Source organism: Agromyces sp. NPDC057865 (assembly GCF_042796995.1).
In the GTDB taxonomy this organism is placed as follows: Bacteria; Actinomycetota; Actinomycetes; order Actinomycetales; family Microbacteriaceae; genus Agromyces.
The window spans coordinates 617,221-846,282 of record NZ_JBHVMJ010000003.1; the positions used below are offsets into that span (position 1 = coordinate 617,221).

General features: G+C 72.4%; 194 protein-coding genes, 3 tRNA genes, 1 other RNA gene and 2 pseudogenes (2 of these 200 cut by a window edge). 120 read left to right on the forward strand and 80 right to left on the reverse strand.

The features are described 5' to 3' along the window. The 4 genes from ACFVN5_RS15855 to ACFVN5_RS15870 all read right to left on the reverse strand — a co-directional run. A protein-coding gene (locus ACFVN5_RS15855; protein WP_376956204.1) for a sugar phosphate isomerase/epimerase family protein crosses the window boundary here: on the reverse strand, positions 1–110 show its 5' end (the start). The gene continues 781 nt to the left of window position 1, outside the view; the window shows 110 of its 891 coding nt (coding positions 1–110); the start codon lies at positions 108–110; its stop codon lies off the left edge, out of view. Continuing rightward, complete coding sequence (locus ACFVN5_RS15860) at positions 107–1,360, reverse strand: dihydrodipicolinate synthase family protein (protein ID WP_376956205.1); 1,254 nt, start codon at positions 1,358–1,360, stop codon at positions 107–109. Before ACFVN5_RS15860 ends, ACFVN5_RS15855 begins: the two co-directional genes overlap by 4 nt. Before the next feature lie 2 nt (positions 1,361–1,362). Further along, a complete protein-coding gene (locus ACFVN5_RS15865; RefSeq protein ID WP_376956830.1) occupies positions 1,363–2,571 on the reverse strand; it encodes a Gfo/Idh/MocA family protein in 1,209 nt (402 codons plus the stop codon). Positions 2,572–3,088: 517 nt separating this feature from the next. Continuing rightward, on the reverse strand, positions 3,089–4,138 hold the full coding sequence (locus ACFVN5_RS15870) for a LacI family DNA-binding transcriptional regulator (RefSeq protein WP_376956206.1): 1,050 nt from the start codon (positions 4,136–4,138) through the stop codon (positions 3,089–3,091). Between the two features lie 214 nt (positions 4,139–4,352). Between ACFVN5_RS15870 and ACFVN5_RS15875 the strand changes: the two genes are divergently transcribed. Beyond that, a complete protein-coding gene (locus ACFVN5_RS15875; RefSeq protein ID WP_376956207.1) occupies positions 4,353–5,693 on the forward strand; it encodes a Gfo/Idh/MocA family protein in 1,341 nt (446 codons plus the stop codon). A gap of 243 nt (positions 5,694–5,936) precedes the next feature. Here the strand turns inward: ACFVN5_RS15875 and ACFVN5_RS15880 are convergent, their stop codons facing one another. The 5 genes and pseudogenes from ACFVN5_RS15880 to ACFVN5_RS15900 all read right to left on the reverse strand — a co-directional run bounded on the left by ACFVN5_RS15880 (position 5,937) and on the right by ACFVN5_RS15900 (position 11,546). Beyond that, positions 5,937–7,100, reverse strand: a complete 1,164-nt coding sequence (locus ACFVN5_RS15880; RefSeq protein ID WP_376956208.1) for an MFS transporter — start codon at positions 7,098–7,100, stop codon at positions 5,937–5,939. Then, complete coding sequence (locus tag ACFVN5_RS15885) at positions 7,097–8,611, reverse strand: aldehyde dehydrogenase (NADP(+)) (RefSeq protein ID WP_376956832.1); 1,515 nt, start codon at positions 8,609–8,611, stop codon at positions 7,097–7,099. Before ACFVN5_RS15885 ends, ACFVN5_RS15880 begins: the two co-directional genes overlap by 4 nt. Before the next feature lie 39 nt (positions 8,612–8,650). Beyond that, positions 8,651–9,700, reverse strand: a pseudogene (locus tag ACFVN5_RS15890) (mandelate racemase/muconate lactonizing enzyme family protein); the annotation flags it as partial. Next, the gene (locus tag ACFVN5_RS15895; protein ID WP_376956209.1) at positions 9,697–10,641 is read right to left on the reverse strand and encodes a 5-dehydro-4-deoxyglucarate dehydratase; all 945 of its coding nucleotides are present in this window, start codon (positions 10,639–10,641) and stop codon (positions 9,697–9,699) included. The pseudogene ACFVN5_RS15890 and the gene ACFVN5_RS15895, both read right to left, overlap by 4 nt. Next, the gene (locus tag ACFVN5_RS15900; RefSeq protein ID WP_376956210.1) at positions 10,638–11,546 is read right to left on the reverse strand and encodes an NAD-dependent epimerase/dehydratase family protein; all 909 of its coding nucleotides are present in this window, start codon (positions 11,544–11,546) and stop codon (positions 10,638–10,640) included. Before ACFVN5_RS15900 ends, ACFVN5_RS15895 begins: the two co-directional genes overlap by 4 nt. A gap of 180 nt (positions 11,547–11,726) precedes the next feature. Here ACFVN5_RS15900 and ACFVN5_RS15905 point away from each other — a divergent pair, with 180 nt between their 5' ends. From ACFVN5_RS15905 to ACFVN5_RS15965, 13 genes are all read left to right on the forward strand, one after another. Next, complete coding sequence (locus ACFVN5_RS15905) at positions 11,727–12,737, forward strand: LacI family DNA-binding transcriptional regulator (RefSeq protein WP_376956211.1); 1,011 nt, start codon at positions 11,727–11,729, stop codon at positions 12,735–12,737. After that, positions 12,734–13,837 carry a M24 family metallopeptidase gene (locus ACFVN5_RS15910; RefSeq protein ID WP_376956212.1) on the forward strand — a complete coding sequence of 368 codons (1,104 nt, stop codon included), beginning with the start codon at positions 12,734–12,736 and terminating at the stop codon, positions 13,835–13,837. Before ACFVN5_RS15905 ends, ACFVN5_RS15910 begins: the two co-directional genes overlap by 4 nt. A gap of 62 nt (positions 13,838–13,899) precedes the next feature. Further along, positions 13,900–15,270, forward strand: coding sequence for a serine hydrolase domain-containing protein (locus ACFVN5_RS15915; protein WP_376956213.1), 1,371 nt, complete (start codon positions 13,900–13,902; stop codon positions 15,268–15,270). 222 nt (positions 15,271–15,492) lie between these two features. Continuing rightward, a complete protein-coding gene (locus ACFVN5_RS15920) occupies positions 15,493–16,443 on the forward strand; it encodes a PmoA family protein (protein ID WP_376956214.1) in 951 nt (316 codons plus the stop codon). Continuing rightward, positions 16,440–17,186, forward strand: coding sequence for a cupin domain-containing protein (locus tag ACFVN5_RS15925; protein ID WP_376956215.1), 747 nt, complete (start codon positions 16,440–16,442; stop codon positions 17,184–17,186). Before ACFVN5_RS15920 ends, ACFVN5_RS15925 begins: the two co-directional genes overlap by 4 nt. Then, positions 17,183–18,280, forward strand: a complete 1,098-nt coding sequence (locus tag ACFVN5_RS15930; RefSeq protein WP_376956216.1) for a Gfo/Idh/MocA family protein — start codon at positions 17,183–17,185, stop codon at positions 18,278–18,280. Before ACFVN5_RS15925 ends, ACFVN5_RS15930 begins: the two co-directional genes overlap by 4 nt. Continuing rightward, positions 18,273–19,235 carry a family 43 glycosylhydrolase gene (locus tag ACFVN5_RS15935; RefSeq protein WP_376956217.1) on the forward strand — a complete coding sequence of 321 codons (963 nt, stop codon included), beginning with the start codon at positions 18,273–18,275 and terminating at the stop codon, positions 19,233–19,235. Before ACFVN5_RS15930 ends, ACFVN5_RS15935 begins: the two co-directional genes overlap by 8 nt. Before the next feature lie 172 nt (positions 19,236–19,407). Continuing rightward, on the forward strand, positions 19,408–20,718 hold the full coding sequence (locus ACFVN5_RS15940) for an ABC transporter substrate-binding protein (protein ID WP_376956218.1): 1,311 nt from the start codon (positions 19,408–19,410) through the stop codon (positions 20,716–20,718). A 148-nt stretch (positions 20,719–20,866) separates the two neighbouring features. Then, positions 20,867–21,811: a carbohydrate ABC transporter permease gene (locus ACFVN5_RS15945; protein WP_376956834.1), complete on the forward strand. Its 945-nt coding sequence runs from the start codon at positions 20,867–20,869 to the stop codon at positions 21,809–21,811. After that, entirely contained in the window at positions 21,808–22,725 is a 918-nt protein-coding gene (locus ACFVN5_RS15950; protein WP_376956220.1) for a carbohydrate ABC transporter permease, read from the forward strand. Before ACFVN5_RS15945 ends, ACFVN5_RS15950 begins: the two co-directional genes overlap by 4 nt. Before the next feature lie 10 nt (positions 22,726–22,735). Continuing rightward, complete coding sequence (locus ACFVN5_RS15955) at positions 22,736–23,398, forward strand: hypothetical protein (RefSeq protein WP_376956221.1); 663 nt, start codon at positions 22,736–22,738, stop codon at positions 23,396–23,398. Then, positions 23,395–24,600 carry an alpha-L-fucosidase gene (locus ACFVN5_RS15960; RefSeq protein ID WP_376956222.1) on the forward strand — a complete coding sequence of 402 codons (1,206 nt, stop codon included), beginning with the start codon at positions 23,395–23,397 and terminating at the stop codon, positions 24,598–24,600. Before ACFVN5_RS15955 ends, ACFVN5_RS15960 begins: the two co-directional genes overlap by 4 nt. A 161-nt stretch (positions 24,601–24,761) precedes the next feature. After that, a complete protein-coding gene (locus ACFVN5_RS15965; protein ID WP_376956223.1) occupies positions 24,762–27,110 on the forward strand; it encodes an arylsulfatase in 2,349 nt (782 codons plus the stop codon). 6 nt (positions 27,111–27,116) lie between these two features. On the opposite strand, the gene ACFVN5_RS15970 is transcribed toward ACFVN5_RS15965, so the two are convergent. From ACFVN5_RS15970 to ACFVN5_RS15980, 3 genes are read right to left on the reverse strand one after another with little or no spacing between them, the layout of a single operon-like run. After that, positions 27,117–29,378, reverse strand: coding sequence for a beta-galactosidase (locus tag ACFVN5_RS15970; protein ID WP_376956224.1), 2,262 nt, complete (start codon positions 29,376–29,378; stop codon positions 27,117–27,119). Continuing rightward, positions 29,375–30,691: a cellulase-like family protein gene (locus ACFVN5_RS15975; protein WP_376956225.1), complete on the reverse strand. Its 1,317-nt coding sequence runs from the start codon at positions 30,689–30,691 to the stop codon at positions 29,375–29,377. The genes ACFVN5_RS15970 and ACFVN5_RS15975 overlap by 4 nt, the downstream gene beginning before the upstream one ends. Further along, positions 30,688–33,969: a DUF5107 domain-containing protein gene (locus ACFVN5_RS15980; RefSeq protein ID WP_376956226.1), complete on the reverse strand. Its 3,282-nt coding sequence runs from the start codon at positions 33,967–33,969 to the stop codon at positions 30,688–30,690. Before ACFVN5_RS15980 ends, ACFVN5_RS15975 begins: the two co-directional genes overlap by 4 nt. Positions 33,970–34,059: 90 nt before the next feature. Between ACFVN5_RS15980 and ACFVN5_RS15985 the strand changes: the two genes are divergently transcribed. The 7 genes and pseudogenes from ACFVN5_RS15985 to ACFVN5_RS16015 all read left to right on the forward strand — a co-directional run bounded on the left by ACFVN5_RS15985 (position 34,060) and on the right by ACFVN5_RS16015 (position 44,521). Next, a complete protein-coding gene (locus ACFVN5_RS15985) occupies positions 34,060–34,923 on the forward strand; it encodes an AraC family transcriptional regulator (RefSeq protein WP_376956227.1) in 864 nt (287 codons plus the stop codon). A gap of 119 nt (positions 34,924–35,042) precedes the next feature. After that, positions 35,043–36,683: an FAD-dependent oxidoreductase gene (locus ACFVN5_RS15990; protein ID WP_376956228.1), complete on the forward strand. Its 1,641-nt coding sequence runs from the start codon at positions 35,043–35,045 to the stop codon at positions 36,681–36,683. Between the two features lie 380 nt (positions 36,684–37,063). After that, positions 37,064–37,709, forward strand: a pseudogene (locus ACFVN5_RS15995) (alpha/beta hydrolase). Between the two features lie 153 nt (positions 37,710–37,862). Continuing rightward, positions 37,863–39,866, forward strand: coding sequence for a beta-galactosidase (locus ACFVN5_RS16000; protein WP_376956229.1), 2,004 nt, complete (start codon positions 37,863–37,865; stop codon positions 39,864–39,866). Positions 39,867–39,916: 50 nt separating this feature from the next. Beyond that, positions 39,917–40,621 carry a ThuA domain-containing protein gene (locus ACFVN5_RS16005; RefSeq protein ID WP_376956230.1) on the forward strand — a complete coding sequence of 235 codons (705 nt, stop codon included), beginning with the start codon at positions 39,917–39,919 and terminating at the stop codon, positions 40,619–40,621. Continuing rightward, positions 40,618–41,715: a glycerate kinase gene (locus ACFVN5_RS16010; protein ID WP_376956231.1), complete on the forward strand. Its 1,098-nt coding sequence runs from the start codon at positions 40,618–40,620 to the stop codon at positions 41,713–41,715. Before ACFVN5_RS16005 ends, ACFVN5_RS16010 begins: the two co-directional genes overlap by 4 nt. A 220-nt stretch (positions 41,716–41,935) precedes the next feature. Beyond that, positions 41,936–44,521: a DUF4062 domain-containing protein gene (locus tag ACFVN5_RS16015; RefSeq protein WP_376956232.1), complete on the forward strand. Its 2,586-nt coding sequence runs from the start codon at positions 41,936–41,938 to the stop codon at positions 44,519–44,521. Between the two features lie 101 nt (positions 44,522–44,622). Here ACFVN5_RS16015 and ACFVN5_RS16020 read toward each other — a convergent pair whose 3' ends face one another. From ACFVN5_RS16020 to xylA, 3 genes are all read right to left on the reverse strand, one after another. After that, positions 44,623–44,898 carry a hypothetical protein gene (locus ACFVN5_RS16020; protein WP_376956233.1) on the reverse strand — a complete coding sequence of 92 codons (276 nt, stop codon included), beginning with the start codon at positions 44,896–44,898 and terminating at the stop codon, positions 44,623–44,625. A 114-nt stretch (positions 44,899–45,012) separates the two neighbouring features. Continuing rightward, positions 45,013–46,416 (reverse strand): xylulokinase, encoded by a 1,404-nt coding sequence (gene xylB, locus ACFVN5_RS16025; RefSeq protein WP_376956234.1) that lies wholly within the window; start codon positions 46,414–46,416, stop codon positions 45,013–45,015. An 81-nt stretch (positions 46,417–46,497) separates the two neighbouring features. Continuing rightward, complete coding sequence (xylA, locus tag ACFVN5_RS16030) at positions 46,498–47,688, reverse strand: xylose isomerase (RefSeq protein WP_376956235.1); 1,191 nt, start codon at positions 47,686–47,688, stop codon at positions 46,498–46,500. 192 nt (positions 47,689–47,880) lie between these two features. Between xylA and ACFVN5_RS16035 the strand changes: the two genes are divergently transcribed. The 6 genes from ACFVN5_RS16035 to ACFVN5_RS16060 all read left to right on the forward strand — a co-directional run bounded on the left by ACFVN5_RS16035 (position 47,881) and on the right by ACFVN5_RS16060 (position 55,580). After that, positions 47,881–48,891, forward strand: a complete 1,011-nt coding sequence (locus tag ACFVN5_RS16035) for a LacI family DNA-binding transcriptional regulator (protein ID WP_376956236.1) — start codon at positions 47,881–47,883, stop codon at positions 48,889–48,891. Between the two features lie 122 nt (positions 48,892–49,013). Beyond that, complete coding sequence (locus tag ACFVN5_RS16040) at positions 49,014–50,306, forward strand: ABC transporter substrate-binding protein (protein ID WP_376956237.1); 1,293 nt, start codon at positions 49,014–49,016, stop codon at positions 50,304–50,306. A gap of 72 nt (positions 50,307–50,378) precedes the next feature. Then, a complete protein-coding gene (locus tag ACFVN5_RS16045; protein ID WP_376956239.1) occupies positions 50,379–51,383 on the forward strand; it encodes a carbohydrate ABC transporter permease in 1,005 nt (334 codons plus the stop codon). Then, positions 51,380–52,324: a carbohydrate ABC transporter permease gene (locus ACFVN5_RS16050; RefSeq protein WP_376956241.1), complete on the forward strand. Its 945-nt coding sequence runs from the start codon at positions 51,380–51,382 to the stop codon at positions 52,322–52,324. Before ACFVN5_RS16045 ends, ACFVN5_RS16050 begins: the two co-directional genes overlap by 4 nt. Before the next feature lie 2 nt (positions 52,325–52,326). Next, on the forward strand, positions 52,327–54,468 hold the full coding sequence (yicI, locus tag ACFVN5_RS16055) for an alpha-xylosidase (RefSeq protein WP_376956243.1): 2,142 nt from the start codon (positions 52,327–52,329) through the stop codon (positions 54,466–54,468). Positions 54,469–54,554: 86 nt separating this feature from the next. Continuing rightward, a complete protein-coding gene (locus ACFVN5_RS16060) occupies positions 54,555–55,580 on the forward strand; it encodes a LacI family DNA-binding transcriptional regulator (RefSeq protein ID WP_376956244.1) in 1,026 nt (341 codons plus the stop codon). Positions 55,581–55,649: 69 nt separating this feature from the next. Here ACFVN5_RS16060 and ACFVN5_RS16065 read toward each other — a convergent pair whose 3' ends face one another. Genes ACFVN5_RS16065 through ACFVN5_RS16080 form a run of 4 tightly spaced genes read right to left on the reverse strand, consistent with a single transcriptional unit; the run spans position 55,650 to position 61,213 of the window. Next, positions 55,650–58,034 carry a beta-glucosidase gene (locus ACFVN5_RS16065; protein WP_376956245.1) on the reverse strand — a complete coding sequence of 795 codons (2,385 nt, stop codon included), beginning with the start codon at positions 58,032–58,034 and terminating at the stop codon, positions 55,650–55,652. Continuing rightward, a complete protein-coding gene (locus ACFVN5_RS16070) occupies positions 58,031–58,924 on the reverse strand; it encodes a carbohydrate ABC transporter permease (protein WP_376956246.1) in 894 nt (297 codons plus the stop codon). The genes ACFVN5_RS16065 and ACFVN5_RS16070 overlap by 4 nt, the downstream gene beginning before the upstream one ends. 1 nt (position 58,925) lies before the next feature. Continuing rightward, positions 58,926–59,918 (reverse strand): carbohydrate ABC transporter permease, encoded by a 993-nt coding sequence (locus tag ACFVN5_RS16075; protein WP_376956247.1) that lies wholly within the window; start codon positions 59,916–59,918, stop codon positions 58,926–58,928. Positions 59,919–59,920: 2 nt separating this feature from the next. Further along, on the reverse strand, positions 59,921–61,213 hold the full coding sequence (locus ACFVN5_RS16080) for an extracellular solute-binding protein (RefSeq protein ID WP_376956248.1): 1,293 nt from the start codon (positions 61,211–61,213) through the stop codon (positions 59,921–59,923). Positions 61,214–61,358: 145 nt separating this feature from the next. On the opposite strand from ACFVN5_RS16080, the gene ACFVN5_RS16085 reads away from it, so the two are divergent. The 5 genes from ACFVN5_RS16085 (at position 61,359) to ACFVN5_RS16105 (ending at position 67,467) form a co-directional block, all read left to right on the forward strand. Beyond that, the gene (locus ACFVN5_RS16085) at positions 61,359–62,528 is read left to right on the forward strand and encodes an ROK family protein (RefSeq protein ID WP_376956249.1); all 1,170 of its coding nucleotides are present in this window, start codon (positions 61,359–61,361) and stop codon (positions 62,526–62,528) included. Positions 62,529–62,749: 221 nt separating this feature from the next. Next, a complete protein-coding gene (locus ACFVN5_RS16090) occupies positions 62,750–64,024 on the forward strand; it encodes a multidrug effflux MFS transporter (RefSeq protein WP_376956250.1) in 1,275 nt (424 codons plus the stop codon). Positions 64,025–64,110: 86 nt separating this feature from the next. Continuing rightward, the gene (locus tag ACFVN5_RS16095) at positions 64,111–64,941 is read left to right on the forward strand and encodes a phosphatase PAP2 family protein (RefSeq protein ID WP_376956251.1); all 831 of its coding nucleotides are present in this window, start codon (positions 64,111–64,113) and stop codon (positions 64,939–64,941) included. Positions 64,942–65,079: 138 nt separating this feature from the next. Further along, positions 65,080–66,591: an alpha-N-arabinofuranosidase gene (locus tag ACFVN5_RS16100; protein WP_376956252.1), complete on the forward strand. Its 1,512-nt coding sequence runs from the start codon at positions 65,080–65,082 to the stop codon at positions 66,589–66,591. Positions 66,592–66,657: 66 nt separating this feature from the next. After that, positions 66,658–67,467: a hypothetical protein gene (locus ACFVN5_RS16105; RefSeq protein WP_376956253.1), complete on the forward strand. Its 810-nt coding sequence runs from the start codon at positions 66,658–66,660 to the stop codon at positions 67,465–67,467. Between the two features lie 26 nt (positions 67,468–67,493). Here the strand turns inward: ACFVN5_RS16105 and xdhC are convergent, their stop codons facing one another. The 3 genes from xdhC to ACFVN5_RS16120 are packed head-to-tail and all read right to left on the reverse strand — an operon-like array spanning position 67,494 to position 72,300. Further along, positions 67,494–68,330, reverse strand: a complete 837-nt coding sequence (xdhC, locus tag ACFVN5_RS16110; RefSeq protein WP_376956254.1) for a xanthine dehydrogenase accessory protein XdhC — start codon at positions 68,328–68,330, stop codon at positions 67,494–67,496. An 11-nt stretch (positions 68,331–68,341) separates the two neighbouring features. Further along, complete coding sequence (gene xdhB / locus ACFVN5_RS16115) at positions 68,342–70,828, reverse strand: xanthine dehydrogenase molybdopterin binding subunit (RefSeq protein ID WP_376956255.1); 2,487 nt, start codon at positions 70,826–70,828, stop codon at positions 68,342–68,344. Continuing rightward, complete coding sequence (locus ACFVN5_RS16120; RefSeq protein WP_376956256.1) at positions 70,825–72,300, reverse strand: xanthine dehydrogenase small subunit; 1,476 nt, start codon at positions 72,298–72,300, stop codon at positions 70,825–70,827. Before ACFVN5_RS16120 ends, xdhB begins: the two co-directional genes overlap by 4 nt. Before the next feature lie 136 nt (positions 72,301–72,436). Between ACFVN5_RS16120 and aceB the strand changes: the two genes are divergently transcribed. From aceB to menC, 10 genes are all read left to right on the forward strand, one after another. Further along, complete coding sequence (aceB, locus tag ACFVN5_RS16125) at positions 72,437–74,035, forward strand: malate synthase A (RefSeq protein WP_376956257.1); 1,599 nt, start codon at positions 72,437–72,439, stop codon at positions 74,033–74,035. Beyond that, complete coding sequence (locus tag ACFVN5_RS16130) at positions 74,032–75,294, forward strand: DUF6986 family protein (RefSeq protein WP_376956258.1); 1,263 nt, start codon at positions 74,032–74,034, stop codon at positions 75,292–75,294. Before aceB ends, ACFVN5_RS16130 begins: the two co-directional genes overlap by 4 nt. A 40-nt stretch (positions 75,295–75,334) precedes the next feature. Then, on the forward strand, positions 75,335–76,180 hold the full coding sequence (locus ACFVN5_RS16135; RefSeq protein WP_376956259.1) for a bifunctional allantoicase/(S)-ureidoglycine aminohydrolase: 846 nt from the start codon (positions 75,335–75,337) through the stop codon (positions 76,178–76,180). Between the two features lie 8 nt (positions 76,181–76,188). Continuing rightward, positions 76,189–77,592 (forward strand): allantoinase AllB, encoded by a 1,404-nt coding sequence (allB, locus tag ACFVN5_RS16140; protein WP_376956836.1) that lies wholly within the window; start codon positions 76,189–76,191, stop codon positions 77,590–77,592. Beyond that, positions 77,582–78,076, forward strand: coding sequence for a 2-oxo-4-hydroxy-4-carboxy-5-ureidoimidazoline decarboxylase (uraD, locus tag ACFVN5_RS16145; RefSeq protein WP_376956260.1), 495 nt, complete (start codon positions 77,582–77,584; stop codon positions 78,074–78,076). The genes allB and uraD overlap by 11 nt, the downstream gene beginning before the upstream one ends. Next, positions 78,073–78,429, forward strand: a complete 357-nt coding sequence (gene uraH / locus ACFVN5_RS16150; RefSeq protein WP_376956261.1) for a hydroxyisourate hydrolase — start codon at positions 78,073–78,075, stop codon at positions 78,427–78,429. The genes uraD and uraH overlap by 4 nt, the downstream gene beginning before the upstream one ends. 2 nt (positions 78,430–78,431) lie before the next feature. After that, positions 78,432–79,331 (forward strand): factor-independent urate hydroxylase, encoded by a 900-nt coding sequence (gene pucL, locus ACFVN5_RS16155; RefSeq protein ID WP_376956262.1) that lies wholly within the window; start codon positions 78,432–78,434, stop codon positions 79,329–79,331. Between the two features lie 129 nt (positions 79,332–79,460). Continuing rightward, positions 79,461–80,735: a saccharopine dehydrogenase family protein gene (locus ACFVN5_RS16160; protein ID WP_376956263.1), complete on the forward strand. Its 1,275-nt coding sequence runs from the start codon at positions 79,461–79,463 to the stop codon at positions 80,733–80,735. Next, positions 80,732–81,577, forward strand: coding sequence for a GNAT family N-acetyltransferase (locus ACFVN5_RS16165; protein ID WP_376956264.1), 846 nt, complete (start codon positions 80,732–80,734; stop codon positions 81,575–81,577). Before ACFVN5_RS16160 ends, ACFVN5_RS16165 begins: the two co-directional genes overlap by 4 nt. After that, positions 81,577–82,812 (forward strand): o-succinylbenzoate synthase, encoded by a 1,236-nt coding sequence (menC, locus tag ACFVN5_RS16170; RefSeq protein ID WP_376956265.1) that lies wholly within the window; start codon positions 81,577–81,579, stop codon positions 82,810–82,812. The genes ACFVN5_RS16165 and menC overlap by 1 nt, the downstream gene beginning before the upstream one ends. 34 nt (positions 82,813–82,846) lie before the next feature. Here the strand turns inward: menC and ACFVN5_RS16175 are convergent, their stop codons facing one another. Then, positions 82,847–83,701, reverse strand: a complete 855-nt coding sequence (locus ACFVN5_RS16175) for an aminoglycoside phosphotransferase family protein (protein ID WP_376956266.1) — start codon at positions 83,699–83,701, stop codon at positions 82,847–82,849. A 40-nt stretch (positions 83,702–83,741) separates the two neighbouring features. After that, positions 83,742–84,986, reverse strand: coding sequence for a non-homologous end-joining DNA ligase (gene ligD, locus ACFVN5_RS16180; protein ID WP_376956267.1), 1,245 nt, complete (start codon positions 84,984–84,986; stop codon positions 83,742–83,744). A gap of 179 nt (positions 84,987–85,165) precedes the next feature. Between ligD and ACFVN5_RS16185 the strand changes: the two genes are divergently transcribed. Genes ACFVN5_RS16185 through ACFVN5_RS16195 form a run of 3 tightly spaced genes read left to right on the forward strand, consistent with a single transcriptional unit; the run spans position 85,166 to position 88,270 of the window. Continuing rightward, on the forward strand, positions 85,166–85,609 hold the full coding sequence (locus ACFVN5_RS16185) for a hypothetical protein (RefSeq protein WP_376956268.1): 444 nt from the start codon (positions 85,166–85,168) through the stop codon (positions 85,607–85,609). A gap of 25 nt (positions 85,610–85,634) precedes the next feature. Further along, positions 85,635–87,569 carry a helicase HerA-like domain-containing protein gene (locus ACFVN5_RS16190; RefSeq protein WP_376956269.1) on the forward strand — a complete coding sequence of 645 codons (1,935 nt, stop codon included), beginning with the start codon at positions 85,635–85,637 and terminating at the stop codon, positions 87,567–87,569. Then, positions 87,566–88,270, forward strand: a complete 705-nt coding sequence (locus ACFVN5_RS16195; RefSeq protein ID WP_376956270.1) for a GNAT family N-acetyltransferase — start codon at positions 87,566–87,568, stop codon at positions 88,268–88,270. The genes ACFVN5_RS16190 and ACFVN5_RS16195 overlap by 4 nt, the downstream gene beginning before the upstream one ends. A gap of 74 nt (positions 88,271–88,344) precedes the next feature. Here ACFVN5_RS16195 and ACFVN5_RS16200 read toward each other — a convergent pair whose 3' ends face one another. The 3 genes from ACFVN5_RS16200 to ffs all read right to left on the reverse strand — a co-directional run bounded on the left by ACFVN5_RS16200 (position 88,345) and on the right by ffs (position 89,296). Continuing rightward, on the reverse strand, positions 88,345–88,812 hold the full coding sequence (locus tag ACFVN5_RS16200) for a hypothetical protein (RefSeq protein ID WP_376956271.1): 468 nt from the start codon (positions 88,810–88,812) through the stop codon (positions 88,345–88,347). 302 nt (positions 88,813–89,114) lie between these two features. After that, positions 89,115–89,202, reverse strand: a tRNA-Ser gene (locus ACFVN5_RS16205). Further along, positions 89,200–89,296: signal recognition particle sRNA small type (gene ffs / locus ACFVN5_RS16210), an RNA gene on the reverse strand. The genes ACFVN5_RS16205 and ffs overlap by 3 nt, the downstream gene beginning before the upstream one ends. Before the next feature lie 233 nt (positions 89,297–89,529). Between ffs and pta the strand changes: the two genes are divergently transcribed. The 4 genes from pta to ACFVN5_RS16230 all read left to right on the forward strand — a co-directional run bounded on the left by pta (position 89,530) and on the right by ACFVN5_RS16230 (position 95,116). Continuing rightward, entirely contained in the window at positions 89,530–91,692 is a 2,163-nt protein-coding gene (gene pta, locus ACFVN5_RS16215) for a phosphate acetyltransferase (protein ID WP_376956272.1), read from the forward strand. Further along, a complete protein-coding gene (locus tag ACFVN5_RS16220) occupies positions 91,689–92,897 on the forward strand; it encodes an acetate/propionate family kinase (RefSeq protein WP_376956273.1) in 1,209 nt (402 codons plus the stop codon). The genes pta and ACFVN5_RS16220 overlap by 4 nt, the downstream gene beginning before the upstream one ends. Before the next feature lie 261 nt (positions 92,898–93,158). Then, complete coding sequence (locus ACFVN5_RS16225) at positions 93,159–93,737, forward strand: helix-turn-helix domain-containing protein (RefSeq protein WP_376956274.1); 579 nt, start codon at positions 93,159–93,161, stop codon at positions 93,735–93,737. Continuing rightward, positions 93,734–95,116, forward strand: a complete 1,383-nt coding sequence (locus ACFVN5_RS16230; protein ID WP_376956275.1) for an MFS transporter — start codon at positions 93,734–93,736, stop codon at positions 95,114–95,116. The genes ACFVN5_RS16225 and ACFVN5_RS16230 overlap by 4 nt, the downstream gene beginning before the upstream one ends. A 27-nt stretch (positions 95,117–95,143) precedes the next feature. On the opposite strand, the gene ACFVN5_RS16235 is transcribed toward ACFVN5_RS16230, so the two are convergent. Continuing rightward, entirely contained in the window at positions 95,144–95,518 is a 375-nt protein-coding gene (locus ACFVN5_RS16235; protein ID WP_376956276.1) for a TraR/DksA family transcriptional regulator, read from the reverse strand. 101 nt (positions 95,519–95,619) lie between these two features. Between ACFVN5_RS16235 and ACFVN5_RS16240 the strand changes: the two genes are divergently transcribed. From ACFVN5_RS16240 to ACFVN5_RS16250, 3 genes are read left to right on the forward strand one after another with little or no spacing between them, the layout of a single operon-like run. Beyond that, on the forward strand, positions 95,620–98,055 hold the full coding sequence (locus tag ACFVN5_RS16240; RefSeq protein WP_376956277.1) for a DNA polymerase III subunit gamma and tau: 2,436 nt from the start codon (positions 95,620–95,622) through the stop codon (positions 98,053–98,055). A gap of 3 nt (positions 98,056–98,058) precedes the next feature. Beyond that, the gene (gene recR / locus ACFVN5_RS16245) at positions 98,059–98,655 is read left to right on the forward strand and encodes a recombination mediator RecR (protein ID WP_376956278.1); all 597 of its coding nucleotides are present in this window, start codon (positions 98,059–98,061) and stop codon (positions 98,653–98,655) included. A gap of 60 nt (positions 98,656–98,715) precedes the next feature. After that, positions 98,716–99,075: a YybH family protein gene (locus ACFVN5_RS16250; protein WP_376956279.1), complete on the forward strand. Its 360-nt coding sequence runs from the start codon at positions 98,716–98,718 to the stop codon at positions 99,073–99,075. 29 nt (positions 99,076–99,104) lie between these two features. On the opposite strand, the gene ACFVN5_RS16255 is transcribed toward ACFVN5_RS16250, so the two are convergent. Both ACFVN5_RS16255 and ACFVN5_RS16260 read right to left on the reverse strand, forming a co-directional pair. Beyond that, on the reverse strand, positions 99,105–99,599 hold the full coding sequence (locus ACFVN5_RS16255; protein WP_376956280.1) for a hypothetical protein: 495 nt from the start codon (positions 99,597–99,599) through the stop codon (positions 99,105–99,107). Positions 99,600–99,657: 58 nt separating this feature from the next. Continuing rightward, the gene (locus ACFVN5_RS16260; RefSeq protein ID WP_376956281.1) at positions 99,658–100,152 is read right to left on the reverse strand and encodes a hypothetical protein; all 495 of its coding nucleotides are present in this window, start codon (positions 100,150–100,152) and stop codon (positions 99,658–99,660) included. 158 nt (positions 100,153–100,310) lie between these two features. On the opposite strand from ACFVN5_RS16260, the gene ACFVN5_RS16265 reads away from it, so the two are divergent. From ACFVN5_RS16265 to ACFVN5_RS16310, 10 genes are all read left to right on the forward strand, one after another. Next, positions 100,311–101,585, forward strand: a complete 1,275-nt coding sequence (locus ACFVN5_RS16265; protein WP_376956282.1) for an aspartate kinase — start codon at positions 100,311–100,313, stop codon at positions 101,583–101,585. 179 nt (positions 101,586–101,764) lie between these two features. Further along, complete coding sequence (locus ACFVN5_RS16270) at positions 101,765–102,820, forward strand: aspartate-semialdehyde dehydrogenase (RefSeq protein ID WP_376956283.1); 1,056 nt, start codon at positions 101,765–101,767, stop codon at positions 102,818–102,820. Between the two features lie 14 nt (positions 102,821–102,834). Then, the gene (locus tag ACFVN5_RS16275) at positions 102,835–103,536 is read left to right on the forward strand and encodes an SGNH/GDSL hydrolase family protein (RefSeq protein ID WP_376956284.1); all 702 of its coding nucleotides are present in this window, start codon (positions 102,835–102,837) and stop codon (positions 103,534–103,536) included. 141 nt (positions 103,537–103,677) lie between these two features. Then, positions 103,678–104,976, forward strand: coding sequence for an ABC transporter substrate-binding protein (locus ACFVN5_RS16280; RefSeq protein ID WP_376956285.1), 1,299 nt, complete (start codon positions 103,678–103,680; stop codon positions 104,974–104,976). A gap of 8 nt (positions 104,977–104,984) precedes the next feature. Then, positions 104,985–105,962 carry a carbohydrate ABC transporter permease gene (locus ACFVN5_RS16285; RefSeq protein WP_376956286.1) on the forward strand — a complete coding sequence of 326 codons (978 nt, stop codon included), beginning with the start codon at positions 104,985–104,987 and terminating at the stop codon, positions 105,960–105,962. After that, a complete protein-coding gene (locus ACFVN5_RS16290; RefSeq protein WP_376956287.1) occupies positions 105,959–106,867 on the forward strand; it encodes a carbohydrate ABC transporter permease in 909 nt (302 codons plus the stop codon). The genes ACFVN5_RS16285 and ACFVN5_RS16290 overlap by 4 nt, the downstream gene beginning before the upstream one ends. After that, positions 106,864–108,555, forward strand: a complete 1,692-nt coding sequence (locus tag ACFVN5_RS16295; protein WP_376956288.1) for an amylo-alpha-1,6-glucosidase — start codon at positions 106,864–106,866, stop codon at positions 108,553–108,555. Before ACFVN5_RS16290 ends, ACFVN5_RS16295 begins: the two co-directional genes overlap by 4 nt. Positions 108,556–108,666: 111 nt before the next feature. Then, the gene (locus tag ACFVN5_RS16300) at positions 108,667–109,968 is read left to right on the forward strand and encodes an ABC transporter substrate-binding protein (protein ID WP_376956289.1); all 1,302 of its coding nucleotides are present in this window, start codon (positions 108,667–108,669) and stop codon (positions 109,966–109,968) included. Between the two features lie 2 nt (positions 109,969–109,970). Then, entirely contained in the window at positions 109,971–110,888 is a 918-nt protein-coding gene (locus ACFVN5_RS16305) for a carbohydrate ABC transporter permease (protein ID WP_376956290.1), read from the forward strand. After that, positions 110,885–111,793 carry a carbohydrate ABC transporter permease gene (locus tag ACFVN5_RS16310; protein WP_376956291.1) on the forward strand — a complete coding sequence of 303 codons (909 nt, stop codon included), beginning with the start codon at positions 110,885–110,887 and terminating at the stop codon, positions 111,791–111,793. Before ACFVN5_RS16305 ends, ACFVN5_RS16310 begins: the two co-directional genes overlap by 4 nt. A gap of 65 nt (positions 111,794–111,858) precedes the next feature. On the opposite strand, the gene ACFVN5_RS16315 is transcribed toward ACFVN5_RS16310, so the two are convergent. Then, complete coding sequence (locus ACFVN5_RS16315) at positions 111,859–112,515, reverse strand: GntR family transcriptional regulator (protein ID WP_376956292.1); 657 nt, start codon at positions 112,513–112,515, stop codon at positions 111,859–111,861. Positions 112,516–112,654: 139 nt separating this feature from the next. Between ACFVN5_RS16315 and ACFVN5_RS16320 the strand changes: the two genes are divergently transcribed. Genes ACFVN5_RS16320 through ACFVN5_RS16340 form a run of 5 tightly spaced genes read left to right on the forward strand, consistent with a single transcriptional unit; the run spans position 112,655 to position 119,619 of the window. Then, positions 112,655–114,730, forward strand: a complete 2,076-nt coding sequence (locus ACFVN5_RS16320; RefSeq protein WP_376956293.1) for a beta-galactosidase — start codon at positions 112,655–112,657, stop codon at positions 114,728–114,730. Between the two features lie 6 nt (positions 114,731–114,736). Beyond that, positions 114,737–116,155 carry an aminomethyl-transferring glycine dehydrogenase subunit GcvPA gene (gene gcvPA, locus ACFVN5_RS16325; RefSeq protein WP_376956294.1) on the forward strand — a complete coding sequence of 473 codons (1,419 nt, stop codon included), beginning with the start codon at positions 114,737–114,739 and terminating at the stop codon, positions 116,153–116,155. Next, positions 116,152–117,726, forward strand: coding sequence for an aminomethyl-transferring glycine dehydrogenase subunit GcvPB (gcvPB, locus tag ACFVN5_RS16330; protein ID WP_376956295.1), 1,575 nt, complete (start codon positions 116,152–116,154; stop codon positions 117,724–117,726). Before gcvPA ends, gcvPB begins: the two co-directional genes overlap by 4 nt. Positions 117,727–117,728: 2 nt before the next feature. Then, positions 117,729–118,871, forward strand: coding sequence for an ATP-NAD kinase family protein (locus ACFVN5_RS16335; RefSeq protein ID WP_376956296.1), 1,143 nt, complete (start codon positions 117,729–117,731; stop codon positions 118,869–118,871). Next, the gene (locus tag ACFVN5_RS16340; RefSeq protein WP_376956297.1) at positions 118,861–119,619 is read left to right on the forward strand and encodes an SDR family NAD(P)-dependent oxidoreductase; all 759 of its coding nucleotides are present in this window, start codon (positions 118,861–118,863) and stop codon (positions 119,617–119,619) included. Before ACFVN5_RS16335 ends, ACFVN5_RS16340 begins: the two co-directional genes overlap by 11 nt. A gap of 97 nt (positions 119,620–119,716) precedes the next feature. Here the strand turns inward: ACFVN5_RS16340 and ACFVN5_RS16345 are convergent, their stop codons facing one another. Genes ACFVN5_RS16345 through ACFVN5_RS16360 form a run of 4 tightly spaced genes read right to left on the reverse strand, consistent with a single transcriptional unit; the run spans position 119,717 to position 123,838 of the window. Then, entirely contained in the window at positions 119,717–120,100 is a 384-nt protein-coding gene (locus ACFVN5_RS16345) for a RidA family protein (protein ID WP_376956298.1), read from the reverse strand. Between the two features lie 49 nt (positions 120,101–120,149). Next, positions 120,150–120,881: an IclR family transcriptional regulator gene (locus ACFVN5_RS16350; RefSeq protein ID WP_376956299.1), complete on the reverse strand. Its 732-nt coding sequence runs from the start codon at positions 120,879–120,881 to the stop codon at positions 120,150–120,152. Position 120,882: 1 nt separating this feature from the next. Beyond that, positions 120,883–122,514 carry an amidohydrolase family protein gene (locus tag ACFVN5_RS16355; protein ID WP_376956300.1) on the reverse strand — a complete coding sequence of 544 codons (1,632 nt, stop codon included), beginning with the start codon at positions 122,512–122,514 and terminating at the stop codon, positions 120,883–120,885. A gap of 13 nt (positions 122,515–122,527) precedes the next feature. Beyond that, positions 122,528–123,838 carry an alanine racemase gene (locus ACFVN5_RS16360; RefSeq protein WP_376956301.1) on the reverse strand — a complete coding sequence of 437 codons (1,311 nt, stop codon included), beginning with the start codon at positions 123,836–123,838 and terminating at the stop codon, positions 122,528–122,530. Between the two features lie 87 nt (positions 123,839–123,925). On the opposite strand from ACFVN5_RS16360, the gene ACFVN5_RS16365 reads away from it, so the two are divergent. Next, complete coding sequence (locus ACFVN5_RS16365; protein ID WP_376956302.1) at positions 123,926–125,488, forward strand: PfkB family carbohydrate kinase; 1,563 nt, start codon at positions 123,926–123,928, stop codon at positions 125,486–125,488. A 49-nt stretch (positions 125,489–125,537) separates the two neighbouring features. Here the strand turns inward: ACFVN5_RS16365 and ACFVN5_RS16370 are convergent, their stop codons facing one another. After that, positions 125,538–126,158, reverse strand: a complete 621-nt coding sequence (locus ACFVN5_RS16370) for a MerR family transcriptional regulator (RefSeq protein ID WP_376956303.1) — start codon at positions 126,156–126,158, stop codon at positions 125,538–125,540. A gap of 89 nt (positions 126,159–126,247) precedes the next feature. Between ACFVN5_RS16370 and ACFVN5_RS16375 the strand changes: the two genes are divergently transcribed. The 10 genes from ACFVN5_RS16375 (at position 126,248) to ACFVN5_RS16420 (ending at position 138,079) form a co-directional block, all read left to right on the forward strand. Further along, positions 126,248–126,667, forward strand: coding sequence for a hypothetical protein (locus ACFVN5_RS16375; RefSeq protein WP_376956304.1), 420 nt, complete (start codon positions 126,248–126,250; stop codon positions 126,665–126,667). Between the two features lie 130 nt (positions 126,668–126,797). Next, complete coding sequence (locus ACFVN5_RS16380; protein WP_376956305.1) at positions 126,798–128,276, forward strand: malate:quinone oxidoreductase; 1,479 nt, start codon at positions 126,798–126,800, stop codon at positions 128,274–128,276. 353 nt (positions 128,277–128,629) lie between these two features. Then, complete coding sequence (locus ACFVN5_RS16385) at positions 128,630–130,387, forward strand: ATP-binding cassette domain-containing protein (protein ID WP_376956306.1); 1,758 nt, start codon at positions 128,630–128,632, stop codon at positions 130,385–130,387. Between the two features lie 81 nt (positions 130,388–130,468). Next, on the forward strand, positions 130,469–131,533 hold the full coding sequence (locus tag ACFVN5_RS16390; protein WP_376956307.1) for an Rv2578c family radical SAM protein: 1,065 nt from the start codon (positions 130,469–130,471) through the stop codon (positions 131,531–131,533). Positions 131,534–131,683: 150 nt separating this feature from the next. Beyond that, the gene (locus ACFVN5_RS16395; RefSeq protein WP_376956308.1) at positions 131,684–132,922 is read left to right on the forward strand and encodes a sensor histidine kinase; all 1,239 of its coding nucleotides are present in this window, start codon (positions 131,684–131,686) and stop codon (positions 132,920–132,922) included. 5 nt (positions 132,923–132,927) lie between these two features. Next, positions 132,928–134,058: a hypothetical protein gene (locus ACFVN5_RS16400; RefSeq protein ID WP_376956309.1), complete on the forward strand. Its 1,131-nt coding sequence runs from the start codon at positions 132,928–132,930 to the stop codon at positions 134,056–134,058. Beyond that, positions 134,045–134,746 (forward strand): response regulator, encoded by a 702-nt coding sequence (locus ACFVN5_RS16405; RefSeq protein ID WP_376956310.1) that lies wholly within the window; start codon positions 134,045–134,047, stop codon positions 134,744–134,746. Before ACFVN5_RS16400 ends, ACFVN5_RS16405 begins: the two co-directional genes overlap by 14 nt. Further along, positions 134,747–135,388 carry a thymidine kinase gene (locus ACFVN5_RS16410; RefSeq protein ID WP_376956311.1) on the forward strand — a complete coding sequence of 214 codons (642 nt, stop codon included), beginning with the start codon at positions 134,747–134,749 and terminating at the stop codon, positions 135,386–135,388. It abuts the gene before it with no gap. A gap of 10 nt (positions 135,389–135,398) precedes the next feature. Beyond that, complete coding sequence (locus ACFVN5_RS16415) at positions 135,399–136,484, forward strand: heparan-alpha-glucosaminide N-acetyltransferase domain-containing protein (RefSeq protein WP_376956312.1); 1,086 nt, start codon at positions 135,399–135,401, stop codon at positions 136,482–136,484. A 119-nt stretch (positions 136,485–136,603) separates the two neighbouring features. Next, a complete protein-coding gene (locus ACFVN5_RS16420) occupies positions 136,604–138,079 on the forward strand; it encodes a sugar transferase (protein WP_376956313.1) in 1,476 nt (491 codons plus the stop codon). A gap of 29 nt (positions 138,080–138,108) precedes the next feature. Here ACFVN5_RS16420 and ACFVN5_RS16425 read toward each other — a convergent pair whose 3' ends face one another. Next, positions 138,109–138,549 (reverse strand): VanZ family protein, encoded by a 441-nt coding sequence (locus tag ACFVN5_RS16425; protein WP_376956314.1) that lies wholly within the window; start codon positions 138,547–138,549, stop codon positions 138,109–138,111. A gap of 89 nt (positions 138,550–138,638) precedes the next feature. Between ACFVN5_RS16425 and ACFVN5_RS16430 the strand changes: the two genes are divergently transcribed. Then, complete coding sequence (locus ACFVN5_RS16430) at positions 138,639–140,456, forward strand: DUF4012 domain-containing protein (protein WP_376956315.1); 1,818 nt, start codon at positions 138,639–138,641, stop codon at positions 140,454–140,456. A gap of 27 nt (positions 140,457–140,483) precedes the next feature. On the opposite strand, the gene ACFVN5_RS16435 is transcribed toward ACFVN5_RS16430, so the two are convergent. After that, the gene (locus tag ACFVN5_RS16435; protein WP_376956316.1) at positions 140,484–140,933 is read right to left on the reverse strand and encodes a VanZ family protein; all 450 of its coding nucleotides are present in this window, start codon (positions 140,931–140,933) and stop codon (positions 140,484–140,486) included. Positions 140,934–140,988: 55 nt separating this feature from the next. Between ACFVN5_RS16435 and ACFVN5_RS16440 the strand changes: the two genes are divergently transcribed. Next, positions 140,989–142,290 (forward strand): UDP-glucose dehydrogenase family protein, encoded by a 1,302-nt coding sequence (locus ACFVN5_RS16440; protein ID WP_376956317.1) that lies wholly within the window; start codon positions 140,989–140,991, stop codon positions 142,288–142,290. 2 nt (positions 142,291–142,292) lie between these two features. After that, a complete protein-coding gene (locus ACFVN5_RS16445) occupies positions 142,293–144,122 on the forward strand; it encodes a glycoside hydrolase family 15 protein (protein ID WP_376956318.1) in 1,830 nt (609 codons plus the stop codon). Here ACFVN5_RS16445 and ACFVN5_RS16450 read toward each other — a convergent pair. Beyond that, positions 144,019–144,609, reverse strand: coding sequence for a VanZ family protein (locus tag ACFVN5_RS16450; protein ID WP_376956319.1), 591 nt, complete (start codon positions 144,607–144,609; stop codon positions 144,019–144,021). The genes ACFVN5_RS16445 and ACFVN5_RS16450 overlap by 104 nt on opposite strands. A gap of 245 nt (positions 144,610–144,854) precedes the next feature. Between ACFVN5_RS16450 and ACFVN5_RS16455 the strand changes: the two genes are divergently transcribed. Further along, entirely contained in the window at positions 144,855–146,114 is a 1,260-nt protein-coding gene (locus ACFVN5_RS16455) for a hypothetical protein (RefSeq protein WP_376956320.1), read from the forward strand. A 58-nt stretch (positions 146,115–146,172) separates the two neighbouring features. On the opposite strand, the gene ACFVN5_RS16460 is transcribed toward ACFVN5_RS16455, so the two are convergent. The 7 genes from ACFVN5_RS16460 to ACFVN5_RS16490 form a co-directional block, all read right to left on the reverse strand. Next, on the reverse strand, positions 146,173–147,474 hold the full coding sequence (locus ACFVN5_RS16460) for a UDP-glucose dehydrogenase family protein (RefSeq protein ID WP_376956322.1): 1,302 nt from the start codon (positions 147,472–147,474) through the stop codon (positions 146,173–146,175). A 75-nt stretch (positions 147,475–147,549) separates the two neighbouring features. After that, entirely contained in the window at positions 147,550–149,256 is a 1,707-nt protein-coding gene (locus tag ACFVN5_RS16465) for a S8 family serine peptidase (protein WP_376956324.1), read from the reverse strand. 16 nt (positions 149,257–149,272) lie between these two features. Then, positions 149,273–150,382, reverse strand: a complete 1,110-nt coding sequence (locus ACFVN5_RS16470) for a glycosyltransferase (protein ID WP_376956326.1) — start codon at positions 150,380–150,382, stop codon at positions 149,273–149,275. Beyond that, positions 150,379–150,972, reverse strand: a complete 594-nt coding sequence (locus ACFVN5_RS16475; RefSeq protein ID WP_376956328.1) for an acyltransferase — start codon at positions 150,970–150,972, stop codon at positions 150,379–150,381. Before ACFVN5_RS16475 ends, ACFVN5_RS16470 begins: the two co-directional genes overlap by 4 nt. 5 nt (positions 150,973–150,977) lie before the next feature. Then, the gene (locus ACFVN5_RS16480; RefSeq protein WP_376956330.1) at positions 150,978–152,288 is read right to left on the reverse strand and encodes a wax ester/triacylglycerol synthase domain-containing protein; all 1,311 of its coding nucleotides are present in this window, start codon (positions 152,286–152,288) and stop codon (positions 150,978–150,980) included. Continuing rightward, on the reverse strand, positions 152,285–153,223 hold the full coding sequence (locus ACFVN5_RS16485) for a glycosyltransferase family 2 protein (protein ID WP_376956332.1): 939 nt from the start codon (positions 153,221–153,223) through the stop codon (positions 152,285–152,287). Before ACFVN5_RS16485 ends, ACFVN5_RS16480 begins: the two co-directional genes overlap by 4 nt. Next, positions 153,207–154,448 carry a glycosyltransferase family 4 protein gene (locus tag ACFVN5_RS16490; RefSeq protein ID WP_376956334.1) on the reverse strand — a complete coding sequence of 414 codons (1,242 nt, stop codon included), beginning with the start codon at positions 154,446–154,448 and terminating at the stop codon, positions 153,207–153,209. The genes ACFVN5_RS16485 and ACFVN5_RS16490 overlap by 17 nt, the downstream gene beginning before the upstream one ends. 275 nt (positions 154,449–154,723) lie before the next feature. Between ACFVN5_RS16490 and ACFVN5_RS16495 the strand changes: the two genes are divergently transcribed. The 7 genes from ACFVN5_RS16495 to ACFVN5_RS16525 all read left to right on the forward strand — a co-directional run bounded on the left by ACFVN5_RS16495 (position 154,724) and on the right by ACFVN5_RS16525 (position 162,529). Then, the gene (locus ACFVN5_RS16495) at positions 154,724–155,581 is read left to right on the forward strand and encodes a hypothetical protein (RefSeq protein ID WP_376956336.1); all 858 of its coding nucleotides are present in this window, start codon (positions 154,724–154,726) and stop codon (positions 155,579–155,581) included. A gap of 8 nt (positions 155,582–155,589) precedes the next feature. Then, entirely contained in the window at positions 155,590–157,224 is a 1,635-nt protein-coding gene (locus ACFVN5_RS16500; protein WP_376956338.1) for an O-antigen ligase family protein, read from the forward strand. Continuing rightward, positions 157,221–158,081, forward strand: coding sequence for a glycosyltransferase (locus ACFVN5_RS16505; RefSeq protein WP_376956340.1), 861 nt, complete (start codon positions 157,221–157,223; stop codon positions 158,079–158,081). Before ACFVN5_RS16500 ends, ACFVN5_RS16505 begins: the two co-directional genes overlap by 4 nt. Further along, on the forward strand, positions 158,045–159,694 hold the full coding sequence (locus tag ACFVN5_RS16510; protein WP_376956342.1) for an oligosaccharide flippase family protein: 1,650 nt from the start codon (positions 158,045–158,047) through the stop codon (positions 159,692–159,694). The genes ACFVN5_RS16505 and ACFVN5_RS16510 overlap by 37 nt, the downstream gene beginning before the upstream one ends. After that, positions 159,691–160,572 carry an SGNH/GDSL hydrolase family protein gene (locus tag ACFVN5_RS16515; protein ID WP_376956344.1) on the forward strand — a complete coding sequence of 294 codons (882 nt, stop codon included), beginning with the start codon at positions 159,691–159,693 and terminating at the stop codon, positions 160,570–160,572. The genes ACFVN5_RS16510 and ACFVN5_RS16515 overlap by 4 nt, the downstream gene beginning before the upstream one ends. Next, on the forward strand, positions 160,572–161,504 hold the full coding sequence (locus ACFVN5_RS16520; RefSeq protein WP_376956346.1) for a glycosyltransferase: 933 nt from the start codon (positions 160,572–160,574) through the stop codon (positions 161,502–161,504). Before ACFVN5_RS16515 ends, ACFVN5_RS16520 begins: the two co-directional genes overlap by 1 nt. A 71-nt stretch (positions 161,505–161,575) precedes the next feature. Next, positions 161,576–162,529 carry a glycosyltransferase family 2 protein gene (locus ACFVN5_RS16525; protein ID WP_376956348.1) on the forward strand — a complete coding sequence of 318 codons (954 nt, stop codon included), beginning with the start codon at positions 161,576–161,578 and terminating at the stop codon, positions 162,527–162,529. Here the strand turns inward: ACFVN5_RS16525 and ACFVN5_RS16530 are convergent. The 4 genes from ACFVN5_RS16530 to ACFVN5_RS16545 form a co-directional block, all read right to left on the reverse strand. After that, entirely contained in the window at positions 162,478–163,632 is a 1,155-nt protein-coding gene (locus ACFVN5_RS16530) for a glycosyltransferase (protein WP_376956350.1), read from the reverse strand. The genes ACFVN5_RS16525 and ACFVN5_RS16530 overlap by 52 nt on opposite strands. 32 nt (positions 163,633–163,664) lie before the next feature. Then, a complete protein-coding gene (locus ACFVN5_RS16535; protein WP_376956352.1) occupies positions 163,665–165,182 on the reverse strand; it encodes a sugar transferase in 1,518 nt (505 codons plus the stop codon). A 338-nt stretch (positions 165,183–165,520) separates the two neighbouring features. Continuing rightward, positions 165,521–166,723 carry a glycosyltransferase gene (locus tag ACFVN5_RS16540; protein WP_376956354.1) on the reverse strand — a complete coding sequence of 401 codons (1,203 nt, stop codon included), beginning with the start codon at positions 166,721–166,723 and terminating at the stop codon, positions 165,521–165,523. Continuing rightward, complete coding sequence (locus ACFVN5_RS16545) at positions 166,720–167,280, reverse strand: acyltransferase (protein WP_376956356.1); 561 nt, start codon at positions 167,278–167,280, stop codon at positions 166,720–166,722. Before ACFVN5_RS16545 ends, ACFVN5_RS16540 begins: the two co-directional genes overlap by 4 nt. Positions 167,281–167,603: 323 nt before the next feature. On the opposite strand from ACFVN5_RS16545, the gene ACFVN5_RS16550 reads away from it, so the two are divergent. The 5 genes from ACFVN5_RS16550 to ACFVN5_RS16570 are packed head-to-tail and all read left to right on the forward strand — an operon-like array spanning position 167,604 to position 173,711. Then, positions 167,604–169,349, forward strand: coding sequence for a fatty acyl-AMP ligase (locus ACFVN5_RS16550; protein ID WP_376956358.1), 1,746 nt, complete (start codon positions 167,604–167,606; stop codon positions 169,347–169,349). Then, the gene (locus ACFVN5_RS16555) at positions 169,346–171,046 is read left to right on the forward strand and encodes an acyl-CoA dehydrogenase family protein (RefSeq protein ID WP_376956360.1); all 1,701 of its coding nucleotides are present in this window, start codon (positions 169,346–169,348) and stop codon (positions 171,044–171,046) included. The genes ACFVN5_RS16550 and ACFVN5_RS16555 overlap by 4 nt, the downstream gene beginning before the upstream one ends. Beyond that, positions 171,043–172,746 (forward strand): hypothetical protein, encoded by a 1,704-nt coding sequence (locus ACFVN5_RS16560; RefSeq protein ID WP_376956362.1) that lies wholly within the window; start codon positions 171,043–171,045, stop codon positions 172,744–172,746. The genes ACFVN5_RS16555 and ACFVN5_RS16560 overlap by 4 nt, the downstream gene beginning before the upstream one ends. 33 nt (positions 172,747–172,779) lie before the next feature. Next, on the forward strand, positions 172,780–173,037 hold the full coding sequence (locus tag ACFVN5_RS16565) for an acyl carrier protein (RefSeq protein WP_376956364.1): 258 nt from the start codon (positions 172,780–172,782) through the stop codon (positions 173,035–173,037). Next, positions 173,034–173,711, forward strand: coding sequence for a 4'-phosphopantetheinyl transferase family protein (locus ACFVN5_RS16570; RefSeq protein WP_376956366.1), 678 nt, complete (start codon positions 173,034–173,036; stop codon positions 173,709–173,711). The genes ACFVN5_RS16565 and ACFVN5_RS16570 overlap by 4 nt, the downstream gene beginning before the upstream one ends. On the opposite strand, the gene ACFVN5_RS16575 is transcribed toward ACFVN5_RS16570, so the two are convergent. The 3 genes from ACFVN5_RS16575 to ACFVN5_RS16585 form a co-directional block, all read right to left on the reverse strand. Next, positions 173,690–173,766: transfer RNA gene (locus tag ACFVN5_RS16575), tRNA-Pro, on the reverse strand. The genes ACFVN5_RS16570 and ACFVN5_RS16575 overlap by 22 nt on opposite strands. 58 nt (positions 173,767–173,824) lie before the next feature. Then, positions 173,825–174,805 carry a metallophosphoesterase gene (locus tag ACFVN5_RS16580; RefSeq protein WP_376956368.1) on the reverse strand — a complete coding sequence of 327 codons (981 nt, stop codon included), beginning with the start codon at positions 174,803–174,805 and terminating at the stop codon, positions 173,825–173,827. Further along, positions 174,802–177,363 (reverse strand): transglycosylase domain-containing protein, encoded by a 2,562-nt coding sequence (locus ACFVN5_RS16585; RefSeq protein ID WP_376956370.1) that lies wholly within the window; start codon positions 177,361–177,363, stop codon positions 174,802–174,804. The genes ACFVN5_RS16580 and ACFVN5_RS16585 overlap by 4 nt, the downstream gene beginning before the upstream one ends. Before the next feature lie 161 nt (positions 177,364–177,524). Between ACFVN5_RS16585 and ACFVN5_RS16590 the strand changes: the two genes are divergently transcribed. Both ACFVN5_RS16590 and ACFVN5_RS16595 read left to right on the forward strand, forming a co-directional pair. Further along, a complete protein-coding gene (locus ACFVN5_RS16590) occupies positions 177,525–177,752 on the forward strand; it encodes a hypothetical protein (RefSeq protein ID WP_376956372.1) in 228 nt (75 codons plus the stop codon). Continuing rightward, entirely contained in the window at positions 177,752–178,222 is a 471-nt protein-coding gene (locus tag ACFVN5_RS16595; protein ID WP_376956374.1) for a RidA family protein, read from the forward strand. Before ACFVN5_RS16590 ends, ACFVN5_RS16595 begins: the two co-directional genes overlap by 1 nt. Positions 178,223–178,304: 82 nt before the next feature. Here ACFVN5_RS16595 and acs read toward each other — a convergent pair whose 3' ends face one another. After that, the gene (acs, locus tag ACFVN5_RS16600; protein ID WP_376956376.1) at positions 178,305–180,260 is read right to left on the reverse strand and encodes an acetate--CoA ligase; all 1,956 of its coding nucleotides are present in this window, start codon (positions 180,258–180,260) and stop codon (positions 178,305–178,307) included. Between the two features lie 471 nt (positions 180,261–180,731). On the opposite strand from acs, the gene ACFVN5_RS16605 reads away from it, so the two are divergent. The 5 genes from ACFVN5_RS16605 (at position 180,732) to ACFVN5_RS16625 (ending at position 183,917) form a co-directional block, all read left to right on the forward strand. Beyond that, entirely contained in the window at positions 180,732–181,892 is a 1,161-nt protein-coding gene (locus ACFVN5_RS16605) for a TadA family conjugal transfer-associated ATPase (protein WP_376956378.1), read from the forward strand. Beyond that, positions 181,889–182,896, forward strand: a complete 1,008-nt coding sequence (locus ACFVN5_RS16610) for a type II secretion system F family protein (RefSeq protein ID WP_376956380.1) — start codon at positions 181,889–181,891, stop codon at positions 182,894–182,896. Before ACFVN5_RS16605 ends, ACFVN5_RS16610 begins: the two co-directional genes overlap by 4 nt. Positions 182,897–182,957: 61 nt before the next feature. Then, positions 182,958–183,221, forward strand: coding sequence for a DUF4244 domain-containing protein (locus ACFVN5_RS16615; protein WP_376956382.1), 264 nt, complete (start codon positions 182,958–182,960; stop codon positions 183,219–183,221). A gap of 16 nt (positions 183,222–183,237) precedes the next feature. Then, complete coding sequence (locus ACFVN5_RS16620; RefSeq protein WP_376956384.1) at positions 183,238–183,546, forward strand: TadE family type IV pilus minor pilin; 309 nt, start codon at positions 183,238–183,240, stop codon at positions 183,544–183,546. After that, positions 183,543–183,917: an Rv3654c family TadE-like protein gene (locus ACFVN5_RS16625; protein ID WP_376956386.1), complete on the forward strand. Its 375-nt coding sequence runs from the start codon at positions 183,543–183,545 to the stop codon at positions 183,915–183,917. The genes ACFVN5_RS16620 and ACFVN5_RS16625 overlap by 4 nt, the downstream gene beginning before the upstream one ends. Positions 183,918–183,919: 2 nt before the next feature. Here ACFVN5_RS16625 and ACFVN5_RS16630 read toward each other — a convergent pair whose 3' ends face one another. Further along, entirely contained in the window at positions 183,920–184,156 is a 237-nt protein-coding gene (locus ACFVN5_RS16630) for a hypothetical protein (protein WP_148732086.1), read from the reverse strand. A 205-nt stretch (positions 184,157–184,361) separates the two neighbouring features. Here ACFVN5_RS16630 and topA point away from each other — a divergent pair, with 205 nt between their 5' ends. From topA to ACFVN5_RS16655, 5 genes are all read left to right on the forward strand, one after another. Further along, the gene (gene topA, locus ACFVN5_RS16635; protein WP_376956389.1) at positions 184,362–187,160 is read left to right on the forward strand and encodes a type I DNA topoisomerase; all 2,799 of its coding nucleotides are present in this window, start codon (positions 184,362–184,364) and stop codon (positions 187,158–187,160) included. Continuing rightward, positions 187,157–187,777 (forward strand): dTMP kinase, encoded by a 621-nt coding sequence (tmk, locus tag ACFVN5_RS16640; RefSeq protein ID WP_376956391.1) that lies wholly within the window; start codon positions 187,157–187,159, stop codon positions 187,775–187,777. Before topA ends, tmk begins: the two co-directional genes overlap by 4 nt. Positions 187,778–187,821: 44 nt before the next feature. Next, on the forward strand, positions 187,822–188,991 hold the full coding sequence (locus ACFVN5_RS16645) for a DNA polymerase III subunit delta' (protein ID WP_376956393.1): 1,170 nt from the start codon (positions 187,822–187,824) through the stop codon (positions 188,989–188,991). Beyond that, positions 188,988–190,547 (forward strand): alpha/beta hydrolase, encoded by a 1,560-nt coding sequence (locus tag ACFVN5_RS16650; protein WP_376956395.1) that lies wholly within the window; start codon positions 188,988–188,990, stop codon positions 190,545–190,547. The genes ACFVN5_RS16645 and ACFVN5_RS16650 overlap by 4 nt, the downstream gene beginning before the upstream one ends. A 78-nt stretch (positions 190,548–190,625) precedes the next feature. After that, a tRNA-Thr gene (locus ACFVN5_RS16655) sits at positions 190,626–190,698 on the forward strand. 65 nt (positions 190,699–190,763) lie between these two features. Here the strand turns inward: ACFVN5_RS16655 and ACFVN5_RS16660 are convergent. Continuing rightward, the gene (locus ACFVN5_RS16660; RefSeq protein WP_376956397.1) at positions 190,764–191,654 is read right to left on the reverse strand and encodes an SGNH/GDSL hydrolase family protein; all 891 of its coding nucleotides are present in this window, start codon (positions 191,652–191,654) and stop codon (positions 190,764–190,766) included. Next, complete coding sequence (locus tag ACFVN5_RS16665) at positions 191,651–192,448, reverse strand: SGNH/GDSL hydrolase family protein (protein WP_376956399.1); 798 nt, start codon at positions 192,446–192,448, stop codon at positions 191,651–191,653. Before ACFVN5_RS16665 ends, ACFVN5_RS16660 begins: the two co-directional genes overlap by 4 nt. A gap of 215 nt (positions 192,449–192,663) precedes the next feature. On the opposite strand from ACFVN5_RS16665, the gene ACFVN5_RS16670 reads away from it, so the two are divergent. Together ACFVN5_RS16670 and ACFVN5_RS16675 are read left to right on the forward strand one after the other, a co-directional pair. Then, positions 192,664–192,990, forward strand: coding sequence for an ATP-dependent DNA ligase (locus ACFVN5_RS16670; RefSeq protein WP_376956401.1), 327 nt, complete (start codon positions 192,664–192,666; stop codon positions 192,988–192,990). Beyond that, a complete protein-coding gene (locus ACFVN5_RS16675; RefSeq protein WP_376956403.1) occupies positions 192,987–193,331 on the forward strand; it encodes a hypothetical protein in 345 nt (114 codons plus the stop codon). The genes ACFVN5_RS16670 and ACFVN5_RS16675 overlap by 4 nt, the downstream gene beginning before the upstream one ends. A gap of 31 nt (positions 193,332–193,362) precedes the next feature. On the opposite strand, the gene ACFVN5_RS16680 is transcribed toward ACFVN5_RS16675, so the two are convergent. After that, a complete protein-coding gene (locus tag ACFVN5_RS16680) occupies positions 193,363–193,710 on the reverse strand; it encodes a hypothetical protein (protein WP_376956405.1) in 348 nt (115 codons plus the stop codon). Positions 193,711–193,843: 133 nt separating this feature from the next. On the opposite strand from ACFVN5_RS16680, the gene ACFVN5_RS16685 reads away from it, so the two are divergent. The 5 genes from ACFVN5_RS16685 to ACFVN5_RS16705 all read left to right on the forward strand — a co-directional run bounded on the left by ACFVN5_RS16685 (position 193,844) and on the right by ACFVN5_RS16705 (position 199,123). Beyond that, positions 193,844–194,827 carry a Gfo/Idh/MocA family protein gene (locus tag ACFVN5_RS16685; RefSeq protein ID WP_376956407.1) on the forward strand — a complete coding sequence of 328 codons (984 nt, stop codon included), beginning with the start codon at positions 193,844–193,846 and terminating at the stop codon, positions 194,825–194,827. Positions 194,828–194,890: 63 nt separating this feature from the next. After that, complete coding sequence (locus tag ACFVN5_RS16690; RefSeq protein ID WP_376956409.1) at positions 194,891–196,471, forward strand: D-alanyl-D-alanine carboxypeptidase/D-alanyl-D-alanine-endopeptidase; 1,581 nt, start codon at positions 194,891–194,893, stop codon at positions 196,469–196,471. Continuing rightward, the gene (locus ACFVN5_RS16695) at positions 196,468–197,751 is read left to right on the forward strand and encodes a M20/M25/M40 family metallo-hydrolase (protein ID WP_376956411.1); all 1,284 of its coding nucleotides are present in this window, start codon (positions 196,468–196,470) and stop codon (positions 197,749–197,751) included. Before ACFVN5_RS16690 ends, ACFVN5_RS16695 begins: the two co-directional genes overlap by 4 nt. After that, a complete protein-coding gene (locus ACFVN5_RS16700) occupies positions 197,748–198,350 on the forward strand; it encodes an isochorismatase family protein (RefSeq protein WP_376956413.1) in 603 nt (200 codons plus the stop codon). The genes ACFVN5_RS16695 and ACFVN5_RS16700 overlap by 4 nt, the downstream gene beginning before the upstream one ends. After that, positions 198,347–199,123: an alpha/beta fold hydrolase gene (locus ACFVN5_RS16705; protein WP_376956415.1), complete on the forward strand. Its 777-nt coding sequence runs from the start codon at positions 198,347–198,349 to the stop codon at positions 199,121–199,123. The genes ACFVN5_RS16700 and ACFVN5_RS16705 overlap by 4 nt, the downstream gene beginning before the upstream one ends. A gap of 16 nt (positions 199,124–199,139) precedes the next feature. Here ACFVN5_RS16705 and ACFVN5_RS16710 read toward each other — a convergent pair whose 3' ends face one another. The 11 genes from ACFVN5_RS16710 to ACFVN5_RS16760 all read right to left on the reverse strand — a co-directional run bounded on the left by ACFVN5_RS16710 (position 199,140) and on the right by ACFVN5_RS16760 (position 210,477). Beyond that, positions 199,140–200,012: a glycosyltransferase family 2 protein gene (locus ACFVN5_RS16710; RefSeq protein ID WP_376956417.1), complete on the reverse strand. Its 873-nt coding sequence runs from the start codon at positions 200,010–200,012 to the stop codon at positions 199,140–199,142. Continuing rightward, positions 200,012–201,214 (reverse strand): NAD(P)/FAD-dependent oxidoreductase, encoded by a 1,203-nt coding sequence (locus ACFVN5_RS16715; RefSeq protein ID WP_376956419.1) that lies wholly within the window; start codon positions 201,212–201,214, stop codon positions 200,012–200,014. The genes ACFVN5_RS16710 and ACFVN5_RS16715 overlap by 1 nt, the downstream gene beginning before the upstream one ends. Then, positions 201,211–201,669 carry a sugar 3,4-ketoisomerase gene (locus tag ACFVN5_RS16720; RefSeq protein WP_376956421.1) on the reverse strand — a complete coding sequence of 153 codons (459 nt, stop codon included), beginning with the start codon at positions 201,667–201,669 and terminating at the stop codon, positions 201,211–201,213. The genes ACFVN5_RS16715 and ACFVN5_RS16720 overlap by 4 nt, the downstream gene beginning before the upstream one ends. A gap of 129 nt (positions 201,670–201,798) precedes the next feature. Then, on the reverse strand, positions 201,799–202,941 hold the full coding sequence (gene hpaD, locus ACFVN5_RS16725; RefSeq protein ID WP_376956423.1) for a 3,4-dihydroxyphenylacetate 2,3-dioxygenase: 1,143 nt from the start codon (positions 202,939–202,941) through the stop codon (positions 201,799–201,801). An 83-nt stretch (positions 202,942–203,024) separates the two neighbouring features. Beyond that, positions 203,025–204,518 carry a 5-carboxymethyl-2-hydroxymuconate semialdehyde dehydrogenase gene (gene hpaE, locus ACFVN5_RS16730; RefSeq protein WP_376956425.1) on the reverse strand — a complete coding sequence of 498 codons (1,494 nt, stop codon included), beginning with the start codon at positions 204,516–204,518 and terminating at the stop codon, positions 203,025–203,027. Positions 204,519–204,529: 11 nt separating this feature from the next. Beyond that, entirely contained in the window at positions 204,530–205,213 is a 684-nt protein-coding gene (locus ACFVN5_RS16735) for a GntR family transcriptional regulator (RefSeq protein ID WP_376956427.1), read from the reverse strand. Next, positions 205,210–206,706, reverse strand: coding sequence for a fumarylacetoacetate hydrolase family protein (locus tag ACFVN5_RS16740; RefSeq protein WP_376956429.1), 1,497 nt, complete (start codon positions 206,704–206,706; stop codon positions 205,210–205,212). The genes ACFVN5_RS16735 and ACFVN5_RS16740 overlap by 4 nt, the downstream gene beginning before the upstream one ends. A 71-nt stretch (positions 206,707–206,777) precedes the next feature. Then, positions 206,778–207,587: an HpcH/HpaI aldolase/citrate lyase family protein gene (locus ACFVN5_RS16745; protein WP_376956431.1), complete on the reverse strand. Its 810-nt coding sequence runs from the start codon at positions 207,585–207,587 to the stop codon at positions 206,778–206,780. Continuing rightward, complete coding sequence (gene hpaH, locus ACFVN5_RS16750) at positions 207,572–208,357, reverse strand: 2-oxo-hept-4-ene-1,7-dioate hydratase (protein WP_376956433.1); 786 nt, start codon at positions 208,355–208,357, stop codon at positions 207,572–207,574. Before hpaH ends, ACFVN5_RS16745 begins: the two co-directional genes overlap by 16 nt. A gap of 144 nt (positions 208,358–208,501) precedes the next feature. Next, entirely contained in the window at positions 208,502–210,157 is a 1,656-nt protein-coding gene (locus ACFVN5_RS16755; protein ID WP_376956435.1) for a thiamine pyrophosphate-binding protein, read from the reverse strand. 155 nt (positions 210,158–210,312) lie between these two features. Then, the gene (locus ACFVN5_RS16760) at positions 210,313–210,477 is read right to left on the reverse strand and encodes a hypothetical protein (RefSeq protein ID WP_376956437.1); all 165 of its coding nucleotides are present in this window, start codon (positions 210,475–210,477) and stop codon (positions 210,313–210,315) included. 179 nt (positions 210,478–210,656) lie between these two features. Here ACFVN5_RS16760 and ACFVN5_RS16765 point away from each other — a divergent pair, with 179 nt between their 5' ends. The 4 genes from ACFVN5_RS16765 to ACFVN5_RS16780 all read left to right on the forward strand — a co-directional run bounded on the left by ACFVN5_RS16765 (position 210,657) and on the right by ACFVN5_RS16780 (position 214,820). Then, the gene (locus ACFVN5_RS16765; RefSeq protein WP_376956439.1) at positions 210,657–210,971 is read left to right on the forward strand and encodes a hypothetical protein; all 315 of its coding nucleotides are present in this window, start codon (positions 210,657–210,659) and stop codon (positions 210,969–210,971) included. A 194-nt stretch (positions 210,972–211,165) separates the two neighbouring features. Next, positions 211,166–212,665 carry a glyceraldehyde-3-phosphate dehydrogenase gene (locus ACFVN5_RS16770; RefSeq protein WP_376956441.1) on the forward strand — a complete coding sequence of 500 codons (1,500 nt, stop codon included), beginning with the start codon at positions 211,166–211,168 and terminating at the stop codon, positions 212,663–212,665. A 102-nt stretch (positions 212,666–212,767) separates the two neighbouring features. Then, positions 212,768–213,943, forward strand: a complete 1,176-nt coding sequence (locus tag ACFVN5_RS16775; protein ID WP_376956443.1) for a thiolase family protein — start codon at positions 212,768–212,770, stop codon at positions 213,941–213,943. An 88-nt stretch (positions 213,944–214,031) separates the two neighbouring features. Further along, a complete protein-coding gene (locus ACFVN5_RS16780; RefSeq protein ID WP_376956445.1) occupies positions 214,032–214,820 on the forward strand; it encodes an SDR family NAD(P)-dependent oxidoreductase in 789 nt (262 codons plus the stop codon). A 71-nt stretch (positions 214,821–214,891) separates the two neighbouring features. Here ACFVN5_RS16780 and ACFVN5_RS16785 read toward each other — a convergent pair whose 3' ends face one another. The 3 genes from ACFVN5_RS16785 to ACFVN5_RS16795 all read right to left on the reverse strand — a co-directional run bounded on the left by ACFVN5_RS16785 (position 214,892) and on the right by ACFVN5_RS16795 (position 217,927). Further along, entirely contained in the window at positions 214,892–215,869 is a 978-nt protein-coding gene (locus ACFVN5_RS16785) for a permease prefix domain 1-containing protein (RefSeq protein ID WP_376956447.1), read from the reverse strand. Beyond that, a complete protein-coding gene (locus ACFVN5_RS16790) occupies positions 215,869–216,207 on the reverse strand; it encodes a PadR family transcriptional regulator (RefSeq protein ID WP_376956449.1) in 339 nt (112 codons plus the stop codon). Before ACFVN5_RS16790 ends, ACFVN5_RS16785 begins: the two co-directional genes overlap by 1 nt. A gap of 277 nt (positions 216,208–216,484) precedes the next feature. After that, entirely contained in the window at positions 216,485–217,927 is a 1,443-nt protein-coding gene (locus ACFVN5_RS16795) for a helix-turn-helix domain-containing protein (protein WP_376956451.1), read from the reverse strand. 128 nt (positions 217,928–218,055) lie between these two features. Between ACFVN5_RS16795 and ACFVN5_RS16800 the strand changes: the two genes are divergently transcribed. The 3 genes from ACFVN5_RS16800 to ACFVN5_RS16810 all read left to right on the forward strand — a co-directional run bounded on the left by ACFVN5_RS16800 (position 218,056) and on the right by ACFVN5_RS16810 (position 220,706). Beyond that, positions 218,056–219,921: a phosphoenolpyruvate carboxykinase (GTP) gene (locus ACFVN5_RS16800; protein ID WP_376956453.1), complete on the forward strand. Its 1,866-nt coding sequence runs from the start codon at positions 218,056–218,058 to the stop codon at positions 219,919–219,921. A gap of 150 nt (positions 219,922–220,071) precedes the next feature. Then, on the forward strand, positions 220,072–220,452 hold the full coding sequence (locus tag ACFVN5_RS16805; RefSeq protein WP_376956455.1) for a DUF1622 domain-containing protein: 381 nt from the start codon (positions 220,072–220,074) through the stop codon (positions 220,450–220,452). Positions 220,453–220,508: 56 nt separating this feature from the next. After that, the gene (locus ACFVN5_RS16810; protein ID WP_376956457.1) at positions 220,509–220,706 is read left to right on the forward strand and encodes a hypothetical protein; all 198 of its coding nucleotides are present in this window, start codon (positions 220,509–220,511) and stop codon (positions 220,704–220,706) included. A gap of 27 nt (positions 220,707–220,733) precedes the next feature. Here the strand turns inward: ACFVN5_RS16810 and ACFVN5_RS16815 are convergent, their stop codons facing one another. From ACFVN5_RS16815 to ACFVN5_RS16850, 8 genes are all read right to left on the reverse strand, one after another. Continuing rightward, positions 220,734–221,210, reverse strand: coding sequence for a 2'-5' RNA ligase family protein (locus ACFVN5_RS16815; protein WP_376956459.1), 477 nt, complete (start codon positions 221,208–221,210; stop codon positions 220,734–220,736). Between the two features lie 50 nt (positions 221,211–221,260). Then, the gene (locus tag ACFVN5_RS16820; RefSeq protein WP_376956461.1) at positions 221,261–222,082 is read right to left on the reverse strand and encodes a hypothetical protein; all 822 of its coding nucleotides are present in this window, start codon (positions 222,080–222,082) and stop codon (positions 221,261–221,263) included. 157 nt (positions 222,083–222,239) lie between these two features. Then, the gene (locus ACFVN5_RS16825; RefSeq protein WP_376956463.1) at positions 222,240–224,129 is read right to left on the reverse strand and encodes an ABC transporter ATP-binding protein; all 1,890 of its coding nucleotides are present in this window, start codon (positions 224,127–224,129) and stop codon (positions 222,240–222,242) included. A gap of 154 nt (positions 224,130–224,283) precedes the next feature. Next, the gene (locus tag ACFVN5_RS16830; protein ID WP_376956465.1) at positions 224,284–224,511 is read right to left on the reverse strand and encodes a hypothetical protein; all 228 of its coding nucleotides are present in this window, start codon (positions 224,509–224,511) and stop codon (positions 224,284–224,286) included. Between the two features lie 56 nt (positions 224,512–224,567). Beyond that, entirely contained in the window at positions 224,568–225,467 is a 900-nt protein-coding gene (locus tag ACFVN5_RS16835) for a carbohydrate kinase family protein (RefSeq protein WP_376956467.1), read from the reverse strand. Further along, positions 225,451–226,368, reverse strand: a complete 918-nt coding sequence (locus ACFVN5_RS16840) for a pseudouridine-5'-phosphate glycosidase (protein ID WP_376956469.1) — start codon at positions 226,366–226,368, stop codon at positions 225,451–225,453. Before ACFVN5_RS16840 ends, ACFVN5_RS16835 begins: the two co-directional genes overlap by 17 nt. Before the next feature lie 4 nt (positions 226,369–226,372). Further along, on the reverse strand, positions 226,373–227,587 hold the full coding sequence (opgC, locus tag ACFVN5_RS16845) for an OpgC domain-containing protein (RefSeq protein ID WP_376956471.1): 1,215 nt from the start codon (positions 227,585–227,587) through the stop codon (positions 226,373–226,375). 34 nt (positions 227,588–227,621) lie between these two features. Continuing rightward, positions 227,622–229,062, reverse strand: the 3' portion of a protein-coding gene (locus ACFVN5_RS16850; protein WP_376956473.1) for an HAD-IA family hydrolase. 509 nt of this gene lie beyond the right edge of the window; only the last 1,441 of its 1,950 coding nucleotides appear in the window; its start codon lies beyond the right edge, outside the window; the stop codon is at positions 227,622–227,624.

The following is a 229,062-nucleotide window of genomic DNA, read 5'->3' on the forward strand; positions in this document are numbered from 1 at the left end:
CAGAGGCCGATCGACTGGTACCCGCCGTCGGCGACCGAACGAAGGGCCTGGTCGAGGTCGGCGTACTTGATCGTCGCCTGGTTCAGTGACAGGCGCGGGTGGGCGCTCATGCGAGCACCTCGACGTCGGCGTCGGCCGTCTCGGTCGCGGCATCCGGCGCCTCGGTGTCGGCGTCGACGGATGCCGCAGGAGCGGCCGCCGTGACATCGACGCCGTTGAGCGTGAGCAGCGAGTGCCAGCGGGCGGCCGCGAGCTCGGGACGCTCGAGCGCGCCCGACGCGTTCGCGAGCTCGACGATGCGGGAGAGGTGCGGCAGGCTGCGCGCGGCGTGCAGGCCGCCCACCATCTGGAACGCGGCTTGGTGCCCGTTGAGCCACGACAGGAACGCGACGCCCGTCTTGTAGTAGTACGTGGGCGCGGCGAAGACCTGCTGCGAGAGCGGCTCGGTCGGCGCGAGGATCGCGCGGTACTCGTCGGCGTCGCCGCGGTCGAGCGCCTGGATCGCCGCGGAGGCGTTCGGCGCGAGCGCCGCGAACGCGCCGAGCAGCGCGTCCGAATGCCCGCGGACGTCGCCCTCGATGAGGCCGACGTAGTGGTAGTCGTCGCCCGTGAACATGCGGGCGGTCTCGGGGAGGCGCTCGCGCACCGAGATCTCCGCGTCGGCGTCGAGCAGGCTCATCTTCACGCCCTGCACCTTGTCGCGGTTGTACTCGATGATCTGCAGCAGCGTCGCCGACGCGGCATCCGTGTCGTCGGAGCCGAAGTAGCCCGCGAGCGACGGGTCGAACGCCGTGCCGAGCCAGTGCAGCACGACCGGGGCGCCCGCCGCGGCGAGCACCTCGCGGTACACGCGGCGGTAGTCGTCGGGCGTGCTCGCGGCTCGGGCCAGGTGACGGCTCGCCATGAGGACGACGCCCGCACCTGCGTCTTCGGCGTGGTGGAGCTGCTCCTTGTAGGCGTTGATCACCTGATCGAGCGAGATGGACTCGTCGCCGACATGGTCGGTGTTCACACCGACGACGAGGTTGGCACCCACCGTCGCCGCCTCGGCGGCGCTGCGGGAGATCAGTTCACGCGTGGCCAGGGCGTCGAGGCCCATGTTGCGCTGCGCGGTGTCCATGGCGTCGGCGACGCCGAGCCCCCACGACCAGACGTGGTGGCGGAAGGCCAGGGTGGCGTCCCAGTCGATCTCGGCCGGCTCGCCCGGGGTGTTGTCGGCGAACGGCTTCGGCACGACGTGCGCCGCCGCGTACGCGATCCGGCTCGCGAGCGGATGCCGCGGCTTCTGGAACGCGGGCGCCTCCGCCAGCGGCACCGAGCGCACTGCGCCCTCGCCGTCGATGAGGGTGATCGCGGTCATGGTCAACGGGCCCCGGTCAGCTCGGGGGCGGCGTCGGGCGCCGCGACGGAGGTCGCGGCATCCGTGATCGCCGCGGCATCCGTCGTCTCGATCGTGATCTCGGGGATGGCGATGCGCCGGCCCTCGGCGGAGGAGCGCAGGCCCTCCTCGGCGAGGAGGACGCCGCGGGCGCCCGCGAGGAAGTCGTAGTGGTTCGGGGCGTCCTCGACGACGTGGCGGATGAACTCCTCCCACTGCGTCTTGAAGCCGTTCTGGAACTCCCGGTTGCCGGGGGACTCGATCCAGTCGGCGGCGTAGTCGTGGGCGTCGGCGAGGTCGGGGTTCCACACGGGCTTGGGCGTGGCGTTGCGCGGCTGGATCTTGCAGCCGAACAGGCCCACGACGGCCGAGCCCAGCGTGCCGTCGACCTGGAACTCGACGAGCTCGTCGCGATTCACGCGCGTGGTCCAGCTCGAGTTGAGCTGGGCGATCGCGCCGCCCTCGAGCTCGAAGATCGCGTATGCGGCGTCGTCGGCGGTGGCCGGGTAGGGCTCGCCCTTCTCGTCGACGCGCTCGGGGATCTCGGTGACCGCCTTCGCGTACACCGACTCGACGCGGCCGAACAGGTTCTCGAGCACGTAGTTCCAGTGCGGGAACATGTCGACGATGATGCCGCCGCCGTCCTCGGCGCGGTAGTTCCAGCTCGGCCGCTGCGCCGGCTGCCAGTCGCCCTCGAACACCCAGTAGCCGAACTCGCCGCGGACGCTGAGGATGCGGCCGAAGAAGCCCGAGTCGATGAGGCGCTTCAGCTTCTGCAGGCCGGGGAGGTAGAGCTTGTCGTGCACGACGCCGTTCTTGATGCCGGCGGCGGTGGCGAGCTTCGCGAGCTCGAGCGCCTCCTCGAAGCTCTCGGCGGTGGGCTTCTCGGTGTAGATGGCCTTGCCGGCGGCGATCGCCTTGCGGATCGCGGCGGCGCGGGCCTTCGTCACGAGGAAGTCGGCGTAGACCTGCCAGCGGTCGTCCGCGAGCGCCTCGTCGAGGTTCGTGGTCCAGTGGTCGATGCCGTGCTTCTCGGCGAGCTCGGCGAGCTTCTGCTCGGAGCGGCCGACGAGGATGGGCTCCACCTGCACGCGGGTGCCGTCGGAGAGCTCGACCCCGCCCTGCTCGCGGATCGCCAGGATCGACCGCACGAGGTGCTGCCGGTATCCCATGCGCCCGGAGACGCCGTTCATGATGATGCCGATGGACTGGGCCTGCGGGCTGGCCTGCTGGGTGGTCTGCTCTGCCACGGTGATTCCTGTTCGAGCCGGGAGCGGGTGGCGGAGGCCGCCGCGCCGCTGCGGGAAAGCGTTTACCCGAGTGTAGGACACGATCCCGCGATCGCGCAACACCCAGCTCGTGGGGTGTCGTCACGCGGCGTCGGGGTGCGGCGGCCGCGCTCGGCTCCCGCCCGCTCGGCGCCCGTGATTCGCGAGTGGGCGATCTTGGCGAGCATTCGGCGGGAACGGTCGCCAAGATCGCCCACTCGCGCGACAACGCCCACGCCGGGAGGCTTTCGCCCGGATGCGATGGGACGCGACCCGCCGCGGCCGCCCGCTGACTGACGGCGTGTTGCGTCCCCTCGTGAGCAGCGAGAGCCCGAGCGGATGCCTCGGGGTGTTCGGTGCGGCGGCGCGCCGAGCACGCGCGTCGAGCGGATGCGGCGGGCGCGCGGCATCCGTGCACCGCCGTACCCCAGGAGGGCGCGGGCTACTTGCGCGGGGGCGTCGACTCGCGGATGACGACCTCGGTGTGCACGGCGCCCTCGGCCTGGGCGGCCTCGTCCCCGAGCGCGAGGCGGAGGGCGCGGCGTCCGATCTCCTCGAGGGGGACGCGAACCGTGGTCAGGGCCGGGGTGACGTCGCGCACCGTGGGGATGTCGTCGAAGCCGGCGATCGCGACATCCGTGCCCGGGGTGAGGCCGGCGTCGCGGATGGCTGACAGGGCGCCGACCGCCATGACGTCGTTCGCGGCGAAGACGCACTCGACGTCGCCGAGTCCGCGCTCGAGCAGGCGGCGCATTCCGTCGTAGCCGCCGTCGCGGGTGAACGCGTCGCGGATCACGTCGTCGTCCTCGAGGGTGCCGCCCGTGGCCGCGAGTCCGGCCCGGAAGCCCTCGACGCGGTCGGCCGCCGTGCGCAGGCCCTCGCCGCCGGTGATGATCGCGAAGCGGCGGTAGCCGATGCCGACGAGCCCGCGGGCGAGTGCCTCGGCGCCGGCGAGGTTGTCGACGAGCACCGTGCGGAGGTCGAGTTCGTTGCGGCTGATCAGGACGACCAGGCCGCCCGAGCGTTCGTAGGCGCGGAGCTCCTCGCCCAGGGCGCCGCCGGTCGGGTCGGTCGTCGGGCGGGAGCCCGCCAGGATCATGACGCGCGGACGCTGTCCGCGCAGCGTGCGCACGAGGTCCAGCTCGCGCTCGGGGTCGCGCTCGGTGGCGGCCATCGTGACGATGAGCCGCTCGTGGTCGGCCTCGGCGACGACGCCGGCGGCGATCGACGAGAAGTAGGGGTCGGCGATGTCGGCCACGAGCAACGCGACGGTGGTCGTCGTGCCGCGGGCGACGGCCTGCGCCGAGAGGTTGGGGGAGTAGTCGAGCCGCGCGGCGGCCTCGAGCACGCGCTTGCGGTACTCCTCGTTGACCTTGCGCGTGCTGCCGTTCAGCGAGCGCGACGCGGTCGCCAGCGAGACCCCCGCCTCGCGCGCGACGTCGTGCAGCGTCGCCGGTGCGCTCCGCCCGGTTCCCGTGCCGCCCTCGGTCATCCGTCCTCCCGCATGTGCCCGCCCCCTCGGGGCGCCTCGATGCTACCGCGCAAGCGGCTCAGAGACGCCGAGGTTTGGACACGCGCCGCCGTGCTGGTAGAAATGTCGTCGAACCGAGATAGCGCTTTCCCGCGTGATTCCCTCCAGATCCCCGGCGAAGCACGGGTGACCGAGGAAGCGCTTTCTCGTACGATGACCCCGAGTGGAGCACGCGATGGCGCAGGAACGGTACGGACTCATCGGCACGGGAAGCCGCGCGGGCATGTACGTGCGCGCGCTGAGCGGCACGCAGCTCGGCGCCGAGCACGTGCCCGAGATCGCCGAACTGGTCGCGTGGAGCGACGTGAACCCGGGTCGCCTCGACGTGCACGAGCGCGAGGTGCTGGCGGCCGGGCGTCCGGCGCCGGCACGCTATGCGCCCGACGACCTCGAGCGCATGATCCGCGACGAGCGCATCGACCGCGTGATCGTCACGACCCCCGACTTCACGCACGCCGACTTCGTGGTGCGTGCGCTGCACGCCGGCGCCGACGTCGTGGTCGAGAAGCCGCTCACGATCGACGCCGAGAGCGTGCGGCGCATCGGCGCGGCCATCGCCGAGACCGGCCGCGAGGTCATCACGACGTTCAACTACCGTTACAGCCCGCGCAACTCGACCCTGCGCCACGTCATCGCCGACGGCGAGATCGGCGCGGTCACCTCGGTGCACTTCGAGTGGGCGCTCGACACCGTGCACGGCGCGGACTACTTCCGCCGTTGGCACCGCCTGAAGGCGAACTCCGGTGGCCTGTTCATCCACAAGGCGTCGCACCACTTCGACCTCGTCAACTGGTGGATCGCCGCGACGCCCGTGCGCGTGTTCGCGAGCGGGGGGCTTCGCTTCTACGGTGCCGAGAACGCCGCCGCCCGCGGCCTCGGCGAGCGTCCGTCGCGCGGCACCGGAGCGACCGGCGATCCGTTCGCGCTCGACCTCGCGCGCGACCCGCACCTCAAGGAGCTCTACCTCGACCAGGAGCACCACGACGGCTACCTGCGCGACCGCGACGTGTTCGACGCGGGCATCACGATCGAGGACAACCTCGCCGCGCTCGTCGACTACGACACCGGCGCGACCATGAGCTACTCGCTCAACGCGCACGCGCCCTGGGAGGGCTACCGCGTCACCGTCAACGGCACCGAGGGCCGCGCCGAGCTCGAGGTCGTCGAGCGCGGCGCCGTGCTGATCGGCGAGGACGGCCGCGTCGTCGTCGACCCGAGCATGCACCCCGGCTACTCGCCCGAGGACGAGGTGCGTCCCGACTCCGAGCGCCTCGTCGTGCAGCGGCACTGGGAGGGCGCGCGCATCGTGCCGATCCCCGAGGGCATCGGCAGCCACGGCGGCGGCGACGCGTACCTGCTGCAGCACGTCTTCGGGCGGGTGACCGACGACCAGCCGCTCGGCCGGGTCGCGGGCTACGCCGACGGCGTCAAGGCCGTGTCCGTCGGCATCGCGGGCAACCTGTCACTCGCCACGGGCGAGCCCGTGCGCATCGCCGACCTCGAGCTCGGCATCTGACGCGAGCGGCTCCGGGCCGAGCGGATGCCGCGGGCGGGCGCCCCCGCGACCGAGCGGATGCCGCAGCACACGAGACCGGGCGCGGTCGAACCGTGCGGAGATACGATCCGACGCGCCGAGGACCCGCGGCGTCCACCGGGGTGTCGGATCGTATCTCCGCAGCGTTGTGCGGCGAGGCCGTCGGAGCCACGCCGAACCGACCGACGCGAGGGCGGGCGGATGCCGCGGCATCCGCCCGCCGCGTCAGCTGCCGTCGATGGGCGGCGCGTCCTTCGGGTAGGCGACGAGCATCGCGCCCGACAGGATCCACACCACGCCGATCGCCGCGATGAGCGCGGGCCCGCCGAGGCCCGCCGCGAGTCCGGCGACGGCGGCGCCCGCCGCGGCGGCGGCCGCGCGAAGTCCCGCGCCGACCGTGAACACCTGCGAGCGCAGCGTCGGCGGGCTCTGCTGCTTGCGGATGAGCAGCATGGCCGATGCGGCCGGTGCGGTGAACAAGCCCGACACGCCGATCGCCAGCGCGGCCCAGAGCTGTCCGAGGTCGAGTGCGGCGACCACGGTGAACACGCCGGTCGCGGCGAAGCCGAGGCCCATCTCGACCTCGGGACGGAGCCGGCTCGGATGCGCGGAGTTCCACAGGGCGCCGAGCAGCCCGCCCACGGCGAAGGCGGTGACGATGACCGCGCCGCCCGCGGCATCCCCGGTGCTGCCGATCGCGAGCGCGACGGCCGCGATCGCGAGGCCGCCGGCGCCGAACTGGCTCACGGTGCCGCTCGCGGTGATGAGGGCGAGCGGCCGGTGCATCGCGATGTGGCGGAACCCGGCCGCGATGGTGCGGAGCATCGACGCGTGCGGCTCGCCCGCGAGCGGACGTAGACGGAGCGGGATCGTGCCGACGGCGCCGAGCAGCGCGGCCGCGGCCATGACGAGCGTCGCGATGCGGGCGTTCCCGAGCGCGGAGGCCGCCGCGACGGCGGCCGGGCCCGCGACCGCGCCGAGGTTGTAGGCGAGCGCGTCCATCGCGTAGGCGCGGCGCTCGTTCGGGATGCCCTCGGTGACGAAGCTCGAGAGCCCGCCGAACACGAACGGCGTCGCGAGCCCCGAGATCGCGAGCACGATGGCGACGACCCAGGCCGGCACCGGCCCGAGGAACGCCGCGATCGTGAAGGCCGCGGCCATGACGAGTCCGGCACCCGCGACGAAGGCGCCCGGCCGGCGGGTCCGGTCGAGCACCGCCCCGACGACCGGGGCCGCGATGATGCTGGGTCCGAGCGCGGCGGCGGCGAGCAGTCCGCCGAGCGCGACGTCGCCGAGCTGCTCGACGGCGAGCACGGGGATCGCGACGGTGATGCCGCCGACCGCGAGGCGCGGGGGCGTCGCCGCGGTGAGGTAGGCGATCGCGCTCACACCACGAGCACGCCGTCGATGCGGCGCGGGATGCCGAGCACGTTCTCCTCGCGGAGCTCCACGGGCAGCGCCGACTCGGGGGCGTCCTGGTAGGCGACCGGACGCAGGAAGCGGCGCAGCGCGGTGACGCCGACGGACGTGTGGATCGACGTGGTCGACGGCCACGGACCCCCGTGCTGCTGCGCCCAGCTCACCGCGACACCCGTGGGCCAGCCGGCGAAGAGCACGCGTCCGGCCACCTCGGTGAGCACCGCGAGGATGCCGGTGAGGTCCTCACCGGGTTCGGCGTGCACGGTGGCCGTGAGGCTGCCGCCCACCGCGCGGATCGCCGCGAGCGCGTCGTCGACGTCGTCGTACTCGACGACGAGGGTCGACGGACCGAAGCACTCCGCCAGCAGGGCGCCGGGGTCCGCGCGCACGGCCGACGCCGTCGTCGACAGCACGACGGCCGAGCCCGTGCCGGGCCGCTGCGCGACGTCGCCCGCGACCACGGTGACGTCGTCACGGGTCGCGAGCGCGTCGAGTCCGCCCGCGAAGGCGGCGGCGATGCCGTCGGTGAGCATGGGCACGGATGCCGCGCTGCCCACCGCCGCGTCGACGCGCGACGCGAAGTCCGACCCGGCGGGCACGAACACCACGCCCGGATTCGTGCAGAACTGGCCCGCGCCGAGCGTGAACGACGCGGCGAGGCCGGCGGCCAGCTCGTCGGCGCGTGCATCGAGCGCCGCCGCCGTGATGAGCACCGGGTTCACCGCGCTCAGCTCGCCGTAGAACGGAATGGGGTCGGGGCGCGACGACGCGAGGTCGAAGAGCGCCCGCCCGCCGTGCAGCGACCCAGTGAACCCGACGGCGCGGACCTCGGGATGCTGCACGAGCGCGATGCCGGTCTCGCGTCCCTCGACGTGGCCGAAGATCCCCTCGGGTGCGCCCGCCGCCGCGAGCGCGCCCGCCACGACCTCGGCGGTGCGACGGGAGAGCCGTGGGTGGGCGGAGTGCCCCTTGACGATGACGGGGCATCCGGCCGCGAGGGCCGACGCGGTGTCGCCGCCCGCGACCGAGAACGCGAACGGGAAGTTGGAGGCGCTGAACACGGCGACCGGGCCGAGCGGGCGCAGGATGCGGCGCAGGTCAGGCCGCGGCGGCGTGGTCGTCGGGTCGGGGTGGTCGACGGTCGCCTCGAGGTAGGAGCCCTCGACGATCGCCGTGGCGAAGAGGCGCAGCTGGGCGGTCGTGCGCGCGAGCTCGCCCGTCAGCCGGGTCGTCCCGAGGTGCGACTCCTCGTCGGCGAGCGGGATCAGTTCGCCGGCCGCCGCGTCGAGCGCATCGGCGACGGCCGTGAGCCACGTCGCACGCTCGGCGGCGGTCGAGGCGACGGTCGTCGCGAATGCGGCGCGCGCGGCCGTGGCGACGTCGTCGAGGGCGTCGAGGGCGTCAGCGCCTGCGGTCGTGGCCGATGCCGCGGTGTCGATGGCGGTGGGCGCGATGCTGGTCATGGTTCCTCCGGGGGTCATCGGATGCCGCGGCATCCGTGCACGTAAATTGAAGCGGATGCCGAGCCCGGGCTGGCGCGTCGTGCGCACCTCGGCGCCGGTCACGGCGACGGGGGAGGGCGAGGCGAGCGCGCCGAGCGCCTCGAAGGAGGCGTCCTCGACGGATTCGACGAGGTGGTCGCCGGGCAGGGCCAGGGCGAGCTGGGCCGAGAGCTCGAGCAGCAGGTGTGGCGCGAGCTCGACGCCACGATCCTCCGCGAGCGTGGCGATCTCGAGGAACGGCGTGATGCCGCCGACGCGCACGACGTTGGGCTGCACGATCGACACGGCGCCCGCATCGATGAACTCGGCGAACCGGTAGCGGGTGTGCAGGTTCTCGCCGAGCGCGACGGGCACCTCGATGCGATCGCGCAGCGCGACGTGCGCGGAGAGGTCGTCGGCGCGCAGCGGCTCCTCGATCCAGGCGAGGTCGAACGCGGCGAGCTCGCTGATCGCGCGCTCGGCCTGCTCGAGCGTCCAGCGCTGGTTCGCGTCGACCATGAGGCGGCCGTCGGGCCCGATGACCTCGCGCACCGCGGCGACGCGTTCGAGATCGCGGGTGAGGTCGGGGCTGCCGACCTTCACCTTCACGGCGTCGAACCCGGCGGCGACCCAGCGCTCGGCCTGCGCGACGAGCTCGTCGAGCGGGTAGTGCAGGTTCACGCCGCTGCCGTACACCTCGGCGGTCTCGTGCCGGCGGCCGAGGAGGTCGGTGATGCCGATGCCGGCGCGGCGGGCGGCGAGGTCCCACAGCGCGAGGTCGAGGCCGGCCATCGCGATCGTCGTGATGCCGCCGCCACCGCCCTCGTGCAGGTGCGCCCAGAGCGGATGCCACACCGACTCGGCATCGGCGTCGCGTCCGACCGCGAACGCGGCGATGTCGTGGTCGAGGTGCGCCTGCACCGCGGCCGCGCCGATCGACGGCGTCCACGAGAAGCCGTACCCGAGGTCGCCCGCCGAGTCCTCCACCACGACTTCGACGAGCGAGAGGTCGCGCACATCGGGACCCCACGGCCGCGTGAGCGGCACGCGGATCGCACGCGTGCGCAGGTTCCGGATGACCTCGGTCACCGCGCCGCCGTCGACGCGGTGCCGAGGCGCTCGGCGAGGGCGAGCCCGGCGTCGAGGATCGCGCTGAGGCGGGCCTCCTGGTCGCGCGACGGGTCGACGAGCGGCGGGCGCACGGAGCCGACGTCGAGTCCGCGCAGCCGCAGGCCCGCCTTGATGAGCGAGACGCCGAAGCCGGGGGTCTCGTCGCGGAGGCGCACGAGCGGCGTGTAGAACTCCCGCAGCAGGGCCATCCGCGTGGCCTCGTCGCCGTCGGTGTACGCGCGGTAGTGCAGCGCGGCCACCTCGGGGATCATCGCGAACGCCGCCGACGAGTACAGCGGGATGCCGATGCCCCGGTAGGCGCCCTGGCTGAGCTCGGCCGTGAGCAGGCCGTTGAAGAACTGCAGGTCGCGTCCGGTCGCCTCGGCGGCGAGCACGATCTCCTGCGCGAGTCCGATGTCGCCCGTGCCGTCCTTGAAGCCGACGACCTTCGGGTTCGCGGCGAGCCGCGTGACGGCGTCGGCCGTGTAGCGGGCGGTGCCGCGGTGGTACACGATGACGGGCAGGTCGGAGGCCGCGGCGACGGCCTCGACCCAGGCAACCAGTCCGTCGGTGGTGCCCGACACGAGGTAGGGCGGCAGCAGGAGCAGTCCGTCGGCGCCCGCCTCGGCCGCGCCCCGTGCGAGCTCGATCGCGTGCCCGAGCGGCCCGCCCGCGCCGGCGATGACGGGCACCCGGCCGCCGACCACGTCCACCGTGGCGCGCACGACGTCGATCGCCTCGCGCGCCGAGAGCGCGTGGAACTCGCCCGTGCCGCAGGCGGGGAACACGCCGCCCGGACCCCACGGGAGCCGCGATACGACGTGCTCGGACAGCACGTCGAGGTCGACGGCGCCCGACGCGTCGAACGGCGTCACGGGGAAGAACAGCACCCCGTCGAACTCGGGTGATGGTGCGGTCATGATGCCCTCGATTCGCTGGGGGAGATGGAGGCGGCCGAGAGCTCGCCGCGCCAGTCGCGCTCCGGGCGCCAACCGAGGCGGTCGGCGGCCTTGTCGACCGAGAACACGGGCTGCGTGCCGACGAGCGCATCGGCGCCGACGCCGAGCGCCGGCGCGAACTCGCGCCACAGGTCGGCGACCGGGCGGGTCGCGAGCGCGTCGGCCGCCCCGACGAAGAACCCCTCGCCGTCGACGGCGTCGGCGGGCGCGGCGAGCCAGGCGTCGACGAACGCCGCGGCGTCCCGGGCGTCGAGGTAGTTGAAGAGGCTGACGGCCGCGAGCGCCGGGTCGGCAAGGCGTTCGGCGATGGTGTGACCCTGCTGGGTGGGCGCGCCGCGCCACTCCTCGGGCGAGATCACGTAGCAGGGGCGGAAGAACCCGAAGGCGCCCGACGACGTGCGGGCGAACATGCGCACGGCCTCCTCGATCACGGCCTTCGACAGTGCGTAGGCGTTCGCGGGATGCGTCGGATGCGTCTCGTCGATCGGCACGGCGGCGGCCCGCCACGTCGAGGCGCTGTAGCCGACGACGGTCGGGCTCGATGCGGCGAGCACGCGTCGCACGCCGGCCCGGGCGGCGGCGGCGAACACCGTGTGCGCGAGCGCCGTGTTGGTGAGGAGGATCTCGCGCTCGGGGGCGCTGAACGGCACCGCGATGCCCGCGAGGTGCACGACCGCGTCGGGTCGGAGCGCGTCGAGGAGCTCGCCCGTCGCGTGCTCGTCGGCGAGGTCGAGCGCGCGCTCGTCCACGCCGCCGAGTCCGGCGGGCGCGCGATCGACGCCGACGACCGAGTGCCCGGATGCCGTGAGCCCGGCGCTCAGGCTCCGCCCGAGCCGGCCCGACGAACCGGTGACGACGACGTGCATGCGCCCTCCATCAGGGGTGGTGAGAAACCGCTTTCTCGACGAGAGCCTAGGCGACGTCCGCGGGACCGGGCAACTCGGTGGTTACACTGAGGAACCGGTTTCCCGGCCGAGGCGCACGGCGCGTCTCGAGCTGGGGGCCGGCCGCGACGTCGACGGACTCGGCGCGAAGGAGGGCAGCACATGGGCGAGCGGAGTCGTGCCACGACGATCGCCGACGTGGCCGCGCATGCGGGCGTGTCGCAGGCCTCGGTGTCGCGCGTGCTGAACGGCAAGCAGACCGTCGATCCGGCCATCGTGCAGCGCGTGCAGGCGTCGATCGCGACGCTCGGCTACTCGCCCAGCGTCGCGGCCCGCAGCCTCGTGCACGGCCGCAACGACACGATCGCCATGGTCGTGCCCGACCTCGAGAACCCGCTGTTCCAGGGCATCCTCAAGGGGCTGAGCCTCGCCGCGGCATCCGACGGCTATCGCGTGCTCGTCGCCGACACCGCCGAGCAGGTCGACGACGAGGAGGCGACTGCGATCGAGGCGCGGCACCGGTGCGACGCGATCGTGCTGTGCGCGCCGCGCATGCCCGAGCAGCGACTGCGCCGGCTGGTGGCGCAGGTCGCGCCCGTCGTGGTCGTGAACCGTCCGCTGCCCGGCGCCGACGTGCCGATCGTGGGCGTGGACTACGTGCGCGGCATCCGCGACCTGGTCGAGCACCTGCTCGGGCTCGGCCACCGCCATTTCGCGTACGTGAGCGGCCCGGCCACGAGCGCGTCGAACGCGGAGCGACTCCGCGGCGTGGAGGAGGCCGAGCAGGCGCATCCCGAGCTTCGCATCGACGTGATGCCCGGCGGCTCCCGGCTCGAGGACGGCTACGCGCTCGCCGAGACCGTGCTCCGCGCCCGCGACGAGGGCGCGACGGCGGTCATCGCGTTCAACGACCTCGTCGCCCTCGGACTCATGACGCGCCTCCGCCAGCTCGGCGTCGACGTGCCGGGCGACCTCTCGATCGCCGGCTTCGACGACGTGCCGATGGCGAGGTTCGCCACGCCGAGCCTCACGAGCATGTCGGTGCCCCGCGGCGAGATCGGCGCCCAGGTGTGGGCGCGCCTGCGCACACTCATCGCGGGCGGCCCGATCGAGCACTCCGTGCTCTACCGGCCGCGGCTCGAGGCGCGCGACAGCACGGCGCCGCTCGCATGAGGGGCGTCGCGCCATCCGTGGGCCAGTCGTCCATTCCGTCGCGCGCGGATCGAGCGGTCAAGCACGCGCGCCTCGTCGAGCTGCTCGACCGGCGCGGCGCCGAGTCGATCGTGCTGCGCTCGCACACCGCCCTCGCGTGGGCGCTCGACGGGGCGCGCACGTACGTCTCGCTCGCGGGTGATCCGGTCGTCGCGGCCGTCGTCACGCGTGATGGCGTCGAGCTCCGGGTGTTCGACAACGAGGCCGATCGGATGCTCGACGAGGAGCTCGGCGACGTCGGCGACCTCGCCGTCACCCGGGTGCCCTGGCACGAGCCGCTCGCCCCCGCTGGCATCGCCGAGCTCGAGGAGGCCGACGTCGTCGCCGAGCTCCGGGCCGCACGGGTGAAGCTGCTGCCCGCCGAGCTCGCCCGCTACCGCGCCCTCTGCCGCGAGGTGGCCGAGGTGCTGACGGATGCCGCGCTCGTCGTCGACCCGTCCGATCCCGAGCGCGACGTGGCCGCACGGCTCGCGGGCGACCTCGTCGCGCGGGGCATCGACCCGCTCGTCACGCTCGTGGCCGGACGGACGCGGCTCGCCCACCGGCATCCGCTGCCCACCGACGCGCCGCTCGGCGACCGCGCCATGCTCGTGGTGTGCGGGCGCCGGCACGGGCTCATCGCGAACGCGACGCGCTGGGTGCGGTTCGGGCCGGCCGATCCGGTCGAGGCGGATGCCGCGCGCCGCATCCTCGAGGTCGAGGCGGCGTTCCTCGACGCCACCCGACCGGGCGCGACGCTCGGCGAGGTGTTCGCCGCCGGCACTGCCGCCTACGCGGCCAACGGGTTCGACCCCGAGGAATGGCGACGCCATCACCAGGGCGGCGCCGCCGGCTACGCGGGCCGTGATCCTCGGGCGGTGCCGGGCATCGCCGACGTGGTGCAGGCGGGCCAGGCGTTCGCGTGGAATCCGACGGCGCCGGGCGCGAAGGTCGAGGACACCGTGCTGCTCGGGGCATCCGGCGTCGAGGTGCTCACCCTCGACCCGCGTTGGCCGACCTCCCGGGTCGGCGGGCGCGAGCGGCCGATCGAGCTCGAACGCGGTTCGCACGGCGTCGCCTGACCCCCCGGACCGGGGCCATGAGGTTCCGTCAGCACCGCGATCGCGGCGCGGTAGCATCCACCATGAGCCAGCCGACGGCACCCGATGGCCACGGCACCGGGCGCGACGTTCCGTCGCCCGACGGGGATTCCGACGGAGGGCAGCCGCCCGGCGCGAGACCGAGGCGCCGGGCGCTCCTGTGGACCGGGATCGCCGTCGCGGTCGCGGTCGTCGCGATCGTCGTCATCGCGGTGACGATCTGGTCGGGGTCGCAGGGCTCCGTGTCGGATGCCGCGCAGCCGCCGTCATCCACCGCCGAGACCTCCGATCCGGCCGACGCCGGCTCGCTCGACCCCGAGCTCGTCGCGGAGCTCGAGGCGGCGCTCGACGAGGGGTTCGCGGCATCCGGCGTACCGGGCGTCATCATCGGCGTGTGGATCCCCGGCGAGGGCGAGTGGGTGTCGGAGCGCGGGGAGGCCGAGGTCGGCACGGGCGAGCCGATCGGCCCCGACAACCAGCAGAAGATCGGCAGCATCACCAAGACCATCGTCAGCACCGTCATGATGCAGGTGATCGGCGAGGCCGGGTTCGACGTCGGCCTCGACGACACGCTCGACCGCTGGTATCCCGACTTCTCCGAGGCGTCGAGCATCACGGTGCGGATGCTGCTGAACCAGTCGAGCGGCGTCGGCGAGTCCGGGCGGGCGCAGGTCGATCGCATCTGCGCGGACCCGCATGGGATCCCGACCCCCGACGAGCTCATCGCGATCGGCGCAGCGACGCCGCGAGCCGACTTCGCCCCCGGCGACGGATTCGCGTACTCGAACACGAACTACTACCTGCTCGGCGGCATCCTCGAGCAGGTGACCGGCACGGACCTCGCCACGCTCATCCACGATCGCATCACCGAGCCGTTCGGCATGGACCGAAGCCGGTTCGCGCCCGACGGCCAGGTCACCGCCCCGCTCACGCACGGGTACTCCGTCTTCTGCCCGGAGCTCGGGTCGCCGGTCGACACCGTGGACTGGTCGAACGGCCAGAGCTGGGCCGGCGGCGGGATGGTGTCGACGCTCGACGACCTGCATGCGTGGGGTGAGGCCCTCGGTGAGGGCGCGGGCGTGACGCCCGAGCTGCAGGCGCAACGGTGGTCGGACCTGGCGCCGAACTTCGGTCGGAGCGGGGCGAGCTACGGCCTCGGTGCCGGCGTCGAGTTCGACGAGGCCACGGGCTGCGTGCTCGCCATCTCCCATGCCGGTGCCGAGCCGGGGTACGGCACGAACCTCGCGTACTACCCGCAGACCGGGGCGGTGCTGGCCATGCTGGGGAACGGCGACGGCGCCACCGGCGAGGCGGTGCAGGAGGTCGGGAAGGCGCTGGCGCCGATCCTCGGCCCGCTCCTCAACGGGTCGCCGACCGAGCCGTGCGCGGCGCCGTGGGCGGTCGGCGCGAGGTAGGCGGCGCTGCCCTGCGAGAGCGCGGCACTTCGGCCCTTCGGCACTTCGGGATTTCGGACTTCGGAACTCCGGAACTTCGGCACTTCGGTACCGTCGATTCGGAGACGAACGAGATCCGACGCGCGTGAGCCCGTCGCCGTGTACGCTTGGATAGCGCTTTCCCACGGAATCGCTCCAGAGCGACGAGCGCGCACGGATCGACGACGAACCCGAAGGAGACCGATGACCGACATCCGCTTCGACGAGGCCGGCGATCGAGTCCTCCTGCGCGCCGGCGACGCGGCGCTCGCCGAGTACGTGTTCCGACCCGACCACCCGACGTACGAGTCGCCGCGCCCGTACCTCAGCCCGATCCGCACCCTCGGCAGCGAGCTCGTCTCGCTCTACCGCCCGCACGACCACGTCTGGCACAAGGGCGTCGCCTGGTCGCTGCCGGTCGTCGGCGACGAGAACTTCTGGGGCGGCCCCACGTTCGTGCGCGGCGAGGGCTACGTGCAGCTGCCCAACAACGGCGAGCAGCGGCACGTCGCGTTCGCTTCCGACGACGTGACGGATGCCGCGACGCCGGCCGGGGTGCCGACAGGCACCGCGCGCGTCGTCGAGCGCCTCGAGTGGATCACGCAGGCGGGCGAAGCGATCTTCGACGAGGAGCGGACGCTCGCGGCATCCGTGCTCGACGACGACGCGTGGCTGCTCGGCTTCGCGACGCGCCTGACGAACACGACCGACCGACCGATCCCCATCGGGTCGCCGACGACCCGCGGACGCGAGAACGCCGGCTACGGCGGGCTGTTCTGGCGCGGACCGCGCTCGTTCACGGGCGGGCGGCTCCTCGCGCCCGGCGTCGCGGGCGGCGACGAGCTGCGGGGTACGCGCGCTCCCTGGATGGGCTTCAGCGGCCGGCACGACGAGACGGACACCGCGTCGACGATCGTGATGATCGACGACCCCGCGAACCTGCAGCACCCGCCGCAGTGGTTCGCGCGCAGCGAGGACTTCGCGTGCCTCTGTCCTGCGCCCTTCTTCAGCGAGGAGCACGTCGTCGAGCCCGGCGCGTCGCTCGTGCTGCGCTACGGCGTCGTCATCGCCGACGGCGAGAGCGACCCCGAGCGGGCCGCCCGGCTCGCCGACGCCGCCGCGGCACGATTGCCCGACCTGCTGGGCGCGCCGTGACCCTGCCCGCCTTCCCCGGCGCGACGTCCGTGAGCGCGCTCGCCGTGTACGACGCGGTCGCATCCGACGGGCTCGCGGGCGGCACGCCGCACCTGCACACGGTCTCGGCCGAGGCCTACCTCGTCGTCGGTGGTCGCGGGCGGCTGCACACGATCGACGGTTCGGTCACGTTCGCCGAGCGCCGGCTCGAGCCCGACGACCTCGTCTGGTTCGCGCCGGGCGTCATCCACCGGGCGGTGAACGACGGCGGGCTTGACGTGCGCGTCGTCATGCAGAACGCCGGCCTGCCCGAGGCGGGCGACGCGGTCATGACCTTCCCCGACGAGGTGCTCGTCGACCCCGAGCGATACGCGGATGCTGCGGCGCTGCCCGGCCCCGAGGCATCCGACGCCGATCGACTCGCCGCGGCCATCACGCGCCGCGACCTCGCCGTTGCGGGCTACCGAGCGCTGTTCCACGACGGGAGCGTCGACCCCGACCGCCTCGCCCGCCTGCACGAGCGGGCGACCGCCCTCGTGCGTCCGCGCGTGCCCGAGTGGCGTGAGCGCTGGGAGTCCGGCGCGCTCGCCGCCGCACGCGACACGGGCGACCGCCTCGATGCGCTCGAGGCCGGCGACGACCCGGGGCTCGCCGAGGCCCGCGTGGCCGCGGCGTCCGACGCCCCCGCCTACGGCATGTGCGGCCGGCTGCGCCGCTACGAGACCCAGCCGGCCCGAGCCGGCCGCATCGAAGGAGACCGATGACCGAGACCACCCCGCTCCGCGCCGCGATCGTCGGCACCGGGGCGATCGCCAATGCCCACGCCGAGGTCCTCCTGGCGACCCCCGGCGCCGAGCTCGTCGCCGTCGTCGACCGCGACCGCTCGCACGCCGACGCGTTCGCCGAGCGCTGGGGCGTGCCCGCCGTCTTCGACACGCTCGCCGAGCTGCTGGCCGCGGGCGTCGCCGACGTGCTGCACGTCTGCACCCCGCCCGGCGTGCACGCCGAGCAGTCCATCGCCGCCCTCGACGCCGGCCTCCACGTGGTCTGCGAGAAGCCCGCCGCGCTCTCGCTGGACGAGCTCGACGCGATGACGGATGCCGCGACGCGCAACGACCGCCGCCTCGCCGTCGTGTTCCAGCAGCGCACCGGCTCTGCGGCCGCCCACGTGCGATCGCTGCTCGACTCGGGCGCGATCGGACGCCCGCTCGTGGCGACGTGCGAGACGCTCTGGTTCCGCGACCCGGCGTACTTCGCGGTGCCGTGGCGCGGCAAGTGGGCGACCGAGGGCGGCGGCCCCACCCTCGGGCTCGGCATCCACCAGATCGACCTGCTCGCCTGGCTCCTCGGCGACTGGGCGAGCGTGCAGGGGCAGCTCTGGCGCCTCGACCGCGAGACGCAGATGGAGGACGTCTCGACCGCGGTCATCGCGTTCGCCGGCGGCACCATCGCGTCCGTCATCACGAGCGCGCTCTCGCCGCGCGAGGTGAGCACCATCCGCATCGACACCGAGCACGCCACCGTCACGGTCGACCACCTCTACGGGCACGGCCATGAGCACTGGCGCATCACGCCGGCGAAGCACGTCGACCACGAAACGGCGGCCGTCTGGGCCCTGCCCGAGGTCGAGGAGGCGAGCGGCCACACGCCGCTCCTGCGCGACATCTACGCGGCGCTCGCGTCGGGCGAGCCGCTGCCGTCGACGGCGTCGGATGCCACGCGCTCGTTCGAGCTCGTCACGGCGATCTACTCGTCGGCGTCGAACGGCGGCTCCGTGGTGACGCCGGCGACCCTGCGCGCCGACGCGGATCGCCGTCGGAGCCTCGAGAGCCCCATCACCGACCTCCGTCGTGCCTGACGACGACGCCCTGTTCCACGACCCGGTCCACGACGGGGCGACGGATCCCACCGTCATCCGCCACCGCGACACGGGGGAGTGGTGGATGTTCTACACGCAGCGCCGCGCGACCGTCGACGAGCCGGGGGTGTCGTGGGTGCACGGCACGCGCATCGGCGTCGCCCGGTCGGCGGACGCGCTCGAGTGGCGGTACGCCGGCACGGTGGCGGGCCTCGAGCTCGGCGTCGGCCGCGCGTCGGGCTCCGACGACCTCCGTGCCGGCGAGACGCACTGGGCGCCCGAGGTCGTCGACGACGGCGAGCGGTACCGCATGTACCTCACGGTCATCGACGGCGTCTTCGCCGACTGGGATCACCCGCGACGTATCGTCGAGTACGTGAGCGACGACCTCGAGCACTGGACTGTCGTCGGCGAGGTGCCGTTGGACTCCGACCGCGTGATCGACGCGTGCGTCGCCAAGTGCCCCGACGGGCGGTGGCGGCTCTGGTACAAGGACGAGGCCGACGACTCCACCACGTGGGCGGCGGTGAGCGACGACCTGTCGGACTGGCAGGTCGAGGGTCGCGCGATCGGCGGCCGGCCGCACGAGGGCCCGAACGTCTTCGAGCTCGGCGGCTGGTGGTGGATGCTCGTCGACGAGTGGCGGGGGATGGGCGTGCACCGCTCGACCGACGCCGTCACGTGGACGCGGCAGGGCGGCGCGGACGAGGTCATCCTCGGCGAGCCCGGACATCGTCGCGGCGACGAGACCTTCGGCCGTCATGGCGACGTCGTCGTCGACGGTGATCGCGCCGTGCTCTACTACTTCACGCACCCGCACTGGGACGGCTCCGAGCTCGGCTCGAGCGACGCCGCGGCGGCGCGCCTGAGCGCCGTGTTCGCCGCTCCGCTGTCGGTTATGGACGATCGGCTCGTCTGCGACCGCGACGCCCACGTCGACCGAAACCCGTCATGACCAGCCACTTCACCGCCCGAAATGACGGCGGCCGCAGCATCCGGATAACGAATTGAAACGATTTTCCCTCCGCAGTTGACGACATGGGGTCGAAGGGCTACATTTGGGGAAGCGCTTTCCCACCAGCGTGAACCCGCACCAGGCAGACAGAGACGTTTCCGGGAGGACAACGATGTTCAACATTCGCAAGCGCCGCATGGCGGCGGCCGCAGCAGCGCTCACCGCGAGCGCCGCGCTCGTGCTCACGGGCTGCGCTGGCGGCGGCGGTGACGAGGCGGCGGCCACGTACGACCCCGACGAGGAGGTCACCCTCAACCTCGCGTTCTGGGGCAACGACGTGCGCGCCGCGATGTACGACGAGGCGATCGCCGCCTTCAACGAGGAGTACCCGAACATCACGGTGAACACCTCGTTCCTCGGCTTCCCCGAGTTCTGGGAGAAGCGCCAGACCGAGGCGGCCGGCGGCGGCCTGCCCGACGTCATGCAGTTCGACTACTCGTACCTCCGCCAGTACTCGGAGAACGGGCTCCTGCTCGACCTGACCCCGTACCTCGGCAACATCATCGACACCGAGCCGCTGTCGCAGCAGATCCTCGACATCGGCGTCGTCGGCGGCGAGACCACCGGCATCCCGACCTCCACCAACGCGTGGGGCATGTACACCAACCCGAAGCTCCTCGAGTCGGTCGGCGTCGAGGACTACGAGGGCGGCGGCAGCTGGGAGGACTACGACGCCTGGATGAAGGAGGTCAGCGACGCCGGTGCCGGCGCGATCTTCGGCGGCACCGACTACACCGGCCGCATCCAGAACTTCGAGATCCAGCAGCGCGCCGAGGGCAAGGACCTCTTCACCGACGACGGGGAGCCGAACTTCACCGAGGAGGACCTCACGAAGTTCTGGGAGCAGGCCGACGGCATCCGCACCGACGGCACGGTCATCGGCCAGCAGAAGCTGGAGGAGGTCTACCCCCTCTCGGGCTTCGACTCGGCCCTCACCACGAGCGAGCTGACCTGGGACAACTTCGGCGCCGGCTACCTCGGCAACCTCGGTGAGAACTACACCGAGCTCGGCCTCGTCGCGCCGCCGGTGACGAAGAAGGGCGCGAAGGACCTGTACCTCAAGCCCTCGATGCTCCACTCGATCGCCTCGACGACCGAGCACCCCGAGGCCGCGGCCACGCTGCTCAACTTCCTCGTGAACGCGCCCGAGGTCGGCGCCGCCTTCGGCACCAACCGCGGCATCCCCGCGTCGGAGACGCAGCTCGAGGGCGCTGAGCTCGACCCGCTGGGCCAGCAGATCGCGGACTACGAGCAGTCCATCGCGGACCGCCTCGGCGACGCCCCGCCCGTGCCGATCGTCGGCTACGGCACCCTCGAGGAGAAGTTCCGCCAGCTCGGCCAGGAGCTCGGGTTCGGCACCGTCACGGCGGCCGACGCGGCGAAGCAGTTCTTCGACGAGATGGACGTCGTCCTCAACCAGTAACACCTGAGCAGTCAAGCCCGGGCCCGGTAGGGCGCGACCCCGCCGGGCCCGGGTACTGTTTTCTCGCAGGAACCGGAGAACCACAGTGAGCACGGAAACCGAATCGATCGTCACGGCGGAGGCCGGGTCGAGCAGCGTGCGGACGGCCATGCGCCAGGTCCGCCGCGCCGAGGCCAAGGTCCCCTCGACCGCCGGCCGCCGGGCGCACAACCGCAAGGAGACGGTCGCCGGGTACGGGTTCCTCGTGCCGTGGATGATCGGCTTCCTCGGCCTGACGGTCGGGCCGATGATCTTCTCGCTGTACCTCGCGTTCACGAAGTACAACCTCTTCACCGAGCCGAAGTGGATCGGCCTCGACAACTTCGTGCGCATGTTCACGGAGGACCCGAACTACATCCAGTCGGTGCAGATCACGCTGGTGTACGTGCTCGTGGGCACCCCCATCAAGCTCGCCGCCGCCCTCGGCATCGCGATGCTCCTCAACTACCGCGACCGGGGCTCGGGCTTTTTCCGCTCGTCGTTCTACGCCCCGTCGCTGATCGGCGCCTCGGTCTCGGTCGCGATCGTCTGGCGGGCCATGTTCTCCACCGACGGGCCTGTCGACGACACCCTCAGCTTCTTCGGCATCAACATCGGCGGCTGGGTCGGCAACGTGGCCCTGGTCATCCCGATGATGATCCTGCTCGCGGTGTGGCAGTTCGGCGCCCCGATGGTGATCTTCCTCGCCGGGCTCAAGCAGATCCCGCAGGAGCTGTACGAGGCTGCCGAGGTCGACGGAGCCGGGCCCTGGCACAAGTTCCGCAACGTGACGATCCCGATGCTCTCGAGCGTGATCTTCTTCAACCTGCTGCTCGAGCTGATCAACGCGTTCCAGGTGTTCGCGTCGGCGTACATCATCTCGAACGGCTCGGGCGGCCCCGCCGGCATGACGAACTTCTACACGCTGTACCTCTACAAGCGCGGCTTCGCCGACCTGCAGATGGGCTACGCCTCGGCGATGGCGTGGGTCCTGGTGATCGTCGTCGCGATCATCGCCTTCATCCTGTTCAAGACCCAGAAGTCCTGGGTGCACTACGCCGGAGAGAACCGATGACCACCTTCGAAGCCCCTCGCGTCGAGGTCGTCGAGAACGCCCTCGAACCCACCGCCCCGCCCCGCCGGCGCCGCGTGAAGCGCAAGACGATCAACACCGTGATCTGGTTCGTGGTGCTGCTCGCGCTGACCGCGATCGTGCTCTACCCGCTGGTGTGGCTGTTCTTCTCGACGTTCAAGCCGTCGAGCGAGTTCGGCCAGAACCAGGGCCTGATCCCCAACAACCCGACGTTCGACAACTACACGAAGGTCGTCGAGGGCATCGCCGGCACGCCCCTGTACCAGTTCTTCGCGAACTCGTTCTTCATCGCGATCATGGCCGTCATCGGCACCCTGATCTCATCGGCATTGGCCGCGTACGCGTTCGCCCGCATCAAGTTCAGGGGCGTCGGCATCCTGTTCGCCGCCATGATCGGAACGCTGCTGCTGCCGTTCCACGTGATCATCATCCCGCAGTACATCATGTTCCAGAAGCTCGAGCTGGTGGACACGTACGTGCCGCTGATCCTGCCGAAGTTCCTCGCCACCGAGGCGTTCTTCGTGTTCCTGATCGTGCAGTTCATCCGCAACATCCCCCGCGACATGGACGAGGCCGCCCGTATCGACGGCGCCGGGCACATCCGGATCTTCTTCTCGATCATCGTGCCGCTGATCAAGCCCGCCCTCATCACGAGCGCGATCTTCACGTTCATCTGGACCTGGAACGACTTCCTCGGCCCGCTGCTGTACGTCAACAGCCCCGAGAAGTACCCGCTCCCGATCGCACTGCGGCTCTACAACGACGCCACGTCCACCAGCGACTACGGCGCCACCGTCGCCGTGTCCTTCCTCGCGCTCGTGCCGATCCTGATCTTCTTCATCGTGTTCCAGCGGTTCCTCGTCGCCGGCGTCGCCACCCAGGGACTCAAGGGCTAGGGGCGAGCGGATGTCACGAGTCGACCGCGCCGCACGTCGCGCCGCCCTCTCGGGGAGCGGTCCGACCCGTGGCGAGACCGCGCACGAGGCCCGCTTCCCGGGCGCCCGCGGAGCGTTCTCGCTCCTCGGCGAGGTGCTCTACGTCGGCATCCTCGTGGCGGTCGTCTCGATCCCCGTCGTCACGCTCCCGGCCGCGCTCGCGGCGGGCGTGCGCCACCTGCGCCGGTACCTCAAGGCCGACGACTCGGGCCTCACCTGGTTCTGGCGCGACGTGCGCGCGGGCCTCGTCGGCGGCATCGGCATCGGCGCGGCATCCCTCGTGCTCGCCCTCGTGCTCGTGCTCGACATCGACCTCGCCGGCACCGGCGTGCTGCCCGGCGGCCCGGTCGTGGCGGCCATCGGCTGGGCCGGACTCGCGGCGCTCGCGCTCGTGCTGTTCACCGCCGCCGGACGCTGGACGCCCGGCGGGGGCTGGCTCGGCGCGCTGCGCGAGGTGCCGGGCGCGGTGCGCCAGGACCCGGCGGGCGCCGCGTACCTCGTGGCGACCGCGGTGTTCGCGGGTGTCGTGACGTGGCAGCTGCTGCCGCTCGCCATCCCGGCGCTCGGCTGCGTCGCGCTGGCGATCGTGGCCGTGCCCGAACGTCCGCGCCGCGGACACGACGTCGACGCGTGAGCGCGCCCCGGCGCCCGCTCCCGGCCTGGGCCCAGGACGCGAGCCTCGGCATCTTCGTGCACTGGGGCCCGTACTCGGTGCCGGCGTGGGCGGAGCCCTCCGGCGCGCTCGGGGCCGTGCCCGACGACGAGTGGTTCGCGCACAACGCCTACGCGGAGTGGTACGCGAACACGATCCGCATCGAGGGCTCGCCGGCCGCCGAGCACCACGCCCGCGAGCACGGCAGCGCCCCGTACGCGGCGTTCCTCGACGCGTGGACGGCCGAGGCCTACGACCCCGCCGACTGGGCGCGCCTGTTCCGCGAAGTCGGTGCCGACTACGTCGTGCCCACCACGAAGCACCACGACGGCGTCGCCCTCTGGGACGCTCCCGGTTCGGGCGACCTCACGACCGTCGCACGCGGCCCGGGTCGCGACCTCATCGCGCCCCTCGCCGACGCCGTGCGGGCCGAGGGCCTGCGCTTCGGCGTCTACTACTCGGGCGGGCTCGACTGGGCGTTCACCGACCTGCCGCCGCACCGCTCGACGGTCGACGTCACCGACCTGCGGCCGACGGATGCCGCGTACAACGCCTACGCGTTCGGTCACGTCGCCGACCTCGTCGACCGCTTCGCGCCCGACGTGCTGTGGAACGACATCGACTGGCCCGACGCCGGCAAGGCGCCGGGGCCGCACTCGGTCGAGGCCCTCCTCGATCGCTATCGCGCCGCCGTGCCCGACGGCATCGTGAACGATCGCTGGGGCGTCGACGTCTGGGACTACCGCACGAGCGAGTACGACGCGCACACCCAGCACGAGACCGAGCCGGGGTGGGAGCACTGCCGCGGGCTCGGCTTCTCCTTCGGCTACAACCGCGTCGAGGACGAGTCGCTGACGCTCACGCCGCGCGAGCTCGCGCGCCTCTACGCGGACGTCGTCTCGCGCGGCGGGCGCCTGCTGCTCAACGTCGGCCCGACGGCGGCCGGCGAGATCCCGGCCGTGCAGCGCCGCACCCTCGAGGGCGTAGCGTCCTGGATGACCGCGATCAAGCCGCACACGCTCGGTCGCCGCATGCTCGGGGCCGGCGAGATCGAGGCGACGGATGCCGCGTGGTGGCGGGCGTGGGCTGTGCGCGACGGGATCGTGGCGGTCGTCGATGCGCCCGGGGCATCCGTGCGCGCCCTCGACGGGCGACCGGTCACGACGTTCGTGCTGCCCGACTGACCTCGCCACGGCCCCCGTTCGGAGCCTTGTCGCCGCGGGACGGCGGGCGTAGCCTCATGCCGACTCGCTCCGCCACTGGGGGCCGATGCCGCAGTCGTCCTGCTGCGCGGGCCGCACCCCTGTCGTCACGCGGCAGCGAGGGACTGGGGACGACGATGGCCATGCACTTCGACGGGATCGTCAACGTCGACATCCGCGACTCCGAGCCCGACTGGACGCCGTTCGAGCCGCCGAAGGCGCCCGAGGGCGCGCCCAACGTCCTGTACGTCGTGCTCGACGACGTCGGCTTCTCGGCGATGTCGGCCTACGGCGGTCCGATCGAGACGCCGAACATCGAGCGGGTGGCCGCCGAGGGCGTGCGGTACACGCAGTGGCACACCACGGCGCTCTGCTCGCCCACCCGGTCGTGCCTGCTGACGGGCCGCAACCACACGCGCAACAGCATGGCGTGCATCACGGAGGCGGCGATCGGCTTCCCGAACGCGAGCGGCACCATCCCGCCGGCGAACGGCATGCTCTCCGAGATCCTCGCCGAGCGGGGCTGGAACACCTACGCCGTCGGCAAGTGGCACCTGTGCCCCGACGACGAGATGAACGTCGCCTCGACGCGGCGCAACTGGCCGAGCGGCCGCGGGTTCGAGCGCTTCTACGGGTTCCTCGGGGCGGAGACGAACCAGTGGTACCCCGAGATCACCTACGACAACCACCCGGTCGACCAGCCGTCCTCGCCCGAGGAGGGCTACCACTTCGGAGAGGACATCACGGACAAGGCGATCGAGTTCATCCGCGACGCGAAGGCGATCGCGCCCGAGAAGCCGTTCTTCCTGTACTACGCGCCCGGCGCAGCCCACGCTCCGCACCATGCCCCGAAGGAGTGGGCCGACCGGTACGCCGGCCGGTTCGACGGCGGCTACGAGGCGCTGCGGAACGAGACGCTCGCCCGCCAGAAGGAGCTCGGACTCGTGCCGGCCGACACGGAGCTGCCGCCGGTGAACCCGATCGGCACGCCCGCGACGAGGACGGGACCCGACGGCGCGCCGTTCCCCGTCATGGACGAGACGCGCCGCTGGGACGACCTCTCCGACGACGAGCGGCGGCTCTTCTCGCGCATGGCCGAGGTGTACGCGGGGTTCCTCTCGCACGCCGACCACCAGGTCGGTCGCCTCCTCGACTACCTCGACGACATCGGCGAACGCGAGAACACCGTCGTCGTGGTCGTCTCCGACAACGGTGCGAGCGGCGAGGGCGGACCGAACGGCTCGGTCAACGAGATGAAGTTCGCCAACGGCCTGAACGACGACATCGAGCAGAACCTGTCGATGCTCGACGAGCTCGGCGGCGTGAACACCTACAACCACTACCCGAACGGGTGGGCGATGGCGTTCAACACCCCGTTCAAGATGTGGAAGCGCTACGAGTTCAACGGCGGCACGTGCGACCCGTGCATCATCTCCTGGCCCGCCGGGTCGACCGCGCGCGGCGAGATCCGCGACCAGTACCACCACGCGGTGGACATCGTCCCGACGATCCTGGACCTGCTGGGCGTCGAGGCGCCCGACCGCCTGAAGGGCCACGAGCAGAGCACGTTCGACGGGGTCAGCATGCGCTACTCGCTCGACGACGGCGCGGCTCCGACGGCGCGACGCACCCAGTTCTACTCGATGCTCGGCTCGCGCGCGATCTGGCACGACGGCTGGAAGGCGATCACGAACCACCCGACGCTGAGCGGCTGGAGCCGGTTCAACGAGGACGAGTGGGAGCTGTACCACACCGACGTCGACCGGGCTGAGCTGCACGACCTCGCCGCCGAGCATCCCGAGAAGGTGCGCGAGCTCGTGAACCTGTGGTTCGCCGAGGCGGGGCGCAACCAGGCGTTCCCGCTCGACGACCGGTCGGCGCTGGAGATCCTGCTCACGCCGCGGCCGCTGCTCTCGCCGCCGCGCGACCGGTACGTGTACTTCCCCGACATGGGCGAGGTGCCGGAGTCGCAGGCGGTCAACATCCGCAACCGCTCGTTCGTGATCGGCGCGCTCGTCGACCTCCCCGACGCGGGTGCCGAGGGCGTGCTCTTCGCCCAGGGATCGAAGTTCGGCGGGCACGCGCTCTACGTCAAGGACGGCCGGCTCCACTACGTCAACAACTTCGTGGGCGTGATGGAGCAGCGCGTCGACGCGACCGAGGACCTGCCGACCGGTGAGCAGCTGATCATCGCCGCGGCGTTCGACAAGGACGGCGAGGAAGGGCACGTCGCGACGGGCACGCTGACGCTGTACCACGGGGAGACCGCGGTGGGCAGTGCCCGGATCAAGACCCAGCCGGGCAAGTTCTCGATCGCCGGCGAGGGGCTCACGGTCGGTCGCGACAGCGGCGCGCCCGTCACCGACGACTACCCCGGCGACGCGCCCTGGCCGTTCACCGGCGGAACGCTCCACCGGGTGCGCGTCGACGTGAGCGGCGAGCCGTTCGTCGACCTCGAGCGCGAGGCGCAGGCGATGCTCATGCGGGAGTAGGCGGCTTCACTGCAGCTCCCGCCACCGCACCGACTGGTCGACGGTGACCGCGTCCAGTGCGAGGAGCGGACCCGGTGTCGCGGCCCGGCGGGCCGCCGCGTGCTCGTCGAGCCGCACGGGCGCCTCGGGGTGCAGCGGCAGGATCCGCAGGGTGACGGTCCGCGGCGCGGCCGCGCCGATCGCGTCGAGGTCGACGTGCCAGGGCGTGCCGTCCCAGAAGCGGTCGGCGACGACCTCGCCGTCGACCTCGAGGGTCGTGACGTCGCCGGCCCAGTCGACGGTGAGCACCCGGCGCACGCCCGGGCTGGGCTCGGGCAGGCCGTCGAGCACGGATGCCGCGGCGAGGTCCGCCATCTGCGCGGGATCGGGCGCGGCGGTGCGCTGCGGGGTGCCCCCGTACCGAGCGGGCACCTCGGCGGCGGGCCGCACGGGGATCGCGGTCGGGGCGGCGGCCTCGGGCGGTCGCACCTCCGCCGCGAACGGCACGCGCCGGAAGGCGCCCGCGGCGGCATCCCAGTCCTCGACGACCGGCTCGACCGGCGCCCGCACGAACAGCGACCCGTCCTCGGTCCACAGCGGATGGGCGCACCGCAGCAGCCGGCGCGACCCGTCGGTGGCGAGCACCCAGAGGCGCGCGGCATCCGACCCGGGCAGCACCAGGACGTCGAGCGCGCCGAAGCGGTGGAGCACGGGTTCGCCGGGAGGGTCGTGGCTCACCAGGTCGTCGCCGACCATCAGTTCGACGCGCACCCCGGCGTCGGCGAGCAGCACGAGCGTCGGGATCTCGCCCTCGAGGACGGTGACGGCGGACGCGGTGGCCCAGCGCACGACGACTCCGCCGAGCTCCAGCCCGATGGGCCAGCGCGCGATGGTGCCGCTGGGAAGGTCGATCGGCTCGGAGGGCAGCACCAGCTCGCCGCCATCCAGTGAGAGGGCGAACCGCGCGCCCGTCACCGGCTCGAGCGGCTCGTGCGGCCGATGCACGTTGACGAACAGGAAGCCCGACGCGCCGTCGGACCGCAGCGCCCAGCGCGGCGTCGCCACGTCGTCCTCGTCGGCCGGCAGCGCCTCGGGCAGGCTCGACGTCATGCGGGCCAGGCGATCGCCGAACGCCTCGAGGAACGCGTGCTGCACCCGCAGCGCGGCGTGGCTCGGCGCGAGCACGCCGGCGGCGCCGATCGGAGCGTGGAAGTCGTAGTCGAATCGCGGCAGGTCGTTGGGGTACCCGGTCGCGAGCGACTCTTGGAGGCCGTCGGCGGGATTCAGCCCGCCCGCGGCCAGGTAGTAGCCCTGCCAGGCCGAGCCGCTGCCGAGCTTCACGTGCGCGACCGCGGCCACGTCGTCGGCGCTCGGAACGGGCCGCCGGTGGTAGGCGGTGGCCATGCCGCCGCCGAGCTCGCAGGTCGCCGCGGGGAACCGGATGTCGCGCGGCCGTGGCGGGCGAGGACCGGCAGAGGTGCCCCGGACGTCGGCGCCGATGCCGGGGTCGTCCCACTCGTGCGAGAACCGGAACTGCGCTCGGAACCCGGGCGCCCACGAGGCATCCGCGTCCGACCAGAAGCCGTCGCCGTAGCCGCCGTACAGGGGCAGGACCTCGTCGGGTGGGAGCTCCGCGCCGTCCCACGCGGTCGCCGTCCAGAGCGGCGCCGACAGGCCGGCCTCGCGCGCGAGGCGCTTCAGGGTGACGAGGTGGCCAGGCTGGTCGATGAGCTCGTTCTCGAGCTGGATGCCGACGATGGGTGCGTCGCGCCCGCATCGCGAGGCGAGCTCCGCTCCGACCGCGGCATACCAGTCCGCGGCGAGCTCGAGGTAGCCCGGGTCGTCGGAGCGATGCCGGACCGGAGCGGCCTGCACCCAGTCGGGGAATCCGCCGTTGCGGACCTCGCCGTGGCACCAGGGGCCGATCCGCACGACCACGTCGAGCCCGCACGCGGCCGCGAGGTCCACGAACGCGCCGATGTCGAGTCCGTCGTCGAATCGGGGCGGCGCGTCGCGCGACGGCTGGTGGTGGATCCAGAACAGGTACGTCGAGACGATCGTGACGCCGCCCGAGCGCAGGAGCCGCAGGCGCTCGGCCCAATCCCGCCGCGGGACGCGGGAGAAGTGCAGCTCGCCCGACACCGGCACGGCCGGCCGGCCGTCGACCTCGATCCACCGGTCGGTCAGCGCGATGCGCCGGTGGCGATCGACCTCGTTCGACATCGCCGGACGGGCCGTCGGCGAGGGCCACGACCGGTGGGTCGCCCGCATCGGCGGCGAGGCGTTCATGCGCCGCCCGCCTCCGTGATGGTCCGGTTCACCCTGCGCATCCAGTCCGCCTCGCGCCACACCGGATGGTGCGGAGCGGCGTTCGAGCCGGCGACGACGCCCCAGACGCCGTGCTCGAGTGCGGTGCAGATGCCGTGCTCCGCGAGCGCGAGGCCGGCCGACCCCTCCTCGAACCAGCCGTCGCGCGGCGTGTAGCCGACCCACCCCTCGCCGACCACGGCCGGGACGCCGCGCCACCGCGCCCACTCCGCGATCGCGATGACGCGCGACTCGATCTCGCGCAGCATCACCTCGCGGTACTCCTCGTAATGCGCGTCGAGCCAGGCGTCCCAGGCGCCGGCGTCGATCCAGTCGTACCCGTAGACCATCTGGTCGGTGATGACCGTCGCGTCGAGCTTCCACGGCTTCGGACGGCCGTACTCCGGGAACGACGGCGCATCCGCTCGGAGGAGGGCTCGGAGCTCGGGGTTCGGGAAGCCCTCCGTGCCCTCCGAGCGGATGTCGATGCGGCGCTGCAGGGCATCGAGCACGCCGTAGCTGTAGACGTGGAACTGCGCCACGTCGAGCCCGGCGGGGAGTCGATGCATCGCGAGGTGCGGCGGCTTGCCGTAGCTCGCGGTGACGAGCTGGTCGGGATGACGCATCCGGAGCCGCTCCATGGCGGCCGTGCCGCCCGCTTCGAGCGGCGGGAGGATCGAGAAGTCGACCTCGTTGTGCAGCTCGGTGAACGCGATCACGTCGATGAGCCCGGCTGCGCGGATCTCGTCGAGGAGCCGCCCGAACGCCTCGGCGAGCACGTCGTAGCGGCGCTCGAGCGGCACCGCGTCGGTGGCCTGGAACCAGCGCGGGTCGGTGGCGAACGCCGTCGACTGCTGGTACTCCCAGCTCGCGAGGATGACGACGACGCCGTGCCGGCGAGCGGACGAGAGCAGTTCGAACAGCCGCCCCCGCACGTCGAGCCGATAGCCCCCGGGGGCGTCGTACCACCGGGTCCGCTGCCCGTAGAAACCGTCCGTCGGGGCCGGGCCGAGGCCCTCGACCTCGAGATCGGACGCGAGGTCGTCGAGACCCAGTCCGCCCGCGACGAGCAGCGGCGCCGCGCAGATGCGCACGGCGTTGAAGCCGCGGTCGACCGTCTCGGCCATCGCCCGGTCGACGTCCTCGAACGGCTCGCCCGCACCCGCCCGGGTGTACCAGGAGAAGTCCCAGAGGCACACCGTCAGGCGGGCGGGCAGGTGCTCGGGCACCGGCCCGGTGAGCGAGCCGTCGGGCGCAGCGGGCATCGCCGGTGTTCCGAGGTAGCGCTCGGTCATGCGCGTGCCCCCTCGGTCATGGCGGCCGACAGCCGTCGGCCGTGCGCGGCGGACTCGCGCAGTCGTCGCGCGTCGTCGGCACGGCGCTCGGCGGTGTCGATCGAGAACAGCAGCAGCTCGGGCAGCGACGTCGCGAAGTAGTCCACGCGATCGGCGGAGGCCTCGAGCTCCGCCGCGCGCGATTCGAGGCTCGCCCAGACGCGCTCGGCGTCGTCGCCCTCGCCGAGTCGGACGTGGGCGACGCCGACCCACGCGTCCCGGTCGTCGACCACCCTCGTGCCTGCGGAGAGCGGCCCGTTCACGTCCCGTGCGCGGCGCCAGGCCGACTCCGCCGCATCGCGATCGCCGCAGGCGAGCTCGGCGTCACCCAGCAGCACGAAGCGCTCGGCGACGATCTCGGCGGGGTGGCGACCCTCGCCGAGGTGCTCGGGCACGCGGATGCCGCCCCTGAGCAGGTCGCGGGCGGCGGTCGGATCCGTGACCATCAGCTCGCGGGCCCTCGCAGCCGACGCCCGATCGAAGACGGCGATGACCCGGCCCTCCCCACCCTCGAACGGCTGGAACTCGCGGTCGCCCAGGAAGGCCAGCGCGTCGCCGGCGCGGCCGACGTCGACGAGGAGACCGGCGTACTCGATCGCGAGGTCGTCGCGCACCAGCGCACTCGCCCCCGCCCGCTCGATCGCGGCCAGACGGTCCTCGGGCCGGGCGCCGCGGACCGCGCCCAGCAGGTCGCGCTCGAAGACCAGGCGCGCATCGTCGGGGGCGAGTTCCATCGCCCGGGCGTAGCGTGCGTCGGCCGTGTCGAGGTCGCCGCCGGTGTTGACGAGCGCGACGGCGGCGTTCCGCCACACGACCGGGTCGTCGATGTCCCCGGCGATCGAGGCGTCGAGCGCTGCAGCCGCGTCGTGGACGCGGCCGGCGTCGAGCAGCCAGCAGCCGAGGTAGCCGCTCGCGCGGGCGTCGGCCGGGTCGGCCTCCAGCGCCGCGTCGAGCACGCCGAGGTCGTCGAGGCCCGAGGGGAAGGCGAGTCGCGGCTCGGCGGCGCGCGCGTCGGCGCGAGCGGCGCTCGCACCCTCGGCGTCGCCGGCGGCATCGAGGAACGCCGCGACCGCGTACCCGGCGAGCGGGGCCGGGTTGCCGAACGGGCCGGGCGCGGCCGAGGCCGCCCGCAGGGCGAGCCCGATCGCGCGATCGGCGTCGCCGAGCCGGTGCAGTTCGTGCGCCATCGTGAGCAGGGTGCGCGGGTCGGTTGGCGCGAGCGCGTCGTCGAGTGCGGCGAGCAGCGGGTCGAGCGGGTCGGCCGCACGGGCGGCGTCCAGCCCCGCGGATGCCGCGCCGTCGCGTCCGAGGGCGCGCAGCGCGACAATCGTGGCCGCGACGGCCTGCCCGCTCGCCGGATCCGCGCGCGCTGCGGCCTCGGCGAACGACCGGGCAGCGGCGGGGTCGCCGGCCCGCATCGCGAGCCGCGCGCGCCCGAGCGCGGCGGGCAGGGCGAGGGCGCCGTCCCACGAGGCCTTCCCGAAGGCGTCGGCCGCCTCGCGGAACCGCCCGAGGCGCTCGAGCGCGAGCCCCCGGAGCAGGTGCACGTCGCCGCGCTCGGGGTTGAGGTTCCGGCGCGTGAGTCGTCGCACGGCGTGGTCGAGGTGATCGAGCACGACGTCGAGCTCCCCGCGATCCCACGCGAGGCGGGCGAGGCCGACGCGTGCGCGGGAATCGCCCGCGTCGCGCGCCACGGCCTCCGCGAAGTACGGCTCGGCTCCGCGGGTCGGATGGCGGTACTGCACGAGGTGGAGGCCGGTGAGGACGAGCTCGTCCGCGCTCTCGATCTCGGTCGGCGCGGGCGGTTCGGTCGCGACCCACGGCTCCTCGGCCGGTGCAGGATGCGCGCGCCAGGCGACGAGCTCGCGCTCGCCGAGCGCCACGACGACGGTGAGGTCGTTGCGCGCGGTGGGCGCCTCCAGCTCGAGCTCGGCGATGAACGGCTCGCCGGGGTGGACGGCCGGCGTCCACTCGCGCACGGGGACGTCGCCGCGCAGGAGCGTGACGGCCACCGCCGCGTGCTCCGCCGTGGTCGCGACGCCGAGCCGCACGCGGCATCCGTCGACCTCGAGCCCGATCGCGGCGTCGAGCGTCGCCTGCACCGCCGGGCCGATGTCCTGGATCGGGTACCAGTACTGGCGGAACGCGCGCGTCTCGCCGGGCAGCAGCCAGCTGAAGTCGGGCTGGTTGTCGGTGAAGACGCCCGCCATGAGCTCGACGTACGGTCCGTCGCCGTCGGTGAGGTGCCGGTCCCAGGCGTGGCCGACCTCTCCGTCGCCCCAGGTCCACTGCTTCTTGCCGGGGGCGATCGCGCGGTCGGCCCAGTGCACGAACCCGGCACCGGCCCGGTGGTCGTAGCCGCCGAAGAAGTCGTCGACCGTGTCCGTGATCATGTACGAGGTGGGGACGGGGATGTTCGCGTGCACGTCGATGCGGTCGGCACCGGGACGCTCGGCGGCGAGGGCCGGGTAGTCGACGCCGTAGTAGGGACGGTCCGAGGCGGGGAAGGCGGTGATCGCCCGCCTGGCGTGGTCGGCGACGTAGCGGACGTCCGTCGGGAAGAACGACTGGTAGCGGTCGTGGGAATGCGCCGCCACGTTCGCCCACCAGAGGAAGGTCTGCGACACGTCGGTCCGGTTGACGAGCCTCGCCTCGAGCTCGATGAGCGCCGAGTCGCCGCGGAGGCTGATGCCGTGGCTGCCGCGCATGCGCTGCATCGGATCGAGGTCGCTGTGCCAGACCGTCACCGAGCCGTCGTCGTGGCGCTCGATGGACGTGTCCACGGGAAGGGAGGTCGCCGGCCGGTGGTGCTGCGGCCAGTTGAACTCGACGCCGCCCGAGATCCACGGGCCGGCGAGGCCGACCAGGGCCGGCTTGATGACGTTGTTGCGGTAGAAGAAGTCGTAGTCGCGGGTCTTGTCGTAGCCGACGTGGATCCGACCGCCGAGCTCGGGTAGCAGCACGAGCCGGATCCAGCGATTCTCGAGGTGGATCGCCCGCCAGGGCCGCGGCGTCCGGCCGGGGAGGATCCGGTCGGTGAACGGGATGGGGTAGACCTTGCCGCTCGACCCCTGGTACACGCGCCGCTCGAGGAACAGCGGATAGCGGTCGGGTTCGGCGGGCTCGTAGGTGTCGATCGTGAGCGGCGCCTCCCAGCAGGCGACGCCGCCGGCCTCGATGGCGGCGCGTTCCGCGGCGGAGGCTTCGGGCAGCACGATCGGGTGGTTCTGGTCGGTCACGCCGTCCACGGTACGCCGCGCGTCCGGGCCGGCACATGGTCGATCGAGGGTCGTGCATGGACGTTTCGACGCCCGTGCCATCATGGTCGCATGGAGCGCCGCGAAGGATTCGCGAACCAGCGGCTGAGCGTGGTTCCCCGCCCGGCCGTCGCCGAGGCACTGGCCCGCCCGGTGACCCGCCGGCTGGTGGTCACGGATGCCGGGTGGTTCCCCCGCGCCCATCGGCATCTCCGCATCCGGCCGGGCGGTGCCGAGGAGGCCATCGTCATCGTGTGCGTCGCGGGCGGCGGCTGGGTCGACGTCGACGGCACGCGGGTGCGGGTCACCCCTTCGACGGCCGTGCTGATCCCGCCGCGGGTGCCGCACTCGTACGGTGCCGACGACGGCGAGCCATGGACGATCTGGTGGTGCCACCTGCGCGGCAGCGACCTGGCCGACCTCTGGAGCGCGATCGGCGCCGACGCCGACCGGCCGCTCGTGTCGTTGCGTGCCGTCGACCGCGTGACCGTGCTCCTCGACGAGATCGTCTCGGCGCTCGAGCGCGACCAGTCCCCGGCGCGTCTGCTGGCCACCGCGGGCATCGCGTGGCGACTGATGACGCAGCTCGCCGTCGATCGCCGGCTCCCCGAGCAGGGGGAACCGCTCGAACGGGCGATGCGCTACCTCGAGGAGCGCGTCGACGGAGGCATCCGCGTCTCGGACCTCGCCCGGCTCGTCGGCGTCTCGACGTCGCACCTCGGGGCCCTCTTCCGGGACGCAACCGGCGGCGGTGTGCTCGCGTACCACACCGGACTCAAGATGGCGCGGGCGCGGCGGCTCCTCGACACCACCGACCTGCACGTCTCCGAGGTCGGCCGCGAGGTCGGCTACGCCGATCCGTTCTACTTCTCGCGGCAGTTCAGCCGGGTGCACGGGATGAGCCCCACCGAGTACCGCGTGCAGCGCAAGGGCTGACCCGGCGCGCGGACTGGGGTCACGCCGATCGTTGACCGCGACACCCGCCGCGGTTAGGTTCGCAAGGTGCGAACCGCGGATGCCTCGACGAGCCGGATGCCCATCGGAGCGCGCGGCGCATGATCACGGTCGACGAGCTCCGCGGCATCCGCATCTTCGCGCCCCTGCCGCAGGAGGCGCTCGAGTACCTCGTCGGGGCGGTCGAGGACATCCACCTCGTGCCGGGGGAGTACTTCGCGCACGAGGGCGACGAGCGCGCGCTGTTCGTCGTGGTCGAGGGCGGCGCCGAGATCACGAAGGTGGTCAACGGCGAGGAGCGCGTGATCGGCGTACGGGCGCCGGGCCGCTTCTTCGGCGAGGTGCCCATGACGCTGAGCACGCCGTTCCCCGCGTCGGGTCGGGCGGCCGAGGCGTCGCGCATCCTGAAGCTCGACGTGACGGCCTTCTACACGCTGGCCGCGATGGCGCCCTCGATCCCGGCCCGGGTCGCCGGGCTCGCGCGCCGCTACCTCGACTCGCTCCAGGAGCTCGCCGCCGAGCAGCCCGAGACCGACCTCCGCCTCATCGGACCGCGCCTCGACGCGGGGACGCACCAGGTCGCCACGTTCCTCACCCGAAACCAGGTCGCCTTCGAGCGGGTGACCCTCGACGCCGCCGTCGCCGGTGAGACGTACCCGGTGCTCGAGCGGGCCGACGGCTCCCGATTCGCAGCACCGTCGATGCGCGAGGTGGCGGTCGCCGCCGGACTCGACGTCGAGCCCTCGGCGACCGACTACGACGTCGTCATCCTCGGCGCCGGCCCGGCCGGGCTCACCGCGGCCGTGAACGGCGCGGCCGAGGGCCTGCGCACCGTGGTCATCGAGTCGCTCGCGCCGGGCGGGCAGGCGGGCACGTCCACGCGGATCGAGAACTACACCGGGTTCCCGTTCGGCATCTCGGGCGACGAGCTGGCCAGCCGGGCCCTCAAGCAGGCGAAGCGCCTCGGCGCCGAGATCGTCGTCACGCGGACCGTCGAGGCGATCCGCCCCCACGGCGACCGGCACGAGATCGTGCTCGACGGCGGCGAGACGCTGCGCGCGCCCGTCGTCATCGCCGCGACCGGCGTCGAATGGCGCACGCTGCCCGTGCCGGCCGTCGAGCGGTTCCTCGGCAACGGCGTCTACTACGGCGCCGCCCGCAGCGACGCGGCCATCGCGAAGGGCGCGGACGTCTGCATCATCGGAGCCGGCAACTCGGCCGGCCAGGCCGCGATCTTCTTCTCGCGTCACGCCCGGTCGGTCACGATGCTGGTGCGCGGGCCGTCGCTCGAGGCGAGCATGTCGCGGTACCTCATCGACCAGATCGGCGCGAACGCCGGCATCCGCGTCGAGACCCGCCGCGAGGTCGTCGACCTGCACGGCGATCGCGTGCTCGAGGCCGTCGACGTGGTCGACAAGGACTCCGGCACGGTCGGCCGTCGGGATGTCACCGTCGTCTTCGTGATGATCGGCGCCGATGCCGTCACGGGCTGGCTGCCGCACGACATCGCCCGCGACGAGCACGGGTTCATCCTCACGGGGGCGGATGCCGCGGCCACCGCCGAGTGGACCGCCGACCGTCGTCCGTTCGCGCTCGAGACGAGCACCCCCGGCATCTTCGCCGTGGGCGACGTGCGCTCCGGCTCCGTGAAGCGCGTCGCCGCCGGCGTCGGGGAGGGCGGCATGGCGATCGCGTTCGTGCACCAGTACCTCGCGCTGCAGCGCACGGAGGCGCCCGCCTGACCGCCCGCCCGCACCGACCGCTGCCGTGAGCCCCTGACCGGCACCGTCCGCATCGGAGGATCGAGATGACCGCACCCGCCCGCCCGCCGTTCGACCCCGAGCTCGAACCGGCGCTCGCCGCGCTTCCGGCGTTCTTCACGACGCTCGAGCCCGCCGGGATCGCCGAGTTCCGCGCGGCGCTCTCGTCGCCGCCCCCGATCGCCGACGTGATCGCGGGGCGGCCGGTCGAGGTGAGCGACCACGCCGTGGTGAGCGCCGACGGCACGGAGGTCGCCGTCTCGGTGCTGCGCCGGGCCGACCACGCGGGCTCGGGGCATCCGGGCGCCTACGTCGTGCACGGCGGGGGCCTGGTCGCCGGTACCCGCTGGTCGCTCGGCGCCATGCTCGTCGACCACGTGCTCGAGCACGACGCCGTCGTGGCCGCGGTCGAGTACCGCCTCGCTCCCGACGCGCCCGACCCGGCGCCGCTCGAGGACACCTACGCCGGCTGGACGTGGTTCACCGACCATGCCGACGAGTTCGGCTTCGATCCCCCGCGTCCTCATCGGCGGCCAGAGCGCGGGCGGCGGCCTCAGTGCGGGCACTACGCTGCTCGCGCGCGACCGGGGCGGGCGGATGCCGCTGGCGCAGCTGCTCATGTGGCCGATGCTCGACGACCGGGTCGACACGGCCTCGGCGCAGCAGGTCGACGGCATCGGCATCTGGGACCGCACGAGCGACGTGACCGGGTGGGCCGCCCTCCTCGGCGACCGCCGCGGCACCGACGACGTCTCGCCGTACTCGGCGCCGGCCCGCATGGCCGATCTCTCGGGGCTGCCGCCGGCGTACCTCGAGGTGGGCGGCGCCGAGGTGTTCCGCGACGAGGTCGTCGCCTACGCGAGCCGCATCTGGGCCGCGGGCGGCAGTGCGGAGCTGCACGTGTGGCCCGGCGGCTTCCACGGGTTCCAGAACGTGGTGCCCGGTGCGGCCATCTCGCGCACCGCGGTGGCGACCCGCGAGGCCTGGGTCCGCCGCGTGCTCGGGTGAGCGGGGCGGATGCCGCGGCGGCGCCCTCGCTCCTCCGAGTGGGCGATCTTGGCGTGCGGCGCGCCCGCGTCACCGCCAAGATCGCCCACTCGTGGTATCCGCTGGCCGGCGATAGACTGGGAATACGCTTTCCGACGCGATGGAGGATCACCCGTGCACTACGGCGCCGACTACAACCCCGAGCAGTGGCCGGACGACGTATGGCCCGAGGACATCGCGCGCATGCGCGAGGCGGGCGTCACCATGGTCAGCCTCGGCATCTTCTCCTGGTCGCGCATCCAACCGCGCGAGGGCGAGTTCGACTTCGAGTGGCTCGACCGCGTGATCGACCTCCTGCACGAGGGCGGCATCGCGGTCGACCTCGCGACCGCGACCGCGTCGCCGCCGCCGTGGGCGACTGCCGCCTATCCCGAGATGCTGCCGCAGGACGAGAACGGCGCCACGTACTGGCCGGGCAGCCGGCAGCAGTTCGCGCCGTCGTCGCCCGTGTACCGTCGGCTCGCGGGCGAGCTCGTGGCCGCACTCGCGGCGCGGTACGCGCAGCATCCGGCCGTCGTCATGTGGCACGTCAACAACGAGTACGGCTGCCACCTGAACATGGACTTCTCGGATGCCGCGCGCGATGCGTTCCGCCGTTGGCTGGCCGACCGGTACGGCACCGTCGACGCGCTCAACGCGGCCTGGGGCACGAACTTCTGGTCGCAGCGCTACGGGTCGTTCGAGGAGGTGTTCCCGCCGCGCAAGGCGCCCTACAGCCCGAACCCGTCGCAGCTGCTCGACTACCGCCGGTTCACGAGCGACATGCTGCTCGAGTGCTACCTGATGGAGCGCGACCTCATCCGCGCGGCGGGCGCGACGCAGCCGATCACCACGAACTTCATGGGCCCCTTCAAGCCCTCCGACTACGCGAAGTGGGCCGAGCACGTCGACCTCGTGAGCGACGACGCCTACCCCGACCCGAACGACCCCGAGTCGTTCCGCGCCGCGGCGTTCCAGCGCGACCTCGTGCGGTCGCTCAAGCCCGACGTGCCGTGGATCCTCATGGAGCAGGCAACCAACGCTGTCAACTGGCGCCCGTGGAACGCGCCGAAGGCCCCCGGCCAGATGGCGGCGCTCAGCGCCCAGGCGATCGGACGCGGCGCCGACGGCATCCTGTTCTTCCAGTGGCGGCAGTCGCGCTCGGGCGCCGAGAAGTTCCACTCGGCGCTGCTGCCGCACGCCGGCACCGACACGCGCACCTGGCGCGAGGTCGTCGCCCTCGGTGAGCAGCTCGCGGAGCTGCCCGCGCTGCCCGCCGGACCCCGCGACGCCCGCGTGGCGCTCGTCTTCGACTGGGAGAACTGGTGGGCGATCGAGGGCACCGACCACCCGCAGAACGCGCTCGACTACCTCGCCGTCGTGCAGCGCTGGTACCGCGCGCTGCACCGACGCCACGTGCAGGTCGACCTGGTCGCGCCCGAGCGGGTCGACGACCGGTACGCACTCGCGATCGCCCCGCTCGCGTACCTGCTGCGCGACGAGGGCGCCACCGCGCTCCGCGGGTTCGTCGAGGGCGGCGGCCACGTGCTCGCCGGCCCGTTCACCGACGTGGTCGACGCCGACGACCGGTTCCGCGACGGCGGGTTCCTCACGCAGCTCGGTCCGCTCCTCGGCATCCGCCTCGAGGACTTCGGCGCGCTCGTCGCTCCGGATGCGCCGGCCGGAGCGCCCGGCGAGCGCGAGGCGCGCTTCGCCGGGTCCGGGATCGCGGGCGGCGCCGACGTGGTCGGCACGCTCGTCGCCGAGGAGCTCCACCCGATCGAGGGCACGGATGCCGCGGTGGAGGCCGCATTCACGAGCGGACGCCTGGCGGGGCATCCGGCCCTCACCCGGCGCGCCGCCGGTCGCGGCACCGCGCGTTACCTCGCGACCGTACCCGACGAGGACGGCGTGCAGGCCGTGGTCGACCACGTGCTCGCCGATGCCGCGGTCGGGCCCGTCGTCGCCGGCCTGCCCGAGCACGTCGAGGCCGCGCGACGCGGCGAACTCGTCACCGTGATCAACCACGGCGGCGACCCGGTCGACGTTCCCGTCGCGGGCGTCGACGCGGTCACGGGCGAGCGGGTCGACGGCGTACGGCTCGCCGCCTGGGACTGGGCGCTGGTGCTCGAGCGATGACGGCGGAGGCCGGGCAGGGCTACGATGCACGCGAGAGCGGAGGAGGTGAGATGCGCGCCGTGATCCTCAGCGGCTCCGGCCGCTACGCCGACCGCTGGCACCGCTTCGACGAGACCAGCGCCGCGCTCGCCGGCATCGTCGCGGGCGCGGGTTACCGCGTCGAGGTGGGCGACGACCTGCTCGCCGGCCTCGCCGCGCTCGGCGACGCCGACCTCCTCGTCGTGAACGCCGGCGACCCCGAATCGCCGCTGCCCGAGAGCACCGGCGAGCCGGCCGAGCCCACCGACGACCAGCTCGACGCGGCCGCCGCCGGACTCGAGGCGGCGCTCGACCGCGGGATCGGCATCCTCGCCATGCACGCCGCCGCCTCGACGCTGCCCGAGCTGCCCGACTTCGGCCACGCGCTCGGTGGGCGCTGGGTCGAGGGCTTCTCGTGGCATCCCGAGATCGGCGAGGCCCGCGTGCACGTCGTCGGCGCGCATGTGATCGCCGAGGGGATCGACGACTTCACCGTGTACGACGAGCGCTACTCGGGCCTGCGGCTCGACGGCATCGTCGAGCGGATCGCCGAGCACGAGGAGGACGGCATGCGGCATCCGCTCGTCTGGGCTCGCGAGCTCGGCCGCTCGCGCATCGTCTACGACGCGCTCGGCCACGACGTGCGATCGTACGAGTCCGCCGAGCACCGCGACCTGCTCGACCGCGCCCTGGAGTGGCTCTCGCACGTGCCCGCCCCGACCTTCGACGCGTCGTGACCCGCGTCGTCATCGCACCCGACTCGTTCAAGGGCACGGCGACGGCAGCGGATGCCGCAGCCGCCCTCGCGGCGGGATGGCGCTCGGTGCGCGCCGGCGACGACCTCGTCGAGCGGCCCATGGCCGACGGCGGGGAGGGCACGCTCGACGCGTTCGCGTCATCCGTGCCGGGCGCGCAGCGCAGGCCGATCACCGTCCGCGGACCGGTGACCGCGCCCGTGGAGACCTCGTGGGTGCTGCTGCCCGACGGCACGGCCGTGGTCGAGCTCGCCGCGACCTCGGGGATCACGCTCCTCGACCCGCTCGAGCCGCTCGACGCGCACAGCGCGGGCTTCGGCGAGGCCATCGCCGCAGCGCTCGACGCCGGGGTCGAGCGACTGCTGCTCGGCCTCGGCGGCAGCGCCTCCAGCGACGGCGGCACCGCGGCCCTCACGGTGCTCGGCGCCTGGTTCCTCGACGACTCGGGCGCACCGGTGCCGCTCGGCAACCGCGGGCTCGCGATGCTCGACCGCGTCGACCTCACGGGGCTACGGCCGCTGCCGCCCGGCGGTGCGGTCATCCTCGGCGACGTCACCAACCCCCTGCTCGGACCGTTCGGCGCTGCGGCCGTCTTCGGCCCGCAGAAGGGGGCGGATGCCGCGGCCATCGACGTGCTCGAGGCAAACCTCGCGCGGCTGGCCGACCTGATGCCCGAGGCGCTGCAGCCGTTCGCCGCGGCACCGGGCGCGGGCGCCGCCGGCGGAACGGGCTTCGGCCTGCTCGCGTGGGGCGCGTCGATGGGCGGCGGCGCGGCGCTGGTCGCGCATGCGGTCGGCCTCCGCGAGGCGCTCGACGGCGCGGACCTCGTGATCACGGGAGAGGGCCGCTTCGACGGGCAGTCCGAGGCGGGCAAGGCGCCGACCGTGGTGGCCGCGCTCGCGCGTGACGCCGGGGTGCCGACGGCGCTCGTCGCCGGGGCGATCACGGCCGAGCCGGGCGGATTCGCGGCATCCGTCGCCCTGGCCGACCTCGCCGGCGGCGGTGCGGCCGCGATGGCGGAACCGCTGCGGTGGCTCGAGGCCGCCGGGGCGGAGCTTGCGCGAGCGCGCGGCTGAGTTCGACGGTTCGTTGGCCGTTCCGCGCCGCGGATCGACCCTCGTCGTTCCTCGCTGCGCGTGCGAATGCAGGAACTTCCAGCCGACACGCCGTGGACCGACCCCGCGGAGGCGGCGAGTCGCCCGGAAGTTCCTGCAACGCGCGGCGGCGGCCACCTGACGGCGTGCTCGGGTGCACCGGTGCTGGACAGTGGGCGTCGGGCGGCAGGAGACTGGCCGCATGGACCGGGTCGCGGGTGGCATCCGAACGCCCGACCAGCGCCTGCGGGTGTTCGTCAGCTCGACGCTGAAGGAGCTGGCGCCCGAGCGGCGCGCGGCCCGGGGTGCGATCGAGCGGCTGTCGATGGCGCCCGTCATGTTCGAGCTCGGCGCCCGGCCGCACCCGCCGCGATCGCTCTACCGCGCGTACCTCGAGCAGAGCGACATCTTCGTCGGCATCTACGGGGAGCAGTACGGCTGGATCGCGCCCGGCGAGGACGTCTCGGGCCTGGAGGACGAGTGGAACCTCGCCCCCGACATCCCGAAGCTCATCTACCTCAAGCGCACCGAGCGCCGCGACGATCGGCTCGAGGGGCTGCTCGCGCGCATCCGCGCCGACGATCGCGCCTCGTACGCCTCGTTCACGGATGCCGCGGAGCTCGCCGAGCTCGTCGCCGCCGACCTGGCCTCGTTGCTGGCCGAGCGCTTCGACGCAGCCGATCCCCGTCGGGCGCCGTTCGCCGAACCCGCGCCGCAGCCCGCGTCGACGGAGTCGGTGCGCCTGCCGTCGCCGCTCACCCGTCTCCTCGGACGGGACGCCGAGCTCGCGACCGTGACGCGCATGTTGGCCGACGACGGCGATCGGCTCGTGACGCTCACCGGCCCCGGCGGCATCGGCAAGAGCCGGCTCGCGATCGCGGCGGCGCGGGCCGTGGAGACGTCGTTCCCCGACGGGGTGGTCTTCGTCGACCTCGCGCCGGTGATCGATCCCGGGCTCGTGACGACCGCCGTCGCGAACGCCCTCGGCATCCGTGACAGTGGAGACGGCTCGATGAGCGAGCGGCTCCGCCTCGCCCTCGCCGATCGGCGGATGCTGCTCGTGCTCGACAACGTGGAGCAGGTCGTCGAGGCGGCACCCGCACTCGCCGCGCTCCTCGGCGCGACCGCCGTCTCCGTGCTCGCGACGAGCCGGATCCTGCTGCGCGTGACGGGCGAGCAGAGCATCGAGCTGGGTCCGCTGCCGCCCGAGGCGGCCGTCGACCTCCTCGTCGAGCGCGCTCGCGCCGTGAAGCCCGACTTCGAGCTCACCGACGCCAACGCGGCGCAGGTGGCCGCGATCTGCACGGCGCTCGACTGCGCGCCGCTCGCCCTCGAGCTGGCCGCGGCGCGCCTGCGGGTGCTCACCCCCGCCGCCCTCGAGGAACGCCTCGACCATGCGCTGCCCCTCCTCACCGGCGGCGCCCGGGACCTGCCCGAGCGGCAGCGCACCCTGCGCGCGACGATCGACTGGAGCGCGCAGCTGCTCCGCCCGGCGGAGCGCGAGCTGTTGATGCGACTCGGGGTCTTCCGCTCCGGATTCGGGCTCGACGCCGCCGAGTGGATGACCGACGGCCTGGGCGACGTCGATGCGATGGACGCGCTCGGCGCGCTCGTCGACGGCAGCCTCGTGCGGGAGCAGGACCGCGGCGACCGGGCGTGGTACACGATGCTCGCCACGGTGCGGGAATACGGTCGCGAGCACCTCGAGGAGCGCGGCATCCTGACGGCCACCGAGGAACGCCACGCGCGGTTCTATGTCGCGCTCGCCGACTCGACCGATCAGCAGGCGACGTGGAAGGGCCAGATCGACCTCATGGCGCGGCTCGCCGACGAGCGCGACGAGCTCCGCGGCACCGTCGACCACTTCATGGCGACGGAGCAGTACGCCGAGCTCGCCTCGCTGGTCTGGCACCTGTATTGGTTCTGGTGGGTGAGCGGCCAGCTCGGCGAGGTGCGCACGTGGATGCTGCGCCTCCTCGAACCCGGAATCGACCTCGACGACCGCACCCGTGTCATCGCGCTCTTCTCCACGCACTCGATCCGGGTCGGGGAGACGCCCGACGCGGACGCTGCCGCTGCGCTCGCCGAGTGCGCCGCGTACTTCGAACGCGTGGGCGATCGGCTCGGCGAGAGCCTGTCGCTCGTGGCCCTGGCGATCGCCCAGATGTCGCTCACACCGCCCGACATCGACGGCGCCGAGCGCACGCTCGGCCGCAGCCTCGAGCTCGTCGAGGAGGACGGCGATCCCTTCGGACGGACGATGGTGCGCATCATGCTCGCGCGCGCGGCCATGGCGAGAGGTCGGCTGAACCTGGCGTTCCGACTCCTCGACGAGAGCCTCGGGATCGCGCGCGACAACGAGGACCCCCTCGGCGAGGCCATCGCCCTCAATCACCTGGGCTGGGCTCGGCTCCTCGACGGCGATCCCGAGGGCGCCCGCGGATGCTTCACCGAGCAGCTGCTCATCTCGTCGACCTTCGGGCACGAGGAGGGCTTCGCCTACGGGCTCGAGGCGATGTCGGCGGTCGCGGCGGTGAGCGGAGACCTCGCGCGGGCCGGCCGGCTGTTCGGCGCCGCCGAGATCGTGCGCGAGCGCAAGGGCCTGATGACCGGTGGAACCTTCTCGCTCCATGGCCCGATCCTCGAGCGGGCACTGGCGGAGGCCGGCCACGACGGGACCGCCGCCTTCGAAGCCGGACGTCGCGCCGGCCGCGGCGCCGACCTCGCCGACATGGTCGCGCTCGCAATGACGTCGCCGGTGTCGGAGGGCACGACGGAGACGGCCTGACGGAGACGGCCTGACGGCGCGCCGCCGGCGTCGGGGCGCGCCCACGGCACCGGGCTGACCGCTCGCCGTCGGCCCGGAGGTCCCGCTCGGGTCGGCACCGGTCAGACCGAGTGCTTGCCCGGGTGCGGCTTCGGGGGCTCGGTGCGGATGTACTTGCCGTGGCGCTCCGACGGATCGACCGCATCGGGGTGCTCGGACGTCGAGGTGTAGTCGCCCTCCACCGACTCGTCCTCGGCCACGCCATCGGTGCGGGTGTACTCGCCGGCCACGCCGCGGACCTCGGGTCCCTCGCCGTCGACCTCGGTGTAGCGGCCCACGAGGCGGTCGACCGACTCGTCGTCCTTCTCGGCGGGCTCGTTCGGAGTGGAATCTGACATCATCGCTCCCTCGCTCATGGTCCGGGGCGGCGCCGTGGTACGGCGACGTCTCGGCTTCATGCTACGCCCGCGAACCGCGAGAACGGCTGGAAGGTGCCCCTGACCTCGGCGTTCTCAGCCCGCGGTGATCCCGGCCGCCGCCGCGTACTGCTCGCGGATGGCCCCGCGGGTGTCGGCCGCGAGCTCCTCGGCGGTCTCCACCGGCCACGACGGCCGCTCGCCCGTGAGCACCCACGCCGCCTGCCGAGCCGCGCCGTCGGCCACGTATTCACCCGGCGCGGGCACCGTCACGGGCACGTCGAAGACCTGCGCCGCGACCCGCCGGACGGCGGGGTTCTGCGCGGCGCCGCCGATGAGCAGCACGCGCTGCGCGTCGACGCCCTGACCGCGCACGGCGTCGAGCCCGTCGGCGAGTCCGCACAGCATGCCCTCGATCGCGGCGCGCGCGATCGACGGCCGCGTCGTGTTCGCGAGCGTGAGGCCCGAGAACGACGCGGTCGCGTCGGGGAGGTTCGGCGTGCGCTCGCCCTCGAAGTACGGCACGAGCACGGCGCCGGATGCCCCGGGCTCGCCCTCGAGCGCGATCCGTCCGAGCTCGGAGTGGTCGACGCCGAGCAGGCGCGCCGTCGCGTCCAGCACGCGGGCCGCGTTCAGGGTGGCGATGAGCGGGAGGAAGCGGCCCGTGGCGTCCGCGAACCCGGCGACGGTGCCCGAGGCGTCGGCGACGGGGGCATCCGTCACGGCGAAGACCGTGCCGCTCGTGCCGATCGACACGACGACGTCGCCGGATGCCGCGTCGAGCCCGAGCGCGGCCGCCGCGTTGTCGCCCGCGCCGGGGCCGACGAGGATGCCGTCGGGCGTACGGCCGGCGGACTCCCCGGGGCCGAGCACGCGCGGGAGGATCGCGTCGTGCCCGAGCGCCCGGACGAGGAGGTCGCGGTCGTAGCCGTCGGCGCCCCAGTACGCGGTGCCGCTCGCGTCGGACCGGTCGGTCGTGAGCTCGCCGAGCACCGGGCCCAGCGGTGACTCGCCGGCGGGTCCGTAGCCGCGCAGGCGCCACGTGAGCCAGTCGTGGGGGAGCGCCACCGCTGCGACGCGCGCCGCGGCATCGGGCTCGGCGTCCCGAAGCCAGCGCAGCTTCGTCGCCGTGAACGACGCCACCGGCACGACGCCCGTGCGGCGGGCGTACTCGTCGGCGCCGACCTCGTCGATGAGGTCGCGGGCGGCCTGCGCCGACCGGGTGTCGTTCCAGAGCAGGGCGTCGCGGATGACCCGGCCCTCGGCGTCGAGCACGACCATGCCGTGCTGCTGCCCGCCGATCGAGATCGCCTCGACGCCGTCGAGCCCGCCGGCATCCGTGAACGCGCTGAGCAGCGCGCCCCACCAGGCGGCCGGATCGACCTCGGTGCCGTCGGGATGCGGGGCCCGGCCGGAGCGCACGAGCGCGCCGGTCGCGGCATCCCGGATCACGATCTTGCAGGACTGCGTCGACGAGTCGACGCCGGCGACGAGTGCCATGGTGCTCCTTCGGGGAGATGGCCCCTGAGCTCGTCGAAGGGGCGCTTCGACGAGCTCAGCGACCGGGATCAGGAGGGAGCGTCAGCGCGCGCCGAGCACGTGCTCCGTGGCGAGCTGCTGCAGCCGCACGAAGCCGAAGCCCTTGCCGCCGAGGTACGCCGACGCGTCGAAGTCCTCGAACGCCGAACGGTCGGCGAGGAGGTCGTCGTACGACTCGCCGTCGCCGAGGGTCGGCTGCGCGAGCTCGAGCACCTTCGCGGCCTCGAGCGCCTCCTGCACCTCGGGGTCGGCGCGGAAGGCCGCGGCGCGCTCCTTGAGCAGCAGGTAGGTGCGCATGTTCGCCGCCGCGGAGTCCCAGACGCCGGTCTCGTCCTCGGTGCGGCTCGGCTTGTAGTCGAAGTGGCGGGGACCCTCGTAGGCCGGTGCGCCGTTGGGGCCGCCGTTCTCGAGCAGGTCGACCAGGGCGAACGCGTTGTGCAGGTCGCCGTGGCCGAACACGAGGTCCTGGTCGTACTTGATGCCGCGCTGGCCGTTCAGGTCGATGTGGAAGAGCTTGCCGTGGTACAGCGCCTGCGCGATACCGGCGGCGAAGTTCAGGCCCGCCATCTGCTCGTGGCCGACCTCGGGGTTGAGGCCGACGAGCTCGGGGCGCTCGAGCGAGTCGATGAAGGCGAGCGCGTGCCCGACCGTGGGCAGCAGGATGTCGCCGCGGGGCTCGTTCGGCTTCGGCTCGATCGCGAACTTCAGGTCGTAGCCCTTGTCGGTCACGTAGTCGCCGAGCAGGTTGACCGCCTCGCGGTAGCGCTCGAGGGCGGAGCGGATGTCCTTCGCGGCGTCGTACTCGGCGCCCTCGCGGCCGCCCCACATGACGAACGTCTTGGCCCCGAGCTCGGCGGCGAGGTCGATGTTGCGCAGCACCTTGCGGAGCGCGAAGCGGCGCACCTGGCGGTCGTTCGACGTGAAGCCGCCGTCCTTGAACACGGGGGCGCTGAAGAGGTTGGTGGTGACCATCGGCACGATGACGCCGGTGGCCTCGAGCGCGCCCTTGAGGCGGTCGATCTGCGTCTGGCGCTCGGCGTCGGACGAGCCGAACGCGAACAGGTCGTCGTCGTGGAAGGTGAGGCCGTAGGCGCCGAGCTCGTCGAGCTTCTCGACCACGTGCACGACGTCGAGGGGCTTCCGCGTCGGGCCGCCGAAGGGGTCGGTGCCGTTGTAGCCGACGGTCCAGAGGCCGAAGGAGAACTTGTCGTCGCGGGTGGGCGCGCTGGCCATGGGTGATCCGCCTTTCAGCGTCATCGGTGATTTGTTGGCAGATACAACATAAGGCAACGGCCCGGCCCGACGCAAGCCGGACCGGCCGACGAGCCATTTGTTCGCAATTTCCACAAAACAGTTGCGAAGCGTTTCGACATGTGCGTAAAGTCCCGTCCTGTCAATCGAAACGCTTAGACGATGGAGTCCGACATGGCGAAGATCCACGAGGTGGCCAAGGCCGCCGGTGTGTCGATCAGCACCGTGTCGTACGCCCTGAGCGGCAAGCGCACGATCTCCGCCGAGACGCGCCGCCGCATCGAGCAGGCCGTGCGCGACCTCGACTACCGGCCCAACGCGGGCGCCCGCATGCTCGCCGGCCGCCGCACCAACATCTTCGCGCTCACGGAGCCGTTCCGCGCCGACACCCACGCGCCGACCCACATGGCGTTCGTCCTCGCGACCTCGATCGCAGCTCGGCGCTTCGACTACGACATCCTGCTCCTCACCGAGGAGGAGGCCTCGGTCGGCATGCGCCGCGTCGCCTCGAGCGGGCTCGTCGACGGCGTGATCGTGCTCGACGTGGCGCCCGACGACGAGCGGGTCGACCTCGCTCGCCGCATCTCGCTGCCGTCGGTCTTCATCGGCGTGCCCGACGACCACGAGGGGCTCGTGTGCGTCGACCTCGACTTCGAGGCGGCCGCGGCCCTCGCCGTCGATCGCCTCGCCGACCTCGGCCATCGCTCCATCGGGCTCGTCGGCCACGCGCCGGTCGCCTACGAGAAGTCGAACTTCCCGCCGCGCGTGCGGGCGGGCTTCGAGGACCGCGCCGCGGAGCGCGGGCTCGCGGCATCCGTCGAGCTGCCCGAACCGAACGGCCGACGCGGCGAGGGGGTGCGCGCCTCGGTGCGGGCGCTCCTCGACGTCGGCGCGACCGCACTCGTGCTGCACTGCGACGACGCGGCGCACGCCGCCGTGCTCGACGAGCTCGCCCAGCGCGGCCTCGCGGTGCCCCACGACGTGTCGGTCGTGTCCGTCGGCGCGACGTTCGACACCACGGCGTTCCATCCGCCCATCGACTCGGTGCCGCTGGTGCCGCAGGCGTCGTGCGACCTCGCGGTCGACCTCGCCATGCGGCTCGTGGAGGGCGACGACGTCGCCCCCGGCGTGCACCTCATCGAGCCCGGGTACCAGGACCGGGGCTCGACCGCGCCGCCGCCCTGACCGGCGCCGGCGCCCACCCCGCCGGGGTGCTTCGCGGCTCGCTATCGAAGCGCTTCGACAACTTTTCATCCCATCCACGCACCGCACGAACACCCCAACCACATCCCCCCACGGAGGTAGCAATGAAGCACACCAGAACCCTCGCCGTCGCCGCGTCGCTCGCGGCCGCGGCGCTCGCCCTGAGCGGCTGCTCCGGCGGTGGCTCGGGAGCCGACGACAACACGCTGCGGCTCTGGCACTACGAGGGCGCCGACAGCGCCATGGGCAAGGCCTGGGACGAGGCGATCAAGGTCTTCGAGGAGGAGACCGGCGCGACCGTCGAGTTCGAGGAGAAGAGCTTCGAGCAGATCCGCTCGACCGCCAGCCAGGTGCTCAACTCCAACGAGGCCCCCGACCTGCTCGAGTACAACAAGGGCAACGCGACCGCGGGGCTCCTCTCGAGCCAGGGCCTGCTCACGCCGCTCGACGACGCCGTGGAGGAGTACGGCTGGGACGACCAGCTCGCGCCGTCGCTGCAGACCACGGCGAAGTACGACGAGGACGGCATCATGGGCTCGGGCAGCTGGTACGGCGTGCCCAACTACGGCGAGTTCGTCGAGGTGTACTACAACAAGGACGCGTTCGCGGCGGCCGGCCTCGAGGTGCCGACGACGCTCGACGAGTTCGAGGACGTGCTCGCGGCCTTCGCCGCGCAGGGCGTGACCCCGCTCGCCGAGTCGGCCGCGGAGTACCCGCTCGGCCAGCTCTGGTACCAGCTCGCGCTCTCGAAGGCCGATCGCCAGTTCGTGGACGACTACCAGCTCTACGAGAACCCCGTCGACTGGACGGGCGACGAGATCAGCTACGCGACCGAGACCGTCGCGGACTGGACCGAGAAGGGCTACATCTCCGCGGACTCGAGCGGCCTCAAGGCCGAGGACGCGGGCGTCGGCTTCATCAGCGGCGACTACCCGATCTTCTTCTCGGGGAGCTGGTGGTACGGCCGCTTCGCGAGCGAGATCTCGGACTTCGAGTGGGGCACGTTCCTGTTCCCCGAGACCGAGCTGTCGCCGGGATCCGCGGGCAACATGTGGGTCGTCCCCGAGCAGGCGAAGAACAAGGAGCTCGCCTACCAGTTCATCGACATCACGATGCGCCCCGAGATCCAGGCGATCCTCGGCAACAACGGCGGCGTGCCGGTCGCGGCCGACGCGGCCGACATCACCGACCCGAAGTCGCAGGAGCTCATCGCGAACTTCAACGCGCTCACCGAGAAGGACGGCATCGCCTTCTACCCCGACTGGCCCACGCCGACGTTCTACGACGAGCTGAACGCCGGGCTCCAGGAGCTGGTGAACGGCACCAAGTCGCCCGCCGACGTGCAGCAGCAGCTCGGCGAGCAGTACCAGGCCGGTGTCGAGGACATCGTCGGCTGATCGATGACGGATGCCGCGGGCGCACGTCGGCCCGCGGCATCCGCCCCTCGACCCACCTCGGAAGGAACCATCATGTCCGAAGCCCTCGACACGCGGGCGGCGACCCTGCCGGAGCGCGGCGACGTCGCCGCGCGACGCGAGGCCCGCCGCCCCGGACGCGGCGCACAGAGCCTCATCCCGGGCTCCAGCCGGAACGCGTTCTGGCTCTACCTCGTGCCCGGCCTGGCGCTGCTCGCCGTCATCGTCGTGATCCCGCTGGGGTGGAACGTCTTCCTCACCTTCACGGAGTACCGCGGCATCCGCCCGCCCGAGTGGATCGGCCTCGACAACTGGGTCGAGCTCATGGGCGACGAGGTCTTCTGGACCTCGTTCGGCAATTCGATCGCGATGATCGTCGCGATGGTGGTCGTGCCGACGCTCCTCGGCCTCGTGCTCGCCGCCATGCTGTTCGACCTCATCGGCAAGAAGTTCGGCGGCAAGCTCGCGAGCTTCCTGCGCGCCACCTACTACCTGCCCCAGATCCTTCCCGCGGTCATCGCCGCGATCGTCATCGGCTGGATCCTGCGCCCGCAGAACGGCGCCCTCAACCAGGTGCTCGAGGCGATCGGCCTCGGCGACCTCGCCCACAACTGGCTCGGCAGCCCCGACACCGCGCTCGCCAGCATCATGGTGATCATGGTCTGGGTGCAGCTCGGCTACCCGATCGTCATCTTCATGGCCGCGCTCCAGCGGGTCGATCCCGAGCTCTACGAGGCCGCCGAGCTCGACGGCGCGAACTGGTTCCAGCGGTTCCGCGCGATCACGGTCGGCATCATCCGGCCCGAGATCTTCGTCGTCACCCTGACCTGCACGATCGCCGCGCTCAAGGTGTTCGGCCCCGTGTACGCCCTCACGGGAGGCGGCCCCGGCACGGCCACGATCGTGCCGGCCTACTACGCGTACAGCGAGTTCTTCCAGTCGCAGCAGGTGGGCTACGGCGCCACCATCGCGACCGCGCTGACGATCGTGATCGCCGCCGTGAGCGTGGCGTTCATCCTCGTGCAGAACCGCGTCGAGCAGAAGGAGGAGGAGCGATGACCGCCATCATCGAGGAACTCGACCCCGACCACCGCGCGGTCGAGCTGCCCCCGCCGCCGTCGAGCGGCCGACGCGGCACGTCGCGCCGCACGTCCCGCCGCGCCGGGAACGGCCCCACGAAGCGCACCGCCGGCGACTGGGTCGTGCTCCTCGTCGCGATCGTGCTCGGCTTCTTCATCGCCGTGCCGTTCCTGCTCATCCTCGTCAACTCGTTCAAGTCGCCGGCGGACTACAACACGTCGGGCCCGCTGACGCTGCCCACCGAGTTCTACTTCGACGGCATCGTCGCGTTCTGGGAGCGCGTCGACTTCCCGCAGAAGCTCTGGAACAGCGTGTTCATCTCGGGGCTCGTCGCGGTCTTCGCGGTGGCGCTGTCGATGTTCAACGCCTTCGCACTCGGCATCGGCCGGGTGAAGGGCCGGCTCTGGATCGTCGTGCTCATCCTGCTCGCGAACATGCTGCCGCAGGAGGTGCTGCTCTACCCGCTCTACTTCATGTTCAAGCAGGTCGGCCTCTACGACAGCCAGTGGGCGGTCATCATCATCTTCACGGTCATCCAGTCGGCGTTCGGCACCTACCTGCTCGCCTCGGTCTACTCGACGTTCCCGAAGGAGATGCTCGAGGCAGCCTCGCTCGACGGCGCCTCGCGGTGGCAGATCCTCTGGCGCGTCGTCTACCCGATCTCGCGTCCGACGCTCTCGGTGCTGCTGATCTTCTTCTTCATCTGGACGTGGAACGAGTTCCTCATCCCGCTCACGTTCCTCGTGTCGAACGACACGCAGACCGTGCCGGTGGCCATCACCGTGCTGCAGGGCGACCGGCTCATGGATGTCACGACGACGAGCGCCTCGGCGCTGCTCGGGCTCATCCCGACCCTGGTGTTCTTCCTCATCTTCCAACGCACCCTCACCCGGGGCATCACCGCAGGAGCAGTCAAGTAGTCATGAAGTTCACCGATGGGTTCTGGCACACCCGGCCCGGTGTCGAGGCGCTCTACGCGCAGGAGGCCCGCGACCTCGCGGTCGACGGCGACGAGCTCGTCGCGTGGGCGCCGACGCGCGTCGTCGCGACGCGGGGCGACACGCTCAACCGGCCGATGCTCACGGTCTCGCTCGCGAGCCCGGCCGAGGGCGTCATCCGCGTGCGCATCGAGCACCACTGCGGCACGCCGCGCGACGTCGGCTTCGGCATCGGGTCGGATGCCGCGCACCGCCCGGTCATCGCGATCGACGACGAGGGCGGCGTGGTCGACGCCGGCTCCCTGCGCGCGCGCATCCGGCGCGGCGCACCGTGGGACCTCTCGTTCGAGCACGACGGCGGCACCTACACGTCGAGCGGCCACAAGTCGGTCGGGTACATGCGGCTGGCGCCGGGTGCGCCGGTGGCGGCCGAGCCGGCGGGCGTGGCCGGCATCACGACGACCGGCCTCGCCACGGCATCCGCGTACCTGCACGCGCAGCTCTCGCTCGGCGTGGGCGAGCTCGTCTACGGGCTCGGGGAGCGGTTCGGCCCGCTCGTGAAGAACGGCCAGACCGTCGACGTGTGGAACGCCGACGGCGGCACGTCGAGCGAGCAGTCCTACAAGAACGTGCCGTTCTACCTCACGAACCGCGGCTACGGCGTGCTCGTGAACCACGCGGGGCACGTCTCGTTCGAGGTCGGCTCGGAGGCCGTGGAGCAGGTGCAGTTCTCGGTCGCGGGCGAGTGCCTCGAGTACTTCGTGATCGCGGGCCCGACGCCCGCCGAGGTGCTCGACCGCTACACGCGGCTCACCGGCCGCCCGGCGCACGTGCCCGACTGGTCGTACGGACTCTGGCTCTCGACGAGCTTCACGACCGACTACGACGAGGACACGGTCAACGCGTTCATCGACGGGATGGCCGAGCGCGACATCCCGCTCGAGGTGTTCCACTTCGACTGCTTCTGGATGCGGGAGTTCCACTGGACCGACTTCGAGTGGGACCCCGCCGTGTTCCCCGACCCCGAGGGCATGCTCTCGCGCCTCCACGACCGCGGCCTGCGCGTGAGCGCGTGGCTCAACCCGTACATCGCGCAGCGCTCGAAGCTGTTCCGCGAGGGCGTCGAGCACGGCTATCTCGTGCGCCGGCCCGACGGGAGCGTCTGGCAGTGGGACCTCTGGCAGGCCGGCATGGCGCTCGTCGACTTCACGAACCCCGAGGCGACGCGCTGGTTCCAGGACCACCTGCGGGGGCTGCTCGCGCAGGGCGTCGACGCGATCAAGACCGACTTCGGGGAGCGCATCCCGATCGACGTCGCGTGGCACGACGGCAGCGACCCCGAGGCGATGCACCACCGCTACACGCAGCTCTACAACCGGGCCGTCTTCGACGTGCTCGAGGAGGTGCGCGGCCCCGGCGAGGCGGTGCTGTTCGCCCGGTCGGCGACCGCCGGCGGCCAGTCGATGCCCGTGCACTGGGGCGGCGACAACTCGTCGACGTTCACGTCGATGGCCGAGAGCCTGCGCGGCGGGCTGTCGCTCGCGCTCAGCGGCTTCGGCTACTGGAGCCACGACATCGGCGGCTTCGAGGGCGACCCCGACCCGGCGGTGTTCAAGCGCTGGCTGGCGTTCGGCCTGCTCTCGAGCCACTCCCGGCTGCACGGCTCCACGAGCTACCGCGTGCCGTGGGCGTTCGACACGGGCGAGGAGGCGCCGGGCCAGAGCGCGGTCGAGGTCGCGCGCGCGTTCGCCAAGCTCAAGGCCTCGCTGCGCCCGTACCTCGTCGCGGCGGGCGACGAGGCGCACCGCACCGGACGCCCGGTCATGCGCCCGATGCAGCTCGAGTTCCCCGAGGACCCCGCGACGGGCTACCTCGACCGGCAGTACCTGCTCGGTCCGAGCCTGCTCGTGGCGCCGGTGTTCTCGGCGTCGGGAGAGGTGGACTACTACCTGCCCGCCGGCCGCTGGACGAACTGGTTCACTCGCGAGGTCGTCGAGGGGGGCGGCTGGCGCCGCGAGGTGCACGGGTTCGACACCGTTCCCCTGTGGATCCGGGAGGGCGTCGTCGTGCCCGTCGTCGACGAGGACGGGCGTGCGGGCGAGGTGCGAGGTGCCGAGGCATCCTGAGTCGACTGGAGACTGGCGCGGCTCGCACGATCCGCGGGGCTCGCACGATTCGCGTGGCCGCAAGTTTCGGCGCTAGGCTTCGAAACATGGCAACGGATGTCGCGGGGGAGCGGGTCACGCTGGCCGAGGTCGCCGAGGAGGCCGGGGTCTCGCTGTCGACCATCTCGAAGGTGCTCAACGGGCGCACGGATGTCGCGCCGGGCACCCGCGCCCGCGTGGAGCGGCTGCTCCACGACCGCGGCTACGTTCGTCGCGGCGCCGGTCGCTCGGAGACGCACGCCGACCTCATCGAACTCGTCTTCCACGAGCTCGACCCGATCTGGTCGATGGAGCTCATCGGCGGGGTCGAGTCGGTCGCGAAGGCCGAGGGCCTCAGCGTCGTGCTCACGGTGAGCGGCAGCCGGCACGCGCCCGATCCCGACTGGATCGAGGGCGTCATCCGCCGTCGGCCCGTCGGCGTCATCCTCGTGTTCTCGGAGCTCGCGCCCGAATACCGGGAGCAGTTGCGGGCGCGCGCCATCCCGTTCGTCATCGTCGATCCCGCAGGCGATCCGTCGCCCGACGTGCCGAGCGTGGGCTCGGCGAACTGGTCGGGCGGCCTGGCCGCCACCCGGCACCTCATCGAGCTCGGCCACCGGCGCATCGCGGCGATCACGGGCCCCGAGGACATGATGTGCTCGCTCGCGCGCCTCGACGGCTTCCGCTCGGCGATGAACACGGCGGGCCTGCCCATCCGCGACGAGTGGATCCGGTTCGGCGACTTCCACACCTCCGGCGGGCGCGACCGGGCTCGCGAGGTGCTCGACGGCCCCGAGCGGCCGACCGCGATCTTCGCGGGCAGTGACATGCAGGCGCTCGGCGTGCTCGAGGCGGCACGCGAGCGCGGCATCCGCGTGCCCGAGGACCTCTCGGTCGTCGGCTACGACGACATCCCGCTCGCGCGCTGGCTCACCCCGAAGCTCACGACGGTGCACCAGCCCCTGCGCCGCATGGGCGAGGAGGCGGTGCTGCTCGCGCTGCGGCTCGCCGAGGAGACGGTGGAGTCGACGCCGCGCATGGACCTGGCGACGAGCCTCGTCGTGCGCGACAGCACGGCGCCGCCCGCGGCGTAGCGCGGCGAGCCGCAGCAGACGACAGCGCCGCCGGCCGGAGCGGGGAGGGCTCCGGCCGGCGGCGCCGGGTCATTCCGCGGGGTCGGCCGGCCGCGGCATCCGTCGCACGAACACGTCGGGGTGCAGGCGACGGGTGTGGTCGACGACCCGCACCGGGCCCGTGAGGCGCACCGTGGTCGCGAGCGCCAGGTCGCCGCTCGAGCGGCCGAGGCTCAGCACGAGCTCGCCCGGCTCGACGATGCGCACGCCGTCGCGCGACGTGAACGACGCGAGGTCGGCCGGCACCGTGAACCGCACGTCGGCGGCCTCGCCGGGCGCGAGCGCGACGCGCGCGTACCCGACGAGCCGCTGCACCGGTCGCACGACGGATGCCACGGGGTCGTGCAGGTAGAGCTGCACGACCTCGACGCCGGGGCGCTCGCCGGCATTGCGCACGCGCACCCGTACGTCGGCGTCGCCTTCGGTCGCGATCTCGGAGGCCCCGCCGCCGGCGCCCTCCCACTCGAACTCGGTGTAGGTGAGGCCGTGGCCGAACGGGTAGCGCGCCGTCGGGTCGATGTTCGAGACGCCGTTGCGGCGCTCGAGCGGTGTCGCGAGGTACGTCGACGGGTGCACGCCCGCCGACGCCGGCACCGAGACGGGAAGCCGCCCGCTCGGCTCGACCCGGCCGCTGAGGATGCCCGCCAGCGCGCGCGTCCCCTCCTCGCCCGCGAAGAACGCCTCGAGGATGCCCGCCGCGCGGTCGGGGGCCGTGCCGAGCGTGTAGGGACGCCCGGCGAGCAGCGTCACGACCGTCGGCACGCCGACGTCGAGCACGGCCTCCAGCAGCGCCGCCTGGGCGCCGGGGAGCTGCAGCGACTCGGCATCGCAGCCCTCGCCGCTCGTGCCGCGGCCGAACAGTCCGGCGCGGTCGCCGAGCGCGAGCACGACGACGTCGGCGGCCGCGGCCGCCTCGAGCGCCGCGCCGATCCCGTCGGTCTCGCCGCCGTCGATGCTCGTGCCCGCGGCGTGCGCGAGCTCGGCGCCCGGGAACTCGTCCCGGAGCGACTCGAGCAGCGTGGGCAGCACGATCCCGTCGCCCGACTCGGGGTGGTTGACTCCGACGTGCGTCGGGAACGCGTAGCACCCGAGCACGGCGAACCGGTCGTCGGCGGTCGGGCCGATCACGGCGATCCGCCGCGGCGCGGCGAGCGGGAGCGTCCCGTCGTTGCGCAGCAGCACGATCGCGCGCTCGGCGATCTCGGCCGCGAGTGCCCGGTTCCCCGGGGGATCGAGGTCGATCGTGCCGCGAACCGCGTCGATGTCGTCGGCGCGGCCGGCGAGCGCGGGCGGCAGCGGATCCCAGTCGGCGTCGAGCAGGCCGAGCCCGACCTTCTGCGCGAGCACGCGTCGCAGCGCCCGATCCAGCACCTTCACGTCGAGCCGGCCGTCGGCGACGGCCGCCACGAGCGGAGCGCCGAAGGCGTGCACTGTCGGGAGCTCCACGTCGATGCCGGCCTCGAGGGCCGCGGCCGCGGCATCCGCCAGCGACCCGGCCGTGCCGTGCAGGGTCTGCAGGAACGCCACCGAGAAGTAGTCGGCGACGACCGTGCCCTCGAAGCCCCACGTGTCGCGGAGCAGCTCGGTGAGCAGCGAGGCATCCGCCGCCGTGGGCACGCCGTCGAGGTCGGTGTACGCGTTCATGACCGACCGGGGCCGGCCGTCGCGCACGACCATCTCGAACGGCGGCAGCAGCACGTCGGCGAGCTCGCGTCGTCCGACGGCGACGGGCGCGAGGTTGCGTCCGGCCTTCGAGGCGGAGTAGCCGACGAAGTGCTTGAGCGTGGCGACGACGCCCGCCGACTCGAGCCCGCGCACGTACGCCGCGCCGACCGTGCCGACGAGGTACGGGTCCTCGCCCATGGTCTCCTCGACCCGGCCCCAGCGCGCGTCGCGCACGACGTCGAGCACGGGCGCGAGGCCCTGGTGGATGCCGACCGAGCGCAGGTCGTCGCCGATGCGCCGCGCCATCCGCTCGATGAGCTCGGGGTCGAACGTCGCCGCCCACGAGAGCGGCACCGGATAGGCGGTCGCGCCCCAGGCCGCGAAGCCCGCGAGGCACTCCTCGTGCGCCACCGCGGGGATGCCGAGCCGGCTCTCCGCCATGATGCGGCGCTGCGTACGGGCGAGCGAGAGCGCGCCGACGCCCGGGTCGACGGGCGCCGTCCCGAACGGCCGGGTCAGCTGCCCGAGTCCCTTCGGGAGGAGCTCGTCGAGGTCGACGTCGCCGATCATCTCGTGCTGGTTCGGGGCGACGTCGCCGCCCTCGGCCGAGGCGCCGACCCACACGCCGTACAGCTGCGCGATCTTCTCCTCGAGCGTGAGCTCGGCGATGATCGCCTCGACGCGGTCGGCGACGGATGCCGCGGCATCCTGCCACGGCGGGATGCCCCGTGCGGTCTGCTGGTCGGTCATCCCTTCACCGCCCCGGTGAGGCCGCCGACGATGCGCTTCTCCGCGAAGAGGAAGAACGCGAGCGCCGGGATCATCGCGAGCGAGGTGTAGGCGAGCACGGCGCCCGTGTCCTGCGAGTACTGCGTCGAGAACTGCGTGACGCCGAGCGGCAGGGGCCAGAGCTCCTGCGGCAGGCTGCCCGTCGAGATCACGAGCAGCGGCAGCAGGTAGCCGTTCCAGCTGCCGATGAAGGCGAGCACGCCGACCGTCACGAGGCCGGGCATCGAGAGCGGCAGCAGGATGCGCCAGAAGAAGCCGATCCGGCCGGTGCCGTCGAGCGCGGCGGCCTCCTCGAGCTCGTCGGGGATGGCCCGCAGGAACGGCACCAGGATGATGATCGTCGTCGGCAGCGCGAACGCGACGCTCGGGATGATGACGCCCAGGTACGAGCCGTGCAGGCCGAGCGTGCGCAGCATGAGCGTGAGCGGCAGCGCCGCCACGGTGAGCGGGAACATCAACCCCGCGGCGAAGAGGCTGTACAGCCCGGTGCGCCCGCGGAAGTCGTAGCGCGCGATGACGAACGCGGCCATGATGCCGAACACGACGACGCCCGCGGTGGTCGCGATGGCGAGGATCGAGCTCGCGAGCACGTTGCCCCAGAACCGGGGCGAGCCGAGCACGGTCGACCAGTTCTGCAGGGTCCACGGGTCGGGCATCCCGGCCGGGTTGGCGTTGAGGTCGGCCGTGGTGCGGAACCCGCCGATGAAGACGTAGAGCACCGGACCGATGGCGATCGCGGCGATGACGAGCGCGATCAGGTAGACGAACGGCTGTCCCCAGTCGATTCGCCGGCCCGCGGGCACGTGCGGTGCCCCGCGGCCCTCGGTGGTGATGGCGGTGGTGGCGGTCATGTCAGCGAACCCCTCGGGTGACGGCGCCGGCGAGGTCGCGGCGCAGGGCGAAGCGCTGGTACACGAGCGCGATGACGAGCGAGATCAGGAACAGGATCACGGCGATGGCGCTGCCGTAGCCGGGCTGCCCGCCGAACTGCCCCTTCTCGACCATGTACGTGGCCATGGTCTGCGTGGCGTTGAGGGGGCCGCCGCGCGTGGTGACCCACACCATGTCGAAGAGCTGCAGCGAGCCGATGATCGAGAGGAACGCCCAGATCCGGATGGTCGGGCCGAGCAGCGGGATGGTGATGTGCCGCTGGACCTGCCACCAGCTCGCGCCGTCGATCGACGCGGCCTCGGCGAGCTCCTCGGGCACGCCCTGGAGGCCGGCGAGCATGAGCAGGATGGCGAAGCCGACGTACTTCCACGTCAGGATGAAGAACATCGTCCAGAGGGCGATCGCGGGGTCCGCGAGCCAGTTCTGCTGGAGGGCGCCGAGGCCGAGGGACTCGAGCAGGGCGTTCACGCCGCCGGTCGGCTGCAGGAGGAGCTTCCACGAGAGGCCCGCGATGACCTCGGCGAGCACGTACGGCACGAAGATGAGCAGCCGCAGTGCCGCGCGGCCGCGGATGCGCCGGTTGAGCAGCAGCGCGACGCCGATGGCGATCGGGCCCTGGATGAGCAGGGAGGCGCCGAGGATGAAGAAGTTGTGGCCGACCGCGCCGAGGAACACCGGGTCGTTGAGGGCGCGGACGTAGTTCTGGAGGCCGATGAAGCGGGCCGGGTCCGCGAGGTCGTCCCACTGGAACGCCTGCGGGAGGTTGTAGAAGCTGTACACCGCCGCGAGGATCACGGGCAGGATGACGAAGCCGAGGAACAGGATCAGCGCCGGGCCGACGAAGAGGGCGATCTCGGCGCGCTTCCGGCTCTTGGCCGACCTGCGGCGGGGTGTCGGGGTGGGGGCCGGGCCCGCGGAGACCGCGGGCCCGGCCGACTTGAGGAGCGTGGTCATGACTACAGGGTCGCCGCCGCGTCCTGCATCGCCTTGACGATGTCCTCGGGGGTTCCGGCGCTGCCGAAGAGGTTGACGATGCCCTCGTTCATGGCGTTGCCGACGGTGGTGCCGAAGGCCGTGTCGAGCCAGAGCTGCACGAAGGATGCCTCGCCGAGGCCGACGGCCACGGCCTTGAGGTTCTCGTCCTCGAGCGAGTCGGTCGCCGCCGGCACGGTCGGGATGCCCGAGCCGCTGGCCGCGAAGCGCTTCTGCACGTCCTCGCTCAGGATGTAGGCGAGGAGGTCGGCGCACTCCGGGGGAGCGTCCTTCGAGCAGCCGAATCCGTCACCGCCGCCGAGCGCGGCCGTCGGGTCGCCGGCCGAGCCGGGGATGCCGGGGAAGGGGAACCAGCCGAGGAACTCCGGGACCTGCTGGTCGGCGGTCAGTCCGCCGATGGTGCCCGCGTTCCAGTGGCCCATGAGCTCCATCGAGGCCTGGCCGTTCGCGACGAGGCCCGCCGAGGAGCCCGCGCCCTGCTGTGCGGGCGTGCCGAGGAAGCCCTCCTGGAACGGGTCGACGCCGAGGAACTCCTCGAGCTGCGCGCCCGCGTCGACCCAGCAGTCGTCGCTGAAGTCGTACTCGGTCTCCGCCGCTTGCAGCGTCTCGGGCGAGCAGGAGTGCAGCGCGAACTGGTACCACCAGTGCGCGGCCGGCCACTTGTCACCGGCGCCCACCGCGATCGGGGTGAAGCCCGCGGCGCGGAGCTTCGCGACGTCGTCGACGAGCTCGTCCAGCGTGGTGGGCGGCGCGTCGATGCCCGCCTGGGCGAACTGCTCGGTGTTGTACCAGAAGCCCTCGATGCCGAACGTGAAGGGGACGCCGTACGTCTTGCCGTCGACCTGCCACGGGTTCACCGTAGCGCCGACGCTCGAGATCGTGTCGGGGATCGCGTCGTCGAGCGGCATCAGGTACCCGTTCTCGACCTGGTCGCGGAGCTCGCCGCCCGGCCACACCTGGAACAGGTCGGGCGCGTCGCCCGAGGCGAGGGCGTTCGGGATCAGCGTGCGCTGCAGCTCCTCGTTCTGGTAGCCGGTCTGCTCGACGGTGACGCCGGGGTGCGCCTCCTCGAACTCGTTCGCGACCTCCTCCCACACCGCGGGGAGCGGGCCGGACGTGGCGTTGTGCCACCACGTGAGGGTCACGCCGTCGCCGTCGCCGCCGTCGCCGGATGAGGGAGCGCATCCGGCAAGTGCGACGGCGGCGAGGCCGGCGCTGAGACCCAATGCGACGAGCCTCGTGCTGCGTCTGTTCATCGTTGAACCTCTCGAAAGTTTCGACTCCAACGTCGAAAGTGATCTGGACGCCCTGAATATACGTCATGAATCTATTTGGGGTCAACAGCAACAAATTCGGCGCGTCGGTGGGACCCCCGCAGCCACGCGCCCCTAGAGTGGTCGCGTGTCAGAGCGTGTCGGAACATTCGACGGCGTCCACCGTCGAAACCTCTCGAAACTCCTCGGGCTCGTGCACCTCGAGGGGCCGCTCTCACGGGCGCGTCTGACGGCCGCCACCGGGCTCAACCGATCGACGGTCGCCGCGCTCGCCGGGGAGCTCGTCGAGCTCGGCCTCGTCGAGGAGCGCGCGCCCGACCCCACGAACCGCGTCGGCCGCCCATCGCCCGTGATCGCGCCGCATCCGGGCGTCACCGCCGTCGCCGTCAACCCCGAGGTCGACGCCGTGACGATCGCCGCCGTCGGCCTCGACGGTCGCATCCCCGTGCGCGAGCGCATCGAGGTCGACCACCTCGTCAGTCCCGAGGAGACGGCCCGCCTGGTCGCGGAGGAGATCGGTCGCTGGCGGTCGGGCGTGCTGCGTCGCGCGCGCATCGTCGCGGTCGGCCTCGCGGTGCCGGGCCTCGTGCGCGCCTCCGACGGGCTCGTGCGCTTCGCGCCGCACCTCGAGTGGCGGGATGCCCCGCTCCGCACCCTCGTGGAGGAGGCCACGGGCCTGCCGACCGTCGTGGGCAACGACGCGAGCCTCGGCGCGATGGCCGAGCACCTCTTCGGCGCCGGACGCGGCGTCGACGACATCATCTACCTCAACGGCGGCGCCAGCGGCATCGGCGGCGGGCTCATCGTGCACGGCCTCGCCGTCGGCGGCGCCGGCGGCTACGCGGGCGAGTTCGGCCAGAACCGCCCGGGCATCGCGTCCGCCGACGACCGGCGCCGACCGGGCGGCGTGCTCGAGGACGAGGTCAGCCGGGCCCGCCTGCTCGAGGTCGCCGGCCTCGCCGCCGCGGACGAGCCGACGCTCGCGGCGGCGCTCGCGGCATCCGATTCGCCCGACGTCGCGGCCGAACTCGCGCGCCAGCGTCGCATCCTCTCGACCGCGCTCGCGAACGCCGTCAACGTGCTCAATCCCTCGCTGGTGGTGCTCGGCGGCTTCCTGGCCACGGTCGCCGGGAGCGACCCCGACGCGCTCGCCACCGCGGTGGCGGAGCAGGCCATGCCGGCGGCCGCCGAGGACCTCGACGTGCGCGTCGCCGCCCTCGGCGAGGACCGGCTCGCCATCGGCGCTGCGGAGCTCGCCTTCCAGGCCCTGCTCGAGGATCCGCTGCAGGTCGCCTGAGGTTGCCTGGCGGTCGAGCGCGGGGGATGAATCGTCTCATTTCTCCGACCTCCACTTGCGGAACCGGGGGGTGCCTCCGCTAGACTCGATGCCAGTCGAATCGATTCGAGACCACGATGGTCCCGATCGCCTCACGACGGCGACCCGCGGGTCGCCGTCGTTCCTGTTTCCCCGGCGTCCGAGGGCGTGCGCCGCCGCACTCGAGCACGCCCAGGATCCGCATGTCCGCAACCGCCTCCATCCCCATCATCCGGCCCGACGACTACTCGGCCACGACCCATCCCGGCGACCTCCTCACCCGCCGCCAGCGCCTCGTCTACGTGCTCGTCCTCGGCGCGCTCACGGCGCTGGGTCCGTTCACGGTCGACCTCTACCTGCCCGCCTTCCCGGTGCTGCAGGACGAGCTCGGCGTCTCGGCCGCCGCGGTGCAGCTCACGCTCACGGGCACCATGGTCGGCTTCGGCTTCGGCCAGCTCATCGTCGGCCCCTGGAGCGACAAGGTGGGTCGTCGCCTGCCGCTGATCCTCGCCACGGCGCTGCACATCGCGGCATCCGTCGGCGCGGCATTCGCGCCCGACATCGTCTGGCTCAGCGTGTTCCGCCTGCTGCAGGGCTTCGGCGCAGCCGCGGGCGGCGTGGTCGCCATGGCCATGGTGCGCGACCTGTTCGGCGGCAAGCCGCTCGTGCGCATGCTCTCGCGCCTCGCGCTCGTGAACGGCCTCGCGCCGGTGCTCGCGCCGGTCATCGGCTCGCAGCTGCTCGCGGTCATGGACTGGCGCGGCGTGTTCGTCGTGCTCGCGATCTACGGTGCCGTGGTCGTCGCCGCGGTCTCGTTCTTCATCGTCGAGACGCTGCCCGAGTCGCGTCGCCACGTGGCCGGCCGCTCGACGCTGCGGGACCGCTACGCGGCGCTGTTCCGCGACCGGGTCTACCTCGGCGCTGCGATCATCGGCGGCATGACGTTCACCGGACTGTTCGGCTACCTCTCGACGTCGTCGTTCCTGTTCCAGGAGGTCTACGCGTTCACGGCGCAGCAGTACGGCCTGCTGTTCGCGGTCAACTCGATCGGCATCATCATCGGCGTGCAGACGAGTTCCCGGCTCATGCGCGGGCCGGTGCAGCCGCAGTGGATCCTCGCGATCACCACGATCGTGCAGTTCTCGATGGCCGTGGCGATCATGGTGCTCGACTCGTCGGGGGCGGGCTTCTGGGGCACGGCGATCCCGCTGTGGATCTTCATCCTCTCGTGCGGCTTCGCGTTCCCCGCGGTGCAGGTGCTCGCGCTCGCGCACCACGGCGCCGAGGCCGGCACGGCCGCGTCGCTGCTGGGCGCGCTGAACTTCGGACTCGCCGGCCTGATCTCGCCGCTCATCGGCCTCATGGGCGTCGGGAGCGCCGTGCCGATGGCGTTCGTCATGCTGCTCGCGGCCGTCGTCGCGATCGTGGCGCTCTGGGCGCTCGTGCGTCCCAAGACGGTGCCCGCGCTCAGCGACTGAGCCGAGCGGATGCCGCGTGCCGAGCCTCACGTCAAGGGGGGCGGGTCGCGGCATCCGCTCGCACCGCCTGCGGCTAGCGTGGAGTGATGGAGCGACCGAACGACGACGCCGCCGATGCCGACGCCGACGCCGGTGCGCAGGACACCGCCGACTCGACGCGCGGGCTCGACCGGGATGCGCCGGGCGGCGCGGCCGGGCTGCTCCCGGCCCAGCGCGAGCGACGCGCTCGCACCCTCGGGCGACGCGCCGCGCTGACCAGCGGCGTCGCAGCGGTGCTCGCCGCGGTGCTGCTCGGCGCGGTCATCATGATCCGGCAGGGCGGCGTGCCGTTCGAGATCGACGAGGAGTGGGCCGAGGAGGTCCTCACGTTGCGCGGTCCGTTCGGCGACACCGTCGCGCTCTTCATGAACTGGCTCGGCGGCGGCATCGTGGGCGTCTTCCTCGTCCCCATCGGCGTCGCGATCGTGCTGCTCATCATGCGTCGTCCGTGGGGCGCGCTGTACTTCATCGTCGCGTCGGCAGCCAGCGCGGGGGTCGTGCAGCTGCTCAAGGAGTGGTTCGGGCGTGCGCGTCCCGAGGACATGCTCGTGACGTCCGACTTCGGCTCATTCCCGTCGGGGCATGTGGCGAACGCCGCGACCATCTCGGTGGCGATCGGGGTGATCGTGCCCATCCTCGGGGTCTGGATCGCCGGCGCCGCGTACACCGTGCTGATGGCGCTCACGCGCACCTACCTCGGCGCTCACTGGTTCACCGATACCGTGGGCGGCCTGCTCGTCGGCGCGGGCGTCGCGCTCGTGCTCTGGGCAGCCTTCGCGGTGCCGCTTGAGCGCGAGCGGCTCGCCTGGATCGCGCGGGTGTCCGAACGCAACGCCGCTCGGGCGCAGGCGCACATCACGCCACCGGAGCGGACGTGAGGATCCGGCGCGACTCCCCCCACGGGTCGGCTGACGCGAGAGCGAAGTATGCTCGGATAGCGTTTTCCAACGACTGCCGACGTCGCGCAGTCGCGGCATCCGACCCAACCCCTGCACCGCCCACAGAAAGCACCGAACATGCCCAGCGCACGCCTGACCATCGACCCGCACTTCACGATCGGGCGCGTCCAGCGCCGCCTCTTCGGCGGCTTCGTCGAGCACCTCGGTCGGCACGTCTACGACGGCATCCACGAACCCGGCCACGAGTCGGCCGACGCCGGCGGGTTCCGCAGCGACGTCGTCGAGCTCGTCAAGGAGCTCGGTGTCTCGACGATCCGCTACCCGGGCGGCAACTTCGTCTCGGGGTTCCGCTGGGAGGACTCGGTCGGCCCGCGCGAGCAGCGCCCGCGCCGGCTCGACCTCGCCTGGCACTCGACCGAGACGAATGAGATCGGCCTTCACGAGTTCTCCGACTGGCTCGAGCAGGTCGGCAGCGACCTCATGCTCACCGTGAACCTCGGCACCCGCGGCACGCTCGAGGCGATCGACCTGCTCGAGTACACGAACATCGCCGGTGGCACCATGCTCTCGGACCAGCGGATCGCGAACGGCCGGACCGATGCGTTCGGCGTAAAGATGTGGTGCCTCGGGAACGAGATGGACGGTCCGTGGCAGCTCGGCCACCGCTCGGCCGACGATTACGCCAAGCTCGCGTCTCGCACCGCGAAGGCCATGCGCCAGCTCGACCCCTCGCTGGAGCTCGTCGTCTGCGGCTCGTCGAGCGCGCACATGCCGACGTTCGGCGAGTGGGAGCGCGTGGTGCTGTCCCATACGTACGACGACGTCGACTACATCTCCTGCCACGCGTACTACGAGGAGAAGGACGGCGACCTCGGCTCGTTCCTCGCCTCGGCGGTCGACATGGACGGCTTCATCGACACGGTCGTCGCGACCGCCGATCACGTGAAGGCCGTCCGGGGCAGCGACAAGACCGTGAACATCTCGTTCGACGAGTGGAACGTCTGGTACCTCTCGCGCTGGGAGAACGTCGAGAAGATCGAGGGCCTCGACAACTGGCCCGTCGCGCCGCGGCTGCTCGAGGACGTCTACTCGGTCGCCGACGCGGTCGTGTTCGGCAACCTGCTGATCTCGCTCATCCGCCACGCCGACCGCGTGACGAGCGCCTCGCTCGCGCAGCTCGTGAACGTCATCGCGCCGATCATGACCGAGCCCGGCGGCCCGGCGTGGCGCCAGACCACGTTCTTCCCGTTCTCGATCACCTCGCGACTCGCGCAGGGCGACGCCCTCGAGCTGAAGCTCGACGCGCCCACCTACGAGACGGCGCAGTACGGCGTGGTCCCGCTCGTCGACGCGGTGGCGACCCACGAGGCGGAGAGCGGCAGGTCGGCTGTCTTCCTCGTGAACCGCAGCCAGGACGAGGCCGTGACCCTCACAGTGGACGTCGCCTCGCTGGGCGACGTGTCGGTGCTCGAGTCCCACACCCTCGCCGACGACGACGTGTACGCGAAGAACACGCTCGAGGACCGCGAGCGGGTGGCGCCGCGCGCGAACGACAGCGTGCGCATCGAGGGTGGCGAGCTCACGATCACGCTGCCGCCCGTGTCCTGGACGGCGCTCTCGCTCGGCTGACCCCCTTCCCCCTCCGGTGCGCGCGGAGCATGCTGGTGCTACCGGCGCCATCGGAGGGACGGGACCATGGCGGTCGACACGCGCGATCGGGTGCGGCGACGCCGCACCACGGTCGTCGCTGTGTTCGCGGCCATCGCGATCGCCGCGGCGGTCGTGATCCTGGCGGTCGGCGGTCGTGTCGGGGCATCCGCGGGCCTGCGATCAGGCAGTGCAGCGGATACCCCGGTCGGCGCGGCCGCGGACCGCGGACCGGTCGAGCTCATCGACTCGTGGGCCGGGCTGCACCAGGGCTGGGTCATGGTCTACGCCGACGGCCGCGTGCTCCGATACGCGGACGCGGGCTCGACGCTGTACGGCGAGCAGACCCGCGACCTGCTCCTCGAGCGGCGACTCTCGGCCGACGGTCTCGCGCGCGTGCGGGCGGGCGACGTCTCGGCGGCGGACTTCGGTGTCGTCCTGCCGGCGTTGATGCCCGACGACGTGTGGGCCGACGCGGGGTTCCGGCCCTACGTGCCGTCGGCCTACGCCGTCTGCGCGTGGCACGGCGGCGATGGCCCGCGCGGCTGGATGAACGTCGCGGGCGTGCTCGACGACCTGCCGGGCGCCATGCAGTCGATCCTGCGCGGCACCGAGCACCAGTACTCGGGCTACGCGTTCGAGACGTTCCAGGTGCCCGACGAGCTGCTCGGTCCGGTCGCATGCTTCGGCGTATCGCCGCAGGCCGCCGCGGTGGTCGTCGGCATGAGCGAGCGCCCGTCCGACCGCTACCGCTCGGAGGGGGACCTCCTGACGTTCACGTCCCGCCACGGCGAGCCGATCACCCTGGTCATCCTGCCCGTGATGCCGCAGGGGCAGTTCGTGATCTGGGGCGGGTAACGCCGCGGCATCCGATCGCGGGTGCCCTACGAGGCCGACGACGGCACGGCCGCCGCCTCGACCTGCTGCAGCACGCGCGCCGCGACGCTCACCGCGATCGCGGCCGGCTCCTTCGACCGGATGCCCTCGATGCCGATCGGCGTCGACACGCGCGCGAGGTCGTCGTCGCCGAACCCGGCCTCGCGCAGCTGCGTCGTGAACCTCGCCCACTTCGAGCGCGAGCCGATGAGCCCGATCGAGCCGAGCCCCGGGGTGCGCAGGGCGGACTCCACGATCGCGAGGTCCTCGACGTGGTCGTGCGTCATCACGAGCACGTGCGCGCCGGGCGGCAGCTCGGCGAGGGCGGACTCCGGCACCGGCAGGTGGTGCACCCGCACGGTCGCGACGGCGTCGGCGAGCACGCCCGTCGAGCCGGGATCCCCGAGCCGCTCGGCCGAGAGCATCTCGGCGCGCGAGTCGACGAGGTCGAGCTCGATCCGCTGCCGGGCGAGGATGCGGGCCAGCTCCAGCCCGACGTGGCCCATGCCGAGGATCGCGACCGCCGGCACGACCGGCACGGGTTCCAGCAGCATGGTGACCTCTCCTCCGCAGCACTGCACGCCGTACTCGGTCGTCGCCTTGTCGCTCAGCGTCAGCGTCAGCAGCTCGGGTTCGGCGGCGCCCTCCTCGAGCAGCTCCCGGGCCCGCCTGACGGCCGTCGCCTCGAGGTTCCCGCCGCCGACCGTGCCGTACATCGCGTCGGGCGCGACGATCATCTTCGCGCCGCCGTTGCGGGGTGCATGTCCGCGCACCATCGCGAGGGTCACGATGACCGCGGGTCGACGGGCGGCGCGCAGGTGCTGGAGCGCGTCCACCCAGTCCACGGCCGCCCGCCTCAGGAGTCCGACGACAGGAAGCGGCTCCTGACGGCGGCGCCGACGGATGCCGCGGCGTCCGTTCGCGTCGCGGCATCCGTTCGCGTCGCGGCATCCGTCGACTCGGACCGGCGCTCGGCACCGGGCTCGTCGCCGGCTTCCGCACCCGACCCGCTCGAGGCCGCCGCCTGCGCCGCCAGGATCGCTCGGTATGTCGTCTCCGCGGTCGACGGGGCGCCGAGGTCGATCGAGCAATGCGCCGGGCCGAACGCCGCGACCGCCTCCCGGATCGCCTCGCGCACGCTGAACGCGAGCATGAGCGGCGGCTCGCCCACGGCCTTCGACCCGTAGACCACGCCGTCCTCGGCGGCATCCTCGAGCAGGCGGACGTTGAACTCCTCGGGCATCTCCGAGAAGCTCGGCAGCTTGTAGGTGCTCGCGGACTGCGTGAGCAGCCGACCGCGGCCGGGACCGTCGCTCTCGTCCCAGCGCAGCTCCTCGAGGGTCAGCCAGCCGGCGCCCTGCACGAACGCGCCCTCGACCTGACCGAGGTCGATGAGCGGCGAGAGCGAGTCGCCGACGTCGTGCAGGATGTCGACCCGCAGCATCCGCGAGGCGCCCGTGAACCCGTCGACCTCGACCTCGGTCGCGGCGGCCCCGTAGGCGAAGTACTTGAACGGCTCGCCCTGCATGCGCTCGGTGTCCCAGTGCAGGCCCGCCGTGCGGTAGAAGCCCGCCGCCCACAGCTGCACGCGCTGGTGGTAGGCGGCCTCCACGATCTCGGTGAAGGTGAACGAGGGTCCGGATGCTCCGAGCCCCGAGACCCGGCCGTCGCCGAATCGCACATCGCGGGCGTCGACCCCGAGCATGCGCCCGGCGACCGCGGCGAGGCGCTCGCGGATCTGCTCGCACGCGTGCTTCACCGCGCCGCCGTTGAGGTCGGCGCCCGAGGACGCCGCCGTGGCCGACGTGTTCGGCACCTTGTCGGTGCGCGTCGGCGCGAGGCGCACGGACTCGAGTCGCACGCCGAGGGCCGTGGCCGCGACCTGCAGCATCTTCGTGTGCAGGCCCTGGCCCATCTCGGTGCCGCCGTGGTTCACGAGCACCGAGCCGTCCTTGTACACATGCACGAGGGCGCCGGCCTGGTTGTAGGCCGTGAGGGTGAACGAGATGCCGAACTTCACGGGCGTCATCGCGACGGCGCGCTTCACGTCCTCGTGCTCGGCGTTGAACGTCGCGATGCGCGTGCGACGCGCGTCGAAGTCGCTCGACGTGCGCAGGTCGTCCCAGATCGCGCGCAGGCGCTCGGCGTGGCGCACGGGCTGGCCGTACGGCGTCGTCTGGTCGGCCACGTAGAGGTTGCGCTCGCGCAGCGTCGCGGCGTCCAGGCCGAGCAGCGGCGCGACCCGTCCGAGGATGTCCTCGATGACGAACATGCCCTGCGGCCCGCCGAAGCCGCGGAACGCGGTCTGCGAGGTCTTGTTCGTCTTGGCGACGCGCCCCTGTGCCACGAAGTGCGGGATCCAGTACGCGTTGTCGACGTGGCAGAGGGCGCGGCCGAGCACGGGCTCCGAGAGGTCGAGGCTCCACCCGCCGTCCGCGGTGAGCGTCGTCGCGAGCGCGATGATGCGGCCGTCGTCGTCGAAGCCGGCCGTCCACGTCGCGTGGAACGGATGCCGCTTGCCGGTCATCGTGAGGTCCTGCGTGCGGTTGAGGCGCAGGCGCACCGGCCGCCCCGTGAGCGTCGCGCCGAGCGCCGCGACCGCGGCGAGTCCGTGCGGCTGCATCTCCTTGCCGCCGAAGCCGCCGCCCATGCGCAGGCACTCCACCGTGACCCGGTTCGACGGCAGCCCGAGCACGTGCGCCACGATCTCCTGCGTCTCCGACGGATGCTGCGTGCTCGACTCGATGAACACCTGCCCCTCGGAGTCGATGCGGGCGAGCGCGGCGTGGGTCTCGAGGTAGAAGTGCTCCTGGCCGCCGACGACGCTGACGCCCTCGAACACGTGGGGGGCGGTCGCGAGGGCACCCTCGGGGTCGCCGCGACGGATGGTGCGCGGGATCCCCTGGAACGAGTCCGCGTCGATCGCGTCCTGGATCGTGACGAGCGACGGCAGCGGCTCGTACTCCACGCGCACCGCGTCGGCGCCCGCGCGGGCGGAGTCCGCGTCCTCCGCGAGCACCCACGCGAGCGCGTGCCCGTGGTACATCGCCTCGCTCGGGAAGAGCGGTTCGTCGTGCTTCACGCCCGCGTCGTTCACGCCGGGCACGTCGTCGGCGGTGAGCACCCGCACGACGCCGGGCACGTCGAGCGCCGGAGCCACGTCGAGGGTCACGAGCGCGTGGGTGTGCGCGGACTGCACCGGCCACGCGGTGAGCACGTGGGCGGTCGAGGGCGCGAGGTCGTCGGTGTACACGGCGGCGCCCGTGGCGTGCTGCACGGCGCTCTCGTGCGGGGTGGCCTTCCCGACCACGGGGTCGCGCGGCCGGGATGCGAGGTCGGTCATGCGGGCACCCCCTCGGCGAGCGGCGTCTCGCGGTGCAGCTTCAGCAGGGCGGTGCCGAGCATCAGCGAGCGGTACTCGGCGCTCGCACGGTGGTCCGACATCGGCGTGCCCTCGGTCGCGAGCACGGATGCCGCGTCGCGCACGGTCTCGCGGTCCCACGGCCGTCCGGTGAGGGCGGCCTCGGTCGCGCGGGCGCGGATCGGCGTCGCCGCCACGCCACCGAGCCCGATGCGCGCCGAGGCGACGACGCCGTCGTCGAGGTCGATCGCGAATGCGACGGCCACGCTCGAGATGTCGTCGAAGCGCCGCTTCGAGATCTTGTGGAAGGACCCGAGGCCGGCGAGCGGGAGCGGGATGCGCACCGACCGGATGAGCTCGTCGAGACGGCGAGCGGTGGTGCGGTACCCCGTGAAGAAATCGGCGAGGTCGATCTCGCGCTCGCCGTCGGCCGAGACGAGCACGACGCGCGCCTCGAGCGCGAGCAGTGCGGGCGACGTGTCGCCGATCGGGGACGCCGTGCCGAGGTTGCCGCCGATCGTGGCCCGGTTGCGGATGAGCGGGGACGCGAAGCGGGGGAACAGCTCGTCGAGCAGCGGGATCCGGCCGTCGAGGCGGTGCTGCACCTCGGAGAGCGACAGCGCGGCGCCGAGCTCGATGCTCGCGTCGCCGACCTCGAACGTGCGGAGCTCGGCCAGGCGCTCGATCGCGATGGTGAGCGGCGCGCGACGCCCGCGCAGGTTCACGTCGACGCCCCAGTCGGTCGTGCCGGCGGCGACCACCACGTCGGACTCGTCGCGGAGCAGTCCGAGCGCCTCGTCGAGCGAGTCCGGACGCACGAACCGCTCGCCGTCGTCGCCGAGGCGCGTGGCGACCGCCGCGGGAGCGGGCCGGTCGCGCCGCTCGGCGAGCGGGTCGCCCGACTCGGGATCTCCAAGCGCGAAGGCCGCGTCGCGGATCGGCCGGTATCCGGTGCAGCGGCACAGGTTGCCCGCCAGCGCGTGCAGGTCGAAGCCGTTGGGACCGTGGTGCGCGTCGGCGCGTCCCTCGACGGTGTCGGCCGCGTCCGCGGCATCCGCCTCGCCGACCCGGCGACCGCGGCGGTAGAACTCGCCCGCCATGCTGCACGCGAAGCCGGGCGTGCAGTAGCCGCACTGGGAGCCGCCCGCCTCGGCGAGCCGCTCCTGCACCTCGTGCGGCTGCTCGGGCGTCCCGAGGCCCTCGGCCGTGACGACCTCCTGCCCGTCGAGCGCGGCCGCGGGCACGAGGCACGCGTTCACGGCCGTCCATTCGGTGCCGCCGTCGTCTCGCGGCGTGGCGAGCAGGACGGCGCAGGCGCCGCACTCGCCCTCGGCGCAGCCCTCCTTGGCACCCGTGAGGCCGATGCCGCGCAGCCAGTCGAGCGCGGAGGTGTGCGCGGACACGCCGACCATCGGACGCTGCCGCCCGTTGACCGTCACGCCGATGTGATCCATGGTCGTCTCCTCGGTTTCGGAGTCTACGCCGCCGGGTTCCCGGCGATCCGGTTACGCCGCGATCGCATCTGCGCCAAGATGAGGCTGAGCGTGTGGAGCATCATCCCGCAGCAGCCCGGAGGGGAGCGGCAGCCGCATGACCATCGAGATCGCCAGCGCCACCGACGTCGCGGGCGGCGACGAGATCCTCACCGAGGACGCCCTCGCGTTCGTCGAGGAGCTGCATCACCGGTTCGACGGCCGCCGTCGCGAGCTGCTCGCCGCGCGCCGCGCCCGCCGCGACCGGATCGCCGCCGGGGAGCCGCTCGACTTCCTCTCCGAGACGCGCGAGGTGCGCGAGGGCGACTGGCGCGTGCCGCCGCCGCCCGAGGCGCTCACCGATCGTCGCGTCGAGATCACCGGGCCGGCGTCGCCCGAGAAGATGGCCATCAACGCGCTCAACTCCGGCGCCCGCGTGTGGCTCGCCGACATGGAGGACGCGTCCAGCCCCACGTGGGAGAACGTCGTCGGCAGCGTGCGCAACCTCCGCGACGCCGCCCGCGGGACGCTCGCCTGGACCTCCCCCGAGGGCAAGGCGTATGCGCTCAAGGACGACGTGCGACGGCCGACCGTCGTCACGCGTCCGAGGGGCTGGCACCTGCCCGAGAAGCACGTGCTCGTCGACGGCGAGCGCGCGTCGGGATCGCTCGTCGACTTCGGCCTGCATTTCCTCCACACCGCGCAGTCGCTCATCGAGAACGGTCACGGGCCGTACTACTACCTGCCCAAGCTCGAGAGCCACCTCGAGGCCCGGCTCTGGAACGACGTGTTCACGTACGCCGAGGAGCGCCTCGGCATCCCGTACGGCTCGATCCGTGCGACCGTGCTCATCGAGACGATCCCGGCGGCGTTCGAGATGGACGAGATCCTCTACGAGCTGCGCGACCACGCCTCGGGCCTGAACGCCGGCCGATGGGACTACCTGTTCAGCATCATCAAGGTGTTCCGCGACGCGGGGCCCGAGTTCATCGTGCCCGACCGTGCGTCGGTGTCGATGACCGCGCCGTTCATGCGCGCCTACACCGAGCTGCTCGTGAAGACGTGCCACCGCCGCGGCGCGGTCGCGATGGGCGGCATGGCGGCGTTCGTGCCGAACCGCGCCGACCCCGAGGCCACCGCCGTCGCGTTCGAGAAGGTGCGCGCCGACAAGACCCGCGAGGCGAACGATGGCTTCGACGGGTCGTGGGTAGCCCACCCCGACCTCGTGCCCGTGTGTCGCGAGGTCTTCGACGGCGTGCTCGGCGAACGGCCGAACCAGCTCGACCGGCAGCGGCCCGAGGTCGACGTGTCGGCGGCGGAGCTGCTCGACGTCGCCTCGACTGGCGGCGCGGTCACCGAGGCGGGCCTGCGCACGAACCTCTCGGTGGGTGTCGCGTACACGGCCGTGTGGTTGTCGGGCAACGGCGCCGTCGCGCTGCACAGCCTGATGGAGGATGCCGCGACGGCCGAGATCTCCCGTTCGCAGGTGTGGCAGCAGCTGCGACACGATGTCGTGCTCGCCGACACCGGGCGCACGTTGACGCCCGAGCTCGTGCGCGAGGTGCTCGACGAGGAGGTGGCCGGCCTGCGCGCCGACGTGCCTCCCGACCGGTTCGCCGCGTACTACGAGCCCGCCGCGCGGCTCGTGGCCGACCTCGTGCTCGCCGACGGCTACGTCGACTTCCTCACGCTCCCGGCCTACGAGCTGCTCGAATGAGCGCGCGCACCGCCCTGTCACCCGTCGTGCTGGCCGCGATCGAGGCCCGCCTGGCCCAGACCGATCGGCTGCTCGCGACCGCCTACCCGGGCGACGACGGCTCGCGGCAGCCGGTGCACACGGTGTACGTGCCGGGCGACCGGTACACGCCCGAGCTGCCCGTCGAGTGGGGTCGCGATGCGCAGGACGCGCTCGCGTCGGCGGGCGGCCCGGAGGCGCTCGGACTCGACGTCGGCCTCGCTCCGGCGCTCGCCGCGCAGGTCGCACCGCTCGTCGACCGCAAGCTCGGGCGCGAGCCCATCGAGGACCTCCGCATCGACTTCGAGGACGGCTACGGCAACCGGGCGGACGACGTCGAGGACGCGGACGCGGTCCGTGCGGCGAAGCGGGTCGCCGCGGCCACGGGCGCGCACTTCGCGCCGCCGTTCATCGGCATCCGGTTCAAGTCGTTCGAGGCGCCGACGCGGGCTCGCGGCATCCGCACGCTCGACCTGTTCGTGACCACCCTCGTCGAGCAGGGCGGTCTGCCCGACGGCCTGCGGCTGACGCTGCCGAAGGTGTCGACGGTCGCGCAGGTCGAGGCGATGGCCGACGCCGTCCGCGCGCTCGAGAGGGTGCACGGGCTGCCCGAGGGGCGGCTGCGGTTCGAGGTGCAGGTCGAGACCCCGCAGCTCGTGCTCGGCGCCGACGGCCTGGCGCCCGTGGCGCGCCTCGCGCTCGCCGCGCCCGGCCGCATCGCCGGGCTGCACTACGGCACCTACGACTACAGCGCCGCGGTGGGGATCGCCGCCCCCTACCAGTCGCTCGAGCACCCCGCCGCCGACCACGCCAAGGCCGTCATGCAGGTCGCGGCGGCGGGGACCGGCATCCGCCTGTCCGACGGGTCGACGAACATCCTGCCGATCGGGGAGCGCGCCCCCGAGGCGTGGCGGCTGCACGCCCGGCTCGTGCGCCGGGCCCTCGAGCGCGGCTTCTCGCAGGGCTGGGACCTGCACCCGGCGCAGCTGCCGACCCGCTTCCTCGCGACCTACGCGTACTACCGCGAGGGCTACCCCGAGGTCTCCGCCCGCCTCCGGCACGTGCGCGACCGCACGACGGGCGCGGTGCTCGACGAGCCCGCCACGGTGCGCGCGCTCGCGGGCTTCGTGCGGCGCGGCGTGCAGAGCGGCGCGATCACCCCGGCCGAGGTCGCCGCCGACACCGGCCTCGACGCGACGGCGCTCGCCGAGTGGGCGAGTCCGAGGCGCACGACGACGTGAGCGGATGCCGCGACGCGCGGCCGACGGACGAGGAGGTCCCATGAGCTACTACACCCCGCCGGGCGGGCTGCCCGCGCAGTCGGAGCTGCTCACCGACCGCGCCATCGTGACCGAGGCGTACACGGTGATCCCGAAGGGCGTACTGCGCGACATCGTGACGAGCAGGCTGCCCGGCTTCACGCGCACGCGGTCGTGGATCCTCGCCCGCCCGATCGCGGGCTTCGCCACCACCTTCGCGCAGCTCATCGTCGAGATCGAGCCGGGCGGCGGCGCCGAGCACCCCGAGTCCGAGCCGGGCGTCGAGGGCGTCGTCTTCGTGACGGCGGGCGAGCTCACCCTCGACGTCGACGGGGAACGGGATGTGCTGGGTCCGGGCGGCTACGCCTACCTCGCCGCGGGCGCACCCTGGTCGATCGCGAACGAAGGCGATGCGCCCACGTCGTTCCACTGGATCCGCAAGGCGTACGAGCCCGTCGAGGGCATCCCCGCGCCGACGTCGTTCGTCACGAGCGACGCCGACGTCGCGCGGCAGCCCATGCCCGACACCGCCGGGGCTTGGGCGACCACGCGCTTCGTCGACCCCGACGACCTCGCGCACGACATGCACGTGAACATCGTGACGTTCCAGCCGGGCGGCTCGATCCCGTTCGCAGAGACCCACGTCATGGAGCACGGCCTCTTCGTGCTCGAGGGCAAGGGCGTCTACCGGCTCAACGGCGACTGGGTCGAGGTGGAGGCGGGCGACTTCATGTGGCTGCGCGCGTTCTGCCCGCAGGCCTGCTACGCGGGTGGGCCCGGACCCTTCCGCTACCTGCTCTACAAGGACGTGAACCGCCAGGTGCGGCTCACCGGCGCCGACATCAGGAACGCGAGCCGCTGGGGGTGAGCGAGCGGATGCCCCACGCCGACGTCGCGCGGACCGAGCCCGGCGCGGCATCCGACGACGCCTTCGACCTCGTGCTCATCGGCGAGCAGGTGCTCGTCGACGGGGCGTTCGCGCCCGCCGAGGTCGGCGTGCGCGACGGGCTCGTGGCGCGGATCGCAGACGTGGGCGCGGGGCTCCGCGGCGGTCGGACGGTGCGGCTCGGCGATGACGAGGTGCTCATCCCCGGGCTCGTCGACACGCACGTGCACGTGAACGAGCCGGGGCGCACCGAGTGGGAGGGCTTCGCGTCGGCGACACGAGCGGCCGCGGCCGGCGGCGTCACGACGATCGTCGACATGCCGCTCAACAGCATCCCGCCGACGACCTCGGTCGACGCGCTCGCAGTCAAGCGCGCCGCCGCCGAGGGGAGGGTGTTCGTCGACGTCGGCTTCTGGGGCGGCCTGGTGCCCGGCAACGAGGGCGACCTGCTGCCGCTCGTCGGCGAGGGCGTGTTCGGCTTCAAGTGCTTCCTCGTCGACTCGGGCGTCGCCGAGTTCCCGCCGGTGTCGGCCGAGGCGATGGAGCGCGCGATGGCGGTGCTCGCCGAGGCCGGCTCGCTGCTCATCGTGCACGCGGAAGATGCCGCGATCATCGACGCGGCGCCGCACCCGCACGGCGGCGACTACGCCGACTTCCTCGCGTCGCGGCCCCGCGCCGCCGAGCACGCCGCGATCTCGGCGGTCATCGAGGCGGCGCGCCGCACGGGCGCGGACGCCCACATCCTGCACCTCAGCTCGGCGGACGCGCTCGGGCCGATCGCGTGGGCGAAGCACGACGGCGTGCGGATCACCGCCGAGACGTGCCCGCACTACCTCGTGCTCGCCGCCGAGGACGTCGCACCGGGGGAGACGGCGTTCAAGTGCTGCCCGCCGATCCGCGAGGGCTCGAACCGCGACGCGCTCTGGCGCGGGCTCGTGGAAGGCGTGATCGACCTCGTCGTGTCCGATCACTCGCCCGCGCCCGCGTCCCTGAAGCTCGCCGGGAACGGCGACTTCGCCGAGGCGTGGGGTGGCATCGCGTCCCTGCAGCTCGGCCTGCCGATCGTGTGGACCGAGGCGCGGCGACGCGGCATCCGTCTCGAGCAGGTGGTCGAGTGGATGTCGGCGGCGCCTGCGCGTCGGGTCGGGCTCTCGTCGAAGGGCGCGATCGAGGTCGGTCGCGCCGCCGACCTCGCGGTGGTCGCCCCCGACGAGGCGTTCACGGTGGATGCCGCCGGACTGGAGCACCGGCATCCGATCTCGCCGTACGACGGTCGCGAGCTCGTCGGCCGCGTGCGGGCGACGTACCTCGCCGGCGAGCCCGTGGATCGCGAGGCGCCTCGCGGACGCCTGCTGCGGCGGGCAGGATCGGAGGGTGGCGGCGATGTCGCTTGACGCGTTCAACGAGGCCGATCGCGAGGAGGCGATCGCCAAGCTGCGGCCCTGCCTCGACATCGAACGCTGGTGCGCGCAGATCGCCGACGCTCGGCCCTTCGGCTCGGTCGACGAGCTCGTCGCCTGGGCGGAGGTGGCCGCCTCGCCGTTCACGCCGTCCGAGGTCGAGGGTGCCCTCGCGCACCATCCGCGCATCGGCGAGCGCCCCACGGGCGCAGGCACCGAGGCCGCCATGTCGCGCTCGGAGCAGTCGGGGGTCGACCCGACCGACGCCGAGGTGGCCGCCGCGCTCGCCGCTGGCAACCGCGCTTACGAGGAGCGGTTCGGCCGCGTGTTCCTCATCCGCGCCGCGGGGCGGTCGTCGCGGGAGATCCTCGACGCGCTCACCGAGCGGCTCGGGCACACGCCCGCCGAGGAGGACCCCGTCGTCGCCGACCAGCTCCGCCAGATCGCCGTCCTCCGACTGAAGGGACTCGTCGCATGAGCGCCGCCACCCCGCCCGTCTCCCGCGTCACGACCCACGTGCTCGACGCCACGTCCGGCCGACCAGCCGAGGGCGTGGCCGTCGAGCTGCTCGCGTTCGACGGCGTCTCGTGGCGGTCGGTCGACACCGCCGCGACCGACGCCGACGGCCGGGTCACCCGGATCGGCCCCGACGAGCTGCCCGCCGGGGACTACCGGCTGCGATTCGAGACCGGCGCGTGGTTCGCCGAGCACGGCGTCGACACGTTCTACCCCGAGGTGGTGCTCACGATCACCGTCAACGACGACGGCCGGCACGTGCACGCTCCACTGCTGCTGAGCCCGTTCGCCTATTCGACCTATCGAGGGAGCTGACCATGTCCGAGCCCGCCATCGTCCTCGGCGTCAACCAGTACGGCAAGGCCGAGGTGCGCGTCGTCAAGGTCACGCGCGACACCGCCCGCCACGAGATCGACGACCTCAACGTCACGTCGCAGCTCCGCGGCGACTTCGCCGCGGCGCACCTCGAGGGCGACAACTCGCACGTCGTCGCGACCGACACGCAGAAGAACACGATCTTCGCCTTCGCCCGCGACGGGATCGGCTCGCCCGAGGCGTTCCTGCTGCGCCTCGCCGACCACTTCACGAGCTCGTTCGAATGGGTGACCGGCGGGCGCTGGGAGGCCGAACGCTACGGGTGGGAGCGCATCGTCGCGCACGGCGCCGAGCACGACCACGCCTTCGTCCGCAGCGGACAGGAGGTGCGCACGGCCGTCGTGGTCGCCGACGGCGACGAGCGGCACGTCATCGCCGGCCTCAAGGACCTCACGGTGCTCAAGACCACCGCGTCGGGCTTCGAGGGCTACCCGAAGGACCGGTATACGACCCTGCTTGAGACGCGCGACCGCATCCTCGCCACGGACGTCGCCGCGCGATGGCGCTACGAGCGCGTCGGGATCGACTACGACGCGCTCTACGCGAGCGTGCGCGCGCTGCTGCTCGAGGCGTTCGCCGAGCGCTACTCCGCCGCGCTGCAGGCGACGCTGTTCGACATGGGCCGCCGCGTGCTCGAGGAGCACCCCGAGATCGCCGAGATCCGCTTCTCGATGCCGAACAACCACCACTTCGTCGTCGACCTCTCGCCGTTCGGCCTCGACAACCCCAACGAGGTCTTCTTCGCCGCCGACCGGCCCTACGGCCTCATCGAGGCCTCCGTCGAGCTCGAGGGCGTGCCGAGCCCGGCGGCGGCCTGGGCGGGCATGGCGGGCTTCTGCTGACGGATGCCGCGGGCCCGCGGCATCCGCACGGGCCGCCTACCGGACCGCCGGGACGTTCCGTCCGGCGGGAGCGGGATGCCGGACGCCGTCGGCATCGACGGGTCGGCGGGGGAGCGATAGCGTCGGAGCATGCGGATCCTGCTCGTGGGTGCTGGTGGCGTGGGAGACGCGATCGCGAAGATCGCGGCTCGTCGGTCGTTCTACGAGCTGCTGGTGGTGAGCGACTACGACGAGTCCCGGTCGAAGCGCACGGTCGACTGGGTCAGGGAGCGGCACGGCGACGAGGTCGCGGCGAGGTTCGCCACGGCGCAGATCGACGCGTCCGATCCCGAGGTCGTGGCATCCGTCGCCCGTGAGCACGGCGCGACGCACGTGATGAACGCGGTGGAGCCGAAGTTCGTTCCGTCGATCTTCGCGGGCGCGCTGGCGGCCGGCGCGGACTACCTCGACATGGCGATGAGCCTGTCCGAGCCGCATCCGACCGACCCCTACGGCGAGACCGGGGTGAAGCTCGGCGACGACCAGTTCGCGCAGGCCGGCGACTGGGAGCAGGCCGGCCGGCTCGCGCTGGTGGGCATGGGCGTGGAGCCCGGACTGTCGGACGTGTTCGCGCGTTACGCCGCCGATCACCTGTTCAGCGAGATCGACGAGCTCGGCACCCGCGACGGGGCGAACCTCGTGGTCCGCGACGACGAGGGGAACGAGATCTTCGCGCCGTCGTTCTCGATCTGGACCACGATCGAGGAGTGCCTGAACCCGCCGGTAATGTGGGAGGAGGACCGGGGCTGGTTCACCACGCCGCCGTTCTCGGAGCCCGAGGTGTTCGACTTCCCCGAGGGCATCGGCCCGGTGGAGTGCGTGAACGTCGAGCATGAGGAGGTGCTCCTGATGCCCCGCTGGGTCGACGCGAAGCGGGTCACGTTCAAGTACGGCCTCGGCGACGAGTTCATCAACGTGCTGAAGACGCTCCACCTGCTCGGCCTGGACTCGACGACGCCCGTCCGGGTGCGCAGCGCGAACGGCCCGGTCGAGGTCGCCCCTCGCGACGTGGTCGCCGCGGCGCTGCCCGACCCGGCCACGATCGGGCCGCGGATGACCGGCAAGACCTGCGCGGGCCTGTGGGTGACCGGCACCGGCACCGACGGCGAGCCGCGCGAGGTCTACCTGTACCACGTGTCCGACAACGAGTGGACGATGGCCGAGTACGACGCCCAATGCGTCGTCTGGCAGACCGCCCTCAATCCCGTCATCGCCCTCGAGCTGCTCGCGAGCGGCACCTGGTCGGGCCGGGGCGTGCTCGGCCCCGAGGCGTTCGACGCGCAGCCCTTCCTCGACCTCATGGCCCGACCCGAAGCCGAGGGCGGCTACGGCCAGGCCTGGGGCATGCAGGACCGGCTCGCGTGACCGATGCGCCGGGGCCGCCGGCGTCGGTGATCGCCGACGCCGAAGTCACGGCGGATGCCGCGGACGCGCGTGCCGGCTTGCGCACGCGTCCCGCCCGTCCCGACGAGATCGCGGGCGTGCTCGCCCGGTTCGAGGCCACCTGGGGCGTCGGACGCGGACCCGACCACGCGATGATCCAGGCGATCGAGCATGCGGGCGCGACGGTGCTCGTGGCGGTGGCGGACGACGAGGGCGGGGTGGTCGGGGCTGAAGCCGCCGGAACCGGCCGCGTCGCCGCCCCGCTCGGCGCCGCGCTCGGCTTCCTCGGCTGGAACGACGGCCTCCACATCCACTCGCACATGAACGCGGTCGACCCCGCGGCGCGCGGCCGCGGCATCGGCCTCGCGCTGAAGCTCCGCCAGCGCGCGATCTGCCTCGCCCACGGCGTCGACGAGGTGCGCTGGACGTACGACCCGCTCATCCGCCGCAACGCCCGCATGAACCTCGTACGCCTCGGCGCCGAGGTGATCGCGTTCCTGCCCGACTTCTACGGCGAGCTCGACGACGCGATCACGGGCACCGACCGCAGCGACCGGTTCGAGGTGCGCTGGCGCCTCGACTCGCCGCGCACCCGTCGCGCGCTCGCCCGCGGCCCGCTGCCCGAGTGGCGGACGGATGGGCACCTCGCGCTCGTCGCCGACTACGAGCAGCTGCGCGCGACCGACCCCGAGGCAGCGGTGCGCCTGCGTGCAGCCTCGCGTGCGGCGTTCGCGGCGCTCGCCCGCGATCCCGGCCTGCGCGTCGAGCTCGACGCCGCGGGCGACTACGTCCTGACCCACGACGACCCCGACCGGGAGGCCTGATGAACGCCGTGAACGCCGAGAACGCCGTGCCCGCCATCGAGCGCATCGAGCTGCACCGCATCGAGGTGCCGCTCGTGCGTCCGTTCGAGACCTCGTTCGGACGCGAGACCGGGCGCGAGGTCCTCCTCGTGCGGGTGCTGACCGACGCCGGGGAGGGCTGGGGCGAGTGCGTGGCCGGACGCGACCCGTTCTACTCGGGCGAGTACGTCGACGGTGCGGCATCCGTCATCGAGCGCTACCTCGGCCCCGCGCTCATCGCGGGTCACGGCCGGCACGTCGAAGAGCACCGAAAGGCGACGGATGCCGCGGGCGGCGCCGTCGCCGAGGGACCGGGCTCGCGCGGGGCCTCCGTGCCGCTCGCGGCATCCGTTGCGCCCTCGCTCGCGTTCGTCGCCGGACACCGCATGGCGAAGGGCGCCCTCGAGGCGGCGGTGCTCGACGCCGAGCTGCGCGCGCAGGGACGCTCGATGGGCGCGTTCTTCGGCGCCGAGCGCGAGTGGGTCGACTGCGGCGTCTCGGTCGGCATCGCGCCGACGCTCGAGGAGCTCATGGACGAGGTCATGGGCTACGTCGAGGAGGGCTATCGCCGCATCAAGCTCAAGATCAAGCCCGGCTGGGATCTCGTGCCGACGGGCGCGGTGCGAGAGGAGCTCGGGCCGAAGGGGTTGCTGCAGGTCGACGCGAACACCGCGTACACGGCCGACGACATCCCGCTGCTGGCGCAGCTCGACGCGTTCGACCTGCTGCTCATCGAGCAGCCGTTCGCCGAGGAGGACCTCGCCACGCACGTGCGCCTCGCCGAGGCCTGCGAGACGCCGGTGTGCCTCGACGAGTCCATCGTCGACACGATCACCGCCGTCGACGCGATCGACCGCGGCGCGACCTCGATCGTGAACATCAAGCCCGGGCGCATGGGCGGGTACCTCGAGGCGCTGCGCGTGCACGACGCGTGCCGCGCGCTCGACGTGCCCGTGTGGTGCGGCGGCATGCTCGAGACGGGCGTCGGCCGCGCCGCGAACGTCGCGATGGCCGCGCTGCCCGGCTTCACGCTGCCCGGCGACACCTCGGCCTCGGGCCGCTACTTCGCCGAGGACCTCACCGAGCCGTTCGTCCTCGGCGAGGGCGAGCACCGCGGGCAGCTCCGGGTGCCGGATGCTGCGGGCACGGGCGTGACCGTGCGCGAGGACCTCGTGCGCGACTGGGCGGGCGCCGCCCCGGTGTCGATCTCGGGCTGACGCGCGCCGCGCCGCGGCATCCGCGGACGCCCGGCTAGGAGGACACGAGCCCCAACGCACGCTCGCCCAGCGCCGCGGCCGATTCGGCGAGGCCCGGGTCGTCGTCGAGCGCGAACCACGTCGACGAGAGCGCGCACCAGGCGACGAACCACCGAGCCATCCGCTCGGGCGGGATCCCCGTGGTCGCGAGCACCACCGCGAACTGCCGTTCGAGCCGGCCGGGGGCGAGCGCACGCTCGTGCGACGGGTTCGTGAGCACGTTGCACGCGTCGAACGCGGCCTCGCCGAGCAGCCCCTTCGGGTCGATCGCGAGCCAGCCGCGCTCGCCGAAGTCGAGCACGTTGCCGTGGTGCAGGTCGCCGTGCAGCACGGTCTCGTCGCGGGGGTCGTCGAGCAGCGCGCGGGCGATGTCGGCCCCGCGGCGGTGGAAGGCGCCGAAGTCTTCGGCGTACGCGAAGAGGTGCCGGAACCACGTCGGCAGGTCGATGAGCTCGGGTGGCGTGCTCGACGCGAGCACGTCGGCCGTCGCCGCGTGGATCGGCTTCGCGACCTCGCAGATGATGCGGGTCGCCTCGTCGTCCCGGCCCGCCCGCACCATGCGCACGAGGTTCCGTCCGCCCGTGGCGCGCTCGACGAGCGTCGCCTCGCCCTCCCGGCGGAGCACGCGCGCGACACCGTGGCCGTCGAGCGCCGCGAGCAGCTCCGCACCGCGCGCCTCCTCCTCGGAGTGCGCGACCTTCAGCATGACCGGCTGGCCGTCCTCGGTGCGTGCCCGGATGAGCAGGCTCGACGCCGTCGTGCGCGGATCGCCCTCGGGCCTCAGCCGCCACCGGCGCAGCCACTCGACATCGGCGGCGTACCCGGGATTCACCGGGCCGAGGTCGCTCACGAGGTCGCCCCGGCGCGGGCGGGGCAGGTGGTCGGGCGCATCAGCCGATCGTTCCGTCGGCGTTGCGGTACCGGGCCCACGGGTCGTAGTCGACCTCGAGCGGCTCCTGGGGCGGCCGCTCATCCTCGGGCACGTGCTGCAGGTTCACCCGGATCCGGTACCAGAGCGAGCTCGATCCGCGCATGCCGTCGACGAGCACGTCGGCCGGCTCCAGCTTCGCGACGACGTCGGGATGCCGCGAGTTCCACCGTTCGAGCCCCTCGAGCGCCTCGGGCTTGGTCTTGGCCCGCGCGATCTCGATGAGCGGCATCGTCGACTGCCGCCGCCCCGACCCGTCGCCCGCCCGTGGCGGCTTCTCGGCCGGGCCGAGCTCCTCGGCGAGGGCGAGCAGCGCGTCGAGGCCGCCGGCGGCGTCGTCGATCCCCGCGTGCGGGTCGCCGCGCTCGGCGAAGCGCTCGAGCACGGTCGGCACGGTGAACCGCTCTGGGTGCGAGCGCGGCACCTCGTCCCACTCGAGCGGCGTCGAGACGCGGGCGTCGGGCAGCGGTCGCACCGAGTAGGCGGATGCCACGGTCCGATCCTTCGCGTTCTGGTTGAAGTCGACGAACACGCTCTCGCCTCGCTCCTCCTTCCACCAGCGCGCGGTCGCGAGCCCGGGTGCCCGGCGCTCCACCTCGCGGGCGAACGTCTCGGCCGCAAGCCGCACCTGTCGGTAGTCCCAGCGCGGCTCGATGCGCACGAGGATGTGCATGCCGCGCGATCCCGACGTCTTCGGCCAGCCGACGAGGCCGACGTCCTCGAGCACGTCGCGGGCGAGCATCGCGACGTCGACGATCTGCGCCCAGTCGACGCCCGGCATCGGATCGAGGTCGATGCGGAGCTCGTCGGGGTGGTCGAGGTCGGGGGCGCGCACCGGGTGCGGGTTGAGGTCGAGGCATCCGAGGTTCACGACCCAGGCGAGGGCCGCAGCGTCGTTGACGACGACCTCCTCGGCCGAGTTGCCGGACGCGTAGTGCAGCGTCGCGGTCTCGATCCAGTCGGGCCGCTTCTCGGGTGCGCGCTTCTGGAAGAACGCCTCCTGGTCGATGCCCTTCACGAAGCGCTTGAGCGCCATCGGGCGGCCGGCCACCCCGCGAACCGCCCCGTCGGCCACCGCGAGGTAGTACCGCACGAGGTCGAGCTTGGTCAGGCCGGGCTCGGGGAACACGACCTTGCCGGGGCTGCTCACGCGCACCTCGCGGCCGTCGATCTCGAGGACCTCGGCGTCGTCCTTGGCTGGACTCACGCCTTCACCCTAGGCATGACCGCCGGGCGCGAGGAACCCCTGCGCCCGGCGTGGCGTCCGGAGGCGCTACGGTTGGCTCACGTGCGCCGCCCGCCGCACGGTGGCCGCGAGCACGGAGGACGATGATGCGCCGCCTACTGGACCTGCGCATCGTGCGCTGGGAGCTGAAGCTCGCCTACGTGGTCGGCGCACTGGTCCTCGGCTTCGTAATCGTGTCGCTGCTTGCGCTCACGCGGCTGCCCGATCCGATCATCGGAATGGTCAGGTTCGGCATCGACCTCGCGGCCATCCTCCTCGGCACGCGGATCTTCCGGGGCAGGGGCGAGCCGATCGAACCGCCGCGAGCACCGTGGCGGATGACGGCCCGGCCACGGCTGAGTCAGGTGCTCGGCATCCTCTTCGCCGTCTTCTTCGTCGGTGGAGCGCTGGGAATGCTGTTCGACGCTCTCGGCGTCGCCTCCGGGCCAGCCGACACGGCAGGGACGACCGCAGGCAACGTGATCGCCCTGGTCGAACTCGCCCTGATCGCGGCCCTCTACCTGCGCTCCGCAGCCCGACTCCGGAGCCTCGGCGTGCCGCCGAAGGAGCCGAAGTTCACGCCGACGGTGCGCATCCGCCCCTGACGCACGCCGTCGCTAGGATCGGCACATGGCCGAAGACGCGGTGAAGCAGGCACAGGAGGCGGCGGAGGCCGCGGCAGAGGCAGCCGAGGCGCTGCAGGCGCAGGCGCAGGAGGCGATCCGCAAGGCCGAGGAGGCGGCGGCGCTCGCGCAGGCCGCGCTCGACGCGCAGCAGGCGGCGGCGGATGCCGCACGCACTGCCGCTCCGCGGGTTGAGGAGCGCCGGGCGCAGCCGGACGCGTCTCGAAACCCGGCCCCCGCGCAGGCGGGTTTCGAGACGCCGCCTTCGGCGGCTCCTCAACCCGCGGGGGCCGCAGCGTCCGGCCCGCTCGACGCTGCCCAGGTCGCGGCGATCCGCGATGGCTACGCGTTCGACGGCGCCGCGCTCGAGATGGGCGCCCTCGTGAACGGCGAGCCGCTCGCCGATGTGCCCGTGCGCATCCCGCTCGCCATGACGAACCGCCACGGACTTGTCGCGGGGGCGACCGGCACGGGCAAGACCCGCACGCTGCAGGTGCTCGCCGAGCAGCTCGCCGCGAACGGCGTCGCCGTGTTCGCCGCCGACATCAAGGGCGACCTCTCGGGCATCGCGACGCCCGGCGAGGGCAATGAGAAGCTGCTGAAGCGCACCGAGGGCATCGGGCAGGCGTGGACCGCGGCATCCTTCCCCGTGGAGTTCTTCTCGCTCGGCGGCATCGGCCGCGGCGTGCCGATCCGGGCGACGGTGGCTGGCTTCGGGCCGCTGCTGCTGAGCAAGGTCCTCGGCCTCAACGACACCCAGGAGTCGAGCCTCGGGCTCGTCTTCCACTACGCCGAGAACAACGGCCTCGCGCTCCTCGACCTCGAGGACCTGCGCGCGGTGCTGCAGTACCTCACGAGCGACGAGGGCAAGGCCGAGCTCGAGGGGCTCGGCGGGCTCTCGAATGCGACCGTGGGCGTGATCCTGCGCGAGCTCGTCGCGTTCGCCGAGGCCGGCGCCGACGTGTTCTTCGGCGAGCCCGAGATCGACACCGCGGAGTTCCTGCGCGTGGCATCCGACGGTCGCGGCATCGTCAGCCTGCTCGAGGTGCCCGGCGTCGCCGACCGGCCGGCGCTCTACTCGACGTTCCTCATGTGGCTCCTCGCCGACCTGTTCAACGACCTGCCCGAGGTCGGCGACCTCGACAAGCCGAAGCTCGTGTTCTTCTTCGACGAGGCGCACCTGCTCTTCAACGACGCGTCGAAGGACTTCCTGACGCAGGTGGTGCAGACCGTGCGGCTCATCCGTTCGAAGGGCATCGGTGTCTTCTTCGTCACGCAGACGCCCAAGGACGTGCCCGCCGACGTGCTCGCCCAGCTCGGCTCGCGCGTGCAGCACCAGCTGCGGGCGTTCACGCCCGACGACGCGAAGGCGCTGCGCGCGACGGTCTCGACCTACCCGAAGTCGGGCTACGACCTCGAGGAGGTGCTCACCACGCTCGGCACCGGCGAGGCGATCGTCACGGTCATGAACGAGAAGGGTGCGCCGAGCCCCGTCGCGTGGACCCGCCTGCGCGCGCCGCAGGCCCTCATGTCGCCGACGCCCGACGCCGCGATCGACGCCGCGGTCGCCCGCTCGCCGCTGCAGGCGAAGTACGGCACCCCGGTCGACCGCGAGTCGGCGCACGAGCTCCTGACCGCCAAGATGAACGCCGCCGCGGCGGCCGCGCAGGCGGCCGAGGATGCTACGGCGAGGGCCAAGGCCGACGCCGAGCTCGCGAAGCAGCAGGCCGCCATCGAGAAGCAGCGCGCCAAGGAGGAGAAGGCCGCCCAGGCCGAGTACGACCGCCTCATGAAGCGCACCTCGGGCACGTCGCGATCGACCTCGTCGCGCTCGCGCTCGGCCGACAAGTCGGTGCTCGAGCAGGTGCTCGGCTCCAAGGCCACCCGCGACGTGCTCACGAGCGTCGTCGAGGGCATCTTCGGCACCCGGCGGCGCCGGTGACGGGCGAGCGCACGGATGCCGCGGTCGGCGAGCCGCGCGTCGCGTCGCCGGCCCCTGGGCATCCCGTCGACGAGCTGCGGACACCGCCCTTCATCCGTCCCTACCGGCGCGAGGACCGCGACGCGGTGTTCGAGATCTGCCTGCGCACCGCTGCGGGCGGCGGCGACGCGACCGGCGTGTACTCCGACGACGCGCTCATGCCCGAGGTGTTCGCCCTGCCGTACGTGGAGTACGAGCCCGAACTCGCGTTCGTCGTCGACGACGGGAACGGACGCGCGCTCGGCTACATCATCGGCGTGGCCGACACCCGCGCGTTCGTGGACTGGTGGGGACGCGAGTGGGGTCCGGCGTTCCGCACGCGGCATCCGCACGCCGGACCGCCGACGGGCCGCAACCCCGACTACACCGAGGAGCAGCTGCTCGCCGCCGGCGCCGATCCGACGCGCATGCTGATCCCCGAGGTCGAAGCGTATCCGGCGCACCTGCACATCGACCTGCTGCCCGACCTGCAGGGCCAGGGCTTCGGTCGCCGGCTCATCGACACGCTCCGCGCAGCACTCGCCGAGCGCGGGGTCGCGGCCCTGCACCTCGGCATGGATGCGGCGAACACCGCTGCGCGGGCCTTCTACGACCGGCTCGGCTTCCACGAGCTGCCGTCGAGCCGACCCGACGCGCCGCTGCTGGGCATCGCGACGAGCTGACGCGGCATCCGCGCGCCGTCGACCTCGCGGCATCCCGCTCGCCGAAGTCGTGACGCGGGCCGCCGCCGGTGAGCTCAGCGGCTGAGCGAGCGGCGCTCGAACCAGTAGAGCAGCTCGGGGTCCGTCTGCCGCAGCTCGGCGAGCGTCACCGGCTCGTGGCGAACGGTCTCCTCGGTGTTGAGGATGCGGGCGACGCGATCCATGGTGGCCGTGTTCCAGAAGCGGCCGCGCATGCGGAACACGCCTCGGCCGTTGCGGCTGACGACGAAGAGCTCGTGCGACGTGTCGAGGCTGTTCGAGCGGTAGAGCTGCACGCGCAGCACGCCGGCGATGTCACGGGCGGCCACGGTGTACGTGCCGCCGAAGAACCCGCGCTCGACGATGCCGTACGAGCTCAGGGAGGCCTGGGTGCGCTGGTAGGCGATCCACGCGGCGATGATGAGGCCGGCGATGATCGCGGCGGTCCACGCCACGACGGGCCAGGCGCCGCTCGGATCGAGCAGCCAGAGCTCGGCGGCCAGGAGCGGAAGCACCAGCGCCACGAAGGGGAGTCCGATGCTCCACCCGAGAGTGCGACGCGGCCTCAGGGTGAATACCCTGAGGCCGTCGCCCCTTACTGTCGACGGCCCGGCGGAGGAGCCCCCTGCGTCCCCACTCCTCGTGTCCATCGGTGCCGTTGACATCTCTCACATCATCGAACGACGGGCGTGGAACCGCTATTCGGCATTAATGAGGACACGGTAGGCATCGGGGTACGGCGGGGACACGGAGCGACCGGCCCTGAGAACGACGAAACCCCCGAACCTGGCGGCTCAGGGGTTCCGTTGCGAGAGCAGATAGAACGTGGCGGAGGATGGGGGATTCGAACCCCCGAGGGCTTTCACCCAACACGCTTTCCAAGCGTGCGCCATAGGCCACTAGGCGAATCCTCCTGGGACCCCTCACGCACCCGCCAGAGCCCGGTTACCCTTGCTGCGTCTCCGCCCTGGGGGAGTTGGCCTGGATGGCGCCACGTGAGGAGCCTGGGCCAGTCTACCCGAGCCGGAGGGGCTCGTTGAACGCGGCCGCCAGCGGCCTCCGTTCGCCCGATGATGCAGGAAGAATCGCGTCGCCGACGGCGTGTCGCGGTCCGACGCGCCGCGGGGGCGACAGAAGTTCCTGCATTCGCGATCGGGAGCCGATGCGGTCGCGGTGCCCGCGCTGGGATTTCACCCGGAAGACCCGGCGCCCGCGGCATCCGTCGCCCTAGGCTGGAGCCCGTGGCGCACCGCATCTACATCTGCTCGGCCGAGGGGAACACGGGGAAGTCCACCGTCGCACTCGGCGTGCTCGACACGCTGGCCCGACGCGCGACCCGCGTCGGCGTATTCCGGCCGATCGCCCGCACGACCGAGGAGCGCGACTACGTGCTGGAGCTGCTGCTCGCGCACGACGGCGTGGTGCCGCTCGAGTACGAGGATGCCGTCGGCGTCACGTACGAGGACGTGCACGCCGATCCCGACCAGGCGCTCGGCACGATCGTGCGGCGGTTCAAGGCCGTCGAGGAGGGCTGCGACGCGGTCGTGATCATCGGCTCCGACTACACGGATGTCGGGAGCCCGACCGAGCTCGGCTTCAACGCGCGCATCGCCGCCAACCTCGGCGCTCCCGTGCTGCTGGTGCTCGGCGGTCGCGTCGACCAGGGGCGCGCGCCGTCGGAGCGCCTCGGACACGCGGAATCGCGCACGGCCGACGAGCTCGCCCAGCTGACCGAGCTCGCCATCGAGGAGCTCGCGCGGGAGCACGCGAGCATCCTCGGCATCGTCGTGAATCGCGCCGACCCCGACCGGCTCGATGAGATCGTCGAACAGGTGGGCGCGGCGGCGCGATGGGACGTCGACGCGGTCACCGGGCGGCAGGCGCTCGCCAAGGAGTCCATCGCGGTGTGGGCGATCCCCGAGGACCCGTTCCTCGTCGCACCGTCGATGCGCTCGATCATGCGCGCGGTCGACGGCGACCTCTATGCGGGCGATCCCGACCTGCTCGAGCGCGAGGCGCTCGGCGTGGTGATCGCCGCGATGTCGATGGACCACGCGCTCGAGCGCCTCATCGAGGGCTCGGTCGTGGTCGTGCCGGCCGACCGCAGCGAGGTGCTCCTCGGCGTGCTCACGGCGCACGCGTCGGCGACCTTCCCGTCGATCGCGGGCATCGTGCTCAACGGCGGCTTCCCGCTCTCCGACGCGGTGGAGCGCCTCATCGAGGGCCTGAAGGCCGGGCTCCCGATCATCCGCACCGAGCTGGACACGTACCACACGGCCCTCGCCATCACGCAGACCCGCGGACGCCTCGCCGCCGAGTCGCAGCGGAAGCGCGACACCGCCCTGGCACTCTTCGAGAAGCACGTCGACGAGCACGCGCTCCTCGACCTGCTCGACGTGGCGCGGCCCGAGGTCGTGACCCCGCTCATGTTCGAGTACGGACTGCTCGAGCGCGCACGCCGCGAACGCAAGCACATCGTGCTGCCCGAGGGCTACGACGACCGCATCCTGCGCGCCGCCGCGACGCTGCTCGCGCGCGACGTGGCCGACCTCACGATCCTCGGCGAGGAGATCGAGATCCGCTCGCGCGCCATCGGGCTCGGACTCGACATCTCGCGCGCCACCGTGCTCTCGAACCACGACCACGTGCTCGTCTACCGGTTCGCCGACGAGTACCACCGCCGGCGGCAGCACAAGGGCGTGACGCTCGAGCAGGCGCGCGACACCGTGCAGGACGTCTCGTACTTCGGCACGATGATGGTCGCGCTGGGGCTCGCCGACGGCATGGTCTCGGGCGCGGTGCACACGACCGCCCACACGATCCGGCCCGCGTTCGAGATCATCAAGACCCGGCCGGGCGTGAATGTGGTGTCGAGCGTGTTCCTCATGGCGCTCGCCGACCGCGTGCTCGTCTACGGCGACTGCGCCATCGTGCCCACGCCCACGTCCGAGCAGCTCGCCGACATCGCGATCTCGTCGGCCGCGACCGCCGAGCAGTTCGGCATCGAGCCGCGCGTCGCGATGCTGTCGTACTCGACCGGCGAGTCGGGCTCCGGCGAGGACGTCGAGAAGGTGCGCCGCGCGACCGAGCTCGTGCGCGAGCGCGCCCCAGAGCTCGCGGTCGAGGGCCCGATCCAGTACGACGCCGCGGCCGACGCGGCCGTCGCGCGCACGAAGCTCCCCGAGTCGGATGTCGCGGGCCGGGCGACGGTCTTCATCTTCCCCGACCTCAACACGGGCAACAACACCTACAAGGCGGTGCAGCGCTCGGCCGGCGCGGTCGCGATCGGCCCGGTGCTGCAGGGCCTCAACAAGCCGATCAACGACCTCTCGCGCGGCGCGCTCGTGCAGGACATCGTGAACACCGTGGCCATCACGGCGATCCAGGCGGCGGATGCGTCGTGAGCGTCGTCCTCGTCATCAACTCGGGCTCCTCGTCGCTGAAGTACCAGCTCATCGAGGTCGAGGGCGGCACGACGCTCGCCACCGGGCTCGTCGAGCGCATCGGCGAGGCGGGCGGCGGCCACGCCAAGCACCGTGACGAGACGACGGATGCCGCGTCGGGCACGTGGGAGGCCGACGTCGACGTGCCCGACCACTCGGCCGCCTTCGACGTGATGCTCGACGCCTTCGCGAGCACTGGACCGTCGCTCGAAGCGAACGCGCCGGTCGCGGTGGGACACCGCGTCGTGCAGGGCGGCGCGCGCTTCTTCGAGCCGACCGTGATCACGGACCTCGTGAAGATCAACATCGACGAGCTCGCGCCCCTCGCGCCGCTGCACAACCCCGCCAACCTCGAGGGCATCGAGGCCGCGCAGCGCGCCTTCCCCGACGTGTCGCACGTCGCGGTGTTCGACACAGCGTTCCACCAGACGATGCCGCCCGCGGCATACACGTATGCCATCGACCGCGCCGTCGCCGCGAAGCACCGCGTGCGCCGTTACGGGTTCCACGGCACGTCGCACCGGTACGTCTCCCGCGCGGCGGCCGAGTTCCTCGAGCGGCCGATCGAGGAGCTGCGCATGATCGTGCTGCACCTCGGCAACGGCGCGTCGGCGTGCGCCGTCTCGGGAGGCCGCTCGGTCGAGACGAGCATGGGCATGACGCCGCTCGAGGGGCTCGTCATGGGCACGCGGTCGGGCGACCTCGACCCCGCCGTCCTGCCGTACCTGCAGCGCCGCGCCGGCTACGACGCGAGCGGGATCGACGACCTGCTGAACAAGCACAGCGGCATCCTCGGCCTCGGCGGCCACCGCGACATGCGCGACCTCGTCGCCGCGAGCGTGGACGGCGACGACGCGGCCACGCTCGCGCTCGAGGTGTACACGCACCGGATCCGTTCGTACGTGGGCGCGTACGCGGCGCAACTCGGACGCGTCGACGCGATCGTGTTCACCGCCGGCGTCGGCGAGAACGCGGCCCTCGTGCGCGAGTGGTCGCTCGGCGGGCTCGAGGGCTTCGGCGTCGAGCTCGACGTCGAGCGCAACCGCGAGCGGGGGAGCGGAGCGCGGCGCATCTCGACGGATGCCTCGCGCGTCGCGGTGCTTGTCGTGCCGACGAACGAGGAGCTCGAGATCGCGCGGCAGACGCTCGAGGTCGTCGGGGGCTGAGTCCGGTCGTCGAGTAGCGCCCGCCACCCCGGTCGTCGAGTAGCGCCCGCCACCCCGGTCGTCGAGTAGCGACCGCCGGAGGTGGACGCGTATCGAGACGTGGTGAGCCGACCTCGGATGCCGCGTCTCGATACGCGTCGCGCTGCGCGCGGCGCTACTCGACGACCGAACACGTTCGCGGTGCTTCTCGACGACCGGTTTCGCAACGACGATTGCGCAAGAAGTGTTGTGCAACAACCATTGCAGAGTTAACATGAGGGCATGGCCGAACACGGAAGCTCCATCGACCTGCACGAAGCCGGTCCCATGCGCGCACTCGCGCACCCGCTGCGCCTGCGCATCCTCGGCCTGCTCCGCGTCGAGGGCCCCAAGTCGGTGGGCATGCTCGTCGAGGCGACGGGCGCGGCATCCGGCTCGGTGAGCTACCACCTGGCAACGCTCGCGAAGCATGGCTTCGTCGTGCCCGCGCCCGAGCTCGAACGCGACGGGCGCGAGCGCTGGTGGCGCGCCGCCCACGAGATGACGAGCATGCGCAGCGTGGAGTTCCTCGACGATCCCGAGCGGCGCGAGGCCGGTGAGGCGATGCGCCGCACGGTGCTCGAGTCCTATCACCGCGAGCTGCTCGAGGCCCTCGACGCCGAGATGACGCTCGAGCCCGAATGGGTGGCGGCATCCGACTCGTCGGACGGCGCGGCGCAGCTCACGCTCGAGGAGTTCCAGGAGCTGACCGCCGAGCTCGAAGCCGTGCGCGAGAAGTGGTGGGCGCGCGGCCGCGAGCCCCGACCCGGCACCCGCTCGGTGCGTTGGATCACCCACACGTTCCCCAGGACCACGCGATGACCGGCACGACGACCACCGCCGAACCGGCCGCGCATGACGCGACGGATGCCCCGCGCCGTCGCATCCCGATCCTCGCGCTCTTCGCGGCGCAGTTCTTCTCGCTGTCGGGCAACGCCATCGCGATGATCGCGGTGCCGATCATCGCGCTGACCGAGACCGGATCGCCGCTCGCCGCGGGCGTGGCGGGCGTGTTCGCCACCGTGCCGCTCGTCATCGGCGGCGCGCTCGGCGGCGTGCTCGTCGACCGCTTCGGCTACCGGGTCTCGAGCATCGTGGCCGACGTCGCGAGCGGCGTCACGATCATCGCGATCCCGGTGCTCTGGGCGACGGTCGGCCTGCCGTTCGGCGTGCTGCTCGCGCTCGTGTTCCTCGGCGGCCTGCTCGATCCTCCGGGCGACACCGCGAAGACGGTGCTCGTGCCCGACCTGGCCGCCTGGGCACGGATGCCGCTGGCCCGCGCCGCGGGCGCGCAGTCGACCGTGCAGCGCACCGCGACGATGGTGGGCGCCGGAACGGCCGGCGCCCTGGTCGCCCTGGTCGGACCGACGCCCGCGCTCATCGTCGACGCGATCGGGTTCGCGATCTCGTCGCTGCTCGTCCTGTGCTTCGTGCCTCGGCGCATCCCGAAGGCGGGCGCCGACGGCTCGACGACCGACGGCGAGGGCGCGGAGGACGCGCACGCCAAGGGCGGCTTCGTCGCCGGCATCCGCTTCATCGCGACGCATCCGCTGCTGCGTGCCATCGTGCTACTCGTAACGCTCACGAACGCGATCGACGCGGCGGGATACACCGTGCTCAAGCCCGTGTACGCGACCGACGTGCTGCACGACCCGGCGGTGCTGGGCTTCATGGTCGGATGCTTCGCCGGCGGCGCCCTCACCGGCTCCGCCGTGTTCGGCCTCGTGGGGCACCGATGGTCGGGCCGCATCATGTTCGCCACGTGCTTCGTGCTCGCCGGCGCGCCGCCCTACCTCGCGATGGCGCTCGGCGCGCCGCTGCCCGTGCTCCTGCCGGTGCTCGTGGCTTCCGGGCTCGCGGCCGGCGCGCTCAACCCCATGATCGCGACGGCCATGTACGGCGAGGTGCCCGACGGCATGCGTGCCCGCGTGTTCGGTGCGACCACCGCCGGCGTCGCGGCCTCGATGCCGCTCGGCGCATTGCTCGGCGGCCTCTCGGTCGACGCGTTCGGCATCACCGCGACGGTCGCGGGTGCCGGGCTGCTCTACGTCGTGCTCGGCGCGAGCCCGCTGTTCCTGCGGTCGTTCTCGGGGCTGACCGCGGCTCGCGCGCACGGCGGGGCGGCCGGCGCCGAACCGGCGGAGGATGCGCCCGAGGTCGCCGCCGAGGCATCCGCGGCGCAGCTCACGCCCGGCGAGTGAGGCCGGGTCGGGTTCGAGCGGGTCGCGTCAGCCGACGAGCCGGGCGCAGTCGATGCAGAGCACGGCCGTCGGTCGCGCGTCGAGCCTTCCGACGGTGATGCGCTTGCCGCAGCGCTGGCAGATGCCGTAGGTGCCGTCGGCGATGCGGGCGAGGGCGCGGTCGACCTCGGCGAGCTCGGCGCGCACGTCGGCGAGCACTGCGGTGCGCTGCGACCATTCCTGCGTCATGGTCGGCCCCTCGGGGTCGTGCTCGTCGTCGGCCGTGGCGTCGGACCTGGCGGTGCGCACCTCGGCCATCGCGTCGTCGAACTCCGCGAGGCGCTCCTCGGCGTCGGCGCGCTCCGCTCGGAGCCGTGCCTCGAACCGTGCGAGCTGTGCCGGGGTCATCGTCGTCGCCGTCATCTCGCCCCTTTCCGATGATCACCGCATGCTACGCCTTACCACCCCCAATGGGCTGTCAACGCCCCGGACGCCGTGTCGGATGGGACAACTACGATTGAGGCGTGGTCACCGCCCTCTATCGCCGCTATCGGCCCGAGACGTTCGCCGAGATGATCGGCCAGTCGCAGGTCACCGAGCCGCTCATGACGGCGCTCCGCACCGACCGGGTCAACCACGCCTACCTCTTCAGCGGCCCCCGCGGCTGCGGCAAGACCACCTCGGCCCGCATCCTCGCGCGCTGCCTCAACTGCGTCGAGGGCCCGACGGATGTCCCGTGCGGCATCTGTCCCAGCTGCGTCGAGCTCTCCCGTGGCGGTGGCGGCTCGCTCGACGTGGTCGAGATCGACGCGGCGAGCCACAACGGCGTCGACGACGCTCGCGACCTGCGCGAGCGCGCCGTGTTCGCGCCCGCGCGCGACCGCTACAAGATCTTCATCCTCGACGAGGCGCACATGGTGACGCCGCAGGGCTTCAACGCGCTGCTCAAGCTCGTCGAGGAGCCGCCCGAGCACGTGAAGTTCATCTTCGCCACGACCGAGCCCGACAAGGTGCTCGGCACGATCCGCTCGCGCACGCACCACTACCCGTTCCGGCTCGTCCCGCCCGGCCCGATGCTCGAGTACGTGCAGCAGCTCTGCGCCGAAGAGGGCGTCGAGGTCGCGCCGGGCGTGCTGCCCCTCGTCGTGCGCGCGGGCGGCGGGTCGCCGCGAGACACGCTCTCGCTGCTCGACCAGCTCATCGCAGGGTCCGAGGGCACGACCATCGACTACGAGCGCGCGGTCGCGCTGCTCGGCTACACGCACGGCGCGCTGCTCGACGAGGTCGTCGACGCCATCGGCGCGAAGGACGCGGCCGGCGCCTTCGCGGCGGCCGACCGCGTGGTGCAGACGGGTCAAGACCCGCGGCGCTTCGTCGAAGACCTGCTCGAGCGGCTCCGCGACCTCATCGTGGTCGCCGCATCCTCGCCCGAGGCGGCGAAGGCCGTGCTGCGCGGCGTGCCCGACGACGAGCTCGCCCGCATGGCCGCGCAGGCCACCGCGTTCGGCCCGGCCGAGCTGTCGCGCGTCGCCGACCTCGTGAACCAGACGCTCACCGAGATGACGGGAGCGACGTCGCCGCGGCTGCACCTCGAGCTCATGCTCGCGCGCGTGCTCGTCCCGTCGAGCGACGACACCGAGCGCGGTGCGCTGGCGCGCGTCGAGCGGCTCGAGCGCCGGGTCGGGGTGACGGATGCCGCGACGGACGCTGCGGGCGCGATGCCCGAGCGGTCGGCGGCCGCCCCGTCGCGGGGCGCGGCTGCGGTTACGACTCCGGCGGTGTCGAGTGCGCCGAGCCCGACGTCGGCTGCACCCGCGTCCCCAGCGGCGTCGAAGGACCGAGGCGCTGCGGCGCCTGAGGTCGCTGCTGCGGCGCCTGCGTCCGCGCCACCGGCCAAGCCGAAACCGGTCGGTCCGGTCACGCTCCAGCAGATGCGCGATGCGTGGCCCGAGGTGCTCGCCTCCCTGCAGCGCACGAAGCGCAGCGCCTGGATGGTCGCGTTCACCGCGCAGGTGCGCGAGTTCCGCGACGACGACGTGCTCGTGCTCGCGTTCCCGAGCGAGCAGGACGTCGCCGGCTTCCGCGGCGGCGCGCCCGGCCAGAGCGTCAGCGAGCTCCTGCGCGCGGCGATCGCCGAGGTGCTCGGCGTGACCGTGAAGTTCATCGCCAAGGTCGAGGGGCCGGGCGGTCGCGGCGGTGCGTCAGGTCCGCCTGCCGGCGGGGGAGCGGACGGCCCGTCGCCCGTCGGATCGGGTTCGGCGCCCGCGGGGTCCGGCACGGCGCCCGTGGGGTCGGGTCCTGCTCCCGTCGGGTCTGGGTCGGCCCCGGTCGGATCGGGTTCCGCTTCCTCCGGATCGGGAACCACGTCGGCCGCCGCGCCGAAGGCATCGGCGTCAGCCGCCCCCAGCCGCAGCAGTGCGCCCGCGCCATCGGCGCGTGCGGGGCGTCGCCCGTCGTCGAGCGCCGCGAACTCGTCGTCCGGCCCGGTGGCGCCGGTCGACTCGTGGGCCACGGTCGCCATTCCCGGCGGCGAAGTGGCGAACGACCTGGCATCGACGGCCGAGAGCCCAGTCGCCCTGGCCACGGCCGGCGGTGGCGGCGGCACCGCGACGGCGGTGGCGGCGCCGCCCGCACCCGCGCCGGCGGCTGCACCTGCCTCCGCTCGTTCCTCCTCGCGGGTGTCCGTCCCCGAAGCACCCGTCGACGACGTGCCCGACGACGCCGACGCGCCGCCCGAAGACGTCGAGCCGCCCTTCGACCCGGGCCCGCCGCCTGAGATCGTCGTCGAGGCATCCGCGCCCGCCCCTGCGCCGGCCGCCGTGACGCGCGGCGGTTCGGGTTCGGCGCCTGCCGACGGCATCCAGCGCTACGGTGAGTCCGTGGTGCGCGAGGTGCTCGGGGCGACGTTCCTCGAGGAGGTCGAGGCGCCCGGTCGCCAGGGCTTCGGGGAGCGTGGCTAACCCGTGTACGAGGGAATCGTCCAGGAACTGATCGACGAGCTCGGGCGCCTGCCCGGCATCGGTCCGAAGTCCGCGCAGCGCATCGCGTTCCACATCGTGCAGACCGAGCACTTCGACGTGAGCCGCCTCGCCGAGATCCTGCTCGAGGTACGCGACAAGGTCCGGTTCTGCGAGATCTGCGGCAACGTGTCCGAGCAGGCGACGTGCTCGATCTGCCGCGACCCGCGACGCGACCCCAGCCTCATCTGCGTCGTCGAGGAGGCGAAGGACGTCGTCGCCATCGAGCGCACCCGCGAGTTCCGCGGGCTCTACCACGTGCTGGGCGGTGCGATCAGCCCCATCGACGGCATCGGACCCGACGAGCTGCGCATCCGCCAGCTCATGCAGCGCCTCGCCGACGGCACCGTCAGCGAGGTCATCATCGCGACCGACCCCAACCTCGAGGGCGAGGCCACGGCGACCTACCTCAGCCGCCTGCTCACGACCCTCGAGATCAAGGTCACCCGCCTCGCGTCGGGCCTGCCCGTCGGCGGCGACCTCGAGTACGCCGACGAGGTCACCCTCGGCCGCGCCTTCGAGGGCCGTCGCGTCGTCGGCTGAGCCCGCGCAAGCCCCCCGGCGTCGGTTGTGGATGTCGGAGGCTCCGCGTAGAACGGAGCCATGGCGAGCAAGGGTACGGAGTGGGTCGCGGGATACGTCGCGGCATGGGAGTCGAACGATCCCGAGCAGATCGGGGCGCTGTTCACGGATGACGCGGTCTACCTCACCGCGCCAGACGTCGAACCTCGGCGCGGCCGCGACGCGATCGTGGCCGGTTGGCTCGAAGATCTCGACGAGCCCGGCACGTGGAGCTTCGACTGGAAGATCCTCGACGAGCGCGACGGCCTCGTGCTCGTGCAGGGGCGCACCGAATACCCCGCCGAGAAGGACTACCTGAACCTCTGGATCATCCGCCTGGCCGACGACGGTCGCGCCACCGAGTACACCGAGTGGTACATGCCGCGTCCGCACAAGGGCTGACGCGGCATCCGTTCGTTGGAGCGGCGACGCTAGCGCAGCACCTCGACGAGCACGATCCAGGAGTGGAGGATCGCGGACGCGATCGCGAGGATCGCGCCTGCGGCGAAGAACCACAGCCCGGCGGCGACTGAGCCGGTCATCAGCAGCACGCCGCCGATGAGGTAGCTGGTGATGGGCACCGTGCCGGCGATCGACTTCGCCATCCGCCGCACGGTCGCGAGCACCTGGTCGTGCATGATCGCACGGATGGCCCGGACCTCGAAGGCCGCCGCGAGGATCGCGCCCACGAAGACCTCGAGGCCGTACGCCCACGCCGGCTGGTCGGGCGCCAGCCCGAGCGCCGTGGCCGCGAGCGCGACGAGCAGCGTGGTGAGGGCCGTCGCCATGCGGACCGGGAGCGACCTCGAGGCCACGATCGCCTTCAGGTTCACCGACATGGCGACGATGAGCAGTCCCGCCAGCGCCGCCGTGGCGCCGGCCATCGCCACGTTGAACTGCGACCACTCGTCGGCGAGCTCGGACATGGCCGCACTCTACGCCGGAGCCCGACCTCCGGGCCACGGGTGACGCGGCACCCGCTCGCTAGCGCAGCACCTCGACGAGCACGACCCACGAGAAGAGCAGGCCGGCGATGATGCTCAGCACGGAGCCGACCGCCATCGTGACGAGGCCCGCCTCGAGGGAGCCCGCGATGACGAGGAGCGAGCCCCCCAGGAAGGCGGCGATCGGCAGGATGCCGGCGATGCTCTTCAGGATCCGGTCGGTCGTGGAGACGTGGTCCTCGCGTGCCACGACCCGGATCGCGTGCCACTGGAAGATCGCCGCGAGCACCGTGGCGACGAGCACCTCGATGCCGTAGGCGATCGAGGGCTGTCCCGGTACGAGTCCGAACGCACCCGCTGTCAGCGCGAGGACGAGGGCGGCGATCGATGCCGCTGCGCGCGGCGGCAGGGTCGGCGACTTCATGATCTCCGCGATGTTGACCGACATCGCGACGATCAGGAGACCGGCCAGGGCGGCGGTCGCCCCGACCATCGCCACGTTGAAGTCCGTCCACCCCTCGAGCGCCTCAGACATGCCCGCATGCTACCGGCGGATCCGCGCGGATCCGGGGAGGTGGGGCGGGCTCACACCTCCGTCACATTGCCGGGGCCGCATACGGGCCGCCGTATGATGGTGCTTCCGGCGCCGGGTGTCCCCTTTCCCCGGCCGCAGTCCACTTCGGGAGCGCCTACGTGAGCTTGATCGTGCAGAAGTTCGGCGGGTCGTCCGTCGCCGATGCGGAGAGCATCAAGCGGGTCGCGAAGCGCATCGTCGAGACCCGCAAGGCGGGCAACGACGTCGTCGTCGCCGTCTCGGCGATGGGCGACACGACCGACGAACTGCTCGACCTCGCGCACGAGGTCACGCCGATCCCGGCGCCCCGCGAGCTCGACATGCTCCTCACCTCGGGCGAGCGCATCTCGATGGCGCTCCTCGCGATGGCGATCAAGAGCATGGGCCACGAGGCGCGGTCGTTCACCGGCAGCCAGGCCGGCATGATCACGGATGCCACGCACGGCGCCGCGCGCATCGTGGAGGTCACCCCGGTGCGCCTCCGCGAGGCGCTCGACGACGGCGCGGTCGTCATCGTCGCCGGCTTCCAGGGCTTCAGCCGGGAATCCCGTGACATCACGACCCTCGGACGCGGCGGCAGCGACACCACGGCCGTCGCCCTCGCCGCGGCGCTCGACGCCGACGTCTGCGAGATCTACACCGACGTCGACGGCGTCTTCACGTCCGACCCCCGCGTCGTGAAGAAGGCCCGCAAGCTCGACAAGATCACCAGCGAGGAGATGCTCGAGCTCGCGGCATCCGGAGCCAAGGTCCTGCACATCAGGGCGGTCGAGTACGCCCGCCGCCACGGCGTCACCCTGCACGTGCGTTCGTCGTTCAACAACAGCGAGGGGACGATCGTCTACGACCCCTCGCGTCTTCCCGAAGGAGCAGCTGTGGAAGAGTCCGTCATCGCGGGTGTCGCGGTCGACCTGACCGAGGCGAAGATCACGGTCGTCGGCGTGCCCGACGTTCCCGGTGTCGCCGCCAAGATCTTCAAGATCGTCGCGAACACCAACGCCAACGTCGACATGATCGTGCAGAACGTCTCGGCCGCGTCCACCGGACGCACCGACATCTCGTTCACCCTCCCGAAGTCCGACGGCGAGCGTGCCCTCACGGCGCTGTCGAACGCGCAGGATGCGATCGGCTTCACGTCGCTGCAGTACGACGACCAGATCGGCAAGCTCTCGCTCGTCGGCGCGGCCATGCGGTCGGCGGCGGGCATCTCCGCGCGGCTCTTCGAGGCGCTCTACGAGGCGGGCATCAACATCGAGATGATCTCGACGAGCGAGATCCGCATCTCCGTGGTCACGCGCGCCGACAGCGTCCACGCGGCCGCCCGCGCGGTGCACACCGCGTTCGAGCTCGACGCCGAGGAGGACGCGGTGGTGCACGCCGGCACCGGCCGCTGAGCACCGAGCAACGCCTGCCACGGGGCATCCGTCGACTGCCGCACTTCGCGGAAAACCTGCCAGAGGCCTGCGGATCGACGTCATGCGACGTCGCCCGGCCGCGACGTCGGGCACACTGGAATGAGGGCATCGCCCGGAGGACCACGCGGAATCACGTTCCGCGAGTGAGGAACAGCACCATGGCTCAGGGAGTGAACATCGGCGTCGTCGGCGCCACCGGACAGGTGGGTGCCGTCGTGCGCCGCCTGCTCGAGGAGCGCGACTTCCCGGTCGCGTCGATCCGCTACTTCGCCTCGGCGCGCTCGGCCGGCTCGACCCTGCCGTGGAAGGGCCAGGACATCGTGATCGAGGACGCCTCGACCGCCGATCCGACGGGCCTCGACATCGCGATCTTCTCGGCCGGTGCCACCACCTCGAAGGCGCAGGCGCCGCGCTTCGCCGCTGCCGGCGTCACGGTCATCGACAACTCCAGCGGCTGGCGCATGGACCCCGACGTGCCGCTGGTCGTCAGCGAGGTGAACCCGCACGCCATCGACGAGGCGAAGAAGGGCATCATCGCCAACCCGAACTGCACCACCATGGCGGCCATGCCCGTGCTCAAGGTGCTGCATGACGAGGCCGGCCTCGAGCGCCTCATAATCTCGACCTACCAGGCCGTGTCGGGCGCGGGTCTCGCGGGCGGCGAGGAGCTGCTCGAGCAGGCTCGCGCGGCGGTGGCGCAGGACGCCATCGGGCTCGTGCACGACGGCCGCGCCGTCGATTTCCCCGAGGCCCAGAAGTTCCCGCGCACGATCGCGTTCGACGTGATCCCGCTGGCCGGCTCGATCGTCGACGACGGCGACCTCGAGACCGACGAGGAGAAGAAGCTCCGCAACGAGAGCCGCAAGATCCTCGAGCTCCCGGGCCTGCGCGTGGCGGGCACCTGCGTGCGCGTGCCGGTCTTCACCGGTCACTCGCTCTCGATCCACGCCGAGTTCGCGAACGCGATCACCCCCGAGCGGGCCACCGAGCTGCTCGCGGATGCCCCGGGCGTCGCGCTTTCCGACGTGCCCACGCCGCTCCAGGCCGCCGGCAACGACCCGAGCTACGTCGGCCGTATCCGCCAGGACCAGTCCGCGCCCGAGGGCAAGGGTCTCGTGCTCTTCGTCTCGAACGACAACCTGCGCAAGGGCGCCGCCCTCAACGCCGTGCAGATCGCGGAGCTCGTCGCCGCGAAGCTGCCGGTCGCGGTCTAGGAGCCGGCCGGGCGGTGTCCCGCCGAGCGATCGGGCGTGGCGCGGCGGCGGTCGTCGTCGCGGTCGGATGCCTCGTGCTCGCCGCCTGCGGCGCGCCCGCGACCTCCGTGCCCGGGCAGGCTGCCGCACCGTCGCCGGGTCAGGTCGTGGTCGCGTTCTACGGCGACTCGTACACGCGCGGGACCGGCGCGAGCACGCCCGAGCACCGCTGGTCGACGATCGTCGCGAACGAGCGCGGCTGGTGGGAGTTCAACCCCAGCGTCGACGGCCTCGGCTACGTGAACAACCGCGACCTCGTCGCGGCCGGCGCGGACGGCGACCTGGTCGACCGGATCGTCGACCACGACCCGGCGCCCGATGTCGTGATCGTGACGATGGGCCTCAACGACAACTTCTCGATGCCCGCTCGCGCGGATGAGATCGAGGCCGCGATCGGCGCCGACCTGCGGCGCTTCCGCGATGAACTGCCCGACGCGCGCCTCGTGGTCGTCGAGCCGTTCTGGTACACCGACACGCGGCCGGACTCGGTCGACGAGATCATCGGGTGGGTCGAGTCGGCCGCCGCCGACGTCGGGGCGGACCACATCACGGGCGCCTCACGCTGGCTCCAGGGGCATCCGGAGTGGATGGCCGCCGACGGCATCCACCCGAACGACGAGGGCTACGCCGAGCTCGCGCGCCGCACGGACGCGGAGCTCCAGCGCCTCGGGCTCTGAAGCGCCCTGCTGCGCCCTCGACGAGGGCCTGAGCGCACCTGTGGTTGACGTTTCTGAGTTTTGTATACAGAATACTGACGAAGCAGTTCCCGACTCCGGTCCTCGACCGGACACTCCTGCAATGACGAAAGAGGTGGCGGAATGCCCCGCGCGAACTCGAAGATGAGGCGCCTGCTCGCGGTCGGAGCCGCGAGCGCTGTGATGATCGGCCTGGCAGCGTGCAGCGGGGGAGGAGGTGCATCCGATGAGAACACCGTCGTCTGGTCGACGTGGGGGACACCCGAGGAGCTCACGCGCTTCGAGGAGTTCAACGACGAGTTCATGAAGCGCCACCCCGACATCACGGTGGAGCTCCAGCCGGTGGCGAGCTACTCGGACTACCACTCGAAGCTCCTTGCGCAACTGACGAGCAACACGGCTCCCGACGTCTTCTACATCGGCGACGACAAGATCGGCCAGTTCGTCGACGCGAAGGTGCTCGCACCGCTCACGAAGCTCATGGAGTCCGACGCGAGCCAGACCCACCCCGACGACTTCTTCCCGGGCCTCTTCGGCGCGGCCGAGCAGGACGGCGAGATCTTCGCGGCGCCGAACGACTCGAACCCCGACGTGCTCTGGTACGACAAGCAGGCGCTCGCCGCCGCCGGGATCACCGAGGACCCGGCCGCGCTCGCCGAGGACGGTGAGTGGACCACCGAGAAGTACCTCGAGATGAACGACAAGCTGGCCGCGGCCGGCCTCACGGGCTCGATGTTCTGGAACTACTGGGCGACCCACTACAGCTGGATCTCCTCCCAGGGCGGCACCGCCTACGACGACTCGGGCGCGTTCGTCGGCAACGACGACGCCACGACGGTCGACGCGGTCGACACGCTCGGCCGCTACTTCCAGGACGGCACCTTCGTGGTCGCCGACTCCATGCCCGAGGGTGCCGGGGCCGACAGCGTGTTCGTCACCCACAAGGCGGGCTTCTTCTCGCAGGGCCGCTACACGATCGGCACCGTCGAGAGCGCGGGCGAGCAGGACAGCTACGACATCGTCCGGTGGCCGACGCCCGACGGCCAGGCCGTGCCCACGGGCGTTGCCACGTCCTACCTCGCGATCAACGGCAAGACCAAGGCGAAGGATGCCGCGTTCACGTTCTGGACCGAGTTCCTCTCCGCCGAGGGCCAGGTGTTCCGCCTCCAGGGCGGCGGTAACGCGGTCCCGTCGATCAAGGGCGCCGACGAGGTCGTGCTCGAGGACGGCTACCCGGCCCACGCGCAGACCTTCCTCGACATGCGGGACATCGGCTTCGAGGACTACGCGGCCGAGGCGGTCGTGCCCGGGCTCTCGACCGACGTGAGCGACCTGTTCCTCAAGCTCTACGAGGGCAAGGCCGACGCGGAGGGCACGCTCGACGCGGTCGCCGACCTGGTGGCCGACAAGACGGGCGAGTGAGCGGCGAGATGACCGTCATCACGGGCGACGCGACCGCAACTCCGGTCGCGTCGCCCGCGCCTCCCGCGCCATCTGCGCCGGGCGGACTCCGCAGGGAGTCCGCCTGGCGGCGGCGCGATAGACGCTGGGGCTACGTCTTCATCGGGCCGCAGGTCGTCGGCATGGCGCTCTTCGTGCTGCTGCCATTCGTCGCCAGCCTCGTGCTCGCCTTCGCCTCGTGGGACGGGCTGACCGAGCTCACGTGGGTGGGCTTCGAGAACTTCACGGCGCAGATGCAGGACGAGCTGCTGCTCCGCTCGATCGGCAACACCCTGCTCATCGCACTCATCACCGTGCCGATCGGGCTCGGCCTCGCCGTCGTCATCGCCGTCGCCCTCGAGAAGCTCAAGACCCGCACGCTCTACCTGATCCTGTTCTTCGCCCCGGTTGTCACGTCGACGGTGGCGGTGGCGATGATCTGGCAGCAGATGTTCCGCGTCGACGGGGTGCTGAGCGAGACGATCGCGAAGGTGTTCGGCATCGCCCCGCCCGACTGGCTGGGCGACCCGAGCCTCGCCCTGCTGGCCGTGTGCATCGTCTCGATCTGGTCGTCGCTCGGCCTCAACGTCATCATCTTCCTCGCGGGCCTGCAGAACATCTCGCCCTCGGTCATCGAGGCGGCGCGCATCGACGGTGCCGGCGCGTGGCGGCTGTTCCGCAGCATCCGGATGCCGCTGCTCTCGCCGATCATCTTCTTCTCGTCGATCGTGGCGTTCATCTCGTCGCTGCAGACCTTCGACACGGTATTCGTGCTGACCGCGGACGCCGGGCCGGACAACGCGACCCGCACGATCGTGTACCACATCTACGACCTCGGCTTCGGGCGCTTCGAGTTCGGACCGGCGAGCGCGGCATCCGTGATCCTGCTCGTGCTCACGCTCGTGATCACCGCGATCCAGTTCGGCGCCCAGAAGAAGTTCGTGCACTACGAGGACGACGCAGCATGACCGCAACAGACATCGAGACCACCATCGTCGGCCGGCCCGACCTCGAGCGACCGTCGTCGCCGCGCACCGGCGACGGACGACGGCGCGCCGGGTCCACCGCGCTCCACGTCGGGCTCGTCGTGGCCGGTGTGGCGATGGTGTTCCCGTTCGCGTGGATGCTCATCACGTCGTTCAAGACGCTCCCGCAGCTGCTGCAGGACCCGCGCAGCTTCTGGCCGGCACCGTGGACGCTCGACAACTACGTCGAGGCGTGGAACGCCGTGCCCTTCGGACAGGCGTACCTGAACAGCATCTACATCTGCGTCCTGGCCGTCGCGGGCACCCTGCTGACGGCCTCGATGGCGGGGTACGCGTTCGCCCGCATCCGGTTCCGTGGGAGCCGGGTGATCTTCATCGTCTTCCTCGCGACGCAGATGATCCCGAAGCAGGTGACGCTGATCCCGTTCTACCTGCTGATGGCCCAGTTCGGCTGGGTCGACTCCCATCTGTCGCTCATCGTGCCGGCGATGCTCGTGAACCCGTTCGCCGTGTTCCTGATGCGCCAGTTCGTGCTGTCGCTGCCGAAGGAGCTCGAGGAGGCGGCGCTCGTCGACGGCGCCGGCCGCTGGCGCACGTTCTGGAGCATCATCCTGCCGAACCTCAAGCCCGGCCTCGGTGCGCTCAGCATCATCGTCGCGCTCGACGTCTGGAACAGCTTCCTCTTCCCGCTGGTGCTGCTGAACTCGCCCGACCTCTTCACGGTTCCGCTGCTCCTCTCGAGCTTCCGCGGCCAGTTCGGGTCGATCAACTACGGGCTCGTCATGGCGGCGTCGGCCCTGGCCACGATCCCCATGCTCATCGCCTTCGTGATCGGGCAGCGTCGCATCCTCAACAGCATGGCCGCATCGGGCCTGGGCGGGCGATGAGCCGGTCGGATGCCGCGTGGCTCGCCGCGCTGGCGGGGGAGCACCTCGACCTGGTGCAGGCGCCGTTCACACTGCCGCGCTCGCGCATCCTCGTGTTCCGCGAGGGCGACGGCGTGCGGGTGCACACGTCGGAGTACGAGCGCGCGCTCGACGACTGCCGCGTGCTCGACGCGCTCGTGGTTCGCAACGCGTCGGGCGACGCGCTCGCGATCACCCGGGTGCTGCCGCACGCGATCGAGTTCGGCGATGGGGCCGTGACGCTCGGCTTCGCGGGACCGGGGGCGCTCACCGTCGGACTCGGGAACGCGCCGGGCCCCTCGTCGCCCGGGAGCGCCTCCGTCGAATGGACGACCCCCGATGGCGAGGCCCAGCGCGCCGAGCTCGGTGCGGACGCTCCCGCCATCCGGTTCGACGTCTCGGCCGACCGGAGCGTGGTCACCGCGGCATCCGCGACCCATGCCGTCGACGTCGCCGACGGCGAGGCGCTCTGGCTCGAGTGGTTCGCGAAGTGCCCCGTCGTGCGCGACGACCTGCAGGCCATGACCGCATTCTGCTGGTGGGTCCTGGGCGCGAACGTCGTCGAACTCCCGGCGCTCGGCCGGGCGCGGGCGGTCGTCCCCTCCAAGATCGGCTACGTCGGGCTGTGGCAGTGGGACGCCTACTTCATCGCGGTCGGCCTCCGACACGGCGATCCGGTGCTGGCCCGGGAGCAGCTCGAGCTGGCCCTTCGGTTCCCGAGTCCCGACGGGCAGCTGCCCGACGTCGTGCACGAACTCGGCGTGCTCGCCACGAGCGACGACCTGCCGCCCGGCGATCGCGAGAACCTGCGCCGTGCCGGCTCCACGATCGCCGACCCGTCGGCGCCCGTGCCGCTCACCAAGCCGCCGCTCGCGGCGTGGGCGCTCGCGAAGGTGCTCGACGCGGAGCCCGCCGACGCCTGGGCCAGGGAGCAGCTCGCCGTGATCCGCCGATCTCAGGACTGGTGGTTCGCCGCGTCCGACCTCGATCACGACGGCCTGCCCGAGTACGGGCATCCGTACTCCTCCGGGCTGGACGACAGCCCGATCTTCGATGGGCCCCTGCCGACGACCGCTCCCGATCTCGGCGCGTACCTCGTGCGACAGGACCTCGAGCTCGCCCGCTTCGCGGAGCGGTTCGGCGATGCGGATGCCGCGGCTCACCGCACGCGCGCCGAGCGAACGCTCGTCCGGCTGCTCGAGCTCTGGGACGACGAGCGCGGCATCTTCCGCGCGCGAGCGGCCGGCACGGACGTCGCGAGCGACACCGTCGTCGGCCTCATGCCGCTGCTCACCGGGCGCCTGCCCGAGGCCGTCGTCGACCGCCTGGTCGCCGCACTCGCCGACCAGCGGCGTTTCGGCACGCCGTGGACGGTGCCCACCGTGGCCGTGGGCGATCCCGACTTCTCCGACGAGCGCATGTGGCGCGGACCCGTCTGGGTGAACACCAACGCGCTCGTCGTCGAGGGACTGCGTGCGTCGGGCCATCCGGCGCTCGCTCGCGACCTCGCCGAACGCACGGTCGCGCTCGTCGTGCACGGCGGCGGCCCCCACGAGTACTTCAACCCGTTCACGGGGGAGAAGGCGCGCACCGCCACGACGGCGTTCGGCTGGTCGGCGGCGCTGTTCATCGACCTCGCGGTCGGGCTCTCCGCCTCGCCGGGGGAGTAGCGCCCCCTCGCGGCCTCATCGTGAGATCCGCGGGGGCCGCGTCCCGCAAGGCCCACCTCGATTCTCGCATCGCGTGTACTGTATACAAAATACCGAAGACAAAGGAGTCACATGAAAGCGCGCACCCTGCTCGTGCCCGTCGCGGCAGTCGCCCTGCTCTCCGGCTGCACGATGGGCGGCGGCGCCCCGGCCGCGGTCGTGCTCGATCCCGACGCGGACGTGACGGGCCGGATCACCGTGTGGTCGTGGGATGTCGCGGCCACCGCCCTCGACCGGCTGGGCGCGGCGTTCGAGGCCGATCACCCCGGGACCGAGATCGACGTGGTCGACGTCGGCTACGACAACGCGTACGACAAGCTCTCCGTCGGCCTCCAGGCGGGCAGCGGCCTGCCCGACGTGGTGACGATCGAGACCGACCGGGCGCCCGGCTACATCAACGAGTTCCCGGCCGGGCTCGTCGACCTCACGCCGGTCCTCGGCGACGACGAAGCCGACTTCGACCCGTTCAAGTGGTCGGCGCAGTCCGACGCCGACGGAGCACTCCGGGTCGCGCCGTGGGATTCGGGCACCGTCGGGCTGTTCTTCCGCACCGACTACTTCGACGAGGCGGGCGTCGATCCAGCAGCGGTCGCGACCTGGGACGACCTCGTCGCCGCCGGCGAGACGATCAAGGCGAAGACGGGCCACACCCTCCTCTCGCTCGACGTCGCCACCGGCGCGGGCTTCCAGATGCTCCTGCAGCAGCAGGGCCTCGGCCTCTTCGACGAGGCCGGCGAGATCACGATCACCTCCCCGGAGGCGGTCGAGGCGCTCACGCTCCTCCAGACGATCAACGAGAAGGGCCTGCTGAAGAACGTGAGGGGCTGGGACGGTCGCGTCACCTCCGCCAAGGACGGCGACTCGGCGGTCACTCCCGAGGCCGTGTGGTGGATCGGGACCCTGCTCGGCGACGCCCCGGAGCTCTCGGGCACCTACGACGTCACGGAGCTGCCGGCCTTCGCGGAGGGCGGCGTCCGCACCTCGAACAGCGGCGGCTCCGGTCTCGCCGTGCCGGCTCAGGCGAAGAACCCGCAGCTCGCCGCGGCCTTCGTCGAGTACGCGCTCGCCGACGCCGATCACCAGGCATCGATGATGGCGAACGAAGGGCTCTTCCCGTCGTACCTGCCCGCGCTGCAGGACGGATACTTCTCCGAGCCGCAGGAGTACTTCGGCGGCCGGCCGGTCTACGAGCTCTTCGCCGAGCAGACCGCGAACATCCCGCCGATCACCTTCACGACGGACAACGCGGAGGCGAGCGACATCGTGGCGAACGCCGTCGTCGCCGCCGTGCTGAACGGCGCCGACCCGGCGACCGTGCTGCAGGATGCCGCCGAGCAGATCGCGACGGCCACCGGGCGCGAGATCGCGGAGTAGTCATGGCCGTCACCGCCCTGGCCGTGCGCGAGGCGGAGACCACCGCGCGCCGTCGGACGCTGGGGCGCAGGCTCCAGCGTCCGGGGGCGTGGTTCGTGCTCCCCGCCGTCGTGCTCCTCGTCGTCTTCTTCACCTACCCGCTGGTGTCCTCGCTGTGGCAGAGCTTCTTCGCGACGTCGGGCGGGATCTCGACCTGGGTCGGACTCGAGCAGTATGCGCGCCTCTTCCGGGACCCGCTCATCGGCAAGAGCCTGGTGAACGCCGGCATCATCCTCGTGATCCAGGTACCGCTCATGATCGGCCTCGCGGTCGGACTCGCGTACCTCCTGAACCAGACGTGGCTGCGGTTCCGGTCGGGGTTCCGGCTGCTCGCCTTCCTGCCCGCGGTCACGACGCTCGTGGCGTACGCCGTCGTCTTCCGCGTGATGCTCGCCACCGACGGCGGCGCCGTGAACCAGCTGCTCGGGTTCGTCGGCGTCGCTCCGATCGACTGGCTGAACAACGAGTGGTGGGCGCGCGTCGCCCTGATCGCCGCGATCACGTGGCGCTGGACGGGCTACAACATGGTCATCATCCTCGCGGGGCTCCAGTCGATCCCGGCCGAGCTCTACGAGGCCGCACGCATCGACGGCGCCGGTCGATGGCAGATCTTCACGAAGGTGGTCATCCCGCAACTGCGGCCGGTGCTGATCTTCACGACGGTGACGTCGACCATCGGGGCGCTCCAGCTCTTCGACGAGAACTTCATCCTCACCGAGGGCGGCCCGAACGACGCCACGCTGACCCCGGTCCTGTACCTGTACAAGGTCGGATTCCGGCAATTCGACTTCGGCTACGCCTCGGCGATCGCGTGGCTCCTCGTGGCGCTCACCGCGATCATCGCCGTCGTGCAGTTCCGACTGATGAGGGAGAAGCCATGAGCACCGCCACCACGTCAGCGCCGGCGGAGACGCCCGAGTCGACGCCGCGGCTCGAGACCGCGACCGGATCCGCGGCGATCGCGGTGCGACGAGGCATCCTGCGCGCGCCCGTGTACGTCGTGCTCGCGATCGCCGCCGTGCTCTCGGTGCTGCCGTTCTGCTGGATGATCATCGCCTCGACGCACGAGACCTCCGACCTGTTCGGCACGCCGTTGCCCGTCACGCCCGGCGGAGCGCTGTGGGAGAACCTCGCGCGCCTCCAGGAGTCCGTGAACTTCAGCCAGGTCATGTTCAACAGCTTCGCGATCGCGGTGGTCTACACGGTGTTCAGCTCGATCGTCAGCATCATGTGCGGCTACGGCCTCGCGACGTACCGGTTCCGGGGCCGGAGCATCCTGCTCGGCGTCGTGCTCGTGACGATGATGATCCCGATGCAGGTGCTGCTCGTGCCGCTGTTCCAGATGATGGCGAGCGCCGGATGGATCGACAGCTACCAGGCGGTCGTCCTGCCGTTCCTCGCGAATGCGTTCGGGATCTTCCTCATGCGCCAGGGCTTCCTCGACTTCCCGGTGTCCCTGATCGAGGCGGCGCGCATCGACGGGGCGAACGAGTTCCGCACCTTCTACCGGATCGTGCTGCCCGTGGCCCGGCCGCAGATCGCCGCCCTCGTGATCTACACCTTCATCAGCCAGTGGAACGCGTTCATCTGGCCGCTGCTCATGCTGAACACGGAGGACCGGTACACGGTCCCGGTGGCGCTCAACACCATGATCGGGATGTCGCGGGTCGACTACTCCGGACTGATGCTCGGATCGCTCCTCGCCACGCTGCCGCTGATGCTGCTGTTCCTGGTGTTCCAGAAGCAGTTCGTGTCGGGCCTGCTGGGCGGAGCGGTCAAGGGCTGATGCGCTCACGCGACCGGCGAGGGGTCGCGATCCGGCGCCTCACGCCGGCGCGACCCACGCCGGCGTCAGGCGCTGAAGTACGTGCTCGAGGCGTTGTCGAGGATGCGCCGCATCCCGTTCATCCAGTTCGCCTTGAGGGCCTCGACGGCCCCCGGCACGTCACCCTCGGCGAGGTGGTCGGCGATCTCGGCGTGCTCGGCGGCGACGCGCTCGATCATCACGTCGTTCGGCACGAGGAGGGACTCGTACCGGTGGAATGCACCGCGCACGTTCGCGATCACGTCGAGGAGTCGCTGGTTCGGGCACGCCGAGAGCATGATCCCGTGCCATTCGTCGTCCTTCGAGACGACCAGCGCATGCTCGACGACCTCCTGGTCGAACTCCGCAGCGAGGGCCGCCAGGCGCCGGCCGATGGCGCGCAGCCCGTCGACGGGGCTGAGCTCCAGAGCGAGGCTCTCGAGCGCCGCCATCACGGGGGCGAGGTCCTCGAACTCCTGGGCGCTGAGCGGGACGAAGCGGAATCCCTTGCCGTTCTCGCTCGCGATCTGCCCTTCGCTCTCGAGCGCGATGAGGGCCTCGCGAAGGGGAGTGCGGCTGACGCCGAGCTCGTTCGCGAGCTGCACCTCGTTGATGCCCTCGCCCGGCTGCACGTCACCAGCACGCATCCGCGCGAGCAGCTCCTCGCGCACCTGAGCGCGCAGCGTCTTGCGTTCGATCGCCATCAAGTCCTCCAGGCCCCTCGGCCATTGCGGTCAGCCTAGGGCTTGACCGGCCCCGGCATCCGGCATACGGTGTCTGTATACAGAATACAGTCCGCAATCGCGGCTGTAAAGGATCGCGAGCACTCAGAGAGGAGACGGCGTGGCCGACGACACCCCGCGGAGCATCCGACTCGACGCGCTCGCCTACGGCGGCGACTACAACCCCGACCAGTGGCCGGAGGACGTCTGGCGCGAGGATGCGCGGCTCATGCGGGAAGCGGGGGTCAACCTCGTGAGCCTGCCCGTGTTCTCGTGGCCGCAGCTCGAGCCGGAGCCGGGCGTGTACGACTGGGGCTGGCTCGACCGGGTCATCGAGGTGCTGTGGGACGCGGGAGTCAAGATCGACCTCGCGACCGCGACCGCGACCCCGCCGTCGTGGCTCATCCGCCGTCATCCCGAGATGCTGCCGTGGGACGCCGACGGCCTTCGGCTCGAGTTCGGGTCGCGCCAGGCGTACTGCCCGAGCTCGCCGGTCTGGCGCGAGCACGTCGCACGCATGGCCCGCGCGATGGCGGAGCGCTACGGCGAGCACCCCGCGCTCGCGCTCTGGCACGTCTCGAACGAGTACGGCGACCACGTCTCCCGGTGCTGGTGCCCCGAGTCGTCCGCGCACTTCCGCCGCTGGCTCGAGGCGCGCTACGGCGACCTCGACGGGCTGAACGAGGCCTGGGGCGTGAACGTGTGGGGACAGCGCTACACCGCATGGGCCCACGTCGAGGTGCCTCGCCGTGCCACGGGCCCGGTCAACCCCACGCAGCTGCTCGACTTCGAGCGGTTCTCCTCCGATGCGCTCCTCGAGCTGTTCCGGATCGAGGTCGACGTGCTGCGGGAGGTCACGCCCGACGTCGCGGTGACGACGAACTTCATGAGCCTCCTGCGCGACCTCGACTACTGGGAGTTCGCCGCCGCGGAGGACCTCGTGACCGATGACGCCTACCCGGACCCCGCCGATCCGCTCGCGCATGTGCCGGCCGCGCTGAACTACGGGCTCATGCGCTCGCTGAAGGGCGGGCAGCCGTGGCTGCTGCTCGAGCAGGCCGCGAGCGCGGTCAGCTGGCGCGACGTGAACGTGCCGAAGGCGCCGGGGCAGATGCGCATCGACAGCCTGCAGGCCATCGCGCACGGCTCGGACGGCGCGATGTTCTTCCAGTGGCGGCAGGCGAGGTACGGCCAGGAGAAGTTCCACTCGGCGATGCTCGGCCATCGCGGCGAGGCCTCGCGCTCGTTCCAGGAGACGAAGGCGTTCGGGGCCGAGCTGCAACGCCTCGAGGTCGTCCGCGGCACCCGCGTCCGTGCGCGCGTCGCGCTCGTCGTCGACTGGGACTCCTGGTGGGGCTCGTCGGCCGCCGAGTCGCTGCCGTCGCAGCGCCTCGACTGGCTCGGGCAGGCTCGAGCGTGGAACGCCGCCCTCTACATGCTGGGCCATCCCGTCGACACCGTGCGCGCCACCGGTCCGTTCGACGCGTACGACGTCGTCGTGGTGCCGAACCTCTACATCGCGGATGCCGCACAGGCAAACGCGCTCGCCGACTTCGTCGCGCGAGGCGGCCAGCTCGTGGTCGGTCCGTTCTCGGGGGTCGTCGACGCGACCGAGAAGGTGCACGACGGCGGCGCGCCGGGGCCGCTCCGCGAGCTGCTCGGCATCGAGGTCGACGAGCACTGGCCGGTTCCCGACGGGCGCACCGAGCAGGTGCGGTTCCTCGACCGAGGCGTCGGCTTCTCGACCGAGGTGTGGGGCGAATGGATCGAGCCGCACGGCGGCACCGAGGTCCTCGCGCGCTATGCGTCGGGCGAGCTCGACGGGCGTCCGGCGGTGACGCGACGGCGTGCGGCGGCGGGCGGCGGCGGTGCCTGGTACCTGAGCGCCGCGCTCGAGCCGGCCGGCATGATCGCGCTCTTCCGCGACGTGCTCGACTCGGCGGGCCTCCCGGCCCGCGCGCGCACCGACGCCGATCTCGAGGCCGTCACGCGGTCCGACGACACCACCGACTACACGTTCGTGCTGAACCATGGGCGCGGCGACCTCGCGGTCGACGTGCCCGAAGGCGCCGTCGACCTGCTCACCGGCATCCACTCGACGGGCCGGCTCGAGCTCGGCCGGTACGGCGCCGCCGTGCTCGCCACCCCGCGCGCCGAGACGGCGCCCTTCATCACCCTGTCCGACACCACCGACTGAGGCACCATGACCGATCCCTTCGTCCATCCGTACATCCCCAACACCGCGCCCGAGTCGAGGGCCGCGATGCTCGCCGCCGTCGGCGCGGCATCCGTCGACGAGTTCTACGCCGACGTCCCCGCCGACCTGCGCCTCGACCGCCCGCTCGACCTGCCCGAGCCGCTCGTCGCCGAACAGGACCTCGCCCGGCACGTCGAGGGCCTGCTCGCGAAGAACACCTCGACACGGCGGCGGCTGAGCTTCCTCGGCGCGGGCACGTACCACCACTACGTGCCGGCGGTCGTCGACGAGGTGATCGGGCGCAGCGAGTTCCTCACCGCCTACGCGGGGGAGCCGTACGAGGATCACGGTCGCTTCCAGGCGCTCTTCCAGTACCAGTCGCTCATGGCCGAGCTCCTCGAGATGGACGTCGTCAACGTTCCCACCTACGACGGGTACCAGGCCACGGCGACGGCGCTGTCGATGGCCGGTCGCATGTCGGGACGCCGTCGCATCCTCGTCGCGAGCGACGTGCTGCCCGCGAAGCTGTCGAAGGTGCACGACTTCGTGCGCGTGCACCTGGACCTCGAGTTCGTGCCGACGGTCGACGGCGTCGCGGATGTCCCCGGCCTCGCGTCGCGGCTCGGCGACGACGTCGCCGCGGTGTGGGTCGAGACCCCGAGCTGCACGGGCGCGCTCGAGGCGAGACTCGGCGAGATCGCCGTCGCGGCGCATGCCGCCGGTGCCGTGCTCGTGGTCGGCACCGATCCGATCGGCTACGGCGTGCTCACCCCGCCGGCCGTGCACGGGGCGGACATCGTCTGCGGCGACATCCAGTCGCTCGGGCTGCACCAGTGGTACGGGGGCGCGCACGGCGGGTTCATCGCCGTGCACGACGACCCCCGCTTCATCATGGAGATGCCCTCACGCCTCTTCGGTCTCGCCGCCACCGACGTGCCGGGCGAGTACGGATTCGGCGACGTCGCGTACGACCGCACCTCCTTCGCCCTCCGCGAAGAGGGCAAGGAGTGGGTCGGCACCGCGGCCGCCCTGTGGGGCATCGCCGCCGGCGTCTACCTGGCGCTCATGGGCCCGCAGGGGATGCGCGAGCTCGGCGAACTGCTGCTCGCGCGCACCCGGTACGCGCAGCAGCGCCTCGCCGCGATCCCCGGAGTCGAGCTCGGCGACGCTGCGACCCACCTGCGCGAGTTCACCGTCGACCTGGCCGCCACCGGCCTCGGCTCGGCCGACGTCGTCGAGGCGCTCCGCGCGCACGGCATCGAGCCCGGCGTCCCGGTCGACGAGTACCGCCTCCTCGTCTGCGTCACCGAGATGACGAACCAGGCGGACATCGACCGGCTGGCCGCCGAGCTCGATGCACTCGTCCAGACGCACCGCCACCCGGCATCCGCACCCATCCACGCCCTCCAGGAGCAGAACGCATGAGCCTCCCCATCGCCCCCAAGCCGGGCATCCGCCGGTTCCACCAGGCGAGGTGGGACGAGCCCCTCGTCTTCGAGCTCTCGACGCCCGGCGAACGCGGCGTGGCCGTTCCCCCGGTCGAACGCGACGTGCGGGCCGAAGTGGGCGACGTGGTCGGCGCCCTGCCCGACGGACTGCGCCGCACCACCCCGCCCGCCCTCCCCGAGCTCGGCCAGATGCGCGTCCTCAAGCACTACCTGCGCCTTTCGCAGGAGACGCTCGGTGCCGACCTCAACGTCGACGTCGGGCAGGGCACGTGCACGATGAAGTACGCGCCGAAGGTGAACGAGCGACTCGTCTCGACGCCCGACCTCACCGCGATGCATCCCCTGCAGGACGCCGACGACGCGCAGGGCGTGCTCGAGATCGTGTGGCGCACCGAGCGGATGCTGGCCGAGATCTCGGGCATGGACGAGGTGTCGCTGCACACCCAGGGCGGGTCGGCGGCGATCTGGGCGAACATCGCGATGATCCGGGCGTACCACGAGGCCAACGGCGAGGGGGAGGTGCGCCGCGAGGTCATCACGACGATCTTCAGCCACCCGTCGAACGCGGCCGCCGCGAAGGCCGCGGGCTACGACGTCATCACGCTGCATCCCGACGCCGACGGGTACCCCGACCTCGCGGCCCTGCGTCTCGCGCTGTCGCCGCGAACCGCCGCCATCATGGTCACCAATCCCGAGGACACGGGCATCTACAACCCCGCGATCCGGGAATGGGTCGACGCGGCGCACGCGGTCGGCGCCCTCGCCTCGTACGACCAGGCGAACGCGAACGGCATCCTCGGCATCACGCGTGCGCGAGACGCCGGATTCGACGTGTGCCACTTCAACCTGCACAAGACGTTCGGCACCCCGCACGGATGCGGCGGGCCGGGCGCCGGGGCGAACGCGGTGAGCGCGGCACTCGCCCGCTTCCTGCCCGGCCCACGGGTTGTCCGCGACCGCGACCGGTTCGTCGTCGAGGAGGCGGGGCCGGCGTCGATCGGCTCGGTCGCGCCGTTCCACGGCGTGATCCCGAACATCGTGCGGGCCTACGCGTGGCTGATGGCGCTCGGGACGCCCGGCCTGCGGGCGGTCGCCGAGACCGCCGTGCTGAACAACAACTACCTGATGAAGAAGGTGCTCGAGATCCCGGGGGCGTCGGCGCCGTACGCCGTCGGCCGGCGACGGATCGAGCAGGTGCGCTACTCGTGGCAGGAGCTCCACGAGGAGACCGGGATCACGTCCGAGGAGATCGGCGTGCGGGCCAGCGACTTCGGCATGCACTACTGGACGAGCCACCACCCCTACGTCGTGCCGCAGCCGTTCACCCTCGAGCCCACCGAGTCCTACTCGATGGCGGAGCTCGACGAGTACGCCGCGGTCCTCGCGGAGGTCGCCCGCGAGGCGCGCGAGGAGCCCGAGACCGTGCGCACCGCGCCGCACCGCCAGACCGTGCACCACACCCACCACGACGACCTCGACGACCCCGATCGCTGGGCCATCACGTGGCGCGCCTACCGACGCAAGTACTTCGGCGGGACCGCCGCCTGACCATGCTCGGACTCATCGTCAATCCGGTCGCCGGTGTCGGCGGGCCCGCGGGGCTCGCCGGCAGCGACGGGGACGCGGTGCAGCGCCACGCCGTCGAGCGGGGCGCGACGCCGCGGGCCGGGGATCGGGCGCTCGCCGCGCTCGCCGTCGTCGCCGACGCCCGGCCCGGGGCATCCGTGCTCACGGCGGCAGGGCCGATGGGGGAGGACGTCGTCCGTCGGGCGGGACTCGATCCGATCGTGGTCTCCCGGCCCGTCACGCCGACGAGCCCTGCCGACACCGTCGCGGCCGCGCGTGCCCTCGCCGACGCGGGGGCGTCGCTCGTGCTCTTCGCGGGCGGCGACGGCACGGCTCGCGACGTCGCGACGGCGCTGTCGACCGACGTTTCGGCCCTCGGCATCCCGGCCGGCGTGAAGATGTACTCGCCCGTGTTCGCCGTGAGTCCGCGGGCGGCGGGCGGCCTCGCGGCCGCCTGGCTCGCCGCCGACGGTCGCGGGCTCCCGGTGCACGAGCGCGAGGTGCTCGACGTCGACGAGGAGGCGCTCCGTCGAGCCCGCGTCGAGCCGCGCCTCTTCGGCGTCCTCGCCGTGCCGACGCGTCCGGGCCGCACCCAGTCGCGAAAGGCCGCGACGCCCGCCGGCGAGCGGGCGGCCGTCGCGGGTGCGGCACGGGGCGCGGCATCCGCGATGCGGCCGGGCGTGCGCTACCTGCTCGGGCCGGGCGGCACGATGGCCGAGGTCGCGCGGGAGCTCGGGATCTCGAAGACGCCGCTCGGCGTCGACGTGGTGCTCGACGGCCGGGTGGTGCAGGCCGGCGCCTCGGAGTCCGACCTGCTCGAGCAGCTGGCCGCCGGCCCCGCCAAGGCCATGGTCTCGGTCATCGGCGGGCAGGGATTCCTGCTCGGTCGCGGCAACCAGCAGCTCTCCGCGCGCGTCATCCGCGCGCTCGGCGACGACCCGGTCGTGGTCGTCGCGCCCGAGCAGAAGCTCATCGACCTGGGCGGCCGTCCGCTCCTCGTCGACACCGGCGACGCCGAGGTGGACGTCGGGCTCGCCGGGTACGTCCGCGTCATCACCGGCTCCGCCACCACCAGCATCTATCCCGTCCATGCACCGGAACACGAAGGAGAAGGCCATGCGCCTTGAGAACAAGCAGGCCATCGTCACTGGAGGCGCCGGCGGCATCGGCCGCGCCACCTCGCTCGCGCTCGCGGCCGAGGGCGCCGCGGTCGCCGTCGTCGACCTGAACGCCGAGGCGGCCGAGGCGGTCGCCGCCGAGATCCGGGACGCCGGTGGCGTCGCGATCGCGATCGCGGCGGATGTCTCGAGCGAGTCCGACATCGAACGCGTCGTCGCGACGACCGTCGCGGAGCTCGGCGGCGTGAACGTCGTCTTCAACAATGCGGGCATCATCCGGCGCACCACCGCCGTCGAGACGACCGTCGAGGAATGGGACCGCGTCTTCGGCGTCAACGTGCGCTCGATCTTCCTCATGTGCAAGCACGTCGTGCCGGTCATGGCGTCGGCAGGCGGCGGATCGATCGTCAACACGGGCTCCGGCTGGGGCCTGAAGGGCGGAGGCCGGGCGATCTCCTACTGCGCGTCGAAGGGCGCGGTCGTGAACATGACCCGCGCGCTCGCGATCGACCACGGCCCGCAGGGCATCCGCGTCAACTCGGTGAACCCCGGAGACGTGAACACGGGGATGCTCCGCGACGAGGCCAGGCAGCTGTCGCAGGATGCCGACGCGTTCCTCGCGGAGGCCGCCGACCGGCCGCTCCAGCGCATGGGCGAACCGCGCGAGATCGCAGCGGCCGTGGTGTGGCTGGCAAGTGACGAGTCCAGCTACGTGACCGGCTCGGCGCTCGTGGTGGACGGCGGCGGCATCGCCTGAACGCGAATGCATGAGCATCCGGGTCATGAGCCCCGCAGGGGATGCATGACGCGGATTCTCATGCGTTTCCACCGGGCCGCGGGCGGCAGGAGCCGGCTCACCCCTCCCGCAGCGCCGCCACCACGTCGATCTCGACGAGGATGCTCGCGAGGCGCGAGCCCACGGTCGTGCGAACGGGGTACGGCTCGGTGAAGAACTCGGCGTAGGCCTCGTTGTACTCCGCGAAGTCGGCGAGGTCCTCGAGGTGCGCGGTCACCTTGACGACGTCGTCGAAGTCGAGCCCGTACTCGGCGAGCACGGCGCCGATGTTGCGGAGCACCTGCCGGGTCTGCTCGCGCACGCCGCCCTCGACGACCTGCCCGGTCGCCGGGTCCTGCGGACCGAAGCCCGCGGTGAACAGGAAGCCGTTGGCGACGACGCCGTGGCTGTAGGGCCCGGCGGGCTTGGGCGCGTTCGACAGGGTGACGGCGGTCTTGGACATGGTTCCTCCGGTTCGGTGGGTGGTCGTGGGCGATGGTCGGGCGGATGCCTCAGCCGAGCTCCCGCGCGATGAGGTCTGCCGTCTCGCGCAGGGCGGGCAGGTATGTCTTCAGGTGGTCGAGGTCCGCCACGACGCGGATCGCGGTGACGGAGATCGCGCCGACGACGCCGAGCGACGTGTGGATCGGCACTGCGACGCAGTTCACGTAGGGCTCGAACTCGCGGTCGTCGACCGCCCAGCCGCGGGCGGCGACGACGGCGAGCTCGCGGTCGAGGGCGTCGCGAGTCGCGATGGTGTGCTCGGTGAACCGCTGCCAGGTGACGCCGTCGAGCACGGCGTCGCGCCCGGCAGGGCCGAGGTCCGCAAGGATGGCCTTGCCCACCGCGGAGCAGTACGGGACGACCGCCTTGCCGATGCGCGAGTACATGCGCACGCCCGACTCGTCCTCGGCCTTGTCGACGTAGACGATCGAGCGGTCCATGAGCGCCGCGAGGTGCACGGTGTTGCCCGTGCGCCGCTGCAGGCGTCGGACGTGCTGGGCGCCCACCTCGCGCAGGTCGAGCGAGTCGAGCGCCTCCTTCGAGAGCGCCGCGAGCCGGGTGCCGAGCGTGTAGCGGCCGTTGCCGCGCCGGCGCACCCAGCCCACCTCCTCGAGCGCCTGCAGCTCGCGGAACATCGTGGAACGGTGCAGGCCGAACGCCTCGGCGAGCTCGGCGACCGTGCGCGGGTCGGCCGCGATCGCGTCGATGATGCGGGCCGCACGGATGACGCTCTGCGACATGTCAGGCCCCCGTCGAGGTCGAGGTGACGGCGGTACGCGAGCCCTCGGTCGCAGAACGCCGAGTGCTCCGACGGATGCCACGCCCGGGCGTCGCCCCGGTGAGCGCGCCGCCCGCCAGCACCGGCAGCCCGGCGACCAGCACGTCCTCGATGCCCTCCGCGAGGGCGAGCGGCTCGACGTACGTCGCTCGATCGCGCACGTGGGCGGCGTCGACGAGCACCAGGTCGGCGATCCACCCAGGCCTGATGCGTCCGCGAGCCCCGAGCCCGAAGCGGTCGGCGGCGCGCGTCGAGACGAGCGCCGCGGCATCCGCCCAGTCGAGCGCCTGCTGCTCGAGCACGAGCGAGCGGAGGTATCGCGCGAACGTGCCGCGGGCGCGCGGGTGCGGGTGCCCGCCGACGAAGATGCCGTCGGAGCCGCCGATCGCACGCGGATGCGCGATGATCGACGCGAGCTCGGCGGGCGAGCGCTCGTGCTGCACCGCCATCACGACGTTCACCTCGAGGCGCGAGGCGGCGAGCACGTCGAGCGCGAAGGACGCCGGGTCGGTTCCCGCCGCCCGGGCCGCGTCGCGGAGCGTGCGGCCGAGCGTCCATGCGTACTCGGGCGCTGCGACGTGCGCGAGGGTGAGCATGCCCGGCCAGTCGGGACCCAGGCTCGGGTAGTCGACGATCGTCGGGAACCATTCGCCGAGCAGCCGCTGCCGCTCGACGGGGTCGCGAAGCGCGCCGAGCACCTCGTCGACGGGGCGCACGGTGAGGCTCGGCGGCAGGATCGGCATGGCGAGGATCGAGCATCCGCGCGTGTACGGGTACGCGTCGAACGTCGCGTCGACGCCGGAGACAGCGAGCCCGTCGAGCAGCTCGTGCACGATGTGCGGCGCGGCGTGGAAGTGGGAGATGTGCACGGGCACGCCCGCGCGCCGGCCGATCTCGGCCAGCTCGGCGACGCCCGCGGCCGAGTTCGCCTCGTACCCGCCGCGCAGGTGCGACACGACCACGCCGCCCGCGTCGGCGACCGGCTCGGCGAGGGCGGCCAGCTCGTCGGTGCCGGCGAAGATCCCGGGCACGTAGTCGAGCCCCGTCGAGAGCCCGAGCGCGCCGTCGGCGAGGCCCTCGGCGACGAGCGTGCGCATCCGGTCGAGCTCGGCAGGCGACGCGGCATCTGTCGACCGGCCGCAGACCTCGTGGCGCACCGTGCCGGCCGGCACCAGGACGCCGGCGTTGAGCGGGGTCGCCCCGTCGAAGGTCGCGATCAGGTCGCGGATGCCGCCGCCCCGCCACGTGGGATGCGGCCCGTTGATCGCGGCGAAGTACTCGGTCGCATAGGCGCCGTCGCCGGGCGCGTACGAGACGCCGTCCTGTCCGCCGATGACGGTCGTGACGCCCTGGCGCAGGAGCGCGAGCTGGACCTCGGGGTCGAAGAGGCGCCCGTCGGCGTGTGCGTGGGCGTCGACGAAGCCGGGGAGCAGCATCCGCCCGTCGCCCGCGATGACCGTGTCGACGGCCTCGGGACGCGTCGTGCCGCGCGCCTCGACGCGGTCGACGACCTCGCCCGCGACGACGACGTCGAGCGGCTCGGGCGAGGCGCCGTCGCCGTCGACGACGTGCACGTCGCGGATGAGGATCGTCATGCGGGCACCGGCCTCAGAAGAACGTGCGCACGAGGTCGACGACGCGCGTGCTGCCCGCGCCCTCGACGACGGGGAGCCAGCGGCGCTTGTCGAATGCCGTGCACGGGTGCGAGAGGCCGAGCGACACGACGTCGCCGATCGCGACGGGAAGCGTGCCCGCCGACCGGAGGAACGCGTGCTGGTCGTTGAGTGCGCTGACGGATGCCCCGACGAGCGGCTCCTCGGGCCCCCCGAGCTCCGCGGCGCGGCCGAACGGCACGGGCAGCCCCTCGTCGTAGGGGAAGTCGCGCTTGCCGCCGTCGAGCAGCGCGAGCCCGGGCTCGGGATGGGAGACCACGCGCGCGTACCCGCGCATGGCGGACACGAGCGTGGGTCCGTGCGAGTGGTTCCGCGTCGCGTCGAGCGGCGAGATGCCGTGGTAGAAGCCGTCGTCGTGCAGGAGCGAGGCGCCCGAGCGGAGGATCCAGCGCGTGCGGCGGCCGGCGGCGGCATCCGCCTCGATCGACGGCTCGAAGACGTCGGCGACGAGGTCGAGGTAGGCGCTGCCGCCCGCCGTGACGATGAGCGGCTCGGCTTCGCCCGCGATGTCGCGCACCGTGTCGTGCAGCTCGAGCAGGTCGGACAGGTAGTCGCGCACCGCGACGAGCGCGTGGCCGGTCCGGTCGTGGCCGAGGCTGCCCTCGTAGCCGGCGACGCCCGCAAGGCGGAGCACGGGCGACTCGGCGACGCGCCGGGCGATGGCCTCGGCGTCGTCGAGCGTGCGCGCGCCGGTGCGGCCGCCGTGGGCCCCGAGCTCGACGAGCACGTCGATGGGGCGCGTGAGCTCGGCATCCGTCGCCGCGAGCCCGCGTTCCATGGCCTCGACGGTCGCGATCGAGTCGACCCACGAGCGGAACGTGAAATCGGGGTCGGCGAGCTCGGCGGCGATGAACGCGAGCGCCCGGGGGGCGACCAGCGCGTTGGCGAGCATGATGCTCGCGACGCCGAACGAGCGCGCCGTGCGCACCTGTCCGGGCGTCGCGAGCGTCAGGCCCGTGGCGCCCGCGTCGAGCTGCAGCCACCAGAGCGCGGGCGCCATCGTCGTCTTGCCGTGCGGCATGAGCTCCATGCCGCGTGCGGTCGCCCAGGCCTGGATGGTCGCGGCATTGCGGGTGAGCGCGGCGGCGTCGAGCACGGTGAGCGGGGTCCAGAACTCGTCGAGAGTCGGGCCGGTGGCGAGGAACTCGCGCACGGTCAGTCCGGCGGCCCGCTCGGGCAGGCCGGTGTCGCTCGTGGTGAGCACCTCGTCGGCGAGCTCGTCGATGGGGGCTGACGTCAGTGGCATCCCGGGTCCTCTCGGTTCGCGTGCGGCCGTGTTGCAGATACTGCAACGCGTTTGCGTCGAATCTGCACACTCGTCAGCATAGGGGTCGTGACCACGCCCGCTGAAGTGCTCGCCGTCGGAGAGACCATGGCGCTCGTCGCGCCCGCCGCGGCCGAGCCGCTCGAGTCGGCCGCCGACTTCCGCATCGACGCCGGGGGAGCCGAGGCCAACGTCGCCTCGCACCTCGCCGCGCTCGGGCGTCGTGCGGCCTGGGCCGGCGCCGTCGGCGACGACGCCCTGGGCCGACGCCTCGTGCGTCAGCTCGCCGAACGCGGCGTCGACACGAGCCGGGTCGTCTTCGATCCCGGCGCGCCGACGGGTGTCTACCTCAAGGACCCCGGCGCCGGCGTGCACTACTACCGGCGCGGCTCGGCGGCCTCCCGGCTCGGGCCCGACTTCGTCGCCGGCCTCGGGTTCGAGGGCGTGCGCGTGCTGCATGTCAGCGGCATCACGCCGGCGCTCTCGCCCTCGTGCGAGGCCCTCTTCGACGCGCTCGTCGACGCCGCCCACGCCGCCGGCGCAGCGGTGAGCTTCGACGTGAACCACCGCGCGGCGCTCTGGCCGTCGACGGATGCCGCGGCGCGCCGCCTGCGCGCGGCCGCGGCGCGCGCCGACGTCGTCTTCGTCGGGCGCGACGAGGCCGCGGCGCTCTGGGGCACCGCGAGCGCGGAGGACGTGCGCGCGCTGCTGTCCGAGCCCGCCCACCTCGTCGTGAAGGACGGCGCCGTGGGCGCGACCGAGTTCCACGCGGCCGGCGTCGAGCACGTGCCCGCACTGCCGGTCGAGCTCGTCGAGGCCGTCGGGGCGGGCGACGCCTTCGCGGCCGGCTGGCTCGACGCCTGGCTCGACGACGCTCCGGCCGCAGAGCGCCTCCGTGCTGGGCACGAGCGCGCCGTGGTCGTGCTGGCCGACACCGCCGACTTCCCGCGCTCGGGACCGCACTCGGCGCCGCGCCCGCAGCCGGCCCGGCTCCTCAGCTCCCCCCACGGCAGGAACGCCGCGACGCCGCTCCGGAACGACGCCTTCGACGAGCTCCTCGCCGGCCGACCGCTCATGGCGATCTTCCGGGGACTCGGCGTGGAGCGCAGCCTCGAGCTCGCCCGGCGCGCGTGGGACCTTGGCATCGTCGTGGTGGAGCTGCCGATCCAGTCCGACGAGGACGTCGAGGCGCTCGCCGCGGTCGTCGCGGCGGGCCGGTCCGACGGGCGCCCGGTGGGTGCGGGCACCGTCGTGTCGGCCCGGCACGTGGAGCTCGCGGCATCCGCCGGCGCCGCCTTCACTGTGAGTCCCGGGTTCGACCCCGACGTCGTGCGCGCGTCGATCGCCGCGGGCCTGCCGCCGCTGCCCGGCGTGGCCACGGCGAGCGAGGTGCAGGCCGCCATGGCGCTCGGGCTCACGTGGCTGAAGGCGTTCCCGGCGTCGCTGCTCGGGCCCGGCTGGTTCCGCGCCATGGCGGGTCCGTTCCCCGGCGCCCGGTTCGTGGCGACGGGCGGGATGGACGCGACGAACGCCGGGGCGTTCCTCGACGTGGGCGTGCGGACGGTCGCGGTGGGGTCGGCGCTCGAGGACCCGGGGCAGCTGCCGGCGCTCGCGCGGCTGCTCGGGCGTTGACCCGTCCCGAGCTCGCGCGACGGGCCGGCGCGCGCCCCGCCCGGACGCGTCAGCCCGGCAGGTCCCGCTGCGCCGCCACGTCCTGGTGCGCGAGCCGCCGGAGCGCGAGCAGCACGGGCTCGTAGAGCGCGGTGCCGAGCACCGTGTACTCGACCGCGGCGTGCGGCTCGTGCGGCATCCGCTCGAGATCGAAGGCGGCGATATCGCGCAGGCCGCGACCGTACTCGAGCAGCCGGTCCTGGCTGATCGGCATGCCCGCCGCCTCGGCGGCCTCGAGCGCCGTCTCGAGCTGCGCGACGGCGGCGAAGCGCGGGTCGTACACCTGGCCGAGCGCCTCGAGCGCGGCGCGGGCGCGGGGGTACGGGTCGGGGTCGTCATCGGATGCCGCGTCGACCGACGGCGGCAGGGCGCTCACGGCGCGGCCGAGCGTGGCATAGAGGTCGTCGCCCGGGTCGTCGACGAGGCCGAGGATCGTGCGCGCCTGCTGCACGCTGAGTCCGACCGGGCCGGTGAGCGCCCGGATGAGCCGGAGCCGCCGCGCGTGCGACTCGTCGTAGCTGGCCTGCGTCGCAGAGGTCGCGACGCCCGGATGCAGGAGCCCCTCGCGCAGGTAGTACTTCACGGTCGCCACCGGGAGGCCGACCGTCGCGGCGAGGGCGGAGATGCGCATCGCGGGACTCCCTTGCATTGGATAGTTGCACTCTCTATTATTGGAGAGTACCACTATCCAATCATGTTCCCCGTCGGAAGGATCCCGCCATGCCGTCCCCGAGCGATCTCATCCTCATCGGCATCCTGCTGCTCGCCCTCGTCACCGTCGAGAGCGGCGGCTACTTCCTCACCCGGGTCGTCCGGGGGCACGCGCCCGCGAACCGCTTGCAGCTGAGCTTCTACCGGGCGGGACACGCGCACGCCGCGGTGCTGCTCGTGCTGTCGATCGCGATCCTCGCGGTCATCTCGTACGCCGCCCTCGACGGGTTCTGGATGCAGCTCGCGCGCCTCGGCGTGCCGATCGCCGCGATCCTGATGCCCGCCGGCTTCTTCCTCTCGGTGCTCGGCAAGGATCCCGAGCGTCCGAATCGCCTCATCTGGCTGCTCTGGATCGGCGTCGTGTCGCTCACGGCCGCACTCATCACGGCCGGGATCGGGCTCATCGCCGGGGGAGTGGCGGCGCTCTGAGCCGCGTCGGTCGCGGCATCCGGATGCCCCGACCGATGCGATGCCACGACGGCGCGCCGCGCGGACGGCGTTTACCGCACGAACCGCCCGCGGTCAAGAGGACACCGCCGGGCCATTTAGACTGGAAATCGTGACTTCTGAGGAAACCGTCGACGTCGTGCTGATCGGCGGGGGCATCATGAGCGCGACGCTCGGCTCCCTGATCTCCCAGTTGCAGCCCGACTGGAGCATCCGCGTCTACGAGCGACTGGGCGAGGTCGCGCAGGAGTCGTCGAACGCGTGGAACAACGCAGGCACGGGCCACGCGGCACTCTGCGAGCTCAACTACATGCCCGAGGCCGAGGACGGCAGCGTCGACCCGGCCAAGGCGATCCAGATCAACGAGCAGTTCCAGGTGAGCCGCCAGTACTGGTCGTACCTCGTGTCGATCGGCGCGCTGCCCGACCCCGAGCGGTTCATCAACCCGACACCGCACATGACCTTCGTCAAGGGCAAGGCGAACGTCGAGTACCTGCGCAAGCGCTACGACGCGCTGAAGGGCCACCCGCTGTTCTCCGACATGGAGTACACCGAGGACCTCGAGCGCATCGCCGAGTGGACGCCGCTCATCGCCAAGAAGCGCAACCCGAAGCAGCGCGTCGCCGCGACCCGCTCCGCCTCGGGCACCGACGTCGACTTCGGCGCGCTCACGAAGTTCCTCTTCCAGGACCTGGAGCGCCGCGGCGCCTCCGTGCAGACCAACCACCAGGTCACCTGGCTCAACCGTCGCAAGGACGGCACGTGGCACCTGCGCGTACGCCACACCGTCGGCCAGACGCCGAAGACCGTCAACGCGCGGTTCGTGTTCGTCGGCGCGGGCGGCGGCGCCCTCGCGCTGCTCCAGCACTCCGGCATCAAGGAGATCGAGGGCTACGGCGGCTTCCCGATCTCGGGCCAGTTCCTGCGCACGACCAACCCCAAGGTCGTCGCCCAGCACCAGGCGAAGGTCTACGGCAAGGCCGCCGTCGGCGCCCCGCCGATGTCGGTGCCGCACCTCGACACCCGCATCGTCGACGGCGAGACCGCGCTGCTGTTCGGGCCGTACGCCGGCTTCACGCCGAAGTTCCTGAAGTCGAGCACGTGGTTCGACCTGCCGTTCTCCGTGCGGCTGCACAACCTCGGCCCGATGCTCCAGGTCGGGATGAAGAACTTCGACCTCGTGAAGTACCTCGTCTCCGAGCTGCTCGCCTCGCGCAAGAAGAAGCTCGCCGCGCTGCGCGAGTTCATGCCCACCGCGAAGGACGCCGACTGGGAGCTCATCACGGCCGGCCAGCGCGTGCAGGTCATGAAGAAGGACCCGAAGAAGGGCGGCGTGCTGCAGTTCGGCACCGAGGTGATCACGGGCGGCGACGGCACGATCGCCGGCCTGCTCGGCGCGTCTCCGGGTGCGTCGACCGCGGCCCCCATCATGCTCGACGTGCTCGCGCGCTGCTTCCCCGACCGCATCGCGGCGTGGCAGCCGAAGCTTCGCGAGATGATCCCGAGCGCCGGGCGCGAGCTGTCGACCGACCCGGCCGAGGCCGAGGCGTCGCTCGCCGAGACCGCGAAGGTGCTCGAGCTCACGGCGTAGTCGGGGCCGTCGGTCGAGGGGCCGGCGCAGGCGGCGTCTCGAGCCAGAGCGGATGCCGCGTGCTTGGCGTGCCCCGCGGACGTCTGCTATCGTCGACCCCGCTATGAAGTGAGCACATCCCATCGTCCCGCGCCTGAGGCGCCGTTGACGTCGGGTGTGCACCTTCCACTGATCGCGACAGTGTCGCGTGCACCCTTCGTGATGGCGAATGCCCGGCGGGATCACCCAATTCCGCTCCCGGGTCGACGCCCGCGCCCACCATGGCACGCGCGTCGCCCGGTGCACCGTCAGCGACCCCGCCGTCAGGCGTGCCGGTCGTCGGCCCGGGAGCCTTCGCGAACGGACGTTCCCGCATGGCTGTACATCTCTCCCACTCCCTCCACCTGCGCGCCGACGGCCTGTCGGCCGCCTACGGCGGTCGCCGCGTCTTCGCCGACCTCTCGTTCTCGGTCGCACCCGGCCGACGCGTCGGCCTGATCGGCGAGAACGGCTCCGGCAAGTCGACGCTCCTGCGCCTGCTCGCCGGCGTCGACGGCGTCACGGATGCCGCGACCGGCGTCGACGGCGCCGACGTGTCGGGGCGGCTCACGCGTCCCGTGCGCACCGGCTTCCTCGAGCAGGTGCTGCCGTTCCGGACCGACGACCGCGTCGGCGACGTGCTCGAGGCGTCCGCCGCCGAGGTGCGCGCGATCGAGCGCGAGCTCGACGCCGCCGCGGCGGCCCTCGCCCGCGACGACGCCGACGCCGACGGCGCGGCATCCGACCGCTACTCGGCGGCGCTCGACGCGGCCGAGCGCGCCGACGTGTGGTCGCTCGACACCCGCCGCGACGAGCTGCTCGACGGCCTCCGGCTGGGCACGATCGGCCTCGATCGGCGCCTCGACGAGGTCTCGGGCGGCCAGCGCAGCCGGTTCGCCCTGGCCGCGCTGCTGCTCGCGGCGCCAGACGCGCTGCTGCTCGACGAGCCGACGAACCACCTCGACGACGACGCCGCGTCGTTCCTTGAGGATCGCCTGCGGGCGTGGTCGGGGCCCGTGCTGTTCGCCAGCCACGACCGGGAGTTCCTCGACCGCGTCGCGACAGGCCTGCTCGATCTCGATCCGGGCCGGGCGGGCGCGGTCGCGCTGGCCGGCGGGAGCCAGGCGGGCGCCTCGCGCGACGAGGTGCTCGCGGCATCCGGCGGCACCGTCTTCGGCGGCGGATTCAGCGAGTACCTCGCGGTGAAGGCCGACGAGCTCGAGCGCTGGAGACGCCAGTACGACGACGAGCAGGAGGAGCTGCGGCGCCTGCGCGGCTCGGCCGCCGACTCGGCGCGCCACGTCGCGCACGGTCGCGCCGCCACCGACAACGACAAGTTCCTGAAGCACTTCAAGCGCGGCAATGTCGAGCAGGCGGTGTCGCGGCGCGTCAGGAACGCCGAGCAGCGGCTCGCGACGCTCGAGCGCGAGCAGGTGCGCAAGCCGCCGTCGCCGCTCGAGTTCGCGGGCATCCCGTCGGGATCGCATGCGCTCGAGGACGCCTCGGGGCTGCTGCTGCAGCTGTCGGACGTCGCGGTCGAGGGACGGCTGGAACTCGACGCGCTGCAGGTCGCGCCGCTCACGCGGCTCCTCGTCACGGGCGCGATCGGGGCGGGCAAGTCGACGCTGCTCGGTGTGCTCGCCGGCGACCGGCCGGTCGACCGGGGCACGGTGCACCGACGTCGCGGCCTGCGGGTCCAGCTCCTCGAGCAGGACGTGCGCTTCGCCGACCCGGATGCCTCGCCGCGTCGCCTCTACGAGCGCGTGCTCGGCGAGCGACGGGCCGAGCAGGTGCCGCTGGCGAGCCTCGGACTCATCGCCCCGCGCGACGAGTCCCGCCCGGTCGGCACCCTCTCGGTGGGGCAGCAGCGCCGCTTGGCGCTCGCGCTCGTGATCGCGCGCCCGCCGCACGTGTTCCTGCTCGACGAGCCGACGAACCACCTGTCGCTGGGGCTCGCGACCGACCTCGAGCAGGCGCTCGGCACCTACCCCGGCGCCGTCGTGATCGCGAGCCACGACCGCTGGCTGCGCCGGCGCTGGGCGGGCGAACGGCTCGAGCTCGTCGCGGGTCGCGCGGTGCCGGTCGCGGCCTGACGGGCGACGGATGCCGCGGCGGGTCACGGCTCGCCGCGGCATCCGCTTGCCTCTCGTTCGAACATGTGTTCGAATGTCGGCATGCGGTGGAGCGGTCAGGAACTCGGCGTCGAACAGGTTGGCACCCTTCCAGGGCTGGCGAAGCTCAACAACCTCGTGCGCTCGGTGCAGACGCCCGAGTTCGCCGGCGTGACGTTCCACGAGGTGCTCGCGAAGTCTGCGCTCAACAAGGTACCGGGCCCGTCGCCCATGCCCTTCGGCTGGACGATCAACCCGTACCGAGGATGTTCGCATGCATGCTCCTACTGCTTCGCGAGGCCGACGCACACCTACCTCGACCTCGACGCCGGCGACGACTTCGACCGGCAGATCATCGTGAAGGTCAACGTGGCCGACGTGCTGCGCACCGAGCTCGCACGCCCGTCGTGGCGCAACGAGCCGGTCGCGCTCGGCACGAACACCGATCCGTACCAGCGCGCAGAGGGGCGGTACTCACTGATGCCCGGCGTCATCGAGGCGCTCACGACGAGCGGCACGCCGTTCAGCATCCTCACGAAGGGCACCCTGCTGCGGCGCGACCTGCCGTTGCTGGCGGATGCCGCGACGCACGTGCCCGTCGACCTGGCGATGTCGATCGCGGTCTACGACCACGACCTGCAGCAGTCCGTCGAACCCGGGACGCCGTCGACGAAGGCGCGCCTCGCGACCGTGACGGCGGTGCGCGAGGCTGGGCTCGACTGCACCGTGTTCATGATGCCGATCCTCCCGTACCTCACCGACACGCGCGCCCACCTCGACGAGGCGCTCCGCCAGGCCAAGGCGGCCGGGGCGACCGCGGTCATCTACGGTGCCCTGCACCTGAAGCCGGGCGTCAAGCCGTGGTTCATGCAGTGGCTCGAGCGCGAGCATCCCGATCTGGTGCCCAAGTACCGCTCGATGTACTACGGCAACGTGACGTACGCCCCGAAGGACTACCGGAGATGGCTGGGCGAGCGGATGCATCCGCTGATCAGGGCGCACGGCCTCCAACGCGGCCGCGAGGACGTGGTCACCGGAGGCGTGCAGTCGACTGCTCGGTTCTCGCCGAAGGGGGCGCCGCCGTTCGATGCGCTCGCGCCGTCGCTCGACCCGGCCGCGCTGTTCTAGGCGCCGCAGGCGGGCATGTTCGCGGCGCGGCGTGGTCGGCTCGCCCGCGAACCACGGGACGAGCGACTGCGGCACCCGCACGGGAACTGCGATAATCCGCAGAAGGCCGCCGCGAAAACCCGATCGCAGCGTCCCGAGCGGAGGACTTCGATGACCTTGGGGTTGCCGGGCCACCTCGCGCGCGATTCGCTCAGTCGCGCGCTCGCCCATGCCGGCCACTGCGCCGCGTGGGTGTGCCTCGGCCTCGGCGTCGTCGTCGGCGCCATCGGAGCGACGGCCGCCGGCGACCCCGTCGGCTGGACCGGCGCCGCGCTGTGCGCCCTCATGGCGATCACCCTGCTGCTCGTCGCGCGCCGCCCGACCGTGACCTCGACCCTGCTGTACCTCGTGGTCGGCACCGGAACGGTGCTCGCGCTCACCATCATCGTCATGGACCCGACCTACCGGTTCGAGACCACGAACAACGTCGCGCTCGCGCTGCCGCGCGTCGCGCTCGTGCTCGTCGGCGGGGCCGGCGCGGGCTCGGTGCTCGGCATCACCTGGGCCGCGCTCGGATACGGGCTCGGCGAGGCCGCGACCTTCCTCGGCGCCGCGCTCGCCGGCGCCGTCTGGTCGCCCAACATCGCCGCGGCCACCGCCTTCGGCATCGTGGTCGTCGTGCGCACGTTCGACGGCCTCAGCCGTCGCTCCGACTCCCGGCGCGAGACCGGGCTGCACCGCGCGAGCCAGCAGACCCGCGAACTCGCGATCCGGCACGACTACGAGCTCCGCGCCACCGCGCGCCTGCACGACACCGCGCTCAGCCACCTCGTGGCGATCGCCGCCGCGGGCTCGGGGCCCGTCGACGAACGCCTGCGCGACGGCATCCGCCAGGACCTCGGCCTGATCGTCGGTCGCGACTGGGCGATCGACCACGGCCACGGCACGTTCGCCGACGAGCGGGCCGGGACGATGTGGCGCGCGGATGCCGCCGCGAACAGGGGCGGCTCGGGCTCGGATGACGCGCCCACCCTCGAGAACGCCTTCGCCGCCGCCGCGAACGCCGGGCTCGACGTGCGCATGACCGGCGACCTCGCCGTGCTCGGGCTGCTCAGCCCTGCTCGCGCGGCCGCACTCGACGCGGCGGTCGCCCAGTGCCTCATCAACGTGGCACGTCACGCCGACGTCGACGAGGCCGAGCTCGCCCTCGGCTACGGCGGCGGCGAGGTGACCGTCGCCGTGATGGACAGCGGGGTGGGCTTCGACGAGAGCGAGGTGCCCGCGGACCGCATCGGCCTGCGCACCTCGATCCGCGCCCGCATCGAGCAGGAGGGCGGCACCGTCCGGCTCTGGTCGACGAAGGGCGTCGGCACCACGATCGTCCTCACCGTGCCGGAGGGCGGGGGATGAGCCGCATGCGCCTCACGCAGCAGGAGGCGGATCCCATCGGCGGCATCACGGCTGCACCCATCGTCGCGATCGGCGCCGTCCTCGCGTTGGCGGTGTCGATCGGGCTCACGGTCGCGCACTGGCACGAGGTCGGCTCCCCGGTCGCGGCCGTGCTCGGCATCGTCCTCGTCGGCACGGCCGGGCTCACCGCCGCGGTCTCCGCGGCGCCGCAGTTCGCGCCGTTCACGGTCGACCGTCTCTGGCTCGTCGTCGCCCTCGCGGTGGGCGCCGCGATCGCGGAGTACGTGTCGACGATCGGCAACGACCGCTACCTCTACGACGACTACGGGCCCATCGTCATCGGCATGCTGATCCTCTCGGTCGCGCCGTACTGCACGTGGATCTCGCTGCTGCTCGCCGGTCTCCTCGCGGCCGCCGTCCTGTCGATCCTCGTGGTCGGCTCCGCGACGGCGACGATGAACACCGTGCCGATCGGCGCGCTCATCGCGGTGAACTCGGCGGCGGTGCTCGCGATGTCCGCTGCTGCCGCGGGCTACTCCTACGCCATCGTCGACGAGACCCTCGCGTGGCAGCGCGAGGCGAACCGCGCCGCGCTCCGGCGCGACGCGGAGCTCCGGGCGGGCATCGCACGGTCGGTGCAGCAGAGCCGCATCTCGGTGCTCGGGCGGGAGGTGCTGCCGTTCCTGGCGGGCGTGATGACCGCCGACCGCATCACCGTGGCCGACGCCGATCGGGCGCGTGAGCTCGCGGAGGCGCTGCGCCGGGCGCTGAAGGCGGGCATCGAGGCGACCTGGCTCGACGACCTCGCCGCGACCGTCCGCGCGTCGCGCGACATCCCGGTGATCGTGGACGACCCCGAGGGTGCCGCCGGAGATCTCGACGAGGACCAGCGCTCGGCCCTGACGGCTCTCATCTCGTGGCTCGGCGAGGGCGGCCGGTCCTCGGCCATCCGGGTGACGATCGCCGTCGACCCGACCCGACGTCGCATCGGCATCGAGGCCGACCCCGGCGCCGATCCGCCCAGCCGCCGCGACCTGGACCGCTTCGCCGCGGTGGCCCGGGCGGTGTCGATGCGAGCGGAAGTCGACGTGACGCGAGAGAATGTCAGTGTGGAGTTGAGTCATGTCATCGAGTGAGCCCGGCAGCACGACGGTTCCGAGCGAGTCCGTGCCGAGCGCGCCGGTGCGTCTCGCGCTCCTCGACGACCACGGCCTCATCGTCGACAGCCTCGCCAACTGGTTCACCGACAACGCGCCCGACTTCAGCGTCGTGGTGCGCGCCACCAACTGGATGGACCTCATCCGAAACCCCGAGTTCCCGGTCGACCTCGTGCTCATGGACCTGCAGCTCGCCGACAACGTGTCCATCGAGTCACGCATCCGGGCCTGCCGTGCCGCCGGCGCGAAGGTGCTCGTGGTGAGCGCACTCGACGACGAGGCGTCCCGCGAACGCTGCATCTCGGCCGGCGCGGCCGGGTTCGTCTCGAAGACGCTGCCCGCCGAGGAGCTCGCCGAGCTCGCACGCCGCGTGGCGCGCGGCGAGCGGCTGCGGCGCGGATCCACCGGCCGGGCGATCGACGCGACCGAGTCCACGTCGACCGAGGACGCCGACTCCGCGCACCTCAGCCCAGCCGAGGAACGGGCGCTGCGGCTGTACGCCCAGGGCTACAGCACGATCGAGGTCGCCGAGCGGATGGACGTCGGCTACGAGACCGCGAAGACGTACCTGCGGCGTGTCCGCGAGAAGTACGCCCGCGCCGGACGCCCGGCGAGCCGCAAGTCCGAGCTGATCCGCCGGGCGGCGGAGGACGGGCTGCTCGAGTAGATGGCGAAGCTGTACTTCCGCTATGGGGCGATGAACTCCGGCAAGTCCACGGCGTTGCTCCAGGCGGCGTTCAACTACGAGGAGCGCGGCCACCAGGTGCTCCTGGCGAAGCCCGCGATCGACACCAAGGGCGACCGCGACATCGTCTCGCGGCTGGGCGTGGTGCGCGAGGTCGACTTCACGATCGCGCCCGACGCCGACGTGCTCGACGCGTTCCAGCACCAGCGCACGGGCGTCATCGAGGAGCACGGCCGCGACGTGAGCTGCCTGCTCATCGACGAGGCCCAGTTCCTGAACTCCGACCAGGTCGACGACCTGCTGCGCATCGCCCTCATGGACGACATCCCCGTGCTCGCCTACGGCATCCGCACCGACTTCCAGACGGTCGCGTTCCCGGGCAGCCGGCGCCTCCTCGAGATCGCGCACAGCCTCGAGGAGCTGAAGACGATCTGCCGGTGCGGTCGCAAGGCCATCTTCAACGCGCGCCGTGTCGCGGGCCGGTTCGTGTTCGACGGCGACCAGGTCGCGATCGACACGTCGACGGAGCTCAGTGCAAGTGGCGCCCAAGAAGTCGCGTACGAGTCGCTGTGCGGGGTCTGCTACCTCGAGGAGAGCGGCGGCGTCCTGAACGGCCGTCACTGAGCGTGGCGTCATGACCGACGTCGCCCCGCGGATGCCACGACGCGTCGACGGCGTCGACGCCGCCCGCGGGCTGGCGCTCATCGGCATGTTCGTGGCGCACGTCTCGCCCGCCGTCGAGTCGCTGCAGGCGGCCGAGTTCATCGCGCTCGCCGACGAGCGGCCGCGCCTGCTCTTCGCGCTGACGGCCGGCATCGGCCTCGGCTTCATCTCGGGCGGGACGCGTCCGATCGTCGACGGGCGGCCCGAGCTGCGCCGGCAGATCGCGATCAGGGCCGTCATCCTCATCGCGCTCGGATTCGTCATCTGGGCCACGCTGAGCCCGCTCGTGTTCATCATCCTCGACGTCTACGGCGTCGCGTTCCTGCTCATGCTCCCGCTGCTGTTCATCCGGCCCGGTGCCGCACTGGGGCTCGGCGCCGGCCTGCTCGCGGTGACGCCCGCCCTCGCCGAGCTCGGCGAACGCACGGAGTTCGTCGCCATGGTGCGCGAGACCCCGTTCAAGTTCCTCTCGGACTGGGTCGTCGGCGGCGCGTACCCCGTCATCGTCTGGGTGCCCGTGATGCTCATCGGGCTCGCGCTCGCGCGCATGGACCTCGGCTCGCCGCGGGTGGTCGGCCTCGTCGCGCTCTGGGGGACGCTCGCGGCATCCGTGTTCCTGCCGCTCTCGACGCTGCTGCCCGATCCCGAGGTCGCGGCCGAGGCGGGATGGTCGGTGCCGTTGCGCGCGTCGCTGGAGACGCTCGGGAACGTCGGGGTGGGCCTGCTCGTCGTCGCGGCGATGCTCGCGCTGCTCGCGCTGGCGCGGCCGGGCGTGCGCCGGGTGGCCGGGACGGTCCTCTCGCCGGTCGTCGCGATGGGCTTCATGCCGCTCAGCATCTACACGCTGCACCTCGTGGTCATCTCGCTCGCGAAGCGGCGCGAGAACGGCTTCCTGACCGACGATTCGTGGCTCCTGGTCATCGGCCTCGTGGTCGGATCGATGGCGTTCGCGTGGCTCTGGCGGCGCTATCTCGGACGCGGTCCGCTCGAGCGCGCGCTCCGCTGGGCGAGCGGTCGCGACCGCGCCGAAGTCGATCAGTCCCCACTTCGGGGGTGACTTGCACACCCGTCCTCTCTTTGGGGGACCCGAACGGGTAATCTGAGCCATGCTCGCCGCCCGAACGGTGGGGCCCGCCCTTCCGTGCACCCGAGGCCGAGGGCGGCATGGAGGGGGACATGACTCTGACCCGGCAGACGTCGCTGGATTCACCGGCGGCCGTCGTCTCCGCCTGGCAGCGCGCCTACGCGCAGCGTCTCTTCATCACCGACCTGATCGTGATCGTGGTGTCGGTCTACGGATCGCAGTTCCTCCGATTCGGCACCGCCGGCGACGTGCTGAGCATCCCCGGCTGGGAGGGCGGGGCCTACGAGCTCAGCTACACGCTCGTCTCGGCCATCCTCGTGCTCGGCTGGTTCGTCTCGCTCGCCCTCTTCGCGACGCGCGACCGCAACATCATCGGCGCCGGCACGGGCGAGTACAAGCGCATCACCGACGCCACCATCCGCGTCTTCGCGGTGCTCGCCATCGCGGCGTTCCTGCTGCAGTCCGAGGTCGGACGCGGGTACCTCCTCGTGGCTCTGCCACTCGGGCTCGCGCTCCTCCTGCTCGCCCGGTGGTCCTGGCGCAAGTGGCTGCTGCGTCGGCGCGCGGCCGGCGACTTCTCGCACCGCGCCATCCTCATGGGCGAGCGCGGCAAGTCGGTGCACGTCGCCGAGCAGATCGCGCGCGAGGGCGCCACGGGCATCGTCATCGTCGGCGCCCTGACCGAGCGCGGCTCCGCGGAGCAGGACCTCGCCCCCGGCATCCCGGTGCTCGGCGACTACACGAGCCTCTCGCGGGTGCTCGAGGAGGCACGCGCCGACACGGTGGTCTTCACCGGCGCCGACACGATCGACCCCCGCGGCATGCGCCAGCTCGGCTGGGCCCTCGAGGCGACGTCGACGAACCTCATCGTGGCCCCGGCGCTGACGGATGTCGCGGGCCCCCGCATCCACGCACGACCCGTCGCCGGACTGCCGCTCATCCAGGTCGACTACCCCGAGTTCGAGGGTCGCAAGTACGCGGCGAAGCGCGCCTTCGACCTCGTCGTGTCGTTCCTCGCGCTCGTGGTGCTGAGCCCGCTCTTCCTCGTGCTCGCGCTCCTCGTGCGCAACGACAGCCCCGGTCCGGCCTTCTTCACGCAGGAGCGCGTCGGGCTCAACGGGCGGCGCTTCCACATGCTGAAGTTCCGGTCGATGGTCGTCGACGCGGAGACGCGGCTGCCGACCCTGCTCGACCGCACCGACGGCAACGGCGTGCTCTTCAAGCTCCGATCCGACCCCCGCGTGACCCGCGTGGGCGCGGTGCTGCGTCGTTACAGCCTCGACGAGCTCCCGCAGCTCGTGAACGTGCTGAAGGGCGACATGTCGCTGGTCGGGCCGCGGCCGCCGCTCGCGACCGAGGTCGAGCGGTACGACGAGTGGACCCGACGGCGCCTGCTCGTGCGCCCGGGAATCACCGGGCTCTGGCAGACGCAGGGACGGTCGAACCTCTCGTGGGAGGACAGCGTGCGCCTCGACCTGTACTACGTCGAGAACTGGTCGCTCACGGGCGACATCATCATCCTGTACCGCACCGTGCGCTCGGTCGCCCGGGCCGAAGGTGCGTACTGACCACGGTCTCGGCGACCCGTTCGCCGATCTCAGCGTCGACCGCGTCGCCAGCTCCGAGCGAGCACGACACCGAGGGCGGTGCCGGTCGTGTTGGCGACGACGTCCGACACGCTCGAGACCCGCGAGGGGATGGCCAACTGCACGAGCTCGATGCCGACGCTCAACAGGAATCCGGCCAGGACCACCGTCCACCATCGGACGCCGGGGAAGGCGAGCACGACGAGCACGCCGAACGGGGTGAACAGCACGACGTTCGCCAGGAACTCCAGCACGACGGCCGCGGGCTCGCGCGGGACGCCGACCGTCGCGAGGGCCTCCGCGAGCCAGCCCACGATCCCCGTGACCCGGCCGGCCTCGCGCGCCGGGAGGAACACGACGAGCCCCAGGAGCACGAGGTAGGGCACGAGCGCGATCCGCGCCCCCACCACGCGCCGCGAGGTCGGCTGCGGTTCGATCGCGTCGGCGTCCACCCGGTCAGGCTAGCGGCCCACGATCTGGGGGATGTCGCAGCCCGGTCGCGAGATCGTTTCGAGACCTTCCACGTCTATGCTGGTGCCTCGTGACGGAACCCGACCTGTCCGGCGCCGAAGAGCGCCCGAGTGCGGACGAGGGTGCGCCGAAGCGTCGACGCCGGTGGATCGTGCACGTCATCGTCTGGCCGCTGCTCGCGCTCGTCCTCATCGGCGGCGGCTTCGCCGCGTGGTCGCTCTACGACGACGCGATGTCCGTGCGCGCCGACCTCGAGGACGCCAGCACGTCCGTCGGCGAGTTCCAGACGGCCGCGACCGAACGACGCCTGGCCGACCTGCCGGCGATCGCGCGGGAGCTGGAGACGTCCGCGCAGTCGGCCGTCGAGCCGACGGCGCAGCCGCTGTGGCGCATGGGCGAGGCCATCCCGGTCGTGGGCGAGAACTTCCGCGCCGTGCGCATCATCGCCGAGGGCGTGAACGACATCTCGACCGAGGTCGTCACGCCGGCGTCCACGCTCGCCGGCTCCTTCGCGCTCACGCGCGACCCGGCGACGGGCGGCTTCGACCTCGCGCCGCTGCGTCAGGCCACCGAGATCTCGACGACCGCCCAGGAGCTCATCACCGACCTGCACGACGAGGTGCAGTCGATCGACACGAGCGCCACCGTGGGCCAGGTCAGCGACGCCGTGAACCGCTTCGACGACATGCTCGGCACGGCCGAGGACGCGATCCCGCAACTCAACGGCGCCCTGGCCGGCGTCGGCGCCCTGCTCGGCATCGACGGTCCCAAGACCGTGGTGCTCGCGTTCCTCAACAACGCCGAGGCCGCCGCGCTGGGAGGCGGTCCGGCCGCGCAGACGCTCCTCCGCGTCGACAACGGCACGATCGACATCGCCGAGCAGGTCTCGAGCTCCGACTTCCCGATCGGCGTGCCGATCGACCTCGCCGTCGACGACAGCGCGAAGCAGCTCTACGACTCGATCTTCCTCGACAACCTCAATGCGGCGACCAGCCGGCCCGACTTCCCGACCGCGGCCGCGATCATCTCGGCCAATTGGCAGCGCACCAAGGGCATCACGCCCGACGTGGTCGCGTCGGTCGACCCGATCGCGTTGTCGCGTCTCCTGCAGGTCACGGGCCCCGTGACGATGCCCGACGGCGAGCAGCTCACGAGCGAGAACGTGGTCTCGAAGCTCCTCAACGAGGCGTACTTCCGGTACCCGGAGGGCGGCAAGGAGTCGGACGCCTACTTCGCCGGCGCGGCATCCGCCGTGTTCGCCCGCATCATGTCGGCCGACTACGACATCTGGGCCATGGCGGACGCGGTCATCGACGCCGCCAACCACGGGTCGCTCATGATGTGGAGCGCGGACCCCGCGACGCAGGAGCTCTTCGACGGCACGCGGCTCCAGGGCGTGCTGCCGAAGACGAACGAGGGCGCCACCGTGCTCGGGGTCTACTACCGCGACCGGTCGTCGTCGAAGATCGACTACTACCTGCGCACCGAGGCGACCGTCACCACGAACATGTGCAACCCCGATGCCCCCACCTGGACGGTGGAGACGCGGCTCCGGTTCGACATCCCCGGCAACGTGGAACTCCCGGCCTACGTCGACAGCTCGTTCTACGACCACTACATCACCGAGGTCTTCCTCTACGGCCCGGCGGGGGCGTCGACGGTCTCGGTGGAGGTGCCCGAGCCGGGTCGGGAGACCACGACCGGTCCGTCGGTCGTCGACCTCGGCCGGCCGGCGGAGAAGTTCACGGTCCACCTCGACAACGGGCAGACGGCCCTCGTGCGCGCGACCTTCCAGGGCGTGCCCGGCGACTACGGCCCGACCGAGGTGCGCGCGACGCCCATGATCAACACGACGAACGTCACGCTGAACGAGGCGACCTGCGGCTGAACCCGTGCGGGTGCCACGGTGGCGCGGTCAGGCCCGATCCGCCCGCTGCGGGGCCGGCGCCGGCTCGAGCACCCAGTACCCGATGGCGGCGCCGACGAGCACGCCGAGCTCGTTGAGCGCGAGATCGAGGCCCGAGGTCGCATGGTCGCGTTGCACGAGCAGGGGCGCGTACTCGACGGCCGCGCCGAACAGCAGGGCGGCGAGCACGGCCAGCCAGGCCAGTCGGCGGCCGGCCGCCACCACCGTGAGGATCCCGAGCGGGAGGAACAGCAGCGTGTGCGAGGCGTACTCGACGAACTCGTAGTCGAACCAGCCGGGCAGGCGTCCTTCCCGCTGCACGAGGGCGATCAGCCACCTGAGCCACGGTATGAGGCCCGCGTCGTATGGCCTCGGCACCAGCAGCACGGCGGTCGCCAGGAGGCCGTATGCCGCGAGCAGGATCGCGGCCCATCCGCGTGCTCGAGCTGAGACGGCCATCTCCCCAGCCTGCCAGAATGGACACGGCGCGGTCCGCGCCGCCGGAAGGAGTCGTATGCGAATCTCGGTGATCGGCTGCGGGTACCTGGGCGCCGTGCACGCCTCGGCGATGGCCGAGCTCGGCCACGAGGTCGTCGGCATCGACGTCGACGAGCGCAAGATCGCGGCCCTGCGAGCGGGTCGGCCGCCGTTCTTCGAGCCCGGCCTGCCCGAGGTCCTGTCTTCGGCGACGGCGAGCGGCCGGCTGCGCTTCAGCACCGACATCGCGGATGCCGCGGGCGCCGAGGTCCACTTCCTCGCGGTCGGCACCCCGCAGACGACCGGCGGCACGTCCGCCGACCTGCGCTACGTGGACGCGGCGTTCGATGGCCTGCTGCCGCACCTCGCCGAGGGATCGCTCATCGTCGGCAAGAGCACCGTTCCCGTGGGCACGGCGACACGGCTGGCCGCGCGGCTCGCGGAGCAGGCGCCGTACGCGGCCCTGGCGTGGAACCCCGAGTTCCTGCGCGAGGGCTTCGCCGTGAAGGACACCCTCGAGCCCGACCGGCTCGTCTACGGCGTCGCCGACGAGCACGCGGCATCCGTGCTCGACCATGTCTACCGTGCCGCCATCGAGGCCGGCACGCCGCGCATCGTGACGGACTACGCCACGGCGGAGCTCGTCAAGGTCGCCGCGAACGCGTTCCTCGCGACGAAGATCTCGTTCATCAACGCCATGTCCGAGATCGCCGACGCGACCGGCGCCGACGTGACGGCGCTCGCCGACGCGATCGGGCACGACGCGCGCATCGGGCGCCGCTTCCTCAACGCCGGCGTCGGCTTCGGCGGCGGCTGCCTGCCGAAGGACATCCGCGCCTTCACCGCGCGCGCAGAGGAGCTCGGTCGCGGCGACTCGCTCGCGTTCCTCAAGGAGGTCGATGCGATCAACCTCCGGCAGCGCCAGCGCGTCGTCGACCTCGCGGTCGGGGTCCTCGGCGGGTCGGTGTTCCGCAAGAAGGTGGCGGTGCTCGGCGTGACGTTCAAGCCCGAGTCCGACGACGTGCGCGACTCGCCGGCGCTCGACGTCGCCGTGCACCTGAAGGGGCTCGGCGCCGAAGTCGTCGCGACCGACCCCGAAGGCGTCGAGAACGCCCGGATGCGGCATCCGCAGCTCGACTACACCACCTCGGCGCGCGAGGCGCTCGCGGGCGCCGACCTCGTCGTGCTCGTCACCGAGTGGCGCGAGTACCGAGCCCTCGACCCGGTCGAGACCGGCCGGCTGGTCGCCGAGCGACGGATCATCGACGGGCGCAACGTGCTCGACGTCGACGCGTGGCGCGCGGCGGGCTGGCAGGTGCGCGGACTCGGCCGGCCCTGACCATGCCGATGCCGATCGAGGAGTACGCCGCCATCGGCGACTGCCGGACGGTCGCGCTCGTCGGCTCCGACGGCTCCATCGACTGGCTCTGCGCGCCGCGCTTCGACTCGGGGTCGGTGTTCGGGGCGATCCTCGGCGACCCCGAGCAGGGCCGGTGGAGCCTTCGGCCCGCGGATGCCGCGGCGACCGCGACGCGCGCCTACGAAACCGACACCTTCACGCTCGTGACCCGCTGGGCGACGGGCGACGGCGAGGTCGAGGTCGTCGACCTCATGCCCATGGGCGGCTCGGACGAGCGATGCGACGTCATCCGCCGGGTGCGCGGCATCCGGGGACGCGTGCGCATGGAGCAGGAGCTGCGCGTACGGTTCGACTACGCCGCGACCCTGCCCTGGATGCGGCAGCTGGGCACGGATGCCGCGCCCGCCGTCTGCGGCGTCGCAGGGCCCGACGCGCTCGTCGTCCACGGACCCCGGCTCACGCGAAGCGACCATCGCCACATCGGCGCGTTCGAGGTGGCCGAGGGGGAGACGGTCGACCTCCAGCTGTCGTGGTTCGCCGCGCATCGCCCGATGCCCGAGCCGCTCGACGTCGCCGCGACCCTGGCCACCACGGCGGCGTGGTGGCAGGACTGGGTCAGCACCGCAGTGCCGCCGGGCGCGTACGACGAGGCGGTGCGGCGCTCGCTGCTCGTGCTGCGGCTCCTCACCCACGAGGACACCGGTGGCGTGGTCGCCGCCGCGACGACCAGCCTGCCCGAGGACTTCGGCGGCGCGCGCAACTGGGACTACCGGTACGTGTGGCTGCGCGACGCGGCCCTCACGCTCGAGGCACTCATGCACCATGGCTTCACGCACGAGGCGCAGGCGTGGCGGCAGTGGCTGCTGCGGGCGATCGCGGGGGACCCGGCCGACGTGCAGATCATGTACGGCGTCGCCGGCGAGCGACGGCTGCCCGAGTGGGAGGCGGGGAAGCTGCCGGGCTACGAGGGCAGCACGCCGGTGCGGATCGGCAACGCGGCATCCGCCCAGTACCAGGCCGACATCTTCGGCGAGGTGCTCATCGCGCTCGACGCCGCGCGCCACGTCGGCCTCGACGACGACGACTTCTCGTGGTCGCTCCAGGTCGCGCTGCTCGGCGAGGCGCAGCAGCACCTCGACCGTCCCGATTCGGGGATCTGGGAGATCCGCGGCCCCGAACGACACTTCACGCACTCACGGGCGATGCTCTGGGCGGCGTTCGACCGGGCGATCTGCGCGGTGGACTACGACGGCCGGCACGGACCGGTCGACGAGTGGCGTCGAGTTCGTGCCGGCTTGGCCGACCGCATCGAGCGGGGCGGCTTCGACGCGTCGATCGGCAGCTACGTGCAGTACGAGGGCACCACCGAGGTCGATGCGGCGCTCCTGCAGCTCGCGCAGGTCGGATACGTCGCCTACGACGACCCGCGCATGCTCGGCACGGTCGCCCGCATCGAGGCGTCGCTGCTGCGCGACGGGCTGCTGCGCCGCTACCGCACGGAGGCCGACGTCGACGGCGTGCCGGGCGACGAGAACGCGTTCCTCGCCTGCTCGTTCTGGCTGGTGGAGCAGTACGCCCACACCGACCGGCTCGACGAGGCCGTCGCGCTGATGGACCGCCTTCTGGCGTTCCGCAGCGAGCTCGGGCTGCTGGCCGAGCAGGCGGACCCGCTCTCGGGGCGGCAGGCGGGCAACACGCCGCAGGCGCTCACGCACCTCGCGCTGGTGCGCGCGGCCGACGCGATCGCCCACGCCCGGGGGATGGCGGCGCCGGGCGCGAGCCGGAGCGTCGCCCGGAGCTGCCGTCGCTGAGCGCTCGCAGGACGAGCACCGTCGCGAGTGCCCCCAGCGCGGACCCGAGCGTGTTGGCGACCACGTCGCGGGGGTCGGTCGTGCGCTCGTCGGTCAGCACCCGCTGACCCAGCTCGGCCACGATGCTGACGCCCGCGCCGATGAGCGCTGCGGATGCCGCGCGCAGGAGCCGGGGCGTGCGCGCCGCCGCCGCCCACAGCACCCCGAGCGGAACGAACAGCGCCGTGTTCGCGGCGAACTCCACCCAGGGGTAGCTCGCCCAGGCCGGGATGCCGAGGGCGGCGAGGGCGTCGAGCACCGGATCGAAGCGCACGAAGCCGCCATCGCCGTCCACGTGCGACGGCCAGAACAGCACGATCGCGAGCGCGACGGCGTACGCCGCGGCGACCGCCGCGAGCACGCGACGGCGACGGAGGAGCGATCGCCCCTCCGCCTCGGCCACGACGTGCGGATCCCCCGGCGCCGATCGACGATCGAGCGCGTCCATCCGGGAAGGCTATCCGCGCCACGTTCCATCGAGGTTTCGACGAGGCATCCGCTCGGTTGCGTCTGCTCCGCTGCGTCCGCCCGCCGGTCGGCGAGGTCGTCAAGTCGTCTCGCGATCGTAATGCGGGGTTAACGGTTTCCGGATAGCGTCGAAACGTCGCACCGGGGGGCTGCGCGCGACCTCGCACGTCCCTCCGCGTCCAGGGGAGGCGCGGCGACCGGATCGCGTACGAGCGGAGGACGCCCATGCAGCACCGGATCTCTCGACGAACCCTCATCACCGCGGCGGCGCTGATCGCCCCCGCCGCGTTGCTCCCGAACCTGCCGCCCGATCCCGCGGCGCCGCTGTTCAAGCGCGACGCCGCACGGGGCGCGAGCGCAGGCGCCGGCACGACCGCCGCGGCGGCGGCGTCGTCGACCGTGCGCTCGTACGGGCCGAACGGCACGCACTGGCCGGCCGACACTCCCGGGTTCGACGCGAGCTTCGGCAAGGTCATCGACGTGGCGTGCACGTGGGACGCGATCGGCAAGGCGATCGGCTCGGTGACCGACGCGCAGATCGCGTCGGGCGTGCACATCCGGGTCGCGCCGGGCACCCTCCCCGGGTTCGGGTCGTCGTCGGGCTCGAAGCCGGCGCTGCAGGGCGTCGGACGCGGCACCGCTGCGAAGAACATCCTCGTGTCGCCGAAGAACGGCTGGGGCACGGTCACGATCGGCGACGACGTTCGGATCCGGGCGGTCAAGGGCGTGACCTTCGCCCGCATCAACGGGCGGTCGATCCTGCTCACCGACAGCTCCGGCACGAACTGGGCGCAATCGAAGGTGACCGTCAACTTCCGCATGACCGCGTCGAGCGGCATCGTGCGCGACTGCAACGCCTACGAGGTCGTGATGCCCGACGCCAAGGTCGACATCAGCGACCCGTTCGGGTATGCCGCGGGCAGCAACTCGATGATCACGGACTCGGTGTGGGAGGGCTGCTACTGCGCGCCCGTGTTCCGGCCCGCCGGGGCATCCGATCACATCGACACCCTGCAGATGTACGGGAACGGCGCCTATCGGGGGCTCACGATCCGGGACTCGCTCCTCTTCGGCTCGCTCAACAGCGCGCTCCAGCTCGGCGGGCCCAAGCCCGAGGACCCCGAGCTCGGCACGACGTTCCTCGAGCTCGACCACTCGATCCTCACGGCCCAGGTGATCGCCATGCAGGTGCGCTACCCGCTCCCGAGCGGCGCCTATGCGCCGACACTCGGACAGGCCATCAACGGCAGCGGCGAGTCGAACCAGCTCTTCGCGAAGGACTCGTACGTCTTCGGCTCGATGTACACGACCAAGTGGGGCACAGTCGAGAACAGCTTCACGGCCTACAACAAGGCGCCGGCGAACAACCCGGCCGTCTCGGGCAAGTGGGTCTACGACGCGGCCATGGCGACGGTGAGTGCGAGCTGGTTCGACGCGCGGTCGCCGGAGCCGACGGACGACTACCTGGCCTCGATCTGGAGCTGAGGCGCCGGCGGGCGCGGCCGGTGGCCCGGCCGGCACCTCCGCCGGACCGGCTGCCGGTTCAGTTGCGCCCCATCCCGACGTAGCGCCAGCCGGCCGCCTTCCACGCGGCCGCGTCGAGCGCGTTGCGGCCGTCGATGACGGTCGACCCTCGCGCGATCTCCTTGACGTGCGCCGGGTCGAGGCCAGTGTACTCGGGCCATTCGGTCACCAGCACCACGAGGTCGGCGTGCCGCAGGGCCTCGTCGGTCGCGTTCGAGTACAGCAGCTGCGGATGCCTCGCGCGGGCGTTGTCGATGCCCTCGGGGTCGGTGACCACTACGTCGGCTCCGAGCCCCTTGAGCTGCACGGCCACATCCAGCGCGGGCGAGTCGCGCACGTCGTCGGAGTGCGGCTTGAACGTGACGCCGAGCACCGCGACCTTCCGGCCGAACACGGCGCCCCCGAGCGCCTCCTGCGCGAGTTCGACGACGCGTCGCCGGCGACGGAGGTTGATCGCGTCGACCTCCTTGAGGAACGCGACCGACTCGCCCCGGCCGAGCTCTTCGGCGCGCGCCGTGAAGGCGCGGATGTCCTTGGGCAGGCAGCCTCCGCCGAAGCCGACGCCGGCGTTGAGGAAGCGGCGGCCGATGCGCGCGTCGTGGCCGATCGCGTCGGCCAGCCGGGTCACGTCGGCGCCCGTCGCCTCGGCGATCTCGGCCATCGCGTTGATGAACGAGATCTTCGTGGCGAGGAACGCGTTGGCCGCGACCTTCACGAGCTCGGCCGTCGCGAAGTCGGTGACGATGCGCGGGGTGCCGGCGGCGATCGCCGTGGCGTAGACCTCGTCGAGCACCGCGGCGTCGCGTTCGTCGTCGACGCCGTAGACGAGCCGGTCGGGCTCGATGGTGTCTTTCACGGCGAAGCCCTCGCGCAGGAACTCAGGGTTCCACGCGAGCCGGGCGCCGCTGCCGCCCGCCGCGATCCGCTCGGCGAGCCGGCGGGCCGTGCCGACGGGCACGGTGCTCTTTCCGACCACGAGGTCGCCGTCCTTCAGCAGCGGGAGCAGGCCGTCGATCGCGGCATCCACGTATCGCAGGTCGGCGGCGTTCCCGTCGCGGGACTGCGGCGTGCCGACGGCGACGAAGTGCACGACGGCGTCCGCGGCATCCGCGAGCTCGGTCGTGAAGCGCAGCCGGCCGGACGCGCCGGCCGAGGCGAGCACCTCGGGCAGTCCGGGCTCGAAGAACGGCGCGCGTCCGGCCCTCAGCTGCTCGATCTTGACGGGGTCGACGTCGACGCCGACGACCTCGTGGCCGAGCTCGGCCATGGCCGCGGCGTGCACGGCTCCCAGGTAGCCGCATCCGATGACGGACAGCTTCATGCGCGATTCCTCTCGTTGCAGGGACGGAGTCGGGTGCGTCGTCGCAGGTGATGGGAGGGTGGACTCGTGCGCCGGTCAGTTGCGCACCGTCACGGTGATCGTGGCGCTCGTGCCCTGGTTGCCGCTCGGGTCCTTCGCCTTCGCCTGCACCGGATACAACCCGTTCGGGTAGCGCCGCGAGTCGAAGACGGCGCGCCAGGTGCCGTCGGCCTGCTTCGCCGCGTTGCCGAGCTTCGTCGAGCCCGAGAGGATCTCGACGGATGCCACGCCCGACGCGTCCGTCGCGGTGACCCGCACCTCGACCGACGACCCCGAGACCGTCGCTCCCGATGAGGGCGACGTGATCGCGACGGCCGGAGCGGTGGTGTCGGGCGTCGGGGTCGGCGTAGGGGTCGGGGTCGGCGTGGGTGTGGGGGTCGGCGTCGGCGTCGGCGTCGGCGTGGGTGTGGGTGTCGGCGTCGGCGACGGCGTCGTGCCCGTCGGGATCGTCGAGACGAGGTGGCCGTAGTACCGCCCGGCGACCGGCCGTGTCGGGTCGCCGGCGAACACGTGTCCGCGCGCGGCAGCTGCAGCACCCTGCGCCCGGATGATCGAGATCACCTCGGTCGTCGGCCGGCCGGCGCACGGGCCGTAGGCGTGGCATCCGAGCACGACGCCCGACGCCGCCGCAGTGGCCATGCTCGTGCCGCTCGCGATGTAGCCGTAGCGGTTGCCCTTCTTCGTCGTGTACGGGCAGGCGCCGGGCGCGGCGACGGTGTGCGCCTGGTCGGAGGCGCTCACCGCGAAGTTCGACTTCGCGACCGCGGTGTCGTCCGCGGTCGTGTCGCCGCACGGCGAGGCGGCTCGTCCGCCGGGTGCGCCGTCGTAGTCGGCCATGTTCGTGACGGCCAGCACTTCGTCGTAGTTCGCGGGCGACGTCGTCGCGAGGTCCTTGCCCGAGTTGCCGGCCCCCGCGACGACGAGGACGCCGTCGCGCGCGAGCGAGCAGATCGCCTGGTGCACGGTGTCGCCGTTCGAGAGCCCGCAGTTCCCGTCGTCGGTGCCGGGGTACGAGATGCTCATGTTCACGACGGCGAGGTCGTAGCGGTCGGCGTTCTGCGACACCCACTCGAGCCCGCACATAAGGCTCTGGATGGTGCCGAGCAGCTTGTCGTCGAGCACGCGGGCCGAGTAGATCGGCACCCCGGGCGCGATGCCGAGGATGCCGCGGTCGTCGTCGATCGCCCCGATCGTGCCCGAGACGCCCGTGCCGTGGCCGTTGCCGTCGGCCTCGGTCCCCGTCGCGAGGCAGTTGACCGCCACGGCGCGCCTGAGATCCTCGTGCACGCTCACGCCGGAGTCGAGCACGGCGACGTTGGGACCGGGCCACGACCGGCCCGAGCCGGCGCGGACCGGCGGCTCGTCGGCCTCCACTGCGCCCACGGCGGGCGGCACGGTCTCGGCGAGGGCGACCACGGGCTTCTCGGGCAGGATGCCGAGGGCGCCGGGCGCGGCGGCGAGGCTCGTCGCCTGCTCCGACGTGAGCTTCGCGGTGAAGCCCGAGATGACGGCGTCGTAGGTCCGGCTCGGCTCGACATCGAACGCGTCGAGCGCGGCGCGGCTCCTCGCGTCATCCGTGAAGCTCAGCGTGTAGGTGCCCGCCGGGAGCGGGTCGGCGGCCACGGCCGGAGCCGCGACGACCGACCCGACGAGCGCGGCCGCGGCCAGCGCGATGCCGGCCGCGATCGCGCGGTGGCGGTGCCCGATGGTTCGCCGGATGCCCCGGCTCTCGTCGGTGTGCATGGTGATCTCCCCCTGATCAGCTGCGTGCGGTCTCGTGGACGGCGACGGACGCCGGTGCCGCGCGCTCGCCGCGGACCTGCCGGTAGAACGCCGCCGTGTCCTCGGCGATCCCGTCCCAGTCGAGCCGATCGAGCGGGGCCCGATCGGATCGGGCGACCCCCGTCGCCCAGGCCGCGCTCGCGGCCAGCTCGGCGTCGTCGAACTCCCCGGCGAAGCAGCGGACCCAGGCGGGGCCGACCGCGTCCTGCAGCTCCTGCATCGCGCCGAGCGCCGGCACGACGACGGGCCGGTCGGCCGAGAGGGCGAGCACGGCCGAGCCGGAGTTCTGGATCGCCCGGTACGGGAGCACGACGAGGTCGGCGGCCCGCAGCCAGGTCGCGATCGCCTCGTCGGACTGGAACGCGAGGTCGAGCACGATCCGCGGGTCGCCGGACGCAGCCGCACGGATCTCCTCCGCGAGCGCCGGGCTCGCCGGCTTCCCGGCGACCGCGAGCACGAGGTCGGCGTCGCCCGCCACGACCGTGCGCACGAGCGCGGGGATGTTCTTGTACTCGCGGATCATGCCCACCGACACCACGAGGGTCGCCTCGGGCCGGATGCCCAGGCGCGCGCGCGCCTCGCTCCTCGTCGCGCCGAAGTCGTAGTCGTCGCGGTAGTGCCCGTGCGGCGTGACCGCCGCGGGAACTCCCTCGAGCTCGGGGAACGCGTTCCTGGCCGCGTCGAGCCCGCCCTCGGTGAGCGAGAGCAGGCCGTCGACCTCCTCGACGAGCAGGCGGTGGTGCATGGCGCGCAGCGCGGGAGTCGCCCGCCGCTCGTGCGACGCCACGTTGTGCACGGTCCAGACCAGCTTGGTCCCGTTGCGCAGGCGTGCCACGCGGAGCCCGGCGCGGAACAGGAGCATCCGGGCGAGCACGCGCCACGAGCGACCCGTGAGGAACGTGAGCTCGGGCCAGTGCAGGTGCACGACGTCGACGCGTCGCGTGAACAGGCGCAGGTAGGACAGGTCGCGCACGCGGCATCCGTGGGCCGCCATCGTCGTGTACAGGCGCGCGTTGTACGGGTTGGCGTGCGCCGTGCGGAACGCGGGCTCCGCCTCGACGACGAGCGGCCCGTCGCCGCCGCTCATGCGGCCGCCTCGGGCGAATCCTCGGCCACCGGCTCGGTCGCCGGTCCGGCCGTCCCCTCGGGCGCAGCCGTGGGCCGGACGCCGATGACCCTCGCCGGCACGCCGCCCGCGATGCACTGCGCCGGGAGGTCCTTCGTGACCACGGCGCCGGCCGCGACGACGGCTCCCTCGCCGATGGTGACGCCCGCGAGCACCACGACGTTCGCGCCGAGCCATGCGCCGTCCCCGATGACGATGTCGCGCTCGTCCTTCGGCTGGTCCATGATCGGGACGTCGCCCTGCACAATGCCGTAGTTCGAGGCCGTCACGGTGACGTTCGGCGCGAACAGGCACTTCTCACCGATGGTGATGCGGCCCGTGTTGTTTCCGGCCCAGAGCACCGAGTGCTCCCCGATGTGCGAGCCCGCGCCGATCGAGATGCGCTCCGCGTTGCGGAACGACACGTTCGGCGCAATCGAGACGCCCTCGCCGAGCTCGAGCCGGCGCACCTGACGCACATGCGAGTAGCTCGTGAAGTGGGCCAACCGCAGCGCGTGCAGGTAGGTGCGGAGGTCGAGCAGGGACCTGGCCGGTCCCGACAGCCGGGGCATCCGCCTCACCCCGCCACGCCGACGGGGACCGCGAACGACTCGGCCATGGACGCCATCACGAGGTCGATGTCGGTGGTCGTGCGGGTGGTGACGCAGATCGCGAGGCGCGTGCCGTAGCTGCAGGAGAGGCAGGCGAGGTCGTCGCGCGGGTCGCCCGCGGGCCATCCGGTCACCGACTCGATGAGCGCTTCGCCGAAGTAGCGCGGCGTGCCGCCCCAGGTGACGAACGTGGCGTAGCCGCTCCAGTCGCGGTCGCCGAGGTCGCGCCGCGAGGCATCCTGCACGGCCGCCTGCACCTGCGCGCGCACGGCGGGAACGAGCTCCTCGATCGGCGCGTCAGCGGGCACGGTGACCTTGGCCATGCTGATGTGGTTGCGCACGTTCGCGTCGGCCGCCGTGCGCCGGGAGATCGGCACGAGCAGCGAGACGGTCTCACGGGTGGGGTCGACCGCCGCCGCGGCCCGGAGCGTCGCCGCCACGGTCAGGTCGTGCACGGTGCCGCCCAGCCGGTAGGCGTGCTTCGCCACGGGTCGGAGGTCGACCTCGAGGTACCGGGAGTGGCGCGGCACGAGCACCCGGGCCGCCTCGCCCGACCGCTCGATCGCGAGGTTCTTCAGCGGGCGGATGACGCGGCCGCCCCAGCGCCGCAGGCGACGCGTGAACGGCTTGCGCCAGTACTCGTGCCAGGCGTCGCGGAACCCGTGGCGCTGCGCACGCCACGCATGGAACGCGATCGCGAGGATGCCGAGCCCCGTGCGCGGGGCGACGCCGAGCGCCGCGCGTTCCACCTCGGTGACGACCGGCAGGTCGGGGGAGGGCTCGGTGCCCGTCACGACCTCGCCGATCCGCAGGCCGAACAGCGCGTCGCCGATCACGTGGTGGTAGCGGGCGACGATCGCCACCCGGCCCGAGTCGAGCTCGACGATGCGCATGTCCCAGAGCGGTCGGGCGGGGTCCATGGGCCCGTTGAGCCGGCCGGTGAGCAGCTCCACGCGGTCGGGGTCGTCGGGTTCGATCGTGGGGTGCAGGGTCACGTGCCGTGCGAGGTCGAGGTCGGCGACCGGCACCCACGCCGGGGTCGTCAGCCGCAGCGGCGTCGGTGCGAGGCGCTGCCGCATCGCCGGGACGTGCCAGCTCACGGCCTCGAAGCGGGCGCGGATGCCGGCGAGGTCGATCGCGCCGTCGGCGGTGCGCAGTGGGCCGCCGTCGACGAGCAGCGCGGCGGCGGCGATCATCGCATCGAACGCGATCGAATTCGCGACGAACTTCTCGTCGAGCGTGCGGATGAGCTCGGCCTTCGCCTCGGGTGCGGTCATCGCGTCCTCCCGGTGTCTCGGTCGACGTGCTCGTCGATCGGGGTCGGTGCGGGTGGATGCTCGTCGATGAACGTCGTCCCGGTGATCCGCAGGCGGGCGCCTGCGAAGAAGCCCTGGCGGATGCCGCGCAGCATCGCCCGGTCGGCGCTGCCGCGCCGCGGGTCGCGCCCCCGGCGCACGGCGCGACCGACCGTGCGCTTGAGCAGGATGGCCAGCGTCGCCACGCCCACGCGGAACCGCAGCCGGACGAGCTTGTTCGCGAGGGCGCCGAGGCCGAGTCCGTAGCCGAGGTGCAGCTCGGTGTACGAGTCGCCCTGCCGCGTGTTCATGTGGTGGATGACGCAGGCCGGATCGTGCACGATGGCGTACCCGGCGTCGAGCACCCGCCAGAACATGTCGAGGTCCTCGGCGCCGGCGAGACGGCGCCCCGCCCCGAGCACGTGGTCGAAGCCGCCGAGCTCGAGCGCGAGCTCGCGCCGGAACGCCATGACGGCGCCGTGGCCCGCGTCGAGCCCCTCGATCGTGCGGGTGTACCGCCGCGGCGGTGCGGGCGGCTCGTCGCCGCCCACGAGGGTGTGATCGAGCATGCGACCGGTCACCGCGCCGACCGTCGGGTCGGCGAACCGTGCGAGCACGGGGTCGATCCAGCCGTCGATCGCGACGCAGTCGTCGTCGGTGAAGAGCACCAGCGGCCGGTCCGTCGCCTGAAGCCCGAGGTCGCGTGCGATCGAGAGGCCGCGGATGTCGCTGCGCACGTACGTCGCACGAGAGGCCGCGGCGACGTCCCGGGTCTCCCACGTGTCGGAGGCCGAGTCGACCACCACGATCTCGACGTCGTCGGGCACCGCGCTCGTGATGGACGCGAGCGCGTCGGCGAGCATCGCCGCACGGTTCCGCGTGCAGACGACGACGGCGAGGTCACGCGGCGTCGGCACGCGACTCCTCGTCGAGCAGGGCGGCGTCCTCGTCGGTCGACGACGTGCCCGCCGCGGAGTGGCCGTAGGCCGCGACGAGGCTCCGCGACGCGGCCGCCCAGGTCAGTTCGGGCGCGTGCGCCATGGCCGCGGTGCTGAGTCGCGCGACCGTCGCCGGCTCTGCGGCCAGCCGGTCGAGCTGGGCAGTGAGGGTCGCGACGTCGCCGGGCTCGTGCACGAGGCCGTGCACGTCGTGGTCGAGCAGCGCGCCCGCCGCGGTCGACACGAGCGGGACGCATCCGGCCGCCTGGGCCTCGTACGTCACGAGCGCGCTGCCCTCCTCGAGGCTCGGCAGCAGCAGCACGTCGGCGCGCGCGAGCTCGTCGACCGGCGCCGCAGTCACGCCGCGGAGCTCCACGCTCGGGTGGGCCAGGCGCTCGGCGAGGATCGCGCGGTACGCGTCGTCGACCGCGCCGAACACGAGGAAGCGGCCGTCGCGGCTCGCCGAGGACGCGATCCAGGCGTCGAGCGCATGGTGCAGCCCCTTCCGCGGCTCGACGCGGCCGAGGAAGACCGCTCGCAGCCCCGCGTCCCGGCGCACCGCGCGCGTGACCGGCGCGGCGGGCGTGCACCCGTAGCGATGCCGGCGCAGGCGCGCCGGGTCGAATCCGCGCTCGAGGAAGGTGGCGGCCACGGCGTCCGACGGCACGAGCAGCGCGGTCGCGGTGGCCCACTCCCGCTCCTCGGTGGCCAGACGGCGCGGGTCGGAGGTGTGGGACGCCCCGGCCCGTGGCACGAGGCCGAGTCGTGTCGACTCGCGGGCGACCACCTCGTAGGCGTTCGCGGTGTGCGTATTGGGGACCTCGCGGAACGCGGGGATGCCGCGATCACGGGCGGCGGCGATCGTGCGCTCGGCGGCGAGCGGCCACACGTGCACCACCTCGGGCGAGCGGCGGGCGACGACGAGCGACGCGACACGGTCGTGCCAGGCGAGCGCGCGATCGCGACCCATCACGCGGTGGGGGACGCGCTGCCCGGCGATCGCGAGCGACGTGGTCGTGGAGGCGAGCCCGGCGACCGGTCGCGCCACGCTCGCCGCGACGAGGTGCACGTCGTGGCCCGCCCGCACGAGCTCGTTGACCTGGTTCCACGCGGTCCACCCGATGCCGGGCGCACCGAGCGCATGGGGGAAGCTGTAGAGGACGGCGATGCGTCCACCGCCCCCCGCCGTTTCCGTCGAACCCATGTGACCCCCGTGACGCAGAAGATGTGTCCTTCTCACCTTCCTGTGCGACCCATGGGGGACACAACGCGCGTCGTCGGGTTGACGCGCAGAGTTAACAGACCCGCAACAGAGACCGGGTCGGGCGTTAACAATCGGCCCCCACGATGAGTCTGACGGAGTGTTCCTCATTCTCGCGTTGGCGATGGCGCACCGGGACCGAGTGATCGGAACGGGGGCGCTCGCCGATGCGTCCGACGGCCGACCAGCCGGCGGACACGGAAAAAGGGGGACGCGCCATGGAGACTCCGAAGTACCTCCAGACGCTCTGGAGCTACAAGTGGCTGCTGGCATTCGGGCTCATCGTCGCGATCGTCGCGGCGTTCTTCGCCGGCTTCTCGATCACCAACGGACAGGTCGAGTCGCGGGCGGTCAAGACCTTCTCGGCCGGGACCACGGTGCTCGTCACGAGCCCGGCCGACACGCTGTACCAGGCGCAGGTCCCCGGGCAACCGGTCGATCCGGGCGTCACGCCGCCGCAGGCGCTCGACCTCGCCGGCGCCGCGCAGATCTACGCGTACATCGTCGCCGGCCAGACGATCGAGGACCAGGTCGTCGCCGAGGTCGGGCCGCTCGACGAGGACACCGAGTCGATCACGGCCATCCGGCGCACCACGCAGCCCGCGGGCGACGAGCGGTTCCCCGGGTCGCTGAAGCTGCCGCTGCTCGAGGTCGTCGGCACCGCGCCGACCGAGCAGCGGGCCGAGGACATCAGCGCCGCGGCGACCGACGCGTTCCTCGCCTACGTCGTCGCCGAGCAGGAGGCGAAGCAGATCGCCCCCGAGAACCGCGTCGAGCTCGAGGTGCTGGCACGGGGCGCCGCGGTGGAGGGCGACACGAGCAACCCCGCCATCCCGATCGTCATCACGGGCGTCGCGGTCTTCCTCGGGTTCGTCGCGCTCGCGCTCATCCTCGGCGGCATCCGCTCGGGCCGCGAGAAGCGGCGCACCCGCAGCCGGCGTCGCACCCGCGACGGCGGGGCGTCGCCGGCACCCGACGGCATGGCCGATGAGCCGACCGACCCCGAAGACACGGCCGATGCCGGTGACGCCGAGCGCGAGCTGATCGGCGCGGGCACGGGTCCCCGAGCGGACTGAACGACGCCATGACGGTCCTCAACGGCGCACCGCCGGAGGCCGGCGAGACGAACCGCGCTGCGGATGCCCCCGGCTCCACGAACAGGGCATCCGCAGGGCCGCTCGCGGGCGTCAGCCGTGGTCGGGTGATCGCCGCGGCCGCGGTGCTCGCGGCAGCGGTGCTGGCCGCGGTGCTGCTCCTGCCGCCGCTCATCGCGGGCGGGGCGCTGCTCGTGCTCGCGCTGCTCGTGCTCTTCCGCCGGTTCGTGTTCGCCTGGACGACGGCGCTCGTGCTGCTCGTCGCGGTGATCATGTTCGTCCCCGCCCGGCGGTACGCGATCCCGATCCCGCTCCCGTTCCAGCTCGAGCCCTACCGGCTCGTGCTCGGGATCGTGATCGTCGCCCTGGTGGTGGCGCTCCTCACGAAACCCGATTTCAGATGGCGACCCATCGCCTTCGGGGTCCCGATCGCGATCATGCTCGTCACGGTGCTCGTGTCGTTCCTCGTGAACGGCATGGCGCTCGCGAACTCGGGACTCGTCGAGACGGCGATCGGCGGCATCACCCAGCTTCTGGTCATGCTGTCGGTGTTCTTCGCCTTCCGGCAGCTCCTGCGCAGCGAGCGCGACGTCATGCTGCTCATCACGGTGCTCACCTGGGCCGGCGTGATCGTGTCGTTCTTCGCCCTGATCGAGCGGGTGGCGCGCACCAATGTCTTCCTCATGCTCGGGAGCTTCCTGCCGCTGACCCTGCTGCGGGAGGGCGGCGACGTGAGTCGGGCGGGTGCCGCGCGCGCGTTCGGCTCGGCGCAGCATCCGATCGCCCTCGCCGTGGCGCTCTGCCTCCTCATTCCGCTCGCCATCTACCTCGCGAAGTACGCCGTGTGGCCGCGCAACGAGATCAATCGGCGGCTCGTGTACGCAGGTGCGATCATCATGCTCTTCGGAGGCGTGCTGGCCGCGATCTCGCGCACGGCCGTCGTCGTGCTCGGGGTGATGTTCCTCATCACGTTGCTCCTGCATCCACGTGTCGCCGCGGTGCTCTTCGCGATCGCGTTCCCGGTGGTGCTGCTCGCGGCCGTCGTGCTGCCGAAGGCGTTCGACAAGATGGTGCTGTCGTTCCTCGACGTCGACTCGCTCGTCGCGTCGCAGTACCAGTCTGCGGGGATGGGCGGCGCCGGGCGGCTCGCCGACCTCGAACCCGCGATGCGGGAGGTCGCGAAGCAGCCGTTCTTCGGGAGCGGGTTCGGCAGCCGCATCGTGATCGGCGACGAGGCGAATTCGTTCATCCTCGACAACCAGTTCCTCGGCACGCTCATGGAGACCGGCGCGCTCGGCGTGCTGGGACTCGCGGTGTTCCTGCTGGTGCCGCCGATCCTGCTGCTGCGCTTCGCGTTCGGGCAGGCGGCCAAGCGTCGCCACGCCGCCCTCGCGTTCACGGTCGCGGTGGCGATCGCGGGCTACATCGCCGCGATCTTCTTCTACGACGCGTTCGGGTTCTTCCAGACGTTCTTCATCCTGTGCATGCTGCTCGCCGTGGGCGCGTGGCTGCTCACCGAGGCGCCGCGGCGCGCGGCAGCCGTCGCGCCTGCGGAGGGCGAGGCCGATGCTGCGTCCGCGAGCGCCGCACCGGCGAGCGTCGCACCGGCGGAGGCGACGGCATGACGCCGCGGATGTCGGTCGTGATCCCCGCGCACGACGAGGCGGCGGTGCTCGGGCGGCTGCTCGACGCGCTCACGGGAGACCCGCGCGCGGCCGAGCTCGAACTCGTCGTGGTGGCGAACGGCTGCACGGACGCGACCGCCGACGTGGCACGCGCGTACGGGGCATCCGTCACCGTCGTCGAGATCGCTCGGGCCTCGAAGATCGCGGCGCTCGAGGCCGGCGACGAGGAGGCGTCCGCGTTCCCGCGCGCCTACGTCGACGCCGACGTGCTCGTCGACGTGCCCACCCTGCTCGCGCTCGCCGACGAGCTCGAGCGACCCGGCGGCGCGCTCGTGGCGTCGCCGCGGCTCGAGGTCGACACCGACGGGGCGTCCTGGCTCGTTCGTCAGCACTACCGCGTCTGGGCACTCACCGACTACCGGCGAGCGGGCCACATCGGGTCGGGCGTCTACGCGCTCTCCTCGGCGGGCCGGGCGCGATTCGGACGGTGGCCCGACGTGATCGCCGACGACCGCTTCGTGCAGCAGCTGTTCCTCCCCGAGGAGCGCCGCACGCTCGACGCGCATGAGTTCTCGGTGCGGAGCGCCCGCACCATAGGCTCGCACCTGCGCCGATCGACGCGCATCGCCCGCGGCAACCTCGAGCTGCCCGACGAGGTGCAGCGGGCGACGGACGCCCCGACCGGCGCGCGTGCGACGAACCTCGTGCGACGGGTCGCCGCCCGCCCCCGGCTCTGGCCGGCGTTCGGCGTCTACGCTCTGACCTCGACCCTGCCGAAGGCGCGCGCCCGTCGGCTCGTCGCCGAGCGGGGGGAGGCGGAATGGGCACGCGACCAGACGAGCCGGGCGACCGCATGAGCGCGCCGTCGACGGACCGGCTCGCGCACACGTCCTCTCGCGGCGTGTTCGTCACCATGGGCGGGTTCGGGGGCAAGACGCTCATCCAGCTCGCGTCGACGGTCGTCCTCGCGCGTCTGCTCTCGCCCGCCGACTTCGGCCTCGTGGCGATGGTGACGGCGATCGTCGGCGTCGCCGACCTCGTGCGCGACTTCGGCCTGACGGGCGCGATCATCCAGGCGCGCAAGCTGAGCGAGCGCATGTGGATGAGCGTGATGTGGCTGTCGGTCGCGCTCGGCATCGGGCTGATGCTCCTCATCGCGGCATCCGCGCCCCTCATCGCCTGGCTCTACGACGAGCAGCGGCTCATCCCGCTGACGCTCGCGATCGCGCCCATCCTGCTCGTCAACGGCCTCACGATGCCCATGCAGGCACGAGTGCAGCGGGACCTGCGGTTCGGCACCCTCGCGAACATCGACGTCGTGTCGATGCTCGTCGGGGTGGGACTCGGTATCGCCACGGCGGCGCTCGGCTGGGGCGTGTGGTCGCTCGTCGTGATGTCGGGGGCGGGCCAGGTCTACCGGCTCGTCGCCCTCTGGGTGGCGTCGCGGCCGAGGTTCGGCCGGCCGCACATCTCGCGCGAGGTGCTGCCGCTCGTCACGACCGGTGGGAGCCTCTTCGGCGTGCAACTGCTGAACTACGCCACGAAGAACCTCGACAACGTGGTGATCGGCCAGCAGCTCGGACCCGCGGCGCTGGGCCAGTACTCGCGGGCCTACGCGCTCTACCTGCTGCCGATGCAGCAGCTCAACGGCACCCTCGGACGCGTCGCGCTCCCGGTCCTGAGCAAGCTGCAGGACGACCCTGAGCGCTTCCGCCGTTACACGCGCGGCGCGCTGATGATCATCGGGTACCTCACGATCCCCGTGTACGCGGTGGCCGCGGCCGTGTCGTCGCCGCTCGTCGCGATCCTGCTCGGCCCGGGGTGGGAGGAGGCGGCGACGCTCTTCAGCATCCTCGCCCTCGCGGGCATCGCCCAGGCCATCGGGAGCGTGCTCGGCTGGCTGTACCTCACGCTCGGCCGCGCGCACAAGCAGCTGCTCTTCTTCGTGATCACGCGGCCGATCCTCATCGCCGGGTACTTCGTCGGCATCTGGTGGGCCGGCGTCGAGGGCCTCGCGCTCGTGTTCGGCGTCCTCTCGCTGCTCCTGCTGATCCCCGAGCTCGTCTACGCGACCTCGGGCACGTTCATGCGGGTGCGCGACATCCTCGCCCCGATCGCCCGGCCGCTCGTGCTCGCCCCGCTGTGCTTCGGTGCGGCGTTCGCGGTGGAGCGGGCGACCGACGGGATGCCCGCGGTCCTGCAGCTCGCGCTCGGCGTCGCGGCCGGCGTCGTGCCGCTCCTGGCGTCGCTCGCGATCCCCGCATACCGCAGGGATCTCGCGCAGATCGTGGGCTTCGTGAAGCAGGTGCGCAAGCCGGCGAGTACGGGGCCGGCATCGGATGCCGCGGCATCGGGCTCGGCGGAACCGGACGAGCCGATCGGGGAGCCGTCAGCGGCGGCGCGCAGCGATGTCGACGAGGTGATCCTCGACGACGCGGAGTTGGCCAGGGAGCGGAAGGCGGAACCATGACGAGCACCTCGATGCGAGGCCGGGCCGGGCGTCTCGCCCGGGTCGTCGTCGCGACCCTCGCCCTCGGCGTCCTCGCGGGCTGCGCCTCGAGCGCGGCCTCGGCGCCCGACCTCGAGCAGCTCGAGCCGCCGGCCGCCGCGCCCGAGGTCGTGACGCTCGGCATCCTCGGCGACTCGATGTCGCTCGGGGTGAACGCGTGCCAGGAGCCGGGCCAGTGCGCCGAGGTGTCGTGGTCGGGCGGCACCGACCCCGCGGTGGGCTCGATCGCGCTCCGGCTCGCCGCGGCATCCGGTGTCGAACCGAAGGTCGTGAACGCGGCCAAGGACGGCGGCGACGTCGGGGACGCGCTCGACCGCGTCGACGAGGTCATTCAGGCCGGTCCGCAGCTCGTGACGGTGCTGCTCGGCGGGAACGACGCCTGCAAGCCGACGCTCGAGGAGATGACGCCCGCCGCCGAGTACGAGGCGCAGCTCACCGAGCTGTTCGGCCGGCTGAACGCCGAGGCGCCCGACGCGACGATCCTGGCGCTGTCGGTCCCCGACCTGTACCGCCTGTGGGACATCGGCCGAGCCGACCCGCGCGCCGTGCAGACGTGGAACAGCAGCCCGTCGTGCTCGAACCTGCTCGGCGACGCCGACGACGACTCGGCCGAGGCGACGGCACGGCGCGACGCCGTCGCCGCGCGCGTCGACGAGTTCAACGCGGCCATCGCGCGGGTGTGCGCGGCCGCCGAGCGGTGCATCGACGACGGGGGAGCCGTGTTCGCCTACGACTTCTCGCCGGAGGAGATCTCGGGGATCGACTTCTTCCACCCGTCGGTGGCCGGACAGCGCGTGATCGCGCAGCTCGCATGGGAAGCACTCGAAGGGGGATCGTAATGACGACCATGCTCGTGGCCATCTCTGGGGGCCACCTCGCTCAACTGCACATGCTCGCGCCGCGCATCGTCGGCTCCGACCACGTGGTCTGGATGACCGACGACACGGCGCAGAGCCGCTCGCTCCTCGAGGGGGCGCAGGTCTACCACGTGCCGACGCGGCCGCCGCGGGACACGCTCGGCGTGCTCCGCGACACCCGCATCGCGCAGCGCGCCTTCGCCGAGCACCGGATCGAACGGGTGGTGAGCTCGGGGGCCCAGATCGCGCTCTCCGCGCTCATCCCGGCGCTGCTGCACCGGGTGCCGTTCAGCTACGTCGAGAGCGCGACCCGCGTGACCGACCTCTCGACGACGGGCCGGCTCGTCGACCACATCCCGTCGGTGCGGCGCTACGTGCAGTACCCGAACCGGGTCTCGGGGCGCTGGCAGTACGCGCTGTCGGTCTTCGACGGCTTCCGCGTCGAGCGCGCGCCCGAGCGGCCGATCACGCGGGCGGTGGTGACGGTCGGCGGCAACGGCGACTTCGGCTTCCGACGCCTCGTCGAGTCGGCGCAGCGCGCGCTGCCCGACGACGCTCGGGTGCTCTGGCAGACCGGGTCGACGGATGCCTCGGGGCTCGACATCGAGGCCGTGGCCTCGGTGCCGTCGGCGACCCTCTCGGAGGAGCTCGCCGCGGCCGACGTCGTGATCGGGCACGCCGGCACGGGGACCGCGCTCGCGGCGCTCAGCGCGGGCAAGGTCCCGGTGCTCTCGCCTCGATCGGTCGAGCTCGGCGAGCACGTCGACTCGCATCAGGACGACCTCGCGCGCTTCCTGTCCGACCGCGGCCTCGCGGTGGTGCGTCCGGCCGACGAGATCACGCTCGACGACCTGCGCGAGGCGTCGCGCTGGCAGGTCACCCGTCGCGACGACCTCGAGCCCGTCGCGATCTGACGCCTCGCGGTCGGGCGGTCCGTGGAGGCCCCCGGCCGCCGCCACCCGTGCAGCCGACCGGAAGGAGCGCCGTGCCCGACCTGAGCGTCGTCGTCGTCAACTACAACACGAGGGATGCCACGTCGGCGTGCCTGCGCTCCGTGGTGCAGGCGGCATCCGCCGTCGACCTCGAGCTCGTCGTCGTGGACAACGGCTCGACCGACGGCAGCGCGGCGGCGTTCGCGTCGCGGTACCCCGATGCCGTGATCGTCGACGCGGGGGAGAACCTCGGCTTCGCGCGCGGCGTGAACCGGGGCGCCCGCTCGGCCACCGGATCGTGGGTGCTGCTGCTCAACCCCGACACCCTCGTGCTGCCCGGGTCGCTGCGCGCACTGCTCGACTTCGCCGAGGCGCACCCCGAGTACGGCGTGTACGGCGGCCGCACGCTCCGACCCGACGGCGGCGTCGACCCGAGCTCGTGCTGGGGCGCGCCGAGCCTCTGGTCGCTCGCCATGTTCGCCACGATGCTCTCGACGGCGTTCAAGCGGTCGCGCGTGTTCGACCCCGAGTCGCTCGGCCCCTGGGACCGTGACTCCGTGCGCGAGGTGCCGATCGTCACCGGATGCCTCCTGCTCATCCGGCGCGCGGACTGGGAGCGACTCGGCGGCATGGACGAGGACTACTTCCTGTACGGCGAGGACGCGGAGTTCAGCCTGCGGGCGGGCCGCGCGGGCCTCCGGCGCGTCGTCGTGCCCGAGGCGGTCATCGTGCACGAGGTCGGGGGCTCCAGCGATGCGGGCGGCGAGAAGGGCTGCATGGTCATGGCCGGCAAGGTGACGCTCCTGCGCAAGACCTGGTCGCGGCCCGGCGCCGCACTCGGCGTGCGGCTGCTGCTCGCGGGCGTCGGGGTGCGCGCGGGCCTCGAGACCGTGACGCGGCGTGCGCGTTCGCCGTGGCGCACGGTGTGGCGGCGCCGAGCCGACTGGCGCGAGGGCTACCCGGCGGCCGAGGCGACGCTGTTCGGGCGGGAGGCCGTGCCGGTCTGACCGAGCACCCAGCCGCGCACCTCGTCGAGGAATCGGTCGGTGTCGAACGCGAGCGCCCGTTCGCGGGCCGCCGCCGGGTCGATGCCGGCGACGGCGGCGACGGCCGCCTCGAATCCGGCGGGGTCGTCGGGATCGAAGTGCACGCCCGAGGCACCGTCGACCACGGACTCCGCGGCGCCGCCGACGCGGTTGGCGAGCACGGGGCATCCGGCCGCCATCGCCTCGACGGGCATGATGCCGAAGTCCTCGATCGGCGGGAACACGAAGGCCAGCGCACGCTGGAACAGGGCACGCATGAGCTCGTCGGACACACGCCCGAGCAGGCGCACCGGCACGCTCGCGGAGGCCGCGAGGGCCTCGAGCCGCTCGCGTTCGGGCCCCGAGCCGGCGATGACGACCGGGATCCCGAGCCGCTCGCCCATGCGGATCACCGCGTCGTGGCGCTTGTAGGGGACGAGGCGCGACGCCGCCATGAGGAATCCGCGCGCGGGGAGCGACGCGAGGAGGTCCTGCTCGGCGGGCGTGGCGCGCGCCGCCCAATCGGGCACGGCGGCGATCGCGGCCGCCTCGACCGGCGGGTGGATGACTCGGGCGTCCCGATCCCAGGCGCGGCGGATGCGCTCGCGCACGAACGCGCTGTTCGCGGCCATCGAGCCCGACTCCCGTGAGGCGCGCCGGTCGACGCCGCGGAGGTACGACCGGGCGACGCCCGCCAGGGGACTCGCGGTGCGGCCGTCGAGGCCGGGCTCCCAGAGGTAGCGCGCCGGCGTGTGCACGTAGGAGAACTTCGGCACCCCGCTCCGGGTGCCGAACCCGGCATGGTGCGCGAACACGTAGCTGCTCGTGAGCACCCAGTCGGGCTCGGCATCGCCCCAGCCGCGTCGCCACGTCGGCGACATGAGCGGCAGCGCGAGCGCCTTGCGTCCGCGGAGCGGGGTGCGCGCGAGCCACGACTCGTCGACCGCGTCCGCTGGGAACCGCGAGGGGTCGTCGTTCCACAGGCACGCGACCCGCGACTCGGGGAACGCGAGCCGCATCGCGTCGAGCACCTGCTCCGCGCCGCCCGTCTCCTCGATCCACTCCTGGACGATCAGTCCCGCCACCCGTGCCTCCGTTCAGAGCGCTTCAGTACGCTTCAGTACGCGCCGTTGCTCCCGACGACCGCGCGCACGGTCTTCAGGAGGATCACGAGGTCGCCCGTGATCGACCAGTTCTCCACGTAGTAGAGGTCGATCTTCACGCTCTCGTCCCACGAGAGGTTCGACCGGCCGCTCACCTGCCACAGCCCCGTGATGCCGGGCTTCGTGAGGAGCCGGCGGTTCACGTCCTCCTGGTAGCGCTCGACCTCGCTCGGGAGCGGCGGGCGCGGGCCGACGAGGCTCATGTCGCCGATCACGACGTTCCACAGCTGTGGCAGTTCATCGAGCGAGTAGCGGCGCAGCGTGCGCCCGAACGGGGTCACGCGGGGGTCGTCGTGCAGCTTGAAGAGCACGCCGTTGCCCTCGTTGCGGTCCTGGAGCTCGCGGAGGCGGGCCTCGGCGTCGGTGACCATCGAGCGGAACTTCAGCATCGTGAAGCGGCCGCCGTGCGCCCCGACGCGCTCCTGTCGGAAGAGCACGGGCCCGTCGCTCGAGAGCCGAACGCCCACCGCGATCGCGGCGAAGAGCGGGCTGAGCAGCACGACCGCCGTGCCGGCGACGACGACGTCGAAGATGCGCTTCATGGCGTGCGCGAAGCCCGAGTACTGGGGCAGGTCGACGTGCACCATCGGCAGGCCGTTGATGGGCCGGAGGTGGATGCGCGGGCCGGCCACGTCGGTGAGGCGGGACACGAGGATGAGCTCGGTCTGCGAGTTCTCGAGGTCCCAGCCGAGGCGCCGGATGGTGGCGCTCCCGCCCGGCAGGTCGCCCGCCACGATGACGGCGCGGGTCCGGGTGCGCTTCGAGGTCGCGGCGAGGTCGTCGAAGTCGACCGTGGGCAGGTCGATCCGGCTCGCCCCCGTCGTGCGCGCGGACCCGGCGAACGTGGCGCCGATCGCGCGGTAGCCGACCCGGTACTGCCGCCGGAGCTCGTCGACCACGCGCGCCACGTCGTCGGGGCGGCCGACGATGATGGAGCCCGTCGTGCAGCGCCCGACGCGGCGCATGCTGTGCAGGATCCAGCGCCAGGCCACGCGTCCGCCGAGGAGCAGCACGAGGCCGAGCGGCAGCGCGACCGCGAGGTAGCCGCGCGCGATCTCGACCTGGAGCAGGAATGCGACGACGGCGAGCGTGCCGAACGTGATGAGCGTCGCATTGACGACGCGCTGGTACTCGATCGTGCCGGTGCCGATGTTGCGGATCATCCGCGAACGCGTCGCGGACAGTGCGATGAGCCACACGGCGGCGATCGCCGCGCCGAGCGAGAGGTACGCCACGTCGCTCACGGGTGTCGCGGCGCCGAGCGCGGTGGTGCGGAACCGCACGAACTGCGCGACGAGGAGCGCGACGACGATGCCCGCGGCATCCGTCACCGTCAGCGCGAAGACCAGCCGGTGCCGCCAGCCGAGCTTGCGCGGCTGCGACGCGACGCGCTGGCCGACGGCCGCGGCCCGGTCGAGCAGCCGGTCGGCGGGCGGGCCCGCGAGCGTGATCGTGTCTGCCTCTGCGGTCAACTCGCGCTCCCCCCTCGACGGCCGCTGCACGCGTCCCTGGCGAGGGGCGGGGTCGATGCAGGGAGCGACCACCGTGGCCCGTCCGATTCCGGCTGCGATGCAGGCGGTCGTCGCCTGTGTTCGAGGGCGGTCGACGGTGATGCTCGCGTCCCGTTCGGGCGGTTCGCAGCGCTTCCCCGGATGCTGCGGCCGATCGTCCTCTGCGGCGATGCTAGCCGCGCGGCGCGGGCGCCCGGAACCCGGTCGGCGTGCAGTTCACAGGCTCTTCAGGCGGCCGATACATGTTCGACACACTGGGGGACGCGAGCCCCTCCGTTCGGGGGACAGCGGCGGCCGGATCAGCTCCTGGCGAGGGCGAAGACGCGCTCGTGCCGCGCCGCCCACGAGTTGCCGGCGATGAACGCGGTGCGCTGGGTCTCGGCTGCGCGACCGAGGGCGAGGGCGTCGGGCACGACATCGGCGAAGTCGTCGACGGTGGACACGAGCAGCACTCGGTCGTCGATGCCCCGCACCGGCGGCAGGTCGGTGGCGATGACGGGCGCCCCGGCCGCGAGGTACTCGTAGACCTTGAGCGGGCTCATCGCCTCGGTGAGCGGCGTGCGACGATGCGCGAGCAGGCAGAGGTCGGCGTTGCGGAGCGTCGAGACGAGCTCGGCGCGGCCGACGCTCGGGTGCACGTGCACGTTCGGCAGGGAGGCGAGCTCGGCCACGTAGGCGGGGTCGGGCAGCGGACCGAGGAGCAGGACCTGCAGGTCGGGCCGGCGTCGCGCGAGATCGGCGATGCCCGGCACGTCGAGGCGGGAATCCAGCGTGCCGACGTACACGGCCCTCGGGCCGGGCAGCGCGGCGAACCAGTCGGGTTCCGCGGGCAGGGGCCCCAGCCATTCCGACGGCTCGACGCCGTTCGGCACGACCTCGTGCGGGCCCGTCGGCGCGATGCGGTCGATGATCTCGGCCGAGACCGCGGCGACCGGGCGGCCCGACTCGGCGATCCGGCGGTACGCGTCGCGGTAGGCGGGCCAGTACGCCTCTCGCGCCGGCGAGCTCGACCAGTCGTCGCGGGCGAAGAAGGTCACGCCGCTCGCCCAGTCGAACGGGGCGTAGCCCGCGACGAGGGGGTTCGTCGTGATGGCGTAGGGATCCACGAGCCCGAGCTTCCGCGCCGCGCGGAGCAGCGAGCGGTCGTAGGCGCGGTACGCCGCGGCGATGGCGGCCACGTCGGTCGGGTCGTCGCGGCGCGCCCGGGCGGGGCGGTGCAGCGACATCCGCCCGCTCGACGGGAACGGCGCGTCGCGGTCGAGCAAGGGGGTCGCGGCGATGCGCGGGAACCACCGGAACGGGTTGGCGACCAGCAGGCGCCGCACCTCGGGGCTGTGCATGAGGCTCGCCAGGATGCGGTCGGGCGGGCGCATCATCCCGCGCCGCACGGCATCGGAGTACGTCTCGTAGCTGAAGGTGAACACGAAGTCGGCTTCGACGCGGGGCACGGATGCCGCCCCGATGTCGATCGGGAAGGCGCCCGTGTCGACCCGCTCGCTCATGCGGCCAGCTGCCTGATGAGCCGGGCCGGCGCGCCCGCGACCACGGTCCGCGGCGGCACGTCCTCGCGGACGACCGAGTTGGCGCCGACCACCGCGCCCGCGCCCACGGTCACGCCCGGCATGATGACCGCGTTCTGCCCGAGCCAGGCGCCGCGGCAGATGCGCACCGGGGACACCCGCACGAGCGGCTGGTCCCTGATGAACGTGTCGGGCTCGTCGAACCCGTGGGTGTGGTCGGAGATGTACACGCCGCGCGCCATGGCGACGCCGTCCTCGATCACGACGCTGCGCACCGCCGAGATCGAGGTCTCGTTCATGCGGACGCGGTCGCCGATCACGATGACCGGACCCGGCTCGTCGAGGCGCGGGACGATGAGCCACGACCCCGGGCCGATGAGCACGTCGGAGCCGATGGCGATGCGGTCGGCGTTGCCGACGCGGAACGGGAGCAGTATCCGCGTGCGAGCGCCGAACCGCGCGAATCCGGTCGCGGCGATGCGCGAGAACACGGCATCGCGTGCGCGCTGCGCCAGCAGCAGCAAGTCCAGACCGTTCACTTCCGCCCTCCCCGGGCCGGCGGCGGGGGACATCCTCCCGGGCCGGTGTTCGCACCGAGAGGTCCGTCATCGGCAGCCGCCAGCCCGACCAGCGTATCCGCGGACGCACCGCCGACACCGTGGCGCGACGGATTGTTTACCCGCAGGTAACAGGGCGGCTCCATTCCGTCGCCCCCGAGTTGGGGGTAGGGGCCCACCGAGTTGTAACACCCGTGCAACACCGCGCGTGCTCGCCGTTCAAACACCGGCCATAGGCTCGCCGGACCGAATGGGGGACGGTACGCAGTGCGATCGCCCCTCGGCCGACCAGCGGAGGGACCAGCGTGACCCCGAACAGCACCTTCCTCGACGCCATGCGCGACGCGGCGGCGGCCGCCGGCGACGCGCGCGGGTTCCGGTTCTACGACAACCCGACGGAGTCGACGTTCACCTCGTACGCGGCCCTCGAACGACGGGCGATGGCGGATGCCGCGGCGCTCGCCGCCGCCGGACACACGCCGGGCGACGTGGTCGTGCTCGCCTTCGAGCCGGGGCTCGGGTTCGTCCGCGCGCTCTATGCCGTCTTCTACGCGGGACTCGTGGCGTCGCCCGTGCCGGTCGCGGCCATGCGCCGGCCCGAGGCTGCGGTACGACGGCTCGAGGCGATCGTGCGCGACGCGGGCAGCCGGCTGGTGCTCACCGAGGGGACGGCCCTCGCCCCGCTCGGCCTCGAGCCCGGTGGCGTCGTCGGGGACGCGCGGATCGCGATGCTCGGGTCGCGGGAACCGGACGGGGCGGGCGCCACGCCCTCCGAGTGGATCGCGCCGCGAATCACCTCCGACTCCCTCGCGATCCTGCAGTACACCTCGGGATCCACGGGCACGCCGAAGGGCGTGATGGTGAGCCACGGCAACCTCGTCGCCAACGAGGCCGCGATCACCGGCGCCACCGGCATCACGGCGGAGTCCCGCACCATGGGGTGGCTGCCGCACTACCACGACATGGGCCTCGTGGGGCAGCTGCTGCAGCCCATCTCGGTCGCCGCCGACAGCGTCCTCACGTCGCCGAGCCAGTTCCTGCGGCGTCCGAACCTCTGGCCGACCCTGCTCACCCGCCACCGGTCGACGCACACGGTCGGACCCGACTTCGCCTACGCGCTGTGCACGCGGCTCGTCACCGACGAACAGCTCGCGGCGCTCGACCTCTCCGCACTGGAGGGCGTGATCACCGGTGCGGAGCCGGTCCGCGCGGGCACCCTCGCGGCGTTCGCGGAGCGGTTCGCACCGGCGGGCTTCCGGGCGCGCGCGTTCATCCCCGCCTACGGCATGGCCGAGACGACGCTGCTCGTCACGGCGAGCGTGCGCGACCATGCGGTGTCGGCCGTGCATGCCGACGCCGGCGCCCTCGAGCGCGGCGAGCTGCGAGCGGCGGCGCCGGGCGAGCGCGCGGTGGAGCTCGTCTCGTGCGGACCGCCCGCCGCCGGCCACGAGGTCGCGATCGTCGACCCGCAGACGGGCGGCCGCGCCGAGCCCGACGCGATCGGCGAGATCCTCGTGCGCGGGCCGAGCGTCGCGCAGGGCTACTGGCATCGGCCGGATGCCACGGACGAGACGTTCGGTGCCGCGATCGCGGGCGAGACCGACGATCGCGCCTGGCTCCGCACCGGCGACCTCGGCGCGCTCCTCGACGGGGAGCTCGTGATCACGGGCCGCATCAAGGACCTCATCATCATCCGCGGCCGCAACCTCTACCCGCAGGACCTCGAGCACGCCGCGGCGAGCGTGCTGCCCTCGGGGTGCCTGAGCGCCGCGTTCGAGGGAACGGTGAGCCAGCCGCTCGTCGGGCTCGTCGCCGAGGTCGACACGGCGCGCGCGGCGCCCGGCGACCTCGCCGACCTCGCCGAGCGGCTCCGCCGTTCGGTCGCCGAGGAGTTCCTGCTGCCCGAGCTCGGCGTGGCGCTGATCCGCAAGGGCACGCTGCCCCGCACCACGAGCGGCAAGGTCCAGCGAGGGCTGGCCCGGTCGCTCCTGGCCGACGAGCGGCTCGCGACCGTGCACACCCTCGGCTTCGAGCGAGCGGGCGTCGGATGAGCGTCGTCACCGAGTTCGAGCGGTTCCTGGGCGACCCGCGGGACGCGGCATCCGTCATCGGCGCCGACCGGTCGGTGGCGCTCGACGAGCGCCGGGAGTTCCCGGCCGAGGCGATCGCGGCCATCGACGAGTGGGGGCTGCAGCGCTGGTACGTGCCCGAGGCGCACGGCGGCGAACTGCGCGACCTCCTCGTGCCGATGCGCATGATCCGTGCCATCGCACGACGCGATCTCACGGTCGCGGTGGCACACGGGGTGACCTTCCTCGGCGCGGTCGGCGCCTGGATCGCCGGCGGCCCGATCGCCGGGGTCATGGCCGGGCTCGTGCTCGACGGCGGACCCGTGTCGTGGGGCCTCACCGAGCGCGGGCGCGGATCCGACCTCTCGAGCACCGCCAGCACGGCCGCCATCGGCGACCGCGTCGTGCTCGACGGCGAGAAGTGGCCCATCAACAACGCGACCCGCGGCCGGGCGATGACCCTGCTCGTCCGCAGCTCCGACCAGCCCGGCCCGCGCGCGCTCTCGCTCGTGCTGCTCGACAAGCGCCGCGTCGACGAGGGCACGCTGCGCACTCTGCCGAAGGTCGCCACGCACGGCACGCGGGGCGCCGACATCAGCGGACTCGCCCTGCGGAGCGCGACGGTCGACGCCGACCAGCTCATCGGCGAGCCGGGCCACGGCCTCGAGACCGTGCTGAAGAGCCTGCAGCTCACCCGCCCGCTCACGACGCCGCTCTCGGTCGGTGCGGCCGACCACGTCGTCGACGTGGCCCTGCGGTTCGCGCTCGAGCACCGCATCGCGGGGCGCCGCGTCGCCGACCTTCCGTCCGCGCGGGCGACGCTCGGCACCGCGATCGCCGACCAGCTCTTCGCCGAGTCGGTGATGGTCGCCGCCGCACGGGAGATGCACCACGCGACGCACGAGATGGCGCTCGTGAGCTCGCTCGCGAAGTTCCTCGTGCCGTCGACCGTCGATCGGCTGGTGCGCGACGTCACGCCGCTGCTCGGGCCGTGGGCGCAGGCGCTCGGCGTCGACGGGGCGGGAGAGTTCCAGAAGGTCGCGCGCGACAACCGCGTGGTGGGCATCTTCGACGGCAACTCGATGGTCAACCTCAACATGATCGTCAACGAGTTCGGCACGATCTCCCGACCCGACGAGCCGGCGGATGCCGCGGCGCTCGTCGACTCGTTCCGGCACGATGCGGCGCCCGACGGGTGGCTCGATCCGACCAGCCTCCGTCTCGTCACGCGGCGCGGCTCCCGGCTCCTCCGCGCGCTCCCCGGCCTCGTCGAGCTCCTCGCGAGCGGCGGCGCGGGGACGGGTACGAGGTCTGGCACGGGCCCCGTCGTCGTGGTGGCGCGGCGCATCGCGGACGAGTACGAGCGGGTGGTCGTCGAGGCCGGCGCCGCGCCGCGGGAGGCGATGCCGAGCGCGCGGTCGTTCGAGCTCGCCGAGCGCGTCGCCCTGTGCTTCGGCGCGTCGTGCGCGATCGCGGTCGGGCTCGCCGCCGCTGACGCCGGCAGCGCGGCATCCGATGCCCGCCTGCTCGCCGTGCTGGAACGTCTTGCGATGCGGCTCGGGCTCATCGACCAGGTCGCGGCGAGCGAGTCGGCCACCCGGCTCGCCGGACTCGCGCTCGAAGCCGCGCACGCCGGCTCCCGCGTCTCGGTGCTCGACGGATGGACGGGAGCCGCATGAGCCTCGACCGCCTCGACGCCGCGCCGAGCGTCGCTCCCATGCCCGACGGCCTCGACGTGATGTTCGGCGACCCTCGCGAACCCGGTCCGTTCGCCCACACCGCGATCGTCGCCGACGACGAAGCCCGCCGAGTGAGCGACCTCGCGGGGCCGCTGCTCGACGAGTGGGACGCGGCTGCGGACGCCGTGCCGGTCGCCCTCGGCGGACGCTGGGGCTCCACCGAGGAACTCGTGCGACGCTGGCGACCGGTGTTCCGACGCGACCCGGCGCTCGGCCTCGCGCACGGGCTCTCGACGTTCGCCGCCGCGCTGCCGGTCTGGATCGCCGGCGACGAGTCGCAGCGGACCGAGGTCGCGGCGCGACTCCTGCGAGGCGAGCGCCTGGCCGCCACGCCGTCGGCCTTCCTCGGCGACGCCCAGGGCGAGGGCGTGGGCTGCGCCGCCGACCTCTACGGCGACCGCTGGCTCGTGCGCGGCGTGCAGCGCTTCGTCGACGACGCCGACCGGGCCGGGTCGATGCTCGTCGTCGCGCGGACCTCCGCCGAGCCGGGTCCGGGCAGTCGGTCGCTGCTGCTCTGGCACGCGGATGCCGCGACCCGCCCCGCGGTCGACGTCTCGCAGCGCGTGGCGACCGGCGGCCTCCGCGGACTCCGCGTCGGGAACGTCACGTTCGACGGCCTGCCCGTGCCCGTCGATCGCACGATCGGAACCCGGGGGAGCGCCGCCGCGACCATCGGCGCCGCGGAGCAGGTGACGCGGGCCGTGATCCCGGCCCTCGCGGTCGCGACCGTCGGCGCCTCGGTCGAGCTCGCCGCGCGCTACGGCGCCGAGCGGTCGCTCTACGGCGGCTCGGTGCTCGACCTCCCGCAGTCCCGCGCACTCCTGGCCGGTGCGGTCGCCGACCTCCTCGTCGCGGACGCGTTCGCCTCGGTCGCGGTGCGCGCCCTGCACGTCGCACCGAAGGCCTGCCGCGTGCTCACGGCCCTCTCGGGAGTGGTGGTCATGGAGCTGCTGTCCTCGGCGATGCAGGACCTCTCGGTGCTCTTCGGCTCCACGTTCTACGCCCGGGTCGCCCCCTATGACGTGTTCGAGAAGCTCCTCCGCGACGTCGGCGCGCTCACCGTGCGCAACGACAGCCCCACCGAACTGCTCGGTGCCGCGCTCGCGCATCTGCCCGCGTGGTTCGAGCGCGCGCGCGACGGCGGCGCCGATCCCGCCCTGTTCCGGCTCGGCGCACCGCTCGCCCCGATCCGACTCGACCGGCTCGCGTCGCGGAACGGTTCGGGGGACCCGGTCGGCGCCGCACTGGACGATCCGGCGGTGCGTGCGGCGTTCGCGCCGGGCAGCGCCGAGCTCGCGACGCTCGAGCGCCTCGCCGACACGGTCGCCGCGCTCCGCCGGGAGGTCGCGGCACTGGCGCCGACGCAGGCGGGCGCGGATGCCGCGCCGTCGACGCTCGCCGTCGCGCACCGCGTCGCGCTCGCGCTGGCCGCCGCCGCGTTCGCGGGTGTCGGCGCCGAGGCCGACGAGGCCTCCGCCGCGGCGGACCCCGGGATCCGCGAGGCGTGCCTGCGTCGCGTCGAGGACCGGCTCGCGGGACGCGTGCGCCCCCTCGAGCCCCACCTGGTGGAGCGCCTCGTGGCGTACGCCGAGGATCGGACCGCACGCGGCATCCGACTCGACCTGTCGGCCGCCGAATGACCACGCCCACTCGGGCGAAGGAAGGAGACACCCATGACCACCACGGATGCCGCGACGATCGAGGCCTGGCTCGAGGGCCGGGTCGTCGCCTACGGCAAGGTCGAGGCCGACTCGTTCACGGCCGACACCCCGCTCGCGGAGCTCGGGCTCGACTCGGTGTACGCGCTGACCCTGTGCGGTGACATCGAGGATGCGTTCGACCTCGAGGTCGACCCGACGATCGTCTGGGACCACCCGACGATCCGGTCGCTCGCGCACGGGATCTCGGAACGGCTCACCGCCGCCGCGTGAACGTGCCGACGACCGCGCTCGCCGTCACCGTCGCGTCCGTCGACGGGGTCACCGCCACCGGCGTGCATTGGCGGATGGGGTCGTGGCGTACGGCGGGCGACGTGCGCGGCCGGCACGAGCTCGCACGGCGCTGGGCCCGCGAGCTCGTGACCGGGCGCCTCGGGCGCGACTGGGAGGGGTTCGCGCCCCGCGAGCCCGGGCGCAAGCCGCGCCTGCTCGCATCGCCCGGCGTCGACGTGAGCATCTCCCACGGCGACGACACGCTCCTCGTCGCGGTCGTCGGGTCGGGGCTGGTGGGCGCCGACGTCGAGGACGAGCCGTTCACGGCGTTCGACGCGCCGTCGCTGATTCGCCGGATGTGCTCGCCCGCCGAGCTCACGGAGCTTGCGGCGCTCGCCGGGCGCGACGTGCCGTGGGCGCTGCGGCGCCGCGTCCTCGCCGGAGCGTGGACCGTCAAGGAGGCGAGGCTGAAGGCCCGCGGCGTCGGGCTTGCGGAGGACCCGCGGTCGGTCGAGGTGGACCTCGCCGGCCTTGCCGCCGGCGCAGCGGCATCCGGGCCGGCGGTCGCGATCGTGCACCTCGTCGACGGGCGGGCCGTCGTCGAGCACCCCGGGAACGACGAAGCCCCCTCCGCATGGGAGGGGGCTCCTGGTGGTCGGGGTGACAGGATTTGAACCTGCGACCTCTTCGTCCCGAACGAAGCGCGCTACCAAGCTGCGCCACACCCCGGTGCCCTCTCGGGCCTCAACAAGGATAGCCGAAAAAACGCGGCCGCCCGACCATGCGCCTACTCGGCGGGGACGAGCGTGAGCAGCGTCGCCTCGGGCGGGCAGGCGAAGCGCACCGGCGCGTAGATCGACGTGCCGAGGCCCGCCGACACGTTGAGGTACGCCGTGCGCAGCCCGTGCCGCCAGAGGCTCAGGCCCTTGACCTGCTGCCGCGGGATGTCGCAGTTCGTGACGAGGGCGCCGAAGCCCGGCACGCACACCTGTCCGCCATGCGTGTGGCCGGCCAGCATGAGCTGTGCGCCGTGGTTCACGAACGAGTTGAGCACCCGCTGGTACGGCGCGTGGGCGACGCCCACGGTGACGGTCGGCCGACGCTCGCCGACGACGGATGCCGCATCGGGCCACAGCTCGTCGCCGAGCGGGTCGTCGGCGCGCAGCTCGTCGATCGCCGCCGTGATGAGGTCGAGACGGTCGTATCCGCGGTGCGGATCGTCGACGCCGAAGAACTCGAAGTGCGTGCCGCGCAGGTCGAGGCTCGTCGCGGTGTTGTCGAGGTCGCGCCACCCGAGCTCCGCGAAGTAGGCGTGCAGCCCCTCGATGTCGAGCCGCTTCGCCCGCTGCACGACGCCCGACGGGCCGCCGAAGTAGGTGAACGGGTTCTTGAGCGCGGGACCGAAGTAATCGTTCGAGCCGTTCACGAACACGCCGGGGATGCCCGCGAACGCGTCGAACGCGCGACGGATGCCGTCGAGGCCGCGCTCATGGCCGAGGTTGTCGCCCGTGTCCACGATGAGGTCGGGCTCGAGCGCCGCGAGCGAGCGGACCCACTCCTGCTTCTCGCGCTGCCACGGCGCCATGTGCAGGTCGGAGAGATGCAGTACCCGGATCGGCTCGGCGCCGGCCGGGAGCACCGGGACGTCGGCCCGACGCAGCGTCCACCGCGTACGCTCGACGAGCGAACCCCATGCGAACGCGGCGGCGCCCGCCGCGCCGATCGCAATGGCGATCCGCGCGGCGGGCGTCAGCGGGCGGGGGCTCAATCGTTCCCCGGCGTGTTGTTGCCGCCGCCACCTGAGTTGTCGAACTGGACCGTGACCTCGTCGCCCCGTTTGGCAGCCGTGTTCGGCGCGGGGTTCTGGCTCGCGACCGTGCTGGTCGGATTGCCTCCTCCGCCCTTCATCTTCAAGCCTGCGGCATCGAGCGCGGCCTTGGCCTCGAGGGCGTTCATGCCGGTGAGATCGGGAACCGTCGTGCCGTTGCCCGTGCTCGTGAACACGCGGATCGTCGAGCCCTTGCCGGCCTGCCCGGACGGGTCGGTTCCAGCGACCGTTCCGGCCGGCTGGTTCGAATCCTGCTGGCCGCCGTCCTCGACGACGAACCCTTCGGCCTCGAGCGCCGCCTTCGCCTGGTCGAAGGCGAGCCCGGCGACCTGCGGCACGTCGACGAGCACCTGCTTGAATGCCGACTCGTCGGGCTCGGGGAAGTCATCGCCGCCGTACTTCGCGTCCGCGAGCTCCATGATCGCCGGCCAGATGCGGTGTCGCGCGGTCGCGGCGCTGCCGGAGTCGAAACTCGTGTTGCGCAGGTTGGTGCGGTTGTCACCGCCGGTCACGTTGCCGACCCACACTGCCGTGGCCACCTTCGTGCTCGCCCCGATCATCCAGGTGTCGAAGGCGTTGTCGGTGGTACCGGTCTTGCCGATGTGCTCGATCCCGGTGCCCGGGTCGGACGCCGTCGCGGTCCCGCCGCCGGCGAAGGTCTGCTGCATGGCGTACTCCATCGCATGCGCGACCTCGGGTGTCACCGACTGCGTGCACGTGGAGGGCGGCGCGGCGACTTCCTCGCCGTTGCCCTTCACGATCTTGTCGATGGCGATGGGCGTGCAGGTGAGGCCGTTGTTGGCGATGCCGGCGAATGCCGCCGCCATGGTCACGGGGGCGACCTCCTGGGTGCCCAGCACGTCGGAGGGGTTCATGCCGAGTTCGCCACCGTCGGCGCGGTGCACGCCGAACGCCTGGGCGGTCTGCTTGAGCTTGCAGAGGTCGAGCTGCGAGGCCATCGCGACGAAGCTCGAGTTCACCGACCACGCCGTCGCATCCACCGCATTGTTCGCGATGCGGCCGTCGTCGTTGCGGGGGTTCCACGCCGGGCTCACGCTGAACGTGCCGCCCTCGCAGCTGTTGGTGAACGTCGAGAACGGGCGGCGGCTGCCGTTGAACGTCTCGCGCAGCGAGTGGCCCTCGTTCAGCCACTCGGCGAGCGTGAACACCTTGTACGTCGATCCGGGCTGGAACCCGGCCGAGCCGCCGTAGTCCTGGTCGGTGCTGTAGTTGATCGAGGTGTACTCGGGGCTCGTCGCCGCGACCTCGGGATCCTCGGTGAACTTCTTGTTCTGCGCCATGAAGAGCACGCGGCCCGTGCCCGGCTGCACGCCCACGGCCACCGAGCCCACGTCGAAGCGCGGATCCACGAACGGCACGTTCTGCGCCACCGCCGTCTCGGCACGGTTCTGCAGTTCGAGGTCGAGCGTCGTATAGACCTGGAGGCCCTCGGTCTGCAGGAGCTGGCGTCCTTCGTTGACCTCGGTGTTCGGGTCGTCGTAGTAGTTCAGGATGATGTTCTTGACGTAGTCGCAGAAGTACGCGCTGCCCGCGGCGGTCACACAGCCCGTGCTGGGCTCGTGGATCGCGGGGACGACCGGCTCCGCGATCGCGGCGTCGTGCTCCTCCTGCGTGATCTTCCCGCCCTTGAGCATCTCGTCGAGGATGTAGTCGCGGCGCTCCTTGTTGGCCGCGTACGGCTCGGGCTCGCCCTTGTCGTTCACCGTGGCGGCGCCGTTGTCCTCGCTGTCGGGCTGGTCGAGGCGGAACTTCTCGGGGTGGTTGACGATGGCGATGAGGCTCGCGGCCTGCGCGAGCGTGACGTTCGCCGCCGTCGTGCCGTAGTAGTACTGCGCTGCCGACTCGATGCCGTAGACGCGGCCGCCGAAGGCGGCGATGTTCAGGTAGCCCTTGAGGATGTCGTCCTTCGAGAACTTCTTCTCGAGGGCGATCGCGTAGCGCATCTCCTTGAGCTTGCGCTCGGGGGACGTCTCGGTCGCGGCCTCGTACGCCGCCTCCTTGTCCTCCTCGGTGGTCGCCTCGCGCACGCCGTTGTTGATGAGCACGTTCTTCACGTACTGCTGCGTGATCGAGGAACCGCCCTGCACGTCCTTGTTCAGGATGTAGGTGCTGACCGCACCGCGGATGGTGCCCTGGATGTCCACCCCGCCGTGCTCGTAGAACCGCGGGTCCTCACCGGAGACGGCGGCGTCCTTCACGTACTGGCTGATCCCGTCCCAGCCGACCTCCTCGCGGTTCTCGTCGAAGAACGACGCGAGGAGTGCCTGCGAACCGTCGGGCTGGGTGGCGTAGATGTCCGTCTTCTGCGAAAGATCGTCGATCTCGAGGTAGCCGGGGAGGTTCTCGAACATGGAGATGCCGTTGTTGGCGGCCATGCCGGTCACGGCGAGTGCCGGGGTCACCGCAGCGGTGACGAGAACGCCGGCGAGAGCGCTGAGGCCGACGAAGCCGAGGATCCCGGTGCCGACGTCGCTCATCGTACGTTTTTGGGCAGACATATAGTGGAGCTTAACAAAGAAGGCTGGCAAAACCCGCTATGCGGGCCGCCGGTCGCATTCGCCTGCCGACACGCCGGTCTCCGCCGGATCCGTCGCGCATCGAAGCCCATTCCGCCCCAGCATCAGAGACGAGGAATCGCATGCCGGCCTGGGAGTACATCACCACCCCGCTGCTCATCCACAACACCGCGGCCATCCTGAACAACTGGGGATCCGAGGGCTGGGAGCTCGTGCAGGTCGTGCAGGGGCCCGAGGGCGGCCTCGTGGCGTACCTGAAGCGTCCCGTCGGCGGCGAGTCGTCCGTCGCGGCATCCGCCGGCGCCGCCGCAGCCGCCCAGGCGGCCAAGCAGTTCGAGGGGGAGGCCTGATGGCCGCCGTCGAGGCGCGGCTCGCCGAGCTCGGCATCGAGCTCCCCGAGGTCGCCCCGCCCGTGGCCGCCTACGTGCCCGCGATCGTCAGCGGCTCCTACGTCTACACGTCGGGCCAGCTCCCGTTCACGGCGGGCGCCCTGCCTGCGACGGGCAAGGTCGGCGACGGGCACGGGCTCGTCCCCGCCGACGACGCGAAAGAGTACGCCCGCACGTGCGCGCTCAATGCGCTCGCGGCGGTGCGCGCCGAGCTCGGCTCGCTCGACCGCATCACGCGCGTCGTGAAGCTCGTGGGCTTCGTGGCATCCGACCCGTCGTTCACCGGCCAGCCGGGCGTGATCAACGGCGCATCCGAGTTCCTCGGCGAGGTCTTCGGCGAGGCCGGGCGGCACGCACGCTCCGCGGTCGGCGTGGCGGTCCTGCCGCTCGACGCGCCCGTCGAGGTGGAGCTCATCGTCGAGTTCGCGTAGTCGCGCGGGCGCACGTACCTGAGAAGACGGATGCCGCGGCGGGAATGCTCCCGGCCGCGGCATCCGTGTCTCTTGACTCAGGTCACTGCACCTGGCGCGTGATCGCGGTCATGACCGACGTGTCGGCGAGCGTCGTCGTGTCGCCGACCTGCCGGCCCTCGGCGAGGTCGCGCAGCAGGCGCCGCATGATCTTGCCCGAGCGGGTCTTCGGCAGCTCGTTGACGATGAAGACCTGACGCGGGCGGGCGATCGCGCCGATCTGGGTCGCGACGTGCTTGCGCAGCTCCTCGGACGCGACGGCGGGATCGTCGATGTGCGAGACCTGGCTCGCCTTGAGGATGACGAACGCCACGACCGCCTGGCCGGTGGTCTCGTCGGACGCGCCGACGACCGCGGCCTCGGCCGTGTAGGGGTGCGCGACGAGCGACGACTCGATCTCGGCGGTCGACAGGCGGTGCCCTGAGACGTTCATGACGTCGTCGACCCGGCCGAGCAGCCAGATGTCGCCGTCCTCGTCGCGACGTGCGCCGTCGCCGGCGAAGTACTTGTCGCCGAACTTCTCCCAGTACGTCTCCTTGAACCGCTCGGGGTCGCCCCAGATGCCGCGCAGCATCGACGGCCACGGCTCGGTGATGACGAGCAGGCCGCCGCCCTCGCCCTCGACCGACTCGCCCTCGTCCGAGAGGATGTCGACCGTTATGCCCGGGATCGGGACCTGGGCGCTGCCCGGCTTGAGGTCGGTGACGCCCGGCAGCGCCGAGATCATGATGGCGCCCGTCTCGGTCTGCCACCACGTGTCGACCACGGGGATGGAGCCGCCGCCGATGACGTGGCGGTACCAGATCCACGCCTCGGGGTTGATCGGCTCGCCGACCGAGCCGAGCAGGCGCAGGGAGCGCAGGTTGAACTCGTGCGGGATCTGCCGGCCCAGCTTCATGAACGAGCGGATGGCGGTGGGCGCCGTGTAGAGGATGGTGACGCCGTACTTCTCGACGATCTCCCACCAGCGGCCGGGATGCGGCGTGTCGGGAGTGCCCTCGTAGAGCACCTGGGTCGCGCCGTTGGCGAGCGGACCGTACACGACGTAGGAGTGGCCGGTGATCCAGCCGACGTCGGCCGTGCACCAGTACACGTCGCGCTCGGGGTGGAGGTCGAACACGTTCTTGTGCGTGAACGCCGCCTGCGTGAGGTACCCGCCCGAGGTGTGCAGGATGCCCTTCGGCTTCCCGGTCGTGCCCGACGTGTAGAGGATGAACAGCGGGTGCTCCGCGCCGAACGCCTTCGGCTCGTGCTCGCCCGACGCCTGCGCCACCGTGTCGTGCCACCAGTGGTCGCGGCCGTCGACCCAGTCGACGTCGTTCTCGCCGCGGCGCACCACGAGCACGTTCCGCACCGTGTCGCCCTCGGCCTTCTGGAGCGCCTCGTCGACGACGGGCTTCAGGGGGAACACCTTGCCCTTGCGCCAGCCGCCGTCGGCGGTGATGACGACGGATGCCTCGGCGTCGTCGATGCGCGAGGCGAGGCTGTCGGCGCTGAAGCCGCCGAAGACGACCGAGTGCACGGCGCCGATGCGGGCGACCGCGAGCATCGCGACGACGGCCTCGGGGATCATGGGCAGGTAGATGGCGACGCGGTCGCCCTCGCCGACGCCGAGGTCGGTCAGCACGTTCGCGGCGCGCTTCACCTCGTCGGTGAGCTCGGCGTAGGTGACGTCGCGGGAGTCGCCGGGCTCGCCCTCCCAATGGAGCGCGACGCGGTCGCCGATGCCGGCGGCCACGTGGCGGTCGAGGCAGTTGACGGCGACGTTGAGCTCGCCGTCGTCGAACCACTTCGCGAACGGCGGGTTCGACCAGTCGAGCGTGCGGGTGAAGGGCTTCTCCCACTGGAGGAGCTCGCGGGCCTGGTCGGCCCAGAAGCCGAGGCGGTCGGCCGCGGCTGCTTCGTAGAGGCGTTCGTCGGCGACGGCCTGGGCGGCGAACTCGGGGCTCGGGCGGAAGCGCCTGATCTCCTCGAGCGCGTGATCGATCTGAACGGTCATGTTCTCCGGTCGCTCCTTCGCGATTGGTGCATCGGTTGGGTCGCCTGCCCCACCAGCACATTACCTCCCGTCGCCGAGCACCTCGTAACGGGTGGGTCACGCCGGGTCGAATGCTCTTCCGAGCGCGGATGGGAGCGGTTACTGTGCCTTTGCGCAGAGAAATCTGTACGTCCGCACAAATGGGGACAAATAATGCTTGCGCATCCTTCCTGAGGCCATACACTGGGTACCGCCCGAACACTCGTTTCGAGGCCTGCAGCGCTCGTGATTCCCCCCAATCCTTGCGCTGCCGAGGCGGCACCTGTTCCCCCCAATGGGTGCCGCCCCCTTTCGTTAAGGGCACCGCTCCGCATCCGTGCGGGAGCGATGCATCCGGAACGAGTCCTCCTCCACAACGACGTGGGGGAGGCTCCTTTCCCCATCAGCCTCCGGCGTGGCCCCGCGTCGTGACGCCGACCGTACGGTCGTCGCATGACCACCCCGTTCGTCGCGACGCCGTCCTGGCTCCGGTCGCCTGCGCCCGAGGCTGCGGATGCCGCGGGCGTCGGCGCCTCGGATGCGGCGGGCGTCGGCGCAGCGTCGCGCTCATGGGCCGCGGCGGCTGCTGATGCGGCCGGCCCCGTTGCTCTGGTTCTCGATTCCGCCGGCACGGATGCCACGGCGGGCCCCGACGGCGCCGCGCTCGCCGCGCGCATGGGCTCACGCGGCGTGCCCGATCTCTCGTTCCTCGGGCCGCTCGCGCCGTTCGCCGCCGCCGGCCCCGTGACCGACCTCTTCGTGAACGGCGACCGCGGGCTCTGGATCGACCGCGGCTCCGGTGCCGAGCGGGAGCCCGCGTGGACGGCCGACGAGCCCGAGGTGCGCGCGCTCGCGATCCGGCTCATCGCGCGCGGCGGCCGTCACATCGACGAGGCGACGCCCGCGGTCGACGTGCGGCTGGGCGGCGGCGTCCGGGTGCACGCCGTGCTGCCGCCCGTCTCCACGCGCGGCACGGTCATCTCAGTCCGGGTGCCGCGCGTCGCGGGCTTCCCGCTCCGCGCACTCGCCGCGGCCGGCATGCTCGACGCCGCCCAGGAGGCGATGCTGCGCGACGCCGTCGCGAGACGGCGCAACCTGCTCGTCACCGGTGCGGCCGGCGCGGGCAAGACCACGCTGCTCGCCGCGCTCCTGTCGGGGGCCGACCCCCGCGACCGGATCGTGCTCATCGAGGACGTCGCCGAGCTGGCGGTCGACCATCCGCACGTGGTGTCGCTCGAGGCGCGGCAGGCGAACCTCGAGGGCACCGGCCGGCTCGGGCTCGACGCGCTGCTGCGCGAGGCGCTCCGGATGCGCCCCGATCGCCTGGTCGTGGGGGAGTGCCGCGGCGTCGAACTGCGCGAGCTCCTGTCCGCCCTCAACACCGGTCACGACGGCGGTGCGGGCACGCTGCACGCGAACTCCCTAGACGACGTGCCCGCGCGGCTCGAGGCCCTCGGGTCCGCGGCCGGCCTCGATGCCCATGCGGTCGCGCGGCAGGCCGTGAGCGCGTTCGACCTCGTGCTGCACGTCGAGCGCGTCGACGGCCGCCGACGGCTGGCGGGCATCGGCCGCTTCGCCATGCGCGACGGGCGCCTGGCGGTGGTGGCGCAGTGACGGCCGCCCGAAGGCTTCGAGCCCGCCTCGCGTCGTGGCGACGTCGGCGCCCCGACGCGGCCGCCGAGCTCGACGCCGTCGCGGCGATCGCCGAGCGGCTCGCCGTGCTCCTGTCGGCCGGCGTGCCGGCGACCGTCGCGTGGTCGCACGTCGACGTCGCGCCCGTGGCCGGCCCAGGCGCTCGTGAGCTCGACCGTGACGAGGACGCGGTCGTGCTGCGCGCGGTCGCTGCGGCGGCCGCCGACGGGGAGTCCGTGCCGGCCGCGATCGCCGCCGCACGGGCCGCGGCGACGCGCACGTCGGTGCGATGGGCGCTCCTCGGTGCCGCCTGGGAGGTCGCGGTCGAGTCGGGCGCGCCGCTGGCATCGGGCCTGCGCGAGCTGGCCGGTGCGCTGCGTGACGAGGCGCAGCTCCGTCGCGAGGTCGGCAGCGCGCTCGCGGGGCCGGTCTCGAGCGCCCGGCTCGTGCTGGCGCTGCCGCTCATCGCCGTCGTGTTCGGCGCGGCGTTCGGATTCGACACGGTCGCCGTCCTGTTCGGCAATCCGGTCGGCATCGCCTGCGTCGTCCTCGGCGGCGGGCTGCTCTGGGCCGGCCGTCGCTGGAGCCGGCGGCTCGTGGCGACGGCGACCTCATCGGAGGCGGAACGCGGGCTCGAGCTCGAGCTCGTGGCCATGGCGATGTCGGGCGGCGCCTCGGTCGAGCGCGCCCGTGCGATCGTCCGCGACGCGCTCGCGCCCGTCGGCACGACCGAGTCCGACGCGTCCGATGTCGACGGCGTGATCGCCGTGGCCGCGCGGGCGGGCGCGCCCGTCGCCGAACTCCTCCGCGCCGAGGCCGCTCGGCGGCGACGCACGGCCCGAGCGGACGGCGCGGCCAGGGCCGCGGCACTCGGCGTGCGCCTGATGCTGCCGCTCGGCGCCTGCGTGCTGCCCGCCTTCGTGCTGCTCGGCGTCGTGCCGCTCATCGTCTCCGTCCTGACCGGCACCCTCGGCGGTGCCGCATGACCATCCCGACTCGTGCCGCCCGCCCGCCGGCCATCCGGCGCCAGAAGGAAGGAACACCACCATGCACCAGCACCCCGGCGACGCGCCGCCCACCGTCGCCCACGTCGCCGGCCGCGAGCCCGCGGCCCCTGCCGTCCCGAGGAGCACGCCGCTGCGCCGCACGCTGCGCCGCTTCGCCGGCGAGCGCGGTGCCGCGACCGCGGAGTACGCCGTCGCCACCATGGCGGCGGTCGGGTTCGCCGGCCTGCTCGTCGTCATCCTCCGCGGCGACGAGGTGCGCGGCATCCTCACCGACCTCGTGCGGAATGCGCTCACGGTCGGATGACGGGGATCGGGGCAGCGTGACGGCCGAGTTCGCCGTCGCGCTGCCCGCGATCGCCCTCGTGCTCGCGGCATGCCTCGCGGCCGTGCTCGTCGTCGCGCAGCAGGTGCGGCTCCAGGACGCCGCCGCCGACGCCGCGCGGGCGCTGGGTCGCGGCGAGTCCGAGGGCGTCGCCGCGACGATCGCCGATCGCGTGGCGGGCGGGGCGCGGCTGTCCTCGTGGCAGGAGGACCCGTTCGTGTGCGTCGCCCTCAGCGCCGACGGCGCCGGGCTGCTCGCGGCGATCGAACTGCGCGCGGAGTCGTGCGCCGTGGCGGGCGGGCTGTGAACTTCGCGGCGGCACCCGAACCGTCGGCGGCGTCAGGCGAGCGCGGTGCGGCGTCGGTGCTCGCGCTCGGGATCGTGGGCGCCACGGTCGCGCTCGCGGTCACGGTCGTGCCGATCACGGCGGCGTTCGTGGCGTCGCAGCGCGCTGCCGGCGCCGCAGACGCGGCAGTGCTCGCCGCGGCGGACGCGCTCTCGGGCGCCGTCGCCGGCGTGCCGTGCGAGCTCGCCGGGCGCACGGCGGAACGCAACGGCGCCGCGCTCGCGTCGTGCGAACTCGGCGGACCCGTGGCATCCGTCACCGTGACCGTCTCGTCGTTCGCCGTCGAACTCCGAGCGACGGCCAGGGCCGGCCCGCCGGGGTGGGACCCGTGAGCTCAGTCGAAGACGGTCTCGATGAACCGGTACTCCACGGCCGTCGGACGGTCGTCGTCCTCGGCGCCGAACTCGAGGCCCGCGGCCCGGGCGTAGATGTAGTGCTTGCCTTTGTCGGTGTTCAGCTCGAGGCGCGGGCGGGGATCGCCCGTCTCGAGGAAGGCGGTCGCGACCGTCTTCCCCTCGAGCGGACCGTCGATGAGTTTCGCCGTGTACGAGCTCGCGGAAGAGGTGTCCATGCCGCCATTCTCCTCCGCGCACCGGGAACTGCAAGAGGTGCGTCGGGGCGTCGCGGCCCGCGCCGACGCGGCGCAGAATGGGTGCACTCACGGTCGATATGTGTATGGTGTGGCTGTCGGCGGACCGCTCCGCTCGACCACGGCACACCGCTCGGGGGCGCGGCAACGATGTGCGTTCTCCCATCCACGGAACAAGAGGAGTCTGGTGTCAGGCGCGAAGAAACTGGTCATCGTCGAGTCGCCGACCAAGATGAAGTCGATCGCCCAGTACCTCGGCGACGGCTACGAGGTGCTGTCCTCGGTCGGCCACATCCGTGACCTCATCGAGCCGAAGAACCTCCCGGCCGAGCTGAAGAAGGGCTCGCTCGGCAAGTTCTCCGTCGACGTCGAGCACGGCTTCGAGCCCTACTACGTCGTGTCGGACTCGAAGAAGAAGACGGTCGCCGAGCTCAAGCGCGCCCTGAAGAACGCCGACGAGCTCCTGCTCGCCACTGATGAGGACCGCGAGGGCGAGGCCATCGCGTGGCACCTGCTGCAGGAGCTGAAGCCCAAGGTGCCCGTGCGCCGCATGGTCTTCCACGAGATCACGCGCGACGCCATCCAGAAGGCGAAGGACAACACGCGCGAGCTCGACACCGCGCTCGTCGACGCCCAGGAGACCCGCCGCATCCTCGACCGGCTCTACGGCTACGAGGTGTCGCCGGTGCTGTGGCGCAAGGTCGGGCCCGGCCTCTCGGCCGGGCGCGTCCAGTCGGCCGCCACACGACTCGTCGTCGACCGGGAGCGCGAGCGCCTCGCGTTCGTCGCCGCCGGGTACTGGGACCTCATCGGCCGGTTCGCCCCGTCCGCCGCGGAGGGCGAGCCGTCGTTCGAGGCTCGCCTCGTGCGTCTCGGCGGCGAGCGCGTCGCGACGGGCCGCGACTTCGACGACTCCGGCCGGCTGAAGGGCAAGGCGGTCGTCCTCGACGAGCCCACCGCCCACGCGCTGGCCGCCGCCCTGCGCGACGACGCCGTCGCGCGTCGGGTGAGCAAGGTCGAGTCGAAGCCGTACTCGCGCCGCCCCGCCGCCCCGTTCACCACCTCGACGCTGCAGCAGGAGGCCGCGCGCAAGCTCCGGCTCTCGGCCCGCGACACGATGCGCGTCGCGCAGTCGCTGTACGAGAACGGGTACATCACCTATATGCGCACCGACTCGACGTCGCTGTCGCAGCAGGCGATCACGGCCGCGCGCACCCAGGCCACCTCGCTCTACGGCGCCGACTCGATCCCCGACCAGCCGCGCACCTATGCGAGCCGGTCGAAGAACGCGCAGGAGGCGCACGAGGCGATCCGCCCGTCGGGCGACGTGTTCCGCACGCCCGCCGAGCTCGAGCGGGTGCTGCGCGGGAGCGAGTACAAGCTCTACGACCTCATCTGGAAGCGCACCGTCGCATCCCAGATGGCGGACGCCAAGGGCCAGACCGCGACCATCACGATCGAGGTCGGCCCGACCGCATCGGATGCCGCGACCCCCCCCGAGGCATCCGCCGCCGTGGCCGGCACCATCGCCGAGTTCACGGCCAGCGGCACGGTCATCACGTTCCGCGGCTTCCTCGCCGCGTACGAGGAGGGCCGCGACGAGGAGCGCAATGCCGACGACGCCCCCGGCGACGCCAAGCTGCCGCCGCTGAAGGAGGGCCAGTCGCTCGACCTCGCCGAGCTCGACGCCAAGGGCCACGAGACCAGCCCGCCGCCTCGCTACACCGAGGCGAGCCTCGTGAAGCGGCTCGAGGAGCTCGGCATCGGTCGACCCTCTACGTTCGCGTCGATCATCTCGACCATCCTCGACCGCGGCTACGTCACGCAGCGCGGACAGGCCCTCGTGCCGAGCTGGGTCGCGTTCAGCGTCGTCCGCCTGCTCGAGGAGCACTTCGGCGACCTCGTCGAGTACGACTTCACCGCGGAGATGGAGGACGACCTCGACCGGATCGCCTCGGGCGAGGCCGACCGGGTCGACTGGCTGAACGGGTTCTACTTCGGCTCCGACACGCACCGCGGCCTGCGCCAAGTCGTCGACAACCTCGGCGACATCGACGCGCGCGAGATCAACTCGGTGCGCATCGCGCCCGACGTGACGCTGCGCATCGGCAAGTACGGCCCGTACCTCGAGACCGTCGATCCCGATGCGGCGCCCGACGCCCCGCCGCGCCGGGTCAACCTCCCGCCCGACCTCGCCCCCGACGAGCTCACCGAGGCCAAGGCCCGCGAACTCATCGACGCGCCCGTGCAGGGCGACCGCGTGCTCGGCGAGAACCCCGCGAACGGCAAGCAGGTCGTCGTCAAGGACGGCCGCTTCGGACCGTACGTGACCGAGCTCGAGCCCGAGCCCCCGTCGACGGGTTCAGGGACCGAGGCATCGGTCGACCCCGCGACCGGCGAGGTCGTCGAGGCCAAGCCCAAGCGCAGTGCGAAGAAGGCCGCGGCGCCCAAGCCGCGCACGGCGTCGCTCTTCAAGAGCATGCAGGTCGAGGAGATCGACCTCGACACCGCGCTGAAGCTCCTCGACCTCCCGCGCGTCGTGGGGCTCGACCCCGAGTCGGGCGACGAGATCACCGCGCAGAACGGCCGGTACGGCCCCTACCTCAAGAAGGGCGCCGACACGCGCACGCTTCCGAGCGAGGACGCGATCTTCGAGATCGGCCTCGACGGCGCCGTCGAGCTGTTCGCCCAGCCCAAGTACGGCGCGCGCCGGGCGTCGAGCGCCCTCAAGGAGTTCGACAACGACCCGGTGAGCGGCAAGCCGATCAAGGTGAAGGACGGTCGCTTCGGCCCCTACGTGACCGACGGCACCACGAACGCCACGATCCCGCGGGCGGAGTCGGTCGAGGACATCACCTTCGAGCGGGCGGTGGAGCTGCTGCAGATCAAGCGCGACAAGGGCCCGGCGGCGCCGCGCGCGAAGCGCACCACCACGGCGAAGAAGGCCCCCGCGAAGAAGGCGCCCGCCAAGAAGAGCAACGCGTGACCCGCGGCGTCTTCATCACCCTCGAAGGCGGCGACGGCTCCGGCAAGACCACGCAGGCCGAGCTCCTGCGGGAGTGGCTGTCTGGTGAGGGGCGCACCGTGCTGCGCACGCGCGAACCGGGCGGCACCGAGGTCGGCGTCGAGATCCGCGAGATCGTGCTGCACCACCGCGGCGACATCTCGCCGCGGGCCGAGGCGCTGCTCTACGCGGCCGACCGGGCGCACCACGTCGCCACGGTCGTGCGCCCCGCCCTCGAGCGCGGCGAGGTCGTGATCCAGGACCGCTACATCGACTCGTCGGTCGCCTACCAGGGCGTCGGTCGCGTCCTCGACCCCGAAGCCGTGCGCGGCCTGTCCGAATGGGCGACCGAGGGGCTCGCGCCCGACCTCACGATCCTCCTCGACCTCGACGCCGATGCCGCGCGCGGACGCCTCGACGAGGCGCGGACGCGCTACGACCGGCTCGAGGCCGAGGCATCCGAGTTCCACGACCGCGTTCGCGCTGCGTACCTCGCCCTCGCCGAGGCCGAACCCGGCCGATTCCTCGTGGTCGACGCCGCACGCCCGGTCGACGAGATCGCCGGCGACATCCGCGGTCGCGTCGCGCACCTGCTCTGAGCAACGCACAGCCGACGGTCGGAAGCGGAAGGTAGCGTGGTCGCGTGAGCGTCTGGGACGAGCTGACGGGGCAGGAGCCCGCGATCGGCGTGTTCCGCGCCGCGGCGGCGGCCGCGGGCGGCGCGGCATCGCAGCAGATGACGCACTCGTGGCTCATCACGGGCCCGCCCGGCTCGGGTCGCTCCAACCTCGCCTACGCCTTCGCGACCGCGCTCATCGCCGGCGACCCCGACGGCGACGAACGCACCCGCATCCAGGTCGAGGCGCGCAGCCATCCCGACCTGCACGTGCTCGCCACCGAGGGCGTCATCATCAAGCGCGACGACGTGCGTGAGATCGTGAAGCGCTCCCACTACGCGCCGTCGGTCGGGCGGCACCGCGTCATCATCGTCGAGGACGCCGACCGCATGACCGAGCAGACGTCGAACTTCCTGCTGAAGGAGCTCGAGGAGCCGCCCGAGCGCACGGTCTGGATCCTCTGCGCGCCCAGCGAGGCCGACCTGATCCCCACGATCCGCTCGCGCGTGCGCACCGTGCGACTGCAGATGCCCACGGTCGCCGAGGTCGCGGCCCTGCTCGTTCGCCGCGACGGCGTCGAGGAGGCGCTCGCCGAGCGCTCGGCGCGCGAGGCGCAGTGCCACATCGGCATGGCCCATCGCCTCGCGACGAGCGAGGAGGCCAGGGATCGCCGCGCCGAGACCCTCCGGCTCGCGCTCGGCGTGCGCTCGGCCGCCACGGCGGTCTCGACCGCGGCGCGCTTCCTCGAGATCGCGGGCGACGACGCCAGGGCCATCACCGAGCTCCGCGACGCCGAGGAGCGCGCGCACGCCCTGCACTCGCTCGGGCTCGCGCCCGGCCAGGCCGTGCCGGCCGCGCTCCGACCGCAGCTCAAGGCGCTGGAGGACGACCAGAAGCGCCGCGCCACGCGCAGCCTCCGCGACGGCATCGATCGGATCCTCGTCGACCTCGCCTCGCTCTACCGCGACGTGCTGCTCATCCAGCTCGACGCCGAGGTCGACCTCGTCAATCGCGAGATCGCCGAGCCGATGCGCCGGGCCGCGGCATCCGCCACGCCGGCGCAGACGCTCGCGACGCTCGACGCCATCCAGGAGGCGCGCGAGCGCATCGAGGGGAACGTGCAGCCCGCACTCGCCCTCGAGGCGATGCTCGTGAGCGCCATCCGCACGACCGTGAACGAACGGGGAGCCGCATGACCGACCGACGACCGAGCACGATCGGCCGGATGCCGCGTGCCCGCCGCCTGGGCATCGGCGCCGTCGCCTTCGCGGTGCTCGTCGCGCTCACGGGCTGCATGCCCACCTTCCTCGACCAGTCGAAGCCCGTCTCGACGCCGACGCGGGAGGACGTCTCCGCCGACCTGCAGCCGTTCTACTCGCAGGTGCTCGAGTGGGAGCCCTGCGGCGACGGACTGGGCTGCGCCACCGCCAAGGCCCCGCTCGACTGGGACGACCCGGGCACGGGCGAGGTCCAGCTCGCGCTCGTGCGGCACGTCGCCAGCGGCGATCGCATCGGTTCCCTGCTCGTGAACCCCGGCGGCCCGGGCGGCTCGGGCTACGACTTCATCGCCGACTCGCTCGACTACGCCGTCGGGCAGCCGCTGCAGGAGCGGTTCGACATCGTCGGCTTCGACCCTCGCGGCGTCGGGCGCTCGTCGCCGGTCGAGTGCTACGACGCGGCCAAGATGGACGACTACCTGTACGGCATCGTGCCCGCCGAGCGCGGCAGCGACGAGTGGATCCAGTACGTGGGCGACGCGGCCGGCGACTTCGGTGCGGCCTGCGCCGAGCAGAGCGGTGCGCTCCTCGGCGAGGTCGACACGGTGAGCGCCGCGCGCGACCTCGACCTGCTCCGGGCGATCCTCGGGGACGAGCAGCTCAACTACCTCGGGTACTCGTACGGCACGTTCCTCGGCGCCACCTACGCCGACCTCTACCCCGACAAGGTGGGCCGGATGGTGCTCGACGGCGCGATCGACCCGTCCGCGAGCGACACCGAGGTCACCGAGGCGCAGGCGGTCGGCTTCGAGCACGCGCTCAGCGCTTACCTCGAGGACTGCCTGACCGGCAGCGACTGCCCGTTCACCGGCACGGTCGACGCCTCGATGCAGGAGGTCGGCGATCTCCTGGCGTCGGTCGACCAGAGCCCGCTCCGCGGCACCGACGGGCGCATGGTCGGGGCCGACACGCTGCTCACGGCGATCATCTACCCGCTCTACAGCCCCGAGTCGTGGCCGTACCTCAGCCAGATGCTCGAGTCGGTGATGCTCGGCGACGCCGACCTCGCCCTCTCGTTCGCCGACGGCTACAACGGCCGGAACGAGGACGGCACGTACCGCGACAACTCGACCGAGGCGTTCCGCGCCATCAACTGCCTCGACTACACCTACCAGCCCGACGTCGACGTCATGCGTGAGAAGGCTGCCGCCATCGCGGAGGCGGCACCGACGATCGGCCCGTACTTCGGGTACGGCGACCTCAGCTGCATCCAGTGGCCGTACCAGGGCGACCGGGAGCGCGGCGAGATCCACGCGTCGGGCGCGGCGCCCATCATGGTCGTCGGCACCACGGGGGACCCGGCCACGCCGTACGACTGGGCGGTGTCGCTCGCCGACCAGCTCGACAGCGGCGTGCTCGTCACCTACCAGGGCGAGGGGCACACCGCCTACAACAAGTCCAACACGTGCGTGTCCGACGCCGTCGAGTCCTACCTGATCGACGGAACCGTGCCCGCGAGCGACCCGCGCTGCTGACATGGTCAACGACGATCGCGAAACCCGCTAACATAGACTCTCGTGCCAGCCGGATCGCCCAGGCGAGACGGATGCCACGCCGCCTTAGCTCAGTCGGCAGAGCGATTCACTCGTAATGAATAGGTCGAGGGTTCGATTCCCTCAGGCGGCTCGCGAGACACGAAGGGCCCGGAGAGATCCGGGCCCTTCGTCGTTCGTGCGACCGATCGCCGACGGTCAGCCGATGACCTTCCGGATCTCCGTCGCGTACGCCGCGTAGCCGGTGGCATTCGGGTGGAAGCCGTCGGTCGTGCGCAGCCAGGACCAGTCGTTGATCCACGGACTCTGGCTGCCGATCCCGTGGCCGGCGAAGGCGGGCTCGACGTCGACGAACACCGCGCCGTTCGCCGCCGCCGCGGCGGCCACCGCGTCGTTCAGCGCGGCCGTGTCGACGTTCGCGCGCGCCGCCCACTGGTAGCGGCTCGGCTCGTTGAAGAGCAGCGGATACCCCGTCACCACGACCTTCGCCTCGGGCGCCCGCGCGCGGATCGCCTGCACCGTGGCCGCCACGTTCGCCGCCACCGTCCCGTTCGCGACGAGGGTCTCGGCGTTCGCGAGGCTCGACTGGCACGAGGAGGACACGACGATCACGAAGCAGTTCTGCATGATCGACGCGAAGCCGACGTCGTTGCCGACCGCGGTGAGCGTCACGCGCTTCGCGGTCGTCGGGATCGTCGGCACCTGCGAGGAGATCACGATCGCGGTCGAGGCGCCGGTGCAGGCCAGGAACGCCGTGAGCCGGAGGTTCGCGTCAGCGTCGAGGAGCTTCGGGTAGCTGAGCGAGCTGCGGTAGCAGGTCGTGTCGAGGTAGCTCCGGGCGCCGACGCCGGCGGCGAACGAGTCGCCGACCGCGGCGTACTCGAGCTCCGTCGATCCGCCGCCGGAACCGCCGCCCCCGCCGCCTGGGGGTTTGCCGGGCTTGTCGGGCTTCCCGGCGGACACGGCCGCCGTCGCGGCATCCGCCGGACCAGCGACCGCGGCGCCGAGGGCGAGTGCTGCCGCGGCGAGGATCGCGGCACCGATGAGGGCGAGCCGGCGGGTCGCCGACTCGTGCTCCGCGCGGATCACAGTGCGGTCCGGATCGTGTTCGCGTACGCCAGGTACCCGGCCGGGGTCGGGTGGAAGGCCTCGAGCGAGGGCGGCGGGATGATCCACGGGTCGGCCGAGCCGATGCCGTGGCCGGCGAAGGCGGTGGTGACGTCGACGTACCTGAAGCCCGGGCCGGACGCCAGGGTCGCCGCGGCGATGACCCGGTTGAGGGCGATCACGCCGTTGTTGACGAACCCGGATTGCGGAATCGCGGGATCGAGCAGCAGCGGATACCCCGTGACCACGACCGTCGCCTTCGGCGCGGTCGCGCGGACGGTGGCGAAGGTCGTGACGAGGTCCTGCGCGAGCGGCGTCAGGTTCGCCAGGGCCGCCTGCACGGCGGCCTGGCACTGCTCGGGCGTGCCCGTCAGGCAGGCGAGCGTGACCGCCTCGAGGCCGAGGTCGTTGGCGCCGGCCGTGAACGTGACGAGGCGGGTGCGCAGGTCGAGCCCGGCCAGCTGCGTCCCGGCGACGACGTCGACGGTGGCGCCGACGCAGCCGCGCAGCGACGAGTGCTGGGTGCGGCCGGGATCGTCGGCGAGGTCGGCCGCGTACCCGTTCGGACTCGTGAGGCAGAGGTCGAGGTAGGCGCCGCCGCCGACACCGGCGGCATAGGAGTCGCCGAGGGCGGCATAGGACGACTTGTCGGAGGAGGAGCCCGGTCCGCCGGGAGCGGCGTGGGCGGGCAGAGCGCCGAAGACCGTCGCCGAGGCGACGAGGATCGAAGCGCTGGCGAGCGTCGTGAGACGCCGGGATCTCGACAGCGTTGTCATGCACGGAGGGTAGTGCCGACGGGGATCGTGCCGCGCGACCCAGTTCGGGGGCGGCCTCGCCGGCGCCGGCATGGAGGGCGCCGGCTTCCGCCGGCGCACGCATGGACCATCTTGCCCGTCAAGGGGGCGCGGCGCCACGGGAGTCCCGTTATCCTGACGGCACGTCCGCCGTGTCGATGACCCGATCGACCGCGAGTTCGAGCATCGGAGGCCCGATGGGCAAACTCACCTACGACTCCACCCTCACCGTCGACTTCGACGACCGCGTCCTCGCCCACCTCCAGCTGGTGATCGGGGCGAAGCTCCGCCGGGCCGAGTCGTTCTACTTCAGCTGGCGGGACGACCCCGCCATCGGCGACGGGCGCAGCACGCTGTGGCTGCATCCGACCATCCCGCTCCACTTCAAGTACGCCGGCGGGCGGCAGCCGTCGATCAACCGCGCGTGGATCGACCTGCTGATGAGCGCGGCGAACTCGCCGAGCGGACTGCACCTGATGCCCGAGCCCGAGGACTCCGGGGCCGGGGGAGAGCGGGAGTCATGAAGCGCATCGGCATCATCTACGCTGGACGGGACTTCTCGATCGGCCAGGAGGACTTCGACCGGATGAAGGAGGAGATCGAGGCCGCGCATCGCAACGGCGTCGCGACCTGGATCCGGGTCAACCACGGCGAGGGCCGGCCCCAGCCGGCAGAACTGCTCATCGGGCCGGGCATCCCGATCGCGATCCTGCCGATCCCGCCCGACATCGTCGAGCCCGCGGCTCCGGGGGAGGTCGATGCCGCTGCGGCCGCCGTGGAGGGCGACGAACGGGGCGCGGGCTCGGTGTCCACGGCCATCCAGGGGGAGGTCGGCCCCGACGGCGAGCCGGTCCCGGTGGAGTAGCGGCCACCCGAGGGCCGCTCGGAACGGCGGATCAGACCTCGTCGGTCCAGTCGTATCCCGACGTGCCCTCGGGCTCGACCGCCGGCCGCGCCACCGGATGCATCGGCGAGAGTTCGGCCGTCAGCGCTCGAATCCGGGCGACGAGCGGCTCGTCCACGATCTCCTCGCCCGCCTCGCCGTCGAGCGACTCCGTGACGAGCTGGCTCGCCGGGCCGACGAGGAAGTTGACCACGCCGGGGGTACCGTCGGCGTGTCGCACCGGTATCTCGATCGCGGCCGCGGACCCCTGCCGTGCGAGCGCGGCGGCGTACTCGACGAGGGCCCGTGCCACCTCCGAGCCCGTCAGGAATCGGTCGCCGGCGTAGTAGATCCGTTCCATGGACTCCACCAAAACAGGCGCAATGGATCTGGGGCAATCCCTTGACGCGGATGCCATGACCCCCTGTACCGCGCCGACGACGGTGCCGAACAGCGCCATGAGCGCGCTCTCCCGGCGGCGCTAGGCTTGCGCCATGACCGATCGACTGCGCTGGGGAATCCTCGCGACGGGCGGGATCGCCCACGCCTTCACGAACGACCTGCGGCTCAACGGCTTCACCGTCCAGGCGGTGGGTTCGCGCACCCAGGCGGCCGCCGACGCGTTCGCTGCCGAGTTCGAGATCCCGAACGCGCACGGCAGCTACGAGGCGCTCGCCGCCGACCCCGAGGTCGACGTGGTGTACGTGTCGACGCCGCATCCGCTGCACGCGAGCGCCGCGCGCCTGCTGCTCGAGGCGGGCAAGCACGTGCTCGTCGAGAAGCCGTTCACCGTCAACGCGCGCGAGGCGCAGGAGATCGCCGATCTCGCCGCCGAACGCGGCCTCCTCGCCCTCGAGGCGATGTGGACCCGCTACCTGCCGCACATGGTGCGCATCCGCGAGCTCATCGCCGACGGCGCCCTGGGCGAGGTGCGCACCCTCATCGTCGACCACACCCAGAAGCTCTCGTCCGATCCGGCGCACCGCATCAACGCGCTCGAGCTCGGCGGCGGCGCGCTGCTCGACCTCGGCATCTACCCGGTCTCGTTCTCGTGGGACCTGTTCGGCGCGCCGGTGACGATCGAGTCGACCGCCACCTTCAAGGACACCGGTGCCGACGCGCAGATCGCGAACGTCTTCGGCTACGAGGGCGGCCGGATCGCGTCGATGCTCTCGGCGAGCGACACGCTCGGTCCGAACACCGCTGCCGTGATCGGCACGGAGGCGCGCATCGAGATCGACCGGGTCTGGTACACGCCCACGAGCTTCCGCGTGATCGACGCCGAGGGCGCGGTGCTCGAGGAGTTCCGCTCCGAGGTCACGGGACGCGGCATGCACTTCCAGGCCGAGGCCGTCGAGCGGCTCCTCGCCGAGGGCAACCTGCGCGGCGACGTGCTCACGATCGACGAGACGATCGCGATCATGGGCACGCTCGACGCGATCCGCGAGCAGATCGGGCTGCGCTACCCGGGCGAGTGACCATCAGCCGGCGTTCGGGCGACGGTCAGGTTCCGCTGCGGGCCGCCGCGTACAATTCCCCGAATGGCCGACGAAACGGATGCCGCGGGCGACGCCCGTCCGTCGGGCGACCCCGCCGACCCCACCGCCTCCGGCAGCTCCAGCGGTCCGGTCGAACCCGTCGAGACCGGGGGCCCCGGCCCCGCTGAGGCCGTCGACGCCACGACCGGGCCGACGGCCCACCGGCAGGGATTCGGGGCATCCGTCGCCGCCTTCGCGCGGAAGCACCGCCTCGCGCTCTCGATCACGGCTGGCGCAGTGGCGCTCGCGCTCCTCGGAACGGGGGCCGTGTTCGCCGGCGCCGCCGTCGCGGGCGGCGACGAGGTCGAGGTCGCCGCGGCGACCGCGACGCCGACGCCCACCGCCGACCCGGCTCGTCCGGCGCCCGCGTCGGCCGCGGCCGCGAGCCGGATCCGCACGTGCTCCGTCGCCGACCGCGCGGCCGACGGGCGCCTCGCGAACCTGCAGGCGCAGGTCGTGAACGCGACGACAGGCGAGGTGCTCTACGACCGCGGCGGCGGCACCGCGTCGCGGACCGCAAGCGTCATGAAGGTCCTCACGTCCGCCGCGGCGCTCTCGATCCTCGGCCCCGACTATCGCGCCACGACGACCGTCGTGAAGGGCTCGGAGCCCGGCTCGGTCGTGCTCGTGGGCGGCGGCGACGTCACGCTCTCGCGCACGTCGAGCGGCGACGAGGGGGTCTACCCGGGCGCCGCGCACCTCGACGACCTCGCCGCGCAGGTGCGCGCGGCCTGGGACGCCGATCCGTCGAACCCGCCGCTCACCAAGCTGATCCTCGACGCGAGCTACTTCGGCGGCGACGAGTGGGAGCCCAGCTGGGACCCGGTGGAGCGCGAGGACGGCTACATGTCGAACATCACCGCGCTGCAGGTCGACGGCGACCGCGACGACCCGTACGCCGAGACCTCGTGGCGCAGCGGCGACCCGATCGGCCGCGCGGGCGACGCGTTCGCCGACGAGCTCGGCGGCGTCTCGGTGATCGAGCGCGGCACCGCGCCGGCGGGTGCGGCGCAGCTCGGCGCGGTCTCGTCGCCGACGGTGGCGCAACTCATCGACAAGGCCCTCGTCGTCTCCGACAACTCCGTGGCCGAGATGCTCGGCCGCCTCGTCGCGATCAAGGCCGGCACCGGCAACACGTTCTCGGCGATCAACGCGGGTGTGCTGCAGGGGCTCGCCGCGTACGGCATCGACACCACGGGCATCACCGTCGTCGACGGCTCGGGGCTCAGCGACGACAACGCGGTCCCGCCCGCGTACCTCACCCGGCTGTTCGTGAAGATCAACGCCCGCCAGGCGAACCTCGGCGTCATCATGGACGGCCTGCCCGTCTCGGGCCAGCGCGGCTCGCTCTCGTACAGCGACCGGTTCGCGGGCGACAACGCGGTGGCCGACGGCGCCGTCTCGGCGAAGACCGGGTGGATCGAGACCGGCTACACGCTCTCGGGCGTCATCCGCGCACAGGACGGCGCGACGCTGACGTTCGCGATCTACGCGCTCGGCGATGTCTCCGATGACACCAAGCAGGCCATCGACACCCTCACCACCGGCTTCTTCCTCTGCGGCGACAACCTGTCGAACGCATGACCGACCCCGGCGCGACGGCGAAGGGCGAGCGGATGCCGCGGGCCGACGTCGTGTCGCTCACCCGCGAGCTCGTGGCGGTCGACGCGACCAACCCGTCGCTCGTCCCGGGCGGCGCCGGTGAGCGCGAGCTCGCGGAGCTCGTCGCCGCCTGGCTCGTGGAGCGCGGCTTCGCGGTGCGGCTGATCGGCGCGGATCCGTCGCGCCCGAGCGTGCTCGCGCGGCGTCGGGGCACGGGCGGCGGGCGCACGCTGCTGCTCGCCGGCCACCTCGACACGGTGGGCGGTGCGGGTGGCGGTGACGGCGCGGGCGCCGACGGCCCCGGCGACCTGAGCCTCGGCGGCGATGACGACCGGATCGTCGGCCGCGGCGCCTACGACATGGCCGGCGGGCTCGCCGCGGCGATGGTCGCGTCGGCGGCCGCGCCCGAGGAGCTTCCGGGCGACCTCGTGCTCGCCTTCGCGGCCGACGAGGAGTTCGGCTCGGTCGGCATGGAGGAGCTGCTGGCGGCGCTCGACGCCGAGACCGACGACTTCGCGGATGCCCGTGGCGACGAGGCATCCGCTCGGTCGGGCCCACCGCGCCCCGACGGCGCGATCGTGCTCGAGCCGACGGACCTCGAGGTGACCCTCGCGCACCGCGGCTTCGCGTGGTACCGCGTCGAGTACGAGGGCGTCGCCGCGCACGGATCCCAGCCCGAGCTCGGCGTCGACGCGATCGACCGCGCGCTCGACGGGCTCGTCGCCCTGCGCGCGTTCGCCGCCGAGCTCGACGCGCGGCCGCGGCATCCGCTGCTCGGAGCCGGCAGCGTGCGGGTGGCGACGATCGAGGGCGGCACGGATGCCGCGACCGTCGCCGATCGCTGCGTGCTCGTCGTGGAGCGGCGCACCCTGCCCGGCGAGCCCGATCCCGGTGCCGAGCTGGAGCGCGTGCTCGCTCCGTCGCGGCCCGCTCGGGTCGTGGAGCTCGTGGCCCGCCCGGCCATGGAGGCGGATCCCGCGTCGCCGATCGCGCGCGCGGTGCTCGTCTCGGTCGAGGTCGCGAGCGGTGCGCCCGCCGTGCGTCGCGGAGATCCGTGGTGGACGGATGCGGGCCTCATCGCGGGTGCGGGCATCCCCGCGGTGCTGGTCGGCCCCGTCGGGGGCGGCGCGCACGCCGACGAGGAGTGGGTGTCGACGGACTCGCTCGAGCGGCTCGTCGACGTGGTCGAGGGGGCGATCCTCGCATTCTGCGGCGAGAATGGACGCGAGGCGAGGACGCGAGAGCGGAAGGAGCACCCGTGACGAGGGCACTGTTCATCATCGACGTGCAGAACGACTTCACCGAGGGCGGCGCCCTGGGGGTGCAGGGCGGGGCGGCCGTCGCCGCGGGCGTGACCGAGCTGCTCGAGAAGCACGGCGACGTCTACAAGGTCGTCGTCGCCTCGCGCGACTGGCATGACGCCGACAACGACAACGGCGGGCACTTCGCCACGGACGAGGAGCCCGACTTCGTCGACACGTGGCCCGAGCACTGCGTGGCCGGCAGCGACGGCGCCGAGTACCACCCCGCGTTCGACACGGCGGCCGTCGACATCCACGTGCGCAAGGGGCAGGGCATGCCGGCGTACTCGATCTTCGAGGGCATCGACGACGACGGGCGACCCGTCGCGCACCACCTCGACGACCTCGGCATCACCGACGTCGATCTCGTCGGCCTCGCCACGGACTACTGCGTGCGGGCGAGCGGCCTCGACGCGATCGAGCACGGCCGCCACGTGCGCGTGTTCACCGACCTCATCGCGGGCGTCGCGCCCGCCAGCTCGGACGCCGCGCTCGCCGAGCTCGGCCACGCGGGCGCCGAGATCACCGAGTCGACGGTGCTCGACGAGGCCACGGCGTGAGGCAGGTCGGCGCCCACGACGTCCCGACGCTGCACGCCGAGAGCCCCGACGGGGTGCTCGTCGCCTACCGGGTGCACGGTGATGCCGTCACGGATGCCCCGAGCCCGCCGGTGCTGCTCGTGCACGGCTTCGCGTCGAACGCCGCGATCACCTGGGAGGGCACCGGCTGGGTGCGATCGCTGGCCGACGCCCGACGGAGCGCGATCGTCGTCGACCTCCGCGGCCACGGCGACAGCGACAAGCCGGTCGACGCCGACGACTACGCCCCCGAGCGGCTCGGCGGCGACCTCGTGGCCGTGCTCGACTCGGCCGGCGTCGGAGTGGTCGACGTGGTCGGCTACTCCATGGGCAACCGCGTCGTGTCGGCGCTCACCGAGCTCGCGCCCGAGCGCGTCCGGCGCGTGGTGATCGGCGGGGCGGGGCCCGACGAGCTGTTCGCGAGCTGGGACCTCGACGACGCACGTGGCGTGCTCGAGCGCGACGAGCCCGCCCGCAACCCCGTCATCGAGCAGGTGCTGCGCCCCGCGATCACGGCCGGCGCCGATCGCGAGGCCCTCCTCGCCTGCATCGAGGGCGTCTCGGGTGCTCCGCTCCTCATCCCGGGCGACATCCCGACGCTCTTCGTCGCCGGCGAGGACGACCCCGTGCCGCAGGGCGCGCGCGAGCTCGCCCTCGAGTGGGACGCGGACTACGTGTCGATCCCGGGCCGCGACCACGTCTCGACGCTCACCTCGCGCGCCTTCAAGGACGCGGCGATCGCGTTCCTCGCCTGACGCTGGGCGCGGGTCGTCACCAGCCGAGGCCGCGGAAGACGCCCTTGACGCTGTCGGGCAGGCGGCTGCCGTAGACGCGCCGCCAGAGGAATCCGCTGAGCGCGGCCTTGCGCGCCGGGCTCAAGCCGCTCCGGCGGATCTCGGCGATGCCCGACCGTCTGAGCGCCTGCACCTGCGTGGCGTCGTGCGGCCAGCGCTTCGAGAGGCTCCCCGCCATGTAGTACTTCGTGCACAGCGCCTCGGGCACGCGCACGAACTCGCCGACGAGGGCGAGCCCGAGCAGCCAGGTCCAGTCGGCCGAGAATTCGCCCTGCTCGTTGGGGTGGATCCCGCCGACGTCGACGAAGCCCGACGTGCGGAACAGGCCGCGATTCGGCACCCACCAGTTCTCGGGGCGGCGGACCATGACGCGTCCCCGGTCGACGGCGCTCGAGAGCCCCTCGAGCTCATCGAACGCGTGCAGGTGCTCGGTGCCGTCGAGCTCGTGCACGTGCATGTCGCTGAAGGCGAGCACCGCGCGGTCGTTCGTCCGCAGCGCCCCGACCAGGCGCTCCACGTAGGTCGGAGCCACGACGTCGTCGTGGAACGCGAAGAACATCAGCTCGCCGTCGGCACCCGCCATGAGGTCGTTCGAGTTGCGCAGCCACCCCAGGTTGACGTCGCGCTCGACGATCCGCACGTTCGGGCGGCCCAGCGCGAAGCGCCGAACGACGTCCAGCGTGTCGTCGGTCGATCGGTCGTCGCCGATGAGGATCTCGAGGTGTGGCCACGTCTGTGCTGCCAGGCTGTCCAAGGTGCGATCGATGAAGGCGGCGCCGTTGTACGTCGGCACGAGCGCGGTGACGAGCGGTTGCCACGTCCGCCGGTCGTTCGGCGTTCCGTTCCCCATCAGCCGGCGATCTCGTGCGCGAGCTCGCGAGCGAGCCACGGGGCGGTGGAGTACTTGCCCGTGTCCACCGTGAAGTACGAGCCGCGGCGTTGGACGCCGTACCGGTCGCGGCGGTGCAGGTCCGACCGTGGGTCGTCGAGGGCGCCGGCCCCGCGCGCGAAGACGTGGCCGCCGTGCACCGTGACGGACTCGGCGTCGTCGAACACGTCGCTCACCGCGGGCAGGAGCGCCTCGAGCGCAGCCCGCACGCGTGCCACGAAGGTCGCCGCTGCCTCGCCCGTCGGAACGGCGGGTGCCTCCAGTTCGAGCTCCCCGCTCTCGGCGAGGAGACCGACGGGATACCAGGAGAGGTAGAAGTCCCTACCGTTGTAGTTCTTCACGTCGCCGAACGGTCCCACGGCGACGAGCGCGCTCGGCAGCCCGCGCTCGGAACGCGTTCGGATGAACACGCACTGCCGGTAGCGATGGGTCCACGGCGGCTCGGGCGCGAGGCCTGCCGTGACGTCGATCGGGAGCCGACCGTTCCACAGTGCGTTCACGACGACGTCGAATCGTTCCTCGGTGCCGTCGCCCTGGCGCACCCCCCACGCGCCGTCGGGCGTGTCGACCGGTCGCACGGCGGCGACCTCGACACCGAGACGCACCGTGACGCCGCGCTCCGCGGCAAGTGCGTCGGTGAGGCGATCGGCGACCCAGCGGGTCTCCACGGACCGCTCGGGGACGCGGAATCCCGCCACGATGTCGTCGCCAGCCATGGCGCGCAATTCGTCCGGCGGAATCGCCCTCGCGCGGGCGTCGGAGAGGTCGACGAGGTAGCGGCCGGCATCGGGATGCTCCCGGATGAGGCCGCTGATCGCTTCGAATTTCGCCCCCAGTACGTCGGGCGTCGCGACGGACGCGCGATGCACGAGGTAGATGTCGTCGTCGGCGGTCACGTGGCCGTGGAGTTCGGTCCCGACGAGCTCGCGGAGGCAGTCCGCGAACAGGAGGCCGCCCGGCAGCAGGTGCCGCGCGGTCGCGAGGGTGGGATCCGCGCCGTAGATGTATCCGAGGTGGATCTTGCCTTCGTTCCAGCGGCTCGCCGCAGACATCGGGGCGGACTCCCGGTCGAGGACCGTGACGTCGAGTCCACGGCGTGCGAGGTGGATCGCGACGGCGCTGCCCATGATTCCGGCGCCGAGCACCGCGACGCGGCGGGTCACGACCGCTCCACTTCGGCGTCGTCATCGGAGTACTCGGCAGCCTCGTACGGGCCGTCGGCGAAGACGATGAGCGTCGCGTCGTCGTCGAGATACGTCTGCCGCGCCCACACCCCGGCCTCGAGCAGCACCGCCGGGCGCTGCTCGTCGAGGGTCACCCGGGCGTGCTCGCCCCGATGGCTGATCTCGACGTCGATCGTCCCGCTCGCACGGAACAGGACCTGACGGACACGTCGGTGGGCGTGACCACCACGGATCGCGCCGCGGGGTGCGCGCACCACGAACGTGCGCGCGACGCTGAACTCGAGGTCGTCGAGCGTGATGGGCGTGAGCGTGCCGCGGTCGTCGTGGAACGACTCGAGCTCGACGAGACGCACCGCGCCGCCGAGCAGCGTCGCCTGAGCCTCGGCAGCGACCGCTTCGGATCGGGTTCCGGTCGGTCGGGGAGTGGACGGCATCTGGTCCTCCGGGCGTTTCGGGTCGCCGGATCCCTCGGGCACGGGATCGTGGCGAGACGAACATATCCGGTGCCGAGGGTCGCGACAACGCCGACACGGCCGGCGGGCCGCGCCGGGCGCCGCCGCGCGCTACAGCGTGTTGCCGAGCTTGAAGCCCTTCGCCTCGTCGCCCTTGCGCGTGTACGAGAATCCGTCGGCGCCGACGGTGACCTCCATCTCGGAGTCGTCCGTGCGCGAGACGACCGGCTGCGGGTTGCCGTCGAGGTCGAGCACGAGGGAGGCCTCCGTGTACCAGGAGGGCACGACGGGGTTGCCCCACCAGTCGCGGCGCTGGTTGTCGTGCACGTCCCAGGTGACGACGGGGTTGTCGGGATCGCCCGTCCAGTAGTCCTGCGTGTAGATCTCCACGCGGTGGCCGTCGGGGTCGCGCAGGTAGAGGTAGAAGGCGTTCGAGACACCGTGGCGGCCCGGGCCGCGCTCGATCACGTCCGACATCCGCAGCGCGCCGAGCTTGTCGCAGATCGCGATGATGTTGTGCTTCTCGTGCGTCGAGAACGCGATGTGGTGCAGGCGGGGTCCGTCGCCGCCGGTCATGGCGGTGTCGTGCACCGTGGGCTTGCGGCGCATCCAGGCGGCGTACGTGGTGCCGGCCTGGTCCTGGATGTCCTCCGTCACGCGGAAGCCGAGGTCCTCCATGTACTTGACGGCGCGGGGCACGTCGGGCGTCACCTGGTTGAAGTGGTCGAGGCGCACGAGGCATCCGGGGGTCTGCAGGTCGTAACGCCATGCGAGCCGTTCGACGTGCTCGACGTCGTGGAAGAACTCGTAGGGGAACCCGAGCGGGTCCTCGACGCGCACCGAGTCGCCGATGCCCTTCGCGAAGCCCTCGGGCCGGCGCTCGACGCGGCATCCGAGCTCGGTGTAGAACGCGACCGCGCGGTCGAGGTCCTCGGGCGTGCGCACGCGGTACGAGAACGCGGCGGCCGCCGCGACCGGGCCCTTGCGGAGCACGAGGTTGTGGTGGATGAACTCCTCGAAGCTGCGCAGGTAGATCGCCTCGTCGTCCTCCTCGGTCACGACGAGCCCGAGGACGTCGACGTAGAACGCGCGCGAGGCGGCGAGGTCGGTCACGACGAGGTCGAGGTAGGCGCAGCGCACGACGTCGGGCGGCGTCGCGGCGGGCGTGGGGATGCGGTTCGCCGCGGTGATCGGGTCGGTGCCCGTCACGACGGGCTCGGGGCCGTCGGGGGTGACGACGTGGTCGGTGCTCATGTCAGCGTCCTTGCTCGAGGTGGTTGGTTCGTCGGTCGGGTGATCGGATGCCGCGGGCCGGCGCTCCTCGACCACCGGTGGGGTCAGTGCGTGCCGAACCGGGGCGAGTGCGCCTCGTTCAGCGTGATGTGCACCGCCTGCTGGTCGGTGTAGAAGTCGATCGAGCGATAGCCGCCCTCGTGTCCGAGGCCCGACGCCTTGACGCCGCCGAACGGCGTGCGCAGGTCGCGCACGTTGTTCGAGTTCAGCCACACCATGCCCGCCTCGACGGCCTGCGAGAAGTTGTGGGCGCGCTTGAGGTCGTTCGTCCAGATGTAGGCGGCGAGGCCGTACTTCACGCCGTTCGCGAGCGCGAGCGCCTCCTCGTCGGTGTCGAAGGGGGTGATCGCGACGACGGGGCCGAAGATCTCCTCCTGGAAGATCCGGGCGTCGGGCGCGACATCCGCGAACACCGTGGGGGCCACGTAGTTGCCGGTGTCGAGCCCCTCGGGGCGTCCGCCGCCAGCGACCAGCCGACCCTCGCCCGTGCCGATCTCGACGTAGGACATGACCTTGTCGAAGTGCTCGGGGTGCACGAGCGAGCCGACCTCGGTGGCGGGGTCGTGCGGGTCGCCGACGACGATGTTGCGCGCACGCCCGGCGTAGCGCTCGACGAACTCGTCGTAGATCGGGCGCTCGACGAGGATGCGGCTGCCCGCGGTGCAGCGCTCCCCGTTCAGCGAGAACACGCCGAACACGGTGGCGTCGAGCGCCTGCTCGAGGTCCGCGTCGGCGAACACCACGGCCGGGCTCTTGCCGCCGAGCTCCATCGAGAGGCCCTTCAGGAACGGCGCGGCGTTGCCGAAGATGAGCTGCCCGGTGCGGCTCTCGCCGGTGAACGAGATGAGGGGCACGTCCGGATGCTTCACCAGCGCGTCGCCCGCCTCCTCGCCGAGCCCGTTGACGAGGTTGAACACACCCGTCGGCACGCCCGCCTCGCGGAAGATGTCGGCCCACAGCGACGCGGACAGCGGCGTGAACTCGGCCGGCTTCAGCACCACCGTGTTGCCCGTGGCGAGCGCGGGGGCGAGCTTCCAGGACTCGAGCATGAACGGCGTGTTCCACGGCGTGATGAGGCCGGCGACCCCGATGGGCTTGCGGTTCACGTAGTTCACCTGGCGGCCGGGCACCTTGTAGGTGTCGTCGCGCTGGGCGACGATCAGGTCGGCGAAGAACCGGAAGTTCTCGGCGGCGCGCTGGGCCTGGCCGAGCGCCTGCGTGATCGGCAGGCCGGTGTCGAAGGTCTCGAGCTCCGCGAGCCGAGCGTCCTGCTGCTCGACGAGGTCGGCGATGCGGTGCAGCACCCGCGCGCGGGCACGGGGAAGCATTCGCGGCCAGGGTCCGTCGGTGAACGCGCGGCGCGCGGCGGCCACCGCGCGGTCCACGTCGGCCTGCTGGCCGGCCGCCGCCTGCACGTAGGGCTCGTTGGTGACCGGGTCGAGCACGTCGAACACCTCGCCGCCGATCGAGTCGACGAACTCGCCGTCGATGTAGTGCCGGATGCGGTCGGGGAGTCCGTCGGGGATGTGGTGCGTCATCGTGGTCTCTCTCATCGTGCGGCGGCGGCCGCAGGGGTCGGGTGCTTGTGGGACGCCTGGTAGGCGAGCATCGCGTCGAGCGTGGCGGTGCGGTGGCGACGCGCGGCGAGCTCGATCTCGAGCGGGTCGGCGCCCTGCTCGATCAGGTCGACGATGCGGTCGTGCTCGTCCACGGACTCGCGCGCCCGGCCGGGCACGAAGCTGAACGAGGAGTCGCGCAGCATGCGCATGCGGTTCCAGCCGCGGTGCACGAGGTCGAGGATGTGCGGGTTCGGGCACTCCTCGAACAGCACCGCGTGGAACTCGAGGTTGAGCTCGGTGAACCGGTGCGGGTCGAAGTCGTCGAGCGTGCGGCGCATCCGCTCGTTCACCTCGCGCGCGCGGCGCAGGTGGTCGGGAGTGAGGTACGGCGCCGAGAGCGCGGTGGCGGCCCCCTCGACGAGCGAGAGCGTCTGCATCGTGTGCAGGTACTCGGTCTCCTTGATGAGCGCGACCTGCGCGCCGACGTTGCGCTCGAACGTGACGAGCCCCTCGGCCTCGAGCCGGCGGATCGCCTCGCGCACGGGCACGACCGACACGTCGAGCTCCTTCGCGATCTGCCCGAGCACGAGCCGGTACCCGGGCACGTAGCGTCCGTCGTCGATGCGCTCGCGGATGAACCGGTACGCGAGCTGCGACTTGCTCTCTGCCGTCACGGCCGCACCAGGTCGGGGCCGCGGCGCTCGGCCTCGTACCGTGCGCGCCACTCGGCGTTCATGGGGAACAGGCCGTCGACGGATGCCCCGGCCGCCACCTGCTTCGCGACCCACTCGTCCTCGTCCTCCTGGGCGGCCGCCTCGCGGGCGACCTCCCACGCGAGGGACGGCGGGATCACGATGACGCCGTCGCCGTCGCCCACGATGACGTCGCCGGGCTCCACGGCCGCGCCGCCGCACGAGATCGTGACGTCGACCTCCCACGGCACGTGCCGGCGACCGAGCACCGAGGGGTGCGGGCCCTGGGAGAACGTCGGGATCTCCATGGCCGCCACCACGTCGAAGTCGCGCGTGCCGCCGTCGGTGACGATGCCGGCCGCGCCGCGCACCTGCGCCCGCAGCGCGAGCACGTCGCCGACGGTGCCGGTCCCGCGCTCGCCGCGCGCGTCGATGACGAGCACCTCGCCGGGGTCGACGGTATCGAACGCGACCTTCTGCGCGTTGTAGCCGCCGCCCCTGCGGGCGAACAGGTCGGGACGGAACGGGATGAACCGCAGCGTGCGGGCGCGGCCGACGACGCGGGCGCCGGCGCGGTTGGCGTGCACGCCCTCGAGGAACACGTCGGTGTAGCCGCGCTTGCGGAGCTGCACGCTCAGCGTCGCGGTGCCGACCGACGAGAGCAGGGCGCGCAGCTCGTCGGTGAGCTCGAACTCGGGCTCACCGGCATCCGTCGACGTCTCGGCCAGGCCGGCCGACGCGGCGTCGCCCCACGCCTCGATGCGCTGCCGGTCGTCGACCTCGGGGGCCGAGCCGAAGTCGCCGAAGGGCACCGTGCCGCCGGTGATCGTCGTCACGAGGCGGCCGGAGCTCGGCGCGCCGGGGACGCCCGGCGCGTCCACCTCGACCTCGACGACGTTGCCGGGGACGACGACCGATGACCCTGCGGGCGTGCCGGTGAGGATGACGTCGCCGCGCTCGAGCGTCATGAGCTGGGAGAGGTCGGCGACGAGGCGTCCGAACGGGAAGAGCAGGGTGGCGCTCGTGTCCTCCTGCACCAGCTCGCCGTCGACCCAGGTGCGCACGCGCAGGCCGGCGGGGTCGAGGGATGCCGCGTCGAGGAGCCGGGGGCCGAGCGGCGTGAACCCGTCGCCGCCCTTCGAGCGCACGTTCGAGCCCTTGTCGGCGGCCCGCAAGTCGTAGAGGCCGAAGTCGTTCGCCGCGGTCACCGCGGCGACGTGCGCCCAGCCCTCGTCGGGGGAGACTCGGCGCGCGGGCTCGCCGATCACGAGCGCGATCTCGCCCTCGAAGGCGAGGAGCTCGGTGCCGGCCGGACGCTCGAGCGAGGAGCCCGACGACGCGAGCGACGACGCGGGCTTCAGGAAGTAGCTCGGCTGCGCCGGCGTGCGGCCCCGCTGCGCGGCGCGCGACGGGTAGTTGAGGTGCACGGCGATGATCTTGCCGGGGGCGGCGATGCCGGGGATGGCGGTGCTCATGGACGTCCTCGTCTGGTCGGTATCTGAAATCATATACGATCCGTTCGCGCGCCGGAAGCGCGCAGGAGCCCTCAGTACTCGGAACGGACCGCCGCGCCGCCGTCGCCGATGAAGCGATCGGCGAGCGCCTCGGACGCGCGTGCGAGGAGCTGCACGTCGGCGCCCACCAGCACGAACGCGGCGCCGGCGTCGACGTATCGCTGCGCGGCATCCGGAGCGAACGCGTTGACGCCGGCGGGCACGCCGAGCTCGACGCCCACGCGGATGGCGTGCAGCACGGCGTCGACGACCTCGGGGTGGTCCTGCTGCCCGAGGAGGCCCATCGATGCCGCCAGGTCGGCCGGCCCGACGAGGATCCCGTCGACGCCGTCGACGGACGCGATATCCCCGACGCGCTCCACGGCCGCCCGCGACTCGACCTGGACGAAGAGCGACACGGTCGATGCGGCGTCGGCGAGGTACCCCGGCACGCGGCTCCAGCGCGCCGAGCGCGCGAGCGCGCTGCCCACGCCGCGCACGCCCTCGGGCGGATAGCGCACGGCGCGCACGAGCTCGGCGGCCTGCTCGGGGGAGTCGACCATGGGGATCAGCAGGTTCTGCACGCCGAGGTCGAGGTACTGCTTGATGACGACCGTGTCGCCGAACGGCGGCCGCACGAGCGGCGCGACCGGATAGGCCGCGACGGCCTGGAGCTGCGCGAGGATCGACTCGGGTCCGTTGGGGGAATGCTCGGCGTCGATGAGCACGATGTCGAGGCCGCTGCCGGCGGCGATCTCGGCGTTGAGCGCGCTGCCCGAGCACACCCACATGCCGGCGAGCGGGCGGTCGGATGCCGCGATCCGCTGGGCCAGCGTCGGCGGGAGGGTCATTCGAACCGGCATGTCACCGTTCCCAACTCGTGGTAGTCCGCGTGCACCGTGTCGCCGCGCTGCACCCACATCGGGCGGGTGAACGAGCCGGCGAGGATGATCTCGCCGCCCTCGAGCGCCTGCCCGTGCTGTGCGAGCTTGTTCGCGAGCCAGGCGACGCCCATGGCGGGGTGCCCGAGCACGGCGGCGGCGACGCCCGACTCCTCGATCACCTCGTTGCGCGAGAGCAGGGCCGAGACCCAGCGCAGGTCGACCGCGTCGGGCCTGACCGGGCGGCCGCCGATCACCATCGCGCCCATGGCCGCGTTGTCCGAGATCGTGTCGACGATCGTGCGCCCCTCGAGCTCGACGTGCGAGTTCAGGATCTCGAGCGCGGGCACGACGTACGCGGTCGCGTCGAGCACGTCGAAGATCGTCGTGCCCGGGCCCACGAGCCGGTCACGCAGCACGAAGGCGAGCTCGACCTCGATGCGCACGTTCGAGAAGCGGTCGAACTCCACGGATGCCCCGGACTCGATCACCATGTCGTCGAAGATGACGCCGTAGTCGGGCTCCGTGATGCCGGTGGCGGCCTGCATGACCTTCGAGGTGAGGCCGATCTTGCGGCCAACGATGCGTCGTCCGGCGCTCACGCCGCGGTGCGCCCACTCGCGCTGCACGGCGTAGGCGTCCTCGACGGTCATGCCGGGATTGCGGGCGGTGAGCAGCGGCACGGTCGTGCGCTGCCGGTCGGCGTCGGCGAGCTCGTCGGCGATCGCCGCGATCTGGGAGGGGTCGAGCACGTGCGCTCCACTTCGTCGTCGGATGCTGCTGGTGTGTCGTGCGCCGAGTGCGAGGCCGGGCTGTCGTCGGTGCCGCAGACGGCGCTGGTGCGATCGTATACGATCCGGCAGCGTCGCGTCGTGGCATCCGCTCGGGACGAGGGCTCAGCGGGTGTTCACCGCGATGATCTCGTGCTGGTACGGCGCGATCACGGAGCCCGAGATGCGGCAGTCGAGCACCAGGAACCGACGCTCGCCGACCGGCTCCGCGGCCCAGTCGCCGAGGCGGTCGAGGTCGGCGAGCTCGCGCACCACCACGCCCTCGGCACCGACGGCCGCCCCGAGGGCCGCGAAGTCGACCTCGGGGATGCGCATGGGCGGCTCGGCGTAGCCCTGCAGGCCGTAGAGGTGCACCTCCGCGCCGTAGGCCGCGTCGTTCCACACGACGGCGATGCCGCGCCCGCCCGCCGAGCGGACGGCGGTCTCGAGGTCGGCGAGCGCCATGAGGCCGCCGCCGTCGCCCGTCGTGAGCACGATCGTCGACCCGGGCTTCGCCGCCGCGGCGCCCGCGACGCTCGGGAAGCCGAGGCCGATCGACTGGAACGCGGTGCCCACCATGAGCATGCGGTCTGGCGACGCCACCGGCCAGTACATGTTCGCCCAGCCGATGAAGTGCCCCCCGTCGGACACGACCACGCGATCCTCGGGCAGCAGCTCGCCGATGCGCGCCGCGACCGTGCGCGGATCGAGGCGCCCGTCAGCCGCCACGACGCCCGTGCCGGGATCGTGGGCACGGAGCGGGGCGAGCTCGACGGACTCGCGCCACCCCGACGGCGTCGCGTCGAGCCCGGCCAGCTCGTGGACCAGCGCCCGCGCCACCATGCCCGCATCGCCGCGCACGTAGCCGCCGACGTGCGGATGCGTCGCCGCGGGCGCGACGTCGACCTGCACGACGCGGGTGCCGGGCGCGAAGAGCTCGCCGAAGCGCATCGTGAACTGGTTGAGCGACGCGCCGAACACCACCGCGACGTCGGCCTCGCGGACGATCGCCATGGCGCCCTCGGCGCCGAAACCGCCCGTGACGCCCAGGTCGAAGCGGTCGTCGGGGAAGATCCCGCGCCCGAGGGCCGTCGACGCGGTGATCGCGCCCGTGGCGTCGGCGAGGTCGCCGAGGGCCTCGCCCGCGTCGGCCAGCCAGGCCCCGCGGCCGGCGAGGAGGAACGGACGTTCCGCCGCAGCGAGCGTGCGCGCGAGGTCGGCCACCGCCTGCACCCCGAACGGACCGGCAGGCGCGATGGCCGACGGCAGCACGGGGGAGGAGATCCCGGGGAGGTCGCCCGCGTCGCGCGTACCAACGTCGTAGGGGATGGCGAGCACGGTTGGCACGCGGTACGCGAGGGCGTGCTCGATCGCGATGACCGTCGTCGCCGCGGCATCCGTGCGACCGACCGTGTACGTGCGGGCGCCGACCGCCGAGGCGAGCGCGATCTGGTCGACGCCCCACGGGCGCGGGCCCGACGTCGGCTCATCGCCGACGACGAGCACGAGCGGCACCTTCGCCTGCACGGCCTCGGCGAGGCCCGTCAGGGTGTTCGTGAAGCCGGCGCCGTAGGTGGCGGTGGCCACCGCGAGTCGGCCCGACGCACGGAAGTACGCGTCGGCGGCGACGACGGCGGCCTGCTCGTGCCGGACGGCGGTGTAGGCGACGTCGGTGTCGTGGAGCGCGTCGAGGAACGCGGCGTTCCCGTTGCCCATGAGGCCGAAGACGTGGTCGACGTGGGCGGAGACGGCGTGTGCGACGTGCGCGGAGACGGAGGCCATGCGGGTCCTTCGAGACGGTGACGGATGCGGATTCCGTATGTGTCTCGCTCGACCGCGTCACGGGCCGGCTTCGTGCCCATTTTTCGAGCACCGGCGCGGTGCGCCTGGACGGGACGAGTATACGACCCGTCCAGGCGTGCCGACGTCGTTCGGGATCAGACGCTGCGGTTGCCGGTCAGCATCCGCACCAGCCACACGATCACCGCGATCGCGAGCAGTACGATGCCGACCCACAGCAGGAAGTTCAGCGACTGCACGAAGCCGCCGGTGAACAGCAGGATGATGGCGACGATGGCGACGATGATCAGGAGGATGTTCATGGAGCTTCCTTCCCTTCGGGACTGGGCGATCACGCTTTCGCACCGGGCCGGGCGATCGTGAGTGCCTCTGGGCGTCACTCGACCACAGTTCCGGTGTCGTGTCGAGGGGTTTCCGAGATCGGCCGAAGTGCGATACGCGCGTGCGAAACGGCCCGTCGGCGCAGGGCAGAATGGGTCGGGTGAAGACGACCCAGCTGCGCAGGTACACGCTCGTCGACGGAGAGTACGACGCGTTCGTCGAGTGGTGGCGCGGCGCCATGCCCGCCGTCCGTCCGCCTGCGGGGTTCACGATCGAGTTCGCCTACGGCCTGCGGGAGTCGAACGAGTTCGTGTGGGCCGTGAGCGCCACCGGCGACCGCGACGAGTTCCTGCGCCTCGAGCAGGCCTACCTGGCCTCCGACGCCCGCGCCGCCGTGTTCGAGGGCGTGCCGCAGCGCGTCGCGGTGTACGACATCCGCTTCGTCGACGACGACCAGGCCACCGCCATCTCCTGACCGCGGCATCCGCTGGCCCTCGTGGCCACGTTCGGCCGTGCCATGCGCCGTCGCGTACACCCGCCGCTCAGATCGGGCCGCCTATGATCGAGGCATCCCCCCGGAACACCGACGGCCGACGCTGCCCACCGGCGCGCGCGGCCCGAGCATGACCACGGCGACGACGCCACGCGCGCGAGCCGGAGAGGAACGACGTGAGCCACGAGTTCGACGCCCGACGCACCGAATGGATCGCCAGGGAGGAGCTCGCCGAGCGGATGATCCCGCTCGTCGGCGGCCTCTACCGGGACCACGGGGTGGTGACCTCGATCCACGGCCGTCGGCTCATCAACCGCTCGGCGATCGAACTCCTGAAGGCGCACCGGTTCGCCCGCCAGGCCGGCGACGACGAGCTGTCGCTCGCCGACTCGATGCGCGTCCTCGAGGCGCTGGGCGAGCTGCGCCCGGGCCCGGCGTCGATCGATGTCGCGCGGCTCGTGGCGCGCTACCGCGAGTCGGGCGAGCGGATGCCGCTCGTCGACTTCCTGCGTGACGAGCTCGCGCCCGTGCTCGACTCCGCCGGCGGCGACGGCCCGGCCGGCACCGATGTCGTGCTGTACGGCTTCGGCCGGATCGGCCGCCTCCTCGCGCGCATCCTGATCGCCCACACGGGCGGCGGCCAGGGCCTGCGCCTGCGCGCCATCGTCGTGCGAAAGGGCTCGGCGAACGACCTCGTGAAGCGCGCCAGCCTGCTGCGCCGCGACTCGGTGCACGGCCCGTTCGCGGGCACCATCGAGGTCGACGAGCAGCGCAACACGATCCTCGCGAACGGCACGCTGATCCAGGTCATCTACTCGAACGACCCGGCGACCATCGACTACACGGCGTACGGCATCCGCGACGCCATCGTCGTCGACAACACGGGCCGCTGGCGGGACGCCGAGGGCCTCGCGCAGCACCTGCAGTCGAAGGGCGTCGCCCGCGTGCTGCTGACCGCGCCGGGCAAGGGCGCGATCAAGAACATCGTGCACGGCATCAACCACGGCGACATCCAGCCGTCCGACCGCATCCTCTCCGCGGCATCCTGCACGACCAACGCGATCACGCCCGTGCTGAAGGCCGTGAGCGACGCGTACGGGGTGGTGCGCGGCCACGTCGAGACGGTGCACTCGTTCACGAACGACCAGAACCTCATCGACAACTTCCACGCGGGCGACCGCCGCGGACGCTCCGCCGCCCTGAACATGGTCATCACCGAGACCGGCGCCGCGAAGGCGGTCGCGAAGGCGCTGCCCGAGTTCGCGGGCAAGCTGACGGGCAGCGCGATCCGCGTGCCGACGCCCGACGTGTCGCTCGCGATCCTCAACCTGCAGCTCGAGCGTCCCACCGACAAGACGGAGCTCAATCGCTACCTGCGGCAGGTGTCGCTCACGTCGCCGCTGCGCCAGCAGGTCGACTACATCGAGTCGCCCGAGGTCGTGTCGACGGACTTCGTGGGCTCGAACCGGGCCGGCATCGTCGACGGGCTCGCCACGATCGCCGACGGCACCGACGCGGTGCTCTACGTCTGGTACGACAACGAGTACGGCTACAGCTGCCAGGTGGTGCGCGTGATCGAGGCCATGGCGGGCACGCACCCGCTCGTGCTGCCCGAGCGCGAGCCCGTGCTGGTCGAGCGGGAGCTCGAGCTCATGTCGGTGGCGGTGGTCGAGTAGCGCCCGGCGCAGCCGGACGCGTATCGAGACCTCGTGACCGATCTCGATACGCGTCGCCTGCGGCGGCGCTACTCGATCACCGAGCGAACGTAGGCTGGACGCATGAGCACCGAAGCCGTCATCGTCGACGTCATCCGCACCCCGGTCGGGCGCGGCAAGCCCGGGGGCATCCTCTCGGGCCTGCACCCGGTCGACCTGCTCGCCGGCGTGCTCGACGCGCTCGTGTCGCGGAACGACCTCGACCCGGCCCTCGTGGACGACGTGATCGGCGGATGCGTCAGCCAGGTCGCCGAGCAGAGCTATAACATCACCCGCAACGCCGTGCTCGCGGCGGGGTTCCCCGAGACCGTGCCGGGCACGACGCTCGACCGGCAGTGCGGATCCAGCCAGCAGGCCGCGGCGTTCGCCGCGCAGGCGATCCTCGCCGGCCAGGCCGACATCGTCATCGCGTGCGGCGTCGAGTCGATGAGCCGCGTGCCGCTCGGATCGAGCGCGGCCGGTGCCGACCCCTACGGACCGCGCCTGCACGCTCGGTACCCCGACGGGCTCGTCAACCAGGGCGTGTCGGCCGAGCTCATCGCCGCGAAGTGGGACCTGTCCCGCGAGGAGCTCGACGCGTTCGCCGCGCGGTCGCACCGCCTTGCGGCGGAGGCCGGGGCATCCGGCGCCTTCGCGACCGAGGTGGTGCCGGTGCCGGGCGTCGACACCCTCGTCGACGAGACCGTACGGCCCGCGACCTCGGTCGAGTCGCTCGCCGGGCTCAACCCGGCGTTCCGCACCGACGCGCTCGCCGAGCGCTTCCCCGACCTGGACTGGCGCATCACGCCGGGCAGCTCGTCGCCGCTCACCGACGGTGCCTCGGCCGCGCTCATCATGAGCGCCGAGGCCGCCGAGCAGCTCGGGCTCGAACCGCGCGCGCGGTTCCGCTCGTTCACGGTCGTCGGCAGCGACCCGCTCTACATGCTCACGGGTGTCATCCCGGCGACGGCGAGGGTGCTCGAGCGGGCCGGGCTCACGCACGACGACATCGACGCCTACGAGGTGAACGAGGCGTTCGCGTCGGTGCCGCTCGCCTGGCTCGCCGACACGGGGGCGGATGCCGCGAAGCTGAACCCGCGCGGCGGCGCCATCGCCCTCGGCCACGCGCTCGGCTCGAGCGGCACGCGCCTGCTCACGACCCTCGTGAACCAGCTCGAGGCGACCGGCGGACGCTACGGCCTGCAGACCATGTGCGAGGGCGGCGGCATGGCGAACGCAACGATCATCGAGCGCATCTGACCCACCGCCCGCTGAGCCGGTCGAAGCGGGCATACACTGGCGCTCGCTTCGACAGGCTCAGCGAGCGGACTCACGAGAGGACACACCGATGGAGTTGAGCGGGGCATCCGCGATCGTCACCGGGGGGGCGTCGGGCCTCGGCCGCGCCACCGCGCGCGCGCTCGTCGAGGGCGGGGCATCCGTCGTGCTCGTCGACCTGCCCGGTCCGCGCGGCGAGGAGGCCGCGGCGGAGCTGGGCGAGCGCGCCCGGTTCGTGGCGGCCGACGTCGCGAACGAGGCCGAGGTGCAGGCGGCCGTCGACGCGGCATCCGCCCTCGCGCCGTTGCGCGTCGCCGTGAACTGCGCCGGGATCGTCACCGCGAACCGCACCGTCGGGCGCGACGGACCCGCACCGCTCGACGCGTTCGAGCGCACGATCCGGGTGAACCTCATCGGCACGTTCAACGTGACCCGGCTCGCGGCCGCGGCGATGGCCGCCACCGAGCCCGTCGAGGCCTCGGTGCCGGGCGGGCCGTCGACGCCCGAGCGCGGCGTCATCGTGTCCACGGCGTCGGTCGCCGCGTTCGACGGCCAGGTCGGCCAGGCCGCCTACTCGGCGTCGAAGGCCGCCGTCGCGGGCATGACACTGCCGATCGCGCGCGACCTGTCGAAGCTGCTCATCCGCGTCGTCACGATCGCACCGGGCATCTTCGAGACCCCGATGATGGCGGGGATGTCCGACGAGGTGCGCGCCTCGCTCGAGGCCCAGGTGCCGCATCCGTCGCGACTCGGGCACCCGACGGAGTACGGGGCTCTCGTGCGGTCGATCATCGCGAACCCGATGCTGAACGGGGAGGTCATCCGCCTCGACGGCGCGATCCGGATGCAGCCGAAGTAGCATCGCCGACCGCGTCGGACGAGCGGACGCCGTGGGGTCGGGCCCCGCGGCATCCGCTCGCGTCGGCTGTATCAGATCCGTCCGATGGTCGGCATCGCGCCGCCGCGACCCCGCACCGTCTTGATGACGCCGTCGACCACGTCCCAGATCGCGACGCCGATGACGACGACGAGGATCACGGGCACGATCACGTCGCCGGCGTCGCCCCACGGCCAGCCCATCGCGTCGAGCGCTGCGGGGTTGATGAGCTGCCCCGTCGTGAAGAGCCAGACGGCCGGCACGACGAACGCGACGTTGAGCACGAGGTTGGCGGCGGCGAGCCACCAGTTCCAGCCCCAGAGGTAGATCGCGACGGCGAAGAGCATCTCGAGCCCGATGAGCACCAGGAAGTACGGGAGCCAGAAGCTCCAGAGGTCGGGGTTCAGCAGCGGGATCGACTCGAGCGCCCCGACCCACGGGATGCCGAACTGCTGCCAGACGATGAGGATCGCGAACAGCCCGAGGAAGACGATCGACGCGATGAGCTCCGAGAGCTTGCCGGGACGGCCGAGTTCGGGCAGCTGGGGCAGCATCTCGGGATTCCAGGTGAGCTCGGCGGCTGCGGCGCCGGGGGAGCGCTCGGCGATCGCGAAGGCGAGCGTGGTCCAGAACCCAAGATTCACGACGAGCGATAAGCCGACGCTCACGGCGCTGCCGATCACGTCGCCGACCTGGGCGCCCGAGAGCACCTGGGCGAACGCGACCGCCGCCACCGCGATGGGCAGCACCACGGCGTACAGCAGCTTCAGGAGGCGCCACCAGGTGAGGTAGTAGCGCGGCCCGATGAGCTGCAGCGGGCGGTCGACGTAGCTCGCGGCGAGGGCCGCGGGATCGCCGAGCTCGACGAGGGCCATGCGCTCGGCGTCGGCGGGGGCGCGGCCGTTCTCGACGAGGGCGTCGGTCGCGTCGCCGATGCGCTCGCGGAGCTCGCGCTCGAGGTCGGTGCGCTGGGCCTCGGGCACGCTGCGCGCGGCGGCGTAGACGTACCGGTCGGTCAGTGTGGCGTTCATCATTCGTCTCCCGTGGTCAGGCGCGTGAGCGCCGCGTCGATCAGGTGCCAGTCGGTGATGAGGGCGCCGGCGAGTCGCTCGCCTGCGTCGCTCGTGCGGTAGAACTTGCGCGGCCGCGCCTCGTCCGTGTTCCACTCGCTCGTGAGGAGCCCCTGCTTCTCCAGGCGACGGAGCAGGGGATAGAGGGTGTTCGCGTCGACCGTGATGCCGAGCCCGTTGAGGGACTCGAGCAGCGCGTACCCGTAGTCGGGCGTGCGCAGCCGGATCAGGCACGCGAGCACCACGGTGCCGCGGCGCAGTTCCTGCAGGTGGCCGGCGGTCGTGTCATCGGTGCTCATGTCCGACACGATACTGTGCGTCGCACACTAATGCAAGAGACACGATGCAGTAACGGATGCCGCGAGCTCGCTGCATCCGCTGCATCCGCTCACATCCGCGTCGACCCGCGTCGTCAGCGTCCATCCGCGTTTCTCAGGACGCACCTCACGAATGCGGCTGCTTCTCAGGAGAGGTCGACGGCTCAGTCCGGCCGATCCCGAGATCCTCCTGAAAAAGGTCGGTCACCGATGAGCCCACGCGGATGCCGCGTGCCCGCGGCATCCGCTGCACCATGCATCACTGGTCGGCGTGCGCCTCGAGGAACTCGTACACCTCGGCGTCGTCGACGCCCGGGAACGTGCCCGACGGCAGCGGCGACAGCACGTGCGCGTGCAGGCGCGCGCTCGGCCACGCCCGTCCGGACCAGCGCTCGGCGAGCCCGAGCGGCGCCCGGCGGCAGCACGCGTCGTCGGGGCAGGTCGACGCCGCCCGCAGCGTGGTCTCGCGCCCGCGGAACCACTTCGCCTGCGCGAACGGCACGCCCACGGTGATCGAGAACTCCGCGGCATCCGTGCGCCCGGTCTGCGTGGCGCACCAGAAGGTGCCCGCGGGCGTGTCGGTGTACTGGTAGTTCTCGGTCGTGCGGTTGGTGTGCTCGAACGCCGTGCGGGCGCTCCACTTCTTGCAGACCCACTGGCCCTCGATCGAGCCCGTGACGTCCGTGGGCAGCGGCAGGCCGTCGTTCTCGTAGCCCTTCAGCAGTGCGCCGTCGCCGTTCACCCGCAGGAAGTGCAGCGTCATGTCGAGGTGGCTCGTGGCGAGGTTGGTGAACCGCAGCGCCGCGGCTTCGTGCGTCACGCCGAACGCGTCGCGGAAGTCCTCGATCGCGAGCCGCTTCTCCTTCTTCGCCTGCTGGAGGAACGCGACGGATGCCTCCTGCGGCATCAGGCACGCGGCCGCGAAGTAGTTGATCTCGAGCCGCTGCCAGAGGAACTCGTCATAGCTCGCGGGCGGCGTGTGCCCGAGGAGGCGGTGCGCCATCGCCTGCAGCGCCATCGAGCGCAGGCCGTGCCCGCCGGGGATCGACGCGGGCGGCAGGTAGATGCGGCCGTTCGCGAGGTCGGAGATCGAGCGCGTCGAGTCGGGCAGGTCGCTCACGTAGATGAGCTGGAAGCCGAGGCGCTCGGCCATCACGCTGACCTCGCGGTGCGTGAGGGCGCCCGCGCGATGGCCGGAGGCGCGCACCTGGTCCTCGGCGAGCTGCTCGATGTGGGCGAGGTAGTTGTGCTGGGCGCGCATGCGCTCGCGCAGGTCGGTGTTCGCGCGGCGCGCCTCCTCGGGAGTCGCGATGGCCTCGCTCGCGCGGCGCTGCAGCTCGCGGTGCAGGCCCACGATGGACTCCAGCGTCTCGTCGCTGATGCCGCGGCCCGGCCGGATCGCCGGCAGGCCGAGCGACGCGTAGAGGGGGCTCGACTGCGCGCGCCCGAGCTCGAGCTCGAGCGCGGCGCGTCGGCTGGGCGCCTCGCGGGCGAGGAGGTCGGCGAGCTCGACGTCGAGGGCACTCGCGAGGGCGTCGAGCGTCGAGAGCTTCGGCTCGCGCTTGCCGTTCTCGATGAGGGACAACTGGCTGCCGGCGAGGCCCACCGCGTCGCCCAGCTGGTCGAGGGTCAGGCCGCGCTCGCCGCGGAAGTGGCGGATGCGCTGGCCCAGCGTGGCGAGGTCAGGGGTGCCGGCTCTCATGGCTTAAGGATAGCGAAAGATCGTTGATTCTTAACACGCGAATTGGCCCAACAGAACCCGCAAACCGGCGCATCCTTGAAGTACGAACCACTCCGGCCGGCCGGTCGGGACCCTGGAAAGGAACGAAGATGACGATCTCCGAGTTCTCCATCGGCACCGAGACCACCGCCGACGACGACCGGGCACGACGCGGCACCACCGACCCCGCGCTCAACGCCTGGGTCGCGGAGATCGCCGCCCTCACCAAGCCCGACGAGATCGTCTGGGTCGACGGCTCGAAGCACGAGGCCGACCTCCTCACGAAGCAGCTCGTGGCCGAGGGCAAGCTCACCAAGCTCAACCCGGAGTGGCGCCCCAACAGCTACCTCGCCCGCACCGACCCGTCGGACGTCGCCCGCGTCGAGGACCGCACGTTCATCTGTTCCACGTACGAGGAGGACGCCGGCCCGACGAACAACTGGCGCGACCCGCGCGAGATGCGCGCCGAGCTCACCGAGGTCTTCGACGGCTCGATGAAGGGCCGCACGCTGTACGTCGTGCCGTTCTCGATGGGCCCGCTCGGCGGCCCCATCTCGCAGCTCGGCGTCGAGATCACCGACTCGCCCTACGTCGTGCTCTCGATGGGCATCATGACCCGCATGGGCGAGCAGGTGTACCGCCTCATCGAGGCCGGCGAGCCGTGGGTGCGCACCGTGCACTCGGTCGGCTACCCGCTCGTCGACGGCGTCGGCCACCGCCGCGCCGAGGTCGACTGGCCGTGCAGCGACACGAAGTACATCGTGCAGTTCCCCGACTCGCGCGAGATCTGGTCGTACGGCTCGGGCTACGGTGGCAACGCCCTGCTCGCGAAGAAGTGCTTCGCGCTGCGCATCGCGAGCGTCATGGCCCGCGACGAGGGCTGGCTCGCCGAGCACATGCTGCTCATCAAGATCACGTCGCCGCAGGGCAACGTGTACCACGTGGCCGCCGCCTTCCCGTCGGCCTGCGGCAAGACCAACCTCGCGATGCTGCAGCCGACGATCCCCGGCTGGTCGGTCGAGACCATCGGCGACGACATCGCCTGGATGCGTCCCGGCGACGACGGCCGCCTCTACGCGATCAACCCCGAGGCCGGCTTCTTCGGCGTCGCGCCCGGCACGGGCGAGACCACGAACCCGACCGCGGTGCAGACCCTGTGGGGCAACACGATCTTCACGAACGTGGCGCTGCGCCCCGACGGCGACGTGTGGTGGGAGGGCCTCACCGACACCCCGCCGGCGCACCTCACCGACTGGGAGGGCAACCCGTGGACGCCGGAGTCGGGCCGCCCCGCCGCGCACCCGAATTCGCGCTTCACGGTGGCCGCCGCGCAGTGCCCGCAGATCTCCGACGACTGGGACGCGCACGACGGCGTGCCGATCGACGCGATCCTGTTCGGCGGACGCCGCGCCACCAACGTGCCGCTCGTCGCCGAGGCCCGCTCCTGGAAGCACGGCGTGTTCATGGGCGCGACGATCTCATCGGAGCAGACCGCGGCCGCCGAGGGCACCGTCGGCGAGCTGCGCCGCGACCCGTTCGCGATGCTCCCGTTCTGCGGCTACAACATGGCGGACTACTGGGGCCACTGGGTCAAGATGGGCCGCGTCCTCGGTGGGAACGCACCGAAGATCTTCCAGGTGAACTGGTTCCGCAAGGGCCACGACGGCACGTTCCTCTGGCCCGGATTCGGCGAGAACTCGCGCGTGCTCGAGTGGATCGTCGGTCGCATCGAGGAGGACGCCGACGCCGTCGAGACGCCGATCGGCCTGCTGCCGGCGACGGGGTCGCTCGACCTCGAGGGCCTCGAGATCACGGATGCCGCGCTCGAGCACCTGTTCGACGTCGACCGCGACTCGTGGCTCGCCGAGTGCGACCTCACCGAGGAGTACTTCGCCCAGTTCGGCGACCGCGTGCCCGCGGCGCTGAAGGCGGAGCTCGCCAGCCTGCGCTACCACCTCTCGCACCAGGCGGCGTAGTACCTGAGACTCGAGGGCCGGAGCGCGCAAGGGAAGGTGCGCCCGGCCCTCGTGCATGCGCGGCATCGCCCGCGTCGTTCGCGGCGCGCGGCGGAATCGCACCGCCCCACCGGTCGTGCGCGGCTAGCGTGTGCCGCAGAGGGGAGCGCGATGGAGTTCGGCGAGATCATCTCCAGGGCCGGCGAGGTCGTCGATGTCATCGGCGTGATCGCGATCGTCGTCGGCGTGGCCTACGCGCTCATCGACGCGGCGCTGCGCGGCATGCGTCGCCTGAGCCCGATCTACACGCGGTTCCGCCGCGTGCTCGGGCGGGCGATCCTGCTCGGCCTCGAGCTGCTCGTGGCCGCCGACATCATCAAGACGGTGGCCGTCACCCCGACCCTCGAGTCGGTCGGGGTGCTCGCGATCATCGTGCTCATCCGGACGTTCCTCAGCTGGTCGCTCGAGCTCGAGATCTCGGGCCGCTGGCCGTGGCAGAAGCGCCGCCAGGACCTCGACGAATCGGCGAGGGCGGAGGCCGAGGGCATCTGAGCGCCGCTCGTCCCGGGCGGATTGCCGCTCCACGGAGCGCGGAGTAGCTTGCGGCCATGGATTGGTGGTGGACCGTCCTCATCCTGGGAGGTGGGCTCATCGTCTTCGGCGTGGTGCTCGCGCGGCGGATCCGGCGCGATCGATCGTCGGGGACCGAGGGTCCCGACGCGTTCGACGACGCGGGCACGCGTGCGGCCGAACGCGGGCGCGACGATCCCGAGATCAGGAAGTGGGGCGCGGGAGGCGGCGGTTAGGACCGCCCGGAGCGGCCGGCGCCGGCGTCACGCGCCGAGCGCCCATGCTGCGACGACGCGGCGGTGATGACCGCCCTGCGGCGGCCGCATGTCGATGAGCGCGACCGTCGCGAGCTGGACCCTGTCGCCTTGGCGCACCCGTCCGTGCTGCTTGCGGGTCACGTGCGGCCGGAAGTCGCGGCGCGGCTGCACGTCCACGCCGGCGTGCCGGAGCGCCGCGAGCGTGCGGGTGCGCAGCGCGGCGAGCTCCCCGCCGTCCTCGACGAGCGTGACCGGCACGTCGCGCCGACGCCCGAACATCGCGTCCTCGCCGGCGGCCGCGTGGATCGCGCGGGCCTCACGTCCGATGCCGTCGACGTCGCCCAGCACGGCGGCGACCTCCACGGCGTCGAGCGAGGTGGGGAACGGCTCCACCAGCGTCACGTGCAGCGGCCACTGCGCGACCGTGAACTCGTCGCCCGCGGCGAGCGGGACGAGCGGCAGCACGACGACGAAGCGCGCCATCCGGCGAGTCTAGCCGGGGCGCGCTCCGTCGATCGGGGTGGGTGCGGGCGTCACGCCACGCGGTGCGGCTCGTCGAGCCGGCCGAGCAGGCGCAGCATCGCGGCGGGGGCGTAGCGGAACTCGATCGTGCCGCTGGCGCCCTGGCCGGCGGGGCCGATCCACGTGCTCGAGCCCTCGTGCACGCGCACCCAGCCGTCCTGGAACAGCAGGTCGGTGCCGATCACGAACGCCATCGCCGGGGTGTCGCCCTGGCGCACGGCGATCGATCCCTCGAACACCTGCGACGCCGACGCATCCTGGTCCTCGCGGGCCTGCACGCCGACGAGCGGGCGGACGATCGGCGTGCCGAAGCCCGGCGCCTGGAACGGGCTGGCCTTCACGGCATCCGCGACGAGGCCGAAGTTCACGCTGGTCGACGCGAGGCTGAGCGCCGCCTGGCCGTCGAGCACGAGCCGGCTCGACACGCTGAAGCGGTAGTAGAGTCGCCCGGACTCGCGGGTCGGCGGCAGCACGGCGACGCTCGCCCAGTTGCGCGACCAGCCGAGGGGCGCGCCCTCGCGGCTGGGCGGGTCGTAGACGCTCGCCGTGACACGAACGGCGCCGTCGGCCTGGGTCGCGGCGGCGTGCAGCGAGCTGCGTCCGCGGTCCGACTCGGGCATCTCGTCGCGGACGGGCGTGAACGCCGGGAGCCGCTGCGGCTCCCAGTGGCGCAGCCAGCCCTGGATGCCGGCCTGGATGCGGTCGAACGAGTCGCCGAAGCCGCTGCGCGACGTCGTCGCGTCGGTGGCGTTGGGCAGGTCGTCGATGAGCTCGACGGGCAGCTCCTCGAAGCGGGAGAGGTCGCGGGCGCTCGTGACGGTCGCGATGGTCATGATGGTCCTCCGGGGGGAATGGGCTCGGGGCATCCGGGACCGGATGCGGATTCCCACGCTACGGAGGCCGTCGCGCCGGGCCATCCCGGCTAGCCCCCAAACCGCCCCGGGGTGAACCCTGAGGCGAAGCGGGGGCAGCCGACGGCCGACGGGCCGATCAGACCAGCAATTGGTGCGCCGCGAGGTCGCGGTACAGCGGCACGGATGCCACGAGCTCCGCGTGCGTCCCTTCGCCGATCACGCGTCCCTCCTCGAGCACGACGATGCGGTCGGAGTCGATCACGGTCGAGAGCCGGTGCGCGATCACGACGAGCGTGCGCCCGGCGGCGACCTCGTCGATGGCCTCGCGCATGAGGCGCTCGTTGACGCCGTCGAGCGACGACGTCGACTCGTCGAGCAGCAGGATGGGCGGTGCGGAGAGCAGGGCGCGGGCGATCGCGAGGCGCTGGCGTTCGCCGCCCGAGAGCATGATGCCGTCCTCGCCCACGGCCGCGTCGAGGCCGGCGGGATCGCGATCGAGCACGGCGCCGAGGTTCACCGCGCGCAGGACGTGCTCGCACGCGTCGTCGGTCGCGTCGGGGCTGCCGAGCTTGAGGTTGTCGCGGAGGGTTCCGGCGAGCACGGGGGCGTCCTGCTCGACGTACCCGATCTGGCTGCGGAGCTCGCCGCGGTCGAGCGCGCGCAGGTCGAGGCCGCCCATGCGCACCTCGCCGATGCTCGGGTCGTAGAAGCGCTCGATGAGCGCGAGGATCGTCGACTTGCCGGCGCCCGACGGGCCTACGAGGGCGATGCGCTGCCCGCGCGGCACCCGGAAGCTCACGCCGCGCAGCACGTGCTGCTTGTCCGTCACGTCGGGTTCGGGGAGGTGCTCGTCGGGGGAGTCGTTGCCGGGATCGGCCGGGTCCTGCCTCGTCGCGGCGTACGCGAAGTGCACGTCGTCGAACTCGATCGCCGCGGCATCCGGTCGCATGCCGTCGTTCGCGTCCCCGACCATGAGCGCGAGCGGGGCGAGCTCGCGGTCGAAGGCGTCCTCGTCGGGCAGGTCGAGGATCTCCTGGATGCGCCCGAGTGCGCCGAGCGCGGAGTTCACCGAGGTGATCGCGCCGAACGCCTGGCCGAGCGGCAGGATCATCATGAACAGGAACAGGATGAACGACACCAGGTTGGCGACCGTGATGGCGCCGCTCGCGACGCGGTAGCCGCCGACGCCGAGCACCACCAGGAACGACACTTGCATCGCGATCCCCGCGATCGGGACGATGAGCGCCGAGATCTTCGCGACCTGCACGCCCATGCGCCACGCGCCCTCGGCCTCCACGTCGACGGCGGCGATCTCGCGGTCGGTGGCGCCCGCGGCGCGGATCGTGCGCACCGAGCTGATCGCGCGCTCGACCGCCGCGGCGACGTCGCCGACCTTCTCCTGCGCCCGGTGCGACGCGTCGCGCACGCGGCGCGAGAGCAGCGTGACGGTGGTGATCGCGATCGCGATGACGAGCACGGTCAGTCCGAGCAGCACGGGATCGAGGATGAGCATGGCGATGAGCGCGCCGACGAACGTGACGGCGCCGCCGACGGCCTCGACGAGGCCCTGCGTGAGCACGGCGCGCAGCATCGTGGTGTCGCTGCCCACGCGCGAGACGAGGTCGCCCGTGCGGCGCGTGTCGAACTCCGCGACGGGCAGGCGCAGGAGCTTCGCGACGAGTCGCCTGCGGCTCGACAGCACCACGCCCTCGCCCGTGCGCTGCAGCAGGTAGTGCTGGTAGCCCGAGATGATCGCGCTCACGACGACGAGCGCGACGAGGCCCCACACGAGCCAGCCGAGGGGCTCGCCGGCCTCGACGACGTTGATGACGCGGCCCACGAGCAGGGGCTGCGCGAGGCTCGTGAGGGCGCCGACGATCGAGAGCACCGCTACCCAGATGAGTACGGGCCGGTGCTCGAAGAGGAACGGCAGCAGTTGCGTGAAGGTGGCGCGCGGCCCCTCCTGCGGCGATCGTCGTGCGAACGGGCTGCGTCGGGTCTCGGTCCGGGTGTCGGTGTCGCTCATGTCCTCTTCCTGCTCCGCGCTCGCGCGGTGGACGGATGCCGCACCCGCCCGGTGGTCGCGTCGTCGCCGCCTTGCAGCATACGTGGCCCTGCTGGGTGCGGACCCGGGCCGGGTGGTCGGCGCCGCGGGTGCTCGGCGCCGTGGGGGCTCGGGGCTACCCGCGCCCGTACTTCTTGTGCACCGCCTGCTTCGACACGTCGAGCGCCAGTGCGATGAGCTGCCAGCTCGACCCGGCGGCCCGGGCGCGGCGCACGGCGACCGCCTCGGCGCGGTCGAGCTCGCGGTTCAGCTCGATGCGGGCGTGGTGCAGCTCGCGCAGCGCCCGGTAGGGGTCACCGCCGTCGGCCGCGGCGATGGCGGTGCGGAGGGTGCGGTCGTCCATGGCGTCAACCGTAGTTGACGCTTCCGTTGCGTGTCAATCCAGGTTGACATCCTGATTCAGGAGTCGCCGGAGGTCGCGTGCGCGCCGGGGTTCGCGAGCACGGATGCCGCGCTCGCATGCCCGGCGAGGCAGGCCGCCGCGGCATCCGCCCCGCGCAGCACTGCGGTGAGGTACCCGGCCGCGAACGCGTCGCCCGCGCCCGTGAGGTCGCGGATGTCGGGGACGGGCGCGACGTCGACGCGCTCGGCGAGGGCGCCGCGCACGATGACGTCGGTGGGCAGCGGCCCGTGCTTCACGACGACGGTGGCGGCGACGGATGCCGCGACCGCCCCGCCGCCCGCCAGGCCGAGCAGCGACGCCTCGTCCTCGTTCGCGAACACCAGGTCGGGCGCGATCACCCGGAACAGGTCGAGCGCGACATCGGTGCCGATCCCGGCGATCAGGCCCGTCGACGACGCGTCGACCGACACGCGGATGCCGCGCTCCCGCGCCACCGCGGCGAGGCGCACGAGCTCGTGCCGCATGGGCTCGCGCTCCAGTCCGTAGGCGGACAGGTGCAGCCACGCGACGCCGTCGAGCCAGGCGTCGTCGACGTCCGCGAGCTGCGCGGAGGCGCCGCGGTCGGGGAACATCGTGCGCTCGCCGTCGGCGTCGATGAGCAGCACGACGGTGCCCGTGCGGCCCTCGCGCTGCACGCGCACGTCGACCCCGGCGGCGGCGAGGTCGTGCGCGAGCGCGTCGCCCGCGGCATCCGCCCCGACCCGGCCGATGAAGCGCGTCGGCACGAGCGGCGCGGCCAGGGCGGCGACGTTCGCGGCGCTGCCGCCGCGGGCGCGGAACACCCGCGCGGCCGTGTCGGTCGCGACGCGCAGCGGCTCGTCGGCCCACACCACGATGTCCTCGACGAGGTCGCCGACGACCGCGAGGAGGCCCGTCGGCTCAGCCGGCGACGGCACGCGCGATCTCCGCGCCGAGGGCGACGTTGCCGCGGTACACCTCGAGGTTCACCTCGAGGCTCCGTCCGCCGGTCGCGCGCTGCACGTGGTCGAGGAGGAACGGCGTCGTGTCGTGCCCCGAGACGCCGGCCGCGGATGCCGCGTCGAGCGCCTCGGCGAGCACGCGATCGTGGAACTCGGGGTCGAGCTGCTTCGCCGGGTCGACCGGGTTGGCCACGAGCACGGCCGACGCCAGGCCGAGCTCGTCGCGCGCGCGGGCCAGCGCCGCGGCATCCGCGGGGCTCTCGATGCGGTAGTCGAGCGCGAAGCCCGAGTCGGCCACGTAGAACCCCGGGTAGCGGTCGGTGCGGTAGCCGACGACGGGCACGTTCAGTGTCTCGAGCCGCTCGAGCGTCGCGCCGATGTCGAGGATCGACTTCACGCCGGCGCTGACGAGCGTGATGGGCGTCGTCGCGAGCGTGCCGAGGTCGGCCGACTCGTCGAACGTCTCGCTCGCGCCGCGATGCACGCCGCCGAGGCCGCCCGTCGACATGACGCGGACTCCGGCGCGATGCGCGAGCCACGCGGTCCCGGCGACGGTGGTGCCGCCGTCGAGCCCCTTCGCCCGGGCGATGGGCAGGTCGCGCACGCTCACCTTCACGACGCCGTCGGCGGTGCAGAGCCGTTCGATCTCGGCCGCGGACAGGCCGACGACCGGCACGCCGTCGACGACCCCGACGGTTGCGGGCAGGACGCCCGCGTCGCGCACCTGCTGCTCGGACGCGATCCCCACCTCGAGGTTGCGCGGGCGCGGGAGCCCGTGGGTCAGGATCGTGGACTCGAGCGCGAGCACCGGGCGGCGCTCGTCGACCGCGGTGCGCACCTCGTCGGACACCCGGATCACGGGCGGGGGAGTCTGCATGAGGTCATGCTACGACGGGCGTGGGGCGCAGCTCCTCGCCGCTTCCGGCGGCCGTCGTGCTCGCCGACGTCGTGTCCGTCGAGGCCCTGCGCCGGCGCCAGGCGCCGCGGACGGCGATCCATGCGCGCACGCACACGAGCACCACGATCTCGGTGGCGACGACCGCGGCCGTGTTGAGGAGGAGGCTGTCGCGCTCCGCGATCCGCGCCCAGACGGTCGGCGCGATGACGAGCTCGATCACGAGCCGGTGCGTGACGTAGGTCGCGAGCGAGTTGCGGCCGAACGTGCTGAGCAGGCCGCCGAGCGCGCGATCGAGCGTCGGCCCGACCGCCCGGAAGATCAGGAAGAGTGCTGCGAACCACAGCGTCCCGATCACGAGCCGGGCGGGGCCGAGCGACGCCTTCTCCTGCAGCGGCCCGAACCACGCCCACTCGGCGAGGAACCGCCCCTCGATGGCCCGGAGCGCGTCGATCACCGAGCTCGGCGGCGCGTCGGTCGCCGCGACGAGCACGTGGTGGTTCCAGAAGATGAGGAACTCCGCCGCGAGCGCCGTCACCACGAAGACGACGACGAGCACGACGCCGAGGGCGCGGCGAGTCCGCCGGGGAACGCGGTGGACGAGCGAGCGGAGCTCTGGCCAGCGGCATCCGATGGCGATGCCGACGACGAAGACGAACGACCAGCTCAGCCGCATGAGCCAGGCATCGTCGAGCTCGGGCAGGGACTGTGCGGCGATCCACGTGCCCGCCGTGATCCCGATGGGGATCCACTCGCGCCGGTACCGCGCGGCCCACAGCACGAGCGGGGACAGGAGGACCAGGACCGCGTACATCGCGAGGAAGTCCGGCGCGACGCTGCCGGCCTGGCGCAGGAGGAGCGCGTCGACGATGGTGCCGACCTCCACCGGCTCGCCGTTCCGGGCCGCGAACATCAGCCGGATCAGCACGAGCGTCACGGCGCCGAGGTAGACCAGGCCGGCGCGGCGCAGCAGCTTGACCGCCACGGGACGCACGCCCATCCGATGCACCCGCGGCAGGAACACGTAGCCCGTGATGATGCCGGAGATCGCACAGAAGCCCTCGGCGGCCGACGCGGGCAACGCGCCGCGCCCCGTCACGACCTCGACCAGGTTCGGCATCAGGTACAGGTGCGTGACGATGATGAGCGCGAGGAAGTAGCCCCGGAGGTGATCGAACGCGGGGATGCGCGGACGAGACATGCCCGCCGGCGACGCCGCGACCCGCGCGGCGGCGTCAGCGGCGGGAGGAATGGCCGGCCTCCACGTTCTTCAGGAAGCCCGCCTTCCACCACGCCCGGGAGAGCTCGCGCTCGAGCGCCATCCCGTGCCACCGGTAGTAGCGGCGCCCGCGGCGCGGCATGGCCAGCGGCGACGAGGTCACCCCCAGCGAGTTGTCGTGCATCAGGCCGCCGAGCAGGCGCGCCTGCTGGGCGGTCGGGTGCAGCACCAGCTCGCCGAGGAAGGCGAGGGCGACGTCGAGCGAGAGCTGCGTCACGCTCGGCGGCATGGTCGCCGCGGCCTCCGAGAAGTCGCGCACGAAGCGGAGCGCGGCGGACTGCGCCACCCGGATCACCTCGGCGTCCTCCTCGCCCATCCGCTCGTCGGTGAAGACGGGCGCGAACCCGTCGCCGTCGCGGACGACTGTCGCGACGGACGCGTCGTCGTGGTTGCCGAAGAGCATCTCGATGACCTCGATGCCCGGAAGGATGCACTCGCGGTGCCACTCGGCCGCGGCAGCGACCCGCCCGTCGACGAAGCCGTGCTGCCACGGTGCCCCCAGCGTCTTCTCGGTGGGGTGGATCCCGAAGTAGAAGCCCTCGAGGTCGGGATTGACCAGGCGCCGCAGCGACGACTGGATGCTGCCCTGCCAGCCGACGTCGACGACGGCGGTGGTCGGCAGGTGCAGGTCGACGGACCGCAGGTAGGCGATGACCGGCTCCCGCTCGAGAGCGGCCACCTCGAGGATGTCGGGCTGCAGGTTGCGGAACACCTGCCGGATGCGCGCGCCCTCCTCGGGACCGACGACCGACGACGAGCGGAGCCCGACCGAGCGCGCGGCGGCCTCGATGTGCTCGGGGCTGAGGTCGCGCAGGAAGCGGGTCACGTACTCCGAGACGCGCAGCGGCGCACCGGTCGCGACGAGGAAGTCGAGCTCGCTCGGGGTCATCGGCGAGTGGATCCCGGCGAGGTTGATCATCCGGCGCGACGCGTACACGTAGTCGCTCGGGATCGCCGCCTCGCCGAACAGCTCCTGGTACGCGCGCTGCAGCAGGCGCCCCTCGCGTGCGAGGAAGGACAGGCGCTCGACCCCGCGGTCGCGCGCGCTCGTATGGAGCCACTGCGAGAAGCCGACGAGCAGCGGGCCCAGCACCGCGTAGCCGATGTCCGACGCCGGATCGTGCGCCGTGCGGTCGACGGCGCGCGCTGTGAGCCCGCCGATGAGGCTCCAGCCGAACTCGAGGTGCGTGTGCCGGTCGTTTGCGCTGATGCGCGCCAGCGCGTCGCAGGGCAGTGCCGAGTCGGGAGCGACCGCCGCGGCGCCCGCGGGGAGGTGCACCGCATCGAGGCCGGCACGGCGGGGCATCTCGACGTCGCTGAGGGCGTTGTCGCCGATGTGGACGATGCGCGCGTCGGGGAACTCGGCTCGCAGCATCCGGAAGGCGGTGCCGTCGTGC

What these genes read in the sequence shown, in the direction of transcription:
- ACFVN5_RS16515 (WP_376956344.1), top strand. Translation starts at nt 159,691, where the DNA reads ATGACGAGCACCTCGATGCGAGGCCGGGCCGGGCGTCTCGCCCGGGTC.
- ACFVN5_RS16335 (WP_376956296.1), top strand. Translation starts at nt 117,729, where the DNA reads ATGCTCGGACTCATCGTCAATCCGGTCGCCGGTGTCGGCGGGCCCGCG.
- ACFVN5_RS16295 (WP_376956288.1), top strand. Translation starts at nt 106,864, where the DNA reads ATGAGCCGGTCGGATGCCGCGTGGCTCGCCGCGCTGGCGGGGGAGCAC.
- ACFVN5_RS16755 (WP_376956435.1), bottom strand. Translation starts at nt 210,157, where the DNA reads ATGGCCTCCGTCTCCGCGCACGTCGCACACGCCGTCTCCGCCCACGTC.
- ACFVN5_RS16435 (WP_376956316.1), bottom strand. Translation starts at nt 140,933, where the DNA reads ATGGCCGTCTCAGCTCGAGCACGCGGATGGGCCGCGATCCTGCTCGCG.
- ACFVN5_RS16745 (WP_376956431.1), bottom strand. Translation starts at nt 207,587, where the DNA reads ATGCCGGTTCGAATGACCCTCCCGCCGACGCTGGCCCAGCGGATCGCG.
- allB (WP_376956836.1), top strand. Translation starts at nt 76,189, where the DNA reads ATGCCCCACGCCGACGTCGCGCGGACCGAGCCCGGCGCGGCATCCGAC.
- ACFVN5_RS16465 (WP_376956324.1), bottom strand. Translation starts at nt 149,256, where the DNA reads ATGCACACCGACGAGAGCCGGGGCATCCGGCGAACCATCGGGCACCGC.
- ACFVN5_RS16790 (WP_376956449.1), bottom strand. Translation starts at nt 216,207, where the DNA reads ATGAGCACCGATGACACGACCGCCGGCCACCTGCAGGAACTGCGCCGC.
- ACFVN5_RS16020 (WP_376956233.1), bottom strand. Translation starts at nt 44,898, where the DNA reads ATGTCAGATTCCACTCCGAACGAGCCCGCCGAGAAGGACGACGAGTCG.
- xylB (WP_376956234.1), bottom strand. Translation starts at nt 46,416, where the DNA reads ATGGCACTCGTCGCCGGCGTCGACTCGTCGACGCAGTCCTGCAAGATC.
- hpaE (WP_376956425.1), bottom strand. Translation starts at nt 204,518, where the DNA reads ATGACGCACCACATCCCCGACGGACTCCCCGACCGCATCCGGCACTAC.
- ACFVN5_RS16680 (WP_376956405.1), bottom strand. Translation starts at nt 193,710, where the DNA reads ATGGAACGGATCTACTACGCCGGCGACCGATTCCTGACGGGCTCGGAG.
- ACFVN5_RS16460 (WP_376956322.1), bottom strand. Translation starts at nt 147,474, where the DNA reads ATGAAGCTGTCCGTCATCGGATGCGGCTACCTGGGAGCCGTGCACGCC.
- ACFVN5_RS16690 (WP_376956409.1), top strand. Translation starts at nt 194,891, where the DNA reads ATGGCCGACGAAACGGATGCCGCGGGCGACGCCCGTCCGTCGGGCGAC.
- ACFVN5_RS16510 (WP_376956342.1), top strand. Translation starts at nt 158,045, where the DNA reads ATGGGCACGCGACCAGACGAGCCGGGCGACCGCATGAGCGCGCCGTCG.
- ACFVN5_RS16345 (WP_376956298.1), bottom strand. Translation starts at nt 120,100, where the DNA reads ATGTCCAAGACCGCCGTCACCCTGTCGAACGCGCCCAAGCCCGCCGGG.
- ACFVN5_RS15945 (WP_376956834.1), top strand. Translation starts at nt 20,867, where the DNA reads ATGCGCCAGGTCCGCCGCGCCGAGGCCAAGGTCCCCTCGACCGCCGGC.
- ACFVN5_RS16815 (WP_376956459.1), bottom strand. Translation starts at nt 221,210, where the DNA reads ATGGCGCGCTTCGTCGTCGTGCTGCCGCTCGTCCCGCTCGCCGCGGGC.
- ACFVN5_RS16685 (WP_376956407.1), top strand. Translation starts at nt 193,844, where the DNA reads ATGACCGATCGACTGCGCTGGGGAATCCTCGCGACGGGCGGGATCGCC.
- ACFVN5_RS16230 (WP_376956275.1), top strand. Translation starts at nt 93,734, where the DNA reads ATGACCGGCACGACGACCACCGCCGAACCGGCCGCGCATGACGCGACG.
- ACFVN5_RS15870 (WP_376956206.1), bottom strand. Translation starts at nt 4,138, where the DNA reads ATGACCGAGGGCGGCACGGGAACCGGGCGGAGCGCACCGGCGACGCTG.
- ACFVN5_RS16370 (WP_376956303.1), bottom strand. Translation starts at nt 126,158, where the DNA reads ATGCGCATCTCCGCCCTCGCCGCGACGGTCGGCCTCCCGGTGGCGACC.
- ACFVN5_RS16440 (WP_376956317.1), top strand. Translation starts at nt 140,989, where the DNA reads ATGCGAATCTCGGTGATCGGCTGCGGGTACCTGGGCGCCGTGCACGCC.
- ACFVN5_RS16390 (WP_376956307.1), top strand. Translation starts at nt 130,469, where the DNA reads ATGCGGTGGAGCGGTCAGGAACTCGGCGTCGAACAGGTTGGCACCCTT.
- ACFVN5_RS16505 (WP_376956340.1), top strand. Translation starts at nt 157,221, where the DNA reads ATGACGCCGCGGATGTCGGTCGTGATCCCCGCGCACGACGAGGCGGCG.
- ACFVN5_RS16250 (WP_376956279.1), top strand. Translation starts at nt 98,716, where the DNA reads ATGGCGAGCAAGGGTACGGAGTGGGTCGCGGGATACGTCGCGGCATGG.
- ACFVN5_RS16785 (WP_376956447.1), bottom strand. Translation starts at nt 215,869, where the DNA reads ATGAACGCCACACTGACCGACCGGTACGTCTACGCCGCCGCGCGCAGC.
- ACFVN5_RS16410 (WP_376956311.1), top strand. Translation starts at nt 134,747, where the DNA reads ATGGCGAAGCTGTACTTCCGCTATGGGGCGATGAACTCCGGCAAGTCC.
- ACFVN5_RS16095 (WP_376956251.1), top strand. Translation starts at nt 64,111, where the DNA reads ATGGAGCGACCGAACGACGACGCCGCCGATGCCGACGCCGACGCCGGT.
- ACFVN5_RS16775 (WP_376956443.1), top strand. Translation starts at nt 212,768, where the DNA reads ATGAGCACCGAAGCCGTCATCGTCGACGTCATCCGCACCCCGGTCGGG.
- ACFVN5_RS16560 (WP_376956362.1), top strand. Translation starts at nt 171,043, where the DNA reads ATGAGCCTCGACCGCCTCGACGCCGCGCCGAGCGTCGCTCCCATGCCC.
- uraD (WP_376956260.1), top strand. Translation starts at nt 77,582, where the DNA reads ATGTCGCTTGACGCGTTCAACGAGGCCGATCGCGAGGAGGCGATCGCC.
- ACFVN5_RS16270 (WP_376956283.1), top strand. Translation starts at nt 101,765, where the DNA reads ATGGCTCAGGGAGTGAACATCGGCGTCGTCGGCGCCACCGGACAGGTG.
- ACFVN5_RS16445 (WP_376956318.1), top strand. Translation starts at nt 142,293, where the DNA reads ATGCCGATGCCGATCGAGGAGTACGCCGCCATCGGCGACTGCCGGACG.
- ACFVN5_RS16130 (WP_376956258.1), top strand. Translation starts at nt 74,032, where the DNA reads ATGAGCGCGCGCACCGCCCTGTCACCCGTCGTGCTGGCCGCGATCGAG.
- ACFVN5_RS15920 (WP_376956214.1), top strand. Translation starts at nt 15,493, where the DNA reads ATGACCGACATCCGCTTCGACGAGGCCGGCGATCGAGTCCTCCTGCGC.
- ACFVN5_RS16795 (WP_376956451.1), bottom strand. Translation starts at nt 217,927, where the DNA reads ATGAGAGCCGGCACCCCTGACCTCGCCACGCTGGGCCAGCGCATCCGC.
- ACFVN5_RS16300 (WP_376956289.1), top strand. Translation starts at nt 108,667, where the DNA reads ATGAAAGCGCGCACCCTGCTCGTGCCCGTCGCGGCAGTCGCCCTGCTC.
- ACFVN5_RS16595 (WP_376956374.1), top strand. Translation starts at nt 177,752, where the DNA reads ATGGCCGCCGTCGAGGCGCGGCTCGCCGAGCTCGGCATCGAGCTCCCC.
- opgC (WP_376956471.1), bottom strand. Translation starts at nt 227,587, where the DNA reads ATGTCTCGTCCGCGCATCCCCGCGTTCGATCACCTCCGGGGCTACTTC.
- ACFVN5_RS15955 (WP_376956221.1), top strand. Translation starts at nt 22,736, where the DNA reads ATGTCACGAGTCGACCGCGCCGCACGTCGCGCCGCCCTCTCGGGGAGC.
- ACFVN5_RS16080 (WP_376956248.1), bottom strand. Translation starts at nt 61,213, where the DNA reads ATGAACAGACGCAGCACGAGGCTCGTCGCATTGGGTCTCAGCGCCGGC.
- ACFVN5_RS16315 (WP_376956292.1), bottom strand. Translation starts at nt 112,515, where the DNA reads ATGGCGATCGAACGCAAGACGCTGCGCGCTCAGGTGCGCGAGGAGCTG.
- ACFVN5_RS16500 (WP_376956338.1), top strand. Translation starts at nt 155,590, where the DNA reads ATGACGGTCCTCAACGGCGCACCGCCGGAGGCCGGCGAGACGAACCGC.
- ACFVN5_RS16050 (WP_376956241.1), top strand. Translation starts at nt 51,380, where the DNA reads ATGACCGCCATCATCGAGGAACTCGACCCCGACCACCGCGCGGTCGAG.
- ACFVN5_RS15905 (WP_376956211.1), top strand. Translation starts at nt 11,727, where the DNA reads ATGGGCGAGCGGAGTCGTGCCACGACGATCGCCGACGTGGCCGCGCAT.
- ACFVN5_RS16310 (WP_376956291.1), top strand. Translation starts at nt 110,885, where the DNA reads ATGAGCACCGCCACCACGTCAGCGCCGGCGGAGACGCCCGAGTCGACG.
- ACFVN5_RS16405 (WP_376956310.1), top strand. Translation starts at nt 134,045, where the DNA reads ATGTCATCGAGTGAGCCCGGCAGCACGACGGTTCCGAGCGAGTCCGTG.
- ACFVN5_RS16255 (WP_376956280.1), bottom strand. Translation starts at nt 99,599, where the DNA reads ATGTCCGAGCTCGCCGACGAGTGGTCGCAGTTCAACGTGGCGATGGCC.
- ACFVN5_RS16540 (WP_376956354.1), bottom strand. Translation starts at nt 166,723, where the DNA reads ATGAGCGAGCGGGTCGACACGGGCGCCTTCCCGATCGACATCGGGGCG.
- ACFVN5_RS16190 (WP_376956269.1), top strand. Translation starts at nt 85,635, where the DNA reads ATGGCCGAAGACGCGGTGAAGCAGGCACAGGAGGCGGCGGAGGCCGCG.
- ACFVN5_RS16340 (WP_376956297.1), top strand. Translation starts at nt 118,861, where the DNA reads ATGCGCCTTGAGAACAAGCAGGCCATCGTCACTGGAGGCGCCGGCGGC.
- ACFVN5_RS16565 (WP_376956364.1), top strand. Translation starts at nt 172,780, where the DNA reads ATGACCACCACGGATGCCGCGACGATCGAGGCCTGGCTCGAGGGCCGG.
- ACFVN5_RS16350 (WP_376956299.1), bottom strand. Translation starts at nt 120,881, where the DNA reads ATGTCGCAGAGCGTCATCCGTGCGGCCCGCATCATCGACGCGATCGCG.
- ACFVN5_RS15940 (WP_376956218.1), top strand. Translation starts at nt 19,408, where the DNA reads ATGTTCAACATTCGCAAGCGCCGCATGGCGGCGGCCGCAGCAGCGCTC.
- ACFVN5_RS15975 (WP_376956225.1), bottom strand. Translation starts at nt 30,691, where the DNA reads ATGACCGAGCGCTACCTCGGAACACCGGCGATGCCCGCTGCGCCCGAC.
- ACFVN5_RS16225 (WP_376956274.1), top strand. Translation starts at nt 93,159, where the DNA reads ATGGCCGAACACGGAAGCTCCATCGACCTGCACGAAGCCGGTCCCATG.
- ACFVN5_RS16035 (WP_376956236.1), top strand. Translation starts at nt 47,881, where the DNA reads ATGGCGAAGATCCACGAGGTGGCCAAGGCCGCCGGTGTGTCGATCAGC.
- ACFVN5_RS16285 (WP_376956286.1), top strand. Translation starts at nt 104,985, where the DNA reads ATGACCGTCATCACGGGCGACGCGACCGCAACTCCGGTCGCGTCGCCC.
- ACFVN5_RS15885 (WP_376956832.1), bottom strand. Translation starts at nt 8,611, where the DNA reads ATGACCCCCGGAGGAACCATGACCAGCATCGCGCCCACCGCCATCGAC.
- ACFVN5_RS16395 (WP_376956308.1), top strand. Translation starts at nt 131,684, where the DNA reads ATGACCTTGGGGTTGCCGGGCCACCTCGCGCGCGATTCGCTCAGTCGC.
- ACFVN5_RS16670 (WP_376956401.1), top strand. Translation starts at nt 192,664, where the DNA reads ATGGGCAAACTCACCTACGACTCCACCCTCACCGTCGACTTCGACGAC.
- ACFVN5_RS16470 (WP_376956326.1), bottom strand. Translation starts at nt 150,382, where the DNA reads ATGAGCGGCGGCGACGGGCCGCTCGTCGTCGAGGCGGAGCCCGCGTTC.
- ACFVN5_RS16590 (WP_376956372.1), top strand. Translation starts at nt 177,525, where the DNA reads ATGCCGGCCTGGGAGTACATCACCACCCCGCTGCTCATCCACAACACC.
- ACFVN5_RS16760 (WP_376956437.1), bottom strand. Translation starts at nt 210,477, where the DNA reads ATGAACATCCTCCTGATCATCGTCGCCATCGTCGCCATCATCCTGCTG.
- xdhB (WP_376956255.1), bottom strand. Translation starts at nt 70,828, where the DNA reads ATGACCGACCTCGCATCCCGGCCGCGCGACCCCGTGGTCGGGAAGGCC.
- ACFVN5_RS16305 (WP_376956290.1), top strand. Translation starts at nt 109,971, where the DNA reads ATGGCCGTCACCGCCCTGGCCGTGCGCGAGGCGGAGACCACCGCGCGC.
- ACFVN5_RS15875 (WP_376956207.1), top strand. Translation starts at nt 4,353, where the DNA reads ATGGCGCAGGAACGGTACGGACTCATCGGCACGGGAAGCCGCGCGGGC.
- ACFVN5_RS15900 (WP_376956210.1), bottom strand. Translation starts at nt 11,546, where the DNA reads ATGCACGTCGTCGTCACCGGTTCGTCGGGCCGGCTCGGGCGGAGCCTG.
- pucL (WP_376956262.1), top strand. Translation starts at nt 78,432, where the DNA reads ATGTCCGAGCCCGCCATCGTCCTCGGCGTCAACCAGTACGGCAAGGCC.
- ACFVN5_RS15950 (WP_376956220.1), top strand. Translation starts at nt 21,808, where the DNA reads ATGACCACCTTCGAAGCCCCTCGCGTCGAGGTCGTCGAGAACGCCCTC.
- acs (WP_376956376.1), bottom strand. Translation starts at nt 180,260, where the DNA reads ATGACCGTTCAGATCGATCACGCGCTCGAGGAGATCAGGCGCTTCCGC.
- ACFVN5_RS15860 (WP_376956205.1), bottom strand. Translation starts at nt 1,360, where the DNA reads ATGACCGCGATCACCCTCATCGACGGCGAGGGCGCAGTGCGCTCGGTG.
- ACFVN5_RS16455 (WP_376956320.1), top strand. Translation starts at nt 144,855, where the DNA reads ATGCAGCACCGGATCTCTCGACGAACCCTCATCACCGCGGCGGCGCTG.
- ACFVN5_RS16800 (WP_376956453.1), top strand. Translation starts at nt 218,056, where the DNA reads ATGACGATCTCCGAGTTCTCCATCGGCACCGAGACCACCGCCGACGAC.
- ACFVN5_RS15895 (WP_376956209.1), bottom strand. Translation starts at nt 10,641, where the DNA reads ATGACCGCACCATCACCCGAGTTCGACGGGGTGCTGTTCTTCCCCGTG.
- ACFVN5_RS16070 (WP_376956246.1), bottom strand. Translation starts at nt 58,924, where the DNA reads ATGACCGCCACCACCGCCATCACCACCGAGGGCCGCGGGGCACCGCAC.
- ACFVN5_RS16825 (WP_376956463.1), bottom strand. Translation starts at nt 224,129, where the DNA reads ATGAGCGACACCGACACCCGGACCGAGACCCGACGCAGCCCGTTCGCA.
- ACFVN5_RS16615 (WP_376956382.1), top strand. Translation starts at nt 182,958, where the DNA reads ATGCACCAGCACCCCGGCGACGCGCCGCCCACCGTCGCCCACGTCGCC.
- ACFVN5_RS16720 (WP_376956421.1), bottom strand. Translation starts at nt 201,669, where the DNA reads ATGCCGTCCACTCCCCGACCGACCGGAACCCGATCCGAAGCGGTCGCT.
- ACFVN5_RS16585 (WP_376956370.1), bottom strand. Translation starts at nt 177,363, where the DNA reads ATGAGCGACGTCGGCACCGGGATCCTCGGCTTCGTCGGCCTCAGCGCT.
- ACFVN5_RS16520 (WP_376956346.1), top strand. Translation starts at nt 160,572, where the DNA reads ATGACGACCATGCTCGTGGCCATCTCTGGGGGCCACCTCGCTCAACTG.
- ACFVN5_RS15915 (WP_376956213.1), top strand. Translation starts at nt 13,900, where the DNA reads ATGAGCCAGCCGACGGCACCCGATGGCCACGGCACCGGGCGCGACGTT.
- ACFVN5_RS15965 (WP_376956223.1), top strand. Translation starts at nt 24,762, where the DNA reads ATGCACTTCGACGGGATCGTCAACGTCGACATCCGCGACTCCGAGCCC.
- hpaD (WP_376956423.1), bottom strand. Translation starts at nt 202,941, where the DNA reads ATGAGCACCGACCACGTCGTCACCCCCGACGGCCCCGAGCCCGTCGTG.
- ACFVN5_RS16015 (WP_376956232.1), top strand. Translation starts at nt 41,936, where the DNA reads ATGGACCGGGTCGCGGGTGGCATCCGAACGCCCGACCAGCGCCTGCGG.
- ACFVN5_RS16105 (WP_376956253.1), top strand. Translation starts at nt 66,658, where the DNA reads ATGGCGGTCGACACGCGCGATCGGGTGCGGCGACGCCGCACCACGGTC.
- ACFVN5_RS16495 (WP_376956336.1), top strand. Translation starts at nt 154,724, where the DNA reads ATGGAGACTCCGAAGTACCTCCAGACGCTCTGGAGCTACAAGTGGCTG.
- ACFVN5_RS16780 (WP_376956445.1), top strand. Translation starts at nt 214,032, where the DNA reads ATGGAGTTGAGCGGGGCATCCGCGATCGTCACCGGGGGGGCGTCGGGC.
- aceB (WP_376956257.1), top strand. Translation starts at nt 72,437, where the DNA reads ATGACCATCGAGATCGCCAGCGCCACCGACGTCGCGGGCGGCGACGAG.
- ACFVN5_RS16675 (WP_376956403.1), top strand. Translation starts at nt 192,987, where the DNA reads ATGAAGCGCATCGGCATCATCTACGCTGGACGGGACTTCTCGATCGGC.
- ACFVN5_RS15990 (WP_376956228.1), top strand. Translation starts at nt 35,043, where the DNA reads ATGATCACGGTCGACGAGCTCCGCGGCATCCGCATCTTCGCGCCCCTG.
- ACFVN5_RS16280 (WP_376956285.1), top strand. Translation starts at nt 103,678, where the DNA reads ATGCCCCGCGCGAACTCGAAGATGAGGCGCCTGCTCGCGGTCGGAGCC.
- ACFVN5_RS16710 (WP_376956417.1), bottom strand. Translation starts at nt 200,012, where the DNA reads ATGGGGAACGGAACGCCGAACGACCGGCGGACGTGGCAACCGCTCGTC.
- ACFVN5_RS16490 (WP_376956334.1), bottom strand. Translation starts at nt 154,448, where the DNA reads ATGGGTTCGACGGAAACGGCGGGGGGCGGTGGACGCATCGCCGTCCTC.
- ACFVN5_RS16235 (WP_376956276.1), bottom strand. Translation starts at nt 95,518, where the DNA reads ATGACGGCGACGACGATGACCCCGGCACAGCTCGCACGGTTCGAGGCA.
- ACFVN5_RS16450 (WP_376956319.1), bottom strand. Translation starts at nt 144,609, where the DNA reads ATGGACGCGCTCGATCGTCGATCGGCGCCGGGGGATCCGCACGTCGTG.
- ACFVN5_RS16160 (WP_376956263.1), top strand. Translation starts at nt 79,461, where the DNA reads ATGCGGATCCTGCTCGTGGGTGCTGGTGGCGTGGGAGACGCGATCGCG.
- ACFVN5_RS16805 (WP_376956455.1), top strand. Translation starts at nt 220,072, where the DNA reads ATGGAGTTCGGCGAGATCATCTCCAGGGCCGGCGAGGTCGTCGATGTC.
- ACFVN5_RS16555 (WP_376956360.1), top strand. Translation starts at nt 169,346, where the DNA reads ATGAGCGTCGTCACCGAGTTCGAGCGGTTCCTGGGCGACCCGCGGGAC.
- ACFVN5_RS15865 (WP_376956830.1), bottom strand. Translation starts at nt 2,571, where the DNA reads ATGAACGGCGTCTCCGGGCGCATGGGATACCGGCAGCACCTCGTGCGG.
- ACFVN5_RS15985 (WP_376956227.1), top strand. Translation starts at nt 34,060, where the DNA reads ATGGAGCGCCGCGAAGGATTCGCGAACCAGCGGCTGAGCGTGGTTCCC.
- ACFVN5_RS15970 (WP_376956224.1), bottom strand. Translation starts at nt 29,378, where the DNA reads ATGAACGCCTCGCCGCCGATGCGGGCGACCCACCGGTCGTGGCCCTCG.
- ACFVN5_RS16120 (WP_376956256.1), bottom strand. Translation starts at nt 72,300, where the DNA reads ATGGATCACATCGGCGTGACGGTCAACGGGCGGCAGCGTCCGATGGTC.
- ACFVN5_RS16830 (WP_376956465.1), bottom strand. Translation starts at nt 224,511, where the DNA reads ATGGACGACCGCACCCTCCGCACCGCCATCGCCGCGGCCGACGGCGGT.
- ACFVN5_RS16740 (WP_376956429.1), bottom strand. Translation starts at nt 206,706, where the DNA reads ATGAGCACCGCCATCCCCGGCATCGCCGCCCCCGGCAAGATCATCGCC.
- ACFVN5_RS16260 (WP_376956281.1), bottom strand. Translation starts at nt 100,152, where the DNA reads ATGTCTGAGGCGCTCGAGGGGTGGACGGACTTCAACGTGGCGATGGTC.
- ACFVN5_RS16665 (WP_376956399.1), bottom strand. Translation starts at nt 192,448, where the DNA reads ATGACAACGCTGTCGAGATCCCGGCGTCTCACGACGCTCGCCAGCGCT.
- ACFVN5_RS16135 (WP_376956259.1), top strand. Translation starts at nt 75,335, where the DNA reads ATGAGCTACTACACCCCGCCGGGCGGGCTGCCCGCGCAGTCGGAGCTG.
- ACFVN5_RS16480 (WP_376956330.1), bottom strand. Translation starts at nt 152,288, where the DNA reads ATGACCGCACCCGAGGCGAAGGCCGAGCTCATCCGCACGCTCGACGAG.
- uraH (WP_376956261.1), top strand. Translation starts at nt 78,073, where the DNA reads ATGAGCGCCGCCACCCCGCCCGTCTCCCGCGTCACGACCCACGTGCTC.
- ACFVN5_RS16400 (WP_376956309.1), top strand. Translation starts at nt 132,928, where the DNA reads ATGCGCCTCACGCAGCAGGAGGCGGATCCCATCGGCGGCATCACGGCT.
- ACFVN5_RS16820 (WP_376956461.1), bottom strand. Translation starts at nt 222,082, where the DNA reads ATGACCATCGCGACCGTCACGAGCGCCCGCGACCTCTCCCGCTTCGAG.
- gcvPB (WP_376956295.1), top strand. Translation starts at nt 116,152, where the DNA reads ATGAGCCTCCCCATCGCCCCCAAGCCGGGCATCCGCCGGTTCCACCAG.
- ACFVN5_RS16290 (WP_376956287.1), top strand. Translation starts at nt 105,959, where the DNA reads ATGACCGCAACAGACATCGAGACCACCATCGTCGGCCGGCCCGACCTC.
- ACFVN5_RS16810 (WP_376956457.1), top strand. Translation starts at nt 220,509, where the DNA reads ATGGATTGGTGGTGGACCGTCCTCATCCTGGGAGGTGGGCTCATCGTC.
- ACFVN5_RS16375 (WP_376956304.1), top strand. Translation starts at nt 126,248, where the DNA reads ATGCCGTCCCCGAGCGATCTCATCCTCATCGGCATCCTGCTGCTCGCC.
- ACFVN5_RS16005 (WP_376956230.1), top strand. Translation starts at nt 39,917, where the DNA reads ATGCGCGCCGTGATCCTCAGCGGCTCCGGCCGCTACGCCGACCGCTGG.
- ACFVN5_RS16100 (WP_376956252.1), top strand. Translation starts at nt 65,080, where the DNA reads ATGCCCAGCGCACGCCTGACCATCGACCCGCACTTCACGATCGGGCGC.
- ACFVN5_RS16385 (WP_376956306.1), top strand. Translation starts at nt 128,630, where the DNA reads ATGGCTGTACATCTCTCCCACTCCCTCCACCTGCGCGCCGACGGCCTG.
- ACFVN5_RS16630 (WP_148732086.1), bottom strand. Translation starts at nt 184,156, where the DNA reads ATGGACACCTCTTCCGCGAGCTCGTACACGGCGAAACTCATCGACGGT.
- ACFVN5_RS16650 (WP_376956395.1), top strand. Translation starts at nt 188,988, where the DNA reads ATGACCGACCGACGACCGAGCACGATCGGCCGGATGCCGCGTGCCCGC.
- ACFVN5_RS16065 (WP_376956245.1), bottom strand. Translation starts at nt 58,034, where the DNA reads ATGACCGACCAGCAGACCGCACGGGGCATCCCGCCGTGGCAGGATGCC.
- ACFVN5_RS15910 (WP_376956212.1), top strand. Translation starts at nt 12,734, where the DNA reads ATGAGGGGCGTCGCGCCATCCGTGGGCCAGTCGTCCATTCCGTCGCGC.
- yicI (WP_376956243.1), top strand. Translation starts at nt 52,327, where the DNA reads ATGAAGTTCACCGATGGGTTCTGGCACACCCGGCCCGGTGTCGAGGCG.
- ACFVN5_RS16605 (WP_376956378.1), top strand. Translation starts at nt 180,732, where the DNA reads ATGACCACCCCGTTCGTCGCGACGCCGTCCTGGCTCCGGTCGCCTGCG.
- ACFVN5_RS16360 (WP_376956301.1), bottom strand. Translation starts at nt 123,838, where the DNA reads ATGCCACTGACGTCAGCCCCCATCGACGAGCTCGCCGACGAGGTGCTC.
- ACFVN5_RS16060 (WP_376956244.1), top strand. Translation starts at nt 54,555, where the DNA reads ATGGCAACGGATGTCGCGGGGGAGCGGGTCACGCTGGCCGAGGTCGCC.
- ACFVN5_RS16355 (WP_376956300.1), bottom strand. Translation starts at nt 122,514, where the DNA reads ATGACGATCCTCATCCGCGACGTGCACGTCGTCGACGGCGACGGCGCC.
- ACFVN5_RS16840 (WP_376956469.1), bottom strand. Translation starts at nt 226,368, where the DNA reads ATGCAGACTCCCCCGCCCGTGATCCGGGTGTCCGACGAGGTGCGCACC.
- ACFVN5_RS15930 (WP_376956216.1), top strand. Translation starts at nt 17,183, where the DNA reads ATGACCGAGACCACCCCGCTCCGCGCCGCGATCGTCGGCACCGGGGCG.
- ACFVN5_RS16090 (WP_376956250.1), top strand. Translation starts at nt 62,750, where the DNA reads ATGTCCGCAACCGCCTCCATCCCCATCATCCGGCCCGACGACTACTCG.
- ACFVN5_RS16045 (WP_376956239.1), top strand. Translation starts at nt 50,379, where the DNA reads ATGTCCGAAGCCCTCGACACGCGGGCGGCGACCCTGCCGGAGCGCGGC.
- ACFVN5_RS16415 (WP_376956312.1), top strand. Translation starts at nt 135,399, where the DNA reads ATGACCGACGTCGCCCCGCGGATGCCACGACGCGTCGACGGCGTCGAC.
- ACFVN5_RS16420 (WP_376956313.1), top strand. Translation starts at nt 136,604, where the DNA reads ATGACTCTGACCCGGCAGACGTCGCTGGATTCACCGGCGGCCGTCGTC.
- ACFVN5_RS16695 (WP_376956411.1), top strand. Translation starts at nt 196,468, where the DNA reads ATGACCGACCCCGGCGCGACGGCGAAGGGCGAGCGGATGCCGCGGGCC.
- xylA (WP_376956235.1), bottom strand. Translation starts at nt 47,688, where the DNA reads ATGGCCAGCGCGCCCACCCGCGACGACAAGTTCTCCTTCGGCCTCTGG.
- menC (WP_376956265.1), top strand. Translation starts at nt 81,577, where the DNA reads ATGAACGCCGTGAACGCCGAGAACGCCGTGCCCGCCATCGAGCGCATC.
- ACFVN5_RS16075 (WP_376956247.1), bottom strand. Translation starts at nt 59,918, where the DNA reads ATGACCACGCTCCTCAAGTCGGCCGGGCCCGCGGTCTCCGCGGGCCCG.
- gcvPA (WP_376956294.1), top strand. Translation starts at nt 114,737, where the DNA reads ATGACCGATCCCTTCGTCCATCCGTACATCCCCAACACCGCGCCCGAG.
- ACFVN5_RS16040 (WP_376956237.1), top strand. Translation starts at nt 49,014, where the DNA reads ATGAAGCACACCAGAACCCTCGCCGTCGCCGCGTCGCTCGCGGCCGCG.
- ACFVN5_RS16475 (WP_376956328.1), bottom strand. Translation starts at nt 150,972, where the DNA reads ATGCCCCGGCTGTCGGGACCGGCCAGGTCCCTGCTCGACCTCCGCACC.